Raw genomic sequence first — 227,571 nt, forward strand, 5'->3', positions numbered from 1 at the left:
GGCCGTGCACCTCGTGCGCCCACTCCGAGCCGCCCAGCTCCGCGCGGGTCTCCCCCAGCAGCAGGACGGCGTCGCCGTCGGCGCCGGCGAACCCGGACGGGACGGCGTCGGCGACGTCGTCGATCACGCCGAGCACGCCGACGACCGGGGTCGGCAGGATCGCCGTCGAGCCGGTCTGGTTGTAGAAGCTGACGTTCCCGCCGGTCACCGGGGTGCCGAGCACCGCGCAGCCGTCGGCGAGGCCGCGGACGGCCTGCTGGAACTGCCACATGACGTGCGGGTCCTCCGGCGAGCCGAAGTTCAGGCAGTCGGTGACGGCCAGCGGCACCGCGCCGGAGGTGGCGACGTTGCGGTAGGCCTCGGCCAGCGCCAGCTGCGCCCCGCGGTACGGGTCGAGCGCGACGAAGCGGGAGTTGCAGTCGGTGGCGACGGCGATGCCGCGGCCGGTCTCCTCGTCGACCTGCACGACACCGGAGTCGGCGCCGTGCGCGGCCACGGTGTTGCCGCGCACGTAGCGGTCGTACTGGTCGGTGACCCAGGCCCGCGAGGACAGGTTCGGCGCGGCGGCCATCCGCAGGATCTCCGCGCGCAGCTCCGACGGGGTCTCCGGGCGCGGCAGCCGCTCCGGGGTGTCGGCGGTCAGCGCGTCCTGCCTGTCGTCGTCGCGGGCGACGGGGCGCTCGTAGACCGGGCCCTCGTGGGCGACGGTGCGCGGCGGGACGTCGACGACGGTCTCCCCCTGGGAGGTGATCACCAGCCGGTCGCCCTCGGTGACCTCACCGATCACCGTGGCGATCGTGTCCCACTTGCGGCAGACCTCGAGGAACGCGTCGACGTCCTCGGGCTTCACGACCGCGCACATCCGCTCCTGGGACTCCGAGGAGAGGATCTCCGCGGCGGTCATCCCGGTGGCGCGCAGCGGGACCGCGTCCAGGTCGACGTGCATGCCGCCGTCCCCGGCGCTGGCCAGCTCCGAGGTCGCGCAGGACAGCCCGGCGCCGCCGAGGTCCTGGATGCCGACGACGAGCCCGGCGGAGAACAGCTCCAGGCAGCACTCGATGAGGACCTTCTCGGTGAACGGGTCCCCGACCTGCACCGACGGGAGCTTCTTGCGGCCCGCGCCGTCGCCGCCCTCGGCGTCGTCGTCGCCGAAGGTCTCCGAGGCCAGCACGGAGACGCCGCCGATGCCGTCGAGGCCGGTCGTCGCACCGAACAGGATGATCTTGTTGCCGGCGCCGGAGGCGAACGCGAGGTGCAGGTCCTCGGCCTTCAGCGCGCCGACGCACAGCGCGTTGACCAGCGGGTTGCCCGCGTAGGTGGGATCGAAGACGACCTCACCGGCCACGTTCGGCAGACCCAGGCAGTTGCCGTAGCCGCCCACCCCGGCGACGATCCCGGGCAGCACCCGGGCGGTGTCGTCGGCGTCGGCCGGGCCGAAGCGCAGCGGGTCGCCGACGGCGATCGGGCGCGCACCCATCGCCATGATGTCGCGGACGATGCCGCCGACACCGGTCGCGGCGCCCTGGTAGGGCTCCACGTACGACGGGTGGTTGTGCGACTCGACCTTGAAGGTCACCGCCCAGCCGTCGCCGATCGAGACGACGCCGGCGTTCTCGCCGATCCCGGCGAGCATCGCCTGCTTCATCTCGTCGGTGGTGGTCTCGCCGAAGTAGCGCAGATGCACCTTCGAGGACTTGTACGAGCAGTGCTCGCTCCACATCACCGAGTACATCGCGAGCTCGGCGTCGGTGGGACGGCGCCCGAGGATCTCGCGGATCCGGGCGTACTCGTCGTCCTTGAGCCCCAGCTCCCGGTAGGGCTGCGGCGCCTCCGGCGTCGCCTCGGCGTGCTTGACGGAGTCGGCCTGCGGCATCGTCACGGCGTCAGGGTAGACGCCCGGGTGCCGGGTCCGGCGGGGGCCGAGACCCGGCTCACCGGGTCAGGCCGTGACCTGCGCCAGCGCGGAGGTGAACAGCCCCAGCCCATCGGCGGACGGGCCGGTACGCGGGCTGGTCGCGTGCTCGGGGTGCGGCATGAGCCCCACCACGTTGCCCGCGGCGTTGGTGATGCCCGCGATGTCGCGCGAGGATCCGTTCGGGGCGGCGTCGCGGTAGCGGAACACCACGCGGCCCTCCCCCTCGAGCTCGTCGAGGGTGCCCGCGTCGGCGACGTAGCGGCCCTCCTGCGACTTCAGCGGGATCAGCAGCTCGTCGCCCGCGGTGTAGTCGCGGGTCCACGCGGTGTCCGCGTTCTCCACGGTCAGCACCAGGTCCCGGCACAGGAAGTGCATGCCGGCGTTCGCGATCAGCGCGCCGGGCAGCAGGTGGGCCTCGCAGAGGATCTGGAAGCCGTTGCAGATGCCGAGCACCGGCAGGCCGCGCCCGGCCGCGTCGACGACCTCGCGCATGATCGGTGCGAGGCTCGCGATCGCGCCGGCGCGCAGGTAGTCGCCGTAGGAGAACCCGCCGGGGACGACGACGGCGTCCACACCCTGCAGGTCGTGGTCGCCGTGCCACAGCGGCACCGCCTCGGCGCCGGCGCGGCGCACCGCGCGGGCGGCGTCGACGTCGTCGAGGGTGCCCGGGAAGGTGATCACACCGACCCGGGACGCGGCGGCGCTCACAGCCTGGTCACCGTCCAGTCCTCGATCACCGGGTTCGCCAGCAGCGAGCCGGCGAGCCGGTGCAGGGTCTCGTCGTCGATCGCGTCGTCGACCTCGAGCTCGAAGTGCTTGCCCTGTCGTACGCCGCTGACGCCGGAGACACCGATCCGCCCGAGTGCCCGGGTCACGGCCTGACCCTGGACATCGAGGATCTCGGGCTTGGGCATCACGTCCACCACCACTCTGGCCACGTGCGCAGCCTACGGTGAACGTCCCCGCCCGCTCGACGTGCGTGCGCTCACCCCGCCGGAGTGGCCGACGTCGCAGGTCACCCGGGCGGTCGTCGCGCCCCGGGACCGGGGAGACTGAACCGATGCACCACACGCACCACGGCCGGGTGGCCGCCGCCGAGCTCGTGCCGGATCACGGAGCGGCGGTCGGCGTCTGATGGCCATGCGCTGGGAACAGGTCGTCGTCGACGCCACCGACCCGGTACGCCTGGGCCGCTGGTGGGCCGAGGCCCTGGACTGGGTGGTGGTGAACCCGTCGCCGCGTGAGTTCGAGATCCGGCCGCCGGGCGACACCGCCCCCGGCCTGATCTTCGTGGCGGTGCGCGAGCACAAGCGCGGCAAGAACCGGCTGCACATCGACCTGCGGCCGGACGGTGTGCGGGACTCCGAGGTCGCCCGGCTGCTGATGCTCGGGGCGACGCGGCGCGACGTCGGTCAGCGCGCGGGCCGGCACGGCGACGGCCCGGTCACCTGGACCGTGCTCGCCGACCCGGAGGGCAACGAGTTCTGCGTGCTCGGCGAGGAGGAACGCCGCAGCTGACCCGGACCTGTCCACAGGTTCCGGAGTTGTCCACAGGTTGATCCCCTTGTGGACAACCTCACCCGCGGTGACCGTCCGGGCACTCAGGCGGCGGGGACCAGCGAGGCGAGCAGCCCCCGGTGGACGGACGGGACCGCACCGGCGTCACGGGCGGTGTCGATCGCGGTGAGCGCGGCCTCCACCCGGGCGGGCTTGCGGAGGTCCTTGGCGCGCACCGCGATCCGGACGACGCCGTCGGCGCGGGCCGCGGTGCGGCCCGCGGAGGCGACCATCACCCGGGTGCGGCGCCGGTCCCCGGCCGGGCGCTCCGCGGCGCGCAGCCGCGGCTCCGAGGCACGGAACGTGATGATCCGGGCCCGCAGGACCGGTCCGCCGGGAGCGGGCGAGCGCAGCGTGGTCTCGTCGGCGCACAGCGAGAAGCCCTGGTCGGCCAGCGCCTCGAGGGTGCCCTCGGAGGCGACCCAGCGGGGTGCGGCGAACCCGTCGGTGCTCAGGCCGGTCGCGGCCAGCACCCGGCGGGCCGCGGTCAGGCGCAGCCCGGCCTCGTGCCGCGGCAGCGCCCCGAACTCGGTACGCCGCGCGAACCCGCCGACGCCGCCGGTGCCGGTCGGGTACGTCGTGTGGTCGTAGCCGTGCAGCAGGACGTCGTCGCCGGCGCCGACCCGGCCGGCGATCCAGCGCACCAGGTCGTCGCGGCGGCGCAGCGGGCCGTCCGGGCCCTTGGGCTGCACGAGGTGGGTGAGCGGCACGCCGCGCCGGTCCAGCTCGGCGGCGAAGGCGACGGCGTTGGCCCGGTCGGCGTCGTCGGCGTCGGTCAGTCCGGACAGCGACACCAGCAGCGTGCTCATACCGGACATGAACACACGCCGACGTGAACCCCACGTGGAAGCCGTCGGTCGCTGCGGCGACGAACCGGACAAGGCCCCCGGCCGGGGAGCCGTGTGCAACCAGTCGGGTCAGCGGGCCAGGAAACCGCCGTCGACCCGCAGCTCGGTCCCGTTCACCATCGCCGCCTCGCCCGACGCGAGATAGACGACCGCGGCGGCGACCTCCGACGGCTCGGCGAAGCGCCGCGCGGGGATCTCCGCGCGGTGTGCCTCCCCGGCCGGGTTGTCCCAGGCGGCCCGGCCCAGCTCGGTGAGCACGACCGTCGGCGAGACGGCGTTGACCGTCACCCCCGACGGCCCCCACTCGACGGCCAGCGTGCGGGTCAGCCCGAGGATCCCGGCCTTCGACGCGCAGTAGGCCGCGTGCCGTTCCAGGCCGCTGTTCGCGGCCTGCGAGGCCAGGTTCACGATCCGCCCGTACCCCTGCGCGACCATGACCCGCCCGGCCGCCTGCGCCGTCAGCCAGGATCCGGTGAGGTTGACCTCCAGCGTGGTCCGCCAGGCGTCGATCCCCAGCTCCAGGGCCGGTTCGAGCAGCGCGACCCCGGCCGAGTTGACCAGGACGTCGAGCCGTCCGTGCCGGGCGACGACCGCGTCCACGCAGGCGTCGACCGCGGCGGGGTCGGTGACGTCGAGCGCGTGCGCCGAGGCGCTCGTGCCCGGCACTCCGTCCGGGCGCAGGTCCGCACCGGCGACGGTCGCGCCCCGCTCCGCGAGCGCCCGCGCCGTCTCCGCCCCGATGCCCGACGCCGCCCCGGTGACCAGGGCGACGGAGCCGGTGAGGTCGAACATCAGCAGCTCGTCCCCACCCCGGTCGCCTCGGCCTCGCGCCGGTCGCCGGTGTCGTAGGAGTCGAGCACCGCGACCTTCTCCGCGGACGCGCTCGCCGGGTCGAACCGGTGGTCCAGCCACTCCGCGGCCAGGGTGCGGGCCAGCTCGATACCGACGACCCGCTGCCCCATGCACAGCACCTGGGCGTTGTTGGACTTCACCGACCGCTCCACCGAGAACGGGTCGTGCGCGGTGACCGCGCGGATGCCCGGCACCTTGTTCGCCGAGATCGCGACGCCGAGCCCGGTCCCGCAGACGAGCAGGGCCCGGTCGGCCTCGCCGTCGGCGACCTTGCGGGCCGCCGCGACCCCGATGTGTGGGTAGGCGGTGTGCCCGTCCGCACCGACGCCGACGTCGATGACCTCGCCGACCCGGTCGTCGGCCTGCAGGTCGGCCTTGAGGGCCTCCTTGTAGTCGAACCCGGCGTCGTCGGCGCCGACCACGATCCGCAGCTTGTCGCTCACTGGTGCTCCTCGTCGTTCTCGTTCTGCAGCACGCGTCCCACCGCGGTCACGACCAGCGCCATCGACGTCGCTCCCGCGTCGGGCGTGCCGACGCTCTTCTCGGCCAGCGGACGGGCGCGCCCGATCCGGGGCCGCAGGTCCGCGGTCTCCCGCGCCCGCTGCGTCGCGACGTCCGCGGCGGCGGCCCAGGCGTCCGCGAGCTCCGCCCCGTCGCCGACCCGGCGTTCCAGGTCGTCGGCGAAGGGCAGCAACGCGTCGAGCAGGGTCTTGTCGCCGGGCTCGGCCCGGCCGAGCTGCTGGATCGTCGTCGCGAACTCGCGGACACCGGCGGCCACGTCGGCCGCCGGGTAGGCCTCGGCGGTGTCGCCCAGGTGCCTGCCGAGTGCCTCCAGGGCCGCGCCCCACAGCACCCCGGACGTGCCGCCAGCGCGCTCGGCCCAGGCCTGCCCGGCCTGCTGGAGCAGCCAGCCGCCGCCGACGTCGTCGCCGCACTCGGCGACCCGCGCGGTCGCGGCGGTGATGCCCTTGACCATGCCGCGGCCGTGGTCGCCGTCCCCGGCGACGGCATCGATCCGGCCCAGGTCGTGCTCGTGCTCGGCGATCGTCGCCGCGATCGCGTCGAGCGCGGCACGGACGGACACGGCCAACCGGCGTCCGGCCTCGCCCGCCTCCGGCGCGGTGACGACGGCGTCGGCCTCGGCCAGCTCGTCGGCGGTCGGCTCACGCAGCGCCGCGACCGGAGCGGCGGCCTTGCGGTAGGCGGGGGTGTAGGCGTCGGCCCGCCAGAGCGGCTCCAGCTCGTCGTCGAGCCACATCAGGGTGAGCGAGCAGCCGCCCATGTCGAGGCTGGTCACGAGCTCGCCGACCTCCGGGTCGACGATCTCGTAGCCGGCGTCGCGCAGCCGCGGCGCGACGTGGCGCCACAGCAGGAACAGCTCCTCGTACTTGGTGGTGCCGAGCCCGTTGAGGATCACGCCGACCCGGGTGCCCGCGCCGGTGGGCGCGTTCTTCAGGACGTCGTCGACGAGCAGCGCGGCCAGCTCACGGGCGGGCAGCATCTCGACGTCGCGGATGCCGGGCTCGCCGTGGATGCCCAGGCCGAGCCCGAGGTGGCCGTCCGGGACGGTGAACAGCGGGTCGCGCTCGCCGGGCATGGTGCAGCCGGAGAACGCGACGCCGAGGGTGCGGGTGGCGTCGTTGGCGGCGTTGCCGATCCGCTCGACGTCGTCGATGCCCAGCCCCTGCGCGGCGGCGGCGCCCATCGCCTTGAACACGGTGAAGTCCCCGGCGATGCCGCGGCGCTTCCCGATCTCCTCGGCCGAGGCGACGTCGTCGGTGACGACGACGATCCGCGCGTCGATCCCCTCGGCCCGCAGCCGCTCGGCGGCGATCCCGAAGTTCATGACGTCGCCTGCGTAGTTGCCGAAGCTGAAGATCACGCCACGGCCCTGGTCGGCGGCCTTCCCGACCGAGTAGGCCTGGGCCGCCGACGGCGAGGTGAAGATGTTGCCGACCACGGCGCCGGTGGCCAGGCCGGGCCCGACCGTCCCGCAGAACGCCGGGTAGTGCCCGGAGCCGCCGCCGATCACGACGGCGACCTGCGGCTGCTCGCCGCGGTGGGCGACCACGCCGCCGTGCACCCCTCGGACACGGTCGGCGTAGAGGTCGAGGAAGCCGGCGAGCTGGTCGTCGGCGAACTCGGCCGGGTCGTCGAAGATCCTGGTCATGTCCCCTCCTCGGGACGGACCCGGGCGCGCCGGCGTACGGCGGCCCGGGCCGGGGTCACTGGTGGGCTGCCTGCGGGGCGCCGGCCTGCTCGCGCAGGGCCTTCGCGTCCTGGGGGACGTCGAGGAACGAGACCATCACGAACGCGCAGCCGTAGAGGATGACGAAGGCCCAGACGACGCCGACGTTGCCGAGGCCCAGCGCCAGCACCAGGGCGACGACGCCGGTGCCGAGGAAGGCCGCGCCACCGGCGGCGGTCGTGTACATGGCCATCGCGGCGCCCTTATGATCCGGCGCCAGCGCGGGCATGATCGCGCCCATCGGGACGAACCCGGCGAGCAGGCAGCCGAACACGCAGCCCGCGGCGACCGAGACCCAGAAGCCCCAGGTGGAGCCGGCCGGGACGGCGTGCGGGACGTACCACCACAGCAGCAGCCCGACGGCGGAGCCGAACACGCCGCACCACTGGACCGTCCGGCGCCAGCCCCAGCGGTCGCCGACGGCACCGAAGACCGCGTTGACCAGGATGTTCGTGGCGTAGACGAACACCGACATGGTCAGCCAGGCGCTCTGCCCCCAGCCGAGGTCGTCGGCGATGACCGACGGCAGGATGACGAACATCCCGAACTCCGGCGCGGTGTTGATCAACCGGACCAGGAAGCCCATCGCGATCTTCTTGTTCTGGAAGGTCAGCCGGATCCCGGCCGTGACCACCTGCGCGGCGGACTCGTCGACGGGAGCGAGACGGCGGTTGGCGTGCGGCTCCCGCACTCCGAACCGGGCGATCAGGAAACCGATCACGACCAGACCGATCGAGCCGGTCATCGCCGCGGTCTCACCGCCCGTGGACCCACCGAACGCCGGGATCATGCCCAGCGCGAACAGCGAGCCCAGCGTCGGCAGGCCGCCGGTGAACATGACGTAGAACCAGCCGACGGCGACGCCGTTGCGCGAGTACGGCGTGACCACGTTGATCCACACCAGGAACGCGAACGCGAAGAGCGGGTAGCCGAAGCCGCGCAGGAAGTAGGTGATCGCGACCAGCGGCATGCTCCCGAGCTGCAGGCTCAGCAGGAACAGCACCTCGAACACGATCCACACGACGAAGCCGAGGGTCATGACGCGGCGCGGGCCCCACAGGTCGGCGAGCGCACCCGAGAGGTAGCTCGCGATCAGCGCGGCCAGGCTGTACAGCGCGACGATCGTCGCGACGGTCTTCTCCGGCGACCCGAGGACGGCCTCGATGTGCGGGGAGATGAAGTTGGACTCGGTCCCGTTGCCGGTCATGAAGACCAGCACGCCGAGGAAACCCCAGCGCAGGGACTGCGGGATGCCGATGCGGTCGAGAAAGGTCTCGTTCCGCGGCTCGTCGACGGCGGCGTTGCTCATCGTCGGCCCCCTCAGGCGTTCGGCAGGATCGAGACCTTGACCGACGCACCGGAGGTGTCGCCGACGAGGTCGAGGGCCTTCTGGAAGTCGCTGAGCGGCACCTGGTGGGTGCAGATGTCGGCGACCGGGAGCTTCCCGTCCTCCAGCATCTTGATCGCGGCCGGCCAGCAGTGCGGGCCGAGGTGGGCGCCGCGGACGTCGAGCTCCTTGTCGTCGGAGATGATCGACCAGTCGACGGTGACCTCGGAGCCGAACACCGAGTACTCGACGTAGGTGCCCAGCTTGCGCAGCAGGTTCAGGCCCTGCGCGACAGCCGGGACCGCGCCGGACCCCTCCAGGTAGACGTCGGCGCCGTAGCCCTCGGTCAGCTCCTTGACCTTCGCGACCGCGTCCTCGGTGCCGATGTTGATCGTGAGGTCGGCCCCGGTGCGGCGGCCCAGCGCGAGCTTGTCGTCGTCGAGGTCGAGGGCGATCAGCAGCTTCGGGTTCTTCGCGCGGGCGCCGGCGATCAGGCCGAGGCCGATCGGCCCGCAGCCGGCGACGACCACGACGTCGTCGAAGGAGATGGTGGCGCGCTCGACGGCGTGCAGCGCACAGGACAGCGGCTCGGCGAACGCGGCGTGCGCAGGCGGCAGGTCCGGGGAGACCCGGTGCGTGCGGGCGCGGGTGGGGACCAGCATGTACTGGGCCATCGCGCCGTCGAAGTTGCGGAAGCCGAACATGTCGTGCGGCCCGCACATCCAGTACTCGCCGCGCCGGCAGTAGCGGCACTGCTCGCACGGGACGATCTGCTCGCAGACCACGCGGTCGCCGAGCTGCACGTCGTGGTGGGCCAGGCCCTCGGCGTCACCGGCGACGACGCGGCCGACGAACTCGTGGCCCGGCGTACGGCCGGTCTGGGCCCAGGCGGGGCGGTTGGCGTCGCCCCAGAACTTGGCGGCGCCGTGGTAGCACTTCAGGTCGCTCGCGCAGACGCCAACGGCCTCGACCTGCATCAACAGCTCGCCCGGTCCGGGGGTGGGGACGTCCACCTCCTCCAGCCGGTAGTCCTCCGGGCCGTGCACGACGACGGCCTGCATCCGGGTGGGGAGCTCGGTCGAGCTCCCGGTCGACATCTCTGTCGCGACGGTCATGGCGGAACCTCCGTTGGTGCCATGCGGACCTCTGCATGCTCTCGCCGCTGAGCATGCGTTCCGTCGTGAACATCCGTCAACACATCTGTTCCAACGTGAACAAACGTGCAAGGCTTGCGTGCGGCAGGATCCTTCACCGGAGAAGGGAGCAGCGATGGCGGAGACGCCCCCAGCTGCGGCGACGGCTGCGCAGACGTCACCGGCGCCGGCGGCCTCCGGCGACGCGACCCGGCGCGACCTGGGCCTGATGCACCGCGCGGCCCGGCTGTACTACGTCGACGACCTCAACCAGGCCGAGATCGCGGCCCGGTTGTCGGTGTCCCGGCCCACGGTGTCGCGGCTGCTCGCCGAGGCGCGCCGCGTCGGGATCGTGCAGATCACCGTGCACGACCCGGAGTCGCTGGTCACCGGGGGGGTCGACCCCGGCGAGCTGGCCGCCGCACTCGGGCTGGACCGGGTGTGGCTGGCCCCGCAGCACCCCGGCACACGCTCCGGCGGGCCCGACGTCGGCACCCGGCTGGCGGAGCCGGTCGGCGAGGCGCTGCGCGAGGCGGGGCTGCGGAGCGGGGACGTGCTGCTGGTGTCGTCGGGGCGGACGCTGTGGGAGCTGAGCCGTGCGGCGCTGCCCGCGTTCGGCGGCTGCGCGATCGTCCCGACCGTCGGCGGGGTGTCCGAGCCCGAGGCCTGGCACCAGACCAACGAGATCACCCGGGCACTGGCCGAGCGCGTCCGCGGACGCCCGCACTTCCTGTTCGCGCAGGCCATGCCGTCGGAGGCGATGCGCGCGACGCTCGTCGAGGACCCCGAGTTCCGCCGGGTCACCGGCTTCTGGGCCGAGGCGGCCGCCGCGCTCGTCGGCATCGGCGCGCCGCCCGCGCAGCGCGACTCGATCTCCACCTCGGTGCCGCTGGACGACACCGGGCTGCGCGCCGCCGTCGGCGACGTCTGCCTGAACTTCTACCGCGAAGACGGCGGCGAGGTCACCTTCCCCGGCGCGGACCGCATGGTGCGGATCGCGCCGGAGCAGCTGCGGAGGGTGCCGCGCACGATCGGCGTCGCCGTCGGGGAGGAGAAGGTGCCGAGCATCGTCGGCGGGGCCCGCGCGGGGCTGTTCAACCGGCTCGTCACCGATGCCCCGACGGCGCAGGCGCTGCTGGAGTCGCTGGGCGCGGGGCAGTAGGCCCGGGCGGCGCGGGCCCGCAGCGCAGCAGGCCCCGGGCCGAGAGCCCGGAGCGAACAGGCCTCCACCGGCGAACTACGTCAGCAGGTGAAGCATCTCCCGGGATTACCTCAGGAGGTGAAGCATCTCCCGGAACGCCTCATCCGGTGAGGCATTTCCGCCGGTTGCCCGTCGCCCGGCATCAGCGTCCACCCGGACTCCGGCCGGGTGTCCGTCGTCCGGCAGCGTCCACCGGACCCGGCCATCGTCGCGCAGCCGCGCCGCGCCGGCCGCGCGGACGACCTCAGCCCGGCGACACCCAGGGCGTCCCGGTGATCCGCCGGTACACCTCGGCGTAGCGGTCGTGCACGACCTTCACCACGTCGTCGGGGACCTCGGGGCCGGGCGCGGTGCGATCCCAGTCGAGCGCGCTCGACCAGTCCCGCACGTACTGCTTGTCGAACGAGAACTGCGGGCGGCCGGGCTCGTAGGAGTCGGCGGGCCAGAAGCGCGAGGAATCCGGGGTGAGCACCTCGTCGCCCAGGACGATCTCGCCTGCGGTGTCGCGGCCGAACTCCAGCTTGGTGTCGGCGACGAGGATGCCGCCGGACGCCGCGGACTCCGCGCCGCGCCGGTAGACCTCCAGCGTCAGGTCGCGCAGCCGCTCGGCGGTGTCGGCACCGACGAGCGCGACCACGTCGTCGAAGGTCATGAACTCGTCGTGCTCGCCGACCGGCGCCTTCGTCGTCGGCGTGAAGATCGGCTCGGGGAGCTTCGAACCCTCGACGAAGCCGTCGGGCAGCGCGACACCGGAGACGGCGCCGGTGCGCTGGTACTCCTTGAGTCCGAGCCCGGTGAGGTAGCCGCGGGCGATGCACTCGACCGGCAGCATCTCCAGCGGACGGCAGCGCACGGCGCGCCCGGCGAACTCGGCGGGGACGTCGTCGGTGCCGATGACGTGGTTCGGCACGAGGTCGCGGGTCCGCTCGAACCAGTAGAGCGAGAGCGCGGTGAGGATCGCGCCCTTGTCCGGGATCGGCGTCGGGAGCACGACGTCGTAGATCGAGAGCCGGTCGGAGGCGACGAGCAGCAGCTCGGCCGGGTCGACGGCCTCGTCGAGGTAGAGCTCGCGGACCTTGCCCGAGTGGACGAGCCTCACAGGATTCCTCCGGGGGTGTACGACGCGGCCTCGGGGTTCTTGGCGGTGAGCGTCGCGATCTTCTCGTTGACCGCGCCCACCTGCGACGACGCCGCTCCGGTGAACCGCAGCGGGTTCTCCAGCAGCCCGTCGAGGGTGCCATCGGGCAGTCCTAGCCGGGAGTCACCGGCCAGGCGCTGCAGCAGGTCGTTGTCGGACTGGCCCTGCTCACGCATGGCGAGCGCGACGGCCACCGCGTGCTCCTTGATGACCTCGTGCGCGGTCTCCCGGCCGACACCGGCACGGACGGCGGCCATCAGCACCGCGGTCGTCGCGAGGAACGGCAGGTAGCGGTCCAGCTCCTTGGCGATCACCGCGGGGTAGGCGCCGAACTCGTCGAGCACGGTCATCGCGGTCTCGTAGAGCCCGTCGAGCGCGAAGAACGCGTCCGGCAGCGCGACCCGGCGCACCACCGAGCAGGACACGTCGCCCTCGTTCCACTGCGCCCCGGCGAGGTCGGCGGTCATCACCGACAGCCCGCGCAGGATCACCATGAGGCCGTTGATGCGTTCCGCGGAACGCGCGTTCATCTTGTGCGGCATGGCGCTGGACCCGACCTGGCCGGGAGCGAAGCCCTCGGTGGCGAGCTCCGCGCCCGCCATCAGCCGGATCGTGGTGGCCAGCGACGACGGCGCCGCGGCCAGCTGCACCAGCGCGGAGACGACGTCGTGGTCCAGCGAGCGCGGGTAGACCTGCCCGACGCTGGTGAACGCCTCGGCGAACCCGAGGTGCTCGGCGACGCGGCGCTCCAGGTCGTCGAGCTTGCCCGCGGCCTCGGCATCGCCGCCGAGCAGGTCGAGCATGTCCTGGCTGGTGCCCATCGGGCCCTTGATCCCGCGCAGCGGGTAGCGCGAGCGCAGGTCCTCCAGGCGGGCGTGCGCGACGAGCAGCTCGTCGGCGGCGGAGGCGAAGCGCTTGCCCAGGGTGGTGGTCTGCGCGGCGACGTTGTGGCTGCGCCCGGCCATGACCAGCTCGGCGTACTCCCCCGCGCGGCGGCCGAGGCGGGCCAGCAGCGCGACGGTCCGGTCCGCGACGAGCTCCAGCGACAGCCGGATCTGCAGCTGCTCGACGTTCTCGGTGAGGTCGCGGCTGGTCATGCCCTTGTGCACGTGCTCGTGGCCGGCGAGGGCGTTGAACTCCTCGATCCGGGCCTTCACGTCGTGCCGGGTCACCCGCTCCCGTGCGGCGATCGAGTCGAGGTCGACCTGCTCGACGACGGCCTCGTAGTCGGCGATCGCCTGCTCGGGCACCTCGATGCCGAGGTCGCGCTGGGCGCGGAGGACCGCGATCCACAGCCGTCGCTCCAGCTGGATCTTGTACTCCGGGGACCAGAGGCGGACCAGCTCGGGGCTCGCGTAGCGCGCGGCCAGCACGTTGGGAATCACGTCGTGCGATGGTAATCGCTGCTCAGGACCACTCGGCGATGGCCTCGCGCAGCGCACCCCTGGCGACCTCCCGCGGGTCCGGGTCGGCCTCGATCAGCGCGGTGAGCACGACGCCGTCGACCAGCGCGGTCACCCGGCGCACCTCCCCCGGGCGGGGCCTGCGTCCGGCGGCCCGGGTGAGGGCCTCGTCGAGCTGGGCGTCGAACTCGACGCGCTGGGCGCGCAGCAGCCCGGCCAGATACGGACGGCGCCCGGAGCCGATCAGCCGCTCGAAGCGCAGCAGCACCGGGTCGAGGCCGCCGGTGCGCGAACGGGGCCCGAGCAGCAGGTCCAGGACGATCTCCGACGGGTCGTCGTGCTCGTCGAGGCAGGTCCGGGACATCGCGAGCTCCTCGCCGCCGAGGTGGTCCAGCGCGGCGGCGACGAGATCGTCGAGCGAGGAGAAGTAGTACGTCGTGGCCGCCAGCGGTACCCCGGCGCGCTCGGCGACGGCGCGGTGCCGGACGGCATCGAAACCGTTCTCCTCCAGCAGATCCGCCGCCGCGGCGACGAGCTGCGCACGGCGGCGCTCGCCCTTCTCGGTCTGTTTCGGCGCCGCCATCCGCGTCATCCTGCCCGGTCCGGGGTCCGCAGCACAGTGGAAATGCGGCGCCGCTCCCGTTCCGGGGCATCCGGTCGCCCCAGGTCACCGGCACCCCGGGCCGAGGTCCGTGACCTTTTCGTGACCCTGCTGTTCTCCCCGGAACGCCGATGCACGACACTGAGGGGGTGCGTCCGTCACCCCGCAGCCGGCGAGCGGGGCGCACCGCCATCCGCGGTGCCGCCTCCGCAGTGGATCCGTCCGAGCCGATCGACCTGCGCTCGGACACCGTGACGGCGCCGTCCGCCGCGATGCGCTCGGCGATGGCCGAGGCCGAGACCGGCGACGACGTCCTCGACCGCGACCCCACGATGCGGGCGCTCGAGGAGCGGGTCGCGGGCCTACTCGGCGCCGCGGACGCACTGTGGACGCCGACCGGGACGATGGCCAACATCATCGCGCTGATGAGCCACCTCGGCCGTGGCGAGGCGTTCCTCGCGCCGCAGGGCGCGCACGTACTGGACTTCGAGCTCGGGACCGCGGCCTGGCTGGCAGGCGGCATGCCGCGCCCGCTGCCGCACGACGGCGGCCCCGGCAAGGTCACCGCGACCGCGGTGCGCCGCGCCGCGACCTCCGACGGCTCCTACGCCGCGCTGCGCACCGTGCTGCTGTGCCTGGAGAACTCGCACAACGCCGCCGGTGGCACCGTCACCGCACCCGAGGAGCACGCCTCGGTGGCCGCGGCCGCGCGCGCCGCCCGGCTCGCCGTGCACCTCGACGGCGCCCGGCTGTGGAACGCCGCGGTCGCGCTCGGCGTCCCGCCCGGCGCGCTGACGGTCGGCGCGGACACCGTCTCGGTGTGCCTGAGCAAGGGCCTCGGCGCGCCGGTCGGTTCGGTCGTGGCCGGGTCGGCGGAGTTCGTCGAGCAGGCGCGCCGGCTGCGCAAGATGCTCGGCGGCGGCGTCCGCCAGGGCGGCGTGATGGCCGCGGCCGGGCTGGTCGCGCTGGACAACGTCGACCTGCTCGAGGCCGACCACACCCGGGCGACGACGCTGGCCACCGGCCTGCGCGAGCGCGGCTGGCGGGTCCGCGAGCCGCAGACCAACATCGTCCTGGTCGACGTGGCCGACGTCGCCGGGACCGTCGCGGCGTTCGCCGAGGCCGGGGTGAAGGCGTCCGCGATCGGCGGGAAGCTGCGGCTGATGACGCACTCGGGCATCACCGACGCCCACATCGAGGCCGCACTGGGCCGGATCGGCGAGGTCGGGCCGTCGAGCACGGCGGTGGCCGGGGCGTCGTCGCACACGCAGCCGGAGTCGCGCCTGCAGACCGGCGCCGACCGCGAGCGCAGCGCCTGACGACATTCTCCACCGGACCGGCCCCGTGTCGCCGCCCGGGGCTGTGTCGCCGACCGGCCCCGTGTCGCGCCGGGGCAAGTTAGTGTCGCGTCGAGTCAAGTAGGGCGCGCACGTCCGGGCGAGACTGGAGCTGAGACCGGACGGCGCCGCTGCCGTCGGCCTAGGCTTCTGCCCCGGCCGCCCTTCCTGTGGCCGCCGGAGGCTCCGACCCGACACGGTGCCGGTGACCTGCGTGAACCCGTCCACGGTGACGCGCCCGTCCGCGGTGCCCCGACCGCAGGACCACGATGAGCAGCCCCTCGCCCGACCAGGACCCCACCGCCACCGACGCCGCCACCGATTCCGCCGCCGCAGGCACCGACGCCACCGCCGACCTCGGCGCCGTCGTCGCGCCCCCGGACGGCCTGGTCGCCGACGGCGTCGCCGTGGACGGTGCGCACGGGCCGCTGCTGCTCCCGACGTCGCTGCGGGTCCGCCCGGGCGAGGTCGTGCTGGTCGCCGGTACCCCGGGCTCCGGGCACACCGCGCTGGCGCTCTGCCTGGCCGGGCGGATGACCCCCTCGCACGGCACCGTCACCCTCGACGGCGACGACGACACCCGCCGTCTGCGCCGCGCCGTCGCGGTCGTCGACACCCCCGGGGTCAGCGAGCCGGACCCGGTACTGCCGCTGCGCACCGTCGTCGGTGAGGAGCTGGCGATGGCCGGGCGCGGAACGCTGCCGCGCACCGTCGTCGGGTGGCTGGCCGCGCGCGGCGCCGAGCAGTACGCCACGACCCGGTTCGAGGACGTCCCCGCACCGACCCGGCTGGCGCTGACCACCGAGCTGGCCGCGTCCCGGCCGGGGGTCGAGGCGCTGGTGCTGACCGCACCGGACCGGCACGGCGGCACCCCGACGACGTGGTGGGTGGTCGCGGCCGAGCACGCCGCCGCAGGCCGCGCGGTCGTCGTCACCTGCACGGAGACCTCCGCGGCGCTGCTGGGCATCCCGGCCGTGCACCTCGGCGGCGGCTCGCTGCCGCCGCCCCCGGAACCCGGGAAGCACGCCCGGCCCACCCACGACACGACCGACGAGCAGAGCGAGGAGCAGGACCGGTGAGCGCGATCCGGATGGCGATCAGCGAGCTGAGGCGGATCACGTCGGGCCGCCTGCCGATCCTGGCGGTGCTGGCCCTGCTGCTGATCCCGATGCTCTACGCGGGCTTCTACCTCTACGCCAACGGCGACCCCTACGGCCGCCTCGACAAGGTCCCGGCCGCACTGGTCGTCGAGGACCAGGGTGGCACCGACCAGGACGGGAAGCCGCAGAACGTCGGCGAGGACGTCGCCCGCGACCTCGTCGAGTCCGGCTCGTTCGACTTCCACCGGGTCGACGCCGCCGAGGCCGACTCCGGTGTGCAGGACAACCGCTACACCTTCGCCCTGACCATCCCGCGCGACTTCACCGCCGCGCTGCGCTCCAGCGGCGACTTCACCCCGCGCCAGGGCGTGCTGACCCTGACCACGAACGACTCCAACAACTACCTGGCCCGCACCATCGCCGACACCCTGGTCACGAAGGTGCGCGACTCGGTGTCCAAGGAGGTCGGCACCCAGGCGGCGTCGCGCTTCCTCACCGGCTTCTCGACGATCTACACCAAGACCGCGCAGGCCGCGGACGGCGCGTCGCAGCTCGCGACCGGATCGAGCCAGGCGCACGACGGCGCCGCGCAGCTGGCGACCGGCGCCGACCGGCTCGCCGCCGGGCAGCGCAAGCTCCTCGACGGCTCGACGCAGCTGTCCTCCGGCGCGGACGAGCTGTCGGGCGGGGCCTCGGCGCTCGCCGGCGGCGCCGACCGCGCCTCCGCCGGGGCCGACCGGCTCTCGGCCGGAGCGGGGCAGCTCGCGACCGGGCTGGACTCGGCGCGGGACCGGACCGCGCAGCTGCCCGGAAAGACCCGGGAGCTCGCCGACGGCGCCCGGCAGGTCGCCGATGGCAACGCCCGCATCGCCGACGCAGGCGATCGGGTGGCCCGGGAGAGCGCGAAGCTCACCTCCGACCTCGACGCCGCCGACGGAGCCGTCGCGAAGGGGCTGCGCGACAAGGGCTTCACCGACGAGCAGGTACAGCAGGCGCTGTCGGTGCTGGCGAACGCGAAGCAGCCGCTGGAGCAGGGCGACCAGCGGGTGCAGGCCGCGTCCGGGCAGCTCGACCATCTGGGGTCCGGGGCCGGGAAGGTCGCCGACGGCGCCGAGCGGCTGGCCGCGTCGTCGTCGCAGCTCACGAACGGGATCTCCGCGGCCGCCGACGGCGCCGACCGGCTCCGCGACGGCTCCACGGAGCTCGCGGGCGGGGTCCGGAAGCTCTCCACCGGTGCCGACCGGCTCTCCACCGGGGCCACGGCGCTGAGCGCCGGCGCCGACCGGCTGACCGCGGGTGAGCGCAGCGCCGTCGACGGCACCGACCGGCTCGCCGACGGTGCGCACCGACTCGAGACCGGCACCGGGAAGCTCGCCACCGGCAGCGCGCAGCTGCGCGACGGCCTGAACGACGGTCTCGGCCAGATCCCGCACCCGTCGCCAGACGTCCGCGACGCCACCGCGAAGACCATCGGCGACCCGGTCGCCACCCGCGACGTCGCGCACGCGAAGGCGAGCACCTACGGCGAGGGCCTCGCCCCGTTCTTCATGGCGCTGGCGACCTGGATCGGCGGCTACACGCTGTTCCTGCTGCTCCAGCCGCTGTCCCGGCGCGCGATCGCGGCCGGGCAGAGCCCGCTGCGGACCGCGCTGGGCGGGTGGATCCCGGCCGGGCTGCTCGGGACGGTGCAGGCCACCGGCATGTACCTCGTCGTGGTGCTCGGGCTCGGCCTCGAACCGGTGCATCCGGTCGCGACGTGGGCGTTCCTGTGCCTGGTCGCGCTGTGCTTCACCGCGATCGTGCACGCCCTGAACGCGCTGCTGGGCAGCGTCGGGCAGTTCCTCGGCCTGGTGCTGATGGTGCTTCAGCTGGTCTCGGCCGGCGGCACGTTCCCCTGGCAGACCATCCCGGACCCGCTCTACCCGGTGCACCACATCATGCCGATGGGCTACGCCGTCGACGGCCTGCGGCACCTCATGTACGGCGGCGAGCTGGCCGGGCTGATCGGGACCGCGGTCCCGGTGCTGGTCGGCTGGTGGGCGCTGGCCATCGGGATCGGCACCTACGCGGCCTGGAAGCAGCGGGTGTGGACGCCGTCGGCGGTGAAGCCGGAACTGGTGCTCTGAGCTCTCTCTGCTCTGGGCTCTCGGGGCGGGGAACTCTCGGGACGGGCGTCAGACCCAGGCGCGCAGGCGTTCCAGCGCGGCCTCCACGTCGGCGGTGGCGCCGGCGCAGGAGAACCGGACGTAGCCGCCGCCGTCGACCGGGTCGAAGTCCGCGCCCGGTGCGACGGCGATCCCGGTCTCGGCGAGCAGCCGGTAGGTCAGCTCCATCGACGTCTCCCCCGGCCCGAGCAGGTGCGCGACGTCGGCGTAGACGTAGAACGCGCCGTCGGCCGGGGCCAGGCGGGCGATGCCGATCTCCGGCAGCCCGCGCAGCAGCAGGTCGCGGTTGCGGCCGTAGCGCAGCACGTGCGCGTCGGCCTCGGCGTAGGACGCCTCGTCGAACGCGGCCTGTGCGGCGTACTGGGGCAGCGCGGGCGGGCACACGGTGAAGTTGCCGGCCAGGCCCTCGACGGTGCGGCGCAGCCGCGGCGGGCACACCAGCCAGCCCAGCCGCCAGCCGGTCATCGAGAAGTACTTGGAGAACGAGTTCACCAGGACGGCCTCGCGGGAGGTCTCCCACGCACACGCGGTCGCGGGCGAGCCCGGGAACGTGATGCCGTGGTAGATCTCGTCGCTGATCAGCTGGATGCCGTGCTCCTCGCAGTACGCGGCGAGCGCGGCCAGCTCACCGGGCTCGAGCACGGTCCCGCTCGGGTTGGCGGGGCTGGCCAGGATCAGGCCCTTCACCGGCTCGTCGAGCGCGTCGAGCATCTCCACGGTCGGCTGGAACCGGGTGTCCGGCCCGCACGGCAGCTCGACGACCTCGCAGCCCAGCGCGGCGAGGATGTTGCGATAGCAGGGGTAGCCGGGGCGGGCCATCGCGACGCGGTCGCCCGCGTCGAACGCGGCGAGGAAGGCGAGCAGGAAGCCACCGGAGGAGCCGGTCGTCATGACGACGTCGGCCGGGTCGATCTCCAGGCCCCGGGTGCGGCGGTAGTGCCCGGCGACGCCGGCGCGCAGCTCGGGCAGGCCCGGCGCCACGGTGTAGCCGAGGACCTCGGAGTTCAGCGCCTCGACGGCGGCGGCCCGAACCGGCTCGGGCGCCGGGGTGGACGGCTGGCCCGCGGAGAGGTTGAGCAGGTCGCCGTGGGTGCGGGCGCGGTCGGCGGCCGCCGCCCACACGTCCATGACGTGGAACGGGGCGACCGCGGCGCGCGCCGCGACGGTCAGCTGGGCGGAGCTCGTCACGCCCGGAGACTAACCGCCGGTCGGGTGCGCCCCGGGTGCGTGTCCGGCACCTCCGTCCGGGAGCCCTCGGCCGGAGGTGCCGGACACGCGCGGGCCCGGGCCCCGCTCCCCGAGGAGAGGGCGGGACCCGGGCCCGGTCACAGCTGCGCGGTGGCGCAGCGAGGCGCCGTCTTACTTGCCCTTGAGGCCCAGGTCGTCCACGACCGAGCCGACCTCGGTCTCGGTGTCGGCGACGGTCTTGTCGACGTACTGGGCGATCGGGGTGATCTCGGCCGCCTGGGCGGAGCCGGTGAAGGCCAGCGTCGCGAGCGGGGCGGCGACGACGGCGGCGGCGAGGCCGAGGGCGCGACGGCGGGCCGGCTTGGGGGCGTTGGCCATGTCTGGTTCCTCCTGAAGATCTACGGACACCCGGTGTGCCCGTGATCCGGAACCATTCACGTCCACCCCCGGCCCGATCAAACCCGGGCGGGGCGGTTTACCTCGTCTTCAAGAGTCCTCTACACGTCGTCGAAGAACCCGCCCCGCCATCCCGCACATCGCCAGGTCAGCTGCGTCAAACGTCCGCTTGGACGAAGGTCACTCGGCCATTCGGCAGTAACATGGGAGAAACATCAGGCCCGTGCGGCGGGCACCGAGACCTCTCCGCGCTCGGCATCGAGACCGATGTCGGTGCGGTGGTGCGAGCCCGCGAGCCGCACCGGCTCCAGCCGCGCGTAGGCGTCGGCCCGGGCCGCGGCGAGGTCCGCACCGGTCCCGACGACCGACAGCACCCGCCCGCCGGAGGACACGACGGCGCCGTCCTCGCGCCGCCGCGTGCCCGCGTGCAGGACGCCGTCGCCCTCGGCCCCGGTGATCACGTCACCGAGCCGCGGGGTCGCCGGGTAGCCGTCCGCGGCGACGACGACGGTCACCGCCGCGCCGTCGGCCCACTCCGGTGGGTCCTGCTCGGCGAGCGCGCCGGTGGCCGTGGCGTGCAGCAGCTGCGCCAGCGGGGTGCGCAGCAGCGCCAGCACCGCCTGGGTCTCCGGGTCCCCGAAGCGGCAGTTGAACTCGATGACGGCCGGGCCGTTCGAGGTCAGTGCCAGGCCGGCGTAGAGCAGGCCGGAGAACGGGGTGCCGCGGCGCTCCATCTCCGCAGCGACCGGGCGCACGATTCGGTCGGCCAGGTCCTCGGCGAGGTCGTCGCCGGCCCAGGGCAGCGGGCAGTAGGCGCCCATGCCACCGGTGTTCGGGCCGGTACCGCCGTCGCCGACGCGCTTGAAGTCCTGCGCGGGCAGCAACGGAACGACGGTCGACCCGTCGACGAGGCAGAACAGCGAGACCTCGGGACCGTCCAGGAACGACTCGAGCAGGGCGGGGTGCCCGGCCTCGAGCAGGCTCAGCGCGTGCGCACGGGCGACCTCGACGTCGGACGAGACGACGACGCCCTTGCCTGCGGCCAGACCGTCGTCCTTCACGACGTAGGGCGGGGTGAACACGCTCAGCGCGGTGTCCAGGTGCGCGGGGGTGTCCACCACGACCGACGACGCCGTGGGCACGCCCGCGGCGGTCATCACCGACTTGGCGAACGCCTTCGAGCCCTCGATCCGCGCGGCCTCCCGCGACGGTCCGAAGCAGGGGATGCCGTCGTCGCGGACCGCGTCGGCGGCGCCGTTGACCAGCGGCACCTCCGGCCCGATGACGACGAGGTCGGCCTCCCAGCTGCGCGCCAGTGCGACCAGCGCGTCGTTGTCCGACACGTCCAGACCCAGCTGCTCGGAGACGGCAGCAGTTCCCGCATTGCCGGGCGCACAGGCCAGGGCCGTCACCCCCGGATCCTGCGCCAACGACACGGCTATGGCGTGCTCACGCGCGCCGCTTCCCACGACCAGGACTCGCACGGCAGTCGACCCTAGAGGCGTCGGTGCGCCGGTGGGGAACCGGTCCTCCGGTCCGGACCGGTCAGCGACCGTCCGTCGCGCCGAGGAAACCGCCGAGCAGCGCCGTGACGTGCGTGGGGTGCTCCTCGTGCGGGAAGTGTCCGGTCGCGGGGAGCACGTGCGCGGTCAGGCCCGCACCGGCGTAGCGGGTGGTGCGCGACATCGTGGTGGTGAGCACGCACGGGTCGGCGGCGCCGTGCAGCTGCAGCACCGGCGCGGTGACCGGGCCGGCGACGTCGCGGGCGAAGCGGCGGCCGTCGGGGCGCAGCTGCGAGCGCATCGACCAGCGGTAGTACTCGAGGCTGCAGTGCGGTGCCGGCGGGATCCGGATCGCGTCGCGGTTGCGGGACGCCGCCTCGGCGAAGTCGGCGGTACGCGGCCAGTCGGGGCCCGCCCAGGCCCGCATGATCCGCTCGACCCGGGCGCCGTCGTCGGCCCGCAGGGAGCGCTCGGGCAGCCGCGGGAGCTGGAAGCCCAGCATGTAGCGGCTGGCCCACCCCTGACCGAGCGGATCGGCGAGCAACGCGTCGCGCATGGCGGTGGGGTGCGGGGCGCCGATCACGGTGAGCGTGTCGACCAGCCGCGGGTGCAGCGCGGCGAGGGTCCAGCCGATCGCGGCCCCCCAGTCGTGCCCGACGACGTGCGCACGCCGCTCCCCCAGGGCCCGGATCAGCCCTGCGGTGTCCCCGGCGAGGGTCCACAGGTCGTAGCCGCGGGGCGGCTTGTCGGTGTCGCCGTAGCCGCGCAGATCGGCGGCGACGGCGCGGTAGCCGGCGTCGCCGAGCGCGAGGAGCTGGTGCCGCCAGGTCCACCAGAACTCGGGGAACCCGTGCAACAGGACGACCAGCGGCCCGTCCGCCGGGCCGTACTCGGCCAGGTGGACGCGGATGCCGTTGGCCGAGACGTGCCGGTGGGTCCACGGCCCGGGCACCCGGACCACCGACGGGCCCGGGCCGCCCCGTGGACGTCCCACCGGCGGGGTCGCGCGAGGTGTCAGCCCGCGGCGGCGTGCCGGCCGGAGCGGCCGTCGGTGGTCAGCTCGCGGACGGTGTCGCCCTTGCCGCGCTGCGAGAGCACCTGCGCGGAGTCCTTCAGCGAGTCGATGGTCCGCTCCGGCTTGCGGATCTTGCGGACCCGCAGGTAGCCGATCAGGCCGCAGACACCGGCCACGACCAGCATGAACAGGAACGTGATCCCGAAGCCTGCCCACCGCTGGAGCCACACCGAGAGGAGCTCGGCGAGGGTGAAGAACAGGTAGAACAGGCTGAACAGCCCGATCACCGCGGCGAGCACGAAGAAGATGCTGCCCTGCACGCCCTTCTTGACCTCGGCCGTCACCTCGGCCTTGGCCAGCTCCACCTCGGAGCGGACCAGCGTCGACAGGTGCGACGTGACGTCCTTGGCGAGCGCGCCGATGGACTGCTCGCGCGGACCGGGCTCGGCGGTCAGAGGGATGGAGGGCAGAACGGGAGGAACGTCCCCGTCGCCGGCCTGGCTGCTCGGGTTGCTGGGCACCGTGATCCCTCCTGCGTTTCTCGACCGCGGGGACCTCTTCCCCTGCGGCCGTCGATCGTGAGCCGTCATCGTGCCACGGGTGTCGGGTCCTTGCTGGACTCCGCCACGCCGTCACACCTCCGGGCGGCCCCGCATCTTCTTGATCTGTCCCCGACGGGTCTTCGCGTCCAGGCGCCTGCGCCGCGACCCTGCGGTCGGGCGGGTGGGCCTGCGCCTGCGCGGGCCGGGTGCGGTGGCCTCGCCGAGGACTGCGCCGAGCCGGGCCCGGGCGGCCTCCCGGTTGCGCAGCTGGCTGCGGTGCTCGGCCGCGGTGACCGTCAGCACACCTCCGGAGAGTCTGGGGCTCAGGCGCTCCAGCGCCCGCGCACGCAGGTCCTCCGGGACGCTCGGGGAGCGCTCGACGTCGAAGGACAGCTCGACGCGGGAGTCGGTGGTGTTCACGCCCTGCCCGCCCGGGCCGGACGCGCGGGAGAACCGCCAGCGAAGCTCGCGGCCGGGCACGACGAAGCCGCGCCGCACCTCGAGATCGCCGTCCACGGAGTCCACGCCGCCCAGTGTCCCAGGCGCCCGCGAGCGCGCATCCGACATACGAGTACGCGGACGCACCGCGGCCCCGGGACCCGCTCGGGGTCCCGGGGCCGCGGCACGACGGGGTCAGTCCTCCTTGGAGTCCTGCATCCCGGTGGTGATCATGTCCATCACCGAGGAGTCGGCCAGCGTCGAGACGTCGCCGACCTCCCGGTTCTCCGCGACGTCGCGCAGCAGCCGTCGCATGATCTTGCCGGAGCGGGTCTTCGGCAGCTCCTCGACGACCATGATCTGGCGCGGCTTCGCGATCGGCCCGATCTCCTTGGAGACGTGGTCGCGCAGCGCCTTCAGCGCCTCCTCGCCCTTGGACTCGTCGCCTGCCGCGTCCCCGCGCAGGATCACGAACGCGACGATGCCCTGGCCGGTGGTCTCGTCGGCGGCGCCGACGACCGCGGCCTCGGCCACCGTCGGGTGACTGACCAGCGCCGACTCGACCTCGGTGGTGGAGATGCGGTGCCCGGAGACGTTCATGACGTCGTCGACGCGGCCGAGCAGCCAGATGGCGCCGTCCTCGTCGTACTTCGCGCCGTCACCGGCGAAGTAGTAGCCCTGGTCGGCGAAGCGGGACCAGTAGGTGTCCTTGAACCGCTCCGGGTCCTTCCAGATCCCGCGCAGCATCGACGGCCACGGCTTGTCGACGACCAGGTAGCCGCCCTCTCCGTTACCGACCTCGTTGCCGTCGTCGTCGACGACGATCGCCGAGATCCCGGGCAGCGGCGCCATGGCCGAGCCCGGCTTGGTGTGCGTGACGCCGGGCAGCGGCGCGATCATCGAGGCACCGGTCTCGGTCTGCCACCAGGTGTCGACGATCGGGCAGTTCTCGGCACCGATCTTCTGCCGGAACCACATCCAGGCCTCGGGGTTGATCGGCTCGCCGACCGTGCCCAGGACCCGCAGCGAGGACAGGTCGTACTTCGCGGGGATGTCCTCGCCCCACTTCATGAACGTCCGGATCAGCGTCGGGGCGGTGTAGTACACCGAGACGCCGTACTTCTGGACGATCTCCCAGTGCCGGCCCTCGTGCGGGGTGTTCGGCGTGCCCTCGTAGACGATCTGGGTCGCGCCGTTGGCCAGCGGGCCGTAGACGATGTAGGTGTGCCCGGTGATCCAGCCGATGTCGGCGGTGCACCAGTACACGTCCTCGCCCGGCGTGTGGTCGAACACGGCGTCGTGGGTGTAGGCGGCCTGGGTCAGGTAGCCGCCCGAGGTGTGCAGGATGCCCTTCGGCTTCCCGGTGGTGCCCGAGGTGTAGAGGATGAACAGCGGGTGCTCGGCCTCGAACGCCTGCGGGGTGTGCTCCTCCGACGCGGCGTCGACGACGTCGCCCCACCAGAGGTCGCGGCCATCGGTCCAGGGGACCTCGGTCCCGGTGCGCTTGACGACGAGGACCTTCTCGATCGTCGTGCCCTCGACGGCCTGGTCGGTGTTCTCCTTCATCGGCGCCGGCTTGCCGCGGCGGTACTGGCCGTCGCTGGTGATCAGCACCTTGGCCTCGGCGTCCTCGATGCGCGCCTTCAGCGCGCCCGGGGAGAACCCGCCGAACACGACGCTGTGCAGCGCACCCAGCCGGGCACAGGCCAGCATCGAGAAGATCGCCTCGGGGATCATCGGGAGCTGGATGGCGACGCGGTCGCCCTTCCCGACGCCCAGGTCCTCGAGCGCGTTCGCGGTCTTGGAGACCTCACGCTTGAGGTCGGCGTAGGTGATGTCCCGGCTGTCGCCGGGCTCGCCCTCCCAGTGGATGGCGACGCGGTCGCCGTTGCCGGCGTCGACGTGGCGGTCGGCGCAGTTGTAGGCGACGTTCAGCTCGCCACCGGTGAACCACTTCGCGAACGGGGCGTCGTCCCAGTCCAGGACGCGGTCCCACTTCGTCGACCAGTCCAGGCGGTCGGCCTGCTCGGCCCAGAAACCCTCCCGGTCGGCGTCGGCGCGCTCGTACCAGTCCGCGGTGGCCTTCGCCTGTGCGGCGAACTGCTCCGGCGGCGGGAACGACCGGCTCTCGGTGGACAGTGCGCTCAGCGCGGAGTTGCTCTTCTCGGACTCGGCCATCGTCCTCGTGTCCTCCTCGACAAGTCGTTCACAGCGGGCCTGCCAACGGCCGCAGGACGTACGCGCAGTGCGCGCACGTGTGCGGACAGACGCTAGTGAAACGCGCGGGAAAACGCACCGTCTGTAGGGACGGGCCGGACGCTCTCCACACGTGCGCACCTGACCGTCGGCGCAGGTCGGGACGGCGGCGCACGGCGCGCACCCCCGGGTTGGGAGAATGCGTCAGTGATCACCTCCTCGTCCGACCCCCTCGCCCCGCTCGCCGCGCTGCCCGGGGTGCCCGAGGCGGTGGCCCGCGCCCGTGACGCGGCGACCGAGGTGCACAACCAGCCGGTGAACCGGCGCGGCTGGCCCGCGACCGCCGCGGAGGCCGCACTGCGCGCTGCCCGGGCCTCCGCCGGGATCGACGGGGCCCCGCTCACCCCGGCGACCGCCGACCACGTCTCCGACCCGGTACTGGCCGGGGCCGTCCGGATCGCCGACGAGCGCGCGAAGCTGCTGGACACCTGGGGGCGGGCGCCGCTGCAGGGGCTGGCCCGGCTGCACGTGCTGGCCGCGTCGGACCTGGTGCCCGCCGAGGAGCACGAGGCCCGGCTCGGGCGGCCGCTGCAGGAGGCGTCGTCGCGGCTGTCGCTGCTGGCCGACCTGCTCGGCGGCGCCACCTCGGTGCCCGCACCGGTGCTCGTCGCGGTGGTGCACGGCGAGTTGCTGACGCTGCGCCCGTTCGGCACCGCCGACGGCGTCGTGGCGCGGGCCGCGGCCCGGCTGACCGCGATGTCCTCCGGCCTGGACCCGCGCGGGCTCTGCGTACCGGAGGTGGGGTTCCTGCGCAGGCAGGCCGCCTACCGAGAGGCCGCCGCGGCCTTCGCGACCGGGACGCCGGAGGGGCTGGCCCGCTGGATCACCCACTGCTGCACGGAGTGGGAGGCCGGTGGCCGCGAGGGGCTGTCGATCGCGGCGGCGCAGTCGGGCTGAGGCCACGCCGTTCCCACCGTTCCGCGACCGACCGTCCACATGCGAAAGCCGGGCGGCACCCCGTGCTCGGGGTACCGCCCGGCCTGACGCGGGTTCCGGCTTCCTGGCGTGCACTACGTGTCGTGTCACGGTGGCCTAGGCGCCCGGCGTCCCGGTGGCGCAGGCCCACGACGACATGCCTCCCGCGGCGTGCTCGGCGTGGAAGTGCTCGGATCTCGCGTGCGGCGCCCGGCCGGGGGAGACGGGCTCTTCTCCTCCGAACCGCCTCTGGCCTGACCGGGGACCGCGGATCCGATCCTGGTCCGGTTCGTGTGACGCAGGCAACCCTCGCGGGCAGGTGCACCGGTTCAGCAGCGGTGGGTGACGAGGGTGGTTGACCCGATCGGCTGCGGTGGTGCAGTCGTCCGGCGGTTGCCGGGCCGGGCGACGACCGGCCCGGCCGGTGGTCGGTGAGGTGGCCGGGCAGTGCTCGGCAGCCCGGCCGGGCAGTGCTCGGCAGGGCGGTCAGGCCGAGCGGCTGCCGGAGCGTGCCGCGGCGCGGTCGGTGAGGCGGTCGCGCAGCCGGAACAGCCGGTCCCGGCGCGAGGACGGCCGCACGAACGTCAGCATCGGCCAGCCGCGCTCCCGCGCGACGGTGCGCAGCTCGCGGTCGGGGTTGACCACGTGGGGTGCGCCGACGACGTCGAGCAGCGGGAGGTCGGTGATCGAGTCCGAGTACGCGGCGCAGTCGGCGAGGTCGACGCCGAGCTCCGCGGCGATCTCCCGGGCGGCGGCGGCCTTGCCCTCGCCGTAGCAGTAGAACTCGATCTCGCCGCCGTAGCGGCCGTCGTCGATGCGCATCCGGGTCGCGCGGACCCGGTCGATGCCGAGCAGCCGCGCGATCGGCTCGACGACCTCGGTGCCCGACGCCGAGAGCAGGACGAGCTCGCTGCCCGAGGCCCGCAGCCGCTCGATCGTCGCGACCGCCTCCGGGTACACGAGCGGCTCCACGACCTCGCGCAGCGTCGCCTCGACCACGGCCCGGACCCGGGCGACCTCCCACCCCTGAACCACCAGCGTCATCCGCCGGCGCAGCCTGTCCATCGTGGACGCGTCCGCACCGGAGAACATCAGCTGCAGCTGCGTCCACACCGCCTGCACCGCGGTGCGGCGGTCGATCAACCCCTCGGCCGCGAACGGGCGCGCGAACGCGAACGCGCTGGACCCGGCGATCAGCGTGTTGTCCAAGTCGAGGAAGACGACGGCCGGGGCACGGGAGGCGGCGGGAGCGTCGGACACGCCGTCGAGCGTGCCAGAGACCGGAGTCACCCGGTCGGCCCGCCGGGACCGCCCGTCCCACCGGCTCCCCCGCCCACGGCACGCGACCCGCTGTGATCACCGGCGTCACCGGACCACCTGCGCGTCACCGGTCATTGTGCCGCGACCGCCGGTCGCCACCCTCCGCACACGATCACCTGCACGTGCGTGACGAAGATGTGCTCAACCGGTCGGCGCAGTTCCGGCGGAGATGTGGGCGTGACGGTCGTATTACAGCTACAGTTGGGTGCGCTCGGACTTGGTCCGAGCAGGTTCAGCTCGACCCCCCGGGGCTGAACCGCCCGACGGCCCCCGCCAATCCCCCCTGGCGGGGGCCGTCCCATGTCCGGGCCCGGCAGCGGTCCCGCGTTCATCTCCCGTTCGCCCGACGGTGATCCCCCATTCGTCCGCCGCGACGCTGAGCCGGACGCCGACGTGGTTGTCCACAGCCGTCCCGGTTCTCCACAACGGCGCGATCGGCGACTCCAGGCTGCCGGTCCGGCCGCACGCTCGATCCGGGCCCGCACTCCGCGGGCGGTGGGGAGCGCAGTGATGGACGACCGGCATCCCGGCGGCGGGCAGGGCTCCGCCCCGGACCGCACGCCTACCGAGGACCGGCGGTGTCTGGTCGTGGCCGACGACCCGGACCTGCTCGACGCGTTGCTGCGGCTCGCCGCCGCGGCCGACATGGAGGCGCTGCGCGCGGCCGACGCCGCCGACGCCCGCCGGGCCTGGTCCCGTGCACCGGCCGTGCTGCTCGACCGGGCCGGGGCCGACCGCTGCCTGCGGGCCGGGTTCGGGCGGCGCGCCGGGGTGGTGATCGCGGTCGGCGACGAGCCCGCCGGGGAGGACTGGCGGGTCGCGGTGGCGCTCGGCGCCGACCGGGTCGTGGAGCTGCCCCGCGGTGAGGCCTCGCTGTCGGGATTCCTCGCCGACGCCCGGGAGCACGCGGCCGGAGCGGGCCGGGCCGGGCGGGTGCTCGCCGTCGTCGGCGGGTGCGGTGGGGCGGGGGCGTCGGTGCTGGCCGCGGCCACCGCCGTCGTCGCCGCGCGGGACGGCATCGGCTCGTTGCTCGTCGACTGCGACCCGCTCGGCGGCGGCCTGGACCTGCTCGCCGGGATCGAGGAGTCGGGCGGGCTGCGCTGGCCGGACATCGGTGTCGGCGACGGCCGGGTGCGGGCCGCGGCGCTGCACGCGGCGCTGCCGCAGGTACCCGCGGCCCGGACCAGGATGTCGGTGCTGGCCTGTGCCAGGTCCGCCCACGGCCCCGACCCGACGGCGGTGACCGCCGTGCTCGACGCGGGGCGCCGGGCCGGGGACCTCGTGGTCTGCGACGTCCCCCGCTACCCCACCGACGCGGCGCTGGCCGCGGTCGCCGCGGCGGACCTGACCGTGCTCGTGGTGCCCGGTGCGCTGCGCGCGTGTGCCGCAGCCGGGCGGGTCGCCGACGTGCTGGCCGAGCACGCCCGCGTCGTCGAGCTCGTCGTGCGCGGGCCCTCCCCGGGCGGGATCACCCCGGCCGAGGTCGCGGGATCGCTGGGCCTGCCGCTGCTGCACGCGATGCGACCGGAGCGCGACCTCGCCGGAGCGGTGGAGCGCGGCCGGGTCCCGGGGTCCGGGCGCGGACCGCTGGCGTCGGCCGCGGCCGTGCTGCGCGACCGGCTGCGCGGCACCGCCGCGGCCGGGGTGACCGGGATGGCCGGGGTGACACCGTGAGCGGGTCGGTGCCGCTGGTGGAGCGGGTGCGGGCCCGGCTGGCCGACACCGGTGCCGGGACCGGGCCGGCCGCCGTCGCCGCGGCGGTGCGGGCGGAGACCGGTGGCGTGGCCTCGGACCTCGACGTCCTGGCCGCGCTGCGGACGCTGCGTCAGGAGTTCACCGGCGCCGGCCCGCTGGACGCGCTGCTGCGCGACCCGCGCACGACCGACGTCCTGGTCACCGCACCCGACGCCGTCTGGACCGACCGCGGCGACGGGCTGCGGCGCGCCGCCGTCACCTTCCCCGACGAGGCCGCGGTGCGGCGGCTCGCGCAGCGCCTGGCGCTCGCCGCGGGCCGCCGCCTCGACGACGCGAGCCCGTGTGTCGACGGCTGGCTGGCCGAGGCCGGGGTGCGGCTGCACGCGGTGCTGCCACCGGTCTCCGCTGCGGGGACCGCGATCTCGCTGCGGGTGCTGCAGCCCGCACACCACGACCTGGACACGCTGCGGCGCAGCGGGACACTCGACGCGCACGGCGAGGTGCTGCTGCGCGCCGTGGTCGCAGCCCGGCTGGCGATGCTGATCGCCGGGGGTACCGGCGCAGGCAAGACCACCTTGATGAATGCGCTGCTGGGCACCGTCGACCCGGCCGACCGGGTGGTCACCGTCGAGGACGCCGAGGAGCTGCGCCCGCGGCACCCGCACGTCGTCCGGCTCGTCGCGCGGCCGCCGAACATCGAGGGCGCGGGCGGGGTGCCGCTGCGCGAGCTCGTGCGGCAGGCACTGCGGATGCGGCCGGACCGGCTCGTCGTCGGTGAGGTTCGAGGGGCCGAGGTCTGCGACCTCCTGGCCGCGCTGAACACCGGTCACGAAGGTGGCGCCTGCACCGTGCACGCCAACTCCGTGCGCGAGATCCCCGCCCGGATGCGGGCACTCGCCGGGCTGGGCGGGATGTCGCCGTCGGCACTCGACGGGCAGCTGGCCGCCGCCGTGCAGGTCGTGCTGCAGATGCGCCGCACCCCGGCCGGGCGGGTGCTGGCCGAGATCGGGGTGCTGCGCCGCGACGACACCGGGCTGCACGTCGACACCGCCTGGAGCCGCGAGGGCGGCGCGGGGCCCGGGCACGCGGCGCTCGCGGAGCTGCTGGGCGAGCGCGGGGTGCGGCCGCCGTGCTGAGCGTCGTGACGGTGCGGGCGGCCGCCGCCCTGCTGCTGCTCGGTGCGGCGGTGTTCGTCGCCGCCGGGCGGCCGGGCGCCGCCCGGCTGCGCGGTCTCGCGCAGGCGGCGCGCGGAAGCCGGCGGATCGCCCCGAGCGCTCCCCTGCTGTACGGCGGCGCCGCAGCCGCCGGATGGGTCGTGCTGGGGCCCGGTGGTGCGATCTGCGCCGTCGCGGTGACCGCCGTGGTCCGCCGCAGGCGGGCCGCACACCAGGAGGCCGAACGCGCCGGGCACGCCGCGGCCGAGCTGGCCGACGCGCTCACCCGGATCACCGACGAGCTGCGCACCGGAGCCCACCCGGCTGCGGCGCTGGCCGGGACCGAGCACGACGGGCCGCTGGTCCGCGACCTGCTCGCACCGGCCTCGGCGGCCGCCCGGATCGGCGAACCGGTGCCCGACGCGCTGCGCCGGGCCGCACCCGCCGGCCGCGACGGTGCCGCCGACGTCGAACGGGTCGCGGCCGCCTGGGAGCTGGCCGACCGGCACGGGGCACCGCTGGCCGACCTGCTCGCCGGGGTCGGCGACGACATCCGGTGGCGACTCGCGCACGGCGCCCGGGTCCGCGCCCAGCTCGCCGGTCCACGTGCGACGGCCGCAGTGCTGACGGCGCTGCCGCTGGCCGGGATCGGGCTCGGCCAGCTCATGGGGATCTCGCCGCTGGCCGTGCTGCGGGAGGGCCTGCTCGGGCCCGCGCTGCTCGTCGTCGGGGTGGGGCTGACCGGTGCCGGTGCACTGTGGAGCGACCGCATCCTGCGCGGGGCGGTGCCGTCGTGAGCGCCGTCGTGACGGTCGTGGGCGCCGTTCCGGGCGCCGTCGTGAGCGCCGTCGGGGTGGTCGCGCCGGACCTGGTGCCACCGCTGGGCGCGCCCGCGCTGGTGCTGCTCGCCGCGGCCGTGCTGGCCGGTGGCGGGCGGCCTGCCGCGATCCGGTTGCGCGGGCTCACCCCCGCCGTACCCGCGCCGGAGCCGGCAGGACCGCGGGTCGCCGTGCTCGCGCTGCTCGTCCCCGCCGGCGCGGCGCTGGGCTGGGTCGTCGGCGGCGGGACCGGCACGGTGCTCGGGGCACTCGCCGGGGCGGGCGCGGCGATCGCGCTGCACCGCGCGTCCGCCCCGCGGCCCCGCGCGGCGGGTGCCGGTGACCTCGCGGCCGCCTGGGATCTGCTGGCGACCTGTCTGACGGCCGGGCTGACCGTGCCCGACGCGGTGTCCGCGGCGGCCCGGCGGCTGCCCGGATCCGCGGGCCACGCGTTGCGCCGGATCTCCGGGCTGCTCGCGCTGGGCGCCGATCCGGGGCAGGCGTGGGCGACCGCGTCCGGCGATGCCGACCTCGCCGGGTTCGCCCGGGCCACGGGCCGCTCGGCCGGCACCGGCGCCGCACTCGGCCGGGCGGCCCGGGCCGAGGCCGCCCGGCTGCGCTCGGAGCTGACCGATCGCGCGGAGGAGCACGCGCAGCGTGCGGCCGTCCGCATCACCGCCCCGCTGGGGCTCTGCTTCCTGCCCGCCTTCCTGGTCCTCGGCATCGTGCCGGTCGTGATCGGGCTCGCCGGGCAGGTGATCGCCCGGTGGTGAGCACCGGGCGATCCCACGGGGCCGCACCGTGCGGCCCCACGACCGAGGAGGAACCCATGACCACGTCGACCCCGATCCGGGCCCGGCTGACCGCACTCGCCCTCGACGACGAGGGCATGTCCACCGTCGAGTACGCCATCGGCACCGTCGCCGCGGCCGCCTTCGCCGCCCTGCTCTACGCCGTCATCAGCGGCGGCGAGGTCGTCGAGGCCCTCACCGGGATCGTCAAGCGTGCGCTCGGTACGACGTTCTGACCGGCCGTACGACCCGCACGGTGACGCCGGCGCGGTCACCGTCGAGGCGGCGATGGCGCTCGGCACGCTGGTGCTGACGACCGCCCTCGCCGTCGCGGCGGTGGCCGCAGTGTCGGCCGGGGTCCGCTGCTCCGACGCGGCCCGCGAGCTGGTCCGGCACGCCGCCCGCGGCGACGCCGACCGCGGGCGCACCGCGGCGGCGGCGCTGGCGCCGTCCGGTGCGACGACCGAGCTGCGCTTCGACGGCGAGCTGGTCGTCGCGACCGTGACGGCGCATCCGGCCGGGCCGCTGCCGGTGGGCATCGGCGGTTCGGCGACCGCGGTCGCCGAACCCGGGCTGACGGCAGCGGGCACGGCCGCGCCGTCCGGCGGTGCCGCGGCCGCCGCGGGTGGCGTCGCGGGGCCGGGCAGCGTCGCGGGACCTGACAGCGTCGCGGGACCGAACGACGGGGGCGACGGAGGCGACGCGGGCGAGGCACCCGGCGGCGACCTGCCGGACGCGCTCACGGCACCGGCGCCCGCCGCAGCGGTGCCGGGCCCGGGACCGAGCCCGGGTCCGGGTCCGGGTCCGGGTGGGGACGGTCCGCCGTGACCCCCGGGGCCGGACCCCGGCCGGACCCACGACCCCGGCCGGACCCACGTGGTGACCGCGGTGTCGCGTCGGTCTGGGCGGCGACCGCGGCCGCCGTCCTGCTGCTGACCGGGGCAGCCGGCGTCGACCTCGCCTCTGCCGTCCGCTCCCGGCACGTGGCGGCGGCCGCGGCGGACCTGTCGGCGCTCGCCGCCGCGGGTCACTCGGTGGACGGGACCGGACCGGCCTGCGCGGTGGCGCTCGACGTCGTCCGGCGGAACGGGGCCGAGCTCGTGTCCTGCCGGCTCGACGGCTGGGACGCACTGGTCGAGACCCGTACATCGTGGACCGGACTGCTCCCGGTCCACGAGCCGGCGACCGCGCGCGCCCGCGCCGGACCTGCCCCGGCGGACGACCCGGCAACCGGCCCCGCACCGCGCTGACACGGGGAGAGCGCTGACAGAGGGAGGACACCGTGCCCACGATCACGACGAACGGTCAGTCGATCCGGATGAACGGATGGCGAATCCGGTGACACGCGTGGATCACGTCGTGCCCACTCTTACGACGGTAGTGACATGCGATTCGTCGTCGCCGTTACACCGATCACCGACATCCGGGGGCGCAGGACTGGTCACGGCGTGCGCACTCGGGCCTACTGGATGTCGTCGCGGGGCCGGGCGGTGCCCGGCCCGGACAGAAGGACCACGCTCCCCAGATCGCGGCGAGGCCGGAGCGCGAAAGCGCCCCCGTCCGGCTCCGTCGCACCGTGGTCGCCGCCGGCCCGCCTACCCCCCGAGGGTGGGCCGGCGGCGCCCGGCTCGGATTCCCGGTCCGGGCCGGGCTCCGTTCCCGGCGCACCTTCCACCGGCCTTCGCGCTACGGCTCCTCCGGCCGGTCCAGCGCCGCCAGCACCAGGTCGAGCACCTGCACCGCACCCGTCTTGTCCAGCGGGTTGTTGCCGTTGCCGCACTTGGGCGACTGGACGCACGACGGGCAGCCGGTGCGGCACTCGCAGTCGCGCACCGCGTCGCGGGTCGCCCGCAGCCACCGGTCGAGCACCTCGTGGCCGCGCTCGGCGAGCCCCGCACCACCGGGGTGCCCGTCGTGCACGAACACCGTCGGCAGCCCGGTGTCCGGGTGCAGCGCCGTGGACAGCCCGCCGATGTCCCAGCGGTCGCAGATCGCGAACAGTGGCAGCAGCCCGATGGCCGCGTGCTCGGCGGCGTGCAGCGCTCCCGGCAGCCGGGCGTCGTCCACCCCGGCGGCCGCCAGCGCCTCGGGGTCGATCGTGTACCAGACCGAGCGGGTGTCGAGGCTCTGCTCGGGCAGGTCGAGCGGGGTCTGGTCGAGCACGGTCCCCTCCGCTGTCCGGCGCCGGTAGGCGACGACCTGCGAGGTGACCGTGGTGTCGCCGAAGCAGACCTGGACCGGCCCGTACCGGCGTGCGGTGCGCACGGCGAGCACCGACACGTCCGACACCGACTGCGCCTCGGTCCGCCAGTCCGGGTCCTCCGGGTGCACCAGCGCGAGCCCCTGGTCGAGGTCCAGCTCGTCGACGATGTAGCCCTCACCGCGGTGCAGATACACCGCACCCGGATGCACATTGCCCGGCGCCGCGCCGCCGTCGACGGTGCCGAGCATCCGCCCGGTCGCGGCCTCGACCACGGCGACCTGCCCGAGCCCGGAGCCGCGGATGTCGACCTGGGCCGCGGGGGCCTCGCCGGTGTCCGGCCAGAACCAGCCGTGCGGGCGGCGCCGGAGCACCCCCTCCTCGACCAGCGCGTCGAGCACCTCCACCGCGGGCGCCCCACCGAACACCGACGCGACGTCGTCCTCGGTCAGCGGCAGCTCCGCGGCGGCGCAGGCGAGCTGCGGGGCCAGCACGTAGGGGTTGACCGGGTTGAGCACGCAGCTCTCCACCGGCGCCCCGAGCAGCGACGACGGGTGGTGCACCAGGTAGGTGTCCAGCGGGTCGTCCCGGGCGACGAGCACGACGAGTGCCTCGTCGGAGGCCCGCCCGGCGCGTCCGGCCTGCTGCCAGAACGACGCCCGGGTGCCGGGGAACCCGGCGAGCACCACGGCGTCGAGCCCGGAGATGTCGACGCCGAGCTCGAGCGCGTTGGTCGTCGCGACGCCCAGCAGCTCGCCGGACATCAGCGACGCCTCCAGCGCCCGCCGTTCCTCGGGCAGGTAGCCGCCGCGGTAGGACGCGATCCGGTCGGCGAGCTCCGGGGCGACCTCGGCGAGCCGGCGCCGCGCGCTCAGCGCGGTCAGCTCCGCCCCGTGCCGGGACCGGACGAACGCCAGCGTCCGGGCGTCCTCCAGCACCAGGTCGGCGAGCATCCGCGCCGCCTCGCCACCGGCCGACCGGCGGACGGGGGCGCCGCCGTCGTCGGTGATGCCGGTGAGCAGTGGCGGCTCCCAGAACGCGACGGTCCGGCCGGCGTGCGGGGACCCGTCCTCGGTCACCGCGACGACGTCGCGCCCGGTCAGCCGGGACGCGAACTCCCCCGGCGTCGCGACGGTCGCCGACGCGAGCACGACCGTCGGGTGCGCGCCGTAGCGGGCGGCGACCCGCAGCAGCCGGCGCAGCAGCAGCGCGACGTGCGAGCCGAACACCCCGCGGTAGGTGTGGCACTCGTCGACCACGACGTAGCGCAGCCGCCGCAGGAAGGTCCCCCAGCGCCCGTGCCGCGGCAGCAGCGAGCGGTGCAGCATGTCCGGGTTGGAGAACATCCAGCGGCAGTGCCGACGCACCCAGTCCCGCTCCTCCATCGGAGTGTCCCCGTCGAACGACGCCGGCCGCACCCCCTCGGGGGCGAGCCCGTCGAGGGCGCGGAGCTGGTCGGCGGCCAGGGCCTTGGTCGGAGCCAGGTACAGCGCGGTGGCCCGCGGGTCCTCGAGGAGCCCGGTCAGCACCGGCAGCTGGTAGACCAGCGACTTGCCCGACGCCGTCCCGGTCGCGACGACGACGTCGGCGCCGTCGTGCACCAGCGAGGCGCCCTCGGCCTGGTGCGCCCACGGCCGCTCGATGCCGCGCGCGGCGAACGCCGCCCGCAGCTCCGGCGGGGTCCACGACGGCCACTCGGCGGTCCGGCCCTCCCGCGGCGGGATCCGCACCACGTGACGCAGCGGGTCCTCGACCCCGGGCTCGGGCGGCGGGGCGGCACCGCCGGCGTCCGGCAGCGGCGCGGCGAGCTTCTCCTCGACCACGGACGGCTCGACGTCGGATCCGGCGAGCACGCGGCGCAGCAGGTCCGGGCCACGCCGGTCCCCCGCCACCTGCATCCGCGAACCCCGACCTGCTCCCACGAGGAGCCAGAGTCACACACCCCACCGACAGCTCCGCCGCACGGGTGGCGGGCCACAGGGCAACTCGGACACCTGAATGTGGCGTTGATCACGCTGCGAAGTTCGGCAATGATTGTGATCGCGCTCGCAGTGAGCGGTCCGTCACACTCGGACACATTGCACGTGCCCGGAGCGGTCGCGTCCGTCCTGGGCCCAGTCGACGCCAGTGACGTCGTCGACGGCGGAGGCACCGTGGGCGATGCCCCCTTCGTCCCGATGGACCTAGTCGCGTTCCTGATGAACCGGGAGGACCGATGTCCCAGCCCACCACGAGCCTCGCCCGAGGCCTCGAACTCGGAGCGGGTGATCTCGTCGTGGTCGTCGTGGTCGCGGTGGTCGCGCTCGTCGCCCTGGTCGTCGGCGGCCTGCTGCTCAAGGAGGTCCTCGCCAACGACGAGGGCACGGCCTCGATGCGCGAGATCGGCCAGGCGGTCCAGGAGGGGGCGCAGGCCTACCTCAGCAGGCAGTTCCGCACCCTCGGCATCTTCGCGGTCGTCGTGTTCGTCCTGCTGTTCGCCCTGCCGGCCGACGACCTGGCCGAGCGGATCGGCCGGTCGATCTTCTTCGTGGTCGGGGCGGTGTTCTCCGCGGTCATCGGCTACCTGGGCATGTGGCTCGCCACCCGGGCCAACATCCGGGTCGCCTCCGCGGCCCGCGAGCCCGGTGGCCGGGAGAAGGCGACCCGGATCGCGTTCCGCACCGGGGGCGTCGTCGGCATGTTCACCGTCGGCCTCGGCCTGCTCGGTGCCGCGGTCGTCGTCCTCGTCTACGCGGGCCAGGCCCCCCGCGTCCTGGAGGGCTTCGGCTTCGGCGCGGCGCTGCTGGCGATGTTCATGCGGGTCGGCGGCGGCATCTTCACCAAGGCCGCCGACGTGGGCGCCGACCTGGTCGGCAAGGTCGAGCAGGGCATTCCCGAGGACGACCCCCGCAACGCGGCCACTATCGCCGACAACGTGGGCGACAACGTCGGTGACTGCGCCGGCATGGCCGCCGACCTCTTCGAGTCCTACGCCGTCACCCTGGTCGCCGCGCTGATCCTCGGCACCGCGGCGTTCGGCCTGGAGGGCCTGCTGTTCCCGCTGATCGTGCCCGCGATCGGCGTCGTCACCGCCATCCTCGGCGTCTACCTGACCAAGGCCCGGGCCGGGGAGAACACGCTGCGCGCGATCAACCGCAGCTTCTACCTCTCCGCCGCCTTCGCCGGGATCCTCTCGATCATCGCGGCGGTCGTGTACCTGCCCGGCAGCTTCGCCGGCCTGACCACCCCCGGCGACGCGTCGGTGCCCGGCCTGGCGGGCGACCCACGGATCGTGGCCTCGGTCGCCGTCGTCATCGGCATCGCGCTGGCCGTGGTCATCCTCAAGCTGACCGGCTACTACACCGGCACCGAGGACACTCCGGTCAAGGACGTCGGGAAGTCCTCGCTGACCGGCTCGGCGACGGTCATCCTGTCCGGCATCTCGATCGGCTTCGAGTCGGCCGTCTACACCGCGATCGTCATCTCCGCGGCCGTCTACGGGGCGTTCCTGCTGTCCGGTTCGATCGTCGTCTCGCTGTTCGCGGTCGCCCTGGCCGGCACCGGCCTGCTCACCACGGTCGGCGTCATCGTCGCGATGGACACGTTCGGCCCGGTCTCGGACAACGCGCAGGGCATCGCGGAGATGTCCGGCGACGTCGAGGGCGACGGCGTCGACATCCTCACCGAGCTCGACGCGGTCGGGAACACCACGAAGGCGATCACCAAGGGCATCGCGATCGCCACCGCGGTGCTGGCCGCGACCGCGCTGTTCGGCTCCTACCGCGACGCGATCAACCAGGCGCTGGCGAGTGCCGGGGTCCCGCTGCAGGACGCCGGCACCGCGTTCGCCTACGAGGTGTTCAGCCCGAACACCCTGGTCGGCGTGGTGATCGGCGCCGCGGTCGTGTTCATGTTCTCCGGCCTGGCGATCAACGCCGTGACCCGCGCGGCGGGTGCGGTCGTCTACGAGGTGCGCCGCCAGTTCGCCGAGAAGCCCGGGATCATGAACCACACCGAGCGCCCGGAGTACGGCCGCGTCGTCGACATCTGCACCCGGGACTCGCTGCGCGAGCTGGCCACCCCGGGCCTGCTGGCGATCTTCGCGCCGATCGCGGTCGGATTCGGCCTCGGCGTGGGACCGCTGGCGGGCTACCTGGCCGGGGCGATCGCGTCCGGGACCCTGATGGCGATCTTCCTCGCGAACTCCGGCGGTGCCTGGGACAACGCGAAGAAGCTCGTCGAGGACGGCAACCACGGCGGCAAGGGCTCCGACGCGCACGAGGCGACGATCATCGGCGACACCGTCGGCGACCCGTTCAAGGACACCGCCGGTCCGGCCATCAACCCGCTGATCAAGGTCATGAACCTGGTCTCGGTGCTGATCGCACCGGCTGTCGTCCTGCTGTCGACGCCGGGGACGAACCCGACCGTGCGGGTCCTGATCGCGATCGTGGCCGTCCTGGTCATCGCGGCCGCGATCGTGGTGTCCAAGCGCCGGACGTCGGCGATCACCGACGCCCCCGCGGAGAGCTCGGTGGGCTGAGCACCCCACCGCACCGACCGGGCCGCCCGACCGAGGGGTCGGGCGGCCCACCCGGGTCCGCACCCACCCGTTCGTCGGCGCCCGTCTCCCTCCGCTCCGCCGCCCGTTCCCCCGCCCCGGCGACTTGCATGATCGTCATTACCCCGAACGGACCAGTCGCGGAGGGCGGCGGCACCTGACCTGCGCACACGGCTTACGGTCGACCCAGGATCGTTGCCCCTCGGCGCCCGCGAGCTCCCCCGCTGCGGCGCCCCCGAACCGCCTGGAGCCCCGCCCATGGCCACCCCCCGACCGGGACGCGCCGCCCGGGTCCTGCTGCCGACCCTGGCCGCCGCGTTCCTCGCCGCCGGCTGCTCGACGACCGTGGTCGGCACGGCCGCACCGGACCCCGCTCCGCGCCCGACCAGCGGTGTCGGCTCCGACCCCGTGGCCTGGAGCGACAAGGTCTGCGGCGCGCTGGTGTCCTACTACCGGCCGCTGACCGCGCGCCCCGACTACTCCGGCGCGGACCTCCCGGGGATCAAGGGCCGGCTGGCGGACTACCTGAGCAAGCTCTCCGGTGGGATCGGCGACGGTCAGAAGCAGCTCCAGGCGGCAGGTGACTCGCCGGTGACCGGCGGCGACGAGTTCAAGAAGTCGATCGGCGACCTGCTCAGCCGCACCTCGACGACCATCGGCCAGGCCCGCGCCGACGTCGACGCCGCGAACCCCGCCGACGTCAACGGCTTCCAGGCCAAGCTCCGCTCGGCCGAGGACAAGCTGCGCACCATCGGCTCCGCGCAGGGCCTGGAGAAGCTCGGGGCGACGCCGCGGCTCGACAAGGCCGTCGCGAGCGCGCCGAAGTGCGGTGAGCTGAACAAGCTGACCAAGCCGAGCTGAGCCGCCCGGCGCACCCGGGTCGCCCGTTCGGCGAGCCGCACTGGATCACGTCGAACATGCGTTCTACGCTGCGCGTGTGCCGCAGTTGTCGCTGTTCTCCGCGGAGGCCCGTCCGGCGGGTCTGCCGGACCTCGCCGGGCTGCTGTGCGGCCCGGCGCGGATCGCGCGGTTCGGCGCCGGGGACACCGCGCGCCTCGACGTCCCGCTGCCCTACGACGACCGCGAGCGCGCCCTGGTCGCCCTCGCCGCCGCCCGCGGCGTCACCCTGACCCGCCAGGACACCGGGGCCGCCACCCCACGGACCCCGATCTCCCGCCCACCCGCCGGCGACGCGACCCCGGCCACCGACGGCCCTACCCACGGCGGCCCTGTCCACGACGGCGCGGCACACGACGGCGCGGCACACGACGGCGCGGCACACGACGACACGGCCGACGACATCGCACCGTCGGACGAGACACCGCCCGCCGGACCGGCCCACCGCACGACACCGCCCCACTGCACGACACCGCCCCACCTCACGACGCTGGGCAGCGCCTTCCGCCGTGACCTCGCCCCGCTGGCCCGGACCTGGTCGGACGGACAGGGCCGCAAACGCGTCCCGCCGGACTTCCAGCTCGACGGCGCGGCCCTGCGCCTGTGGGTCCTGGCGGCCGGCCGGGCCGACCTGCGGGGCGGTCACCTGCTGCTCCTCGACCCCGACGCCCCCTGGACGCACGGACCGCTGGTCGCCGCGGCCACCCGAGCGGGCCTGCCACCGGCCAGGCTCGTGGCCGGGGAGCACGGTGTCCCCGGTCCCGCTCTGCGCATCCACGGAGCCCGCAGGATGGGCCGTCTGGCCGAACTCGTAGGGCCCGTACCGCGTACGTTGAATCCGTCTGAATGGCCGCGTGTCCGCGGTCGACCAGCCGCCTGACCTGCCGGGTGTCACCCGGGGCTACTCTGTCGCATCGCCCGGCACCGGTGGGCGAACCCACGGCACGCGGCCGCGACGGTGTGAGATCGTGCGATCGTCGGCCGGAGACAACGCACGGCGTGACCACTCCGGCACGCTCCGCGCAGGAACCGCGGAGACCGGCACGGCACGGTCGTCGCAAGCAGCGCGGCGCAGCCGGAGAGATGAGGTAGGGACCACGTGGCAGCAGCGACAACGGGCACGACGGACTCGGCACCCGCGGCGGGGGGCGACACCAGCAAGCCCACCTCGACGACGAACGCCTCCGGCCGCCCGGTCCGCCGCCTGGTGATCGTCGAGTCGCCGAGCAAGGCCCGCAAGATCCAGCCCTACCTGGGCAACGACTACGTCGTGGAGTCCTCCGTCGGCCACATCCGCGACCTCCCGCGCGGCGCCGCGGACGTGCCGGCCAAGTACAAGGGGCTGTCCTGGGCGCGGCTCGGCGTCGACGTCGACAACCAGTTCTGGCCGCTGTACGTGGTGCAGCCGGACAAGAAGAGCCTGGTCTCCGAGCTCAAGGAGGCGCTGAAGTCGGTCGACGAGCTCCTGCTCGCCACCGACCCCGACCGCGAGGGCGAGGCCATCGCCTGGCACCTGCTGGAGACCCTCAAGCCGAAGGTCCCGGTGCGGCGCATGGTCTTCCACGAGATCACCGAGTCGGCGATCCGAGCGGCCGCGGAGAACACCCGCGACTTGGACCAGGACCTCGTCGACGCGCAGGAGACCCGCCGCATCCTCGACCGGCTCTACGGCTACGAGGTCTCGCCGGTGCTGTGGAAGAAGGTCATGCCGAAGCTCTCGGCGGGCCGCGTGCAGTCCGTGGTCACCCGGCTGGTCGTGCAGCGCGAGCGGGACCGGATCGCGTTCCGCTCCGCGGACTACTGGGACATCGCCGCCACCCTCGACGCCGGTGCGGACGCCACCCCGCGCACGTTCGGCGCCCGGCTGCTGCAGGTCGACGAGCAGCGGGTCGCGACCGGCCGCGACTTCGACTCGCTCGGGCAGCTCAAGAAGGACTCCGGCGTCGTCGTCCTGAACGAGGCCGACGCCCGCCGGCTGGCCGAGGGCCTGCAGGACCGCGACCTCAACGTCGACTCGGTCGACTCGAAGCCCTACACCCGTAAGCCCTACGCGCCGTTCACGACGTCGACGCTGCAGCAGGAGGCCGGGCGCAAGCTGCGGTTCTCCTCCGAGCGCACGATGCGCAGCGCGCAGCGGCTGTACGAGAACGGCTACATCACCTACATGCGGACGGACTCGACGAACCTGTCCGACACCGCGCTGACCGCGGCCCGTGCCCAGGCCCGCGAGCTCTACGGCGACGCCTACGTCGCCGACAAGCCGCGCCAGTACAACCGCAAGGTCAAGAACGCGCAGGAGGCCCACGAGGCGATCCGCCCCGCGGGCGAGTCGTTCCGCACCCCGGGCGCGATCGCCCGCGAGGTCGACGGCGACGACTACCGCCTCTACGAGCTGATCTGGCAGCGCACCATCGCCTCCCAGATGAACGACGCCCGCGGCACGACCGTGAGCGTGCGCATCGGTGGCACCGCCGCGACCGGTGAGAAGGTCGTGTTCTCCGCGTCCGGCCGGACGATCACCTTCCCCGGCTTCCTGAAGGCCTACGTCGAGACCGTCGACGACGGCTCCAAGGAGCAGGCCGACGACGCCGAGTCCCGGCTGCCGGAGCTCACCGAGGGCCAGTCGCTGACCGCCGCCGAGCTGACCCCGGACGGCCACTCGACCAGCCCGCCGGCCCGCTACACCGAGCCCGGCCTGGTCAAGGTCATGGAGGAGCTGGGGATCGGGCGCCCGTCGACGTACGCGTCGACGATCAAGACGATCCTCGACCGCGGCTACGTCTGGAAGAAGGGCTCCGCGCTCGTCCCGTCCTGGGTGGCGTTCGCCGTCGTCGGGCTCATGGAGCAGCACTTCGGCCAGCTCGTCGACTACGACTTCACCGCCGGCATGGAGGACGACCTCGACTCGATCGCCAACGGCGACGACTCGCGCGTCCACTGGCTCAACGGCTTCTACTTCGGCACCGAGGGCGACGGCCCGACCGACACCGGCTCGGAGATCGCCAAGGCCGGTGGGCTGAAGAAGCTGGTCGGGTCGAACCTCGAGGAGATCGACGCCCGCACGGTCAACTCGATCAAGATGTTCGCCGACGCCGCGGACCGCGACGTCGTCGTGCGCGTCGGCCGGTACGGCCCCTACCTCGAGCGGATCGTCGACGGCGAGTCGCAGCGGGCGAACCTGCCCGACGACCTGCCGCCGGACGAGCTCACCGAGGAGATCGCCGAGAAGCTGTTCTCGGTGCCGCAGGAGGGCCGCAAGCTGGGCACGGACCCGGTGACCGGGCACGAGATCGTCGCGAAGGAGGGCCGGTTCGGCCCCTACGTGACCGAGCTGCTGCCCGAGCCCGAGGTCCCCGAGGGCGCGAAGAAGAAGCCGGCGAAGCCGAAGCCGCGCACCGGGTCGCTGTTCAAGACCATGTCGGTCGAGACGATCACCCTGGAGGAGGCGCTGCGGCTGCTGTCGCTGCCGCGCGTCGTCGGGACCGACCCGGAGTCCGGTGACGAGATCACCGCGCAGAACGGCCGCTACGGGCCGTACCTGAAGAAGGGCACCGACTCGCGGTCGCTGACCGACGAGGAGCAGCTGTTCACGGTGACCCTCGAGGAGGCGCTGGAGATCTACAAGCAGCCCAAGCAGCGGGGACGGGGCCGGGCCGCGGCCGCGCCGCCGCTGCGTGAGCTGGGCGAGGACCCGTCGACCAGCAAGAAGATGGTGATCAAGGACGGCCGGTTCGGCCCCTACGTCACCGACGGCGAGACCAACGCCAGCCTGCGCAAGGGCGACTCGGTCGAGGAGCTCACCGACGAGCGGGCCTCGGAGCTGCTCGCCGAGCGCCGGGCCAAGGCTCCGGCCAAGAAGACGACGACGCGCCGGAGCACGGCGTCGAAGTCGACGGCCGCGAAGAAGACGACGGCGTCGAAGAGCCCGGCGTCCAAGAGCACGGCGTCCAAGAGCACCGGGGCGAAGAGCACGGGCACCAAGAGCACCGGTGCCGCGGCCGAGAAGCCGACCGGCACGTCCTCGCGCAGCCGCCGGACGCCGACGAACTGACCTGCGTCGTGGCCCCCGGACGGCGTCCGGGGGCCACGCGCGGGCGGCTCAGCTGCTGAGCGCCTTCTTCACCGCGGCGGCGACGCGGCCACCCTCGGCCTGTCCGGCCGCGGCCGCGTTGGCCTTCTTCATGACCTGCCCCATCTGCTTCATGCCCGGGGTCTCGCCGGTCTCGGCGGCCACCTGGGCGACGGCGTCGGCGGCCAGGGCGTCCACCTCGTCGTCGGAGAGCTGGGTGGGCAGGTAGCGGGCCAGGACCTCGCCCTCTGCGCGCTCCCGCTCGGCCTGCTCGGTACGGCCGGCCCCGGCGAACGCCTCGGCGGACTCGGCCCGGCGCTTGGTCTCCTTGGTCAGGACCGAGCGGACCTCGGAGTCGGAGAGCTCCTTCGCGGCGTCCCCGGAGACCTCGGCGTTCCCGATCGCGGTCAGCGCCGACCGCAGGGTGGTCCGGACCAGTTCGTCGCGGGCCTTCATGGCGGCGGTCAGGTCGGTCCGCAACTGCTCCTTCAGAGTGCTCACGGCTGGCCACGATAGTCCTGGCCCGTACTCTGGACGGCGTGAGCACCGTCGGAAACCTCGCCCGTCTCGCCGCCGGAACCGTCGCCCTCGGAGCCGCAGGCCTGGGATACGCGGCGGGCATCGAACGGCGGCACTGGACGCTGCGCAAGGTGGAGCTGCCGGTGCTCGAGCCGGGCGCGGAGCCCCTGCGGATCCTGCACCTGTCCGACTTCCACCTCACCCCGGGCCAGCACGCCAAGATGCGCTGGATCTCCGCGCTGGACCGGCTCGACCCGGACCTGGTGATCGACACCGGGGACAACCTGGCGCATCCGGACGCGGTGCCATCGGTCCTGGGCGCGCTGGGCCCGCTGCTGGACCGGCCGGGCGCGTTCGTGTTCGGCAGCAACGACTACTACGGCCCGACCCCGAAGAACCCGGCCCGCTACCTGCGGCGGGGCGACACCCGCCGGATCCACGGCGAGCCGCTGCCGTGGGAGGACCTGCGCGCCGGGTTCCGCGAGCACGGCTGGGTCGACGCCACCCACTCCCGCCAGGTGGTCGAGGCGGGCGGCCGGACGGTCCTGATCTCCGGCGTCGACGACCCGCACCTGAACCTGGACCGCTACCCGCGGATCGCCGGTTACGACCCCGCCGTCGACCTGCGGATCGGCCTGACCCACTCCCCCGAGCCGCGGGTGCTCGACGGGTTCGCCGCCGATGGCTACGACCTCGTCCTGGCCGGGCACACGCACGGCGGTCAGCTGCGCCTGCCCGGATACGGCGCGATCGTCACGAACTGCGGGATCGACCGGGCCCGGGCCCGCGGCGCGAGCCGCTGGGGCAGCCACACCCGGCTGCACGTCTCGGCCGGTCTGGGCACCTCGCCGTACACCCCGGTGCGGTTCGCGTGCCCGCCCGAGGCGTCGCTGTTGACCCTGGTCGCACGCCCCACCAGCGGCGACGCCGGCAGGGGAACCCCCGCGCACGCGTCGGAGGGCGTCGGGTAGAGTTTTCCTCGGCTCGCAGGAAGGCCAGGTCGACGGTCGGCTGGCGAGTCACTCGGGGTGTGGCGCAGCTTGGTAGCGCGCTTCGTTCGGGACGAAGAGGTCGCAGGTTCAAATCCTGTCACCCCGACACACACGAAGGCCCTGGTCAGCGGCTCGTTCACACGAGCCACCGGCCAGGGCCTTCGCCGTGCGTGCACCCCTCTGGCGTACGCACGTACCCTGGGGGCCGTGAGCGAGAACCAGGTGACACTCGACCTCGACGACGCGGGACTGGCGCAGGGCCTTCCCCGGCCGCAGCACGAACTCGACGGGATCCAGGACGTTCCCTTCCGGCCCGTGCAGTTCCGTGACAACGACCTCCCCACCGCCCTCGAACGGGCCGCGCACTGGCTGCGCGACACGCAGCAGTGGCTGGGCGAGCCGGTCGACGTGATCGCCGTCCATCTGGACTACGACGACCGCTCCGAGGCGGCCTACTACGAGCTGAAGCTGCTGTGCAACGAGGAGGACCTCGCCGGCGCACCGATCGCCGTGCGGGACCGCCACTGACCATTCGGTGACGCGGATCACTCCGGGGGTCGCAGGCAGGGCGCCGCGCGACCCCCGGGGTGAGCCGATGGCTGGTCAGCGAGCCGCGCGGCCACGTGCAGCACGGAGCCTTCGAGCTCCCCCACGGCCGCTGTGGCGGGGCCGCGAACCGGTGGACCCCCTCGACTGTTGGACGCCGGACCCCGGTGCTGTACCGTCGATTTCGGTTTGAAGTTCGTAGTTCTGAAGTTCGTGTTTCACAGCGCGCTCGCAGGATGATGATGCGGGCGGATTCGCTGTCTTTGGTGTAGCCGAAGCGGCCGCCGTCCGGGAATCCCATCTGACGGATTCCCCTGACCCGGACCGCCACAGGACGTGGCCGTTCCGTCCCAGCCTCACCGAAGGAGAAACAAACATGACTCGTGGCACCGTGAAGTGGTTCAACGCCGAGAAGGGCTTCGGCTTCATCGCCCCCGAGAACGGCGGCGCCGACGTGTTCGTCCACTACTCGGCGATCGACTCGTCCGGCTACCGGGAGCTCACCGAGAACCAGGTCGTCGACTTCGAGGTCACGCAGGGCGCCAAGGGCCCGCAGGCCTCCTCGGTCACCATCTGAAACTCGGTCCCGGTGACCATCCGAGACTCGGTGACCCTCTGACCTTTGGGTCGACGGCACCGGTTCCGCGCGGTGGCGGCGTCCGGCCAGGACGCCGCCGCCGGCGGCCACCCGACACATTCATCGACACACGCATCGACGACGATGCGAGAGGTATCCCCATCCGGACCCAGCTGCATTCCCGGCCCGTGTACTCACCCGGCCGGACGGCACGTCCCACTTTCGTTCCCCGTTCCGACACCGCCGCTCCGGCGCCATCCGACACCGCCGCTCCGGCACACTTCCTGGACAGCGCGGAAAGCGCCCCGGACGCCGTCGAGCTCCCCGTTCCGGACCGCAGCGAGACCGCCATGTGCGGCCACCGCTCGCCGTTCGACGCCAACGCTTACTGAGCCCCGACGACCGGGCTCTACCCTGCGGGCATGCCCTTCGTGGTCCGCCCCGCCACGTCGTTCGACGACGTCGCGGCCCTGCTCGGGCCGAAGCGGAACCCCGACGCCTCGGTGTGCTGGTGTCTGAGCCACCGGCTCGACGCCGCCACCCAGCGGTCGCTGCACGGCCGCGCCCGCGGCGAGTACGTCCGGGAGCTGACCGGGCGCGCCGTCGCCCCCGGAGTCCTGGCCTACGACACCGACGGCACATCGGTCGGCTGGGCGGCGCTGGCCCCGCGCTCGGAGCTCCCGTTCGCGCGCTCGCGCACGATCCCGCACGTCGACGACCTGCCGGCCTGGTCCATCTGGTGCTTCCGGGTGCGCCCGGGTCACCGGGGGCGCGGCATCACGCACGCCCTGCTCGACGGGGCCGTGGGCTACGCCCGTGAGCAGGGTGCGCCGGCCGTCGAGGGCTACCCGGTCGACAACGACGGCGCGAAGGTCGACCCGACGATGGCCTACGTGGGCACCCGCGCGTTGTTCGAGGCGGCCGGCTTCACACTGGCCGCGCCGACGTCCGGGGTGTCCGGCGGCTTCCCGCGTGTGGTGATGCGCCGCGCGCTCGCCGGCGGCTGACCGGTCAGCTGCGGCGGCGCTCCCGCCGGAGCACGAGCACCCCGGCCACGACGGCCAGGACCGCGGCGCCCGCGAGACCGTGCTCGATCCAGCCGCCCCAGCGCGTCGCGACGGTCAGGTCGGTCCGCAGCGGCACCGGCTCGACCATGCTCGTCGCCGTGTACATGTCCGTCGACGCCGCGACCGTCCCGTCCGGACGGACGACCGCGCTGACCCCGCTCAGCGCCGCGACGACGGCGGCGCGCCCGTGCTCCACCGCACGCAGCCGGGCCATCCCGAGCTGCTGGTAGGTCATCTCCCCCGGCCCGTACCAGGCGTTGTTGGTCGGGACGACGAGAACCTGGCCACCGTCGGCGACGCCCTCGCGCAGCACCCGGTCGTAGGCGACCTCGTAGCAGATGCCGACCGCGGTGCGGATCCCCGCGACGTCGAGCACGCCGGGCCGGTCGCCCGCGCGCAGGTCGGACAACCCGACGTACGGCGTCACCAGGCTCGCGATCGGCCGCAGCGGGATCCGCTCGGCGAACGGGACGAGCTCCTGTTTCGCGTAGCGCTCGCCCGGGCCAGCGCCGGGATTCCAGGTGACGACGGCGTTCTCGGTGTCGTCGCCGCTGTCACTGTTGTAGAGGTAGGCGCCGACCAGGACCGGGACGCCGAGGGCGTCGACGGCGGCGTCGATCGTGGGGTCGACGCCGTAGGTCGGGGTGGCGCTCTCCGGCCACACGACGAGGTCCGGGCGCGGGACCTGGCCGGTGCGGATCCGCTCGGCCAGCGCCGCAGTCTCGGCGAGGCTGTTGGCGCGCAGGACCCGTCCGGCTCCGAGCAGCTGCAGGCCGATGTCCGGCGCGTTCGGCTGCACGACGCCGACGGTGCGGGTCCCGTTCTGCGGCTGCGTCGGCGGTGCGGGCACGACGAGCACCGCGAGCACGACCAGCGCGAGCGGGACGACCGCGCCCGGCACCGCACGGCGCAGCTCGCCGCGCGGCAGCCCGCGGGCCCCGGCGAGCGCGAGAAGCAGGGAACCCAGGCAGAACCCGGCGGCCACGGTCACCAGGGACACCAGCGGGGCCCCGCCGATCGCGGCCAGGGGCAGGAACGGGCCGTCGACCTGCCCGAACGCGACGCGGTCCCACGGGAAGCCGTTCAGCGGGAACCGGCTCTGCACCCACTCCTGCCCGACGAACACCAGCGCCGCCCAGAGCGGGGCACCCGGCAGCCGCCGGACGAGCGGGACCAGTCCGCAGCCGACGGCGGTGTAGACCGCCATGACCAGCGCGAGCCCGGCCCACGGGAACGGCCCGAACTCGCGGCCGAGGAAGTTCTGGATCCACCACAGGTGCGGCAACCCGAAGCCCAGGCCGTAGGCCAGGCCGAGCCCGGCGGCGGCCCGGACGCGCCGGCTGCGCAGGGCCCACCACAGCAGCGCGAACCCGAGGACGGCGGTCCACCACACGGTCCGCGGCGGGTAGGCCAGGTGCACCAGCACCCCGGCGGCCGCGGCGGCCGCGACGCGCAGCGCGACCGGCCCGGCGGCGGCCCGGATACGGGCCGAGCGGGGCGTCACCAGCACGTCCGAGGGCACCAGGCAAGCATGATCCACCGCTCGCGGCAGGAGTACGCGGGGTGAGCCACGACGCCCCGGGTCAGGCCGGACGGACGAGCGCGGCGTACCCCGTCCGGCGCACCAGCAGCGCCACCGCGAGCACGGCGGCCGCTGCGACGACGTAGGCGGTGATCGCCCCGGGCACGTCACCGGACAGGTCCCCGGCCAGCGGCGGGAGCAGCACGGCGAACACCGCCACGACCCCGACGAGCGCGCCCCGTAGCCGCGACGGGACCGCGACGAGCAGCGGCGTCGCCGCCCACAGCAGGTACCAGGGCTGCACCACCGGCCCGGCGACGACGACCGCCCCGAGCACCAGGCCGAGGGCGGTGACCGCGTCCCACCGGCCACGCCACTGCCCGACGAGCACGACCACGACCGCGACCGCCGCGGCGGCGAGGCCGGCGGTGCGCCCGAGCGCGATCCCCGGCTCGACGAGGGCGGGGTCGGCGAGCCCGGCGGCGAACCCGGGCCAGTTCGTCGGCGCCATCCAGCTGCCGACCTGTCCGGGTGTCGTCATCGACCACAGCCACGACGTCCCGGTGATCGCCGAGACCAGCGCGCCGGTCACGACCGCGGGCCCGGCCACCAGCACCGCGGCGGGCAGCGGCCCGCGCCGGCGCCCCAGCTCGACGGCCAGGACCACCAACGCGGCCGCGGCGGGGATCTTCACCAGCGCCCCGGCCGTCACCAGGACGACGCCCAGCACCGTCGCGGGCCGGGAGCCCCGGTCCGCGCCGCGCAGCGCGACCGCGACCCCGCACAGCATCGGGGCGAGCATCAGCGCGTCGTTGTGCACCCCGCCGACCAGGTGGAACAGCACCAGCGGGTTCCCGGCGGCGAGCAGCAGCGCGGTCCCCTCCGGTGCTCCGGCCCGCCGGGCCATGGCGACCACGGCCCACCCGAGAGCCACCACCGCGACGACGGCGAGCAGCCGGTACGCGGCGATCCCGGCGACCGGGCCGTCCCCGGCGACGGCGGCGATCCCGCGTTGCACGAGGTCGGTCACCGGCCCGTACGGCGACGGCGCGTCCCGCCAGTGGCCGTCGACCCGAGCCAGCACGGCGGAGTCCGGCGGCAGCCCGCCGGCGGGACCGACCCGATGCGGGTCGGCGCCGCCCGCCGCCAGCGCGCCCTGCGCGAGGTAGGACCAGGCGTCCCGGCTGAACAGCGGCGGCGCGACGAGCAGCGGCGCCGTCCAGACCGCGACGGTCCGCCCCGCCCACCCGGGCGATGGCGCGGCCCGCGCGAGCAGCACCCAGGCCAGCACGACCAGGCCCAGCCCGGCCACCCCGGCACCGAGCGCGACCGCGGACGGCCGCACCCACAGCGCCCAGGCGCCGCCGGTGAGCAGCAGCGACCCGGCACCTCCGAGGAGGCGCAGCCGGGTCACCGCCGGCCGGCGGCCTGCAGACCTCCGGCGGGCAGCCGGTCGGCACCCCAGCTGCGCTCGATGTAGCCGATGATCTCGTCGATCTCGGCCGCCGGGACCTTCTCCGGCTCACCCTTCTCCAGCGGGTCCACGTGGAAGATGTAGAGCCGCGACGCGAACTGGTCGAACGGCAGCGACGCCTCACCGAAGCGCTCGCCGTTGCCCGCCGTCGACACGACGACGCCGTCGCCCCAGTCCTGTCCGCTGTCGTTGTTCGGGTTGTAGAAGTACACCCGCATCGTGTCCGAGGGGTCCGGTGCGACCCGCAGGATCGTGATCGCATGCCAGCCGATGTAGCGGGCGGCGGAGTCGGTGACCGCGATGCCCGCGGGCTGCGGATGCACCAGCGGCTGCCCGCCGTTGTAGGCCGGGTGGTAGCCGGCGAAGAAGCCGCGCAGGAAGCCGTCGAGGTCGATCAGGTTGCCCGTCTCGACGTCGACGTCGATCCGGAACCCGCGTGCGGCCCACCAGCCGTGGAACTCCGGGTTGACCCAGCGGTGCGGGTCGCCCGGACGGTCCGCGCAGCGGCGGCCCATCTCCGCGTAGATCCGGTCGAGGTGCGGGACGACCAGCAGCGACACCGGGTCGAGGTCGATCGGCATGGCCGTCGCGACCCCGCTGAGGCTGTCGTTGGAGGAGATCCGCTGCCCCTCGAAGTGCATGACGATCTCGTCGTCGCGGGCCGCCCAGGCGACCATCTGCAGCAGGTAGTCCGGGTCGTTGTAGGCCCACATCGACAGTGCCCGCGCCGACTGGCAGGTCGGGTTGTCGCCCTGGCCGACACCCAGCGGCAGTCCCAGCATCGACAGCACGCCGGCCAGCAGCCGGGCCTCCGGCGGCGGGGTGTCGCCGAACGCCTCGATCAGCCGCGCCCGCGCCGACGGGCACAGCTCCAGCGAGATCTGCCGCCACAGGCCCGGAACGACCGGCGGCTCGTAGAGGATGCCGCGGTCGAGCAGCAGCGACAGGCCGTAGATGCACTGCGCCGTCTGCGGGGTCACCGCCTCCTCGATCAGCCGGTGCACCAGGTCCCGGAAGCGGAGCAGGCAGTTCTTGCCCGTGTCGGACAGGCCCAGCGCCTCGGCGAGCAGGTAGTCGCCCTCGTGGCGCAGGAACTGCAGCAGCTCCGCGTGGTACGGCGAGACCAGCCCGGTGTCGTGCATGGCACGGGCGAAACCGGACGCCTCGTACTGCAGGCCTGCGCTGTCCATCGCCTCCAGCCGGGCCCGGAACACGTCCAGACCCGGGTCGTCCCGCGAGGCCTCGCTGGTGCCGAACAGTGCGGTGATCAGGCGGTCGACGCCCTGCCCGGAGGACACCAGATCGACGTTCGGGTCGCCCCGCCACACAGCGATCCGGGTGATCAGCGAGACGACCTGGTTCACCTGGATCGGGCGCTGGCGCAGGATCCGCCAGATCTCGTCGACCAGCTTGTCCAGCACGACGTCGTAGCCGATCACGTCGGCCAGGTGCCGGAACAGGTCCCGGATCAGCTGGGCCGTGCGGCCCTCCCGGACGCGCTCCGCCTCGCTGGGCGGGGTGAACAGCAGCTCCAGGTTCATCGCCAGCACCTGGGTCAGGAACTGGCGTGCGTCCTCGGCCGACAGCGACGGGTGGGCGTACTCGCCGTTGGCGATCGCCAGCGCCCGCAGCTCGCTCACCGCCTCCATCACGACGGTGTCGGCGTCCCCGCTGTGCAGGCCGGGGCCCACGAAACCGGGGACCAGGATCTCCGGGGTGGCCCAGTCGGTGCCGGTGAACAGCCCGGCCTCGTCGAGCCGCTGCACGCGGGCCTGCACGGCGGCGGCCCCGCCGGGCTGCAACAGCACCCGGCGGAGCTGCTCGATCACCCGGCGCAGCTTCGTCGTCTTCCCGAAGTCCGCGGCCTGCTCGAGTGCCGTGGTGGCGTCGTCGAGCGAGGCCAGGCGCTTGTCCAGCACCGTGGAGTCCACGTTCGCGACGTCGGCGGTCGGTTTCACAAGACTTCCCTCGTTCGCTTCACTGCGCCCTGGATGCCCGTTCCCGGGGATCTCAGACGTAGAAGTCGAGATCTTCCTGCTTCTTGAGAAGGTCGCGCATCCGGTACGGGTCCTCCCCGAAGAAGTAGAGCAGGCCCCAGTGGGTGCCGAACGCGGTCCGCTTGGTGACGGTCTCCTCGAGCGGCGCCGAGAGGTCGTGCGACTCGTAGTAGTCGTCGTCCTCGGTCTCCTCGGGGATCCGCAGGTCGGACACCACGCGGCGGCGCGGGTAGACGCCGAAGCAGCCGGCGACGCCGTCGGCGTCGACGACCTCCTTCGGGAAGAAGGCCTCGATCTCCTCCTCGGTCGTCTTCGGGTCGAACGCCAGGGCGAGGCCCTGGTAGGCGTTGAACCCGTAGGCGCGCTCGAGCAGCTCGAAGACCTTGAAGCCCGGCGGCCGGTAGGCGACCTCGCCGAAGTACATCTCGCCGTCGGAGGTCACGAAGTACTCGGGGTGGATGAACCCGAAGTCGATGTCGAAGGTCTTGATGAGCTTCTCGATCTGGGCCGTGATCGCCGGGCGGTACTTCTCCAGCTCCGGGGTGGCCGGCACGAACACCGAGTAGCCGAGCGTGACGTACTCGGAGATGTTCAGGAACTTGATCCTGCCGTTGTGGATCCAGGCCTCGACGGCGAACTCCCACCCGTCGAGGTGGGACTCCATCAGGACGGGGAACTCCTCGTCCGGGATCGTGTCGACCTCGTCCGGGGTCCGGATGACGCGGTGCCCCAGGCAGCCGGCCTTGTCGAACGCCTTCAGGTGGATCGGGTCGTTCGGGTCGCCGTCGAGCTTGAGCAGGGTCTGGTTGACCCGCTTGAGGAACCGGATCACGTCCTCGCGGTCGTGGGCCTCCTCGAAGATCCCGACCCGGATGCCGCCGAGCTGCGCACGCCGCTTCATCAGGGCCTTGTCGCGCAGCAGCATCGCCTGGCCGAACAGGCGCGGGTTGTCGAGCAGCACGGAGTTGATCGCCCCGGCCCACTCGACGGTCTCCTCGAACAGCGGGATCGCGACGTCGACGCCCATCTCCTGCAGCGTCTCGGCGATCTCCAGCGAGCGGTCGTTGAGCCGCTCGAAGTTCCACGGCACGTAGGGGATCTCGTGCTCGGTGCAGTACTCCTCGGCCCAGTCAGGGGCGACGACGACGTAGCGGCGGTCGAAGCGGTCGAGGGCCTCGACCGCACTCAGGCTCCAGCCGAGGAGCGCCACATAGCCCTTGTCGGGATTCTTCGGGGTCGGCTCGGACCGGGCCATCGGTCACTCCTCAGGTTGGTGCCTTCACTGGTGCTCGCCGTTCGCGCCCCGCTTGCGGGCACGCCGACACCGGGGACGATCACGTCTCCCCGGGGTGCGGCCCGACCGTACCTCCCGTGTGCCGTGACCGGGGTGACGAGCACATGACACCGTGCGGGCGCCCCCGGTCACGTCTCCGCGAGGTGCTCCTCGGCCTGCAGCACGAGCCGGCGCAGGCGGCCCGCCACGGCGTCCTTGCTCAGCGGCGGGTCCGCCATCCGGCCCAGCTGGGACAGCGAGAGTGACGCGTGCTCGACCCGCAGCTGCCCGGCCTCCCGCAGGTGGTCGGGGGCGCTCTCGCCGAGCACGCCGAGCGCCCAGCGGGTCCGGGCGGTCGCGGTCGCCGCAGCCGCGGCTGCGCGGCGTGCGTTCACCGACTGCAGCGACGGGCTGGCCCCCGGCAGCGGGCGGTCGTCGTCGGCGCTGCGGCGGACCATTCCCGCCACCCCCGCCGCACCGGCGCTGCGCAGCACCGCGTCGATGCTGTCCGGGTCCCGGACGACGACGCGGTGCTCGCTGGCCGTCTCCTGCACCATCGCCATCGCGCCGAGCCCGCGGGCCGCGCCGACCAGCGCCAGCGCCACCGCGGGACCGGGGCACAGCACCTGCAGCCGGGTCCGGCCGGACGGGCGGGCGAGCCGGCCACGGGCCAGCAGCGCACCGCGCCACACGGCCGCGGCCACCGGCGGACCACCGGCCACGACGGCAGGCGGCAGGCCCATGACGGGACCGCCACGCCGGTCGACCAGGCCCATCTCACGGGCGAGGTCGGTGCCCGACGCCGTGATCCGGATCGCGTAGCGGTGCGGCTCGGCACCGGACCCGACGATCTCGGAGACGTCCATCCGGCCGTAGAGGTCGGCGAGGTCGCGCCGCAGCCGCACCGCGGCCTCGGCCGAGTCCGGCTCGGCCCGGATGACGGTGCGGCCGCCGTCGACCCGCACCTCACCGGCGAGCCTGATCATGGTCACGACGGTGGCGTGCCGCGCCGCGGGCCGTTCCTCGCGGATCGCGACCAGCTCGCGGTGCATCTCCGCCGTCGCGCGCTCGGGATCGAACATCGTCCGGTCTCCTGCTGCTCTGCTGGGGCGCTCCGGGTGGGGCCCGCTGGCCCGACCCGGCTCCGCCCGTACCGGGACCGACGACCCCGACGCCTCACCGCCGGAGCCATCGAGGCTCGCGTCGCGGGTCAGCACCCTGACCGGCACAGACACCCTGACAGGCACAGACCAGTGCGTTCACTCATGGGCTCCCCCTCGCCGCGAGATGCGCGCCCGGAGTTCCCCGTGGGCCCGTGCGCATGTACACGCCGTGACGGCTGCCGCCTCAGCAGCCGTACATCGTCACGGACCGTACCGCATACCCGCGGTAACACGTGTCGCGGCACACGCATTACCGCGAGATGCAACGGCGTCACGCCCGGATCCTCACGCCCTGTTCACGCGAGCGTTGCTCCAGCCGTGCGGGCCGGCGCGCAGGAGCTCCGGGTCGTCCGGGCCCGCGACGCTCCGGGATCCACAACTGTCGATCCACAACTGTCCGGCCCGCCCTGGACCGCGACCACGACGGCATCGCCTGCGGGTGACCGCAGCGGCTCCCGGGTGCCCGCAACTCGTCCTGGCAGCGCCGGGGCGGGTGCGGGCACCATGGGGAGGGTGACCGAACCCGTGCGCCCCGAGGACGTCCGGATCTCCGACGCCGACCGCAACGCGGTGGCCGAGAGGCTCCGGGCCGCGCACGCCGCGGGCTTCATCGACCTCGGCGAGTACGAGGAGCGGGTCACCGAGGTCTGGCGCACGAAGACCCGCGGCGGGCTGACCCACGTCACCCGGGACCTGCCGGCAGCCCGCAAGGCGCCGCGCCGCGACGGTGCCGTCTTCGCCGCGTCCCCCGGCGGGATCACGATGAAGGTGCTGGGCCTGATCTGGCTGTGCCTCACGGCGCTGTCGGTGTCGGTCTGGGGCGTGGTGGCCGCGTTCTCCGATCTCGACCAGCCGTGGTTCCTGTGGATCGCCGCGCCGCCTGCGTCGGTGCTGCTGGTGCTGTACCTCTCCGGGATCGGCAGGCCACGGCGTCACCGGTGACTCTCCGCAGCCGGATGAACGGCCGGTGTACGGACGTCCGGACGGGACCGATAGATTCCGATCATGGGACACCGCGAGGAGCTGCTGGACGGGGCCGCGCAGTGCCTCTACGAGAAGGGCTTCGGCCGGACCACCGCGCGTGACGTCGTCGCCGCGTCCGGGACCAACCTCGCCTCCATCGGCTACCACTTCGGTTCCAAGGACGCCCTGCTCACCGAGGCCCTGATGCGGGCCACCGCGGCGTGGGGCGAGGAGCTCGACCGCGCGCTGGCCGAGCCGGACACCGCCGCAGGCCACGACGACCCCGAGCGCCGCGTCGAGGACACCTGGGGCCGGGTCGTCGACCTGTTCTCCACCCAGCGACGGCTGTGGGCCACCCACGTCGAGGCCCTCGCCCAGGCCGAGCGGCTGCCCGAGCTGCGGACCGCGCTCGCCGAGGCCCAGCGCGAGGTCCGCGAGGGCCTGGCCCTGACCTTCCACACGCTGCCCGACGACGACCCCGAGGCCGCCGACCGGCGCGCGCACGTACTCGGCGTCGTCTACCAGGCGCTGCTCACCGGGGTCATGGTGCAGTGGCTGCTGGACCCGGAGACTGCGCCGACCGGCAAGGACATCGCCGAGGGCCTGCGGGTGCTCGGCGACCGCTCCGAGGCCTTCGCCTGAGCGGTCCCACCCGATCCCGCCCGGCCCCGCCCGGTCAGAGGATCTTCGGCACGACCCGCGCGATGACCGTCCCGCCGCGGACGGCGTCGGGGGTGTCGCCGATCCGCACGGACAGCGTGCCGAGCGCGAGGAACCGGATCGTGACCGTGCCACCGGCGCTCACGTCCAGCGTCCGGCCCAGCTCGGGCACCAGGATCCGGTGCGCCACATCGCTTCCGACGACCATCTCGATCGTCGCACCACGCGGCACGACCACCGTCGGGATCCGCAGCGGCTCGCGCTCGCGGTGATCGAACCGGATCCGGACGACGTCGTCGGCGGCGCGGGTGGCGGTCGTCGTCGGGCCGGCCGGGGCGCCGCTCGCGTCGCAGGCGGTGAGCAGACCGGCCGCGACCACGGCGAGCAGCGGAACGGCCACACGCCTGCGCACCCCGCCACCTCCCGACCCGCTCCGTACCGACGGAGATCACTCTGCCGGATCGGCCCGTCACACCCCCGCAGGCACCCCGCCGCACGACGACCGGGCACCATCGTGGAGTGATCGACGAGCAACCCGCCCACCCGGTGGCCCCCGTCCCGGCCGCGCTGTTCGACGACGAGCGCGAGCAGCGCTGGCGGTCCCGCTTCACCGCGGTGCGCATGTCCCGCCCCACCTGGGCCGAGGACGCGCCGGACCGCAACGTCTACGTCTCGAACTCCTCGGGCACCTTCGAGATCCACGCCTGGGACCGCGCCACCGGCGCACGGCGGCAGGTCACCGACCGCCGCAACGGCACGACCTCGGCCACCCTCCCGCCGGACGGCGACACGGTCTGGTGGTTCGCCGACACCGACGGCGACGAGTTCGGGCACTGGGTCACCCAGCCCTTCGACGCCGAGGCGGGCGCGGCCACCGAGCCGGCGGTCCCGGGCGTCGGCGACGGCTACTCCGCCGGCCTGGAGATCGGCCGCCGGCTCGTCGCCACCGGCGTCTCCACCGACGACGGCACCACCCTCTACCTGCACGAACGGGGCTCGGCCGAGCCCGCCCGGGCGATCTACACCCACACCGAGGACTCCGGGATCGGGGCGCTGAGCGAGGACGAGACGCTGCTCGCGATCTCGCACTCCGAGCACGGCGACTCCCGCCACCCGTCGCTGCGCGTGCTGCGCACCGCGGACGGGTCGGCCGTCGCCGACCTGCACGACGGCCCCGGCAAGGGCCTCGCCCCGCTGGAGTTCTCGCCCGTGGCCGGGGACCAGCGGCTGCTCGTCGGGCACGAGCGCCGCGGCCGCGACGAGCTGCTGCTGTGGGACCCGACGACCGGCGAGGACCGCGAGCTCGCGATCGACCTGCCCGGCGAGCTCGTCGGCGGGTTCACCCCGGACGCCACCGCGCTGCTCGTCGCACACACCCACGCGGCCCGCACCCGGCTGTACCGCTACGACCTGGCCTCGGGCGAGCTGTCCGAGCTTCCGGTCGCACCCGGCTGCGTCGGCTCCGCCGAGGTCCGCGACGACGGCACCGTCGAGTACTCGTGCTCGTCGGCGGCGACGCCGTCGCAGATCCGGGCGCTGCGCCCCGACGGCTCCGACGACGTCCTGGTCGCCCCGCCCGGCGAGCGCCCGCCCGGCTCGCTCCCGGTCCGCGACGTGTGGGCGGCCGGCCCCGAGGGCGACGTGCACGCCCTGGTCACCGAGGCCCCGCACCAGGGCGACGCCCCGGCCCCGGCGGTGTTCGTGCTGCACGGCGGCCCGCAGGCCGCCGACGAGGACCGTTTCGACGCCGCCCGCGCCACCTGGGTCGAGGCCGGGTTCACCGTCGTCGAGGTCAACTACCGCGGCTCGACGGGCTACGGCTCGGCCTGGCGCGACGCCATCGAGGGCCGCCCGGGCCTGACCGAGCTGTCCGACGTCGCCGCGGTGCAGGACGCGCTGGTCGCCGACGGCACCGTCGACGCCGCCCGATGCGCCGTCGACGGCTGGTCCTGGGGCGGCTACCTGGCCCTGCTCGCCGCGGGTACCCAGCCGCAGCGGTGGGCCGCGGCCGTCGCCGGGGTGCCGGTCGCGGACTACGTCGCCGCCTACGCCGACGAGATGGAGCAGCTCCGCGCGTTCGACCGGGCCCTGTTCGGCGGGTCGCCCGAGGACCTGCCGCAGCTGTACCGGGAGGCCTCGCCGCTGACCTACGTGCACGCCGTCCGGGTGCCGGTACTGGTACTGGCCGGGGAGAACGACCCGCGCTGCCCGATCCGCCAGATCGACAACTACCTCGACGCGCTGGCCGCCCGCGACGACGCGTCCTACGAGGTCAGCCGGTTCGACGCCGGGCACGGCTCGCTGGTGGTGTCCGACCAGCTGGACCTGATCGCCACCGAGGTCGACTTCGTCCGCCGCGCGCTGCGCGACTGACCTCGGAACGCCCCGACGCTCAGACCGCCTCGACCAGCTCCGGCAGGTCCGCGCCGGCCTCGATCGCCGCCCGGAGCCGGGCCCCGCGTGCCTCGTCCCAGACGACGGCGGGGTCCGGTTCCAGGTCCCCGAGCAGCAGCCGGGCGACGCCGTAGGCGACCAGCGACCAGTCGGCGTCGTCCCCGCCCAGGTCGGCGCGCACCCGCACCCCGGCCAGCTCCGGCTGGGCCAGGACCTTCACCACCATGCCCCGGACCAGCGCGTTCGACAGGTGGGCGAGGACCACGCCGTCCGGCCCGGCGGCCCGCCGCAGGCCGAGCAGACCCAGCACCGCGGCGTGGTTGGCCGCGATCCGCTCGACGAACCGGGCCTCCGACCCCGACAGCGCCTCCCCGATCCGGTCCCGCAGCTCGCCGGCTTCCATCCCGACGAACGTGACGGTCAGGGCCAGGTAGGTCCGCCACTCGCGCGAGGTGCTGACCAGCCGGAAGTCGTCCTCCGCCGTCACCCGCACGATCTCGGCCACGGCGCGGACCCGGGCGGCGCCGTCGGCGAGCTCGTCGAGGCTCGCGGCGAGGATGCCGCGGATGGTGGCGCCGACCTCGGCGACCCCGGTCGCGGCCAGCGGGGCCTCGCCCCCGGCGAGCTCGAGCAGCAGGTCGCCAAGGAACTCGCCCTTCGACGGCCAGCGCCGGTACACCGCGCTGCGCGCGACACCGGCGGCCCGGATGACGTCCTCCAGCCGGAGATGGTCGAGGCTCACCGTCAGGCCGGTCTCGCCGACCGCCTCGGCCGCCGTCTCCAGCATCCGGCGCTCGGTCTCGGCGTCGGAGAGCCTGCGCCGCCGGGGCTGCCCCGGGCCGGCACCGAGCACGGACGGCCGGTCGTCGTCACGCATCAGGGAGTTCCCTTCCGGATCTCCGGGTTCCGCGCAGCGCTTTCGCGTTGCAGGGTCACCTTTCGTTGAGACATGATGTCTCAAGTTCCAGACATTACGTCCACTTCCGAGCACGAGCCTACGACCAGGGAGTTCCCATGTCCTCCTCCGCTACCGCGCCGGCCCGTACCGCGTCTCCGCTGCTGCTCACCGGGCTCGGGCTGACCGGGCTCACCGCCGCGGCGACGCTCGTCGACCAGGCGGCGATCGGCACCGTCCACGAGCGTGTCGCCCGGGTCTACGCCGGCGTCCACGGCGGCCTCGACGTCGCCGGATCCGAGTCGTTCGTCGTGACCGCCCTGCTGGCGACGGCCGTGCTCGGCGCGATCGGCTGGCTCGTCGTCCTGCCGGGTGCCCGGCGGCAAGCCCGCTGGTCCGCGCCCGCCGGAACGGTGCTCTGGCTGGTCGGCGCGGCCTTGGCGTTCACGCTGCTGACCGCCTCGGAGTACGGGACGACGCTCGTCCCCACCTGGCTGGGCCTGCTGGGCCTGCTGCCGCCGCTGGTCGGCGCGGGCGCCGTCGTGCAGCTGTGGCGGGCACGGCGCTGAGCTCCGCACGCAGCCCTCAGCAGCTCAGCCCTCCAGCAACGGCAGCACGTTCTCCGGCGGCCGCCCGAGCACCGCCCGGCCGTCGGCCCGCACGAACGGCCGCTCGATCAGCTTCGGCTCAGCGGCCAGCGCGTCGAGCAGGGTGTCCCGGTCGGCGCCCTTGAGCCCCTGCTCGCGGAACGCGGCCTCGCCGGTCCGGGTGATCGCCAGCGGGTCCTCGGTGCCCAGCGCCACGAGCGCCGCCTCGAGCTCCGCACGCGACGGCGGGTCGTCGAGGTAGCGCCGCACCTGCGGTTCGACGCCGTGCTCCCGGATCAGCTCGAGCGTGGCGCGGGACTTCGAGCAGCGCGGGTTGTGCCAGATCTCCACGCCGGCGAGCCTACGACGCCCGGGCCGGGGCGCCCGGCGTCCCGGCGCCCTGCCGCAGGTTGCCGCGGAAGAACAGCAGGATCCCGGCGAAGCAGGCCGCGGAGACGACGAACGACAGCTGCAGCGACCCGGCCACGTCCGACACCAGACCCTGCAGCACCGGGATCACCGCGCCGCCGACGATCGCCATCACCAGGATCGCGCCGCCGGTCTCCTGGTGGCGCTTGTCCTCGATCGTGTCCAGGGTCTGCCCGAAGATCGTCGGCCAGCCCGGCCCGAGCAGCAGGTTCGACGCGACGACCAGCCAGACCGATGCCGCGGCCGGCCCGAACGCGGCCAGGAGCAGCAGGACCGCGCCGATCGCGCAGTAGACGACCAGCACCCGGGCCGCGGAGAACCGCGCGATCAGCACGTTCGCGACGAACTTGCCGGCGAGGAAGCAGCAGAACCCGACGATCATGTAGTTGGTGGCGGAGCGCTCGTTCATCCCCGGGTACAGGTCCAGGGCGAGGCGGATCGTGAACGACCAGACCGCCGTCTGCAGGCCGACGTAGAGGAACTGGGCGACGATCCCCTTGCGGTACCGGTCGTTGCGCGCCAGGACCCGCAGCGTCTCGCCGAGGCTCGCGCGGTGCGAGCCGGGGTCCTCCGCGGGCCGCGCCGCCGGGTACTCGGTGATCACGAACAACACCAGCAGGCAGACCAGCACGACCAGGATGTACTTGTAGGGCAGCAGCGTGTTCTGCAACAGCTCCTGGCCGAGCGCGAGCTTCGCCTGCGGTGTCGGGGCCGCTTCCATCTGCGCCTCGATCGAGTCCCCGGTGCCGAAGATCAGGTACTTGCCCAGGATGACGCCGAGGAGGTTCCCGATCGGGGTGAACGTCTGGGAGATGTTGAGCCGCAACGTGCCCGTCTCGCGCGGCCCGAGCATCGAGGAGTAGGTGTTCGCGCTGGTCTCCAGGAACGACAGCCCGATCGCGACGGCGAAGATGCAGAACAGGAACATCCCGTACGTCGCGAGCGTGCTCGCCGGGAAGAACAGCCCGCAGCCGACGATGTAGACGGCGAGCCCGATCTGCACGCCGACCTTGTACGAGGTGCGCCGGATGATCCGCGACGCCGGGATCGCGATGAGGAAGTAGCCGCCGTAGAACGCGGACTGCACGAACGCCGTCGCCGCATCGGACAGCGTGAACACGTGCTTGAACTGCGTGATCAGGATGTCGTTCAGCCCGGCCGCGGCACCCCACATGGGGAACAGCAGCGACAGCAGCACGAACTGCAGGTACGGGATCCGGTCCAGGTATCCCGACGGCAGCTGCCGGGCCGGGTTCCGGATGAGCGCGCGACGCTTCACAGCACGGTTCTCCCCCACGACGACGATGTCGTCGCGCACTGTAAACCGGCGCGCAGGCCGCTCCGGGGCGGTGTGACGGGTCACGCCGCCCCGGAGGTGGGTCAGCCCTGGCGGACCGCCTGCTCGATGCGGTCTCCGAGGTCCTTGTCGACGTTGCGCCAGTACTCGAACGCCCGCTGCAGGACGGGCTCGGAGACGCCGTCGGCGAGGTGCCCGGCGGCGTTGTTCACCAACCGCTCGCGGGCGGCGTCGTCGAACACCTCGCGGACGAGCTGCCCGGCCTGGCTCCAGTCGTCGTCCTCCTCGCGCAGCGTGTACGCGGAGCGGACCATCTCGCCGTCGGCGGCCCAGATGGCCTCGGCGACGCGCTTCGGGTCGGCCTCCGGGCCGCCGTAGGAGTTCGGCGCGTACACCGGGTCGTGCACGTTGCGGATCCGCATCGCGCCGTCCTTGGAGTACGCGTTGACCTCCGCCTTCGGCGCGTTGACCGGGATCTGCTTGTAGTTGACGCCGAGCCGGGCACGGTGCGCGTCGGCGTAGGAGAACCCGCGGCCGAGCAGCATCTTGTCCGGGGACAGCCCGGTGCCGGGCACCAGGTTGTTCGGCTCGAACGCGACCTGCTCGATCTCGGAGTGGTAGTCCTCGACGTTGCGGTCCAGCGTCATCCGCCCGACCTCCTGCAGCGGGTAGTCAGCGTGCGGCCACACCTTGGTCAGGTCGAACGGGTTGATCCGGTAGGTCTTGGCGTCCTCGAACGGCATGATCTGGACGTGCAGCGTCCAGCTCGGGTGCTCGCCCCGCTCGATCGCGTGGAACAGGTCGGCCTGGTGGAGGTCCGGGTCGGAGCCGGCGAGGGTGTCGGCCTCCTCCTGGGTCAGGCACTCGACGCCCTGGTCGGACTTGAAGTGGTACTTCACCCAGAACATCTCGCCCCGGGCGTTGATCCAGCTGTAGGTGTGGCTGGAGTAGCCGTTCATCTGCCGCCAGGACTTCGGGATGCCCCGGTCGCCCATCAGCCAGGTCACCTGGTGCGCGGACTCCGGCGACAGCGTCCAGAAGTCCCACTGCATGTCGTGGTCACGCAGGTTGTTCGCCGACCGGCGCTTCTGCGAGCGGATGAAGTGCTGGAACTTCATCGGGTCGCGGACGAAGAAGACCGGCGTGTTGTTGCCGACCATGTCCCAGTTGCCCTCGTCGGTGTAGAGCTTGAGGGAGAAGCCGCGCGGGTCGCGCCAGGTGTCGGGGCTGCCGCGCTCACCGGCCACGGTGGAGAACCGGATGACGCCGCGGGTCTCCTTGCCCGGCTGCAGGAAGTCCGCACAGGTGTACTGCGAGACGTCCGCGGTGGTCTCGAACTTCAGGAACGCGCCGCCGCCCTTGGCGTGCGGCTGGCGCTCCGGGATGCGCTCCCGGTTGAAGTTGGCCATCTGCTCGATGAGGTAGTGGTCGTTGAGCAGGATGGGGCCGTCCGGGCCGACCGTGAGCGACAGCTCGTCGCTGGCGACCGGGATTCCGGCGTCGGTGGTGGTCGGCTTGGGGTGCTGCGACGTCGTCACGGGTCGCGGCCTCCTCGCATCGTGGTGGTGGTTCGGGATCTCGCTGGTGGTTCGGGATCTCGGTGGTGGTTCGGGATCTCCCTGCGACTTCCCGGCGTCCGGCGGCCGAAACCGGCCCCGGCGGCGGCGTCTCCTGCACCGGGCCGGACCATGCAGGGTGTGACCACCACCGGGCAGCCGCGCAGCGGGATCGGCGCGTTCGCCGACGTCCTGCGCCGTCCGGGCGTCGGCTCGGTGACCGCGATCGGCATGGCCGCCCGGATCCCCGCGACGGCCGTCGGCGTCACCCTGACCCTGCACACCGTCCTGACCCTCGGCTACGGCTTCGGCGCCGCCGGGCTCGTCGCCGCGGCCGGGCCGACCGGAATGGCGGTCGGTGCCCCGCTGCTCGGCTGGCTGGTCGACCGGCGCGGGCTGCGCACGGTCGTCGTGCTGACCGGGGTCACGACGCTGACGTTCTGGTCGCTGGCCCCGCTGCTCGGCTACGGCGCCCTGCTGGCCGGGGCGTTCCTCGCCGGGGTGCTGACGCTGCCGGTGTTCTCCCTGGTCCGGCAGGTCATCGCCGCGGTCGTCCCGCCGGGGCAGCGACGACCGGCGTTCGCGCTGGACTCGATGTCGGTCGAGCTGTCCTACATGACCGGGCCCGCGCTCGGGTCGCTGCTGACGGTGTGGCTGGGCAGCGCCGTCGCGATGCGGGTGATCGGGGTCGGGTTCGTGCTGGCCGGGGTCGCGTTCTGGCTGCGCAACCCGCCGGTCCGCTCCGACGACGCGGCGCCCGGCGGCCCGCGCCCGCCGCTGTCGAGCTGGCTCACCGCACCGCTGGTCGGTGCGCTGCTGGGCGTGACCGCTGCCGTCGTCGCGATCATGGGGACCGAGCTGGCGTTCGTCGCCGCGCTCACCCGCGGCGGGTACACCTGGGCGATCGCCCCGGTCAACGCGGTGTGGTGCCTGGCGTCGCTGGCCGGCGGCTTCCTCTACGGCGCCGCCCGGCGGGCCGTCCCGATGCCGCTGCTGCTGCTCGTCCTCGGGGTCGCGACGTTCCCGGCCGCGGCCGCGTGGAGCTGGTGGAGCCTGCCGCTGCTGCTGGTCCCGGCCGGGCTCGCGACGGCACCGACGCTGGCCGCAGGCAGCGACGCGATCGGTGACCTGTCCCCGGACGGCCTGCGCGGCCTGATCACCGGCCTGCAGGGCTCGGCGACGACGATCGGCATCGCGCTGGCCAACCCGCTGTCCGGATCGCTGGTCGACGCCTTCTCCCCACCGGTCGCGATCCTGGTCTGCGGCTCGGTCGCGGTCGTGCTGTCCGGCGTCACCGCAGCCCTGATGCGGCGCTCCACGGGTACCGCCGGTCGCGCGCTCTGAGGGACGTGTCACCTCCCTGAGAAGGGCCACAGGCGACCGGCGCAGGAACCGGCCGGGAGCCCGGATCGGGGTGATCGCTCGGGCAGACTGGAACCGTGAGCGCGCCGCCCCATCACCCCGACTCCGCCACCCCACCCCGGTCCCCCTTCCCCCGTCGTCGCCGCGGACGCTGGGGCACCGCGCTCGTGCTCGGACTCGGTGCGGCGGCGGTGCTGCTCCCCGACCTCGTCGGTCTGGACCGGTGGTTCCCGTTCGCCCAGCTGATCGCGTTCCGGCCGCTGTTCACCGGGGTGCTCGCGGTGATCGTCGTGCTCGCGCTGCTGGTGACGACGTTCGCCCGCCGGTTCTGGCCGGTGCCGGTGCTGCTCGCGCTGGTCGCGCTGATCGCCGGGTCGCTGGTGCTCCCCCGCACCCAGGCCGAGCCGGCCCCGACCGGTGGCCGGCCGCTGAAGGTGCTGGCGCTCAACGTCTTCGAGGGCCAGGCCGACGCCGACTCGCTCGCCGCGCTGATCCGCACCGAGGCCCCGGACATCGTCTCGGTGCCCGAGTCCGGCGGGAGGTTCGAGTCCCAGCTGGCGCCGTTGATCGAGCCGCTGGGCTACCGGACGGCCGCCTCGGTGTCGGCGCGCTCGGCCGACGTCCGCGGCAACACCGTCGCCTGGTCGCAGCGCCTCGGCGACGTCCGCACCCGGGTGCTCGACGAGACCCAGTTCGAGGCCATCGAGGCCACCGGCGGCGGGCTCGGCGACCTGCGGTTCGTCGCGTTCCACTCGGTCGCGCCGATGCCGAACTCGGTCGGCCAGTGGCGCAACGACCTGGGCACCGTCGACCAGTGGTGCTCCGCGGGCTCCCCCGCCGTCGTCGCCGGGGACTTCAACGCCAGCTACGACCACTCGCTGTTCCGGAAGGCGATCGACGGCTGCAGCGACGCGGGCGCCTCCACCGGCAACGGCCTGCTCGGCACCTGGCCGACCTGGGCACCGGAGTGGATGGGCCCGCAGATCGACCACATCCTGAGCAACCAGGGCATCACCGCGGAGTCCTTCGGGGTGCGGCAGGTGCCGGGCACCGACCACCGCGCGATCGTGGCGACGCTACGGCTCCCGTAGCCCCGCACAGGACAGGCCCGCACACGACGACGGCCGCCGCCCGGAAGCTCCGGACGGCGGCCGTCGTGGTCGAAATCAGCGCTGATGTTCGTTCCGCAAGCTGCACTCAGCGCTGATGTTCGTTCCGCAAGCTGCACTCAGCGCTGATTTTCGTTCCGCAAGCTGCACTCAGCGCTGATGTTCGTTCCGCAAGCTTCTCTCAGCCGGCCGCGGCGACCGTCTCCGCCACCTCGTAGGTGTTCAGCGCGGCACCCTTGCGCAGGTTGTCGCCGCAGATGAACAGCTCGAGGGTGTTCGGGAAGTCCAGCGCCTGCCGGATCCGGCCCACCACGGTCGGGTCCCCGCCGACGGCGTCGGCCGGGGTCGGCCACTCACCGGCGGCCGGGTCGTCCTTCACCACGATCGTCGGCTGGGCCTCCAGCACCTTGCGCGCGGCGTCGGTGGTGACGTCCTGGGCGAACGTCGCGTGGATCGACAGCGCGTGCGTGGTGACGACCGGGACGCGCACGCACGTCGCGGAGACCTTCAGGTCGTCGATCCCGAGGATCTTGCGGGACTCGTTGCGGACCTTCAGCTCCTCCGACGACCAGCCGTCGTCCTTGAGCGAGCCGGCCCACGGCACGACGTTGAGCGCCAGCGGCGCCGGGAACGGCGAGCCCGCGTCGGACCCGACCTTCACGCCTGCGTCGCGCAGGATCTTCTCGACGTCGCCGGAGGCGTTGCCCGCCTCCTTGCCCGCGAGGGCCTCGATCTCGGCGTAGAGCTGGTCGATGCCGGGCTGGCCGGCACCGGACGCGGCCTGGTACGACGCGACGACCAGCGCCTCCAGCCCGAACTCGCGGTGCAGCGCACCCATCGCCGCCATCATCGACAGCGTCGTGCAGTTGGGGTTCGCGATGATCCCCTTGGGCCGGTCGGTGACCTTCTCCGGGTTGACCTCGGGCACCACCAGCGGCACCTCGGGGTCCATCCGGAACGCGCCGGAGTTGTCGACGGCGACTGCGCCGTGCTCGGCGGCGATCGGCGCCCACTCGGCGGAGACCTCGTCGGGCACGTCGAACATCGCGATGTCGACGCCGTCGAAGACCTCGGGCTTCAGCTCGAGGACGGTGACGTCCTCGCCGCGGACCTTCAGCACCTTGCCTGCGCTGCGGGCGGAGGCGATCAGGCGGATCTCGCCCCACGGCACCGACTCGCGGGAGTCGATGATGTCGATCATCGTCGTGCCCACGGCGCCGGTGGCACCGACGAGCGCGAGTACCGGCTTGTCCTTCAGGCTCATGTCCGCGTCACCGGCCCGTTCCCGCGGCGACCACCGCGTCGTCCTCGGCGCCCAGGTCGAACGCCTCGTGCAGTGCCTTGACCGCCTCGTCCAGCTGGTCCGAGCGGCAGATGACCGAGATCCGGATCTCCGAGGTGTTCATGATCTCGATGTTGATCCCGGCCTCGGAGAGCGACTCGCAGAACTTCGCGGTGACGCCCGGGTGGTTGCGCATGCCCGCGCCGACCAGCGACACCTTGCCGATGTCGTTGTCGTAGACGAGCTCTTCGAAGCCGATCTCCGACTTCGCCGCCTCCAGCGTGGTCACGGCGGTGTCGCCGTCGGTGCGGGGCAGCGTGAAGGTGATGTCGGTCTTGCCGTCGGCGACGTTGGAGATGTTCTGCAGGACCATGTCGATGTTGATCTCCGCGTCGGCGACCGTGCGGAAGATCTTCGCGGCCATGCCGGGGGTGTCCGGCACGCCGATGACGGTGATCTTGCCTTCCGACCGGTCGTGCGCGACGCCGGTGATGATCGGGTTCTCCAACGGAATCTCCTGGATCGAGCCGGAGACCAGCGTGCCCGGCTTGTCGTTGTACGAACTGCGCACGCGCAGCGGGACCTCGTAGCGACGGGCGTACTCGACGGCCCGCAGGTGCAGGACCTTGGCGCCGGACGCGGCGAGCTCCAGCATCTCCTCGTACGTGACCGTCTCGAGCAGGCTCGCCTTCGGCACGATGCGCGGGTCGGCGGAGTAGACGCCGTCGACGTCGGAGTAGATCTCGCAGACGTCGGCCTGCAGCGCCGCGGCGAGCGCGACGGCGGTCGTGTCCGACCCGCCGCGGCCGAGCGTGGTGATGTCGCGCGAGTCCGGGCTCATGCCCTGGAAGCCGGCGACGAGCACGATGTAGCCCTCGTCGAGCGCCTCGCGGACGCGCCACGGGTTCACCTCGGTGATCCGGGCGTCGCCGTGACGAGAGGTGGTGAGCATCCCGGCCTGCGAGCCGGTCATCGACCGGGCCTCGGCGCCGAGGGAGCTGATCGCCATGGCGACCAGCGCGTTCGAGATGCGCTCGCCCGCGGTGAGGAGCATGTCCATCTCCCGCGGCGGCGGCTTCGGCGAGATCTGCTCCGCGAGGTCGGTCAGCTCGTCGGTCGTGTCACCCATCGCGGACACCACGACGACCACGTCGTGCCCCTCTTTGCGGGTACGGACGATCCGCTCGGCGACCTTCTTGATGCGCTCCGCGCTCTCGACCGATGAACCGCCGTACTTCTGCACGACGAGGGCCACGCCGACCTCCTGTCCTGGCTCCGGGTCACGGAGCCACCGGGGCACTCTGCTCCAGCTCCGCCGCCCTGGGGGTCACGGTCCCGTGACGCACCGGCGACGCTGGTCGGAATGGCACCCTACCGGCGGACGGCGTCCGATTTCAGGCCCTGGGGCGAGTCCGATGACCGATGCCACACGGTCTGGACAGCCGCGCCGGGCAGCGCCTACGAGGGCGCGTCACTCACGCCTGGACCGGTGACCTGCGGTCACGGTGCCGACGGACGGCGTCGGTGTTGCCGCAGCGCGGGCTGCAGTAACGCTGCCGGCCGTTCCGCGAGACGTCGGCGAACACCCGGTCGCACGCCGGGGCCGCGCACCGCCCGAGCCGGTCCATCCCACGGGCGGTCAGGTGCAGCGCGGTGCCGGTGGCGATCAGCGCGTGCAGTACCCCGGGCAGGTCCAGACCGTCGTCGCGGTAGTGCAGATGCCAGTGCCCGTCGTGGTCGGTGAGCCGGGGCGGGCCGGTGCCGGCGGCGAGCAGCTCGTTGAGCAGCCGGGCGCGAGCGGCCCCGGGCTCGGCATCGACGACGGCGGTCCAGCGCCCCAGGAGAATCCGCACCGTACCGAGGTCGGCCGGCTGCACGGTCCAGTCGGGCGTCAGGCCGGCCTCGAGGCACCGATCGGCCAGTTCCGTGTGCGACGACGGCGGGTCGTTCACCAGGTCGGCCGCCAGCAGCACGGGATCGCGCCCGTAAGGGTTGAGGTGCACAAAGTCATTACAGCAGGCTTCCGATCGTGAGCCCACCGCTGCAGCACCACTGGCAGACCGTCTCCCGGCACCGGACGTCCGACGGCGTCGTCGCCTACCAGCGCTGCCGCTGTGGGGCCTGGCGGGTACGGCTCGACGCCCGGACGGCCCTCGACTTCCGGACGACCGAAGCCATCTCGACGCTCGCCGAGCCCGGACACACGAAAGGGCGGGCCGGGAGTCCGTCCCGGCCCGCCCGTACGCGGAGTGCCGAGCGCTGAGCCCGGCGTCGGCCGTATCTCGAAGTCGACTGCTCAGAGACGGCGCAGCAGGCGCACGATCACCGTGGTGATCACCAGCCACACGATGGCCGCGACGCCGTAGTTCAGGGTGACGCCGAGCTTCGGCTGGCTGGGTACGAACAGGTTGCCGAGCCCGAGGTTGAACCGGGCCGCGTAGCCGGAGATGAACTGTGCGACGAAGTTCGACGGGTTCGCGTCGAGCAGGGTCAGCACGATGTGCGCCACGAGGATCCCGACGATCACCAGCCCGACGATCCGGACGATCGTCGCGATGATCCCCAGCCCGTTCCGCACCGTGGATCCCATGGTTGCCGTCATCGTCGAACACCCTTCCGGAGAGGTACGGGCGCCAGGATCTCAGCGGACGCCCTCGTCTGCCCAGCTCAACGAGGCCGATGCGGCCAGGTTGTGATCCCTTCGTTGCGACCGTACAACGAAACGGGCGCGGCACCGGGTTGCCGAGCGGCGGGGGTCCGGGGCTACGGTGGTCCCCATGGCGCACCTGCTCCTTCGCCGCCGCGGCGGGGTCTGACCGACCGGCCCCTCGTCGCGGGGTCTCGCGTGTCCGCCGGTCGACCACGACGGCCCGACACACCTCAGGAGCGCAATCCCGTGAGCACGTCTCCCGACGCCTACACCGCCACGTCCTCCAGCAACGTCCGGACCCCGGCGGGTGCCCCGCACGCCGGTCAGCCGGCCTGGAACCGCCAGCGCGGCTCGCAGATGCCCTTCGGGCGCTACAAGTCCTTCCACGACCTGGTCGAGCCGGTCTCGCTGCCCGACCGCACCTGGCCCGACAAGGTCGTCGACACCGCTCCGCTGTGGTGCGCGGTCGACCTGCGCGACGGCAACCAGGCGCTGATCGACCCGATGAGCCCGCTGCGCAAGCGGCGGATGTTCGACCTGCTGGTACGCATGGGCTACAAGCAGATCGAGGTCGGGTTCCCGGCGGCCAGCCAGACCGACTACGACTTCGTCCGCGAGATCATCGAAGAGGGCGCGATCCCCGAGGACGTGCAGATCCAGGTCCTCACCCAGGCCCGGCCCGAGCTGATCGCGCGCACGTTCGAGGCCTGCGAGGGCGCGCACTCCGCGATCGTGCACCTCTACAACTCGACGTCGATCCTGCAGCGCCGCGTGGTGTTCCGCTCCGACCGCCCCGGCATCGCCAAGATCGCGACCGACGGCGCGGAGGAGGTCGCGAAGTACGCCGAGAAGTACCCGGACACCGACTGGACCTTCCAGTACTCGCCGGAGTCCTACACCGGCACCGAGCTCGAGTACGCCGTCGACGTCTGCAACCAGGTCTCGGCGATCTGGCAGCCCACGCCGGAGCGCCCGATGATCATCAACCTGCCGGCGACGGTGGAGATGGCGACCCCGAGCGTCTACGCCGACTCCATCGAGTGGATGCACCGCAACCTGGAGCGCCGCGACGCGATCGTGCTGTCGCTGCACCCGCACAACGACCGCGGCACCGGCATCGCGGCCGCCGAGCTGGGCTACCAGGCCGGCGCCGACCGCATCGAGGGCTGCCTGTTCGGCAACGGTGAGCGCACCGGCAACGTCGACCTGGTCGCGCTGGGCATGAACCTGTTCACCCAGGGCATCGACCCGCAGATCGACTTCTCCGACATCGACGAGATCCGCCGCACCGTCGAGTACTGCAACCAGCTGCCGGTGCACGAGCGCCACCCGTGGGGCGGCGACCTGGTCTACACCGCGTTCTCCGGCTCCCACCAGGACGCGATCAACAAGGGCTTCGACGCCATGCGCGCCGAGGCCGCCGAGGCCGGGCACTCCGTCGACGAGCACCCGTGGGAGGTCCCGTACCTGCCGGTCGACCCGAAGGACATCGGCCGCACCTACGAGGCCGTCATCCGGGTCAACTCGCAGTCGGGCAAGGGCGGCATCGCCTACGTCATGAAGACCGAGCACCAGCTCGACCTGCCGCGCCGGCTGCAGATCGAGTTCAGCCACGTCATCCAGACCTACACCGACTCCGAGGGCGGCGAGGTCGAGCCGAAGGCGATGCGCGACGCCTTCGACACCGAGTACCTGGGCCGCGAGACCCCGCTGAAGCTGGTGCGCCACCGCATCCACAGCGACGGCGAGGGCCGCGACGAGCTCGCCGCCACCGTCCGCGTCGAGAACGACCTGCACGAGATCACCGGGTCGGGCAACGGCCCGATCGCCGCGTTCGTCGACGCCCTGGCCGGCATCGGGTTCGACGTGCGGGTCCTCGACTACCACGAGCACGCCATGGGCGGCGGTGACGACGCCCGCGCCGCGGCCTACGTCGAGTGCGCCGTCGAGGAGAAGGTGTTCTGGGGTGTCGGCATCGACAGCTCGATCACCAGTGCGAGCCTCAAGGCCGTCGTCTCCGCGGTGAACCGCGCCCTGCGCTGAGCCCCGCCGGGTCCGGGAGGCCGCCGCGCACGGCGGCCTCCCGGGCCGTGGTCTCCCAGAGTTCCCGCAGCTCAGCGCCCCAGCGCGTCGGTGACCGAGAGGCTCGGCCCGGGCACCTGCGGGCCGGTACCGGTCGTCCCCGGGCCGGCGGCCACCTCGTCGGGGGCCAGTTCGTGCGGCGTGATCCGCCCGTCGCGGATCGCCTCCGCGTGGTGGCAGGCCACCCGGTGCTCCGCGGCGGCGCCGGTCGCGCCGTCGAGCACCCGCAGCTGCGGCCGCTCGGTGGCGCAGCGGTCCTCCTGCCGCCACGGGCAGCGGGTGTGGAACCGGCAGCCCGGCGGCGGCGCAGCAGGCGACGGCAGGTCCCCGGTCAGCAGGATCCGCTCCCGGGTGTCCTCGGCGGCCGGGTCCGGCTCCGGCACCGCGGACAGCAGCGCCCGCGTGTACGGGTGCAGCGGCTCGCCGTAGAGCTCGCCCGCCGGGGCCTCCTCGACCAGCGACCCCAGATACATCACCCCGACCCGGTCCGACACGTGCCGCACGACGGCGAGGTCGTGCGCGATCACCAGGTAGGTCAGCCCCAGCTCGCGCTGCAGCGAGCGCAGCAGGTTGAGCACCTGGGCCTGCACCGACACGTCGAGCGCGGACACCGGCTCGTCGGCGACGATCAGGTCCGGCTCCACGCACAGGGCCCGGGCGATCCCGATCCGCTGCCGCTGCCCGCCGGAGAACTCGTGCGGGTACCGGCTCAGCGCCGCAGGCGGCAGCCCGACGGCCTCCATCAGCCCGACCAGGCGTTCGCGGTCGGCCTCGGTGCCCTTCGACAGCCCGTGCGCGCGCAGCCCCTCCGCCAGCAGCGATCCCACCGACTGGCGCGGGTCCAGGCTGGACAGCGGGTCCTGGAACACCATCTGGAACCGGCGCCGCGCGCGGCGCAACGGCTCCCCGGAGAGACCCGCGACGTCGTCGCCGTCGAAGGTGACCGAACCGGCGGTGGGCTCGGTCAGCTTCAGGATCGCCCGGCCCAGCGTCGACTTGCCGCAGCCCGACTCGCCCACCAGCCCGTAGGTCTCGCCGCGCTCGATCCGCAGCGAGACGCCGTCGACGGCGCGGACGTGCCCGACGGTGCGCTGCACCACCACGCCGCGGGTGATCGGGAAGTGCACCTCGAGGTCGTCGACCTCCAGCAGCGGTGTGCTCACGCGTCCCCTCCGATCGGGTTGGGGTTCAGGCACCGCAGCAGGTGCTCGGGGGTCTCCTCCACCGGCGGGGAGGTGGTCGTGCACTCCTCGATCGCCCGCGGGCAGCGCGGCGCGAACGCACACGCGTGGGCCCACGGCAGGTTGTCCGACACCGAGCCGGTGATCGCGGGCAGCTCCTCGGCCGGGTCCGAGGTCAGCCGCGGGATCGACCGGATCAGTCCCGAGGTGTACGGGTGCCGCGGGGCGGCGAACAGCTCGTGGCGCTCGGCCCGCTCGACCACCCGTCCGCCGTAGAGCACGTTGACCCGGTCGCACATCCCGGCGACGACGCCGAGGTCATGGGTGATCATGACCAGCGCGGTGCCCGTCTCGGCCACCAGCTCCTTGAGCAGCTCCAGGATCTGCGCCTGCACCGTCACGTCGAGCGCGGTCGTCGGCTCGTCGGCGATGAGCAGCCGCGGCCGGCAGGCCAGCGCGATCGCGATCAGCGCCCGCTGGCGCATGCCGCCCGACATCTGGTGCGGGTAGGCCTTCAGCCGCTGCTCCGGGTCGGGGATGCCGACGCGGCGCAGCAGCGAGACCGCCTCGTCGCGGGCCTCGGCCTTGTCCATCCCGCGGTGCCTGCGCAGCGCCTCGGTGATCTGCACACCGACCTGCACCACCGGGTTCAGTGACGACAGCGGGTCCTGGAAGACCATGCCGACGTCGCGTCCCCGGTGCTCGCGCAGCTGGGCGTCGGGCAGGGTCAGCAGGTCGACCGGGGGCTCGCCGTCGAGCAGCACGCTGCCCGACACCCGCGGCGTCCGCCCCGGGAGCAGCCCCATGATCGCCAGCGAGGTCACGGACTTGCCGCAGCCCGACTCCCCCACCAGCCCGACGATCTCGCCGGGGCGCACGTCGAACGACACCCCGTCGACGGCGACGACCTCCGGCTCGCCCCTGCGCACGAACCGGACCGACAGGTCCCGCACGGACAGCAGCGGTGGCGTGTCCGTGCCCGGGGCGGTGTCGACCGCCGCCCCTCCGGCAGCTCGGCTGCTCATCGGCGTCCCTTCGGGTCGGTACTCATCGGCGCCCCTTCGGGTCGAGTGCCTCGCGCAGCGACTCGCCCAGCAGCGTGAACCCGAGCGCGACGATGATGATCGCGATCGCCGGGTACACGGCCAGGCCGGGCCGGACGTCGAGGTAGGGCTGGGCGGCGGCGAGCATCAGGCCCCACTCCGCGCGCGCCGGGTCGGCGTCGCCCAGACCCAGGAACGACAGCGCGGCGGCGTCGAGGATCGAGGTCGCCAGGGTCAGGGTGGCCTGCACGATCACCGGGCCGATCGCGTTCGGCAGCATGTGCCGCAACACGATCGGCACCCTCTTGACGCCCAGTGCGGTCGCCGCGAGCACGTGGTCGGACTCGCGCTGGGCGAGCATGGAGCCGCGCAGCAGCCGGGCGAAGATCGGCACGTTCACCAGCGCGACGGCGATGATGACCGTCGTCTGGCTGGGCTTCGCCGCGAGGGCGGCGACCGAGATCGCCAGCAGCAGCGACGGGATCGACAGCAGCACGTCGGTGACGCGCATCAGCACGGTGTCCACCCAGCCGCCGAACGCGCCCGCCACCGCACCGATGGCGACACCGGCGGCGAGACCGAACACCGTCGCGAGCACGCCGACCAGCAGCGTCTGCCGCGAGGCCAGGATCATCCGGGAGAACTCGTCGCGGCCGTTCTGGTCGCTGCCGAGCGGGAACCCGTCCTGCGGACCGGGGATCGCGCCGGGGCGCAGCTGGTCGAGCAGCTGCGGGAACGCCTGGCCCGGGTCGTGCGGGGCGAGCAGCGGGGAGAGCACGGAGACCAGCACGAAGACCGCGATGATCACCGCGCCGACGATCGCGGTCGGGCTGCGGCGCAGCCTGCGGAACGCGTCGGCGGACAGGCTCCGGCCCGCGGTGTCGTCGACCTTGTCGCGGCGGCGCTGCGCCCACGTCGTCGGGGCGCTCACTTCAGCCTCACCCTCGGGTCGATGACCGCGTAGGACAGGTCGACCAGCAGGTTGACCAGCACGTAGATCAGGGCGCCGAGCAGCACCACGGCCTGCAGCCGCGGGTAGTCGCGGCGCTCGATGCCCTCGGCGATCAGCGTGCCGATGCCGGGGCGGTTGAACACCTTCTCGGTGAGCACCGCGCCGGCGAGCAGCAGGCCGGTCTGCAGGCCGATCGTGGTCGCGACCGGCAGCAGCGCGTTGCGCAGCACGTGCCGGTCGCGCACCGTCGCCGTCGCGAGGCCCTTGGCGTTGGCGGTACGGACGAAGTCGGAGCCGAGCACGTCGAGCACCGAGGCCCGGGTGATCCGCACGATCACCGCGAGCGGGATCGTCGCCAGGGTGACCGCGGGCAGCACCAGGTGCATCAGCGAGTCCCAGCTGGCGTCGAACTCGCGGGTGAGCAGCCCGTCCAGGGTCGGGAACCCGGTGACCGAGGTGGCGTCGATGTCGGTGGCCTGCAGGCCCGACGGCGGGAACCAGCCCAGGTCGACGGCGAGGAGCTGCTTGAGCACGTAGCCCAGGAAGAACACCGGGACCGCGACGCCGACCAGCGTGCCGATGATCGTGACGTTGTCCCAGATCCGCCCGTGGCTGCGGGCGGCCAGGTAGCCGAGCGGGATGCCCAGGCCGACCGCGATCAGCAGCGCGACGACCGAGAGCTCGATGGTGCCGGGCAGTGCGCGGCCCAGCTCGCCGAGCACCGGGTCACCGGTGACCAGCGAGGAGCCGAAGTCGCCGGTGAGTGCCCGGCCCAGGTAGCGCAGGTACTGGATCCAGACCGGTTGGTCCAGGCCCAGCGTGCGGTTGAGCGCCGCGATCGACTCCGGGGTGGCCTTGTCGCCGAGCAGTGCGCCGGCCGGTCCGCCGGGCAGCGAGCGCAGCCAGGCGAACAACAGCACGGACAGGATCAGCAACGTCGGGATCACCTGGAGCAGGCGGCGCACGACGAAGCGCAGCATGCGTCGAACCCCTCTGTGGTGGGAGAGAACGCGACCGGGCGCCGCGGGATCGCCGCGGCGCCCGGTTCGTGATCAGTTCTTGGTGACGGTGGCGAAGCGCTCGTCGGTCAGCGGGGAGGGGACGAGGCCCTTCACGTTCCCGCCGACGACGATCGCCGGGCCGGTGGTCAGGATCGGGACCGCGGGCAGGTACTTGCCCATGATGTCGGCGTTGGCCTTCTCGTATGCCTTCTTGTGCGCCTCCGGGTCCGGGGTCGCGTCGGCCTTCGCGAGCTCGGCGAACATCGCCGCGTCCTGCGGCCCGAACTCGGCCTTCTGCCGGCCGAAGAACGTGCCGACGAAGTTGCCTGCGTCGTTGTAGTCACCGGTCCAGCCGAGCAGGTGGATGTCGTGCTTGCCTGCCTTCTGGACGTCGTCCTTGTAGCCGCCGTTCCACGGCTTCGCGACCGGGTTGACCTTGATCCCCGCGGCCTGCAGGTTCGCCGACATCGCGGCGAACAGGTCGGACGGGTTCGGCATGTAGGGCCGGGTGATCTCGGTCGGGTAGTAGAAGTTCAGCGTCAGGTCCGAGGCACCCGCGGCGGCGAGCAGCTGCTTGGCCTTGGCCGGGTCGTACGGGTACTTGGTGACGTTGTCGGTGTAGCCGGAGACCGTCGGCGGGACGAACTCGTTCGCCACCGAGGAGCCCTCGGGCATCTTGGTGCGCACCAGCGACTCGCGGTCGATCGCGTAGGCGATGGCCTGACGGACCCGCAGGTCCTTCAGCTTCGGGTTGTTCTTGGTGTTGATACCCAGGTAGAGCAGCGAGAACGGGTCCCGGATCAGCACCTGGTCGCCCTGGTCCTTGAGCGACTGGTAGTCCGCGGGCGAGGGGTAGTCGTAGCCGTCGATGGTGCCGGCGGCGAGCTCCTGCTTACGCGCGTTCTCGTCCGGGATGATCTTGAAGATCAGCTTCGCGGTCTTGGCCTTCTCGCCCCAGTAGTCGTCGTTGCGGACCAGGGTGATCGTGTTGTCGGCCTTGTCGAAGCTCTCGAACTTGTACGGCCCGGTGCCGGTCGGGTGCTCGGTTGCGTAGGCCGGGTAGGTGAACGAGTCGCCGCTCTGGGTCACCTTGTCGGCGTCGTACTTCTTGAGCGCCTCGGGACTGGAGATCGAGAACGAGGTCAGGCCGAACGCGGCCGGGAAGGCGCCCTTGTACTCGTTCAGCGAGAGCACCGCGGTGGTCGGGTTCTTCGCGGTGCAGGACTTGTAGACCGGCTTGCCGGAGGCGTCGCCCTCGTTCTTCTTGAAGCCGCCGAAGACGTCGCCGTAGTAGATCATCTGGCTCTGGGCCGCGGCGCCGGACATGTTGAACCAGCGATCGAAGTTCGCACAGACCGCGGCCGCGTCGAACGGGGTGCCGTCGTGGAACTTCACGCCCTGGCGCAGGTCGAACGTCCAGGTCTTGCCGTCCGGGGTCGACTCCCACTTGGTCGCCAGGCCGGGTGCCAGGTCGGTGGTGCCCGGGGCGTAGGTGATCAGGGTGTCGTACATCTGACGGGCGGGGCGGAAGCTCTCGCCGTCGTCGTTGAAGATCGGGTCGAAGTTCTTCGGCGCACCGGCCGCACCGAAGACGAAGCTGCCACCCGCCTCGCCGCCGCCGTCGGAGCCGCGCTCGGACGACGCGCACGCCGTCATCGACACGGCGAGCAGCCCCGCCATGACGGCGGTGGTCCACCGCCGAGCGAGTACCCGTCCTGTGGTCATGTCTCTGTCCCTCACTGGTCAGCCGGGGAGGACGCACGCCCGATGTGTGTGCGGGACCACGTCCGGATAGCGCATGAACCTATAGCGCTCCGTTACCAATGGGTAGATCTCTGGATCACGAATGCGGAAATTCCGGCACGGTCGTACCGGTCAGGTCGACGCGCGGTGACGGTCCCGGTACGCAGCGATGATTTCGTACGATTCGTCGGGGTTGAGCGCGGCGGCGCGGGCGTCGGCGAGCACCCCGCGGTAGGTCGCGATGTCCTCGGCGCCGTCGAGGAACGACTCCCCCGCGTGACCCTCGGTGTGCACCAGGTCCGACCCCAGCTCGTCCGGGATGTCCAGCACCGCGACCCGCGCGGTGTGGGCCCGCACGATGCCGGCTGAGAACGGCAGGACCAGCAGGTTCACCGTCGGCAGCCGGTCGAGGTCCAGCAGCCGGTCCAGCTGCTCGGCCATCACCTCCGGGCCGCCGGTGGCCCGGGCCAGCACCCCCTCGTCGATCACCGAGCGCAGCCGTAGCGGCGGGTTGGCGGTGAGCGCCTCGATCCGGCGTCGGCGCAGCTGGACGAGCTGATCGATCTCCCAGTCTCGGCGGCCGGTCAACCTGGCATGCAGGACGGCGCGGGCGTAGGCCGGCGTCTGGAGCAGTCCGTGCAGGACCGTCAGGTCGAACGCGTCGATGTGCGTCGCGTCGGTCTCGACCGCCGTGTAGCGCCCGGGCGACGGCAGGACGTAACGCTCCGTGCGCAGTCCTTCGGTGTAGGGCTCCCACCAGCCGCGGGTCCGGCTCTGCAGGACGAGCCGGTGCAGCATCTCCCGCTCGACCTCGGCCGCACCGCCGTAGACCTCGAGCAGGGCGTCGACGTCGTCCCGGCGGGGGGCGCCCTTGCCGTTCTCCAGCCTGCTGATCTTCGACGCCGAACACGCGAGCGCGGCCGCGGCGTCCTCCAGCTTCAGGCCCGCCTTGACCCGCAGCCGACGCAGCTCCGCGCCGAGCCGTCGTCGCGCTCCGGTGGGCTCCTGCTCCACCTCGTCCTCCCGCGCCGATCACGCCCCGCGCGGAACGCGGGACCGCACCCAGTGCACCGTGATCGAGGCGTGCGTGCAATCCCTCGCGGCGTGCAAATTTCATCTGATTCGCAATTGCACGAGGGTGTGGGGTCCTGCATGCTGGAGGTGCCCGGACGTGACGGCCGGCACACGGCACGGCGGCAACCGGGAGGAGAACGACGAGGGAAGAGAGAGGAGAACGACATGATCCGCACTGCACGACACGGGGCTTCCGAGCTCGGCCACCCGGGGCGGTGGTCACCATGACCGACCTGCTGACGCCGATCATCGCGGGAGTGCTGTTCCTGATCCTGACCGCGGTGGTGATCGGGGTGACCGAGTCGGCCCAGCGCAGGGCCTGGCGGGACATCGCCGAGGAACGCCGCCGCAACTGGGAGCGCAGGAACCGCGAGTCCCGCCGGAGCGGCCCCGTCGAGTCCTGGTCCGACGAGGACACCGACTAGACGACACGGACTAGACGACACGGACTAGACGCCTCCGGCGAGGAGAGCACGAGCCCGGTCTGCCGGGAGGAAGGCGGCACGACGACGGGGGGTCGGTGTGCCGCAGCAGTACAGCAGGGCCGGTCACGACCGGGGCAGCACGCCCGGTGCGACCGGCCTTCGTTCGTTCCGGGACCGCAACAGCGCCCGGAGCCGGATCACAGGGAGCGGCGGCCCGCCAGCGCGCGGCCGAGCGTCATCTCGTCGGCGAACTCGAGGTCGCCGCCCATCGGCAGGCCGGACGCCAGCCGCGTCACGGTCAGCCCCGGGAAGTCGCGCAGCAGCCGGACCAGGTACGTCGCCGTCGCCTCGCCCTCGGTGTTGGGGTCGGTGGCGATGATGACCTCGGAGATCGCGGTCTCGTCCGGGGCCGGTCCGGTCCCGCCCAGGCGCGCGAGCAGCTCACGGATCCGCAGCGTGTCCGGTCCGACACCGGCCAGCGGATCCAGCGCCCCGCCCAGGACGTGGTAGCGGCCCTTGAACTCGCGGGTCCGCTCGACGGCGAGCACGTCCTTCGGCTCCTCGACGACGCAGACCAGCGAGGGGTCACGTCGCGCGTCGGAGCAGTACCGGCAGCGGGTACCCGCGGCGACGTTGCCGCAGATCTCGCAGAACGAGACGCCCTGCTTGACCGTCTGCAGGACCTCCTGCAGCCGTGCGATGTCCGCAGCGTCCGCCGCGAGCAGGTGGAACGCGATGCGCTGGGCGCTCTTCGGCCCGACGCCCGGCAGCCGGCCGAGCTCGTCGATCAGGTCCTGGACCGGCCCTTCGAACACCTCAGGCGCCCGGGAGGCCCATGCCGCCCATGTCGAGGCCGCCCGCGAGCGGGCCCATCTTCTGCTGCTGGAGTTCCTGCGCCTTGCTGACGGCGTCGCCGAGGGCACCGGCGACGAGGTCCTGCAGGGTCTCGACGTCCTCGGGGTCGACGACCTTCGGGTCGATCTTCACGCCGCGGGGCTCGAGGCCCGCGGTCACCGTCACCTCGACGAGGCCGTTGCCGGCCTGGCCGGTCACCTCGGCATCGGCCAGCTCGGCCTGGGCCTCCTGCAGCTGCTGCTGCATCTTCTGGGCCTGCTGGAGGATCATCTGCATGTCGGGCTGTCCGCCGGGTTGCACCGCGTACCCCTCGCTCTCCTGCTCGGCCGCCTCCGCGTACCGCGATCGGGGTCGATCCCCGACACGGCGGAGCGGTCGTCTCCTTTGCCAGGGTAACCGTGTCAGGCTCCCGAACCGTGGTCGACCCGCTCCGTCATGCCGCCGTCACGCTGTCCGCCGTCGCGCTCACCGCCGCCTGCGCCGTGGGGGCCACGACGGCCTCCGGCGCCGCTCCCACCGGGGATGCCGCGGTGGCCCCGACGGCCGCCGCCGCGCCTGCCGCACCCGCCCCGCCGGTCGTGCTGCTCGACCCGGGGCACAACGGCGGCAACGCGGCGCACTCGAAGGAGATCAACCGCCAGGTCCCGGACGGTCGGGGTGGCACGAAGGCCTGCAACACCACCGGCACGTCGACCGCCGCCGGCTACACCGAGCACGCGTTCAATTGGGACGTGGCGAAGCGGGTGCAGGCGCGGCTGCAGAAGGCGGGGGTCCGCGTCGTCATGACCCGGCCGAACGACACCGGAGTCGGGCCGTGTGTGAACGAGCGCGGAGCGGCCGCGACGAAGGCCGGTGCCGCGCTGGCGGTCTCGCTGCACGCCGACGGCGCCGCGCCGTCCGGTCACGGCTTCCACGTGATCTACGCCGACCCGGCCGTGCGCGGCGGGGAGCGGTCGCAGAAGCTCGCGACGACGCTGCGCGACGCCCTGCGCGGCGCCCGTTTCGCTCCGTCGGACTATCGGGGCCACGGTGGCCTCGACGGGCGCCCCGACCTCGCCGGGCTCAACACCTCGCACGTCCCGACGGCGCTGGTGGAGGCGGCCAACATGCGCAACGCGGCGGAGGCCCGGCTGGTGTCCTCCCCCGCCGGCCGGGACCGCTACGCCGCCGCCGTCGCCGCCGGGGTGCTGCGCTACCTGGGCCGCTGAGCGGCACTGCTCCGACGCCCGGCCCCACCCGCTCCCGTCTCGCGCCGCTGAGCTGCTCGTCCGCCCGCGGCCGGGATCAGCGCCGCTGGTCGAGCGCCTTGGCCCCGAGCTGGGCCGACAGCAGCTCGATGGCCGCCGCCTCGGGGTCGCGACGCTCACCGGGTGCGGCCGACTCGGCCGCCGCCTCGGCGAGCATGGCCTCCTCGTCGGCGGCCTCGTCCTTCTTCGTGCGCGGTCGCTGCGGGCCGGCCGCCGACCGGCTGCCGTCGTCACCGTGGGGGTCCGGTGGCGCATCCTCCGGCGGCGGCTCGGGCGGCAGCGGGATGCCGTCCCCGCCGGATCCGCGGTTCTCCCCGCCCTGCCGGCCCTGCTGCGACGGCCGCTGCGGCGCCCGCCGCTCGGACGGCCGCTGCAGCGGCGGCTTCTGCTGACGCTGCTCGGGCGGACGCGCACGGGTGCCGCCGGCGTCGCCCTGGTCGCAGCGGACCTGCCACCGGACGCCGAGCACGGCGTGCAGCGCCTCGCTCACGACGTCGGTGTTCCGCGGCTCGGACAGCCGCCGGGCCAGCGGCGGTGCGGCGATCGTCAGGACGAGCACGTCGCCGTCGACGGCGCGGACGGTCGCGTTGGCCAGCAACGCCTCGGTACTACGACTGCGCTGACGCACCGCGGCGAGGATCTCCGGCCAGACCCGCCGGACCGCGGTGGCGTCCAGCGACGACGTCGCGGGGGCCGGCTGGGCCGACGACGGCGGTGCCGCGTCGGCCGGGGCACCGTCGCGCGGCGGGGCCGGGTGCCCGGTGTCGCTCTCCGCGCCGCCGGGCCGCTCCGCGGTCGCGGGACCAGCCGGGGCGGGACGGTCCTGGTGTTCCGGGCTTGCCTCGGGACGGGCGTCACTCCCGGCGGGCTGCTGCGGGCGTTCACGGTCGCTGGGCCGGACGAACTCCGGGCGTCCCTCGGGCCTGCGGTCGGCGGCCGGTCCGTCGGGGGCCGGACGCTCGGCGGCGGAGCGGTCAGCGGCCGGGCGGTCAGCAGCCGGGCGGTCGGCGGTGCCGGTCGGCGCGTCGGCGTCGGCGGATGCAGCCGCGGCGGATGCATCGGTGGCAGGGGCCTCGGCGGGGGGCGCGCCGGCGGTGGGCGCCGCGGCCGCAGCGGCGTGGCCGACGGCGTCGCCGGCCGCGCCTGCCTCGGCCGGCCGGGGCTCCGCGTCCCGGGCCGCGTGGTCGTCGGCTCGGACGGCGGGGTCGGCACCGGTGGCGTCGGTGCGGGCCGGTTCCGGCTCACGGGCCTCCGGCTGCTCGTCCCGGCGTGCTGTCGGCTCCGGAACGGCAGGGGCCTGCTCCGCGGGGCGCTCGGGACGGGCGGCCGGAGCCTCCGGGGCCGGGGCGGCGCTCTCGGCGGCCGGGGCGCTCGCGCGCTCGCTCGGCCGGACGAACCGGCGCCCTCCGCCGTCACCGGAGTCACCGGCGCCGGACTCCGGGGCGATGGCGTTGCGCCGCTCGATGCGCTCGAGCCGCTCCAGCATCCCGCCGTCCGACGTCGTCGCCGCGGGCAGCAGCATTCGAGCGCAGAGCAGCTCGAGCAGCAGCCGCGGGGCCGTCGCGCCCCGCATGTCGATCAGCCCCTGGTGCAGGATCTCGCCGTAGCGGGTCACCGTGGCCGACCCGAGCCGGGCGGCCTGGTCGGCCATCCGGGCCAGCTCGTCCTCGGCGCCGTCGACCAGGCCCTGCTCGGCTGCGTCCGGCACGGCCTGCAGCAGGGTGATGTCCCGGAAGCGCTGCAGCAGGTCCGAGGCGAAGCGGCGCGGGTCGTGCCCGGCCTCGACGAGGCGGTCGACCGCGCCGTAGACGGCCGCGCCGTCGGCGGCGGCGAGGGCGTCCACCGCGTCGTCGATCAGGGCGGAGTCGGTGACCCCGAGCAGCGCGACCGCACGCTCGTAGGTGACGCCCTCCGGACCGGCACCGGCGAGCAGCTGGTCGAGCACCGACAGCGTGTCCCGCGCGGAACCCCCACCGGCCCGGATGACCAGCGGGTACACCGGCGGCGCGACGGACACGCCCTCCTCGCCGCAGATCTTCTCCAGGAGCTGGCGCATGGTGCCCGGCGGGATCAGCCGGAACGGGTAGTGGTGGGTCCGCGACCGGATCGTCGGGAGGACCTTCTCCGGCTCGGTCGTCGCGAACACGAAGACCAGGTGCTCCGGTGGCTCCTCGACGATCTTCAGGAGCGCGTTGAAGCCCTGGCTGGTGACCATGTGGGCCTCGTCGATGATGAAGACGCGGTAGCGCGACTCCGCGGGCGCGTAGAACGCGCGGTCCCGCAGCTCACGGGCGTCCTCGACACCGCCGTGCGACGCCGCGTCCAGCTCGACGACGTCGATGTTGCCCGGCCCCTCGGGCGCCAGCGAGATGCACGACGAGCACTCGCCGCACGGATCCGGTGTCGGCCCCTGCACGCAGTTGAGCGAGCGGGCCAGGATCCGCGCCGACGACGTCTTGCCGCAGCCCCGCGGACCCGAGAACAGGTACGCGTGGTTGATCCGGCCCGCGGCCAGCGCCGTCGCCAGGGGTTCGGTGACGTGCTCCTGCCCCACGACGTCGGCCAGCTTGGCCGGGCGGTACTTGCGGTACAGAGCCAGTCCCACGCCCCCGAGGCTACCGAGGGGGTCCGACAGTCATGGACGCGAGCCGGGGCGGCGGGAAGGGGGAGCTCCGGGACCGGACCCGGACATGAAGGGGACCCCGCGCACCCGCCAGAGCCTGCTGACCCTTGCTGCCTTCCGGCCCTGGGGGAGTTCACAGGATGGACGCCGCACGGGGTCCACGGACAGTGTGCCACGGCGAGCGCGCCCGAGCCGGGAGGGGGGCGTGCGGCAGCGGCGGGACCGGCGCGTACTCTGTTCCGCGGAGGATTCGCCTAGTGGCCTAGGGCGCACGCTTGGAAAGCGTGTTGGGAGCAATCCCTCACGGGTTCAAATCCCGTATCCTCCGCCAGCCTGAAGAGGCAGAACGCCGGGCGGCTCCCACGCGGAGCCCCCGGCGTTCGGCGTTTCGGGCACCCGGGGTCATGGGCATGCGCCTCCGGGCTCGAGCCCGCCGCGGGACCATGGCACGGCGCCCTGCCCCAGTGGCTCGAGCTCACGGCACACCAGCGCTTCTTCCCGTTGTTCTCGTTCCTGTTCGGACTCGGCACCGCGCTGTTCCTGGACGGCGCCGCCCGCCGGACTCCGCGTCCGCGGATCGTCCTGCTGCGCCGGCTGCTCGCACTCGGTGTGCTCGGCGGGGTCCACCAGCTGTTGCAGCCCGGTGAGGCGCTGCTCCCGTACGCGATCGTCGGCGTCGTCGTCCTGCTCCCGGCCACCTGGCTGCCGCGGGCGGTGATCGCGCTCGGCGGAGCCCTGGCGACGGGCCTGGCCCTCGCGTTCACCAGCGGCGGGCTGCTGCTGGTCCCCGGGCTCTTCCTGCTGGGGCTCGCGGCTGCCCGCTACGGCCTGCCCAGATCGATCGCGGCTCCGAACCGGGCCGTGTGGGGAGCCGTGCTCGCCGCGGCGGTCGTCGCGTCGGTGCCGCTGCTGAGCATCCAGGTCGGCACCATCGAGAACAGTGGCTTCGACAGCGTGTCCTCGATCACCGGGCTCGTCATGGCCATCGGCTACGCGAGCGCTCTCGTCCTGCTGACGGCCTCGCCCGCCGGACCGTGGGTGTGCTCGGTGCTCGCCCCGCTCGGGCGCCTCGCACTGACCAACTACCTCTCGGCAACGCTGCTGGTCCTGCTGCTGACCACGACCCCGGCGTTCTCCGGCCCGGACGGGTACCGCTTCGTGCTGCCCCTGGCCGCCGCCATCCTGGCGCTCCAGGTCGTCCTCAGCCGGTGGTGGCTGCGCCGCTTCCGGTACGGGCCGGTGGAGTGGTTGTGGCGCAGCGTCTCCTGGTGGTCGCCCGCACGGATGGTCTGAGCCTGCGCGCTCAGCCGCCGTCGTCGAACCGGATCGCGAGGACCACGACGTCGTCCTGCGGCTCCTCCTGGACGATGTCGATCGCCGCGTCGACGATCTCGGCCGGGCTGCGGTCGCGGACGGCCTCGACCGCGGCGACCAGCGTCTCGGTCCCGGCGTCGAGATCGCTGCCGCGGCGCTCGACGAGGCCGTCGGTGTAGAGCACCAGCGTCGACCCGGGGTCGATGATCCGCTCGTAGTCGGTGCGCGGGAACTCCTCGGTGAGCGAGAACCCGAACAGCACGTCGTGGGCGTCGAGGATCTCGGTGCCGCCGTCGGGCAGCAGCAGGATCGGCGGCGGATGCCCCGCGTTGCTCCAGACGAAGCGCAGGCGGCCGTCGTCGCGGCGGTGCAGATGCGCCAGCAACGCCGTCCCGGCCGCCCCGAGCCCGAGCCCGTCGTCGGCCCGCTCGAACGCGCTCAGGATCGTCGACGGCTCCCCCGTCGGGTGGTCCCACGTCGCCTGGCGCAGCATCGAGCGGACCTGGCCCATGACATTGACGGCGGGCAGGTCGTGTCCGATGACGTCGCCGACGGAGATCGAGACGCACCGCTCGTCCGTGCCCCCGGGCGGGCTGACGACGGTGACGTCGTACCAGTCGCCGCCGACGTTGAGCCGCGAGTCCGCCGGGATGTAGCGGGCCGCCATCGGGAGCCGGTCGAGCCGGGGCAGGACCGTGAGCAGGGCGTTCTGGAGCTGGTGGGCGACCGTGCTGCGGTGGGCGAACGCCCGGGCGCGGGCGAGGGCCTGACCGGCGTAGCCGGCGATGGTGGCGATGGTGAGGACGTCGGAGGCGTCGACGGCGTCGGCGGAGTCCCAGCCGAGCACGATCGACCCGGCGGCCCCGTCGTCGCCGGGGATCGGAGCGGCCACGACGGTCTCGAGGCCCAGCGCCTCGACGATCGCGAGCGCCTCCGGCGGGTAGTCCCGCATGTCCTCCCGGCCGACGACGTGCACGATCCGGTTCTCCCGGACGGCGATCACCCCCGGCAGCCGGGCGGTCAGCGGCACCTCGGCGTCACGCGGGACGAGCTCGCACCCCGGCCGGAGGTCGACGTCGCCGAGAGCCGGGTCGGCGCGCAGGCCCGCGCCGAGGGCGGCGCGGTGCAGGCGGCCGCGCTGGTCCTGGAACAGGGTGTCGGCGTAGTCGGGACGCAGGTCGTGCCGCAGGACGTCGTCGATCCCGGCGTGCACCTCCTGGACCGTGGTCGCGGCGGAGAAGACGTGCGAGGCGTGGAGCAGGTTCCGGCTGCGGTCGTGGGCACGCTGCTGGGCCTCGGCCAGCTCGGCACGCTGCGCCTCCTGCACACCGTGGTCGTACCGGGCGAGGCGCAGGCGGAGCTCGGTCGAGCAGCACCGGGCGATGTCGGCGAGGGTCTCGAGGTCCGCCTCGGTCCACTCGCGCGGGCGGGGGTCGACCGCGCACAACGCACCGAGGACGTGTCCGGCGGCGTCGGTGAGCGGGAACCCCGCGTAGGCGCCGACCGGGAGTGCGGGCTCGTCGCCCTCGACGCGGGGATCGGTGGCGGCGTCGGACATCACCAGCGGCTCTGCGGAGGCGACCACGTGCCGGCAGTAGGAGTTCCCGACCGCGGTCGCCCGCTCGGAGGCCATCGGCTCGTCCACCCCGGCCAGCCCCGGGTACACCTGCTGCTCGGCCCGGACCAGCGAGACCGTCCCCGTGGGGACCTGCAGGTCACGGCGCACCCAGGCGGCGAACCGGTCCATCTCCTCGTCCGGCCGGGCACCGAGCCCGGTCAGCTCGAGCGCCCGCAGCCGGTCCGGGTCCCACAGCACGTCCGAGCCACGGCCGGCCGCCGGCGATCCGGCCTCGCGCAACTCCGGCGGAGCATCTCCCATGGCCCTCTCCCAGGCGAGTCCGGTGCGTGACGACGAACACGTCGACCGGCGGAGGCGACGCCGGTTGAAGATCGGGTCCAGAGGGTAGCGGACCGGGATCCCCGCACCCGGACGCAGCTCAGGGCTCGCCCACCGACGCGATCTCGTACCGCTTCACGTCCGCGTCGAGGATCTTCGCGGCCGTGCCGGGGTCCGGGCCGGAGCCGCGGAACGCGAGCAGGTCCGTCTCGCTCTCCCACCGTTCCAGCACGACCACACGCGACGGGTCGACGGTGTCGGCGGTCAGCGAGAAGTCGAGACAGCCCGGGGCACTGCGGGCCAGGGTGACGACCCGGGCTCCCTCGGCGAGCATTCCCTCGCGCTCCGCAGGATCGACGACGAGATGTCCGGCGATGATCAGCATGCAGGGTGGACCGGCCGGGACGGCAGAACTCATCGGGACGCCGGTTCCCGGAGGGAGGATGCCGCCGCTTGACCCCGCCCCGGACGATGGGGCGCATGTCGGTGCTGCGTTCGGTCGTCCTGTTCCTGCTCGCCGCGGTCTGCGAGATCGGCGGCGCCTGGCTGGTCTGGCAGGGCGTCCGCGAGCACCGCGGGTGGCTGTGGATCGGCGCCGGGGTCCTCGCACTCGGCGCCTACGGCTTCGTCGCCACCCTGCAGCCCGACGCGAACTTCGGCCGGATCCTCGCGGCCTACGGCGGGATCTTCGTCGCCGGCTCGCTGGCCTGGGGCATGGCCCTCGACGGTTTCCGGCCGGACCGCTGGGACGTGACCGGAGCGCTGGTCTGCCTCGTCGGCGTCGCGCTCATCATGTACGCCCCGCGCACGGGGACACCGTGATCCGTCACTCACAGTAAGATTTGGATTTCTTCTCGAAAACTTCCGAACCGCCTCCGGAGATCCCTCCGAAGAAACGGTTGCACGGTCGCCGGGAATCACCCGGGCGGCCCCGGCGAACCGAGGAGAAACACCATGTTGCGTTCCGTTCGGCGCGTAGTCGGCCTGACCACCATCGGCCTCGTCGCCGCGGCGAGCACCGCGCTCGGCGCCGGTGTGGCGTCGGCCGCGGACAAGCCGCCGATCGCGATGATCTCCAACCTCACCGGCAAGAGCACGTCGGTCAAGCTCGACAGCGGTTTCACCAGCGCACTCGAGTCGCTCGGCGTGACGCCCGGCCCGTACGGCAAGGCGAAGATCGCCGACGGTTCGGCGAGCTTCCCGATCACCGGCGGGAACGTCAGCGTCTACAAGCCCGAGGAGGTACTCCCCTACGTCCAGGGCAGCATCGAGCACCAGGGCAGCGGGCTGACCCTGAGCAAGGGCGACACCACCGTCACCCTCGACAACTTCGTGATCGACCCGGGCGACCCGGCGGTCCTGACCGGCCGCGTCCGCGCCGGTGGCAAGACCGTCGCCGAGTCGACCACGCTGTTCGACCTCAACGGCTCGACGCTGAAGCCGATCACGATGGACAAGTCGGCGGGCACCGCCACGCTGACCGGCACCACCGTCACCCTGAACGCCGGCGCCGCGAAGGCCCTGAACGGCGCGTTCGAGACCGACGCGCTCAAGGGCGGCACGAAGATCGGCATCGCGACGATCGTCGTGAACACCACGAGCGGCGACATGGCGATGCCGAAGGGCGGCGTCGAGACCGGTGGCGGCAGCACCTCCGGCCTGGACACCGAGGCGGTCGTGCTCGGCGCGGTCCTGCTCGTCGGCTCCGCGACCGTGCTGGTCGTCGCCCGCCGCCGCGGGACCCGCGGCAACTGACACGAACCGGACCGTGCCCCGGAGCGAACACCCGGGGCACGGTCCGACCCCTGTCGCTCGGATCCCCTCGGGAGCACCCATGACCGGCACCGCCACCCCGCCCCGCAACGCCCGGCGGCTCCTGGCGCCCGCACTCGCCGCCGTCCTGGCGGTCGCCGGGGTGGTCGTGCTGGTCATGGCGCTGCTCGGCGGCGGCCCCACGGCCCCGGAGCCGGCCGCGGCGGCCCCCGGCGCGCAGCCGGCCGGCGCACCGGCGGCCGGTCCGGTCGGTGACGTCCCACCCGGGGCGACACCGGAGGGCCCCGTCCTGTCCCCCGCCCCTCCTGCGGAGATCACGATCCCCGCGATCGGCGTCGCGTCCCCCGTCGAACGGGTCGGACTCAATCCCGACGGGACGCTCGGCGTGCCCGCGCCGGGCCCGCTCTACGACCGGGCGGCCTGGTACACCGGATCGTCGGCACCCGGTTTCCGCGGCCCGTCGGTGATTCTCGGGCATGTCGACTCCGCGAAGAACGGGCCGTCGGTGTTCTTCGATCTCGGAAAAATGGAACCCGGTCAGGAAATCGTCGTCCGGCGCACCGACGGAATCGTCGCGACATTCGTCGTCGACCAGGTCCGGTCGTTCCCGAAGAACACTTTTCCGTCACGCTCCGTGTACGCCGACGTGGATCGTGCCGAGCTGCGGCTGATCACCTGCGGTGGTGAGTTCGACTCCGCGGCGCACAGCTACCGGGACAACACCGTGGTCTTCGCCCACCTGACCGGCAGCCGTCGCGGCTGACCGCCGAACCACCCGGTCCCGGACGAGCGGGCCTGCCGGACCGGTCACCATCGGCTGCGCGGGCGCCACCCGGATTGCGACACTGGGGCCGGACCGCCCACCGGCGGCACCCCGGACGAGATGCGCCGTACCCGGAACGCCAAGACGACGCACCGGAGGTGCGCCGTGGCGTGGATCCTGCTCGTGGTCTCGGGTCTGCTGGAGACCGTCTGGGCCTCGGCCCTGTCGGCGAGCCGCGGGTTCTCCCGGCTGACACCGTCGATCGTGTTCGCCGTCGCGCTCCTGCTCAGCATGACCGGGCTCGCGCTGGCGCTGCGGACGCTGCCGGTCGGCACCGCCTACGCGGTGTGGGTCGGCATCGGTGCGATCGGCACCGCCGTCTACGGCATGGTCGCGCTCGGCGACTCGGTGAGCACCGCGCGGCTGCTCTGCCTGCTCGCGATCGTGGCCGGCGTCGTCGGGCTCAAGCTGGTGAGCTGAGTCCGGGGCCTGCAGGGCCCGGACACGGAGAAGCGGCGGGACCGGTGCCCCACTGCCACCGGTCCCGCCGCTCGGGGTGGGAGCCCCTCCCCTACTCGAGGGGTCCGTTCACCAGCAGGCCGCCGGCCGGTCCCTCGACGAACCGCGGGTCCGCCTGGGGGAACTCGGTGTCGGTGCCGTTCACACCGTCGGGGCGGTTGCTCGCGGTGAAGCCGTCCACGGCGTCGAAGAGTCCGAACGCAGCGGTGTCTCCCGTGGCGACCAGCGCATCGAGCCCCTGGGTGGGGCTCTGCGTGCTGGGGTAGCCGTGCTCGTCGTCGCCGGCGGCGTGCGCGATCCCCGCGAGCGGGAACGCCACGGCCGCCAGCGCGCCGGTCGCGATCAGCGAGCGGCGCATGCGGTTCTTCATCGAATCCGTCCTTCCGTTGGGCCTTCGGCCCCGCACGCCACCCGGAGACCCGGTGCGGCGCGCAGGTCACATCGCTGCGGCGCCGTCCTTGATCGCCTCACGGATGCGGTTGTAGGTGCCGCACCGGCAGATGTTGCGGATCTCGTCGAGGGCCTCGTCGTCGATCGAGCGACCCTCGGCCTGGCAGCGCTTCACCAGCGCCACGGCGGCCATGATCTGGCCGGGCTGGCAGTAGCCGCACTGGGCGACGTCGTTGTCGATCCAGGCCTCCTGCATCGGGTGCAGGGTGTCGCCGTCGGCGAGGCCCTCGATCGTGGTGACCTCGTCGCCCTCGAGGAGGGTGCCGATCGGCGTCGCGCACGGGTTGAACGCCTTGCCGTTGACGTGGCTGGTGCACGCCTTGCAGACGTTGATCCCGCAGCCGTACTTCGGCCCGGTGACACCGAGCAGGTCCCGCAGGACCCAGAGCAGGCGGACGTCGTCCTCGACGTCGACGGTGACGCGCTCGCCGTTGAGCGTGAAGGTGTGCTGGGGCATCGGGGCCTCCTCAGTTCGCGAGCTCGCGGCCGTTGGTCGGCGACGGCGGCACGGGCGGGATCGTCGGGTACGGCTCGAACGGCAGCGGTTCCTTGTGCAGGATCGGGAAGTACTCGGGGACCTTCCCGGTGGCGCGGGCGTAGGCGCAGGCGATCGCGCCGCAGGTCGCGGCCACACCGAACTCGCCGGCACCGCCCGGCTCGGGTGCCTCGGAGTCGTCGATGAGCACGATGTTCATCTCCGGCGGGGTGTTCCACTGCCGGGTGTAGAAGTAGTTGTCCCAGCTGGCCTCGACGAAGTGGCCGTCGGTGAGGTGCAGGCCGGACGTCAGCGTCATGGCGATGCCGTCGTTGATCCCGCCCATCATCTGGGCGCGCAGCCCGCGCGGGTTGATGATCAGCCCGATGTCGACGACGTAGGTCACCTTGGTGACCCGCGGCCCGGTGCGGGCGGACCGGATCTGCCGGTTCACCGTCTCCGGCCGGCAGTCCAGCTCGACGACCGCGCAGGCCACACCCTTGTACTCGACGTGCATCGCGATGCCCTGGGCCGTGCCCTCCGGCATCGACCTGCCCCAGTCCCCCTCCTCGGCGGCCCGGTCGACGACGTTCTTCCAGCGGGTGAGCTTGGTGAACTCCGACCGGAACTCGTAGGGGTCCTTGCCCATCTTCGCCGCGACCTGGTCGACGATCAGCTCGCGCGCGGTCGCCACGTCGGGCGAGTAGATGTTGCGCATCGAGCAGGTGTTGAACCGCATGTCGACCTCGTTGAGCAGCGAGGTCGCGGCACCCACGTTGTAGGGGTTGGTCTGGGTGGTCGCGTAGATGCTCTCGGAGACCGACAGGTTGCCCAGCGGCGCCTTGTTCGCCGCCGCGGTCACGGCCTCGGACAACCCCGGGTTGATCTCGGTGGCGACGCTGGTGTGCCGGATCTCGAAGCTGGACACCGCGTCCCCGCTGACCTGGGCCCGGACCCGGGTGGTCGCCATCGGGTGTGTGCGGCCCTGACGCGAGTCGTCGGAGCGGGTCCACATCAGCTTGACCGGCTTGCCCATCGCCTGCGAGACCTGCGCGGCCTCCTCCAGGGCGTCGAAGAACAGCCGGCGGCCGAACGAGCCGCCGCCCTCGGTGACGTGCACGGTCACCGCGTTCTGCGCGATGCCGAGCTTCTTCGCGATCTCGGCCTGGGCGGCGATCGGGGACTTCGACGGCCCCCAGATCTCGGCCGTGCCGTCGCGGACGTCGGCGATCGCGCAGTTGGTCTCCAGCGCGGAGTTGCTGCGGAAGTAGAACGTGAAGTCGCCCTCGACGGTCTCACCCGGCACCTGCGGGGCGGCCAGCGGCAGCTCGCCCTCACGCAGCTTCGCCAGGACCGACTCGTCGTCCTCGCCGGGGACGGTGCCGGAGTCCCAGTCGACGTCGAGTGCGTTCACTGCCTGGATGGCCTGGCCGAAAGTCTTGGCGCGCACCGCGACCCCGGTCGGCACCTGCTCGACGTCGGTGACGCCCGGCATGCTGCGGACCTCGTCGATGTTGTTGACGCCCTGCGGCGCCGAGTTGAGGCTCGGTCCGCGGCAGATGACCGTCGGCAGCGCGTCCGGGACCTGCATGTCGGTGAGGAACTTCTTCTTGCCGGTGACCATGGCGCGGGCGTCGGACTTGGTCTTGGCCTTGCCGATCACGGTGAACTGCTCGCGGTCCTTGAGGACGACCTCGGACGCCTCGGTCACCGACGACGACGCGGGCTCGGTGAGCTCGCCGAAGGGCAGCTGCTCGCCGTTGAGGCCGGTGATCAGGCCCTGCCGGCTCTTGAGGACGTCGACGTCCTGGCGCAGCTCGTTGGCGGCGGCCGACAGCAGCCGGCCCTGGGCCAGCGCGGCCGCCACCCGGATCGGTGTGTAGGTCGAGAACGTGGTGGTCGACCCGCCGGTGAGCTGGTTGAACACCAGCTCGGGGCGCGCGTCGGCGAGGGTGACCCGCACCTGGTCCGGGTCGAGGTTCATCTCCTCGGCGATGATCATCTGCGTCGAGGTGATGATGCCCTGCCCGTTGTCCGAGCGGGGCAGCGCGAAGGAGACGGTGCCGTCCCGGTTGACCTCGACCTTGATCAGGTTCGCGGTCGGGCGGGCCGAGTCGCGGATGACGTCGAGCAGGTCGTAGACCTCGGCGGGCAGGGGCGGCGAGGGGATGGCGGCGGCGTTCGCGGTGGGGGTGGCGAACCCGTCGAACAGGGTCTGGCGACCGATCTCCGCGGCGACGACCAGCGTCGGCGCGGCGATCACGTAGCCGAGGAACTTGCGCCGGCTGACGGAGCTGCGGCCGGGCTGCGGGTCGGTTTCGGGGCCCGGACGCTCGGGGGCGCGGTGAGCGGGCATCGTTGTCCTCTCGGATGTGCGGCGGTGCACAGGCCGTGCGGACCCCGGTTCTGGGGGGGAGCGGGTCCGGCGTGGCCTTACCGAGGCGGAACGAGACGTCCGGTTCGACGGGTACGGGACGATCCGTACCGAACGTGCGGTCGGATCTCCGCGGGTCGGTCGCCCACGATCGATCGTCACGCAGGTCACGAAGGTGTCGGACAGGCAAACCTAACCCGCACCTGCGGAGGGCGCGCCCTATTCGATCCGCAGAGAAGAAGTTGCCTGCGCCACTACTTCTCCACCCATTCGAGTGATCACGCCCTCCCCGATGGGGGAGGTCAGCGGCGGCCGGCACGGAGCAGCTTCACGAACGTCAGCGCCAGTACGACCACCCCGACCACCGCCAGGAGAACCCCGGCAGCGATGAGCCAGCCCGCAGCCTGGGCTTCGCGCAGCAGGCCCGCACCGGCCAGCGCCGCCGCAGGCACGGCGACGACGGCAGGCCAGACCAGCGTGCCCAGCCACTTCTCCCCCGCGGTGAAGGAGCGGCCGCACCAGAGCATCACGACGCCGGCCAACCAGCCGACGACCGGCAGGACGAACCCGCCGAATACCAGCATCAGCGCGGTGAGCGCGGGGTAGGTGCCCGGATCGTCGGTACGCGGGGCGGGGGTGTGGTTCGGGGTCGCGGTCATGGTGGTCATCTCCGTGGTCCTCCCGGTCGTATCCGTTACGGGGACAACCGTGCCGCGCAACGGATCCCGGCACATCGGGCCGCGGTCCGATCCCGGGCGTCATCCCGGGGTGGGAGAGGGCCGCACACGGGGCGGAGACGACGAACGCCGGGCCTCCCGTGGGAGACCCGGCGTTCGGGTGGCGGTAGCGGTGGGATTTGAACCCACGGAGGCGTGAACCTCACGCGCTTTCGAGGCGCGCTCCTTCGGCCGCTCGGACACGCTACCGCCGAGAAGGCTACTAGACGGCTTCCGTTCGCCCCGGGAGGGGGGTGGAGGCCTCCCCGTCGCTCCCGGCGGAGTCGCGGAAGAAGGCCCGCATCAGCGCGGCGGCGTCGTCGGCGCGGACGCCACCGATCACCTCGGGCCGGTGGGCCAGCCTGCGGTCGCGCAGGACGTCCCACAGCGATCCGGCCGCGCCGGTCTTGGGCTCCCAGGCGCCGAACACCACCCGCTGCACGCGGGCGAGGCCGATCGCGCCGGCGCACATGGTGCAGGGCTCGACGGTCACGGCGAGGGTCGCGCCCTCCAGCCGCCACTCCCCCACCCGTGCCGCGGCCGCGCGCAGGGCCAGCACCTCGGCGTGCGCGGTGGGGTCACCGAGGGCCTCGCGGGCGTTGCAGGCGACGGCCAGCTCAGTACCGTCCGCGGCCAGCACGACCGCGCCGATCGGCACGTCGCCGGTGTCCGGGGCCGCCCGCGCAACCGCGAGGGCACGCTCCATGGCGGCCTCGTCCTCGGGCCGGAACACGGGTCAGGAGTTGACGATCTCGTCCAGCGGACCGGCGAAGCCGCAACGGCGCGCGATCGTGTCGAGCTGCTCGTCCGGCCACAGTTCCAGGTCCCCGACGAGCACCTCGAGCTCGTCGGCGGGCAGGCCGAGGTCGGCGACGATCCCGAGGTCGCCCTCGGGCCACGGCTCGTCGAGCACGTCCTCGTCCGGCGGCAGATCGATCCGCAGGAGGTCGAGCACGTCGGCGGCGACATCGTAGTCCAGGCCCGCCACCGCGTCGGAGATCATGATCCGGACGCCGCCGGGCGAGGGGCGCAGGAGCACGAAGAACTCGTCGTCGACGTCGAGCAGGCCCAGCACCGCCCCGGTGGAGCGCTGCGCGCGCAGCGCGCTGATGGCCGCGTCGAGATCGACGAGGGATTCGGAGTCCAGCCGGACACACCGCCACCGGCCCTCCTCGCGGATCGCGGCGACCGCGAATCCGGGCAGGGCGGCACCCCGGGTGTCCGGGGCTGCCTCGACGCTCTGAGTCGGCACGGAGCCAACGGTACGCACCCGATGCCCTGTGGGCCACGCCACAACCAGGTATGCGTGGTCACATCACCCCGCGTGTCGCCCGGCGGGCACCGAGGGACGACGATCGGTCCATGCCGATCACCGCCGCGTCGATCGCCGATCTCCCCGCCGACCTGCTCGGCGCCGCCCGGGCGCTGCAGCCCCGCACGGTGGCGCTGCGCCGCGCCCTGCACCGCCGTCCCGAGCTCGGCCTGGAGCTGCCGGCCACCCGCGACGCCGTCCTGCGCGCGCTCGACGGCCTGCCGCTGACGATCCGGACCGGGACGGGCTGCGACTCGGTCGTCGCGGTGCTCGACGGCGCACGGCCGGGCCCGACGGTGCTGCTGCGCGGGGACATGGACGCGCTGCCGCTGTCCGAGGACTCCGGGCTGGAGTTCGCCTCCGAGGTCCCGGGCGCGATGCACGCCTGCGGCCACGACACCCACACCGCGATGCTCGCCTCGGCCGCGCGGCTGCTCGCCGGACGACGGGACCGGATCGCCGGGCGGGTGGTGCTGATGTTCCAGCCGGGCGAGGAGGGCTTCCACGGCGCCCGGCACATGATCGACGAGGGCGTGCTCGACGAGCAGCCGGAGCAGGCCTATGCCCTGCACATCTCCTCGACGGTGCCGACCGGCGAGATCCACCACCGGCCGGGGCCGATCATGGCGGCGGCGGACACGCTGCACGTGACGGTGACCGGGCGGGGCGGGCACGCGTCGGCGCCGCAGGACGCGTGCGACCCGGTGCCTGCGGCCGCGGCGATGGTGGGCGGACTGCAGGCGCTGCTGACCCGCCGCGTCGGCGCCCAGGACTCCGCGGTGCTGACGGTCGCGCGGATCGCGGCCGGGACCACGGACAACGTCATCCCGGAGACCGCGGAGCTGTCCGGGACGCTACGGACGCTGTCCGAGCCGGTGCGGGCGATGCTGCACCCGGAGATCGCCGAGCACTGCCGGCACACCGCGCTGGCCTACGGCTGCACGGCGGAGGTGGAGATCGTGCGGGGCTACCCGGTCACGGTGAACGATGCCGGGGCGGCGGCGTCGCTGGCCGGGGTCGCCGGGCAGGTGCTCGGAGCCCGGGCGTGCGTGCCGATGGAGGTACCGCTCATGGGCGCGGAGGACTTCTCGTACATGCTGCAGCGGGTACCCGGTGCACTCGCCTTCCTCGGGGCACGCCCGCCGTCGGTGGATCCGGCGACGGCGCCGCCGAACCACTCGAACCGGGTGGCGTTCGACGAGGCAGCCTTCCCGGCGGGCGTCGCGACCTACGCCGGCCTCGCGCTGGCCGCGACCGGCCGCGGCTGAGCGGGCCCGGACAGACGACGAGGGCGGACCCGGCCGTGTGGCCGAGCCCGCCCTCGAGCGTGAAGTCGGTCGGATCAGACCGCCGCGGGGGTCTCCTCGACGGAGACGACGGCGGCCGGACGGGCGTAGCCCTTCCAGTTGCGCTGCGCGTAAGCGGTCAGGGCGGTGGTCACCGCCAGGCCAACTCCCGTGCTCGCGATGATCGACATGAAAACGGACGCCATGACGGCTCCTCCTCACCAAGTGCTCGCGCCGGGCACGTGTCGGATCCGGTTGACCCGATCGTTACGTCGGTGCTTGCGATACCTCGACGCTACCTGCGCCCACCTGGGATTCTGCCACTCACGGCAGACGCTGTCGTCCCCGCCCCCAGGTCACGATTGATGATCCATGACACACGATCCGGGCGGTTTGCCTCGGCAATCGGGCCTTCGCTTGACTAACGTCTCCGGAAACTGCTCGACGAAATCGGACACATCGCCATAAACGACGTAAGCAGGCATTAGTCGTCGTTCCGGCAAGATGAACGTCAGGGGGACCGACGTGAGCGAAACCGAAGGTGGAGGGCACCCGGGCGTCACCGTGACCGACCCGGCCACCATGAAACGAGCCGTCGCCGCTGCGGCGGTCGGCAACATCACCGAGTGGTTCGACTTCGGTGTGTACAGCTACCTGGCCACGACGATCGAGGCGGAGTTCTTCCCGCCCGGCCCGCTGTCCCAGGTGGCCACGTTCGCGACCTTCGCCATCGCGTTCTTCTTCCGCCCGCTGGGCGGCCTCTTCTTCGGCCCGCTCGGTGACCGGCTCGGCCGGACCAAGGTCCTGTCGATCACGGTCATCATGATGGCCTGCGGCACGTTCCTGATGGGCCTCGTCCCGTCCTACGCGAGCATCGGCCTGGCAGCACCCATCCTGCTGGTCGCCTGCCGAGTCATCCAGGGCTTCTCCACCGGCGGCGAGTACGCCGGCGCGATGACCTTCATCGCCGAGTACAGCCCGGACCGTCGCCGTGGGTTCTACGGCAGCTTCCTCGAGCTCGGTACGTTCATCGGCTACGCCATGGGTGCCACCATCGCGTCGGTGCTCCCGCTGATCTTCAGCGATCAGTTCATGTCCGACTGGGGCTGGCGGATCCCGTTCTACGTGGCCCTGCCGCTGGGCCTGGTCGGGGTCTACCTGCGGGTGCGCCTGGAGGAGACCCCGGCGTTCCAGAACCTGCTCTCCGAGTCCGAGGAGCGCGAGGGCACCGAGGTCAAGGACGGCCTCAAGCTGGTCTTCACCAAGTACCTGCCGTCGTTCATGCTCGTCGGCGGCATCGTCGTCGCCTGGAACATCACCAACTACATGCTGACCAGCTACATGCCGACGTATCTGGAGAAGGACGTCGCCGCGCACGGCGGGATCGCCATCGACTCCAAGACCTCGGCCTGGCTGCAGATCGCCGTGCTCTGGGTCGCGGTGATCATCATTCCGTTCCTGGGACGTCTCTCCGACAAGGTCGGCCGCAAGCCGATCATGTGGACCGGCGCGATCGGCCTGATCGTCCTGGGCATCCCGATGATCCTGCTGATGCAGAACGGCTCGGTCCCGAGCGTGCTGACCGGCCTCGTGGTCATGGGTCTGCTGCTGATCTGCTTCTCCTCGACCAGCCCGTCCACGCTCCCGGCCGTGTTCCCGACCGAGATCCGCTACGGCGGCCTCTCGATCGCGTTCAACATCTTCGTGTCCGCGTTCGCCGGGACCGTGTCGCTGGTGATGACCGCGCTGGTGCTCGCCACCGGGGACCTGCTCTGGCCCGGGTACTACCTGATCGCCGCCGGGATCATCGGTGTCGTCACGCTGTACTTCCTGCCGGAGACGAACAACAAGCCGCTCCGCGGGTCGCAGCCGTCGGCGGGCAGCGAGGAGGAGGCGCGGGAGATGGCCCGCGTCGGCCAGCCCAGCTGACCTCGCTCCACGGCTCTACAACTCCACCGCCCCCGTCGCCACGCCGCGCCGGGGGCGGTGGTGTGTCCGGGGTGCGACGCCGGTCTCTACCCTTCGGGCCCATGCGAGCGGTGTGCGTGCTGGGGACCGGCCTGATCGGTGGCTCGCTCATGCGGGCCGCCGCCCGTGCGGGACGCGAGGTGTGGGGCACCGCCGCGTCGGAGGCGACCGCGGTGGCCGCCGTCGCCGACGGGTTCGACGTCACCACCGACACCGACGCCGCGCTGGCCCGGGCCGCCGAGGCCGACGCGCTGGTCGTCGTCGCCGTGCCGCTGACGGCGCTGGAGCCCCTGCTGCAGCGGATCGACGCCGTCGCCCCCACCTGCCGGCTCACCGACGCCGTCAGCGTCAAGGTGGCGGTCGCCGACGCCGTCGCCCAGTTCGCCCCGCGCACCCGCTACGTCGGCGGGCACCCCATGGCCGGGACGGCGCAGTCGGGCTGGGCCGCAGGCGACCCGGACCTGTTCGACGAGGCCGCCTGGGTCGTCGCCGCCGACGACGGCCTGGACCTCGACGTGTGGCGCGACGTCGCCGAGCTGGCCTGGGACTGTCGCGCGAACGTCGTCCCCGCCGCCGTCGACGAGCACGACGCCGCCGTCGCCCGGATCTCGCACCTGCCGCATCTGATGGCCGCGGTGCTGGCCTCGGTCGGCGCCGGCGAGCAGGGCGACGATCTCGCACTGGCACTGTCCGCCGGCTCGTTCGCCGACGGCACCCGGGTCGCGGGCACCCGCCCGGAGCTGACCCTGGCGATGTGCGAGGGCAACCGGGCGGCGCTGCTCACCGCCGTCGACGAGGCGCTGGGCAGGTTCGGCGTGATGCGTGGCGCGCTGGCCTCCACCGGAGGCCTCGCCGCGACCGTGAACGCCGGGCACGAGGCGCGGATGCGCTGGGCCTCGACCCGCGAGCCGCTGCACGTACCCGTCGACCTCGGCGCCGACGACGTGTTCGCCGAGCTGCGCGAGCTCGGGCGCCGCGGCGACGTCGTCGAGGCCTGGAAGCACTGAGCCCCGGGGCCACCGGCGTCCCGGGGGCTACCGGCGCGCGTCCAGCGACGTCCGGGAGCCGATGCCCGGGCCGTCCAGGACGAACCCGTCGGCGTCGACGGTGAGCTCCGCCTCGACGGCGCCGGAGGAGAACGCGACGACCGCCGACTCGTCGCCCTCGGCGGCCTTCACGGTCCGGTAGGTCTGCTCGGTGGCCTCGACGGCCAGGTCCGGCAGGTTCACGAACACCATCGGCAGGACGTGCTCGGCGGGCTCGCGATGGAGCCGCAGCCGCCGGATCGGCAGCGCCGCGAACACCGGGCTGAACGCCAGGTCGACGTCGCAGGCACCGGAGAACCCACCGCGGGTGCCGCCGGAGCCGTCGTCGACCAGCCAGACCCCGTCGGCGCTGCGGCTGAGCGTCAGCTGCTTCTCCCCGTCGCCGGTGGCGACGTCCACCGAGAGCCGGGACAGAGTGCCGTCGGCGGCCACGACCAGCCGGTACGACGCCGTCAGCACCCCGGACGGGATGCCACGGATCAGCCGCCCGACGGCGCGCAGGCCGGTCGCCGAGGGACTGATCCGGACGGACTCGAGGCCCTCGCCGTCGTCGCCGGAGAACCGCCAGCTGAGCATCTCGGCCATGCACCACACCGCCTGCGTTCGGAGCCGGGAGCGCCGCAGGGCCGCGGTGGCGACCCGCACCGCGACCGCGTCGGCGCAGATCGCCCCCGATCGTGTCATCCCCCGGGTTCGCGGCGCACCTCGGTCGGCTCGACGTCGTCACGGATCCCGCGGAACACCGGCTGCCGCAGCCGCCCCGCGGCCGTCCACCCCAGGTGCGCGACCTCCACGACGACGGCCGGCTCGCACCACCGCGCACCCGCCGCGTCGGCGCGGGGCAGCGGCCCGGCGAACGGGGATGCCTCGGCCGCGACCGGGCCCAGTCTCGCCGTGAGCACCTCCTGGACCGCCGCGCCGGCGAGCCCGGAACCGACGCGTCCGGCGAAGGTCAGCCCGTCCGGGCCGGGGACGCCGAGCAGCAGCGCCCCGATCCGCCGGCCGGCGCCCTTCTCGGGCCGGACACCGCCGACCACGCAGCTCTGCGAGTGGCGGTGGGTCGTCTTCACCCAGGCCGGGCTGCGCCTGCCCGGCCGGTACGCCGAGTCCTCCCGCTTGGCGACGACGCCCTCCATCCCGCGCGCCGCGGTCACGTCGAGCAGCGCGGCGCCGTCCGGGTAGACCGGGGAGAGCTCCACGTTCGCCACCGACGCCGGGTCCAGCCGGTCCAGGGTCGCGCGCCGCTCGGCCAGCGGCCGGTCCAGCAGGTCCACGCCGTAGAGCCGGAGCACGTCGAACACCATGAACACGACCGGGCGACGCTGCGCCGCGGCCACCCCGACGACGCCCTGCATCCGGTGGGCCAGCGCGGCGAAGCTCGGGACGCCCTGCTCCAGCAGGACGACCTCGCCGTCGAGCACGACGTCCGGGGCGAGATCGACGAGGTCGGCCAGCTCCGGGAAATGCGCCGTGACGTCGCGCCCGGAACGGGTGCGCAGGGTCAGGGCGGGGGCGTCGTCACCGACGGTGCCGGCGACCTCGGCGAGCACACGCATGCCGTCCCACTTGACCTCGAACGACCAGCCCGGGCCGGTCGGCAGCGGTCCGGGAGTGGCGAGCATGGGCAACACACCGTCATGCTGTCACCGAACCCGGCCCCACGCGCCGAACGGCCGGGACGTCGCGAGGGGGAACACCGGATGCGGGCGATCTGGAGCGGGGCCGTGTCGTTCGGCCTGGTCAGCGTGCCGGTCAAGGTGTACTCGGCGACGTCCAACCACGACGTGCGGTTCCACCAGGTCCACGACACCGACGGCGGCCGGATCCGCTACAAGCGGACCTGCGAGGTGTGCGGCGAGGAGGTCCAGTACGCCGACATCGCCAAGGGCTACGACACCCCCGAGGGCGAGCTGATCACCCTCGACGACGGCGACCTCGCCTCGCTGCCCGTGTCGACCAGCCACGAGATCGACGTCGTCGAGTTCGTCCCGGCCGACCAGGTCGACCCGCTGCTGTTCGACAAGAGCTACTACCTCGAGCCCGAGACCAAGGCCGCCAAGCCCTACGCGCTGCTGCGTGAGGCGCTGGAGGAGACCGACCGGATGGCCGTGGTCAAGGTGGCGCTGCGCCAGCGCGAGACCCTGGCCCTGCTGCGGGTGCGCGGCAAGGCGATCGTGCTGCAGACGATGATCTGGCCGGACGAGGTGCGCGAGCCCGAGTTCGACGTCCTCGACGCCGACGTGGACCTGAAGCCGCAGGAGCGGCAGATGGCGTCGTCGCTGGTGGAGAGCATGGGCGCCGACTTCGACCCGGACGAGTTCACCGACGAATACCGCGACGCGATGGTCGACCTGATCGAGGCCAAGCGCTCCGACGGCGACGCCCGCCCCGCCCCGGCCGCCGAGTCCGAGGAGACCGGCGCGGACTCGATGGGCGACCTGCTGGCGGCGCTGCAGGCCAGCGTGGACGCCGCCCGCTCCGGCAAGGAGGACACCGACCAGCCGGCCGCGGAGTCCACGCCGGCGAAGTCCAGCGCGTCGAGGTCCACGGCAGCGAAGTCCACCGGGTCGAAGTCCACAGCAGCGAAGTCCACCGCGGCAAAGTCCACACCGAAGGGCTCCGGGGCGGCGGAGCCGAAGACGGCGGCGGCCTCCGAGACCTCCGGATCCGACGGCGACGCCGAGAAGCCGAAGTCCGGCTCCACCCGGTCCCGGGCGCGGAAGTCCACCGAGGCCGGCGACACCGGCTCGGGGACCTCCGGCACGAAGACGACCACCCGCCGTCGTTCCACCCGCAAGACCGCCTGAGCGGTCCCCCGGACCCGGCCCGGGGTCAGGGCCCGAAGCTGGACTCCTCGGGCTTCCGGTCCTCCTTGAGCGCGCCGAACAGCTGCTGCGAGCGGGTCTTGTCCCAGCGCAGCGTGCTGCCCGCACCGGCACCGGCGACGGGCACGGTCGTCGCGACGCCGTCGCCACCGGAGACGCCCTTCATCCCCCAGGCGAGCCCGGCGACGTTCCACAGGTGGTCGGAGTCGTCGACGGTGATCGTGCCGGTGATCGCCGAGGCCAGCGGCACCGTGCGGAACGGGTTGATCAGCGTCAGCGGGCTGGTCGCCTTGGCCAGCAGCACCGAGAGGAACTCGCGCTGGCGCTTGACCCGGTCGAAGTCCGAGCCGGGGGTGGCGCGGGTGCGCACGTAGCCGAGCGCGGTGCCGCCGTCGAGCTCCTGGCAGCCGGCCTTGATGTCCAGGCCCGCCTTCGGGTCCTTGATCGCCTCCGGGATGCACATGTCGACGCCGCCGACCGCGTCCACGGCGCCGACGAAGCCGCCGAACCCGACCTCGACGTAGTGGTCGATCTTGAGGTCGGTGGCCTGCTCGACGGTCTGCACGAGCAGCGGCGGGCCGCCCATCGGGAACGCGGCGTTGATCTTGTTGCTGCCGTGCCCCGGGATCGGGACGTAGGAGTCACGCGGGATCGAGACGAGCACGCTGCCGGAGCTTCCGGTGTGCAGCAGCATGATCGTGTCGGTGCGCTGGCCCGCCGCGTCACCGGTGGCGAGGCGTTCCTCGTCCTCGGAGCTCAGGCCCTCGCGACTGTCCGAGCCCACGATCAGGTAGTTGGTGCCGTCGGAGCTGATGTCGGTGTCCGACAACGCCTGCACCCGGGTCATGTGCTGGTCCAGGTACACGCCGAACGCGACGAGCGCGAGCAGCACGACGGCGAGCAGCGCCTTCCAGCGCGGGCCGCGCAGGCCACCGCGGAAGCGGGCCCACTCGGGCATCGACGGGCCACGGGTGACCCGCCCGTCACGCGGCGCCTGCGACGCCGGGTGGACCCGGGCACCCGCGGCGCCACCGGGCACCTCGGCCTTGCGGGTCCGGTTCGGGCCACGCGGCGGCGGGGCGGCACCGGCGGCACCACCGGCGCCGCGGCCGGGCGGCGGCTGACGCAGCGGGCCACGGCCCCGGTTGCCCGGTGCGGGCGGCGGGGACTGCTGCGGCGGGGACGGCGGCGGCAACGGGCGGTTGCCGCGCGGCGGCTGCGGCGGCGGCCCCTGCGGGCGCCTGCCCTGCGGTGGCGGCTGCTGCGGGGGCTGCTGGGGCGGGCGGCGGAACCGCCCGGAGATCCAGGGACGGCGCGGACCGTTACCCCCGCCGGGTCCGCCCCGACCCGGCGGTGGCCCGCCACGCGGTGGCGGACCGCCACGGAAACCTCCGGCCATCCCCACTCCCGTGCTCGTCCGGCTGGTCGCGCTCGACCTTTTCGTCACCGAACGCGTCGGCCGCGACGGTACCGGGACCACGCCCTGGGATACGGGAGGGCAGGATCTTTTCCGATGGACGATCCGATTCCGCTGCTCGAGGACGACCTCGACGCCGACGGTGTCATCCGCGCCGAGGCGATCTGCCCGCGCCGATCCGACATGCCCGCCGCGGCCGTCATGTGCTGGTTCCCCGAGGTCGTCGACGCGGTGGGGGCGTCCGCACGGCCGATCGCGACGCTGCGCTCCGAGCTGGGCCGCACCCCGGTCTGGGAGACCCGCGGCCCCGGCGGGACCCCGGTCGCGGTGATCCATCCGGGGATCGGCGCGCCGCTCGCCGCGATCTTCCTGGAGGAGATCGTCGCGATGGGGGCGCGGACGGTCATCGGCGTCGGCGGGGCCGGGGCGCTGCGTCACGAGCTGACCCTCGGGCACGCCGTCGTCCTGGACAGCGCGCTGCGCGACGAGGGCACCTCGCTGCACTACCTGCCGCCCTCGCGCACCGTCGACGCCGACCCGGAGGGCGTCACGGCGCTCACCGCAGTCCTCGGCGAGGCGGGCGTCCCCGCCGTGACCGGGCGTTCCTGGACCACCGACGCGATCTTCCGGGAGACCCCGGAGCGGGTCGCTCGGCGCCGCGAGGAGGGGTGCGCGGTCGTCGACATGGAGGCGTCCGCGCTGGTCGCGGTGGCCCGCAGGCTCGGTGTCAGCTACGGGCAGGTGTTCCTCGCCGCGGACTCCCTGGCCGGGCCGGAGTGGGAGCACCGCGGCTGGACGACCGCCCGCGACGCCCGGGCCGGGCTGTTCGACCTCGCACTCGCGGCCGCCGAGCGCTGGGGGGCCGACCGGCGCTAGGTTGCGGCCCGTGCGAGTTCTGATCACCGGCGGTGCCGGCTTCATCGGGTCCCACGTCGCCGACCGGTACGCCGCCGACGGCCACGACGTCGTGCTCCTCGACGCGCTGCTCCCGCAGGCGCACGGCGAGGGCGCGGTCCCGGAGTCGCCGTACGAGCTGATCCACGGCGACGTCCGCGACGCCGAGCTGCTCCGCTCGCTGCTGCCCGGGGTGGACGCGGTCTGCCACCAGGCCGCGATGGTCGGCCACGGCGTCGACCCGTCCGACGCGCCCGACTACGCCATGCACAACGACCTGGGCACCGCGGTGCTGCTCGCCGAGATGTACGAGGCGAAGGTCGAGCGGATGGTGCTCGCCGGGTCGATGGTCGTCTACGGCGAGGGCCGCTACCTGTGCCCGGAGCACGGCGTCGTACGGCCGGGGCCGCGGGCGTTCGCCGACATCGACGCGGGCCGGTTCGAGCCGCGCTGCCCGGAATGCGGGCAGGAGCTGGCCTCGGAGCTGGTGCCCGAGACCGCACCGGTCGACCCGCGCAGCACCTACGCCGCCACCAAGCTCGCCCAGGAGCACCTCGCGAGCTCGTGGGCCCGCCAGACCGGCGGCAGCGTCTGGTCGCTGCGCTATCACAACGTCTACGGCCCGCGGATGCCCCGCGACACCCCCTACGCCGGCGTCGCGTCGATCTTCCGGTCGGCGCTCGAGCGCGGCGAGGCCCCGCGGGTGATGGAGGACGGCCGGCAGCGCCGCGACTTCGTGCACGTCACCGACGTGGCGGCAGCCAACGCGGCCGCGCTGGCGGCCGACCCCGAACCGTCCGGGTTCGGCGCGGCGAACGTCTGCTCGGGCGAGCCGCACACCATCGGCGACCTCGCCGAGGAGCTGGCCCGAGCGATGGACGGCCCGGCACCGGTGATCGCCGGCGGTGCCCGGCCCGGGGACGTGCGGCACGTCGTCGCCGACCCGTCGTACGCCGCCGAGCGGCTCGGGTTCCGCGCCAGGGTGGGGTTCGCCGAGGGCATCACCGCCTTCGCGACCGACCCGCTGCGATCACCCTCGCGGGTGAATTCCTGACCGGTCGTCCGAACCGGACCGGGCCGAACGTCCGAACACCTTCCCGACCAGCGGGCGATTCCCGAGCGGAGAGGCCACGATCGCGACGTGCATCCGGAGATCGTTCTTCCCTGCCTCGACGAGGCGGAGGCGCTGCCCCACGTACTGGCGCGGATGCCGGCGGGGTGGCCGGTGATCGTCGTCGACAACGGGTCGACCGACGACACCGCACAGGTGGCCCGGGACCTGGGTGCCCGGGTCGTCGTCGAACCCCGGCGGGGCTACGGCGCGGCCGTGCACGCCGGTCTGGAGGCCGCGACCGGTGAGCTGGTCGCCTTCCTCGACGGCGACGGCTCGCTCGACCCCGGGGTGCTGCCCGGGATGGCGGAGACGGTCGCCGCGGGGTGGGCCGACATCGCCGTCGGACGCCGGGTGCCGGACTCGGCCGGGGTCTGGCCGTGGCACGCCCGCGCCGCCAACGCCGTCATCGCGGCGATGCTGCGGGCCCGCGGCGTCCCGGTGCACGACATCGCCCCGGTCCGCGTCGCCCGGCGGAAGGCGCTGCTGGACCTGCAGATCGCCGACCGCGCCTTCGGCTACCCGCTGGAGCTGCTGCTCCGTGCCGGGCAGGCCGGGTGGCGGTTCCACGAGATCCCGGTCGCCTACGCCCGCCGCGCCGGTGGCCGCAGCAAGGTCTCCGGCTCGGTGAAGGGCACCGTCCGCGCCGGTCGCGACATGACGAGGCTGCTGCGATGAGCGCCGCGGTGACCACGGTGACCACAGTGGTGCTCGCGAAGGCACCGGTCCCGGGCCGGGTGAAGACCCGGCTCTGTCCCCCCGCCACGGCCGAGCAGGCCGCCGGCATCGCCGCCGCGGCGCTGCTCGACACCCTCGACGCCGCCGCCGGTGTGCCCGGCGGGACGGTCGTCGCGATCACCGGGGTGCGCGGCGAGGCGGTGCACGCGGCCGAGCTGGCCGACCGCCTGGCCGGGGCGGGCGTCGTCGAGCAGCGCGGCGAGTCGCTCGGCGAGCGGATCGCCGCCGCGCACGCCGACGCCGCCGCGCTGCACCCCGGACGCCCGACGCTGCAGGTCGGGATGGACACCCCGCAGGCGTCCGCGGAGCTGCTGGGCCGGTGTGCCGCACGGCTTTCCGAGCCCGGTGTCGACGCCGTCCTGGGCCCGGCCACCGACGGCGGCTGGTGGGTTCTCGGGCTCAACGACCCGTCCGCGGCCGCCGCTCTCACCGACGTCCCCACCTCCCGCGACGACACCGGTGACCGGACGCTGGCCGCGCTGCGGGCGGCCGGGCTGCACGTCGAGACCGTCGAGCCGCTGACCGACGTCGACACCGCCGACGAGGCCGTCGTCGTCGCCCGCGAGGTGCCCGGCAGCCGGTTCGCCGCCGCCGTCGCCGACGCGTTCGCCGAGGGGTGGGGCCCCGAGGAGGTACCCGCATGACCGCGCTCGCCGGGTTCGACGCACCGCTGGCCGGGGTGCCGTCGTCGTTGCACTGCAGCGACGGCAGCGAGATCCCGCTGGACACCCACCGCTGGACCGACCCCGCGGGCGGCTGTGACGAGTGGCTGCTGCGGCACTGCACCGGCCCGACCGTCGACCTGGGCTGCGGCCCCGGCCGGCTGCTGGTGGCGCTGGGCGCCCGCGGGGTGCCCGCCCTCGGTGTCGACGGGTCCGCGGTGGCCGCGGGCTACTGCCGGCACCACGGCGTGTCGATGCTGCGCACCGACCTGTTCGGCCCGCTGCCCGACGAGGGATCCTGGGCGCACGTGCTGCTCGCCGACGGCAACCTGGGCATCGGCGGCGACCCGGCCGGGCTGCTCCTCCGCGCCGCACGGCTGCTCTCCCCCGGCGGGACGGTGCTGGTGGAGGTCGACCCGCGGCACCCGCACGAGTGGCGAGGCACCGCCCGCGTGAGCTGCGACGACGGTGTCTCCGATCCGCTGCCCTGGGCGATCTGCGGGTCCCGCGCGACCATCCGGGCCGCCGCCCGCGCCGGCCTGCGGGTCACCGACGTGCACCCCGGGACGCGGGTGTTCCTGGAACTGACCCGCAGATGAGCCGCCGGCCGGTCCTGCGGTGGCGCAGCCCGATCCGCGGACCGTGGCTGACGTCGGTGTTCGCGCTGCCGCTGCTGGTCGGCTTCCCGGTCGTGATCCTCACGGGGCTGCTGGACTGGGTCGCCTACGGCGAGGGGCAGCACATCCCCGCCCGCGAGGACGTCGGCGGGCTGCACCTGCCGGTGTTCGGCTGGCCGGTGTCGCCTGCGTGGCTGTTCCGGCTGACCGAGGGCCTGCACGTCGGCCTCGGCATGATCCTGGTGCCGGTGGTGCTGGCCAAGCTGTGGTCGGTGATCCCGAAGCTGTTCACCGGGCCGTCGCGGAACCCGGTCGCGCTGCTGGAACGCGCCACCCTGGTGCTGCTGGTCGGCTCGGTGCTGTTCGAGATCGGCACCGGCCTGCTCAACATCCAGTACGACTACGTCTTCGGCTTCTCCTTCTACACCGCGCACTACACCGGCGCGTGGGTGTTCATCGCGTCGTTCGTGCTGCACGTGGTGCTGAAGCTGCCGACGATGGTCCGGTCGCTGCGGTCCCGCTCGCTGCGCCGGGAGCTGGCGACACCGCTGGCCGCAACCGCGCCCGAACCGCCGGACGCGCACGGTCTCGTCGCACCCGACCCGGATCCGCCGACGATGTCCCGGCGCGGCGCACTGGCCCTGGTCACCGGCGGCGCCGCGTTCGTCGCGGCACTGAGCGTGGGGCAGTTCTCGGACCCGTTGCGCCGCACCGCGCTGCTGCTCCCCCGCGGCCGGACGACCGGGCCGGCGGACTTCCCGGTGAACCGCACGTTCGTCGCGTCCGGGATCCCGGCCGACGCCGTCGGGGACGGCTGGAGCATCGAGCTCGCGGGCGGTGCGCGGACGGTCCGGCTGGACCGCGCCGCGCTGGCCGCGCTGCCCCGGCACACCGCGACGCTGCCGATCGCCTGCGTGGAGGGCTGGTCGACGTCGCAGACCTGGAGCGGGGTGCGGCTGCGCGACCTCGCCCGCGCCGCCGGGCTCGCTCCGTCGGCGGTGGGCGGCGCGACCGTCGTCTCGCTGGAGACCGCCGGTCCGTTCGCGCGGGCCGTGCTCACCGCCGAGCAGGTCCTCGCCGACGACGCGATGCTCGCCACGCACGTCAACGGCGCCGAGCTGCCCCGTGACCACGGCCGGCCGGCGCGGGTGATCGTCCCGGCGCTGCCGGGGGTGCACAACACCAAGTGGGTCGCGCGGATCGGTTTCGACCGTGCTTAGGACGGTCCTGGGCTCGCTGGTCCGGCTCGCGCTGGTCGCGGGCTGTGCCGGGCTCGCCTGGTACGCGGTGACCACGATCGTCGGCGACGATCCGTCGCTGTGGTGGATGGGCGTCTGGTTCGCGGGCGCGATCGTGCTGCACGACCTGGTGCTCTTCCCGCTCTACGCCGGCGGGGACCGGATCCTGACCCTGCTGCTGCGTGTGTTGCCGCCGACCCGGGTCCCGCTGGTCAACCACGTGCGGATCCCGGTGCTCGGCTCCGGGCTGGCGCTGCTGATGTTCCTGCCCGGGATCATCCGGCAGGGCGGCGCCACCCATCTGGCCGCGACCGGGCTGGACCAGGAGCCCTACCGGATGCGCTGGATGTGGCTCACCGTCGCGTTGTGTGCGGTGTCGGCGGTGGTGTGGCTGGTGCGGACGCTCACCGCCCGGGCGCGGGATACGGGCAGGATGGCTCCATGAGCGAACCGGTCTTCGACAAGCGCGACCAGCTGGACAAGATCGCCTCCGGGCTGCTGCAGGGCGAGCAGATCATCGCCGTCTACGACGCGATCGGGGTCGGGACCGGGTTCCTCGGCCTCACGAACCTGCGGCTCGTGCTGCAGGACAACTCGTTCGTCGGGAAGCGGACGGCGCTGACCTCGGTGCCGTACTCCCGGGTCGGCGCGGTGTCCTTCGTGTCCGATCGCAACATGCTGGGCCGGTTCGCCAGCTCCAGCCAGATCGCGGTGACCGTCGGGACGCACACCTACGAGGTGAGCTTCCGAGGCGACGACAAGGCCAAGCACGCCCACGACGTCATCCTCTGGCACCTCGTGCACTGAGTCCCGCGCCCCGGGACGACTTCACAGTCAGGCGTCGCGGATCGCGGCGAGGAACGCCCGCAGGTCCGCGGGTCCCTCCGACGCGATGGCGTGCACCCGGCGCAGGTCGAGGTCGCCGTAGGCGTGCACGATCAGGTTCCGGAACCCGGCGGCACGTGCGAGCCGGTCGGCCAGCTCCTCGTCGACGACGCCATTGCGGCCCAGAGCACGGAACGCGTCGCCGTAGGTCGGGGGCGTGCCCAGCCCCAGCGCGACGCAGGCCGACACCGCGGTGTCGATCACCGTCTGGATCGCCTGCCAGAGGTGCAGCACGACGGCATCGGTGGCGTCGCTCATCGGTCGCAGTTCCCCGGGGTCGCCGGGAAGCCGGTCCGCCACCCGGGCCAGGTGCCGCTGCACCGTCGCCGTGCGCTCGGCCAGCAGCTCCGGACGCACCGGGCTCATCGGTCCAGCCCCGCGAGCACCTCGGCCTGCGCCCGCCGGATCACGGGGCCGGCGTCGCACCAGAAGTGCACGGCCTCGAGCACGAAGCGCCGGTGCTCCTCCTCGGCGCCGACCACTACGACACCGTCGCGGGCGGCCTCGAACCGCAGCAGCGCCGACGACGTGCGCAGGTCGGCCAGGTCGACGGCGTCGGTACCGAGTGCGGACGCGATCGTGTCGTACAGCGCCGCCGGGTCGACGGACACGTCGGTGGCCTTGTCGACGGACACCTCGGTGTCGCTGTCGACGGACACGTCGGTGTCACCGTCGACGGACACGTCGGCGAGGTAGCCGAAGTCCCAGTCCGACCCGGTGTGCTCCTCGCCACGGCTGCGCGAGCCGTGCAGGAGCAGCAGGCCGAGCCCCGGACGGCCGGCCACCGCGGCCCGGACCGCGGCCAGGGCGGGTTCGGAGCCGGAGCCGGCGCGACGATAGGTCACCGCACCACCGTAGCCGCGGGTGACCACCGGCACGCGGAGCGGCGGGCCGCCCGGGAGGGTTGCGACACTGGTGCCATGACCACCACGCCGTCGTCGCCGAGCACCCGGACGCCCGACGCCGCCGCGCCCGCGCCGGAGAGCACCGACGTGCTCGTCGTCGGGGCGGGGCCCGCGGGGTCCGCGGCCGCCGCCTGGGCCGCGCGGCACGGCCTGGACGTCGTGCTCGCCGACTCGGCGACGTTCCCCCGGGACAAGACCTGCGGCGACGGCCTCACCCCGCGTGCGATCGCCGAGCTGGACCGGCTCGGCCTGGGCGAGTGGGTGGACCGGCACGGCCGCAACCGCGGACTGCGCGCACACGGCTTCGGGCAGACCCTGGAGCTGCCGTGGCCGGGCGGGTCGCTGCCGGCGCACGGCTCGGCGATCCCGCGTACCGAGCTCGACGACGGCATCCGCCGCGCCGCCCTCGACGCCGGCGCGGTCCCGATGGACGGCGCGAAGGCCGTCGGCGTCGAGTTCTCCGGAGACCGGGTCGACCTCGTCCGCTTCGCCGACGGCCGCTCGGTGCGCTGCCGTCGCCTCGTCGTCGCCGACGGGGCCCGCTCGACCCTGGGCCGCGAGCTCGGCCGGGAGTGGCACCAGGACACCGCCTACGGCGTCGCCGCGCGCGGCTACATCACCTCCGGCCGCAGCGCCGACCCGTGGATCAGCTCTCACCTGGAGCTGCGCGGCGAGTCCGACGAGGTCCTCGCCGGCTACGGCTGGCTGTTCCCGCTCAACGACGGCCGGGTCAACATCGGCGTCGGCACGCTGGCCACCGACCGGCGCCCCGCGAACGTCCGGCTGCGCAGCCTCATCGAGCTCTACGCCGACGCCCGCCGCCGCGACTGGGCCCTCGACGGGAAGGTCGAGATGGTCCGGTCCGCGCTGCTCCCGATGGGTGGCGCGGTCTCCGGGGTCGCCGGCCCGAACTGGGCGTTGATCGGCGACGCCGCGGGCTGTGTGAACCCGCTCAACGGCGAGGGCATCGACTACGGGCTGGAGACCGGCCGGCTGATCGCCGACCTCATGGCGTCCGACCCCGGGCGCCCGCTCGACCCGGCGTGGCCCGCGATCCTGCGCAGCCACTACGGCCTGGCGTTCTCCATCGCCCGCCGGCTCGCCGGGCTGGTCACCATCCCGTCGCTGCTGCCGTGGGCCGGGCCGGTCGGGATGCGTTCGCGCACGCTCATGACCGTCGCGCTGCGGGTGATGGGCAACCTGGTCACCGACTCCGACCGCGACCTCACCGCACGGGCGTGGCGGGCCGCCGGGCGGCTCTCGGTCCGGCTCGACGAGCGGCCCCCGTTCCCCGCCTCGGACCTGCGCAACCCGGTCACCCAACCGGCCTGATCCGGCGCCCGTCCGCGCGCCGGGCGGCCGGGGTCACGGGACCGGCCGGTAGCGTCACACACCGTCCCGGGAAACGGCCGTCGGCCACGGGGCGCCCCAGACCAGCGGAGGACGACCAGTGCAGCGCGGCGAGGATCCGAACCGCACCCGGCGGATGGGCCCGGGCGACGCCGTCACCCGGCGTGTCGGTCCGCCCGGTCCGCCCCCCGGGCCGCCGGGTCCTCCCGGACCGCCCCCGACCGTGCGCGCACCCCGCCCGGACGCCACCCGGATGATGCCGGCGCCGGTCACCCGCCCCGAGCTGCTCGGCGGCCGCTACCGGCTGGAGGGCCTGCTCGGGCAGGGCGGGATGGCCGACGTCCACCGCGCCACCGACACCCGGCTGAACCGCCCGGTCGCGGTCAAGATCTTCGGTCCGGGCAACGACCCCACCGCCGACCAGCGCTTCGAGCAGGAGGCGCAGGTCATGGCGAACCTGCGCAACCCCGGTCTGGTCGCGGTCTACGACTTCGCCGTCGAGCCCGGCCGGGCCTATCTGGTCATGGAGCTGGTCGACGGCCCGTCGCTGGCCCAGGTCATCTCCTCGGAGGACCTGCCGGCCGAGGACATCCGCCGGATCGGCTCCGAGGTCGCGCAGACGCTGGCCTACGTGCACGGCCAGGGCGTCACGCACCGTGACGTGAAGCCGTCGAACATCCTGATCGACTCCGAGGGACGTGCCCGGCTGGCCGACTTCGGCGTCGCCTCGCTGCTCGGCGAGGACGGCCACACCGCCGCCGGCGAGATCGTCGGGACGCCCGCCTACCTGGCGCCCGAGCAGGTCCGCGGAGCACGCGTCGGCCCGCCCGCCGACGTGTACGCACTCGGCCTGGTGCTGCTGGAGGCCTGGACCGGGCGGCGGGAGTACCAGGGCGAGGGCCTCGCGGGCGCCGCCGAGCGCGTCAACCGGCCACCGGTCGTCCCCGGGGACGTGCCGGAGCCGTTGCGCTCCACCATCCACGCCGCGACGGCGACCGACCCGGCCCGGCGCCCGACGGCGCGCGAGGTCGCGACGATGCTCAGCGAGCCGGCCCCGGCGCCGGTGGCCGCACCGGTGCGCGAGCCGGCCCCCGAACGTCCGGACACGCGCTCCGGGCCCGGGAAGTGGATCGCGATCGGCGCGTTCGTCGTCGCGCTGCTGGTGCTGCTGATCGGCCTGCTGCTGTTCGGCAACAGCGACGACAGCGGCACCGGCGGATCGACCACGCCCACCAGCTCGCAGTCCTCCGAGCAGGCCCCCGCCTCGGAGCGGCAGGAGCCCTCGCGCACCACCGAGGCCCCGCAGCCCTCCGACGACGGTGGTGGCGGCGGTATCGAGCTGCCCAGCGACATCCCGGGGCTGCCCTCGGACATCCCGACGAAGCTCCCGTCGATCCCGTCCAACCTGCCGTCGCTGCCGTCGAACCTGCCCGACCCGGGCAAGATCGGCCAGGACGCGCAGGGATTCTGGGACACCGTGCAGCAGTGGTGGCGCAGCGTCGGCGGCGGCAGCTGACCGGCTGAGGCCTTCCCCCCCGGGGCGTCGGCCCCCGGAGGCCACCCGGAGCGGCGTGCGCCGGGCGCGATCGGGGACCATCGTGGGAGGCGCGCACCGCGACGGTGCGCGCGGCACGACCTGCGGAGGAGTCCTCGGTGAGCGCGAGCACGGAACCGGCCGCCACGTCATCGGACGGCGCGGCGGCTCCGGCGGCCCCGGGCGGGAGCCGCGGCCCGGCGCGCGCCGGCCGGCTCGTCCCCACCCTCGCGGCCCTGGCCGCGGTGGTGCTGTGCGCGGTGGTCGCGGTCGTCGCCACGGCCGGGGACACCGGCTTCTGGCAGCAGGGCGGGCTCCCCGTCCCGCCGCGGTGGCTGGCGTCGGCGGCGCTCGTCGCGAAGGTCTGTGCCGTCGCCGGTGCGGCGCTCGCCGCCGGATCGTTACTGGTCGCAGGCGTGATCGCCGCCCCGCAGGCGTCCGGGACGGTCGGGGTGCACGGCTACCGGGGGCTGCGCCGCGGGGCGCTCACCGCGCTGCTGGGCGGGGTCGCCGCGATCGGCGCCGGCTGGCTCTCGGTCGCCGACACCACCGGTGTCTCCCCCGGCGACCTCGCCGGGGCCGGGCCGTTCGGCTGGCTCGGGGCGGCCGCGACGCTGGAGGAACCGCTGGGCTGGACGCTGGCCGGGGTACTGCTCCTGCTGGTCGCGGCCGGCGCGGCGACGTTCCTGAGCTGGCGGGCCGCCGGGGGGCTCGGGGTGCTCGCCGCGGTCTCGACGGCGCTGCCCGCCGCGGTCCACCCGGCCGCGACCGGCGCCGGGCACGACTGGAGCGGCGACGCGAACGTCGTCCGTGCCGTCGCCGGGGTGGTGTGGCTGGGGCTCGCGGCCGCGGTGACCGCGTACCGGGTGCACGGTGGGCCGGTCGACCACGCGGCCGGGCGCCGGATCCGCGCTCTGCTGGCCGGCTCCGGGGTGCTGTACCTGGCCGGTGAGGTCGTGTTCCAGCTGGTCGTGACCGACGCCGGCCCACTCGCCGGGTCGCGCTACGTCGGCGTCGCGGTGGTGGCCGCGGTGCTGCTCGCGCTGCTGGTGGCCGGGACGGCGCTGCTCGCCCGCGGTACCGCGCCGCGCGTGCTGCTGCCGGTGCTCGCCCTGGTCGGCGGGGTCGTCGGCGCCCTCGGGATCGCGACGACCCGGCTGGTGCCGCCGCGGTTCCTCGCCACCGACGACACCGCGATGCAGGCGCTGATCGGCTGGGACGTCACCCGCCCCTTCTCCGCGGTCACGGTGCTCACCGAGTGGCGCTGGAACCTGCTGTTCGGCACCGGCGCGCTGCTGATGGCCGGCGGCTACCTCTACGGAGTGCACGTCCTGCGCACGCGCGGCGTGACCTGGCCGGTCGGACGGACGGTCGCCTGGCTGCTGGGCTGCGCGACGCTGGTGCTCGCGACGTCGTCCGGGCTGGGCTTCTACTCACCGGCGATGTTCAGCGTCCACATGATGAGCCACATGACGCTGAACATGCTGGCCCCGATCCTGCTCAGCCTGGGCGGCGTCGTGACCCTGGCGCTGCGTGCGCTGCGTCCCGCAGGCCGCGGCAACCCGCCCGGGCCGCGCGAGTGGCTGCTCGCCGCGGTGCACTCGCCGATCGCGAAGGCACTGACCCACCCGGCCGTCGCGGCGATCGTGTTCGTCGGGTCGTTCTACCTGCTGTACTTCACCCCGCTGTTCGACGGCGCGCTGCGCTTCCACTGGTCGCACCAGCTGATGAACCTGCACTTCGTGCTGGTGGGGTACCTGTTCTTCTGGCCGCTGATCGGCGTCGACACCGCCCCGCACAAGCTCCCGCACCTGGGCCGGCTGGCCCTGCTTCTGGCGACGATGCCGTTCCACGCGTTCTTCGGGATCTCGGTGATGGTGTCCTCGGACGTCCTCGGCGAGAACTTCTACCGCCAGGTGGGGCTGCCCTGGATGGATCTGCTCGACGACCAGCGCACCGGCGGCGGCATCGCCTGGGGAACCGGGGAGATCCCGATGCTGCTGGTGATGATCGTGCTGGTCTACCAGTGGTCGCGCGACGACTCCCGTGAGGCGCAGCGCCACGACCGGCAGGCCGACCGCGACGACGACGCCGAGCTCAAGGCGTACAACGAGATGCTGGCGCAGCTGCGCCGCGGCGGCTGAGGCCCGTTCACCGGCGAGATGCGCAGAGGCCCCCACCGGCGTCCCGGTGGGGGCCTCACTCGTCGCCCGGCCGTCGTGCGTGACCACCTCGGGCCGGGCAGGCCGGGGTGGGTGCGGGATCAGCCGAGAGAGCTGCAGGAGACGTTCGCGGAGCTGTACTCGCTGTTGTCCAGGGACTTCGCGGTCTTCGTGTCGACCACTCGACCGGTCGCGACATCGGTGACGGTGCAGGTGATGGAACCGGGGCCGGAGCTGGCGGCGGAGACCATCGCCGACTGGAAGTCGCCCGACGTCTCGACGGTCTTGCTCCACGGCAGGGACTTGTAGTCGGTGTCCGAGCTCGTCGCGCTGCCGTTGCTGTAGGACAGCATCATCTTCTTCGCAGTCCCCGTGACCTCCAGCTTGTAGCTGGTCGGTGCCGCCGAGTACGGAGTACTGACGTCAGCCGGAACTGCGCCGGTGCCCGCGCTGATCGACGGCGCCGAGGCGGTCGGAATGTTGTTGAGATCGTCGGACAGCTTGCTGAGCCCGGTGAAGACGATGACCATGCCCCAGATACCGAGGGCGATCGCAATGATCGACAGGATCCCGCCGGCGATGGCGGTCTTCAGGTTCGTCGCGACCTTCTTGCGGGCGCGACCGAGGCCGACCAGCCCGAGGATCAGGCCGACCGCGCCGAGGCCGAAGGCGATGAACCCGGTGAACGGGATCATGCCGAACAGGATCCCGACGATGCCGAGGCACAGGGCCGCGATGCCCAGACCGTTGCGCGGGGCCGGAGCCGGGGGCGGACCCCAGCCGGCCGGCGGCTGCGGCGCGTATCCGGGCGGCGCCCACTGCTGCGGGATCTCGGCGGGGCCGCCCTGCTGCGGGCCGTAGCCCTGCTGCGGTGCGTAGCTGTACGGGTAGCCGCCCTGGGGCTGCTGCGGGTAGCCGGTCGGGATGTTCTGGTCGCCCTGCTGCGGGCTCTGCGAGGTGGTCACGACCCACGTGTCGCTACGCCGTACGGCCCTGTTTCGGCTGCACCGAACGGTTCCACAAAGTTGTGGAGAGCGGCGTAGCGCGTACCGCCCGGGTCGCTGCGTCAGTCGTCCTGACGGACCTGGCCCAGCGTCTCGTCGGCCCATGCGGCGGCGTTGCGCAGCCGCAGGCTGTTCGTCACGACCAGGAACGACGACACCGCCATTGCCGCGCCGGCCAGCAGCGGGTTGAGCAGCCCGGCCATCGCGACCGGGATCGCGGCGACGTTGTAGCCGAACGCCCACCACAGGTTCCCGCGGATGGTGCGCATCGTCGCCCGGGCCAGCTCGACGGTCGCCGGCAGCACCCGCAGGTCGTCGCGCACCAGCACGACGTCGGCGGCCTCCAGCGCTACGTCGGTCCCCGAGCCCACGGCGACACCGAGGTCCGCGGTGGCCAGCGCGGCCGCGTCGTTCACGCCGTCGCCGACCATGGCGACCGTGCGGCCCTGTTCCTGCAGCGCACGGACGTGGTCGACCTTGCCGTCGGGCATCGCACCGGCGACGACGTCGGTGATCCCGCACGCCGCCGCGACCGCCTGCGCGGCGGCCGGACGGTCGCCGGTGAGCAGCACCGGCCGCAGGCCCGCAGCGACCAGCTCGGCCACCGCAGCCTGCGCGGACTCCTTCACCGGGTCGCTCAGCGCGATCAGGCCGGCGAGCTCGTCGTCGACCTCGACGGCGACGACGGTGTGCCCCGCCGCCTCCCACTCCTCGACCCGGCCGGCGAGCACGCCCGCGTCCTCCGGCGGCCGCCCGACGGTGACGACGACACCGTCGACCCGGGCACGGGCGCCCAGGCCGGGCAGCGCGACGAAGTCGGTCGCCTCGTGCACCGGCAGGTCCGCGGCACGCGCCCGGATCGCGGTGGCGATGGCGTGCTCGGACCCCGCCTCGACGGCGGCGGCCCTGGCCAGCAGCAGGTCGGCGTCGGTGCCGGCGTCGGCACCGACGCCGAGGGTGGCCACGTCGGTGACGGTCATCCGCCCGGTCGTCAGGGTGCCGGTCTTGTCGAGCACGACGGTGTCGACGGCCTTCGTCGTCTCCAGCGCGCGGTAGCCCTTCACGAAGATGCCCAGCTCCGCGCCGCGGCCGGTGGCGACCATCAGCGCCGTCGGTGTCGCGAGGCCCAGCGCGCACGGGCAGGCGATGATCACGACGGCGATGGCGGGCGCGATGGCCCCGGTCCAGCCGGCACCGGCGACCAGCCAGCCGACGAGCGTCAGCACGGCCAGGCTCAGCACGACCGGCACGAACACCGACGACACCCGGTCGACCAGCCGCTGCGTCGCCGACTTCTCGGTCTGCGCCCGCTCGACGGCGGCGATCATCCGGGCCAGCCGGGTGTCGGCGCCGACCTGCTCGGCGAGCACGGTCAGCGCCCCGCCGGAGGCGATCGTCCCGCCGGTGACGCGGTCGCCCTCGCCGACCTCGACGGGCACCGGCTCCCCGGTCATCGCGCTGGTGTCGACGGCGGCCCGCCCGGTCTCGACGACGCCGTCCGCCGCGATCCGCTCACCCGGCCGGACCAGGAACCGGTCCCCCACCCGGAGCTTCGAGACGGGCAGCGCGGTCTCGGTCCCGTCGACGACGACGGTCACCTCGTCGGTCTCCAGCGCGGCCAGCGAGCGCATGACCCGCCCGGCCGTACGACGGGCACGGGCCTCGAAGTACCGCCCGGCCAGCACGAACGTCGTGACCCCAGCGGCGACCTCCAGGTACAGCGGCCCGGTGGGGTGCAGCACGGCGTCCCAGCCGGACAGGGCCGGGGACGCGTCGTCGATCAGCGCCATGCCGACCAACGACCACGCCGACGCCGTCAGCACCCCGAGCGAGACCAGGGTGTCCATCGAGGTGGTGCCGTGGCGCAGGTTGAGTACCGCGGTGCGGTGGAACGGCCACGCCGCCCACCCGACGACGGGCAGCGCGAGCGCGGCGACCACCCACTGCCAGCCGGGGAAACGCAGCGTCGGCACCAGCGACATCGCCAGCGACAGGTCGGCCAGCGGGATGAACAGCAGCAGCGCGACGGCCATCCGCAGCCGCAGCCGGCGCAACGCGGAGTCGTCGGCGGTCGCGGCGTCGCCGGTGTCGGCGGCGCCCGGGTCGTCGGTGCGGATCTCGGTGGCGCCGTACCCGGCCTTCTGCACGGTCTCGACGAGCCGTGAGACCGGCACGTCCACCGGGTGCTCGACGATCGCCCGCTCGGTGGCGAGGTTGACCGTGGCACGGACCCCGTCCAGCTTGCCCAGCTTGCGCTCGACCCGCCCGACGCACGCCGCGCACGTCATCCCCTCGATGCGCAGCTCGACCTCGTGGACACCCGTTTGCGGGGCCGGACGGTCGACCGCACTACCTGCACTCACTCCACCATGGTTCTACACGGTGTCGGCGATCCGCCACCTGGTCCTGTGACCTGCGGATGTCGTGACGCAACGCGACCGGCGGGACCCGGTCGCCGACGGTGCAGCGCGCTGCACCACCATGTCAAGGGACACGTGCCGGTCGCGGGTCCCGACGAGTGCGATCGGCCGGGCGGGTAGCGCGGGACCACCGACGAGGAGGAAGTGTGATGGCCACCGGCAACAAGAAGCCGGCGAAGAACCCGATGACGGCCCGGAAGGGCCCGTCCCAGGCGACGGTGCTGGGCATCGTCGTCGTGGTGGTCTTCGCCGTGCTGGTCGGCGTGGGTGTGTACCAGGCGAACAAGCCCGCCGACGTCGTGACGCCGCCGAACGCGACGGCGAGCGGCTTCACGCTCGGCGACCCGAACGCCAAGGCGAAGATCGACATCTACCTGGACTTCCAGTGCCCGGGCTGCAAGGCGTTCGAGCAGCTCTCCGGCGACACCGTCGACCAGTTGCGCACCTCCGGGCAGGCGCAGGTCATCTACCACCCGGTCGCCATCCTGGACCGGACCTCGCCGGACAAGTACTCGTCGCGATCCGCCTCCGCCGCGGGCTGCGCGGTCGCGAACACCCCGGACGCGTTCCCGAAGTTCGCCCGGATGCTCTACGACAACCAGCCCGAGGAGGGCACGCCCGGCCTGCCCGAGGCGAAGCTGATCGAGCTGGGCAAGCAGGCCGGCGTCGGCGGCGACTTCGAGCAGTGCGTGAAGGACGAGCGCTACGAGCCCTGGGCCGGCGCGGTCACCCAGCAGGCCGACAAGGACGGCCTGAGCGGCACGCCCACCGTCAAGGTCAACGGCAAGCAGATCGCCCAGCCCACCCCGGACGCCCTCAAGCAGGCCGTCGCTGCCGCCGGCTGACCCGGCAGGACCGACCCCGCACGAACGCGGCGGTTCGGAGCGCATGACGCTCCGGGCCGCCGCGTTCGGCGTTTCCGGGGCGTCGCGGTTCCAGGGCGTCTCGGTTTCGGGGCGTCTCGGTTTCCAGGGCTTCGCGCCCCGGCGGTTCCGCTCCGTAGCGGCCTGTCCGCCTACTCGCGGAGCGGACAGTCGGCGCAGAGCCCGTCGGGACCGAGCGGCCGGCGTGCCGTGGCGGCCCGATGCTCCTGGTCCCGGAGGTACTCCTCGCGGCGGAGCCGGCGTTCGCGGGCGATACGCCGCCACTCCCGGCGCTGGGACTCGGTGTCCATCGAGGCCCCGATGAGCAGGGCGATCCAGACCAGGGCGAGCACCCCGAACGTCAGGACCAGAGAGGTGTTCATCTCCGACCACCCCCGGACGGGGCGGGCCGGCTCGTGCGGACTGCGCGTCGTGCGGTCATCTCGCACCCCCAGATCAACGGGCGGATGGTTCCGCCCTCCCAGGTGGGAGCCGAGTATGCGGGGCGAACGCCTCGATGCACCAGGGGGTAACGCAAAACTCTCAGATGCAATTGCGAGACGGTGACGGCGCGTACTCTCTCGACGGGGGCCGGCGAGCGGGGCGAGGAGGACTCATGACCGTGACGCACGGTCCCGTCGTCATCCGGCGGCGTCTCGGCTGGGTGCTCAAGAAGCTGCGGATGGACCAGGGCCGCCAGCTGGGCGAGGTCGCCAAGATGCTCGAGGTCTCGCCGTCGAAGCTGAGCCGGATCGAGACCGGGCACGTGGAGCCGAAGTTCCGGGACGTCCGGGATCTGCTGGAGATCTACGACGCCGACACGGAGACCCGCGAGCGAGCGCTCGACTGGGCTCAACAGGCGAAATCACCCGGCTGGTGGGCCCGACTCGGACCGGCTTCGTCCGGCGTCGACCTCAACATGCTGATCTCGCTGGAGTCCGAGGCGCGCACGAAACGAATGTTCAGCATCCCCATCGCCGGCCTCCTGCAGACCGAGGCCTACGCCCGTGACCTTCTGACCCGCGTCTTCACGCAGCGCGAGGACGACTCGGAGATCGACAGGATGGTCGAGATCCGTATGGGGCGACAGAACGTCATCGAGCCCGACCGTGCAGACGCCCCTCCGCTGGTCCTCCATGTGCTGATGGATGAGGTCGCGCTGTATCGGTGCGCCGACCCCACGATCATGCGCGGCCAGATCGAGACTCTGCTCCGTCGCCGGGAGCAGGACAACGTGCTGTTGCAGATCGTTCCGTTCCGAGCAGGCTGGACGAACGCGACGAGCACCTTCTCGATCTTTGACCCCCGTGACACCGAGTCGGACTGGCGCGTAGTCAACGTCGAAGGCACTGCGAACGACGTCTTCGTCGACTCGGAGCAGACGATCGCCGACTACGAGCGGATCTGGTCGGAACTCCTCGAACTGGCACAGTCGCCCGAGGAGAGCCAGGAGACGCTCGAGCGCGCGCTGGCCGCTACGAAGATCAACGGCGAAGCGTCTCGAGGTCGAACTCCCCGCCCTTGACTCCGAGAACAAACGCGCTCCACTCGTCGTCGGTAAAGGCGACACTGTCCGCACCACCGGTCGCCCGCACGACGACCTGACCAGGAGAAACAGCAACCTCGACACATTCGCCACGAGTGCAGAACGAGCTGGTCACAAAGTGCAATTCAGACAACAGGGGGCCTCAGTTTCGAACGCGTTCCCGGGGAGCGAGCGGCGCACGAACGCCTCTCACATCATCCAACGACCCACAGCAGAGGCCAGCACCACATTCACTCGATGGAGTTCGCCGGCACTCCCCCTGGCGTTAGCCGCCGTGCCGATGCGGGTGCTTCATCCATGATCGCCACGTCCGTGACGAGGCGTTCGCTGATCGCACGCCGCGTCACGATTCCGCCGATCATGGACCATCCCCGCGCAAGCCGCCGGGCCCCTCCCGGGCGAAGATCGCCGCATTCGTGACCACGCGGCCGCTCAGCGAACGCCTCGTCACGAACCTGCCGATCATGAACAGGCGGGGTCCGGGAAGTCTGCATCCCCGTTGGGACGGGCGGGCTCAGCCCTCCACGGCCAGCTCGGACGGCGCCGCCGGGGCCCGCTTCTCCGCACGCCGGATCAGCACGATCCCGCCCAGGATCAGCAGGCCGCCGAGTGCCTGCATCGCGGTCGGGATCTGCGCGACGAGCAGCCAGGCCGCGAGTACCCCGAACATCACCTCGGACAGCCCCACGAACGAGGCGACGCGGGTGTCGAGCAGCCGGATCGCGAGGATCCCGGAGACGTAGGGCAGGACCGTCGCGAGGACGACGAGCATCGCCAGCAGCAGCCACCAGTCGATCGCGGTGCCGGCGAGCGAGGCGGTCGGGGCGCCGGCGTGGAACGGGGTGAACCCGGCCAGCCCGCTCAGCACCAGCGCGACGGTGCCGACGACCATGCCACCGGAGATCATCAGCATCGGCGGGACGTGGCCCTCGCCGTCGCCGCCGGGCAGCAGGAAGTACACGCAGACGCAGACCGCCGAGGCCAGGCCCCACACGATCCCGACCAGGTCGACGCGCTGCGGCCCGAACGGGTCGACGACACAGATCAGGCCGACGATCGCGACGACGCAGCCGGCCAGCGTGGTCACCGACGGCGTCCGGCGGGTGCGCAGCCAGGTCCAGCCGACGAGCAGCACCGGCGCCAGGAACTCCAGCAGGAGCGCGACGCCGACCGAGAGATGTTGCAGCGCACTGAAGAAGCAGAGCTGCGTCCCGGCGACGGCGGCGAGGCCGTAGAGCAGGACGCGCCGCGCATTCGGGCCGTCGAGCGGATGACGCATCAGCAGAACGACCCCGACCGGGGCGAGCACGACGGCGGCACCGGCGATACGCATCAGCGTCGTCAGACCGGGTGACCAGCCGGCCTCGAGGAACGTCGAGCCGAGTGGGCCGGAGAAGCCGTACGCGGCGGCCGAGACCAGCGCCCAGCCCAGGCCGCGCATCGTCCGCTGCCCCGCCTGCGCCGATGTCACGACCGAAGAACCCATAGACTCCTGACACTAGGAACCGACGACGTCAGGGGTCAACATGGAATTCGCCCATGACACCCAGGTGGTGCTCGCCGCGGCCGCCGCGCTGGTGAACACCGCGACGACGACGCCGGACCCCCTGGACGACCTGGCCTCGTTCGAGGCCTGGCTCGACGAGCAGCCCTACAGCGGCGACCGCGAGCACACCGACGCCGAGCGGGTCTCGGTACGGGACCTGCGCGCCCGGGTGGCCGCGTTCTGGCCGGCCGCCGACGCCGAGCCCGACCGCGACGGCACCGTCGAGCTGGTGAACGCGCTGTTCGCCGAGACCGACGCGCGTCCGGTACTGGCCCGGCACGCCGGCTGGGACTGGCACCTGCACGTCACCCCGTCGCACGCCCCGCTGGCGCACCGGATCGGCGCCGAGATCGCGATGGCCGTCGCCGACCTGATCCGGGTCGACGACCTGTCGCGGCTGCGCCGGTGCGCGGGCGAGGACTGCGACGCCGTGCTGGTCGACCTGTCGCGCAACCGGTCCAAGCGGTTCTGCGACACCGGGAACTGCGCGAACCGGGCCCACGTGGCCGCCTACCGGGCCCGCCGGGCGAAGGCCGCCGAACCTGCGGGACGGCGCGCGCGTTCGTAGCCGGCGTACTGGGCCGGGCGGGGCCGGCAGCGGCTCAGGCGACGACGATCCGGCCGCCGTCGACCTTCACGGTCCGGGACTCCAGCGGGGCCTTGGCCGGGCCCTCGATCGGGGCACCGTCGGTGAGGGCGAAGATCGAGCCGTGGCACGGGCAGCTGATCCCGGTGCCGGTGACCTGGTCGACCAGGCAGCCGGCGTGCGGGCAGGTCGCGCCGAACGCGGCGTACTGCCCGGCCACCGGCTGGGTGACGACGACGCCGTCGCTCGCGAAGACCGTGCCGCCGCCGACCGGGATGTCCGACGCGGCAGCGAGGCCCTGCTGCGGCGCGCCGGCCTGGCCGGACGGCTGCGGTGCGGGCGGGCCGCCCGGCGGCGGTGCGGCCTCGGGGGCGGCGCCGCGGGGTGTGCCGTAGGTGGCGCAGCCGGCGGCGCAGGTCGCCGCGCAGGCCGCGCCCGCGCCGGCCAGCAGCCCGCGGCGGGTGATCGGGGACATGATGCTTCCTCGCAGGTGGTGGGAGGTTCGGGTCAGAACGACAAGCCGTGTCCGGTGAAGAACCAGAGCGCCGAGGTCAGCCAGACACCGGCCAGTATCGCCAGCAGCAGGCCGCCGCAGACGGCGAGCACCCAGCCGGGGATCCCGGGCCGCCGCAGCAGCAGCATCTTCGTGACGAAGGCGCCGTAGAACACGCAACCGAGCAGCGAGTGCAGCAACGCCGAGGTCGTCGCGCCGGACCAGCCGAACGCGTAGAGGCACTGGACGGCGACGGGCACGGTGACCAGCACCGCGACGCGTCCGGACCAGCGATGCACAGTCGTGACGAACGGGTCACCGGAGGCGAGCATCCGCCCGGTGACGCCCTGCACGATCGCCAGCAGCAGGGCCAGCGAGCCGAGCCAGGCCTTCGCCGCGGCACCGCTGGAGAACCCGGCGAGGTTCACCGCGACACCGGTCCCCTCGTGCTGCCGTGCCCACACCCCGAGCGCGACGGCGACGAGCGCACCGATCGCGACGGGCACCGCGACGGCGGCCACGGTGAGCCGCGACGACGGGGCGGCCGCCGGGGCCACGTAGCCGTCGTGCCCGGTGTCCCGGGTCCGACGGCGGGGCTCGGGGCTCTCCGGTTCCGCGGGCGGCGCCCACGGCCCGGCGTACGGGTCCCGGGCGGGTGCCCGGCCGGGCCGCGGGACGGTGAACAGCTCGTGGTCCGGGTCGCCCCAGTACTCGGCCGACCGGGGACCGTCGGGCCGGGCGTCGTCGGACCGGTGGTCGTCCGGTCGGGCCTGCGGTGCGGGGACGGCGTAGGCGTCGTCGGCCCAAGGATCGGCCCAGGGATCGGTCCGGGGATCGGCCCGGGATCCGGCGGCGCCGGCGGGCCGGGCACCGTCGCGCGGGATGCGCGGCTCGGGTACCCACGACGCGTCGGCCGTGCCGACGGGGGCGAAGCCGTGCGGGTCGGTGGCGTCGGGGTCGGCGTGGCGTCCGCGGGGACGGGTCATCAGTAGCCTCCGTAACCGCCGGAGCCGTAGCCGTCACCCGCGGGCGGCGCGGGGGCAGGCGCGGGCTCGGGCGCCGGGGCGGGCGCGGAACCGGACGAGGAGTCGGCCTTCCAGTCCTTCTTCGTGGAATCCCCGGACTGCCCGGAACCGGACTCCCCAGCGCCGGACTCCCCAGCACCGGACTTCTCGGGGCCCTTCTTCCCGATGCTGAACTCCCAGCTCTTCCCCGCCGCCCGCGCGGTGCCGGTGGCGACGCCGTCGGCGACGGTGTACTCGACCCAGGCGCCGTTCTTGCCGGTCAGCCGGGTCGCAGCACCCTGCTGGACGGTGCCCCTGGTCCAGGACTCGAGCTCGTCGCCGTCGCAGACGTAGGCCTTGGCCTTGCCGTTGGTCACCCAGATCGTGACGGTCACCTTCCCGTCGGTGGAGCGGCCGTCGTAGACGACCTTGCCGCTCGGGGCGGGAGCGGCCTGCTGCTGCGCCGCCCAACCGGGGTCCGTCGCGGCACGGGGCGGAGCCGCCAGGGGCCGGCCGAGCGAGGCCGAGTCGGCGGCCTGCTGCACCGCCGCCGGGGCCTCGGGCTCGGTGAGCACGACGTTCGCCACGCCCATCCCGGCACCGACGGCGCCCACCGCAGCCAGCGTGATCAGGGGTCCACCGAAACGCATGTCACTTCACCTCGATACGAACGGAGTCGAACGCGGGGGTCTGGTTGGCGCGCTGCATCATCGGCATCCGGTGCGAGCCGTCACCGGCCCATGAGGAGCACTGCAGCTGCCCGGTCTGCTCGACGCCGGGGACGTCGATGGTCACGCTGTCGGGCGTGGCGCCGCCCTTGTTGTCCTCGGTCGCCTTGAAGAACAGCGGCGCAGGTGCGGCATCGGGGGCGGCGTCGGTGCTGTCGAGCATCCGGCAGGCGGTGTGGAAGTGGCCGCGCTGCAGGCCCTGGCCGTCGAGTACCGACGACTCCTTGTAGTAGCCGCCCTGCGCCGCGCCGAGGAACCGGTCGCGGACCAGGTTCCGGGTGCTGACGGTCAGCTGGAACCCCTCGCCGCGGGACACCTCGGTCGGCGACTTCGTGATCAGCAGTGACGGGTTCTTGTCCGCGGAGCCGACCTCGCCGAACGCGGTCGAGACGCACCGCGGGCCCTTCTCGAACCCGTCGTGCGGCTGCAGCTCGCTCTTCTCGCAGTCCGCGGCGAGGACGTCGGCGGCGGACTGCTTCTGCTCGCCGCCCTGTTTCTCGCCGTCCTGCTTCTCGCCGTCCTGTTTCTGCCCGTCCTGATTCTCGCCCTGCTCCGGCTGGTCGCCACCGGTCCCGGATCCCTGTCCGGAGTCCTGGTCGGAATCCTGGCCGGCCCCCTCCGACGATCCGGAAGAGTGGTCGTGCTCCCCGGCGGAGCCGGACTCCGACCCCGAGCCGGAGCCGGACGTCTCGTCCGAGCCGGTCAGCCCCTGCTTCCCGCTGCCCACGGAGCCGGAGCCGGAATCGGAACCCGGGTCCGCGGTACGGCTGCTGCCTGCGGTGTCCTTGTCGTCGCCCGCGGTGGCGGCGCCCGCGGCGTAGGCGGCGGGCGCGCCCACCATCGCGCAGACGGCGACGGCGGCGGCGACCACCACGCGTCGGTTGCGTCCGGTGTTCGGTGTCATCGGTACTGGCTCCTCGAGGTGCGACGGTGCGCGCCGGTCGTCGCAGGACCGGCGGTCTCGGATCGTTCGGGCTGGTCGGGAAGGTCGGTGGGGTTGCCGGCGGCCGTGGGGTCGGTGGGTGCGCGTGGCCGGACGTCGGGGACGCGGGCCAGCTCCTCCCACGGGTCGGGTGGGCCGATCGCCGATCTCGGTGGTGCCGCGTCCCGGGATCGGCGCGGCGCGGGCAGCGAGACCGGCAGCAGGCCGCCGAGACCCCGCCCGGACCCGCCGCCCGGGGCGCCGCGCCGGTGCAGCGCGGTGAGCAGGCCGCCCGCGGCGAGCAGCGCCCCCGCGACGACGACGGCCGGCACCACCAGGTCCGACGCGCTCCGCCCGGTCGTGGCGGGCGGGGGCGGCTCGGGCAGCGACGCGTAGTCGACGAGCCCGGTGGACTCCAGGTAGCCGATGTGCCGGGTGACGTAGGCGTCGGCGTCGGTCGCGAAGCGGCGCATCAGCTCGTTGCGGGTGCCGACGCGGACCTGGCTGATCAGCGGCAGGACGGTGCCGTGCGCGGCCCGCAGGATCTGCACGAACTGCCGGTCGTAGTCCGCGCCGGTGCGGGTGGACAGGTCGTTCATCCAGCCGATCTGCTGGTCGTTGGGCCTGCTGGGCAGCAGGACGCCGAGCTGCTCGGCGGTCGTACGGACCTCGGTGTCGAGCTCGTGGTGCTCGACACCGAGCTTCTGCGCGACACCGCGGACGGCCGGTGCGCTGGCCTGCTGCTCGCCCTGCTGCCCGGTCGGGCCCTCCCAGAGCCCGGCGAGGCGCACCTTCTCCAGCAGGTCGCGGTCGGCGGGACCGAGCGGGCCCCAGCGGGTCTGCGTCCAGCCCTGGTCGGACACGGCCGGGGCGGCCATCCACGACTGCGTCAGCGCGACGACGACGACCGCGGCGAGCGCGACCAGCATCGACCAGCGCAGCGGGCCGGGGATCCGGCGGGACATGGTGTTCTCTCCTCTCTGCACGGGGTCACACCTGGGCGAACTGCTCGGTGTGCACGCGCTCGTCGGGGACCTCGAGGGAGGCGAGCGTGTCGAGCACGTCGGTGACCAGCTGCGGGCGGCCGCAGATGAAGTAGTCGAGGCGCAGGGCGGGGTCGTCGAGGTCGGTGAGCACGGCGGCCAGCAGCGCGGTGTCGATCGGCCCGGTCGCGCCGGACCAGTCCGCAGGCGGGCGGGTCACGACCTCGGTGACCTCCAGGTCCAGCCGGGTCCGGAGCTCGGCGAGTTCGGCCCGGAACAGCAGGTCGGCGCGGTCGCGGGCGTGCACGACCAGCCGGTGCGGACGCGGGTCGCCCCGGTCGGCGGCGGTGCGCAGCATGCTCATCATCGGCGTCACGCCGACGCCGCCGGCGATCAGCACGAGGCCGGTGGAGGGCACCGCGTCCGGGGTGAACGAGCCGTACGGGCCGTCCACCCACACCGGGTCGCCGCGGCGCAGCTCACGCAGCCGGGAGGCGAAGTCCCCGGTGTGCCGCACGGTGAACTCGACGCGCCCGGTGTCCGCGGCGCTGGAGGCGATCGTGAACGGGTGCTCCTCGACCGACATCTGCTCGAGCCGGATCCAGGCGAACTGCCCGGGCCGGAACCACGCTCCGCCGTGCCTGCCCCGGCGCAGCAGCACCAGCGTCGACACCGTCGGGCTCTCGCTGCGCACCACGTGCACCCGGAACTCGCCGCACCGGTCGAGGCCGCGCATGCCCCAGCGCAGCACCATCACCGCCACGACCAGCAGGCCGAGCACACCGAGCACCGGCCCCATCACCGCGTCGGAGACCAGCTGGTTCAGCCACAGCACGTGCAGCGCCGACCCGCCGACGACGACCGCGGCCAGGCTCAGGTGCACCCAGCGCCAGATCTCGTGCGAGCCGCCTCTGCGGACGCCGCGCAGCGCCAGGACCAGCAGGATCCCGATCGCGACGGTCCCGGCCGTCGCCGCCTGCCCGCGGGCCGGGGCGAGGCCGGGCACGAGCAGCCCGACACGTTCGGGACGGTCGGCGACCACACACGCCAGGTGCAGCGCGACGAGCACACCGGCCAGCACACCGAGCCTGCGGTGCAGGCCGAGCAGGGTCTCCAGGCCGAGCGCGCGGCTCAGCCCCCGGACCCGCGACGGCAGTACCGCGACGACGACCAGCGCGGACAACGCAAGCAGCCCGGTCAGCACCGACAGGTGGTGCAGCGGGGCCTGCGGCCCGGCGCGCAGCATCCAGATCAGCGACGGCCCCACCAGGACCGTGACCAGCACGGATCCCCACGCGAGGTTCGCGCGGCGGTGGGCGAGCCAGGTGTCGGTGTGCGGCGCGGGGCGCCGGTGCGGTGCGGTGACCGGATGCGGGAGCGGGCGGCTCACCGGGGCCCGGGCCGGAACCCGGGGGCCGTCGGGCGGGCGCCCGGGATGGAGAACGCTGTCGGGCGGGCGCCTCGGGCGGGGGATGCTACTGCGCGTCCGGCGGCGTCGGGGGCGCCTCCGGGCAGCACGGGACCAGGGATGGTCATGGGTCTACTTCCGGTTCGGGGAGCGGACCGGGACGGGGGATCCCGGCCGTCGCGGCGGCCGGGAGCGGGGAGCGGGCCGCGGCGCGACGGGGACGACCATAAGAAGACCCGGGTCGCGAAGGTTGCCTTCCTGAGACCCCGTCCGGTCGTCCGGACTCCCGATCACGACGAATGGTGCCGGATTGGGCGATTCGGAGTATCGGGCACGTCCGCCCGCCTCCCCCGGTTCTCAGGTCTCCGCCGTTCGCCCGGCCGGCGCCCGCTCAGGGCCCGGTCACCGGTCGTACATCCCCGGACACGGAGCGGCCCCGCCCACCTCGGGGTGTGCGGGGCCGGTCCGGAGCTGCGGTGGTGCGGTCAGGCGCCGACCGCCGACGCCGAGCGGACGCCCGCGGCGAGCTCGGCGGCGAGGTCGTGCACCGCGGCCGGGCCGCCGGACTCCAGGGCCTGCACGAAAGCCGTCCCGACGATGACGCCGTCGGCGTACGCGGCGACGTCGGCGGCCTGCTCGGCGGTCCGCACGCCCAGCCCGACGCAGACCGGCAGTGACGGCGGGGCGACCTCGCGCACCCGGCCGACCAGGTCACGGGCCTCGACGCCGATCGAGTTGACGCCGGTGACGCCCATCAGCGACGCGGCGTAGAGGAACCCGCGGCTGGCGTCGGCGGTGAGCTTCAGCCGCTCCGCGCCGGAGGTCTGGGCGACCAGGAAGATCCGGTCCAGGTCGTGGTCCTCGGACGCGGCCAGCCAGTCCGCGCAGTCGTCGGGCAGCAGGTCCGGGGTGATCAGCCCGGAGCCGCCCGCGGCGGCGAGGTCGGCCGCGAACCGGTCGACGCCGTAGCGGTCGATCAGGTTCCAGTACGTCATGACCACCGCAGGCGCCCCGGCGTCGGCGACGCCGCGGACGGCGGTGAACGCGTCGCGGGTACGGGCGCCGTTGTCCAGCGCGGTCTGCGTCGCGCGCTGGATGACCGGGCCGTCCATCAGCGGGTCGGAGTAGGGCAGCCCGACCTCGACGACGTCGACGCCGCCGTCGACCATCGCCCGCATCGCCTCGACCGAGCCGTCGACGGTCGGGAAGCCGACCGGGAGGTAGCCGACCAGCGCGGCCCGTCCCTCGGCGCGGACCTGTGCGATCCGCTGCGCCACGCTGCCCATCAGACCGCTCCGTCCGTCACGGCGTGCCCCTGGTCGTCGATCAGGTGGAAGTACTTCGCGGCGGTGTCGACGTCCTTGTCGCCGCGCCCGGACAGGCTGACCAGCACGACCTTGCCCTCGCCGAGCCGGTGTGCCTCGCGCAGCGCCCCGGCCAGCGCGTGCGCGCTCTCGATCGCCGGGATGATCCCTTCGGTGCGGCACAGCAGGCGGAACGCGTCCATCGCCTCGGCGTCGGTCACCGACTCGTAGCGGGCGCGCCGGGTGTCGTGCAGCCAGGAGTGCTCCGGCCCGACGCCCGGGTAGTCCAGCCCGGCGGAGATCGAGTGCGAGTCGCGGGTCTGGCCGTCCTCGTCCTGCAGGATGAAGCTGCGCGAGCCGTGCAGCACGCCCACCTCTCCCCCGCCGATCGACGACGCGTGCCGCGGGGTGTCGACGCCCTCGCCGCCGGCCTCGAACCCGACCAGCTCGACCGAGGGGTCGTCGAGGAAGGCGTGGAAGATGCCCATCGCGTTCGAGCCGCCGCCGACGCAGGCGCACACCATGTCGGGCAGTGCGCCGGTCTGGTCGAGCACCTGCTGCCGCGCCTCGACCCCGATGATCCGCTGGAAGTCGCGGACCATCTCCGGGAACGGGTGCGGCCCGGCGACCGAGCCGATCAGGTAGTGGGTGTCGGCCACGTTGGTCACCCAGTCGCGCATGGCCTCGTTCATCGCGTCCTTGAGGGTCCGCGTGCCCGAGGTGACCGGGCGGACCTCGGCGCCGAGCATCCGCATCCGGGCGACGTTGAGCGCCTGGCGGTCGGTGTCGACCTCGCCCATGTAGACGACGCACTCGAGGCCGAGCAGCGCCGCCGCCGTCGCCGACGCGACGCCGTGCTGGCCCGCGCCGGTCTCGGCGATCACCCGGGTCTTGCCCATGCGCTTGGTGAGCAGCGCCTGGCCGAGCACGTTGTTGATCTTGTGCGAGCCGGTGTGGTTGAGGTCCTCGCGCTTGAGCAGGATCCGCGCGCCCTCGGCGGCCGCGGCGAACCGCGGGGCCTCGGTGACCAGGCTCGGGCGGCCCGAGTAGGTCCGGTGCAGCTCGGCGAGCTCGTGCTGGAACTCCGGGTCGTCCATCGCGGAGCGGTAGGCCTGCTCCAGCTCGTCGAGCGCGGCGACCAGCGCCTCCGGGACGTAGCGGCCGCCGAAGCGGCCGAAGTACGGGCCGGTCTGGTCGACCAGCCGCTCCGTTCCCCCGGCCGGGGGGAGGGCGGTGTCGGTCACGATTTCTCCTGCACGAGACGGTGGATCGCCGTTCCGGGGCGGACCTGCACGGACCTCGCCACGCGGCGGCTCGACGGTACACCGGAGTGTTCGGGTGACGCCCGAGCGCCGGATCGCGCGGAGCCGGTCACAGGCGGCGCGATCACACGTAGCGCGGGCGTCCCGCCAGCCAGCCCAGCACCATCTCGGCCGCGACGGCGCAGGCGAGCAGCGTCAGCGACAGCCCCCAGCCGCCGGTCGCGCCGTGCAGGATCCCGAACAGCAGCGGACCGCAGGAGGCGACCAGGTAGCCCGTGCCCTGCGCCATCGCCGACAGATCGGTGGTCTCCGAGGCGTCCCGGGTGCGCAGGGCGAGCACGCCGAGAGCCACCGGGAACACCGACATCCCGACGCCGAGCAGCACCGTCCACAGCCACGGGGCGCCGCCCGGGGCGAACGCCAGCCCGGCGACGGCGGCCATCGAGCACGAGGCCAGTCCCACGATCCAGCCGGACTGCGAGCGCCGGGACAGCGCGATCGGCGGGATCACGAAGCTCAGCGGGATGCCGATCAGGTTGATCAGCGCGAGCATCAGGCCTGCGTCGGTGCGGGAGATGCCGTCGGAGACGAACAGCTCGGACAGCCAGCCCATCGCGACGTAGGCGACGCAGGACTGCAGCCCGAAGAAGCCGGTGATGATCCAGGCCAGCGGCCGGCGCAGCATCGAGCGGCGCGGCTCGGACGACACCGGGCGGTGCGCCGGGCCGTCGCCGTGCCGGGCCCCGGCCAGCCAGACGACGAGAGCACCGGCCGACAGCAGCGCCCACGCGCCGACGGCGCCGCGCCAGCCACCCAGGACCGCCTCCAGCGGCGGGGTGAACGCGGCACCGATCCCGCCGCCGCCGGACAGCGCGGCGGTGTAGATGCCGGTCACCCGCCCGACCGAGTGCGGGAAGGACTGCTTGACCACGACCGGGATCAGGACGTTGCCGACGGCGATGCCCGCGGCGGCGACGAACGTGCCGCCGAGCACGACCCACGGCCCGTCGACCACCCGGAGCACGAGCCCCGCGGTGAGCACGGCCAGCGCGATCCCGATCGCCCGGGCCATCCCGAACCGGCGGCCCAGCCAGGGCGCGGTGATCGCGGCGAGTCCGAAACAGACGGTCGGGACCGCGGTCAGGACGCTCGCCCACGCGGCGGAGGCACCCAGGCCGTCCCGCACCGGACCCAGCACCGACGCCATACTGGTGACGGCCGGACGCAGGTTGGAGGCGGCCAGTGCCACCCCCACCACCAGCAGCGGCGACCCGATCAGCGCAGCATGGCGCGACCGGGTCACCGATGGCGCGTCGGTGGTCCGGGTCATGCGTGTCTCCTGCTGCGTCATGCTCACGACACAGTATTGTTACAGACATAGGATGTTCGGATGGAAGGATGATCCGGTGCCTCTCGTCACAACCCGCCGCGGCGGTCTCGTCGACCAGGTGATCGACCAGCTGCGCAGTGCCATCTCGACCGGTGAATGGCCGGTCGGCCACCGGATCCCGCCCGAGGCCGAGCTGGCCACGACACTGGAGGTCGGGCGCAACACCGTCCGCGAAGCCGTCCGCGCGCTGGCGCACGGCGGCCTGCTGGAGGTGCGCCAGGGCGACGGGACCTACGTCCGCGCGACCAGCGAGCTGTCCGGTGCGCTGCGCACGCTGTGCGGGCAGGAGCTGCGCGAGGTCCTGGAGGTGCGGCGCACGCTCGAGGTCGACGCCGCCCGCAAGGCAGCGGTACGGCGGACCGACGAGGACCTGGCGATGCTGCACGAGGCTCTGGCCGCCCGGAACGAGACCGTCGGGCTGGTGAACCGGATCGCCGCCCGGGGCGAGACCCCCGATTCCGACCTGCTCGACCGCGCCGTCCACGCCGACACCGAGTTCCACGCCGCCGTCGTCCGCGCCGCCGGCAACGACCTGCTCACCGAGCTCTACCGGGGCGTCGTCGAGGCGGTCAGCGGGTCGGTCGCGACGACGATGCACGACACCGCGGGCACCGACGCCGACGTCGGGCACGACGAGCTCGTCGCCGCGATCGAGGCCCGCGACGTCGACCGCGCCGCCCGGGAGGCCGGGGACTTCCTGGACCGCTTCATCGACGGGGCGAGCTGAGCGCTCCGGACCCGCACGCCGGGGGCGATTCGATCACCAGGTCACGAACCGGTTACGGTGCCGCGCCGGACCCCCGTTCCCCGACCGCCCCCTCCCCCGAACTCGCGAGGAGCTCCCCCGGTGCTCAAGGGCTTCAAGGACTTCCTGCTGCGCGGCAACGTCATCGACCTGGCCGTCGCGGTCGTCATCGGTGCCGCCTTCACCTCCGTCGTCACGGCCTTCACGAAGTCGTTCCTGGAGCCGCTGCTGCGGCTGTTCTCCGGCGGCGAGGACACGATCCCGCCGGGCACGATCGCCCTGACGAAAAGCGTCCAGCTGGACTACGCGAGCTTCCTCAACTCGATCATCACCTTCTTCATCACCGCCGCGGTGATCTACTTCCTCGTCGTCTACCCGATGACGTGGCTCCAGGAGCGCCGCAAGCGCGGGCAGGTCGAGGACGTCGCGCCGACCGACACCGAGCTGCTCACCGAGATCCGCGACCTCATGCGCGCCCAGGCCGAGCGCGAGGCCCTGCGCGACGAGATCCCGACCGCGGCGGGGCGACGGTTCGTCCCGGATCCGGCCGCGGTGCCCGCAGCGCCGGGCAGCCGCGGCCCGGCGGTGCAGCAGGCCGTCGGACAGCAGCCCGCGGGGCAGCAGCAGTACGCGGGACACCAGCAGTACGCAGGGCAGCAGCAGTACATGGGGCAGCAGCCGGCGGGGCAGCAGGCCTACATGCAGCAGCACGCGCCCCGGCCCGACGCCGCGCCGCAGGCGGCCGCCCCGTCGCCCGCCCGGCCCGCACCGCAGGCCGAGTACGCGAGCGTCGGCCGACACGACGCCGGCCGCGGCTACGAGCCCTATCCGGACACCCCGCAGCCCACCGTCCGGCACCGCGCCGACGACTGACCCCGACGGGCCCCGCCCGGTGACGGGGATCTCGGCCCGATTCGTCCGGGTGGAACCCGCTGATCCTGTTGCGCACGGGATGTCCACGCCTCGGACCCGCGCAACGGTGCCACGATCGAGCCCGATGAACAGGCTCTTCACCTTCGTCAGCATGCCCGCCGCCGGGCACGTCACCCCGACCCTGCCGCTGGTGGCAGAGCTGGTCCGCCGCGGCCACCGGGTCCGCTACGGCACCGCCGACCCGATGCTCGACGCCGTCGCCGCGGCCGGCGCCGAACCCGTCGCGCTGCCGTACGTGTTCCCCAGCGGCCCGCCCGCACCGGGCCCGGACGGCGCCCCGCCGTCGAAGGAGATGCTCGAGGCGCGGCTCGCGGTGTTCTCCAAGTCCGTCGAGGACGTCTTCCCGGTCCTGGTCGACGAGCTGACGGCCAACCCGCCGGCCGTCGTCTGCGGGGACGCGCTGGGCCCGGTCGGCGCGCTCGCCGCGCAGCGCGCCGGTCTGCCCTACGCGGGCCTGCACCCGTCGTTCGCCGGAAACGAGCACTTCTCGCTGCGCGAGCGGATGCTCGCCACCGAGGACCCGATGGGGCAGGCGATGGCGGCCGCCTTCGCCGCCGTCGGCGACCGCGACGCCGAGTTCGCCCGCAGCCAGGGCCTGCAGCCGTTCTGGTTTGGCGACACCGGTGACCTCGACCTGGTGTTCGTGCCGCGCGAGTTCCAGATCGCCGGCGACACGTTCGGCCCGCCGTGGGTGTTCACCGGTCCGGACCTGGGCAGCCGTGCCGACGACGAGTGGACCCCGCCCGCCCCGCTCCACCCGGACGGCCCGCTGGTGCTGATCTCGCTGGGCACCGCGTTCAACGCACGCCCTGACTTCTTCCGGATGTGCGCCGAGGCGTTCCGCGACAGCCCGTGGCAGGTCGTGATGTCGATCGGGAACCGGGTGGACCCGGCCGAGCTCGGCGAGCTGCCGGACAACGTCGTCGCGCTGCCGTTCGTGCCGCAGATCCCGGTGCTGCGCCGGGCGAGCGTGTTCGTCACGCACAACGGCATGAACTCCACGCTGGAGGCGCTCTACCTGGGCGTCCCGCAGGTCGGCGTGCCCCAGATGCTGGAGCAGGACCTCAACGCCGAGCGCGTGGAGGAACTCGGCTGCGGTCGCCGACTCGACCCCCGCACCCTCGACGCGGCCACGCTGCGCGCGACCGTCGACGAGGTGGCGGGCGATCCGTCCTACCGCGCCGCGGCCGAGAAGTTCGGCGCCCGGATGCACGAGGTCGACGCGCCCGCACTCGGCGCGGACGCGCTGGAGGAGCTGGCCCGCTCCCGCGACTGAGTGCCCCGGGGCCGCTCCGCCACTCAGGCGTTCGGCAGCAGGACGATCTTGCCGACGACATGCCCGCCGGCCAGCTCGGTGTAGGCGTCGCGTACCTGCTCGAGCCCGTACCCGCCGGCGATCGGGATCTCCAGCGCCCCGTCGGCGACGAGGTCGGCGAGCGCGGCCATGTTGTCCCGGCCGGCCGCCGCCGCGGTGCCGTCGGCATGCACGCCGAACTTCTCGACGGCGTCGAAGTCGATGATGGTGTTGATCCGGTCGGCGGGGATCCCCAGGTCACGGGCGATCTCGACGTAGCCGCCGCCGTGGAGGTCGATCCAGGCGTGGACCTTCTCCGGCGTCGCCGCCCGGACGTTCTCCCGGGTCTGCTCCGGCGTCGCGCCGTAGGCCACCGGGGTGACGGCCATGGCGCGCAGCCGCTCGAAGTTGCGCTCCGACGCGATGCCGACGACCTCGACGTCGCGCAGGGTCAGCAGCTGCACCGCGATCTGCCCGACCCCGCCGGTCGCCCCGGACACCACGACGGTCTCACCCGGCTGCGGGTCCACCGCAGCCACCGAGCCGACCGCGGCCATCCCGGCCACGTACAGCACCCCGGCGGAGGCGACGTCGATCCCGGCGGGGCGGCGCAGCACCTGTTCGGCCGGGACGTCGACGTGCGACGCCTGGGCGTTGCGGTCGTCGGTCCAGCCGAACACGTCGTCACCCGGGTCCAGGCCCTCGACGCCGTCGCCGACGGCGACGACGGTGCCCGCCCAGTCGCTGCCCTGCCCGGACGGGAACGTCGACGGCCAGGTCTCGGCGAACGCCCCCTCGCGGATGGCGATCTCGCCCGGGTTGATGCCCGCCGCGGCCACCTCGACCAGCACCCGCCCCGGCGCCGGGTCGGGGAACTCGACGTCGGTCACGTACAGCTCGTCCACATCGCCGTAGCGGTCGAATCGCACCGCCCGGCCGGTCCGTGTGCTCATGTCGGGGGAGGTTCCCGTTCCGGCGCCGCCTCATCGATGACCCGGGTCACATCGGCGCTGTTCAGACCGCTGTTCCGGGCGGTACGGTGCATACATCAACCACGTCGCACTGATCCGGACGTACGGCACCGCCCGATTCGTTCCGCGGGGCCGTGGCGGAGCACGGCCCGGATCCGGGGTCCCGGGAGACTCGCAGGCCGTCCGGTGAACCCCGTCGACCCGGCTCGTGACCTGCGACGGTCCGCCCGCACCTGGCCCGGTGGCCCGGATCGGGTGCAGCTGCGCGAGCACCAGCCGCGGCCCGGGCTCACCGTGCTCGAGGTGACCGGCGAGATCGACCTGAGCGAGGCCGACGCGATCCGTGAACGGTTCGCCGCACTGGTGGGCGGCGAACGGCCCCCGGAGCGCGTCGTGCTCGATCTGTCCGGCGTCGGGTTCCTCGGCTCGCACGGGCTGACCGCGATCGTGCGGGCGTCGCGGGCGGCGCGGGAGGCGGGCGTGCGACTGTCCGGGGTGACCGGCCCGGAGAACCGGGCGGTGATCCGCCCGATCCGGATGACGGGCCTCGACCTGGTGGTGCCGTGGTACGCCGACCTCACCGGAGCGCTCGCCGCGGAGACCTGAGCCTCGCCGGACGCATCGGCCGGGACGGGTACGGCCGAAGGGGTGCGCGTCACACCCCCGTCCGGCCCAGCGGCACATAGGCTGCGCGTGTCCGACGCCGGGCGGTGCAGCCCGGCGCGCCGCCGTCCGGGGAGCCCGTCCGATGAAGTCCTTCACCGACCGTGTCGCCGCCGTCACCGGAGCCGGGTCCGGCATCGGCCGGGCGCTGGCGCTCCGCCTCGCCGCCGACGGCGCGAACCTCGCGCTCGCCGACAAGGACCCGGCCGGCCTGGCCGGGACCGCGGCGCAGCTGGCCCGGACCGGGGCGCGGGTGACCACCACCGAGCTCGACGTCGCCGACGAGAAGGGCGTGTACGCCTGGGCCGATGCGACCACCGCCGAATTCGGGACGGTGAACCTCGTCGTCAACAACGCCGGCGTGGCGCTGGCCGGCACGGTCGAGGCGCTCTCGATCGACGACTACCGCTGGATCATGGACATCAACTTCTGGGGCGTCGTCTACGGCACGAAGGCGTTCCTGCCACACCTCGTGGCCTCCGGCGACGGGCACGTCGTCAACGTCTCCAGCATCTTCGGGATCGCCGCCCAGCCGCTGATGAGCGGCTACAACGCCAGCAAGTACGCCGTCCGCGGGTTCACCGAGTCGCTGCGCCAGGACCTGGACATGACCGGCGCCCCGGTGTCGGCGACCTGCGTCCACCCCGGCGGCATCCGGACCAACATCGCGAGGACCGCCCGGGTCGACGCCAGCACCGCGGCGGTCACCGGCACGCCCGCCGACTCGGCGACCGCCGAGTTCGAGAAGCTGCTCATGACGACGCCGGACAAGGCCGCCCGCACCATCCTCGACGGCGTCCGCCGCGACCGGCGACGGGTGCTCATCGGTCCGGACGCGACCGTGCTGGACGCCATGGCGCGGCTGCTCCCGGCCTCCTACCAGCGGATCGTGACCACGGCGGTGGGATCCCGGCGCGGCGGGCGCCGCTGACCTCCCACTACCATCGTGCGGTGATTTTCACGCGCACCACACACGCCGCCCCCCGTACCGACGTCCGCCGGGCGACGGGTTGACCGCTCGGCCCACCCGGACCCCGCCGGACGCGGCGGGCAAGGGACTGCAGCAGGGCGCCCTGGGCCTCTGGGGCAACACCGTCATCGGACTGGGTGCGACGGCGCCCGCGTACAGCCTCGCGGCAACTCTCGGCTACGTCGTGCTCGCCGTGCACGAGAAGTCACCCGCGATGTTCCTGCTCGCGTTCGTGCCGATGCTGTTCGTCGCGATCGCCTACCGCGAGCTAAACCGGGACCTGCCCGACTGCGGCACCACGTTCACCTGGGGCACGAAGGCGTTCGGCCCGTGGGTGGGCTGGATGGGCGGCTGGGGCGTCGCGGTGTCGGCGGTCCTCTGCCTCGCCAACGTCGCCGAGATCACCGCGGTCTACCTGCTCCGTGCCGCCGGGCTCGACGAGCTGTCGGAGAACCCGCTGGTCAAGACCGGTCTCGGGCTCGTCGTCATCATCGTGACGACGTGGATCAGCTACCGCGGCATCCTGCTGTCCCAGCGCCTGCAGAACGCGCTGATCGTCTTCCAGATCGTCGTCCTCGCCGTCGTCTCGCTCGCCGCACTGGCCCTGGTCTACGCCGGTGACGCCGGCCCGCAGGCCGTCACGCCGAGCTGGAGCTGGTTCGACCCGACGGGCGTGTCCGGCTCCTCGATGGCCGAGGCCGTCATCCTCTGCATGTTCATCTACTGGGGCTGGGACGCCTGCCTGGCCGTCGGCGAGGAGACCCAGGACTCCGACCGGACACCGGGCCGGGCCGCGCTGCTCGCGACGGTGATCCTGCTCGGCCTCTACGTCGTCACCGCCGTCTCCGTGCAGGCCTACGCCGGGTTCGGCACGACCGGGATCGGCCTGAACAACGAGGCCGGCTCCGAGGACGTGCTCACCGTGCTCGGCGGCCCCATCGGCGGCCCCGTGCTGACCGTGCTGCTGCTGCTCACCGTGGCCGGCTCCGCGCTGTCCTCGACCCAGACCACGATCCTGCCGACCGCCCGCGGCACGCTGGCGATGGCCGTCTACGGCGCGCTGCCGAAGCCGTTCGGCCGCACCCATCCGCGGTTCGCGACGCCCGGATTCTCCACCGTGGTCACCGGCGCGTCGGCCGGGCTGTTCTACGTGGTGCTGAGCATCGTCAGCTCCAACGCGCTGCTGGACACGGTGGCCTCGCTCGGCCTGGCGGTGGCCTTCTACTACGGCATCACCGCGTTCGCCTGCGTCTGGTGGTTCCGCCGCACCCTGTTCCGGTCGGTGTCGAACCTGCTGCTGCGCGGGCTGCTCCCACTGCTCGGCGGGCTGGTGATGATCTGGGCGTTCGTGCAGAGCGCCTCGGACATGATCGACCCGTCGTACGGGAACACGACGTTCGGCCCGATCGGCGGCGTCTTCGTGATCGGCGTCGGGATGATCGTGCTCGGTGTGCCGCTGATGCTCGCCTGCGCGGTGCGGCTGCGGGCGTTCTTCCGCGGCGAGAGCCTGAACGCCGCGACGCCGATCCTGGTCCCGGAGACCCACGAGCCGCCCTACGGCGGGTCGTGAGCCCCCTGCCCGCCGGGCTCAGAGCTCGGCGGGCAGGAACCGCCGGGTGTTGGCCACGATCAGCGCGGTCCCGGACAGCGCGACCAGCACCAGGATCGCGAGCAGCGCCGGGTAGCCGAGCACCGCGCTGGACACCGCCAGCAGGGCGGGCAGCAGGAAACCGGAGTAGGCCAGGGCGTAGTAGACGCCGGTCAGCGAGGCCATCTCGCCGGGCCGGGCCAGTCGCTGGATCTCCAGCAGCCCGGAGACCACCGCGATTCCGTACGCCGAGCCCAGCACCACGGCCGCGACCAGCGCGAGCCACGGCGACCGGACGGCGGCGACGACCCCGGCCAGCACCAGCCCGGCCGACATGGCCGCCATCGAGACCGCGACGGCACGGGCACTCGTCGTGCGGTCCAGGCGGCGCGCGACCGGCTGGACGAGCGCACCGGCGCCCAGGGTGAGCACGGTCAGCAGGGTGGCGTAGGCGATCGCGTTCCCGCCGACCTGCTCGGCGACCAGCTGGGGCATGACGGCGTAGGCGATCCCGGCCGAGCCGAAGATCCACGGCGCCATCGGCAGCACGACCCGCAGGAAGCGCGGGTGCCGGGCGCGGACGAACCGCGACGATCCGGGCGTCGCCGGGGCGGGCTCGCGGGTCTCGGCGACCCGGAACAGCGGGACCAGGCACGCGATCGCGACGACGGCGTGCACGGCGTAGGGCAGGACGGTCGGTGCCGGGCCCCACTGGGCCAGCACGCCGGAGACCCCGGCGCCGATCCCGAAGCCCAGCGTCAGCCACAGCGCCGCGCGCCGGGCCCCGGAGGCGAGGGACTCCCCGCCGCGCTCGGACAGCTCGCTCACCCAGGTGGTGCCGACCGACATCGCGATCGCGACGGCGACCCCGGCCACCATCCGCCCGGCGGCGATCCACCCCGTCGAGCCGACGGCGATCAGCCCGCTCGCGAGCAGTGACAACACCACCCCGGCGATCATCACCGGGCGCCGGCCGTGGCGCTCGGTGACCGGGCCGACCAGCAGCAGGGCCGGCACCAGCCCCAGGACGTACGCGCCGAGCAGGCTGTCGACCTGCACCGGCGACATGCCGTGCTGCCGGTAGAGCAGCAGCAGCGGCGTGAAGTGGTTGCCGCCCCAGGCGCTCGCGAAGACCGCGGCCGCGGCCGGGCGCCAGCTGGTGTGGTTCGTGCTCATCTCCGGTGCGTCCCGTCCATGTGGGCCCGCAGGGCCGTGGCGAAGGTGTCGAGGTCGGCCGCCTCGATCAGGTCGATGAGGTCCGCGTGCTGCTGCAGCACGACCGGGACCAGCTCGGGAGCGGGCCCGAGCGCGTGCACGTTCATCCGGCGCTGGCGGTCGGCGAGGGTGCCGTAGAAGCGCAGGGTGAGCGCGTTCCGCCCGGCGGCGACGACGGTGCGGTGGAACGCCTCGTCGGCCTCGGCGAAGCGCTCGAGGTCGTCGGCGTCGGCGAAGCCGGTCTGGGTCTCCAGCGCCGCACGCAGGTCGGTGACCGCCTGCGGGATCAGGTCCGGGCGCCGGACCAGGCGCTTCACGGCGGCGACCTCGATCGCCTCCCGTGCGTCGAGGACGTCCTCGATCTCGCCGGGCGACACCGGTACGACGACCGCGCCGCGCTTGGGCACCAGCGTCAGCAGGTCCTCGGCCTGCAGCCGCAGGAACGCCTCGCGTACCGGGGTGCGGCTGATGCCGAGCTGGTCGGCGATGGTGCCCTCGCTGAACAGGTGGCCGCCGGGAAGCTCCCCGGACAGGACCAGCTCCTTGGTCAGCTCGTAGGCCTGCTCGGCCGCGGTCGGACTCGGTGTCACGTGGAGGCAGCGTACGCCTGGGATCGAAGCTTGTATCTATGCTTGTGTGCGACGTCTCGGCGCCGGGCGATGATCACATTCGTTGACACGCACCTGTGCACCTCCTAGGTTCGCGAATACTTTCCGCTGAAAGTATTTCCCGCGCCCCGACCGCAGGAGGAAGCCCCGTGCCCGACGTGATCTTCGGTGTGGACCAGTCCAAGCCCTTCCGGGAGCAGGAGCTGGTCGGCCACAACCGCTGGCACCCCGACATCCCCGCGGTCGCGACCGTGAAGCCCGGCGACAGCTTCCGGGTGGAGTCCAAGGAGTGGTTCGACGGCACGATCGTCAACACAGACGACGCCGACGACATCCGCGACTGCGACCTGTCGATGGTCCACCAGCTGTCCGGGCCGTTCGCCGTCGAGGGGGCCGAGCCGGGCGACCTGCTGATCGTCGACATCCTCGACGTCGGGCCGGTGCCGCAGGAGACCGGCCCGGTCGCGGGGCAGGGCTGGGGCTACACGGGCCTGTTCGCCAAGTCCAACGGCGGTGGCTTCCTCACCGACTGGTTCCCCGACGCCTACAAGGCCGTCTGGGACTTCACCGGCCAGAAGGCGACCAGCCGGCACGTCCCCGGCGTCGAGTTCACCGGGCTGATCCACCCGGGCCTGATGGGCACCGCGCCGAGCGCGGACCTGCTGTCGCGCTGGAACTCCCGCGAGGCCGCGCTGATCGCGACCGATCCCGAGCGGGTGCCGCCGCTGGCGCTGCCGCCGGAGCCGCACAACGCCGTGCTCGGCACGCTGTCGGGCGCCGAGTACGACCGCGTCGCCGCCGAGGCCTGCCGCACCGCGCCGCCGCGGGACAACGGCGGCAACCAGGACATCAAGAACCTGTCCAAGGGCAGCCGGATCTTCTACCCGGTGTTCGTCGACGGCGCGAACCTCTCCCTCGGCGACCTGCACTTCTCCCAGGGCGACGGCGAGATCACCTTCTGCGGCGCCATCGAGATGGGCGGGTTCATCGACCTGCGCGTCGACCTGATCAAGGGCGGCATGCAGACCTACGGCGTCACCACCAACCCGATCTTCATGCCGGGCAACGTGGAGCCGCGGTACTCGGAGTTCCTGACCTTCGTCGGCTTCTCCGTGGACAGCGCGGGCAACCAGCACTACCTGGACTCGACGCTGGCGTACCAGAACGCCTGCCTCAACGCGATCGAGTACTTCTCGAAGTTCGGCTGGACGAAGGAGCAGGTCTACCTGCTGCTCGGCGCGGCACCGGTGGAGGCGCGGCTGTCCGGTGTCGTCGACGTCCCGAACGCCTGCGCGACGCTCTACGTCCCCACCGCGATCTTCGATGTCGACGTCCGGCCGGGCCCGTCCGGCCCGACATGGACCGACCGCGGCCAGTGCGCCGTGACCTCGGCCTGAGCGGGGACGGCGCGATGGCGACCTACGAGTACCGCTGCGCCGAGCACGGCGCGTTCGACCACGTCTGTGCCCTCGGCGAGGCGCCGTCGCGGCGGCCCTGCCCGTCCTGCGACGGCGAGGGCCGCCGGTCGTTCCGCACGCCCGGCCTGGCCCGGACCTCGGCGTCGGTACGCCGCGCGTTCGACGCCCACGCGGCCTCGGCCGAGGCCCCGGGCGTCGTACGGCGGGCCCCGGCCGAGCAGCCGGCCGCACCCCGCTACGCCCGTCCGGAGCACCGGCTGCTGCCCCGCTCGTGAGCGCACCGGCCGCGGGCGACGACGCTCCGGCCGGGCCGCACTCCGGCCGGGAGCGACACTCGGGCCGGACCGCACCCGGACCGGGCGGTGCTCAGGCCGGGAGCAGCAGGTGCCCCCGCACCAGCGACCCGTGCGCCGTCCGGGCCGCGACGACCAGCCAGGCCACCACCAGCAGCACGTAGAGCCCGACGGCGATCCCGGCCAGCACCGGCAGGTGCAGGTGCACCGCCAGCGCGCTCGTGCCGGTCACGCAGGTGCCGACCGGGAAGGTGAAGCTCCACCAGGTCAGGGTGAACGGCAGGCCCCGGCGCGCGGTCCGGATCGTCACCGCGGCGGCCAGCGCCAGCCAGAGCATCGCGAACCCCCAGGCCGGGACGCCGTAGAGCACGCCGAGCACGTGCGCGCCGGTCGCGTACGGCTCGCCCAACACCCCGGCGTGGTCTCCGAGCTGGTTCGCCGCGGTCACCGACTGACCGAGCGGGCCGAGCACGATCCACATCGTGGGGACGGTCGCGGCCGGGCCGGTCCCGTGGACCACGAGCCGGTTCCAGATCTGCGGCAGCAGGGCCAGCGTCGCGAACAGTGCGGCGCCGAACATCGCGTAGCAGGCGACCAGCATCGTCGGTGCGAGCGCGGCCGGGGCGTGCCCGACGAGTGCCGCGCCGTTGGCCGCCGAGACCATCGGCGGCACGACCGGCATCAGCCAGCCCGCGAACGCCGCCTCCGGCCGCACCTCGTGGTGGACGATCATCATGTACGGGATCCAGGCTGCGGTGACCAGGCCGAGCAGGGTGCCGATCCCCCACAGCACCCAGCCGGCACCGAGCGCCACGGCGTGCCCGACCAGCGGCTCGCCGAAGGTGACCGACCCCGCGCCGACGGTCATCACCCCCATCGCGACCGCGCCCCAGAACTGCGCCATCACCGGGTTGTGGGCGTACCCGCGGGCGGTGCCGGTGTGGCGCACCCAGTGCACCGTCCAGGCCGCGGTCAGCGCGACCAGCAGGAACGCGGCCAGCAGCCACACCGCGACTCCGGCGGTGTGCAGCCCGGGCACCTGCACCGGCAGGGCCGCCGCAGCGACGCCGACGATGCCGGTCCCCATCACCGACGCGTACCAGTTGGGCCCGATGCCGGAGAACGCCTGCGACGGGCGGTCGAGGTCACGGAACAGGCCCAGGCGAGCCGGCCGGTGCGGGGCCTCCGGCGTCCACGCACCGGGGCCGTCCGAGGTGCGGGCGGTGGTGGTGTCGAGCTGCGTCATGTCCCTCACGATCCGCCCGGCAGGGGATCACCGGTAGCCGTCCCGGCCTGATGAGGTCACAATCAGCACTTATGCCTCTGCCTCCTCGCGTGGCCGACCTCGCCCCGTTCGACCTGCTGCTCTCGATCGCCGAGCTCGGCAGCATGGGGCGCGCGGCGAGCGCGCACGGCGTGAGCCAGGCCGCGGTCAGCGCCAGGATCCGGTCGCTCGAGGGCGCGCTCGGCCTGACGGTGTTCGAGCGGTCGCCCCGGGGCACCCGGCTGACCCCGCAGGGCGCGCTGGTCGCCGACTGGGCCCGCGCCGCCGTCGACGCCGCGCGGTCGCTGGAGGAGGGTGTCACCGCACTGCACACCGCGGGCGATGCCCGGCTGCGGGTGGCCGCGAGCCTGACCGTGGCCGAGTACCTGCTGCCCCGCTGGCTGATCAGCCTCCGGAGCCGCCGGGCCGGCACCTCGGTCGCACTGAGCACGCACAACTCCTCCGAGGTCGCCGACGACGTGCTCTCCGGCCGGGCCGACCTCGGCTTCGTCGAGGGGCCGCGGCACGCCGCCGACCTGGACGAACAGGTCGTCGCGCACGACCGGCTGACCCTCGTCGTCGCGCCGGACCATGCATGGGCCCGGCGTCGCGGTGTCGACGCGGCCCGGCTCGCCGCCACGCCGCTGATCGCCCGGGAGAGCGGCTCGGGTACCCGCGAACACCTGGAACGCGCGCTCGAGGAGGCGGGAGCCACACCGATCGCGGCGCCGCTGCTGGAGCTCTCCTCGACCACGGCGATCAAGAACGCGGCCGCCGACGGCGTCGCCCCCGCCGTGCTGAGCTCGCTGGCGGTGAGCGGGGAGCTGGAGTCGGGCGCGCTGGTCGCGGTGCCGGTGCGCGGTCTGGACCTCCAGCGCAGGCTGGCTGCGGTCTGGCCCCGCGGACGTCCCCCGTCCGGAGCAGCCCGGGAGCTGGTGGCGATCGCGGAGCGTTCCGGGCCCCGGACGCAGCGCTGATCCGCCGATCATCACGCGCCTTCCGGACCCGCGGAACCCGGATCGACCACCGATCGAGGGCTATCGATTTCTGCGGACACGCGCGCACGCACGATCGTTCGATCATGCCGAAATGTTTTCACTCGATCGTGTGATACTACCGAGGATCGTGACTATTTGCATGCGGGAACATTTACACACAGCCCGTGACCACAATACCGCCAGGTCAGAGTGGCAGTTAACCTCCCGTTCACATCTGAACCCCTCCCTGGCAACCCACGATCGGGTGAGTCGTCACAGAATTGGTCCGGTCGCCGAATCATGAAACGTGTCGATAGCGTTTCGGCCAGCACACCCGGGGGGTCCGGCTGTGCATCCGGAAACAGGAGGATCATCATGCGTAAGTCCGTGCGCACCCTTCTCGCGTCGGCCCTGGCCGTCCCCATGACGCTCGGTTTCGCCGGCGTCGCGATGGCCCACGGCGACCACGGGCACGGCCACCCCGGCGACAAGAACCAGATCGCGGGCAGCTCGTCGGTGATCGACCAGGAGTCGTCGACCGACCAGAAGAGCACCAACTTCAACTTCGCCCCGGTCACGCAGGTCAACCCGGCCGTGAACGTCCCGATCCTGAACCTGGGCGGTGGCGGCGCGATCGTCCAGGACAACTCCGTCGACTCGTCCAACACTCAGGGCAACGCGGCCGAGACCAACCAGGACGCGAAGTCGAAGTCGAAGGCCGGCAACGCCGGCTGACCGACGCCGTTCCGCGTCGGCGGCGGGTACGTGAACACGCACGTACCCGCCGGACCGGCCCGTACTCCGGCCCGCGAAGACGATCATTCCCACGATTCCGCAACGGACGGCGGATCGTGTCCGGACACCATTCCGGAGGGCCGCGCACGATCGCACATTCCTTGATCGCGTCCGACAGTTCTTCCACGATCGATTCAGAATCTGCATTCCTGATCACCGGGAGTGCGACGCCACAGGAGGATCATCATGCGCAAGTCGGTTCGCGCCGTCGTCGCCACCGCTCTGGCCGTTCCCATGACGCTCGGCTTCGCCGGCGCGGCCTTCGCCCACGGCGACCACGGCGACCACGGCCACCCCGGGGACAAGAACCAGGGCGCGTTCAGCCAGTCGATCATCGGCCAGAAGTCGGAGACCAAGCAGGAGAGCACGAACGTGAACGTCGCTCCGGTCACCCAGATCAACCCGGCCGTGAACGTCCCCGTCCTGAACCTGCTGGGTGGCGGCGGCGCCATCGAGCAGGACAACTCGGTCGACTCGTCGAACCTGCAGGGCAACGCGGCCGAGACCAACCAGTCCGCCGACTCCTCGTCCGAGGCCGGCAACCAGGGCTGAGCCACGCCCGACAGACGAACACAGGCCCCGACCGGTACCGGTCGGGGCCTGTGCGCCATTGCCGACCTGGCGTTCGTACTGGTCGGCGGGTGCACGGCCTGGCGTGGCCCCGGATGGGTGAAGTTCCTGGTAGACGGGCGATTGCCTAGATCTGTCCGTCCGACCAGGAGCTTCGAGCTGTTGTCCTCCCCGTCGGGGATGACCGTGTCCAGCCGCGCGCTCGGCGTGCTCGCCGATGCGCTGCGAGCGCACCGGAATCTGCGCCGCACCCGCCGACGCAAGCTGCTCGCCTACCTGCGCAAGGGCGAAACCTACGCCGACCTGGCCTGCGGGTTCCGGATCGGCACCGCCCCGGTCTATCGCGACATCCGCGAGGCCCCTCGGCCTGCTCGCCGCGATGGCACCCACCTCGGAACAGGCGATCGAGGCTACACAGCGGAAGGCGTTCGTGATCCTCGACGGCGCCCTGCTGCGCATCGACCGGGTCGGCATGGCCTCGGGCTACGACCGAGCGTTCTACTCCGGCAAACACAAGTTCCACGGCCTGAACGTGCAGGTCATCACCGACCCGATCGGCCGACTGGTATGGATCTCCCCACCGCTGCCCGGCGCCCGCCACGACATCGGCGCCGCCCGCGAGCACGGCATCATCGAAGCCCTGACCGCCCACGAGATACCGGCGGCGGCCGACACCGCCTACCAGGGCGCCCGCTCCACGGTCGCGGTCCCGCAACGGCGACGACGCAAGGACCCCGACACCGGCCGCTACCGACGCCTGTCGGCCAACCAGCGCGAGGTCAACGCCGCGCACGCCCGCCGGCGTGGGCACAGGGAACGGGTCAACGCCGAACTGATGAACTGGAAGTCCTGCGCACGATCCGCTCCAGCCCCGACCGCGCAGGCGAGCTCATCGCCGCAGTTCAGACCATCGTGATCGCCAACGCTTGATCAGGTTGGCAAAGGCTCAATACCAGTTCATCAAGCTAGATCCTATTGGCGGTACACCTCCCTCAGTAGCGACCCAGCTCACCATGTTCCGTCACTAATAACGACAGCGAGTAACTAGCGCACAAAATCTTAGACCATTCGAGTGCTGTAAGCAAGATCACAGTCTCTTTTTAGCTTGAGTAAGCCTGGGGAGGGTCTTGACTCTCCCTTTATTGGACGCGATGATGCCATCGGCCAGACCGCACTAGGTCGGTCGCTCTTGAAGGGCGACTACGAGTTCATAAGCCTCGACTCGACCCGAGCACTCTCCATCTGCTTGCCACCAGCGAGAGGGACTCGTGTGTCTTCAGTAGATTTCCCTGTGACCACTCCGGAAGCGCCGGACTTCCGTCTAGGCGATATTCGACACCTTCATACTTTGGGCCCCTCGGGCACAAATTTGGAGAGTGCTGCTCACGCATGGTTTCGGCGCCAGGGATTCGCTGGCGAAGTCGTCCTTCATGAATCGCTCGAAAGCGCTCTCGAGCGTGTTCCCACAACAGGCGAACACGCCTTGGTCGCGTGTGCCGTTTATCCTGAACTGCATACGTTAACCTTCTCAAACCTGCATCGATTGACGATGGTAGACAGTTTCCTGTTGCCAACCCACAACATGGTTTATGCCGGGTCAACTTCATCTCCGAGTACTGCGGCTACGCATCCGGCACCTTCTGGCCTAGTCCCGTCCGGCGTCGACCGCCGGATCGTACTCAGTAACAGTCAGGCAGCCCTCGACTGCGCCAACGGGGTCACAGATGCCTGCATTACTACAATTGTCGCCGCGGAGCGGCACGGTCTCCAGGTCATCAGGGACTTCGGTGCTGTACCGATGGTCTTCACGATCCATCGCGTTGGGGCCGCGTGATGATAACAACACCGCCCGAACTGTACGCCACAGCTCTCGAAGTAGTTGAGCTCGTCGATCAATTCCGCGTGCGGCAAGAACGCGATGGTTCAGTTGCGAACCCCTCTGCGGAGGATGTCGAACTCTTACGCACTATTGTTCGGCGCTCCAGTGAAATCCTCTCTTCCTTCGGAGCCGAACGTCAGCTCGACGGACTGTGGTCCGATATCAAGACCTGGATCGACTCCGGTTTAGCCACCACTCCAGATTTTGGAAGAACTCGCGAAGAATTCTCGCCTCCACAGCGAGACGAGTTTGCATTCTTTGTCGGATGCGCACTGACGACTAACAGCGCTCCCCCCGTGGGACGTCGCCTAGAATGCTTCTTGGTGCGCCGCCGTGAACCACGTGAAATCGACAAACTGGCGGAATTCTACCCGCATCCAAAGAACAACTGTCAATCAGTCATTTTATTAGCTGGCAGCAGCGGTTTCCGGCTCGGCAATTGTCTGGTCTTCTTTCCAGAGAACGTGCCATCCGCACGCCCGGTTGAGTCTCAATCGTATGCATTATTTTTCTTTAGTAAGTTCCGGCGGATACATGAGGCGCTAGCGATCCCACCTGCCGCACGAATCTTGGTAGATGGAACTCCGGTGGCCTCAACCGGCCTACGGCCGGACGTGTGCTACGACGCCCGGTCTGTTTGGGGCTACCTTCACGACTACTACCACCATCAGGGCAGCTGGCCCCTCGATGAGAACGTGGCCCTGAAGACCAACTGGTTCGTTGGTCTACTGGAAGAGACGAAGGTAGATGCGAAGACCATCATCGCAGCGATCGATGACGATCGAGTACCATTCCGCGACGAACAGATCGACATGATTCTGCTGGAACGCCTGGTCCGCTACCCCCGTTCGCGTGTGGCCACCCGAAACTTCGACGCCGGGACCGGTGTATTTCTGTATTCATGGTTCCGTGAGCGTGGCGGGCTTATCACGACCTCCTCAGGACTCAGGTTCAATCGTCAGACCGCTGTCTCAGCACTCCGTGACTACGTCAGTGAGATCGAAGGGATGGAGGAACACATCACGACTCCAGACGAGTACAAGTCAAAAGCGACTTCGTTCGTCCGTCGCTATCTGAGAGAAGGTGAGGGGCGGGACCGGTTCGCCTTCTCCTCGGACCAGCTTTTGCTTCTGTCCCACAGATCGGCCGCTGAGGACCAGCCGCTATTGTTTGCCGACGGCGAGCTTTAGCGGCACTCGTCGCCCGATAAGAGGAGAATGCTCATGGACTATTCCGACCGCGACGGTCACATCTGGCTTGACGGACAGTTGGTTGAGTGGAAGGCCGCAACATTTCATGTTCTGACCCACGGACTGCACTACGCTAGCTCAGTTTTCGAAGGTATCCGGGTCTACGACGGGATAGCTTTCGCTCTGGAGCAGCACCAACGTCGTCTACTCGCCTCGGCCGCAGCGCTGCGCATCGACATACCCTTTACCGTCGACGAACTCTGCGCCGCAACAGCGAAGCTAGTCTCTGAGTTGGGTGTAGCCAACGGCTACGTACGCCCTGTGTCATGGCGCGGTTCAGGCTCTATCGAGGTGCCAGGGTTCGACGCGGGCTCGCACACCGCCATCGCCATCTGGGACTGGCCCTCTGTGTTCGGCAATGAAGCTAGGGTTGCTGGTATTCGACTCGGTACCTCACGCTGGCGTCGGCCGGATCCAGCTACAGCTCCAACCCACGCCAAGGCCGCCTCGAATTACGCCATCGGCACGCTCGCTCGCCACGAGGTGGCCGAACGCGGATTTGACGATGCTCTTCTCCTCGACTGGCAAGGGCGCCTCGCTGAGGCGACTGGCGCCAATCTCTTCCTGGTCCACAACGGTTCCTTACACACGCCAATAGCGGATTGCTTCCTTGCCGGCATCACCCGTGCCACGGTGATGGAACTTGCGGAGAAACATAAGATCCCAGTTGTCGAGCGCCGGATTTGGCCGGAGGAAATCAACGATGCAGACGAGGTCTTCCTAACTGGTACTGCCTACGAGGTGCAGCCGGTGCGCGCGATCGATGATAAGGTGTTTTCTCCAGGTCCTGTGACTCGTGTACTGCAAGACGCGTATCAGGCCATCGTACGCCGCGTGGAAGGATAAGCCGTTCCGTGGATGCACGTCCCGCTGCTGAGAACAGCGGCTCTGAAAGCCTCAGTCGATGGCGACCAAGCCCGCGTCGCGCGGCAATGCTTGTGGCAGGTCTGTGCATTTTTGGGGCCGGCGAGGGACTGCTGGTTCTGTCGGGCTTAGGAAATTCGCCGTGGACGGTTCTCGCCGAAGGGTTGGGCCGAGCAACAGGATTATCGGTCGGTATCGTGACGAACGCGATCGGTCTACTTGTCCTGATTCTTTGGTTTCCTCTCAGGCAACACCCAGGCCTAGGAACAGTCTGCAACGCACTGTTTCTAGGCATCTTTATGGATCTCACTCTTGCTATAGTCCCTGCATCGACTTCAGTCTACGTCAACTTTTTGCTGGTGATTCTTGGAATCTTGCTGGTCGGACTCGGGGGCGGCCTCTATCTTGGATCTGCGCTTGGCCCCGGACCGCGCGATGGTCTGATGACTGGCTTACACCGCGTGACCGGACGATCAATCACCCAGGTTCGGTGGTTTCTAGAGATATCAGTACTTGTTATTGGTTTCGCGTTTGGCGGGACAGTCGGAATCGGGACCGTCATGTTCGCACTTCTCGTAGGCCCCGTTCTTGGATTAGCGGTCAAGACTCTATCACTGGTGCCTAGCACTAAGTTGTAGACATGTCTTCGGAACCCCTCACTTGAGGAGGAAACACTCTCCATTTCCCGGCTGCATTGCGCTGTCGAGAAGCGATCGAACTCATCTCCAGGTCCACTTCTAGTGGATGTTAGCGATCGATGAAAAACTGGCCGTGTGGGTGTACCGGTGAGCTCGTCGAACGGATTCGGGCGGGCCCCCTGCGGGTTTCCCGAGCGGAGATCACCGCGGTCTGGGCCGCGGCGCAGGCCCCGACCAGGGATCAGGGTGAGCGCGGGGTCCAGGACTGGTATGCGGCCGGTGTTGGTGACGACGTGTCGTTGGTTGGCAGGTGCGTCGCATCGCACCTGCCAGCCCGCGGCGCCGCCGGTCACCCGTTCCCCCGGTGGTAACGCGGCGGACCAGCACCGCCGCCCGGACGAACAGCACGAGCGGGACGTCGCCGAGGTTCGGGCCGCCGTACATCCGGATCTGCGACTCGTAGGTCATCCGGGTCGTCGGGTCGATCTCGTGCTGCGCCATCCATCGTTCGAGCAGCGCCCCGGCCGTTGCCTTGGTCCGGGCGATCTTCAGCTCGTCGGCGTCCGCGAGGAGAGCCGGGTCCGGGCCTTCTCGGCTTCGCGGTACGCCGCCTTCTCCGCGCGGTCTCCGGTGCCCTCGATGTCGACGCTCTCGCACAGCACGATCCGCTCACCGGTCGACGGATCCTCACCGGCCGGCATCCGGACCTCGTAGCACCGTGCTCGGCGGCGGATGCTCCCCCGCCGGCGCTTCACGGTGGCGTCGGATCGGCTGGCCACATGGCGGAAGCTAGTAACGTTCGTGGACCGCGATCAACTTCTGGCCCGGAAACGAGAACCGGCCCTGACCGTTCGCGCTGGTCAGAGCCGGATTCCGTGTGGTGCGCCCGAAGGGATTCGAACCCCTAACCTTCTGATCCGTAGTCAGATGCTCTATCCGTTGAGCTACGGGCGCATGATCATTCAGTTGTCGGCTCGCCGGCCCGGTGTCGGTCCGCCGTGCCGGTGCGGAGGCTCCGGGATTTGAACCCGGGATGGGGGGTTACCCCAAACCGCATTAGCAGTGCGGCGCCATAGACCAGACTAGGCGAAGCCTCCCCGGTGCCTCACGGCCACCAGCGAAGACAACAGTACAGGGTGGTTCCACCGGCTTCGCACCGGGGGCCGGTCCGTCCGCCCGGCCCCCGGTTCGCCGCAGCTCAACGGGGGTGCGTGCTCAGTGCTCGGCCAGCTCGACGAACGGGGTCAGCGAGTCCGGGTTCTGCAGCGCCCCGAACGAGACCGCCTTCTCCGGCGCCGTCCCGGAGAGGATCTTCTTCACCGGCACCTCGCACTTCTTGCCGTTCAGCGTGCGCGGCACCGAGTCCACGACGACGAACCGGTCCGGCACGTGCCGCGGCGAGAGCTCCTTGCGCAGCGCGGTCCGCAGCGCCGGCTCGACATCGTCGAGGGCGTGACCCTCGGCCAGGACCAGGAAGCAGAGCAGCGCGCCCTCCTCCCGCGCCCCGAGCGAGGTCGTGTCGATGACCAGCGAGTCCGCGACGCCGTCGAAACCCTCGACGACGGAGTAGAAGTCCGCCGTCCCCATCCGGACTCCGCCGCGGTTGAGCGTCGAGTCCGAGCGGCCGTAGATCACGTAGGAGCCGCGCGGGGTGCGCCGCACCCAGTCGCCGTGCCGCCACCTGCCCGGGAAGTCCTCGTAGTAGGACTCGCGCAGCCTGCTGCCGTCCGGGTCGTTCCAGAACTTCACCGGCATCGACGGCGTCGGGGCGGTGATGACCAGCTCGCCGACGTCGTCGAGCAGGTCGGTGCCGTCCTCGGCAAAGGAGCGGACGTCGGCGCCCAGCGCGGCGCAGGACAGCTCCCCCAGCCAGACCGGGACGGTGGGCGCGCTGGTCAGGAACGCCGCGCACACGTCGGTGCCGCCGGACACCGAGCAGATCTGGATGTGGTCGCCTGCGGCGTCACCGATCCAGCGGAACCCCTCGACCGACAGCGGGGCGCCGGTGGAGCCGAGCGCGCGCATCGCGGACAGGTCGTGGTCGTCGCCGGGGCGCAGGCCGGCCTTCATGCAGGACTGGACGTACGGCGCCGAGACGCCGAACAGCGTCACCCGGTGCTTCGCTGCCAGCGCCCAGAGCGCGCCGAGGTCGGGGTGGCCGGGGCTGCCGTCGAACATCACCAGGGTGGCGCCCACCAGCAGGCCGCCGACCAGGAAGTTCCACATCATCCAGCCGGTCGTGGTGAACCAGAAGAACCGTTCCCCCGGCCCGAGCCCGTGCTGCAGCCGCATCGCCTTGAGGTGCTCCAGGACGATGCCGCCGTGGCCGTGCACGATGCCCTTCGGCAGCCCGGTGGTCCCCGAGGAGTAGAGCACCCACAGCGGGTGGTCGAACGAGACCGGGGTGAACTCCAGCGGGCCGGGCTCGGCGGTGAACTCCGCCCAGCTCGTCGTGCCGTCGAGGGTCGCGCCGGGGTCGAGGTAGGGCACCAGCACGGTCTCGCGCAGCGACGGCATCTGCCCCTGCAGGGTCGCGACGGTCTGCCGGACGTCGTAGCCCTTGCCGTTGTAGCGGTAGCCGTCCACCGCGACGAGCACGGTCGGCTCGATCTGGGCGAACCGGTCGTGCACCGCGCGGGCCCCGAAGTCCGGTGAGCACGACGACCAGATCGCGCCCAGGCTCGCCGCGGCCAGGAACGCGACCAGGGTCTCGACGCTGTTCGGGGCCAGCGCGACCACCCGGTCCCCCTGCCCGACGCCGGCGCGGACCAGCCCGGCGCGTGCGCGGGCGACCTGGTCGCGCAGCTCGGCGTGGGTGACGGTGCGCTCCAGGCCGTCCTCGCGGACGAACTCGACGGCGACGTCGGCGTCCTCCCGGCCGGGGCCGGGGGTGAGGGCGTGCTCGGCGTAGTTCAGGGTCGAGCCCGGGAACCACTGCGCGCCGGGCATGTCGCGGGAGCCCAGCGCCGCCGCCGGGCGGTCGTGGAAGAGCACGCCGGAGTAGTCGGCGACGGCCGACCAGAAGCCCTCGAGGTCGTTGACCGACCAGTCGTGCAGCTGCGCGTAGTCGGTGACGTCGGCGATCGGCGCGCCGCACTCGTCGCGGGCCCAGGTCGCGAACGCGACGATCTCGGTGTGCGGCACCTGCTCCGGGTCCGGGCGCCACAGCAGCTCGGGGGTGTCCGGGTCGGTGACGGTCTGACCTGACGACGACTGGCCTGACGACGACGCTGACGACATGGGGCCAGCTTCCCCGAACGGGGCGGCCGCGCACCAGTGCCGGTGCGCCACACCCCCGGGGCACGGGACCCGGCTCAGCGCAGGTGCGCGTCGAACCAGTTGAGGACGCGTTCCCAGGCCTCGGCCGCGGATTCCGGGTCGTCGTCGAACCGGTAGCCCGTGCTCGGGTAGACCACGACGTCGGTGGCCACCTCGGACTTCTCCGCCGCGTCGCGCAGCCGGGCGATCGACGCTGACGCGGTGTTCTCCGAGTAGATCCCCAGCCACGGGCAGGTCAGCTCGGGCGCGACCTCGACCAGCGCCGGGACGCTGCGCCCGGGCGGGGTGTCGATGCCCTCCCCGGCGACGGTGACCGCGGCGCCCAGCGAGCGGTTGGCCGCCACCAGCAGCGCGACCGTCCCGCCGAGGTCGAAGCCGAGCACGCCCATCTGGTCGGACTCGACGCCGTTGTCGGCCAGCCAGCCGAACGCGGTGTCGCAGTCACCCATGACCTGCGTGGAGTCCAGCCCGTCGACGTGGTCGGCGACGTCGGCGTCGCTGTCGCCGTCCCCGAGCTCGTCGGCGTCGCGGTAGAGATGCGGGGCGACGGTCAGCCAGCCGTCGGCGGCCAGCCCCGTCACGAGCAACCGGACGGCCTCGGTCACCCCACGGGCCTCGTGCAGGACGACGACGCCGCCCCGCACCCGCCCGTCGGGGTCGGCCACGGTGAGCCGCAGGGTGTCGCCGTCGGTCAGCGGAACGACCTCGGTCCGGAGTCCGGTCATGCCCGCACTCAACCAGAGCGGGCGCCCGGGTTTCGACCCCTGAGAGCTACCGTTGCCGACATGACGCCGATCCGCCCCGATCTGGACACCCTCCCGGCCTACGTGCCGGGCCGCACCGTCGCCGGGGCGATCAAGCTCGCCAGCAACGAGGTCACCGACCCGCCGGCCCCCGCCGTCCTCGACGCCGTCGCCCGCGCCGCCGCCGGTGGCAACCGCTACCCGGACATGGGGGTCGGCGAGCTGACCGGCCGGATCGCGGAGTTCCAGCGGATCGAACCGGAGCGGGTCGCGGTCGGCTGCGGGTCGGTGCTGCTCTGCCAGCAGCTCGTGCAGATCACCTGCCTCGGCCCCGACGACGAGGTGCTGGTCGCCTGGCGCTCGTTCGAGGCGTACCCGATCGTCACCCAGATCGCCGGGGCGACACTGCGCACCGTGCCGCTCGACGACGACTACCGGCACGACCTGGACGCGATGGCCGCCGCGGTCACCGACCGGACCCGGCTGGTGTTCGTGTGCTCGCCCAACAACCCGACCGGCCCCGCGGTGCACCGCGACGAGTTCGTCCGGTTCATGGAGTCGGTGCCCGACACCCTGCTGGTCGCCCTGGACGAGGCCTACGCCGAGTACGTCACCGACCCCGACGCCGTCACCGGCCGCCCGCTGCTCGACGAGTTCCCGAACCTGGTCGTGCTGCGCACGTTCTCCAAGGCCTACCGGATGGCCGGGCTGCGGGTCGGCTACGCGCTGGCCTCGCCGGAGGTGACCACGGCGCTGCGCAAGGTCGCCCCGCCGTTCGCCGTGAACTCGATGGCCCAGGCCGGCGCGATCGCCGCCCTGGAGCACCGCGAGGAGATCCTCGCCGGCTGCGCCGACGTCGTGGCCGAGCGGGACCGGGTGGCCGCCCGGCTGCGCGAGCTCGGGTTCACCGTGCCGCAGACCCAGGCCAACTTCGTCTGGCTGCCGCTCGGCGAGCGGACGGCCGAGTTCGCGGCGCACTGCGCCGAGCGGAAGGTGATCGTCCGGCCGTTCGCCGCCGACGGCGTCCGGGTCACGATCAGCTCGGCGGCGGAGAACGACGCGCTGCTCGACGTGGCGTCGTCGTTCCCGGCCCCGTCCTGACCTCGCCGCCGGCCGGCGCTCAGCCGTCGAGCTGGTAGCCGCGGCCGCGCACGGTCCGGATCCGCTCCGGGCCGATCTTGCGGCGCAGGTAGGAGATGTAGACCTGCACCAGGTTCGCCGACACCGGCTCCGACCAGGCACGACGGGCCAGCTCGTCGTGCCCGACGACCTCGCCGGCCCGTTCGAGCAGTGCAAGCAGCAGGGCGTACTCGGTCGGGGACAGCGCGACCCGGCGGCCGTCGACGTGCACCTGGCCTGCGTCGGCGTCGACGGACAGGCCGCCGCGGCCGAGGACGGTGGGCGGTGGCAGCCCGGCCGCGGCCCGCAGCCGTAGCCGGATCCGGGCCGACAACTCGTCGGGGACGAACGGGCGCAGCAGGAAGTCGTCGCGGTCGCCACGCAGCACGCCCAGCACACCGGCCCGCCGTTCCCGGGGCACGACGGCGATCACCGGCGACCTTGGGGACTCGCCGTGGACCGCGGACAGCAGCACCGCCGGGTCGGGCCCGGGCAGCTCCATGTCCATGACGACGAGGTCGCCCCGCCCGGCCCGCAGCGTGTCGAGCAGCTCCATCCCGTCCGACGCCGTCGCCAGCTCGACGCCCTCGGCGGCGAGGTCCTGCCCGAGCCCGCGGGCCAGCGAGCGGGACGTCGCGCTCGCCGGGAGTGCGAGCAGCACGGTGAGCGCCGTGGACGGGGTCCGTGGCGCGGGGATCCGTACGCCCGATGCGGGGATGGCGGGTTCACTCACGATCGGAGCAGGATGCTGTCCCGGACCCCATCACGACGATCTACGCCAGCCCTGCGCGACCGGCAGACGATCACGATCGGCTAACGGTCCGCTGCGCTCCGTCGGTTGGGCCGATCGGCGCAACCTGAGAACTCTGATGCGCCGTACGGAGCAGAGTTGCTGCCGTTCTGGACGGTTCCTGCCCGTGGGCGCGCCAGGACTACCTGTTACCGCGGGGACGCAACCGTCCTACTCAGTGACCCTGGTGACAGCCGGTCACGCTGCTTAGAGTCCCATCCCATGCGACGGAAGAGTTCCGCTGCGGCAGATCAGATCAACCCCCGGGATCTGATCGCGCGCCTCGCCGCAGAGCACAGCTCCCCCTCTGTGCCGTCCCCCCGGGTTGCCCGCTCCATGCGTACGGCCGACCGCGCGGCCGTTCCCGCAGCCGACCTCCTGCAGGCGGCGTCCACCCCGGGACGTCACCACAGGCGGGCCTTCGGGTCCGAGGAGACCGGGTTCGGCGCCGCGTCGGCGTCGAACGCTCCCACCGGTGTCCTGACGGCCGAACCGGAGCACGACCACCACCCGTGGTCGCCGACGACGTCCTCGGCGACGGCCACGGCGATCGCCCACCTGCACGACCCGCTGGCGTCGGAGGAGCAGTTCCGCCCCGTGCCGGCCGGATCCGCGCACCAGGCGGGCGACGCCGACGCGTCGGTGATCGAGATCGACCGCGAGGTCTCCGCCCGGCGTGCCCGGGTGCGCAAGTTCGCGCCGATCGGTGTCGGTGCGGCCGCCGTGCTGGCCGGCACCATGGTGCTGTCGCTGCTGCAGCCCGGCGCCAAGGACCCGTCGCTGTCGAACGCACTGGTCGAGGACACCGGCCGCCAGGCCACCCCGGAGAACGCGGCGGTGACCGGGCCCGGCGCGAGCGCCGCCGGTGCGCTCGACTCGGTCTCGCAGACCACCGCCGACCGCTCCGGTGCGAGCGCGGCGGCGCAGGAGGCCGCGGCCGAGCAGGCGGCGGCGAAGAAGGCGGCGGCCCGCCAGGCCGCGACGCAGAAGGCCGCCTCGGAGAAGGTCGCCGAGGAGCGGCACGAGAAGGCCGTCGCGGCGCGCAAGAGCGAGTCGTCGACGTCCTCGGGCTCGGGCTCGCCGGACTCGTCGGGCTCCTCGCAGGGTGGCTCCCGCACCGCGACCGTGAAGACCGACGACTCGCCGAAGAAGAGCAGCAGCACGCAGGGCTCCCCGAAGAAGCAGGACAGCTCGTCGGGCTCCCCGACGTCCGAGGAGTCGCCGAAGTCCCAGGGCTCCGGCAAGTCCTCCCAGGGGTCCGGCACGTCCGAGGGCGCCGGCAAGTCCGAGGGCGCCACGAAGACCGAGGGCTCGTCGAACCCGGTCGCGCACGCCGCGCAGGTCGCAGGCGAGGGCGTCCAGGCCGCGATCGCGCAGGGCTGGAAGGCCATCGGCGGCGACGAGTTCACCGGCAGCTCGCTGGGCGAGAACTGGAGCGCCTACGACGGCGAGGGCCACGCCGGCAACGGCCGGCGGAGCCCGGACGCCGTCTCGGTGGAGAACGGCAACCTCACCATCAAGGGCGACTCGAACGGCAAGACCGGCGGCATCGCCTGGGGCAAGTCGCAGAAGTACGGCAAGTGGGAGATGCGTGCCCGCTTCCCGGAGGGCGACAAGCAGTACCACCCGGTGCTGCTGCTCTGGCCGAGCGAGGTCTCGTGGCCGGAGGGCGGTGAGATCGACTTCGCCGAGACGAACAGCGCGGCGAAGGACGTGTCGTTCTTCCTGCACCACGGCTCGGACAACAGCCAGGAGTCCGACAAGAAGGCCGTCGACATCACCCAGTGGCACAACTACGCCGTGGAGTGGACCCCCGACGCCATCGTGGGCTACATCGACGGCAAGGAGTTCTTCCGGAACACCGACAAGAACGCCCAGCCGCCGGGACCGATGCACGCCACGATCCAGCTCGACTACTTCCCCGACGGCGGCTCCCCGAAGCCGTCGGAGATGAACGTCGCCTGGATGCGCCAGTACTCCTGACGCTCCGCCAGTCCTGACCGCGCTGCCCGCGCCGCGCGGAACGGTCGTGGGCCGCGCTCGTGGTGCGTGGCCCCTGGGCTTCGGCTCCCCCGAAGCTCTGCGGAACCGCCCGCCCCGTCCGAACTCCCCAACGGACGAGGCGGGCGGTTTCGTATCGGTACCCCGCTGTGCCGGCCTCCCGGTCAGCTCACGGCGGCGAGGCCGCGCCGCTCCAGCAGCGGGGTGATCTCCGGGTCGCGGCCGCGGAAGGTCCGGTACGCCGCCATCGGGTCCACCGCGCCGCCGCGGGACAGCAGCTCGCGACGGAAGCGGTCGCCGTTGTCCCTGTTCAGGCCCCCGTTCTCGGCGAACCAGGAAACGGTGTCGGCGTCGAGGACCTCGGCCCAGATGTAGGAGTAGTACGCCGCCGCGTAGCCGCTGCCGAACACGTGGTTGAAGTAGGTGGTCCGGTAACGCGGCGGCACCAGCGGGTGCGCCACCCCGGCCCGCTCCAGTGCGGCCCGCTCGAAGGCGATCACGTCGTCGACCTCGGCGGCCTCCTCCGGCGACAGCGCGTGCCAGGCCTGGTCGAGCAGCGACGCGGCCAGGTACTCGGTGGTGTCGAAGCCCTCGCCGTAGCCGCGGGCGGCCTGCCACGCCGACAGCAGCTCCGCCGGGAGCGGCTCGCCGGTCACGTGGTGGCGGGCGAACGACGCGAGGATCTCCGGGTCCTCCATCCACATCTCGTTGACCTGGCTGGGGAACTCGACGAAGTCGCGCGGCACCGCCGTCCCGGAGAACGTCGGGTAGCGCACCGCGGAGAACAGCCCGTGCAGGGCGTGCCCGAACTCGTGGAACAGGGTGCGGACCTCGTCGAGGGTGAGCAGTGCGGGTTCCCCGGCCGGCGGCCGGTTCAGGTTCAGCGTGTTGAGGACGACCGGGGTCGTCCCGAGCAGCGACGACTGGTCGACCAGCGAGTTCATCCACGCCCCGCCGCGCTTCGACGGCCGCGCCCACAGGTCCGTGCCGAACAGGCCGAGGACCTCGCCGTCGTCGGTGCGGACCTCCCACCAGCGGACATCGGGGTGGTAGGCGGGCAGGTCGGTGCGCTCGGCGAACCGCACGCCGTAGAGCAGCTCGGCGGCGCGGAACACGCCGTCCCTGATCACCCGCTCCAGCTCCAGGTAGGGGCGCAGCGCGGTGTCGTTGACCGAGAAGTGCTCGCGTCGGTAGCGGTCGGCGTAGAACGCCCAGTCCCACGGCGCCAGCTCGTCGATCCCGTCGGCCGCGGCGAGCTCGCGCAGCCCCTCGGCCTCCCGATCGGCGTTCGCAACGGCCGCTGGGACCAGCGACTCCAGCATCTCCCGGGCGGCGGCCGCGGTGCCGGCCGTCGCGTCGTCGATGACGTACGACGCGTGGTCCGGGTAGCCCAGCAGCCGGGCCCGCTCGGCGCGCAGCCGGACGATCGCCAGGATCGTCTCGCGGGTGTCGTGCGTACCGCCGTCACCGCGGGTGACCGAGGCGCGGAACAGCTCCTCGCGCAGCGACCGGTCGGCCAGCGACGCCAGCACCGGCTGCGCGGTCGGCAGGACCAGGGTGAGCAGCCAGCCGTCGGGGTAGCCGCGGTCGGTGGCCGCGGCCGCGGCGGAGGAGACGGCGTCGTCGGACAGCCCCTCGAGGCGGTTGCGGTCGGTGACGTGGACGGCCGCGTCGTTCGCCCCGGCCAGCAGCGCGGAGCCGAACCGGGTGGACAGCGTGGACAGCTCGCCGTTCAGCTCGCGGAGCCGCTGCTGGTCGGCCGCGGACAGCTGGGCACCGGCCCGGACCATGTCACGGTGATGGCGCTCCAGCAGCCGCAGCGACTCCGGGTCGAGGTCCAGCTCGTCGCGGCGGGCGTGCAGCGCGTCGATCCGGGCGAACAGGCCCGGGTCGAGGGAGATCGCGTCGCCGTGCGCGGACAGCAGCGGCGCCACGGTCTCCTCGATCTCCTGCACCGCGGGCGAGGTGTCGGCGGAGACACGGGCGAAGAACAGTGCGGCGACCCGGTTCAGCGTCGCCCCGGAGCGCTCCAGCTCGACGATGGTGTTCTCGAACGTCGGCTCCGCCGGCTCCCCGGAGGCGGCCCGGCCCTCGACGATCGCCGCGACCTCGGCCCGCTGCTCGGCCATCCCCGCCTCGAACGCCGGCAGGTAGTGCTCGTCGCGGATCCGGTCGGTGTCAGGCAAGCCGAACGGCAGCTCGGAGGGGTGGAGGAACGGGTTCTCGGCGGCCTCGGAGCTCGTCATGCCCCGACCCTACGGTCCCCCCTTGCCCCGAGGGGCACCCTCGCTACCGCCGGTGGGAACGAGGGTGCCCCTCGGGGCATCGGGCGGGGTCTCCCGGTCAGCGGCTCTCGACGACCGCTTTGATCCGGTGCAGCGTCTCGGTCATCCCGCGCACGTTGGTCTTCCGCCGCGCCCAGCCGGCAAGCGTCCAGTAGATCTTCGTGCCGAGTGAGTCGGGCAGCCGGAAGGACTCGGTGACGTCGGTGCCGTCGCCGACGGGGACGAAGCGGTAGTGCCAGGTGTTCACCGGGTTCGACCCCAGCAGCACCTCGAAGCCGAACTCGCGGCCGGGCACGCAGTCGGTGATCCGGCAGACGCTCCAGTACATCGGCCCGCGGCCGTTGCGCTTGACGTGCCCGCGGAACCGGACGCCGACCGCCGGGCCGGTCGCACCGTCGAGCCACTCGGCGTCGAGGGTCTCCGGGGAGAACCGGCCGGTGTTGCGGATGTCGGCGACGAGATCCCAGATCTCCTGTGCCGGAGCGGCCATGTGGACGGTGACCTCGTCGTGCATCGGGCGTTCTCCCTGCTCGCAGCGCTGAGGATCGGGCCTCAGGACGGTGGGGCCACCAGGTCCGCGGCCCGCTCACCGATCATGATCGCCGTTGCGGCCGGTCCCCGCCTGGGGACCGACGGCAGTACCGAGGTGTCGGCGACCCGCAGTCCCGCCAGCCCGTGCACGCGCAGCTCCGGGTCGACGACGGCGTCCGGACCGGTCCCCATCGGCGCGCTGCCGGACAGGTGCACCGAGGTCGTGAGCCGGTCGTGGATCCACTCGTCGAGCCGGGCGTCGTTGCCGAGCACCCACCCGTCGAGGCCGCCCTCCTCCGGTGCGCCCCGCTTCCACCCGGCCGCGCGGACGACGTCGGCGGCGGTCCGGACCGCGGCGCGCATCCGGTGCCGGTCCGACGTCGTGCGCAGGTAGCGGTAGTCCAGCCGCGGTGGCTCGTCGAGGTCCGGGGAGGTGATCCCGAGGATCCCGCGGCTGTCCGGGCGCTGCACCGCGCACATCAGGTGCGCGGGCCCGCCGGGCACGAACGGCCGGGCGAACAACAGCACCTCCAGGTCCCCGGACGGGTCGGTGCCCGAGTCCCAGTGCAGCGCGGCCTGGCTCCCGACGGCGTTCGGGTGCGGCTCGGGCAGGTCGGCGCGCAGCGGCAGGAACACGCTCGGGTGGTCCGACCAGCTCCGCCCCACCCCGGGCAGCTCGTGACGCAGCGGCACCCCGGCCGTCCGCAGCGTGTCCTCCGGACCGATCCCGCTGCGCTGCAACAGCACCGGACTGCCGACGGCGCCGGCGGCCAGCACCGTCTCCGCGGCGTGCAGCTCGGTGCCGCCTGCCAGTCGCACTCCGCCGACCCGGCCGCGGGACAGCAGCAGCGACTCCACCGGGCTGCCGCCGTGCACGGTGAGGGTGTCCATCGGTGCGGCGCTCCCCCACGGCGCGGGCAGGTACGCGGTGGCCGCGCTGACCCGGAACCCGTCGACGGCGTTGGTGGGCACCGGGCCGGCGCCGGGCGGGTCGCCGCCGTTCTTGTCCGGCTCGGCGCGGAACCCGAGCTCGGCGCAGGCGTCGAGGAACGGGGTGGTCAGCGGGGCGAGCAGGTGCCCGGCGGGCCGGGAGATCCGCAGCGGGCCGTCGTGGCCGTGCGCCGGGTCGGCGGGCCGGTCGACGTCGGTCTCCAGCCTGCGGTAGGCGGGCAGCACGTCGTCGTAGGTCCAGCCCGGGACGGCCCAGTCGGCGAAGTCGGCCGGGACCGCGCGGACGAAGTAGCCGCCGTTGATCGCGCCGGAACCGCCGAGGACCCGGCCGCGCGGCACCGTGCACTCCCGGCCCTGGCACAGCGTCGCCCGGTAGGCCCAGTTCAGGACGTGCCCGGGCGCGGTCGCGCCCAGCGAGGCGATCGGCAGCGAGTCCCACGGGACGACGACCTGACCGGCCTCGACCAGCGCCGTCGTCAGCCCGCGGGCCGCCAGCCGGCCGGCCAGCGTGCAGCCCGCCGACCCGGCGCCGACCACCACCACGTCGAAGGTGTCCGCCATCGCTGACAGGATGCCCTACGTGACCGACGCTGCACGTGATCTCGCCTCGTTCCTGACCGCGAGCCCGTCGCCGTACCACGCGGTGGCCGAGGCGGTCCGCCGGCTGAGCGCGGCCGGGTTCGTCGAGCAGCCCGAGGACGCGCCCTGGATCGACGGTGCGGGCGGCCGCTATCTGGTCCGCGACGGCACGGTGCTGGCCTGGTGGCAGCCGGAGACGCTCGGCGAGCGCCCGCTGCGGATCTTCGCCGCGCACACCGACTCCCCCGGTTTCAAGGTCAAGCCGAATCCGGACGTGGGTACGGCGGGCTGGCGGCAGGTCGGCGTCGAGGTCTACGGCGGCGCGCTGTGGAACTCCTGGCTGGACCGTGACCTGGGTCTGGCCGGGCGGGTCGCGCTCTACGACGGCTCCGTCCTCCCGGTGCGGGTCGACCGGCCGCTGCTGCGCATCCCGCAGCTGGCCGTGCACCTCGACCGCGGTGTCAACAACGAGGGCCTCAAGCTCGATCCGCAGCGGCACCTGCTGCCGATCTGGGGTCTCGGCGAGCCCGACGAGGGCGAGTTCCTGGACTTCGTCGCCGCGCTGGCCGACATCGACGCCGAGGAGATCGCCGCGCACGACCTGTTCACCTTCGACCTCACCCCGCCGGCCACGCTCGGCCGCGACGACGAGCTGTTCGCCGCCCCGCGGCTGGACAACCTGTCGTCGGTGCACGCCGGGATCGCGGCGCTGCTCGAGGCCGTCGAGCGGGGCCCGGAGACGGTGCCGGTGTTCGTCGGGTTCGACCACGAGGAGGTCGGCTCGGACTCCGCCACCGGCGCTGCGGGCCCGCTGCTGGAGACCCTGCTGACCCGGCTGGCAGGCGGGTTCGACGCCCGCCGCACGGTGTTCGCGCGATCGCGGTGCCTGTCGGTGGACGTCACCCACGCCGCGCATCCGAACCACCTGGACAAGCACGACGTCGACCACCTGTCGGTGCCCAACCGGGGCCCGTCGCTCAAGGTCAACGCGGTGCAGCGCTACGCCACCGACGCGCCCGGCGCGGCCGCGTGGAAGCGGGCCTGCCGGACCGCGGACGTGCCGAACCAGGTGTTCGTCTCGAAGAACACCGTGCCCTGCGGCTCGACGGTCGGCCCGATCATGGCGACCCGGCTGGGTATCCGGACGATCGACGTCGGGATCCCGGTGCTGTCCATGCACTCGGCGCGGGAGCTGTGCGGCGTGCACGACCCGAAGCTGCTGCGGCGGGCGGGCGTGGAGTTCCTGGCCGACCCGGAGCGCTGAGCGAACCCCTGGGGTCAGCGACTCAGCGCAGCATCCCCGCCGGCATGCGCTCGGCCGCGGCGGCCGGCAGGTAGTGGTCGGAGTCGACGATCCGGGCGCCCAGCGGGAACAGCGACACCGGGATGAGCTTGAGGTTCGCCCAGGCCAGCGGCAGCCCGATGATCGTCACGGCGAGCCCGATCGCGGTCACGACGTGCCCGATCGCGAGCCAGATCCCGAACAGCACCGCCCAGAGCACGTTCCCGATCGCCGACGCCGCGCCGGCGCGTGGGTCGCGCACGACCTCCCGGCCGAACGGCCACAGCGCGTAGAGCGCGATCCGGAACGACGCGATGCCGAACGGGATCGTCACGACCAGCAGGCAGGCCACGATCCCCGCGGCGGCGTAGGCCAGGAACAGCCAGACGCCGGAGAAGACGAGCCAGACGACGTTCAGGATCAGCCGGAGCATGCCTCCAGAGTGCCGTGGGCGTCCGTGATCGGCCTCGGGGATGACCCTGAGATGCGCCCGACTGAGACGCGCTGCGTCTGGCTCCATTCGAGCTACGCCCGAGTCGTCACCGCACGTCACCGTGGGTGCGGTCACACCGTTGGGCCGGTATCCGCGGGGTGTTCGGCCCCTTCACGCGACGAGGCGTGACCGGTACGCCGCGGCGGAAGGCTCCCCATGAGACTGACGAAGCGAACGGGCGTCGCACTCGTCGTGGCCGGCCTGATCGCCGGCGGCGGCGCGACGGCCGGAACCGCACTGGGCGCCCCGGACGGGCCGTCCGGCGGGGCCGGACCGGACCTGCTGCGCGCCGCGCCGGTCGACGCCCCCCAGCTGCAGAACACCGGGATCTGGGCCGCGGACCCGACCGGGATCTGCATGACCAGCGCGTACCGCAAGGGCGAGTACGTGCACCAGGGCTGCGTCTACGACGACGAGGGTGGCGGCAACCAGTACCGCTGGCCGAACGACACGCTGCTGCGCAACTACACCTACCCGGAGGCCACCGAGTACCGGCGCAACGCCGCGGACATCCTCGAGGTCCGCGCGAAGCCGGTCGAGGGCGCGACCGCGTTCCGGGTCACGATGAACACGATGACCGACCCGGAGCTGGTCGGCCTGACCCTCGCGCTGGGCAACTCCGACAAGCCCCGCGAGGCCCCGCACGGCGCGAACACCGTGATGCAGGCGGAGAAGTTCGTGACCGTGCACGGCAGTACCGGTGACATCACCGACGCCGCGACCGGCGAGAAGGTTCCGGACGCGCCGCAGGTCAGCGTGGACACCGAGCGCCGCCAGATCGAGATCCGGGTGCCGAACTCGGCGTGGGACCCGGCCGGGGGCACCCAGCGGGTCGCCGCCGCGGCCGGGCTGTGGGACCGCGGGACCGACAAGTACCTCGTGCCGCAGACCACCGCCGACGAGACGCACCCGGGCGGTGCCGTCGTCGGGGACCCGACGCCGTCGGCGTTCTTCGACTCGGCGTTCCGGTTCCACGAGCCGTTCGAGGCGCCGTACCGCAACAACGACCAGCGCCGCGCGATCGCGAACGGCGACCTGTCGGACTTCTTCGCCGACATCGACTTCGGCAAGCTCGCCGACGGCGTCGACGACGAGTCCGGCGTCCCGACCAGCGGGTACATGACCCGGGTCTTCGCGTCGAAGTTCGAGAAGGAGCAGGGCCGCCGCCTGCCGTCGGACCCGGGTGGCCCCCCGCCCGGCACCGGCACCCAGCAGGGCGGCATCGCCACCGGCTCCGGGAAGGGCTCGGGGAACAAGCGGCCGAGCCTGGCGTTCGGCTACCCCTGCCGCGACGACTGCGTCCCCGACCTGGCCGGCCGGATGCAGCGCTACATGGTCTACGTCCCGGAGCAGAAGGCCCCGGCCGACGGCTACGCGTCGATGGTCTGGACGCAGGGCTACGCGCTGCGCCCCGGTGACGACGTCGGCGGCCCGCACGACCTGTACCGCAGCTTCGCCGACCGCCCGGGCAACCCGACGATGGTGATCGACGTCGACTTCCGCGGCGCCGACAACTGGGGCTACGGCGAGGGCGGCGCCGCCGTCTTCGAGGCGCTCGCCGACGCCCGCAGGCACTACGACCTGGACACCGAGCGGACGTCGATGGGTGGCTTCTCCTCCGGTGCCTACACCGCGAACAAGCTGTCCCTGACCTTCCCGGACGTGTTCACCAAGGCGTTCATCTGCGACGGGCTCAACGACGCGCCGTCGTTCCCGGGCCTGAACGGGGTGGCCGACAAGGGCTCCGAGCTGACCGGCGTGGACACGCTGACCAAGCACGAGCCGGGGTCGAAGATCTCCGAGCTGCTGCCCAGCCGGCGCAACCAGCCGGTGATGGAGTGGGCCGGGGCGAACGACGACTTCATCCCGTACCCGATCACCCGTGAGCGGGCCGACGCCTACAAGGCCGGGGACTACGACTACGAGTTCCTCAGCCACACCGGCCTCGCCGCCGAGCACCTGGTGATGTGCAAGAACGGCATGTGGGACCTGGCCACCGACTGGCTCGGTGACTCCCCGCGTGCGAAGAACCCGCCGCAGGTCACCTACGTGCGCAACCCGCTGATGGACGACCCGCAGTCCGGGCTCGTCGGCGACCGGGCGTACTGGCTGTCCGGGATCGAGAGCCGCGACCCGCAGCAGCTCGGCGCGGTCGACGTCGTCACCGAGGGCCTCGGGAAGGCCCCGGCGCCGGTGCCGCCGGCGAAGACGGAGCCCGGGGTCTCGCCCGGCACGGTCTCGCCGGTGAACCCGTACCTGCGCGAGTACCGCCACCTCGACGAGCCGGTGGACGCACCGGAGAACGACGTCCTGCACATCCGTTCGGCCGGCGTCGGCGCGGTGACGGTGGACCCGGAGCGCGCGGGCGTGGACTGCGACGCGAAGCTCCAGGTCGCCACGGACGGCCCGCTGACGGTCAGCCTCGCCGGCTGTGACCGCACCGAGTCGTTCACCGGGACCGACTCCGGTGGACTGGCGAAGCCGGGCACCTACGCCCCGGCCGACCCGCTGGCCCCGGTGGGCAACCCCGCCGCCGGTGCGCCGGTGCCGCCGGAGCTGGGTTCGCAGGTGCCGCAGGCTCCGCTGCAGGACCTGCCGCCGCTGCGGTTCCCGCCGAACGAGCCGGGCCAGGACCCGGCTCCGGGTGACGGGGCACAGGAGGAGCCGGCTCCGACCGCCGGAACCTGAACCCTCCCCGGATACGACGGTGCCGGCGCCCTGCTCCCCGGGGCGCCGGCACCGTCTGTGTGCGGGGGTCGTGCTCAGGCCTTCAGCAGGGCCTCGGCCAGGCCGTCGGGGCGGGTGAAGCAGGCCTCGTGCCCGCCCGGCGCGGACACCGGCGTGACGCCCAGCCGCTTCGCGAAGCGCTCCCACCCGTACTCGCCGGGAGGGAGGGCGATGTCGTCCTCGCCGAGGACGTAGGCGACCGGCACCGTGCCCGGTTCCAACGGCTCGACGGTCTCGGTGAAGTACTGCATCGGGTGCGGCACCACCAGCTCGTGGGTCAGCCGCTGCACCGCCTCCGGTGCGTCCTGGATGAACGCGCCCGCCCACACCTCGAACGGCAGCTGCACGGTGTTGTTGCCCGACGCCTGCGCCTGCGCGGCGAAGAGCTGCTGGTAGTCCGGCGGGACCTCGTCGTTGAGCGGGACGCCGGCGGCCGGAACGAACGCGCTCTGGTAGACGAGCTTGCGCAGCCGCGGTGCGACCCGGTGCGCCGCACCGGTGATCACGTAGCCGCCCCAGCTGTGGCCGACCAGCGTCACGTCGGACAGGTCGGCGCCCTCGATGAGGTCGGCGACGGCGTCGGTGCAGTCGGACAGGTGCAGCGCGGTCGGGTCGGCGCCGTCGTACAGGCCGGGCAGCGTCGGGGTCAGCACGCGGTGGCCGGCGGCGCGCAGCCGCTCGGCGACCGGGCGCCAGGCCCAGCCACCGTGCCAGGCGCCGGTGATCAGGACGAACGTCTCGGACATCGGGTCTCCTCGTCGAGAACTCGGGGAACCGCGATTGTGCGATGCTCTGACCTGCCGGAACAGGGTTTCGCGGACTGAGTCGACATCGGTCCGGACTGAGACGCAACAAGACCGGACAACGGCCCGGTATGCGTGTCAGTATCTGGATATGGACGCATCAGTGGCGATCGTCGGAGCCGGAATCGGGGGCCTCACCCTGGCCCTGTCCCTGCAGGCGCGCGGCGTCCCGGTGACCGTGTACGAGCGGGCGGACGAGCTCCGCGAGGTCGGCGCCGCCGTGGCGTTGTCCGCGAACGGGCTGCGCCCGATGGACGAGCTGGGGCTGCTCGGTGAGCTGGAGGCCGTCGCGACCGAGCCGACGGAGCTCATCCACCGCCGGTGGCGCACGAACGAGCGGGTGACCGCGTTCCCCGTCGGGATCGACGGCTCCTACCGTGCCCGGTTCGGCGCCCCCTACCTGGGGATCCACCGCGCGGAGTTCCAGCGCGTGCTCTCCGCGGCCTGCCCGCCGGGGATGATCCGGCTGGGCTGCGAGGTCGTCTCCGCGACCGCGGACGGCACGCTGACCCTGGCGTCGGGCGAGACCGTGCAGGCCTCGGTCGTCGTCGGTGCCGACGGCGTGCACTCCCGGCTGCGCTCGGTCGTCGACCCGGCCGCGGCACCGGTCTACACCGGGACCTCGGGGTTCCGCGGAATCGCACCGGTGTCGTCGCTGCCGTCACTGCCCGACCCGCAGGCGATCCAGTTCTGGATGGGTCCGGATGCGCACCTGCTGCACTACGCCATCGGCGCGCACGGCGAGGACGTCAACTTCCTCGCCGTCGTCGAGGGGCCGGACGAGTGGACCGCCGGCGCCGGACCGGCCCAGGTCGCGCCAAACACGCTGGAGCGCGCGTTCGCCGACTGGGCGCCCGCGGTGCGCGAGATGGTGACCGCGGTGCCGCAGTCGGCGCAGTGGCCGCTCTACACGCTGCCGCCGCTGGCGCGCTGGTCGCACGAGCGCGTCGTACTGCTCGGGGACGCGGTGCACACGATGCTGCCGCACCACGGCCAGGGCGCGAACCAATCGATCGAGGACGCGGTGGTGCTGGCCGACGTCCTCGCCGAGCCGGGCGTGCTCACCGGCGGTCACGCCGAGGCGTTCGCCCGCTACGAGAGCCTGCGCCGCTGCCGGACCCGTCAGGTGCAGCGCAGCTCGCTGGTCACCTCCGACCTGCTGCACCTGCCCGACGGCACCGACGCCGACGCCCGGGACGCCAAGCTCACCGGCCTGGACCCGTGGCTGGCGTGGATCCACGGGACCGACGCGCGGGCGGAGACGCGGCCGGAGGCGCTGCCTGCCTGAAGCACTGCCGGAGTCGCGGTGCCCCGTGCGCCGGTCGCCGGTCTGTCGCGGTGCCGGGTGTCGCGATGCCGGGTGTCGCGATGCCGGGCCGACCGGCCGTGGTGTGCCACTCCGGAACTACGGCAGCAAGTGAAGTAGTTCCGGAACACCTCACCCGGTGAGACGTTTCCCGTGCCGCCCACGCCCCGGCGCCACCGTCCACACCCCGGTGTCGCCCACACCCCGGCGCCGCCTACACCCCGGTGCTGCCGTCGATCCGCTCCCGGATCAGGTCGGCGTGCCCGCAGTGCCGCGCGTACTCGGCGACCAGGTGGGTGAGCACCCAGACCTGCGAGACCGGGGTCCCGCCGAGCGAGCCGTGTGCGTCCGATCCGATCTCGGCGAGGATCCGGCGGGAGTGTGCGACCTCGGCGTCCCAGTCGGCGCGGGCCGCGGCGAATCCGGCGCCGTCGAGGTCGAAACCGCCGTCGTGGCCGGTCCCGGCCTCGCGCGCGTGCAGCGGCTCGACGTCCTCACCCGCCAAAACCTCGCGGAACCAGTGCTGCTCGACCGCGGCCAGGTGGCGCACCAGCCCGAGCAGGGTCAGCCCGGACGGGTCCACGGACGCCGTCCGCAGCTGCTCCTCGCTCAGCCCGTCGCACTTGGCGAGCAGGGTGGTCCGGTAGAAGTCGAGCCAGCCGGCGAGGGTGGCCCGCGGGTCGGCCTGCATCGGCGGCATGCCGCGCTCGGTCGTCGTCACGCCGGCGATCCTGCCGGCGGGCACCGACAGCCGATGCTTGACTCGTCGGCGTGACCACGGAGCAGCCCACCGTCGTGACCAGTAGCCGCGAGATCGCCGCCGACGCCGCGCGGATCTTCGAGCTGATCGCCGACCCCGCCCGGCAGCCGAGCTGGGACGGCAACGACAACCTCGTCGAGACCGCCGGCGACCAGCGCGTCCACGCGATCGGGGACATCTTCGCGACCACCCTGACCAACGGCGGGGTGCGGGAGAACCGCGTCGTCGAGTTCGAGGAGGGGCGCCGGATCGCGTGGAAGCCCTCCGACGTGGGAGCGGAACCCGCCGGGCACCTGTGGCGCTGGGAGCTGGAGCCCCTCGACGACGGCTGCACCCTGGTCACGCACACCTACGACTGGTCCGGGCTCACCGACGAGAAGCGGTTCCCGCGGGCCTGCTCGACCTCGCCGGAGATGCTCGCAGCGTCGCTGGAGCGCCTCGCCACGGCAGCGGAAACGAGCTGATCAGGCGTGATCTGTATCACTTGATTCGCACATCGATCACTGGAATCGTGCTCTCTTGGCGCAATGGATTCCGATGAGATCGTCGCCGTTCTCGGGGCCTGTCCCGGTACCCGGTTGATCGAGGCGAACGGTGACGTGTTCGCCATTCACGACCCCGAACACGACTACGAGCAGCGACCACGCCAGGGCTGGGCGACCGTCGTGAACTCCGACGTCAACGACACCGCGTCCGACCTCGACCGACCCGGCGTGTTCCGGCTGAACATCGGCCTGCCGAAGCAGCGGTTCGCCGAACTGTTTCCCGACGCCGGCGCCGTATTCGACCCGACCGCGCCCGACTCGTTGTTCCCGCACCCGGTCTACGGCGCCTACCACTGGGTATCGGTGATCAATCCGGACACGACGTGGCCGCAGGTCCGCACCCTGCTCGACGACGCACACGCCTTCGCCGTCCGGAAGCACGAGAACGCGAGCCGACGGCGGGCCGAGCGCGGGTGACCGGCACCATGGAGCGGTGCCGCAGCCGACCGTGACCGCCGAGGCGCTGATCGCCGCCGCGCGCCCGTGACCACCGCCCACTGGCTGCTCGACGTCGCGCGCAGCGTCGGCCCGTGGGCCCTGGTGCTCGCCGCCGTCGCGCTGGTCGCGGAGTCCGGGCTGCTCATCGGGGTCGTCCTGCCCGGGATCAGCGTCCCGGTGGGACTCGGACTGCTCGCCGGGACCGGGACGGTACCTGCGGTCGCGGCGGGTGCGACGGCGGTCGCCGCGGCTGCGGCCGGGCCGAGCCTGGGGTTCCGGCTGGCCCGGCGCGAGGGCACCGCGTTCCTGCACGACCGGCGCGTCCCGGGGATCGCGCGACGCGCGCTCGAGACGGTCGAGCACCGGCCGGCGCTCACCGTCGTCGTCGGGCAGTGGTTCGCCGTGGCGCGCACGCTGGCGCCGCGGCTCGCCGCCGACACGGGTCTGCCCTACGCGCGGTTCGCCCTGGTCAGCGTCCCGGCGGCAGCGGCGTGGGCGTTCGCGACGTTCACGCTCGGCCGCTATCTGGTGATCGGCTCGGCGACCGCGGCGCGGATCCTGTCCGCACAGCAGGTGACCGCCGGGGTCCTGCTGGCGCTGCTGGTGATCGTGCTGGTGTGGACGCTGGTGCGCGCCCTGGTCCGTCGTCGCCGGACGTAGGGTCAGATCAGGTTCGCGGCCCGGTAGATCCGCATCGCCGGACGGGTCAGCAGGCCGCACGAGTTGAGGAACTCCATCAGCCCGGCGACCGACGAGCGCAGCAGCGCCTTGCGCGCCTCGTTGGCCTTCGCCTCGCGTACCGCGCGCCGCCGATCGAGCCCGATGTTCGCGTAGACCTGCGCGTTCCACATGCTGTCGACGACGGCGAAGGCGACCAGCGCGACGTAGAGCGCGCTGAGCCGGCGGCGGATCGGCCCCGCGTCGCGCAGCGCCTCGCGCGTCTCCTCGCGGGCGAACTTCATGTGCCGGGACTCCTCGATCACGTGGATGTTCGCGACCGTGCGCAGCATCGGCAGGACGCGCTCGTCGCGCATCCAGTCCCGCTGCATGACGTCGAGGACCTCCTCGGCGACCAGCACCGCGGCGTAGGCGCCCTCACCGGTGGCGGTGGACTTGTAGAGCCGTCCGAGCGCCAGGATCCAGCGTTTCGGCAGGTAGAGCGGGGTTCCCATCGCCTCGATCATGCGGGCGAACATGTTGGAGTGCCGGCACTCGTCGGCGATCTCGGTCAGCGCCCAGCGGAAGGACGGGTCGGCGGGGTTCGCGGCGTAGAAGTCCCGCAGGATCATCTGCTGCAGGATCATCTCGAACCAGATGCCGGTCGAGGCGACCGTCGCGGTCTCGTGCCGGGTCAGCGCGACCCGCTGGTCCTCGGTCATCTCCGCCCAGTAACGCGTGCCGTAGAGGCTGCACCACTCCGGGCTCATCCCGTACTTGCCGTCCTCGAGCGGAGCGTCCCAGTCGATCTCCGTCATCGGGTCGAGGGAGAGCTCCGCGGACGAGCGCAGCAGCCGCTCGGCGGTGTCGTGCCGGTCGGCCGCACTGTCACGGGTCGAGGGGGTGACGGACATGCCCGCTCCTTCGCGACGACGCTGTTACCGCTGGTAACGCTACTTCCGGTAACCTCGCTGGGCAAGGGCCGCGACCAGGGAATCTCCAGCGACTTCCACCGAACGGCCTTGGTCGCGCCGGCACGGTGCAACGCTCCTCGGCATCAGATCGAGGGGCGGCACATGAAGCGCAGGAGCATGATCCCGCTGGTGGGTGTCCTGCTGGGTGGTCTGCTGGTGGGCGGGGCCGAGACGCTCCGCCGCGAGGCGTCCGCGGCCCCCGTCGCGCCGGCCGAGGTGGTGGCGACCGACCCCGCCGGGTCCACGGCCGCTGCGTCCCTGCGTCCCCTGGACGCCTGCACACTCACCACGACCGCGGTCCGGAACGCGCCACCCGGCGCACCGGTGGCGGGGCTCTCCGCGGAACGCTCGTCGCTCGACAACACATGCCGCCTGACGACCCGGGAGAACGTGAAGCTCCAGGTCGTGGTCGGGTCGGAGTTCGGCGATGAGGAACGTGGACGGTCGGCACAGGTCACCATCGCCGGAGTCCGCGCCTTCCGGCAGGAGCAAGTCCGGTACACCTCGTACGCCGATGGCACCGCCTGCACCATCGACGTCGCCGTCGGGTTCACCCGGTCCATCGGCGTCTCCGCCGAGAGGGACGTGCCCCACGGGCAGCCGGAGCCCGACCGCTGTGCGGTCGCCGAGGAGCTCGCGACCGGTGTCACGCACGCGGTCACCGCCACCGCGGTGCAGCCGGGTACACCGCCGGTCCGGTTCCTGCGGCCGGACGAGCCCTACCGTCGCCGGACCGGGCCCTGCGCCGACGCCCACCCGGCGGTGGGCTGCGCGCTGCCCGCCGACGTCGACGCGCCCGGATCCGTCGAGGACCTGCTGGAGTCGAAGGACGCGAGCTACCTCTGCGCCGCAGGTCTGGGGCCGGTGCGCCGCGCGTTCGGGCCCGACATGGTCGCCGCGACCCGCGGGGACTTCTGCGTCTTCAGCCACGAGCGCGGCGAGGTCGAGGTCGAGCTGTCGGCCAACCCGGCCTTCACGTACGCGGACTACGGCCATCACGGCGTCGGCACCGTCCGCGACCACGACGTCGCCGGGCACTCCGGCCAGCTGATCGAGATGCCCGGGCACGACGGCTCGATCGACCGGGACTGGTACGTGACCCCGTACCCCGACGTGGACGGTCGCACCGACACCCGCCGGGGCGTCATCGCGCTGTCCACATCGGTCCGGGCACCCCGCGGCACCGCGGCGCCGTGGCGGCGGACCACGCTGCGCGACCCGGCTCTCGGCCTGCGCGGCGAGCAGGTGCTGGCCGACATCCTCTCCGAGTACGACGGTTGACGGCCCGCCCGGCTCAGTGCGTGGCGGTCACCATCGGCCCGACCGTGACCCCCGGACCGGCCTGGATCGGGCCGGACGCGGTGAAGGTGACGGGCAGGTCGTTGAAGCTGTTCCGCGGGGTGAAGGTGATCGTGTCGGCCGGCTTCGTGTCGCCCGACTGCGGGACGTGGACATCGAACTGGACCGGCATGCCGTCGCCGAGGAAGGTGATGCGGTTCTGGACGCCGGTCGGGCTCACCTCGGCGGGCACCTGCGTCCCGTTCTCGCTGAACCGCAGGTGCGACGGCGACCCGCCGACCTGGCAGGTCGAGGTTCCCGGGTCGGCGTAGACGGTCACCGTGTAGTTCGCGACGTCGGCGGTCGACGGTCGCGGAGTGATCGTCCCGTGCTGGTGACCGGCGTTGCAGGCGCTCGGGCCGGGCTTCGCGGCCGGTGCGGCGGAGGCGATCCCGGCCGGGACGAGGGCGGCGGACGCCGCGACGGCCAGGGCGACGGCCGTCCTGCCGGCGGTGCGTACGAGTCGGGTCTGCATGAGCGGTACCTCTCTCGGTCTCACGGGCGCTCCGGCGGCGGGCCGTCGAAGTGCAGTCACGAGAGAAGACGGGCCGGGCGCCGACGGGTTCGCCCGGGATGACATTGATCTCCGTTGCGTCACCCGCCGGAGCCGGCGGCCCGGCGGGTGACGCATCGATCGGGATCTCCCACCCGCCGCGAGGCCGGCGAGCAGCGCATCCAGACCCGGACTCCGCGCCACCGGGGAAGGATCAAGCACTCCGAACCGGCGGAGAACCTCGGTGAGGGGTCCGGGTTCGCGGCAGGACGGTCTCGATCACCGTGTGCTGCAGCCATTCGAGCGGTCCGCGCCGCGCCCAACGGTGCAGGACGAGCGACGGCACAGAGGCGACGACCACAGCGATGGCGAAGGCTGCCACCGTTCGGTTCACCGGCCCGTCCGCGGTCGTGAAAAGACCGGAGGACAGCACCAGGAAGTGCGCGAAGTACCAGGTCAAGGCCATGCTGCCGAAGGCGGCCATCGGCCGCAGGGCCGGCTTCCACCGCGGCCGATCCATGAGGACGAGCAGCGTTCCCAGCAGGGTGGCGATGATGCCGCCCATCGCGACGGTCTCGGTGATGCTGAACTGCGCCGTCCCGGGTCCGGGGTGATCGAGGGCGACCAGGAGTTGCCACGGGGTCTGAGCGTCGGCCGCGGCCGGAGGCAGGTCGTCGACGGCCGCGATTGCCGCGCCCGCATCGAGCACTGATGTCGCGACGATCCCGATCGCGACAGCACCCGCGGCGACCGCGGCGCCGAGCGCCACGAGACGGCGCCGTACCCCGTCGGATCGCAGATCGAGCCTGCCCAGCGCGAGCCCCATCACCAGGAACGGCAGCACCGACAAAGTGTCCTGCGAGGTCGGCGAAGCCCCGAACACGATGTTCTGCGCCAGCGGCAACCAGTCGCCCGGATGTGCCAGCAGCGCGAACCCGCCGTGCTCGTACAGGCTCATCATCGTTTCCATGTCGGGCTCGAACCAGCCTCCCCGCGTCGCGGCGATCTTGACCACCGGCATCGTCACAGCGAGGACGGCGGCGAGCGGGAACAGGCTCCGCGCCGGGAGCAGCGTCAGCGGTACCAGGAGGACCAGCCAGAACGCATAGAAGTGCAGGATCTGGGCGTCCCAGCTGCCGAGCTCACCCAGCACCATCGCGAGCACGAACAGCACTCCGGCCCGGACCAGCACCCGCATCCTGTCGCGGTTCCCGGAGCTGCCGTGCAATCCGCCCGTGGTCAGCGCGACGGTCACCCCGGCCAGTACGAAGAACAGGTCCCGGGACCGAGTGCCCAGCAAGCTGTTGACCCAGGCGAGCTCGGGAGCCGCGGGACCGTCGAGATCTGACCACCACCCGGTGACCCTGAAGTGCATCCAGACCATGCCGAGGATCGCCAGCGCCCGTAGTACGTCGATTCCGGCCAGGCGACCGATCGGTGACGCCGGTCGGATCGGCGGTCTGGTCGTTCGGGTCTCGCTTGCGCGGTTCATCGCAGCTACCTCTCGGATCTCCACCACAGGCATGTATCGAGATCCACGCTGTCGTGCCGATGTCCGAGGGCGGTCATGTCGATGTCCCGGTCATGTCGCAACGCGTCACACCCGGCGCAGCAGTCGCCGCCGGGTTGTTGTCGACGCTTGTTGCCAACGAGGGTCGGACGGACCGGAGGCGATCGTGATCATGCCTCCGACCTGCGGCGGAAGCGGCGGGATTCGAACCCGCGGTCCTTTCGGACGCTCGCTTTCAAGGCGAGTGCAATCGGCCGCTCTGCCACGCTTCCGCCGGGGAGCCTAACCGGTGGCCCCGCGCTCAGGCCTGCGCGCGGTAGTAGCCGACGCCGCCCATCAACGTCGTCCCGTGCCCGACCAGGGTGGGTTCGGCGAACCCGGCCTCGGCGAGCAGCTCGCGCACCGGCCGCTGCGCCTGCCCGTGACCGTGGCCGTGCCCCTGTCCGTGGCCGTGGCCTCCGTGGCCGTGGCGGCGGGCGGCGGGGTCGAGCCGGTGCAGCAGCGAGAGCAGCGCGTTGACCGGCCGCATCCGCCCGCCGACGCCGGGATCGTCGTCGAGGTCGACGAGGTGCAGGCTGCCGCCCGGCGCGAGCACCCGGCGGGCCTCGCGCAGTGCCGCCACCCGGGTGTCGGCGGCGACGTGGTGCAGCATCAGTGACGACAGGACGCGGTCGAGCGCACCGTCGCCGACCGGCAGTTCCTCGGCGACGCCGACCTCGAACCGGACGTCGATCCCGGCCGCGGCCGCCTTGCGCCGCGCGATCGCCAGGGCGTCGGAGTCCGGGTCGATCCCGGTCACCGAGGCCGTCGGGACGGCCTCCTTGGCCCGCAGCACGACGTTGCCGGTGCCGCAGCCGATCTCCAGCACGCGGTCGCCGGGACCGATGCAGGCCTGGGTGAGCAGGCGCCAGTACATCGGCACCGCACCGCCGAGCCGGGCAACGGTGTCGTAGCCGGGCAGCAGCCGCGGGCTGACGAGCGCGGGCAGGTACCGCTCGGTGGTCATGGAGCCCCCTCGGACGAAGTTCGTGTACGCCGATCAGCCTTGCTGGCGTACGAGCAGCGCACCAGGCACGATCCGTGGCCGTGGTGGGACGAAGTTCGGGTGTTCGGCTGGTGCCGTTCGGGTACGCGACGGTCCCGATCGCGGTCCGGCACGTCACCGGCCCGACCGACCTGGCGCGGGTGCACGGGCCGCACGCCCACGACTTCCTGACGCTGGTGCACGTGGTGCGCGGCGGCTGCCGCTACGTCGTCGACGGCCGGACCTGGGAACTCGGCGCGGGCGACGCGTTCGTGGTGTCCCCGGGTGCCGTGGTCGACCACGCCGAGGAGACCACGTCCGCACCCGGCGAGTTCTGGGCCGTCACCTTCCCGGTGGAGGCGCTGAGCACCGCGTCCTGGCAGGACCATCCGCTGCTCGCACCGTTCCTCGGCCGGCACCGCGGCGGCGGTCAGCGGCTGACCGTGCCACCCGCCGACCGTCCCGCCTGGCGGGCCCGGCTCGTCGAGCTCGACGACGAGCTGGCCCACCGCCGCGACGGGCACGCCGAGGCCGCCCGCGCGCTGCTCACCCTGCTGCTGGTAGCGCTGGGCAGGCTCGTCGACGACGTCCCCGCAGAGTCGGGTGACGCGCTGCTCGCGGCGGTGTTCGGCGTCGTCGAGCAGCGGTACGCCGGGCCGCTGTCGCTGCGTGACGTGGCCGCGGCCGTCGGGCTCACCCCCGGGCACCTGACCACGGTCGTCCGGCAGGCGACCGGGCGGACCGTCCAGCAGTGGATCACCGAGCGGCGGCTGCGCGAGGCCCGCCGGCTGCTCGTGTCCACCGACCTGCCGGTCGCCGACGTCGGAGCCCGGGTCGGCTATCCCGACCCGGGCTACTTCGCCCGCCGCTTCCGCGCGGCGCACGGCGTCCCGCCCGCCGGCTGGCGCACCGGATCAGCGCAGGTCAGCGCACCTGTAGGTCCACCCGCACCATCCGGTGGTCCGACGCCTTGTTGAGCCGGGCCAGCGGGTCCGACGCGGCCGCCCAGAGCACAGCGGAGTCGCGCACCTGCAGCGGGAACGACGGCAGCACGTAGTCGGTGCGCAGGTTGCCGGGCACCGGCTCGGCGAAGTCGCCGGTGTCGAGCGCCGGGTCACCGCGGTGGCCGGGGGTCGCGTTCTCCGCGGCGCCGGCCGAGCGCGGCTTCGGGTCGATCACCCGCGGCGCGGTCAGGATCTGCCCCGCGGCACCGGGCACCGAGTCACCGTCGACCGGGTCGGAGTTCATGTCGCCCTCGATGACGAACCGCTCGGTGGGCGCGATCCCGCCGCGCCGACCCTTGTCGTCGACCAGGGCGTGGGCCGCGGGGCCGGGCGTGACGTAGCGCCGCCAGAACCCGATCTCGTCGGCGTTGCGGCGGCCGTTGCGGTCCTCGGGGCCGTCGAAGGTCGGCGGGGTGGGGTGCGAGGCGAGCAGGTGCACCGTCCGGCCACCGATCCCGATGGGCACGTCCCAGTGCGACTTCGACGACAGCGGCAGCTTCGCCAGCGCCTCCGGCGAGTAGTAGCCCGGCGGGATCCTGTTGCCGGGCAGGTCCTTCCACAGGAAGTGCTGGAAGGTGCGGACGTCGCCGATCGGGTACTTCGAGAGCACGAGCATCCCGTACTGGCCGGGGAAGGCGCCGAAGCCGAGCGCGTCGCCGGGGCCGTCGGTCTTCCCGTCGTGGTCGAGGTCCATCCCGCTCGGGACGCCGGTGTTGACCGGCGCGGTGAACACATACGGGTACTCGATCGGCTTGTCGCCGGTGGCGAGGTAGTTCTTGCGGAACTCCTCGGCCGCGACCGGGTCGTGGTCGAACTCGTTGATCAGCAGGACGTCCGGGTGGGCCTCCTGGATCGTGTCGGCCACCAGCCGCGCCTGGGGGTCGTCCGGGGTGGACAGATCCTTCCGCAGCTCACCGGGGGCGGCCCGGTTCAGCGAGGCGTTGAACGTCGCGAAGCGGACGTCGGTGGGTCGGGGCGGGGCGGCGGACGCCGGGACTGCACCCAGCAGCGCCGGGGCCAGTGCCGCGAGCAGGACGGCCGGGACGAGTCGGGAGCGCACCGGGGCACCCTGACAGGTGATCGTGAACTGCGGGTGACGTCGATCCGGTGGCCTCCGGGCGCGTGTGGTGGGATCGCCTCGGCCTGGGAGGGGACGACGTGCGCTTCGACGAGAATGCCGACCTGGACACGTCCGGTGTCGACGACCAGCGCGGATCCGGTGGCGGGTTCGGCGGCGGCGGGTTCGGCGGTGGAGGCTTCGGCGGCGGCGGTGTCGGTGGACGCGTCGTTGCCGGTGGCGGCGGGCTCGGCGTCGTCGGGCTGGTGATCTACCTGCTGCTCGCCAACCTCGGTGGTGGCGGGGACATCGGGCTGGGCACCGGTGGCGGCTACCCCGGCCTGTCGTCGGGCACGAACGGCTCCGGGCGGTCCTCGGACAACTCGTCGCTGCAGCAGAACTGCTCCACCGGCGCGTCGGCGAACGACTCGACCGACTGCGAGGTCGTCGCCGTCCTCAACTCGCTCGACTCCTACTGGGGCAGCCAGTTCCGGTCGGGCTACCAGCGGCCGCGCACGGTGTTCTTCTCCGACCGGGTCTCCACCCGGGGCTGCGGCAGCGCGACCTCGGCGTCCGGGCCGTTCTACTGCCCGGCCGACCGCGAGATCTACATCGACCTGGCCTTCTTCCAGGAGCTGACCCGCAAGTTCGGCACCGAGGGCGGCCCGTTCGCGCAGGCGTACGTGATCGCGCACGAGTACGGCCACCACATCCAGAACCTGCTCGGGACGAACAAGAAGGTCGGCAACGACACCGGCCCGACGTCCGGCTCGGTGCGCCTGGAGCTGCAGGCCGACTGCTACGCCGGCGTCTGGGCGAACCACGCGACCTCCACCCCGGGGCGCAGCGGCCGCCCGCTGATCACCGACATCAACGAGCAGGACGTCGACGCCGCGCTCGACACCGCGAGCAAGATCGGGGACGACTACATCCAGTCCAACCTGGGCTCCGGCCGCGTCGACGAGTCGGAGTTCTCGCACGGCTCCTCCCGGCAGCGGGAGAAGTGGTTCACCACCGGGCTGAGGACCGGGTCGCCGCAGGCCTGCGACACGTTCGGGACGAACAACCTCGGCTGAGATCAGCTGCGCCGCAGGTGGTCCAGCTGGTGATCCAGCACGGCCATCGCCTCGGTCTCGCTGGTGTCGCCGATCAGCAGCGACTCCCCCAGACCACCGGCCAGGGCGGTCAGGACCGTCGCCTCCCGGCCGGTGTCGAGGCCGTCGGGCAGCTCTCCGGCCGCGACGGCGTGGTCCAGCTCCGTCGTCACGGCGTCGTGCAACAGGTGGTTGCCGGCGCGGTAGGTCGCGCGCAGGCCGTCGTCGGCGAGAGCCCGGATGAGGAACGCGGAGCCGACGCGGGCGTCGGTGCGGGCCTCGTCGTCGAGCGGGAGCAGGGCGACGAGCAGGGCACGCACGACGGCGATCGGGCCGGCCGGGTCCGCCGCGACGACCGCGGCCCGGATCCGCTCGTCGATGCGCAGCTTCAGCTGCCCGGCGGCGAACTCCAGCAGCTCGTCGCGGGAGCCGAAGTAGTGCTGCACCCGGCCCTTCGACACCCCGGCCTCGGCCGCGACCCGGGCGAGGCTGACCGCCTCCAACCCCTCGGCCGCCGCGATCCGCCACAGCGCCCCCGCGATCTCACCGCGCCGCTGCCCGTGGTCGACCACCCGCGGCATACCCACCCCTTTTGCAATCCGATCGGCTTGCCAAGTTGCCCGCCAGCTTTTACAGTCCGATCGTATCGTCAACGCGGGAGGGCGCCATGCGGGTCGGTCACTACCTGTCCCCGGAGGCCCGCGAGCGCTACCGCCGGGCCTACGACGACGTCGTCGCCGGGCTGCCGTCACCGCAGGTCGGCGACGTGCCGACCCCCTACGGCGATGTCCGGGTACTCACCTGCGCCGGGCCCGCGGGCCGGGTGCCGCTGGTGCTGCTGCCCGGCGCCGGAGCACCCGGCGCGAGCTGGTCCGCGCTGGTCCCGGCACTGACCGCGGAGCGCACCGTGCACCTGCTCGACCCGCTCGGCGGCCCGGGCGGCAGCAGGCAGGTCGTCCCGCTCGCGACGATGGCCGACCAGGCCCACTGGCTGCGCGCCGTCGTCGACGCACTCGGTGCGCCGGCGGCGAGATCGGGCGGGGTGCATCTGGGCGGGGCCTCGATGGGCGGCCGCATCGTGTTCGAGTTGGTCCGGCGGGACCCGAGCGGGATCACGTCGCTGGCGCTGGCCGACCCGGCGAACACGTTCGCCCGGATGCCGGCGAAGCTGGTCGCGCTGTCGGTGGGGGCGCAGCCGTGGGCGCCGCGGTGGCTGCGCGAGCGGTTCCTGCACAGCGTCGGCGGCGGCGCGGACGTCGACGCCGAGCCGGTCGGCCGCCTCCTGACGGCCGGGCTGGACTGCTTCGCCACCGCGCAGCCGTTCCCGTCACTGCCGTCCGAGGACGAGGTGCGCGGCGTCGGCGTGCCGACGCTGGTGCTGCTCGGTGGCCGCAGTGTCCTCCTCGACGCCGGGCGCGCCCGGGCCCGCGCCGCGCTCCTGCCCCGCGGCACGGTCGAGGTCTGGCCCGACGCCGGGCACGCGCTGGCCGACGAGTTCCCGGAGCGGACCGCGGCGGCGTTCCTGGCGCACGCGGCGCGGGCCGAGGCATGACGGGACGCGGGATGAACCGCCGTGCCCTGGCGACCACGGTGCTCGCCGACGTCGTCGCCCCGCTCGCGGTGTTCTACGGCCTGCGCGCAGCGGGCGTCGACGCCGGCCCGGCTCTGCTCACCTCCGCCGTGGTGCCCGCGGTCCGTGCCCTGGTCACGCTGGTGCGGCACCGGCGGATCGCGTGGTCGGCCGCGCTCGTCCTGGTCCTGTGCGTGGCGAGCGCGGCGACCGCGCTGGTGACCGGCGACGAGCGGGTCATGCTGGCCCGCGAGGCCCTGGTGACCGCCGCACTCGGGGTGGCGCTGCTGGTCACGGTGCCCTCGGGCCGTCCGGCGCTGTTCGCGCTCGGGCGGCTCGTGCTCGCCGACGCCGGGCACGACGCGCGCAGCTGGGACGACCGGTGGCGCGGTTCGGCCCGGTTCCGCCGGATCTGGCGGGTGCTGACGCTGTGGTGGGCGCTCGGGTTCCTGGCCGACGCCGCGCTGCGGGTGCTGACCGCGTACACGCTGCCGGTGGACGTCGTCCCGGCGCTGCATGCGGTGCAGTGGTTCCCGGTGCTCGCGGTGCTGCTCCTGGCGGGGCACGTGTGGCTGCGCCGCCCGGCCCACCGGGAGCTGGTGTTCAGCTGAACGGCCCGCCGGGTCCGAACGCGTACGCCCCGAACCGCTCCCCCATCAGCGCGTGCGTCTCCGCGTCCGGGTGCACCCGGTCCGGCAGCGGCAGACGCTCGGCGTCGGCCGCGCCGTAGAGCTCCCGGCCGTCGAGCAGGTACAGGTTCGGGTCCTCGGCCGCGCGCTCCGCGACGATCCGGGCCAGCTCCTCGCGGATCACCTGCAGGGTGAGCCGCCCTGCCGCGACGTCCGCCGGATCGCCGGTCGCCCGGAACGCGATCGTCGAGCCGGAGAGGTCCGGGGCCAGCGGGCCGGGCGTGTCCTCGTGGATCGGGCACAGGATCGGCGAGACGACCAGCAGCGGCGCCGTCGGGTGACCCTCCCGGATCGTGTCGAGGAACCCGTGCACCGCGGGCCCGAACGCCCTGCGCCGCATGAGGTCCGCGTTCACGACGTTGATCCCGATCTTGACACTGATCAGGTCGGCCGGGGTGTCGCGCAGGACCCGGGCGGTGAACGGGTCGAGCATCGCGCTGCCACCGAGACCGAGGTTGACCAGCTCGACGCCGCCCGCGGCCGCGGCCAGCGCCGGCCAGGTGGTGCTGGGGCTCGCCGCGTTCGAGCCGTGGCTGATCGAGCTGCCGTGGTGCAGCCAGACCGGGCGGTCGTCGTCCACGGGGGTGATCGGCGCTTCGGTCCGCAGCCCGACGACCTCGGTGATCTCGGTGTGCGGCAACCAGATCTCGACGACGCTGTCGGTGCCGGGCAGGCCGGCGAACCGCACCGTCCCGACCGGACCCGGCTGTGTCTCCGAGGTGCCGGCCACCGGGTCGAGCAACAGCACCGAGCCGCCGTCGACGCTGCCCTGGTCGACGAGACGGCCGTCGACCCGCAGGTCGTACACACCGTCCGGGCGCAACGGGATGTCCCGGTAGCCCACCCGGGTGCGCAGCGCGTCCAGCTCGACGACCGTCGCCGCCGTCCGGAACACCACCCGCACCCCCGACGGCTGCGCCTCGGACATCGCGAGCTGCCCGTCCTCGCTCTGCGCCCGTGCCCAGGCCGGCAGCCGGTGCGGTAACAGCCCCGCGTCGGTCCGTTCGATCTCGCTCGCCCCGCGCAGCAGATCCGGCGTGACGGGCGTACTGATCATCTCGGCCATGACGCCACTCTGGCAACGGCTCCCCTGCCGGACAACACCATTTTGTGTCGTTCAGTGCCATTTAGTGCCGTTCGGTGCTGCTCAGGGCTGTTCAGTGCTGTTCAGTGCTGGTCAGGGGCCACTCGGCGCCCAGCAGCCCGGCCAGCTCCGGGGTCCAGCCCTCGACCTCCGGCGCCGGCCCGGGTGGGGTGAAGCCGGCGGCGTCGAGCACCATCCGCTGCTCCACGACCCGCTCGCCGCGCGGCGCGAGCAGCCGGGTGCCGTCGGTCCGGTAGCCCAGCCGGGCCGACACCGCGGCCGACGCGGCGTTGCCGGCGAAGTACTCCGAGCGGGCCGTCGTCGCACCCAGGTATCCGAACGCGAATGCCAGCACCGCGGCCCGCATCGCGGTGCCGTGACCCTGACCCTGGAAGTGTCGTCCCAGGTAGGAGCCGGTGCAGACCTCGCGCAGCACCGCGAACCGGGTCGCGGTCACGCTCTGCAGGCCGATCACCCGCCCGTCGAGCCGGACGACGAAGTGCACGCTCCAGTCCTCGGGCGACAGCGACATCCGTTCCCGCCACAGGTACTGCAGCACCCCGCGCCCGAGGTAGCGCGGGTCGGCCTCGGTCCACGGCTCGCGGAACGGCATCACCGACGCCCGGTGCACGCCGTCGTGCAGGACGGTGACCAGCTCGCGCGCCGACGCGTCGTCGTCGGGGCGCAGCTCCAGGCGTCCGGTCCGCAGGACCAGGCCGTGCAACGGCCACGGGTCCGGGACGGGGTCGATCGGCGCGGGCACCCACCCGGATGCGGCGGCCCCGGTCCTGGCCGCCTCGTCCTCGTCGGCCTCGGTCATGACTGCCTCGGTCATCGCTGCCTCGGTCATCGCGGCAGTGTCCTCCGATCGCCGGGACCGGCGCGACGCAATACCGTCGCGGCCATGAAGGCGATCACCCTGGCTGAGTACGGCGGACCGGAGAACATGGCCTGGGAGGAGGTCCCGGACCCGGCGGCCGGGCCCGGCGAGGTCGTCATCGACGTCGTCGCGTCCGCGGTCAACCGGGCCGACCTGCTCCAGGTGCAGGGCAACTACCCGGTCCCGCCGGGCGCGTCGCAGATCCTCGGCCTGGAGTGCTCGGGCCGGATCGCCGGGCTCGGCGAGGGCGTCGAGGGCTGGGCGGTCGGCGACGAGGTGTGTGCCCTGCTCGCAGGCGGTGGCTACGCGCAGAAGGTCGCCGTGCCCGCGGTCCAGGTCCTGCCGCTGCCGGAGAACGTGTCGCTCGAGGACGCCGGCGGACTGCCCGAGGTCGCCTGCACCGTCTGGTCGAACGTGTTCCAGGAGGGCGCGCTCGCCGAGGGCGAGACGTTCCTGGTCCAGGGCGGGTCCTCGGGCATCGGGACGCACGCGATCCAGGTGGCGAAGGCGTTCGGCGCGCGGGTCGCCGCGACCGCCGGGCAGGCCGACCGGCTGCAGACCTGCCGTGACCTGGGCGCCGACATCGCGATCGACTACCACGACGACGTCCCCGAGCAGCTGAAGAAGGCCACCGACGGCCACGGTGCCGACGTCATCCTCGACAACATGGGTGCCAAGGGACTCTCGGCCAACCTGTCCTCCCTCGCCAAGGACGGCCGCCTGATGATCATCGGGATGCAGGGCGGGGTGAAGGCGGAGCTGAACATCGGGGCGCTGCTGGCCAAGCGCGGCCACATCTCGGCGATGGGCCTGCGCGGCCGCCCGGTGGACGGCCCGCACTCCAAGGCCGAGGTCGTCGCCGGCGTCCGCGAGCACGTCTGGCCGCTGTTCGCGCAGAAGGCCGTGCGCCCGATCGTGTTCGAGCGGTTCTCGATGGCCGACGCCGCCGACGCGCACCGCCGCCTCGACGAGGGTGGCGTCGTCGGAAAGCTCCTGCTGGTCAACCCGGACGCCTGAACGTCCACACCCGTGATCGGGAGCGGGGGCGGCCGCACCTGCGGTTTCGGTGTCTCCGGCACGCCCCGCCCCTCCCCGATCCGCGGGGTGGTCGTGAGTACCCTCGCAGAGTGGCCGTGACCGTGACCGACAACGAGCCGGGCGACCTCGTCGATCCGTCCGAGGTGTCGAGCCCGCGCACCTTCCGCCGGGCGTTCGCGGACCTCAAGCGGGGCTGGCAGCAGCGAGCGCTCTGGGGCCATCTGGGCTGGCAGGACATCAAGCAGCGCTACCGGCGTTCACTCCTGGGCCCGCTGTGGATCTCGATCAGCATGGGCGTCATCGCGCTCGGCCTCGGGATCCTCTACTCGGCGCTGTTCGGCATCCCGATCGAGACGTTCCTGCCGCACGTCGCGGTGGGCCTGCTGATCTGGAACTTCGTCTCCGGCTGCATCCTCGAGGGCAGCGAGGTCTTCATCGCCAACGAGGGACTGATCAAGTTCCTGCCGGCGCCGCTGACCCTGCACGTGTACCGGCTGGTGTGGCGGCAGACCCTGTTCTTCCTGCACAACATGGTCGTGTGGGTCGTGCTGATGTTCATCTTCCCGCACCCGCTGGACTTCACGCTGCTGCTCGCGATCCCGGCGTTCGGGCTGCTCGCGATCAACGGCATGTGGATCGCGATCCTGTCCGGGATCCTCGCGACCCGGTTCCGGGACATCCCGCCGATCATCGCCAGCATGACCCAGCTGCTCTTCTACCTGACCCCCATCGTGTGGACGATCGACATCCTCCACCAGAACGAGGCGGGGCGGTCGCGGGCGCGGCTGGTCGAGCTGAACCCGATCTTCCACTTCCTCGAGATCCTGCGCCGTCCGCTGCTGGGCGAGACCGTCGTCGGCCGCTACTGGCTGGTCGCGATCGTGATCACGATCGTCGGCTGGTCGGCCGCGCTGGTCGCCCTGCGCAACTACCGCGCGCGCGTCGCGTACTGGGTGTGAGCACCGTGTCCGATCCCCGTATCCGCATCGACCACGCCTCGGTCGACTTCCCGATCTTCGACGCCAAGTCGCGGTCGCTGAAGAAGGCCGTCCTCGGCCGGGCCGGTGGCCGCATCGGCACCGACTCCAAGGTGCCGATCATCGAGGCGCTCTCGGACATCACGCTCAAGCTCGACAAGGGCGCCCGAGTCGCGCTCGTCGGGCACAACGGCGCAGGCAAGTCCACCCTGCTGCGCCTGATGGCCGGCATCTACGAGCCGACCCGCGGCCGTTCGGCGGTGCAGGGCAAGGTCGCGCCGATCTTCGACCTGGCCGTCGGCATGGACCCGGAGATCTCCGGCTACGACAACATCGTCATCCGCGGGCTGTTCCTCGGCATGTCCCGCAAGCAGATGGAAGCGCGGATCGAGGACATCGCCGAGTTCACCGAGCTCGGCGACTATCTGGAGATGCCGCTGCGCGCGTACTCGACGGGTATGCGGGTCCGGCTGGCACTCGGCGTCGTGACCTCGATCGACCCGGAGATCCTGCTGCTCGACGAGGGCATCGGCGCGGTCGACGCGGAGTTCCTGGCCCGGGCCCGCGGACGCCTGCACGAGCTCGTCGACCGCTCCGGGATCCTGGTCTTCGCCTCGCACTCCGACGAGTTCCTCTACGACCTGTGCGACACCGCGTTGTGGATGGAGCAGGGCGAGATCAAGGGCTACGGCCCGCTCGACGAGATTCTGGCCGAGTACAAGGGGCGTTCGCTCTCGTGACGGCGGGGCCGCTTCCGCCCGGCTCGGTCGTCGGCGTCGTCGTGACGCGGCACCGGGCCGACATGCTGGTCGACTCGCTGACCGCACTGGCGAAGCAGAGCCACCCGCTCGCGCACCTGATCGTCGTCGACAACGGGCCGGACCAGCCCGCCCGCGACGCCGTCGACGCCTGCCCGCTGCCGACGACCTGGCTGCCGTCGTGGCGCAACCTCGGCGGGGCAGGCGGCTTCGCGCTCGGCATGCTGCACGCGCTCGCCCTGGGCGCCGACTGGATCTTCCTGGCCGACGACGACGGTCACGCCGCCGACGAGAACACCCTCGCCACCCTGCTCGACGTCGCCCGCCGGCGGGACCTGGCCGCGGTGTCCCCGGTGGTCGTCGACAAGGCCGATCCCGACCGGCTGGCCTTCCCGCTCCGGCGCGGTCTGACCTGGCACCGCACCCGCAGCGCACTGCTCTCCGCCGACGGCGAGGGCGACGACGAGCTGCTCCCCGGCATCGCCAGCTTCTTCAACGGCGCGCTGTTCCGGGCGTCGACGCTGGAGGTCGTCGGGGTGCCGGACCTGCGGCTGTTCGTCCGCGGTGACGAGGTGGAGCTGCACCGGCGGATGCGCCGCTCGGGCCTGCCCTTCGGGACCGCGCTGCGTGCCGGCTACCTGCACCCCTACGGCTCCGACGAGTTCAAGCCGATGCTCGGCGGGCGGCTGCACGCCCAGGACCCGGGTGACCCCGTCAAGCGGTACTACACCTACCGCAACCGGGGGTACCTGATGGCCCAGCCGGGGATGCGGCGGATCGGCCTGCTGGAGCTGCCGCGTTTCGCCTGGTACTTCCTGGTGACCAAGCGCGACCCCCGGGCCTTCCGGGACTGGCTGACCCTGCTCAAGCAGGGCCGCGACGAGCGCTTCCACCGCGCCCCGTAGCTCCTGAACTCGCCGCAGGGGCGGATGGCGCGGCTCCCCAGGGTGCGGCGTTCCCACACCCCTCTGCCGCAGTGCACAGCCCTGCGCCGGTTCCCACACCCGTTATTTCGGGTGTGCGAACCCCCGCAGGGGTGTGTCGTCGGTTGTCCACAGGCCCCGGAGCTGTCCACAGCGTCGGTGATCGTGGCTCCACCACCCCTCCAGCGGGGCAACGTCGTCCACATGGACTCCCACCTGCTCACCCGGCCCGATCCCGGCGGTCTGCTCCGGCGCGACGCGCTGCGCGGCAGCGGGCACTCCGACGACGAGATCGACCGGCTGATCCGGACGGGAGTGCTCGTCCCCGTCCGACGTGGCACCTACCGGCTCGCGTCGGCCGAGCCACCGGCGACCTCCGAGGCCATGCACGCGTTGCGAGCCCGTGCCGCCGCGCCCGACCTCGCGCCGGACGCGGTGTTCGGTTTCGCCACGGCCGCCGTGCTGCTCGGCCTGCCGCTGTGGCGGGTACGGCTCGACACGGTGCACCTGCTGCGACCACGTCCCAACGGGGCCCGGACCCGCGGCGGGCTGCAGGTGCACAGCGGCAGGCTCCCGCCCGACGACGTCGCCGTGCTCGACGGGCTCCGGGTGACCACCGCCGCACGTACCGCGGTCGACCTCGCACGCACGCTCGCGCCCGAGCAGGCGCTCGTCCCCCTCGACGCGGCGCTGCAACGCGCCGTCGTCGCCACCCGCACCGCTCGCCACGACCCCGCCGCAGCGACGTCCGAGCAGGTCACCGAGGTCCTGCTCCGCACGGGCCGGACGCACGGGGCACCGGCAGCCCGCCGGCTCCTCGCCCTCGCCGACCCGCTGTGCGAGAGCCCCGGTGAGTCCCGCAGCCGTCTACGGATGCACCTGGCGGGCCTCCCGGCACCGGTCACCCAGTGGCCGGTGCCGGGCACCTCGCACCGGGCCGACTTCGCCTGGCCCGAGCTCGGCGTCGTCGGGGAGTTCGACGGGCGGCTCAAGTACGGCCGGTCGCTGCGCCCGGGGGACGACGTCAACGAGGTGCTCTGGCGGGAGAAGCGCCGCGAGGACCGGATCCGCGAGACCGGCCTCGGCGTCATCCGCTGGATCTGGCTGAACATCGACGACGACGGACCCGACGGCATGGTCCCGCGCCTCGGCCGGCTCCTTCTCGGACCCGGCTTCACACCCCTCCGCCGGTCGTCACACCCGAAATAACGGGTGTGGGAACCGGCGCAGGGCTGTGCACTGCGGCAGAGGGGTGTGGGAACGCGGCGCGGCGGCAGCTGCTGGACGCCACCGGGTCGCTCGTCAGGCGGCGGGGCGGGCCTTGAAGACGACGGTCCGCAGCATGACGAAGTTGATCGCCGTGGCGGTCGCCTGCGCGACGAACCAGGCGGCGGACTCGGCGTAGGGGAAGGTCGGCGGCAGCAGGTGCAGGACCAGCGAGTTGACGCCGACGTTGACGGCGAAGGTGGTCGCGTAGAGCGCCACGAAGGCGGCGAAGCGGCCCTTGCCGGTGGTGCCGGCGTCGTCGAAGGTGAAGCGCTTGTTCAGCAGGTAGGCCGTCGTGGTGCCGAGGATGAAGCTGATCCCCTTGGACACCGGCACGTACCAGCCCAGGGCCAGCAGCCCGTGGTAGACGCCGAAGTCGACGATCGCGGCCAGCACGCCGATGACGACGAAGCTGCCCAGCTGGCGGACCAGGCCGTTGCGCCCGGAGGGCGTGGCCGTGGAGTCGGCCCGCGGGGGCTCGGTTGCGGTCACGGCTGACGAGGGTAGTGGCGACCCCCGCTCGCCCTGTGGCCGACCCGCCCGGACGCTTCGGCACGCCTCGCGGCGTCCCGGTCGCCGCGGCTCCCGGCGATCCGGGCCGGGAAGGATCTCGCCCGACTTCTGGACACCCCCTCCCGGTTTGCGGTACAAAGTTCACGTCATTGCAGATGAGTTGGCCGTGCCTTCTGAGGGGGAGTCATGGACGAGCGACCGATCACCGACCTGGACGAGCAGCCGCCGGCGTCGCCCGCCGACGCGCTGGCGATCATTGAGCGCGAGCAGAACCAGAACTGGAGCCGGGCGTTGAGCCCGTTCTTCCTGCTCTGGGGCCTGATCTGGCTGGTCATCGGCGTCGCCTGGTTCGGCGCCAACACCGGCTATTGGGGCGCGGTCGTCGCTCTGGTCACGACGGCGGTCGTGATCGTCGGCGGGAGCGTCACCAGCGGTGTCCTCGGCGCCCGGATGAGCCGCGGGGTGGTCGGGCCGTCCAGCACGTCCGGCGCGATGTACGGGTTCGCCTGGTTCGGCGCAATGATCGGGGTCGCCGTCATCACCTCGGCCATCGACGGTGCGACCGGGCCGTTCGGGGCGAGCCTGTACCCGGTGGTCTTCGTGTTCGTGGTCGGCGTGCTCTACACCGCCACCGGGGCGTTCCACCGCAGCACCGTGGACTACGTCCTGGGGTTCGTGGTGCAGGCCGTCGCACTCGTCACGCTGTTCACTCCTTCGCCGTGGGAATCACTGGTCATGGGCATCGGAGGCGGCGGCGCGATGATCGTTGTCGGACTCCTGCGCCGGAGCACCCGGTGACCGAGCTCGACCCGGTGATCCACGCCCAGGCCCGGCTGCGGGTCTGCGCCACGCTCGCCTCGCTGGCCGACGGCGATCGGATCACGTTCCCGCGGCTGCAGGAGCTGCTCGGGATGACCGCGGGCAACCTGTCGACGCACCTGCGCAAGCTGGAGGACGCCGACTACGTCGCGATCACCAAGGCGCACCAGCGGCGGACCCCGGTCACCTACGTCGAACTGACGAGAACCGGACGGCGCGCGTTCGAGGACTACACCGCGTCGCTGCGCGAGCTGCTGAATCCGCAGGTCACCGAGGCAGGTACGTCATGACCGCCCCGGTGGAGCTGCGGAACGTGACCCGGCGCTACGGCGACACCGTCGCCCTCGACGGCGTCGACCTGGAGCTCGGCGAGGGCACCCTGACCGGGCTGCTCGGCCCGAACGGGGCCGGGAAGTCGACCCTGGTGAACCTGCTGTCCGGGCTGCGCCGGCCGTCGTCGGGCACGGTCCGGCTGTTCGGTGGCGACCCGGTCGACGCCGCCACCCGCGTCGCCGTCGGGACCACACCGCAGGAGACCGGGCTGCCCGAGACCCTGCGGGTGGGCGAGGTGCTGAGCTTCGTCTCCGGGCACTTCCCGGACCCGGTGCCGCCCGGTGAGCTGCTCGACCGGTTCGGCCTGACCGGGTTGGAGAAGCGGCAGACCGGTGGCCTGTCGGGCGGGCAGAAGCGGCGCCTCGCCGTCGCGCTGGCCTTCGCCGGCCGGCCGAGACTGGTCCTGCTCGACGAGCCGACCACCGGCCTCGACGTCGAGGGTAGGCACGCGCTGTGGGCGGCGGTGCGCGAGTTCCACGCCGGCGGCGGCACCGTCCTGCTCACCACGCACTACCTCGACGAGATCGAGCACCTCGCGCAGCGCGTGGTCGTCGTCGCCGACGGCCGGATCCGCGCGGACGGCGACGTCGCCACCGTCCGCGGCGTCGTGCGGCGCAGCCGGGTCACGCTGCACGCCGAGACGCTGCCGGAGCTCGACGGGGTGGTGCTCGCCGAACGCGACGGGGACCGCTGGACCCTGCACACCCCCGACGCCGACGCCCTGGTCCGCGAGCTGGTGCTCTCCGGCGCGGTCTTCCGCGACCTCGGAGTCGCGCAGGCCTCGCTCGAGGAGGCGTTCCTGTCCCTCACCGGCACGACGACCGGAGCGACCGAGGAGGCTGCGTCGTGACCGTCGCCGTCCGCCCGGGCCCGGCGCTGGCCGTCGCGCACGCCCGCTACCTGATCCTCGAACAGCTGCGCGTCCCGATCGCGGTGCTGTCCACGGCGCTGTTCCCGGCGCTGTCGCTGGTGTTCTTCGTCCTGCCCTTCGACTACGCCCGCCGGCCCGACGCCGCGACGGCCGCGGTCGCGCAGCTCGTCCTGTTCGGGGTGCTCACCGGGTTCCTGTTCACCATCGGAGTCGGGGTCGCCGACGACCGGCAGAAGCCCTGGGACCCCTACCTGCGGACACTGCCCGCACCGGCCTGGGTCCGCATCGCCGGACGGGTGGTGCTCGGCGGGTTCTTCGCGCTGCTGTCCCTGCTGCCGGTGCTGGTCGTCGGGGCCGTGTTCACCGCGGCCACGGTCCCGCCGGTGCGGCTGCTCCCGGCGATCGGGACGCTGGTCCTGGCCGGGCTGCCGTTCCTGTTCGGCGGGCTGACCATCGGCTACCTGCTGCCGCCGAAGGCCGCCCTGCCGGTGGTCCAGCTGGTGTTCTTCCCGATGGCGTTCGGCGGCGGGCTGCTGCTCCCGCCGGAGCTGTTCCCGGGCTGGCTGCAGCCGATCTCGATGCTGCTGCCCTCGCGCGGGGCCCGTGACCTGCTGATCTGGGCACTCGGCGGGCCCTCCCCCGCGACGCTCACCGTCGTCGCGTTCGGGGTGTGGACCGTCGGCACGGCGCTGCTGGCCGGGTGGGCCTACCGCCGCGACGAGGGCAACCGGTTCCGCTGAACCGGCGCGGCCAGTGCTCAGCGGCCGGGCTCAGAAATGCCGGCCCGCCAGCGTGTACCGGTGCCGGACGACGACCGACCCGGCGGAGGCGTGGCCGTAGATCCGGAAGTGCGGGCGGCCGTGCACCGAGCGCGCGGGCACCTTGGAGCGGACGCTGCCGTAGCCGGCGTCGAGGCCGGTGACGTCGGCGGTGGCGTCGTCGGGGACGAGCAGCCGGGCGGCACCGGCACCCAGCTCCAGCTCGACCTCGACGACCGGTTCGGGCAGTGCGGCGTCGCAGAAGTCCAGCAGGACCGGGCCGACCGAGCACTGGATCCGCAGCCGTGGCGGGACGTGCCAGACGCCGCGGCGGCGCAGCCCGCTGAAGCCGCCGCGGAGGATCGTCGGCGGCCCGACGGGCGTGGCGAGGACGTCCGAGCTGAGGTCCAGCGGGTCGCCGGGCAGGTCGGCCAGCACCGGGACGAGCTCGGCGCCGAACCGCGCCGAGTAGACCGTGGTCAGCCGCTCCTGCAGCTCCTCGACGCTGATCCGGCCCTCGGCCATCGCCCGGTGCAGCCGCTCGGCGGCACGCTCGCGGTCGGCGTCGGAGATCCTGATCTCGCGTCGCTCACCGGGCAGCCGACCGTCCATCCGCCCAGCCTAGGCGGTCGTCCGGCGACCGGCCGTCATCACCGCGGGGTGATCCGGAACAGCCACACGTCGCGGTCGAACCGACCCGGGTCACCGGTGACCCGGGCGCTCCAGCCGACCACCCGGGCGTCGTCCCCGCGGTCAGTGGAGGTGCCGGGCACGACCGTCACCGCGGTGACGCCGAGGGCGCGCAGCTCGTCGGCGGCGCGGCGGGCGTAGTCGTCGCTCGGGTCGTTCTTCCCGTCGGCGACCCAGCGGGCGCCGATCTGGTAGCGGTTCCACCGGGACGCGACGACCAGGTCCTCGTCCGGGTCGGAGGCGATGAAGTAGCCGCCGCGGATCCGGAACCCCGGGCCGGACGCGGCCTGCCAGCGCAGGCCCTGCGCGCCGTCGTCCCACTCGGCGGTCACCCGCGGGTAGATCTCGACGACGTCGGCCGGGGACAGCGCGCCGCGGGGGTCGTGGAAGAACGCGGGCACCGGTGCGGGCCGGACCTCCTGGGCGTCGGCGGGCAGCCAGGACACCACGGCCAGCGCGGTCAGCACCACGGCGCAGATCCGGACCGGTCCGGGAGCGGCGACCTGCGGGATCCGGTCGATCCACAGCGCGACGACGGCAGCGACGCACAGCGCGGGCAGCACCTGGATCCGCACCGGCTCGATGTCGGAGAGCAGCGGTACGTGCGCCACGAGCGCCCACGGCAGCGGTACCCCGGTGTCCGCGCCGAACCAGGTCACGTGGGTGCCCAGCGAGCACACCCAGGTCAGCGCGCCGACCGTGGCCAGGACCCGCAGCGTCGTCGAACGCACCACCAGCGCGGCGACGACCAGCAGGGCCAGCATCGCGACGCCGACGTAGCCACCCTGCTCACCGATGTGCCCGGCGAGGTCGTCGGCGGCCCCGGGCGGCGCCGTCTGCAGCGCGGTCAGCCGGGTCGGAACCAGCAGGTTCGCCAGGTCCGCGCCGGTGGCGTCGACGCTGCGGATCCCGCCGCGCGGCCGGTTCGGCCCGGCCAGCACCAGGTACAGCGGGTAGGCGCCGAGCACCACGAACACCGCCACGCACGCCGCCCCGGCCCGCAGCAGACCCGGCAGCAGCGCCCGCACCCGGGACGGGAACCGCACCGCGAGCACGGCGGCGGCGAGCACCAGCGCGACGACGGAGATCGCGAGGGTCTGGGTGTAGAGCAGCAGCTGCCCGAGCAGCGCGAGACCCGTCAGCGCCCCGAGCCACCACGGCCTGCGCAGCGGGCCGCGGGCGAACAGGTGGTGGGCCAGCAGGAGCAGCGCCGGCGGCAGCACCGACCACAGCAGGTTGAGGTGCCCGGCGATCGCGTGCGCGAGGTGGAACGGGGAGAACGCGTAGAGCGCCCCGGCCACCCCGCGTGCGACCCAGCCGCGCCGGGTGCGGGAGAGGTAGGGCCCGAGCGCGACGACGAGCAGCAGCCCGGACACCACCGGCCCGAGCACCACCCCGGTGTCGAACGCGACGACCGGGCCTGCGGTGACCGTCACCGGCGTCAGCACCAGCGCGAGCAGCGGAACCGCGGTGTTCCACAGCGCGTTCAGCCCGTACGGCCAGTGCATCCAGTCGGTGACCAGCGGGTTCTGCCCGTGCGCGACGGCGTGCGGGAACCAGCGCAGCCACCACGAGAACATGTCGGCGTCGGCGGTGACGTGCCCGGCGAGCAACCCGCCAGGGTCGGCCAGCACCCGGCGCTGCAGCCAGAGCGACACCAGCAGGTATCCGGCCGCGAGCAGCAGGTACGGCGCCGCCGCGTGCACCCGGCCGGGTACCGGTGCCCGCGCGTGGCGGGGACCGCCGCGCGTCGCGGTCTCGGTGGTGGCCGGCACGTCCTCAGGGTCGCACCCGGCGCGGCCGGCGGTGCCGCGCACCGCCCCGGGTGACCGGTCCGACACGCTGAGCACGGGTACCGGGAGGCGCGCCCGCCGGACCTGGGTAGCCTCCACCACGATGACGGACACGACCGTTCCCACCAGCACCAGGACCGACGCTCCGCGCCGGGTGGAGTCCCTGCACGGGTGGGGCCGGACCGCCCCGACGCTCGCGCAGGTCGTCACCCCGGCCGACGTCGAAGACGTCGCCGAGACGATCCGGACCTCCGGGGAGCGCGGGATCATCGCCCGCGGCCTGGGCCGGTCCTACGGCGACCCCGCGCAGAACGCCGGCGGCGTCGTCCTGGACATGCCGGGCCTGAACCGGATCCATGCGATCGACCCGGACACCGGCGTCGCCGACGTCGACGCGGGTGTCTCGCTCGACGAGCTGATGCGCGCCGCGCTGCCACTGGGCCTGTGGGTCCCGGTGCTGCCGGGCACCCGGCAGGTCACGATCGGCGGCGCGATCGGCGCCGACGTGCACGGCAAGAACCATCACACCAAGGGCAGCTTCGGCAACCACGTCGAGTGGCTGCAGATCGTCGCGGCCGACGGCTCGGTGCACGAGCTGACCCCGGAGGGCCCGACGTCGGACGTGTTCTGGGCGACCGTCGGCGGCATGGGCCTCACCGGCGTGATCGTGCGGGCCCGGGTGCGGCTGCACCCCACGGAGTCGGCGTACTTCGTCGTCGACACCGACCGCACCGACGACCTCGACGGGCTGCTCGAGCTGCTCACCGACGGCAGCGACGACACCTACGGCTACTCCGCGGCCTGGTTCGACACCACCACGACCGGCGCGAAGCTGGGCCGTTCGGTGCTGACCCGTGGCTCGCTCGCGACGGTCGACCAGCTGCCGGACAAGCTCAAGTCCGACCCGCTGAAGTTCGACGCCCCGCAGCTGCTGACCTTCCCGGACGTCTTCCCGAACGGGCTGGCCAACAAGCTGTCGCTGACCGCGTTCTCCGAGCTGTGGTTCCACAAGGCGCCGAAGCGTCAGCGCGGCTCGATCCAGAACATCACGGCCTTCTACCAGGTGCTCGACGTGTTCGGTGACTGGAACCGGGTGTACGGCTCGAAGGGCTTCCTGCAGTACCAGTTCGTCGTCCCGATGGGCGAGGAGACGGCGCTGCGGCGGATCATCGAGAAGATCGCGCACTCGCCGTTCAAGTCCGGGCTGAACGTGTTCAAGCGCTTCGGCGCAGGCAACGAGGCGCCGCTGTCGTTCCCGACCGAGGGCTGGACGATCACGGTCGACTTCCCGATCGTGCACGGGCTGTCCCGGTTCTGCACCGAGCTGGACGAGATGGTGCTCGCCGCCGGTGGGCGTCTCTACCTGGCCAAGGAGTCGCGGACCTCGCCGGAGGCCTTCGCCGCCGGCTACCCGCGCTTCTCCGAGTGGAAGGCGATCCGCGACGCGGCCGACCCGGCCGGCCGGTTCGCCTCCGACATGTCCCGCCGCCTGAAGCTCGCGCTGTGAGCGCACACCCCCGACGAACCCGGAGCCACCTCACATGATCGACGCCGTCGGCAACCCGCAGAGCATCCTCCTGCTGGGCGGCACCTCCGAGATCGGCCTGGCGACCGTTCGCGCGTTCGCCGCGGACCGGCCCATGCGGGTCGTCCTGGCCGCCCGCCCCGGCCCCCGCCTGGACTCCGCCCGCAATGAGCTGGAGTCCCTCGGCTGCACCGTCGAGACCCTCGAGTTCGACGCCATGAAGATCGACACGCACGCCGAGGTCGTCCGCAAGGCATTCGCCGGCGGCGACATCGACATCGCGATCGTCGCGTTCGGACTGCTCGGGGACAACGAGCGCGGCTGGACCGACGTCGACTACGCCGTCGAGCTCGCCCAGGTCAACTACACCGCGACGGTCTCGGTCGGCGTCGCGCTGGCCGACCGGTTCCGCGAGCAGGGACACGGTTCGCTGGTCGCGCTGTCCTCGGTCGCCGGGGAGCGGGCCCGCCGCTCGAACTTCGTCTACGGCTCCACCAAGGCCGGGATGGACGCGTTCTACACCGGGCTGACCGAGGCGCTGCGCGAGTTCGGCACCACGGTCACGATCGTGCGCCCCGGCTTCGTGCACACCAAGATGACCGACGGCCTCGACCCGGCCCCGCTGGCGACCACGCCGGGCGCGGTGGCGGACGTGATCGTCGACGCGGTGCGCACGCAGAAGGAGCTGGTGTGGGCGCCTGCGCCGATGCGCTTCGTGATGAGCGCGCTGCGCCACGTGCCCCGCAAGATCTTCCGCAAGCTGCCGATCTGAGCGGGCCTACCAGCCGTTGACGTGCAGGACGTCGTCCAGCGGCTCCCGCTTCGCGGGCCGGAAGGTCTCCCCCGTGTAGTAGGCGACCGGCAGGAGCACGCCCTGCCGGACGTCGTCGGGCACGCCGAGGAGCTCGGCGATCTCCTTCTCGTACCGCAGGTGCAGGGTGGTCCAGGCGCTGCCGAGCCCGCGGGCGCGCAGCGCCAGCTGCAGGCTCCACGCGGCCGGGAGCAGTGAGCCCCACAGCCCGGCCTGGTTGCTCGCGGGCAGCTCGGCCGACGCCGTCAGCGCGCCGATGACCAGCACCGGGACGTCGGCCATGTGGTCGGCGAGGTACTGCGAGCTGTCGGTGACGCGGGCCCGGGTCGCGTCGCGCGCGGCGTCGCCGGTGCCGATGTTGCCCGGGTACGTCGGCGAACTCCGGTAGGCCTCGTAGGAACGCCGGTAGTACCCGGCGATCGCGGCGCGCTGCTCCGGGTCGGTGATCACCAGCCAGTGCCAGTGCTGCCGGTTGGAGCCGCTCGGCGCCTGCAGGGCGACCTCGAGGGCCTCGCGCAGCACGGCGTCGGGAACCTCGCGGGTGAGGTCGAGGCGCTTGCGCACCGAGCGGGTGGTGGTGAGGAGCTCGTCGGGGCCGAGGGGAAGTACGTCGCTCATCCCCGCATCCTGCGCCCGGCCGATCATTTCCGCGCGGGCGCTCACTCAGGGCGGGCGGCTATTCCGGGCGGGCCACGACGAACACCGCGCGTTCCCCGCTGCCCGGGGCCAGGCTGAGCCGTCCCGACGACCGCTGGCCGCGCGCCGGGGTCGTACGCGGGTCGAGCAGCGGCGGGATGCCGCCGTAGGGACCGCGGGTCAGGCCGTCGGAGCCCTCGCGGACGATCTCGAACCCCGCGTCGACGAGCAGCTCCCGGAGCCGGACGTGCCCGCGCGGCACCGGCGGCGCCGGCCAGCGGGGCCCGGACAGCTCCCGGCCACGCCCCTCGGCGTCGTCGGCGACGACCAGCGCCCGCCCGCCCGGCTGCAGCGCCCGCCACCAGGCGCGGGGGCCGGTGGCGCCGGCCAGCGCGGCGTCGGGCATCCGGTCGAGGACGCCGACTGCGGTCAGCGCGGACACCGGGCCGGGCAGCTCGTCGACCGAGCGGTGCACCGGGCAGCCGGGGGCCCCGGCACGCATCGCGTCGGCCTCGGCGTCACTGCCCGCCAGGCCCGACGCCGGTCCCAGCCGCGCGAGACCGGCCAGCAGCGCCCCGCCGGTGCCCTCGACGTCGAGGTAGGGGCTGCGGCCGAGGTGGTGGCGGACCAGGCGCAGGTACCAGTGCAGGGCGGCGCGCTCCGGCGGTGCGGGCGCGGCGTCCGGCAGGGACGAGGCGGGCGGGGTGGTGGGGATCATCGGTCCGTGCTCGGTCGAGGGGCGGGTCACCGTCATTGTTCCCGGTGCGGCCCCGGACCGGTACGCCCGGCCTCGGCTGCCGGGCCCGGCTGCGGGGCCCGGCCCGTGCGCCCGCTCCGATCGCGGGCCGAGCACCGGCCCTCAGACCGCGTGCGACGGGCGACGGCGGCGCCGGGCAGCCGCGGCCCCGGCGGCGGCGACCACCGGGGTCGCCGCGCTCGCCGTCCCGGCCGAGTGGGCGCCGCGGCGGGAGCGGCCGCAGTGCTCGGCGCCGGAGCGGGTGCCCGGCATCCGGACCGACCCGGCGCCACCGCCCGCCCGCGCGGGGCGCGCCTCGGGAACGACGGACCGGGTGGCCGGCCGGGTCGCGTACGGCCGGCCTCCCCGGTCCGCCTGGTCGGTGTCGCCGCGCCCCACAACGCCGGCCGCGGTGCCGGTCGCCACATCGCCGGTCGCCGCGGTGCCGGCCGCCGCGGTGCCGGCCGCCGCGGTGCCGGCAACCGGGGTGCCGAATGCTCCGGTCCCGGTCGTCGCGGTGCCCCGAGGGGCACCCTCGTTCCCGTCGGCGGTAGCCAGGGTGCCCCTCGGGACAACCGGAGCAGGGGCAACCGGAGCAGGGGCCTGAGCCGCAGCGGGAACACGGTTCCGAGCCGAGGTCACCGGCGCGGGAGCCGGCGCCACCCGCGGCACCCCGGCGCCCGGGGTGAACAGCAGCTCCGCCGCCGGCACCGCGGGCATGACGACGGTCTCCGGGTCCCGGCGCGCGGCCGGGGTGTCCACCCGCACCGAGCCGGTGGAGACCGTCCCGATCCGCTGCAGCCCGCTCCGCTGCGTGCCGGCATGCTCCGCACCGACCTGCTGCGTGCCGGACGCCGCCGGTTCGACGTGCGCCGCGGCAACCCGCGAGCGGCCACGCAGCCGCCGCCGGGCGGGGGTCTCGACCAGTGCGTACAGCAGGTGCGCGACCGGCAGGGTCGCCAGCAGGAACCCGGCCGCGACGAGGTCGCCGGTGCCGTCGTCGGGCACGACGCCGACGTCGCACAGGTGCCACAGCACCTCGAACAGCGGGATGTGCACCAGGTACAGCGCGTAGGAGATCCGCCCGCCGTGCACCATCGGCCGGGTCGCGAGCAGCCGCGGCAGCGGGCCCCGGTCGGCGAGCGCGAGCGCGGCGATCAGCACCGGGAACAGCAGCACGACGCCGCCGTGCCACCCGTGCCCCGCCGCGGCGCCGGCGAGCAGCCCGGCCGGGATCGCCACAGCCACCACGGTCGCGAGGACCGACGCGCGGGCGCGGGTGCGGTCGTCGTCGCGCAGCCTGCGGACCACCAGCATCGCCAGCACGCCCGCGGCGAACCCGCCGAGCACCCGCACCAGCCAGCTGTACGGGTAGTACGCCGTCCCGGCCACGGCGAACGCGGACGCGGTCGGGACCAGGCACAGCAGCGACCCGAGCGCGAGCACCACGACCGGCAGCCGGCGCAGCCGGAACGCAACCGGTGCGAGCAGCGGGAACAGCAGGTAGACCAGCCACTCCGCGCTGATCGACCAGGTCGGCCCGACCCAGGACGCGCCGTCGATCCGGGCCTCGTCCCACAGCTGCACGCCGACGAGCTGCTGCAGCCACTCGCCTGCGGTCAGCCGCGGCTGCACCGCCTGGTAGGCGAGGGTCGCGCCGGGCAGCGCGATCGAGCGGTAGAGCAGCCACGCCCCGAACAGGTGCAGGACCACCAGGTAGGCCGGCCACATCCGCGCCGCACGGGCCCACACGAACGACGCCGTCGTCCGCAGCCGCGGCCGGGGCCCGAGCCGGTCGAGGTGGGTGCGGGCGATCACGAACCCGCTGAGCACGAAGAACAGGTCGACGCCGAGTGCGCCCTGGGTGACCAGCGGGCCGAGCGCCGCTGTCAGCTGCTCCACGCCGGACAGCGGGGTGAAGTGCAGGTGGAACAGCACCACCCAGGCCGCCGCCACGATCCGCAGCCCGGTCAATGCGGACACCTCCCCCGCCCGGCCGGACGGCTGCGGCGCACGGCCGTGGCGCGGCGCCGTCGTGCGACGGCCGGGGGTCAGGAGGCTCACATCCGGGGGCAACGAGACGCCGTCGTGACCGTCACCGGTGACACCCGAGGAGGGCCCGAATGTCGCATCCGGCTACTGCGGGTGACGTACCGACCGATGTGCGGGCAGGCCGGTACCGGTCGGGCGACCCTCACTCCGCGACACGGAACGACCGCCGACGGGGGCGTCCCCGGGACGCCGGGCACTCCCCTCTAGCCTCGGGCGTGTGCTGACCACCGACTCGGTGGCCACCGACCGGACGGGCTCGGTCCGGTCGGGTGGCCGTGGACCCCGCGACCGGGACCGTCGGCTCGCCGCCGGGCTGGGACTGCTCACCGCGCTGCTCTCGGTGGTGTTCCCCTTCCTGCCGGTCGTGCAGAACACCGCGTCGGTGACCTGGCCGACCGCGACCAGCGGCACCGCGCCGCTGACCGCGCCGCTGGTCGCCTACCGCCCGGAGAAGCTCGAGGTCTCGATCGGCTGCGACGCGATCCGCAGCCTCGACGACCGCACCCCCGGCCTCGCGCAGGTCTGGTCGACCGTGCCTCCCAACGCGCCCTACGGCGACACCGTCGGCATGAGCGCCGAGGTCGCCGACGGGAAGCTGACCCTCGACAACCGCGGCCAGCGCGTCGGGGAGGTCGCCGTCCCGCCACCGGGCGGGCCCTGCGAGGCGCTGACGGTCGCCTCCGACGGCACGTCGACGACCGCGACGTTCGACGGGCAGAAGCTGCTCTCCTTCGACGGCGACGCCCGTCCGCAGATCACCGGCGTCTACTCCCAGCTCGACGGGAACCTCGACCCGATGGCCGGGTCGTCGGTGCGTTTCGACACCGACAACCGCTACGACAGCTCCGCCACCTGGCTCAAGACGATCTGCGGCGCCCTGGCGCTCGCCGCGCTGGCCGGATGCCTGTTCTTCCTGCGCCGCTCCGACGACGTCGACGCCCGCCGGATCCTGCACGACCGCAGGCGGCTGTCGGTCCGGCTGCGCGGCCGCGACGTCGTCCGGGACACCGGGGTGGTCGTCGTCCTCGTCGTCTGGGCCCTGATCGGCTCGATGACCTCCGACGACGGCTACATCCTCGCCATCTCCCGGGGCAGCGAGTCGGCGGGCTACCTGGGCAACTACTACCGCTGGTTCGACGTCCCGGAGGCGCCGTTCGGCTGGTTCTACCAGGCGTACTCGCTGTGGAGCGGGGTCTCCGAGGTGGTGCTGTGGCTGCGCATCCCGGCGCTGGTCATGGGCATCGCGTCCTGGTTCCTGATCAGCCGTGCGCTGCTGCCCCGGCTCGGCACGCGGGTCCGCCGCAGCCGCTCCGCCGCCTGGGCCGCGGCCGGGGTCTTCCTCTGCTACTGGCTGCCGTTCGACAACGGGCTGCGCCCGGAGAGCGTCGTGGTGATCGCGGCGCTGCTGTCGTTCGTGACGCTCGAGCGCGCGCTGGCGACCCGTCGGCTGCTGCCGGTCGCGGTGGCGCTGATCGCGGCCGCGTTCGCCGTCGCCGCCACCCCCACCGGTCTCATCGCGCTGGCCCCGTTCCTGGCCGCCGCGCGGCCGCTGCTGAAGCTGCTCAGCGAGCGGGCGAAGCGCAGCGGCTGGCTGACGACGCTGGCCCCGCTCGCCGGGGCCGGGCTGATCGTGCTGCTGGCGATCTTCGGCGACCAGACCTGGTCGACGATCTCCGAGGCGACCCGGGTACGGACCGAGATCGGCCCGAACATGCCCTGGTCGCAGGAGCTCTACCGCTACCAGCAGCTGTTCTCCGACAGCCGCGACGGCCCGCTGCAGCGCCGCTTCCCGGTGCTGCTGACCTGGCTGTGCACCGCCGTCGCCGCCGTGGTGCTGCTGCGTCGCGGCCGGATCCCCGGTGCCGCGCTCGGCTTCTCCCGGCGGCTGCTGGGCAGCACGGTGCTCTCGTTCATGGTGCTGGCGCTGACGCCGACGAAGTGGACCCACCACTTCGGCGCGTTCGCCGCGCTGGGTGCCGGTGTCGCCGCGCTCGCCGCGCTGGCGACCGGCACCGGTGTGCTGCGCTCGCGGCGCAACCAGTCGCTGTTCCTGGGCGCGGTGCTCGCGGTGACCGCGCTGGCCTTCACCGGCCCGAACACCTGGTGGTACGTCTCCAACTGGGGCGTCCCCTGGTTCGACAAGCCGGTGTCGATCAAGGGGTACTCCGCGACGATGCTGCTGCTCGGCGCGGCCGGGATCGCGCTGCTCATCGGCATCGTCGAGCACCTGCGCACGCCCGACATCCCACGCCCGGTCGTCGACACCACCCGCAACGGCCACGACGGTGCCGTGCCCGCCCGGCGGCGCCGGCTCAGCCAGGCCCAGGCCGTCCGGCTCGGGTCCGCCCCGCTGGCCGTCATCTGCGCGGCGATGGTGCTCTTCCAGGTCGCGTCGCTGGCCAAGGGCATGGAGAAGCAGGCCGGGTCGTACTCCCTCGGCGCCGACATCCTCACCGACCCGACCGGGTCGCGCTGCGGGCTGGCCGGACGGCTGATGGTCGAGACCGACCCGCAGGCGGGCGTCCTGCCGCCCGCGACCACCCCGCCCCCGGCGGACGCCGAGCCGGAGGTCGCCGAGGGCTTCTCCCCCGAGGGCCTGCCTCCCGTCGGCGCCGGCTCGTTGCGCGACAACGACGGCGACGGCGACCACCTCGCCGGCGTCACCGGCACCGGCCCGCTCGGCGGCCCGGTCACCGGCAGCTGGTCGCGGGACGCGAACGCGATCGGCGACTACCGCTCCGGCTGGTACGCGCTGCCGCAGGCCGCCCGCGACGGCTCCGCGCCGCTGGTGCTCGGCATCGCAGGCAGCGTCGGCGGCGGGAACTCGGTGAAGCTGCAGTTCGCCAAGGACGGCAAGGTCGTCGAGACGGTCTCCCCCGGCGGCGGCGCGGCGGGCACCGTCCCGCAGACCGCGGACGCCGCAGGCACCGCCACCACCGGACGGGCCTGGCGCGACCTGCGGCTGGACCTGTCCGGCCGGGCGGCCGCGCAGGCCGACTCGGTGCGCGTCGTCGCCTCGGACCGGTCGCTCGGCCCGAACTCGTGGATCGCGGTCGCGCAGCCGCGGGTGCCGAAGCTGACCCCGCTGACCGACCTCACCGCCGGCAAGGCGGGCTACCTGGACTGGCCGACGGCGTTCGTCCACCCGTGCCTCAAGCGGTTCGAGGTGAACCGCAACATCGGGGAGCAGCCGTCGTTCCGGCTGCTGGCCGACCCGCAGCAGCGCTCCGTCGGCGACGGCTGGGGCATGCCGAAGGGCGGCGGCCCGCAGGGCTGGATCAACCTGATCTCCGCGCAGCGGGTCGTGCCGACCTACCTGCCCGGCGCCTGGGACTACGACTGGGGCCAGTTCCGGACCTACGAGCCCTACGTCCCCGACGCGGTGACGGCACCGCGTGTCGACGGCACCCGCACCATGTGGGGCTGGCAGCGTGTGGGCCAGGCGGGCGACTCCCCACCCGACCCGCCCGCGCTCCCGGGCTGACCGGTCGGCAGACTCGCACCGGACCACCCGTTCACCCCAGCTCGACCATCACACCCGAGAGGCGACGAGCGAGACATGCTGGACACCGTGCCCCGAGCCGGAACCGACGCCGACAGCGCCGGGACCGGCCCCGTACCGGGCCGCCTTGTCGTACAGCGCGGCCCGTTCGCCGGGCCGACCCGCCGCGTGCCCGAGGACCTGTACTCCGAGGTGCTCCGCGGTGTCGCCGAGCGGGACCGGGAGCGGCTGCACCTGGTCCCGGGTACGCACGTCACGACGAACACCTACTGGGGGCGGTTCCACGCCACCTACTGGCAGCGCTGGAGCGCGGTGCCGTCGGTGCAGGTGTCGCTGCGTGTCGGCGGGCACGGCCACGTGTGGCTGATGGCCTCGGACACCAACAAGGTGGCACGCGCCGTCGAGCACGTGACCGTCGACGGCGACGGCACCGTCACCATGTCCGGCCCGATCGACCGCTTCCTCGACGGCGGCGGCATGTGGCTGGAGTTCGTCACCGAGACCGGCGAGCTGACCGTCTCCGACGTCTACTGGACCGTCGGCGACCGGGAGCCCGCCCGCCCGGTGACCGTCACGATCTGCACCTACAACCGGGTGGCCGACTGCCTGGAGACGCTGCGCGCGCTCGCCGGTGACGCCTACGTGCTCGACCGGATCGCCGGCGTCCGCGTCGTCGACCAGGGCAGCGACCCGCTCGAGGACCACGCCGACTTCGCCGCCGTCGCCGCGTCGCTGGGCGCGAAGCTGACCTACCAGCGCCAGCCGAACCTCGGCGGCGCAGGCGGGTTCACCCGCGGCCTGTGGGAGGCGACGGCCGGCACCCCGGCCGAGGACCACGACGTCCTGCTGATGGACGACGACGTCCTGCTCGACCCGGAGATCGTCATCCGCCTGATCGGGTTCGGCGCGTGCACCACGCGCCCGACGATCGTCGGCGGGCAGATGCTGAACCTGCTGCACCCGGGCCACCTGCACATCTCCGCCGAGTTCGCGATGCCCGAGCACCTGCGCGTCGGGATCCCGGTGCCGGGTGCGCTCAACGAGGGCTTCCTGCTGGGCCGCGACGAGCGGGACCTGCCGACGGTGCAGGACCGCCGCGTCGACACCGAGTACAACGGCTGGTGGTCCTGCCTGATCCCGGCGCCGATCGTGCGCGCCATCGGCTACCCGCTCCCGGTGTTCTTCCAGTGGGACGACATCGAGTACGGCTACCGCGCCCGCGAGCACGGTTTCCCGACGGTGTCGCTGCCCGGCGCCGGCGTCTGGCACGCCGACTTCGGGTGGAAGGACTGGGACGAGTGGCACCGCTACTTCAACCAGCGGAACGGCCTGATCACCGCCGCCCTGCGGACCGGCTTCGACCGCCGCAAGGTCACCGGCACCGTGGTCTCGCTCCTCGGCCAGTACCTGATCGGCATGCAGTACGGCCTGGCCGCGACGCTGCTGACCGCGGTCGAGGACTTCCTCGAGGGCCCGCAGGTGCTCGACGACGGGTCCGCCGCGGCCGCCGCGAAGATCCGCCGGATCCGGTCGGCGTACCCGGAGACGGCGCCGGTGCCGGTGTCCGAGCTGGACCTGGACCCGCGCGAGTCGGTCGTGCACCTCGCACCGCCGCCGCCGAGCAGGCTGCTCGCCACCTGGGCCAAGCGGGTGCTGCTGCAGACCACCGGGCGGCTGCCGTTCCGGTCCGGGATGGTGCCCGCCGGGGACGCGCACTGGTGGTTCGTGTCGCTGTTCGAGAAGGCAATCGTCACCGACATGGCCGAGACCGGCGTCCGGATCCGGGAGTACGACCGGGAGCGCCTGCGGGAGCTGTCGTCGCGGGCGGTGCGTGCCGTGCGCCGGCTGCGCTCCGAGGGCCCAGCCGTCGCGCGGCAGTGGAAGGACGCCGAGCCGCGGCTCACCGACCGGGCGACCTGGACCCGGCTCTACGACCAGGGCTGAGTCCCCGGAACGGTCCGGAGCGCCGGCCACACCGGCCGGCCCCGGACCGGCGCCGGGCTCCTCCGGGGGCCGCCGCTACCGGGGGCTCCCCGGGGGACGCCCTCGGCGGATACCTCAGCAGCTGAAGCATCTCGGCACGGTGTCCCCCGGATCGCCGGCCCGCGCCGTCCGCCCCGGCCTGTCGGCCCCGCGCCCCGCGCCCCCGCGCCGGCACTCAGCCCAGGTAGTCCCGGCCGGTGTAGTCGCGGAAGGCGATGGTCGGCAGCTTCGTCCAGCCCCAGCGCCGTTCGGTGCCGACGCGCAGGTCGTAGCGGCCGGGCGGGTGCTCATAGACGACGCGGTCGACGTGGCCCCACGGGTACATCGCGCGCCCGCCCGCCGGGTCGAGCCGGGAGGGCAGCTCCTCGAAGCGGGCCGTGCGGCCGATGCCGGTGAACACGCCGCCGTTGGCGGCGAACCAGGCGTTGTCCCCGGTCGCGCCCTCCATGTCGTCGCCGGTGCGCATCCGCCACTGCGGCGCGTCGACGATCCCGTGCCGGGCGATCGCCTGGTTCTGGCACGGCCACAGCGTCGCGGTGACCTGGTCGGCGAACGCGGGCGCGTCGCCGATCAGCTGCCCGGCGCGTTCGGCCCGGGTGGGCTGCGGGGCGCCGACGGCGAACCAGGTGTCGGCGCCGGACGCCCTGTCCTCGGCGATCATCCGCACCTGGGTGACCGGCCCGGGCAGCTGCTGCCCGGACAGGTCCGCGGCAACGGTCGTCCAGTCGGCCTGCTTGTCCTCCGGCAGGGTCGCCGCGACCCGTACCGTCGCCGACGGCGCGCCGACCGGCCCCGTCCCGGCCTCGACGGCCACCGACTGCTCGGGGCGGACGTCGCCGGTGGCGGGGACGAGCACCGTCGTCGTCCCGGGCGGCACCGGGTACCAGCCGGTGGTGACGCTCCCGGTGCCGGCCGCGGCGCCCACCTGGGTGTGCCAGGTCGTGCCACCATCGGGCGCCGGTGAGCGGTCCGGCGGGGTGCCCTCGCGGGCGTCGCCGGTGAGCCGGGCGGGGCCGGCCGGTGGGGCGGCGGGCTGCGGGACCTGCACCGACACCGCGTCGGCGAGACCGCAGGGGCGTCCGGCGAGCGCGGCCGCGTTCATCGACGCGACCGACGCCCCGGGGGCCTGGGCGACCGGCGCCGCCGCGAACAGCAGCAGCATCAGCGCGACCCCACCGGCCCCGGCGACGGCGAGCACCGCCCGCTCCGGTCCGGGCCCGGACGCGTGCCCGGCGCGTCGCCTGCGGCGCAGCCACCAGAACGCGACGAGCGCGACGGCCACCCACACCAGCGGGTTGCGCAGGTACAGCGGCCCGACGTGCGGTGCGAGCCGGTTCACCAGGATCGGCGAGTCGAACTGCGTGTGCGAGCCGAACGCCTGCCCCCAGTCCGAGAGCGGGCGCCACAGGTTCGGCCCGGCGAACGCCACCGACGCGGCGACGACGAGCACAGCCGTCCCGATCGCGACGACGCGGCCGGGCACCCGGCGCGGCAGCGGCCCGTGGATCAGCGCGACGGCGACCAGCAGCGCGGCCGGGGCGGCGACTGCCCCGAAGTGGTTGACCCACTTCGTCGGGCTGACGGCGACCGCGGCCAGGCCGAGCCCGGTCGTCGCCCAGGCGAAGGCCAGCGCGTCCCCGGTGGGCCCGCCGCTGCCACGCCGCCTGCCGAGGGCGACGAGCCCGGTGACCAGCAGGGCGAGCGCGAGCGCCACCGGCAGGCGACGGCCCCAGGTGCCCTGCTCGTCGGGGCCGAACAGGTTGGCGTAGTGCTCGATCTCGGAGAACCAGGAGTACTGGTAGTAGTACCAGCGGTGCACCGCGAACGACTCGCGCACGTCGGCGAGGGTCGCGTCCCACATCCCCAGCGGCACGATGACCGACGCGGCCGCGGCCGCCACCAGCGCCGTCGTGACCCGGGTGGGCCATCCCGCGGCGGCCAGGTGCCGCCCCACCATCGGCAGCGCGAGCAGCAGCGGTGCGGCGGCGACCAGCGCGGTCGGCGCCGTCGTCACCCCGGCGACGGCGACGGCCACCGCGGGCGCGAGCAGCCCGACCGAGCCGGTGCGCAGCGCCAGCGCGACGAGCAGCAGCACCCCCGCGGTCGCGGCGGTCCCGGCCGGTTCCGGGCGCAGGCTGATGCCGTACGCGCAGAACCACAGCAGGTGCCCGACGGCGAGCGCCGCGGCGGGCCACGCCCGCGTCCCGGCCCGTCCGGTGAGCGCGGCGAGCGTGGCCCGCAGCAGCACCCACGTCCCGAACCCGAGCGCGACCGGGACGACGCGCAGCCACAGCAGCCCCCAGCCGGGCAGCCCGAGCGCATCGCCGAGCTGTCCCCAGAACTGCAGCAGGTACTGCGAGGTGGTGAACGGCGCCTCGGACACGTTGAACTGGTAAATCGCGTTCCCGACGGCGCCGGTCGCGGCGCCCTGGCGGGCCATCAGCGCGTACCAGGAGTCGTCGATGTTGATCGGCCCGAGGAACGCCCAGGCGATGCTCACGACCACCACGACCGCGTCGGCGACCGTGGGCCGCAGCCGCGCCGCGAACGGCGGCCGCGTCCCGGTCCAGGTCCGCACGGCGACGGCGAGCGTTGCCGCCAGCGCCAGCAGGTGCGCGACCAGCAGGACGATCTTGAGTGCGCTCGGCGAGGACTCGTAGCGGGCGTCGGTGTGCAGCTGCACCCCGAGCCCGGCCGCCGCCGGACCGGTCGCGTCCGTGGCCAGCTCGGCGACCTGCGGCGGGGCGAGCGCGGGCCGCTCGGCGACCGGCGCGCCGTCCCGGCTGAGCGTGGTGCCCGACGTCCCGGCGGTGAACGTCCAGGTGCAGCCCTGCCCCGCCGGCCCGGCGTAGAGGGTCTCGCTGCCGGAACGGACGGTCAGGTCCGGGCCGGACGCGGTGACCGCGAGCGACGGAGCGGTGCCCGCGTTGACGCCGGCGGGCATGGTGCGCAGCACGTCCCCGCCACCGGCGGCGGCGACCCCGGCGACCGTCGCGCACGGGACCGTCGCGGTCAGCTCCAGCGGCCGGTACGGCGCCAGCGGCACCGTCGTCGACTCCGGCGCCCGCCCGGCCTGCGGCCAGGTCAGAACCGGGTCGTCGGCGTTCACCGGGGCGAGGGCGGCCGCCGCCCCCAGCACGCAGGTCAGGCCCGCGAGCAGGAGCAGGAGCGCGCCGCGGGCCGGGGCGGCGCGCGTACTCACTCGAAGATCTGCTTCCAGCCCTCTCGGCCGGTCAGGACGGGCTGCGCGGCCCGGTAGCGCTCGCGCAGCTCACCCCAGCCGGACGCCACCGCGCGGTGCAGCCGCAGCGAGTCGCCGACCATCTGCTTGAAGATCTGCGGATCGCGGCGGCGGAAGGTCACACCGCGGCCGTCCGGGGTGGAGACCGTCGCGGAGTCCAGGCCGGCCAGCACGAACCACTGCGCGTTCGCCCAGGGGATGTTGCGCTGCGGCCGGTCCCGCAGCCCCGACGACGGTGTGCGCAGGTTGCGCAGCACGCCGCGCGCCAGCCCGATCGCGATCTTCGCCTTGCCGACCGGCGGCTCCGGGAACAGCTGCGAGGCCAGCGCGTCGAGCTCCGCGGGCGGGACCTCGGTGGCCGAGTTCAGGGGGCGGCCGTCGTCGTACTCGGCGCGCAGCGCGCGGATCTCGTCGAGCACCACCGGCAGCTTCGGGAACAGCGCCTCCGGGCCGGCCAGGAAGTCGGTGAACGCCTTGATCTGCAGCGCGACCGCCGAGTACTCCATGAGCATCAGGTGCCGCAGGGTGCGCTTGAACGTCTCGCGCAGCATGGCGCCGGGGTCGTCCGGGCCGTGCAGCGCGGCGGCGACCAGCCGGTTCCGGTAGTGGAAGTAGGCCTGCCAGTCCGAGGAGTCGTCCTTCTCGATGAAGGACATGTGCCAGATCGCCACGCCCGGGACGGTCGCGGTGCGGTACCCGGCGCCGCGGGCGCGCAGGCCGTACTCGGCGTCGTCCCACTTGATGAACAGCGGCAGCGGCAGCCCGATCTCCTCGGCGACCGAGCGCGGGATCAGGCACATCCACCAGGCGTTGTAGTCCACGTCGACGCGCCGGTGCAGCCAGGACGTCTGGCGCAGCGGCTCGGCGGCCAGGTCGTGGTGCGCCTCGGTCTTCGGCGCGGGCCGCCAGAGGAACTGGTTGCGGTCGACGACCTCGCCCATCGTGGACAGCTGCGAGCGGGACTGCAGCGACAGCATCTGCCCACCCACCAGCATCGGCTCGCGGGCGAAGCGGGAGAACGCGACGGCGCGCAGCACCGAGTCCGGCTCGAGCAGGATGTCGTCGTCCATGAACAGGATCTGCTCGCAGTCGATCCCGCCGGCGTGCGGTCCGGTGCCGTGCAGCACCTCGTACATGATCCGCGCGTAGCCGCCGGAGCCGCCGAGGTTGGGCTGGTCGACGATGCGGAGCCGGTCGCCGAGCGCGGCCGCGGCCTGCTCGTAACCCGTCTCGTCGCGGACCTTCTTCGTGCCCTGGTCGGGCAGGATGATCGCGGTGATCGTGTCCAGGACCTGCGGGTCCGAGGCGAGCGCGGTGAGCGTGGCGACGCAGTCGGCGGGCCGGTTGAACGTCGGCATCCCGACGACGACGGCGGCCCGGCCGGGCGCGTCGTGCGGGGCGTGCCAGCCGCCGCCGTGCAGGGCGAGGCCCTCACCGGCGTCATCGTCGGCTGAGAGGTCGAACCAGATCCAGCCGCCGTCCTCGAACGGGCGCAGGTCCAGCTCCATCCGCACCTCGCGGGCGCCGTCGACGACCTCCCCGCCGACGTAGATCTGCGATCCGTCCGCCTTGGTGCGGTAGACGTCGACGCGGCCGTGCCCGTCCAGGTCGAGGCGCAGCTCGATCGCGGTCAGCGTGGACCAGGCACGCCAGTAGCCGGCGGCGAAGGCGTTGAAGTAGGCGCCGAAGGAGACCTCGGTGCCTGCCGGGACCGTCGCGCTCGTCCGGTCGTGGACACGGGTGCGGCGTCCGCCGGGGGTCGCGAGGGAGACCTGGACCGGCCGGTCCTCGGCCAGGTGCTGCGACGGCGGCACCGGCGGGACGCCCGGGCGCTCGTCGAGGTAGAGGGCGCGCACGGCGAACGGGTCGGCCGGGCGCGGCAGGATGACCCGCTGCAGCAGCGTCTCCCCGGACGACGGGGAGCCCGCGGAGTCGGGCGCCGTACCGGTGGCGCTGTCCATCGCGCTGCCTCGCTGGTCCGTGGGGGCGGTGGTCATCTCGGCGGCCTCGGGGGTTCGGCGGTGTCGGACTCTCGGCCACGCCGATGGCGCCACGCTGCACGGCGTCGGGGCAGGCCGTGGGCCGAGGGTAGCCGCGCGGCGCCGTGACGCCGGGACGCGGGCACCGGGCGCGCCGCGCCACGGCCCACCACCCCGTTCCGGTATGTCCGGACCCTCCCATTGGTGACGCCGGGTAACCGCGTGTGCGGGGTCACTCACCCCGGCGATGCGACGATCGGGTGAGCGAGTGACCGTCGATCACCGACCAGTGGAGTACGTGTGCTGCAGCAACCCCTGACCGACCTGGACGTGTCCCCCGGCTTCGTCGTCGAGTGGTCGCTGGGACGGGACGGGGCGGTGGGCGCGCCGCACCCGTCGTCGTACAACCAGCACAAGCACTATGCCGTCACCGCCGACACAGCCGACGAGCCGGACGAGGGCGATCCGCCGTTCCACTCGTGGATCGCGATGACCTTCGAGCTGCCCGGTCCGCCGGACCGCGAGGCGCTCGCCGCCGCGCTGCACCGGGTGGTGGCCCGGCACGAGATCCTGCGCTGCGACTTCGAGCGGGCCGCAGGCGATCTGACCTGCGGGATCATCGACGCCGATGACATCGCCGTCACCGCGCACGAGGTCGGCCGCCTGGACACCACCGAGGCCGTCCGCGAGCACCTGTTCGCCTCGTTCTGCACCCGGCTGGAGATCATGCGCTGGCCGCTGCTGGTGATGAGCACCGTCGAGCGGGAGTGGTCGACCACGGTCTCGGTCGCCGTCGACCATCTCGTCTCCGACGGCGGCTCGGTCCCGATCCTGGTCCGCGACCTCGCCGAGACCTACACCGCGCTCACCGAAGGCCGTGACGCGGAGCTTCCCCCGGCCGGCAGCTACGTCGAGTTCGGCGAGCAGCAGCGCCGCGCCTACGACGACGTCACCCCCGACGACCCGCGGCTGGCCCCGTGGCGTGGCTTCATGGAGCGCAACGGCGGGTTCTTCCCCCGCTTCCCGCTCGACCTCGGCATCGCCGACGGCGTCCGGCTGCACCCGACGTCGAACCGGACCGAGCAGCTCCTCGACGCCGACGACGCCGACGCCCTGGAGGCGTGGGGCCGTGAGCACGGCGTGCGGGTGCCCGCCGCGGTGCTGGGCGCGCTCGGCGCCACCGTCCGCGCCCTCGGCGGGCCGGAGACCTACCGCGCGCTGCTGCCGGTGAACGAGCGCGGCCGCGACCCCGAGCGGGTCAACTCGATGGGCTGGTACGTCAACACGATGCCGGTCGAGTTCGACGTGTCCGCCGGTACCGACGCCGCCCTGACCGGCGCGAACGACGCGCTGACCGAGATGGTCCGCTCGCTGGACGTCCCGTTCGTGAAGGCCTGGTACGCGCTGGCTCCCGAGCTCGCCGCGCTGCCGGCCTGGCCGTACGCGGTGAACTTCTTCTCCTTCATGGACTTCCGGAAGGCCGCGGGCGGGTCGGACCCGATCGTCTCGGCCGCGCGGATGCACGTGTGGTCCTCCGGCGCCAACGGCATCTGCCACTGGTTCCACCGCAACACCGACGGCCTGCACGTGAACACGATCCGGGTCGCGAACCCGACCGCCGACGCGACCGAGCGGGCGCTGGTCGACGGGGTGCGGGGCGTGCTGGCGGAGCTGGCCACGACGGCACGGACAGCGGCCGCCGCACGCTGACGGGCGCGGCTCGGCCGGTGCGGAACCGGCCGGGCCGCGGCGCCGGGTGCGCTCAGTCCTCGGCGTCGGTGCCCGAGAGCGGCTTGTCCTCGGTGAAGTGCGGGACGAGCCGGTTCTCGTACATGGTCAGCGCCGAGCCGATCGCCATGTGCATGTCGAGGTACTTGTAGGTGCCCAGCCGCCCGCCGAACAGCACGTTGCGGTTCGCGGTCTCCTTGCGCACCAGCTCCCGGTAGCGGTCCAGCTTCGACCGGTTGTCCGGGGTGTTGATCGGGTAGTACGGCTCGTCGCCGGACTCGGCGAAGCGCGAGTACTCGCGCACGATCACCGTCTTGTCCTTCGGGTAGTAGTCCCGCTCCGGGTGCATGTGGCGGAACTCCAGGATCCGGGTGAAGGGGACCTCGGCGTCGTTGTAGTTGATCACCGAGGTGCCCTGGAAGTCGCCGGTGTCCTCGACCGAGAGCTCGAAGTCCAGCGTCCGCCAGCCCAGTTCGCCCTCCGAGTACTCGAAGTAGCGGTCCAGCGGTCCGGTGTAGACGACCGGGACCTCGGCGGGCAGCTGGTCGCGGATCTCGAAGAAGTCGGTGTCCAGCACGACGTCGATCCGCTCGTGGTCCGCCATCCGCTCCAGCCACGCGGCGTAGCCGTCGACCGGCAGCCCCTCATGGGTGTCGTTGAAGTAGCGGTTGTCGTAGGTGTAGCGGACCGGGAGCCGGGTGATGATCGACGCGTCGAGGTTCTTCGGGTCGGTCTGCCACTGCTTCTCGTTGTAGCCCTTGATGAACGCCTCGTAGAGCGGGCGCCCGATCAGCGAGATCGCCTTCTCCTCGAGGTTGGTGGCGTCGCGGGTCTCGACCTCCGAGGACTGCTCGGCGATCAGCGCGCGGGCCTCGTCCGGGCTGAACGCGCGGTCGAAGAACTGGTTGAGCAGCGCCAGGTTCATCGGGAACGGGTAGATCTGCTCGCCGGCCCGGGCGAACACCCGGTGCTGGTAGTTCGTGAAGTCGGTGAACCGGTTCACGTACTCCCACACGCGCTCGTTCGACGTGTGGAACAGGTGCGCGCCGTACCGGTGGATCTCGATGCCGGTCTCGGGTTCCGGCTCGGAGTAGGCGTTGCCGCCGATGTGGTCGCGCCGCTCCAGGACCAGCACCCGCTTGCCCAGTCCCTCGGCGACACGCTCGGCGATCGTGAGTCCGAAGAATCCGGATCCGACGACGATCAGGTCGTAACCGTCGAGGTCCAGGCCGGAGAGCGTCCGCAGGTGAGTCACGCTGCCCGAGGGTAGGACAGACGGGATCGGCGCGGCCGACCGGCCAGGGGTAGGGTCGCTGCGGCCGTCGCGCGCGGACGGGGTGCGCGCTCTGGCCGTCGAACGCACCGCGGCCCGGCCGGCGGGGAAGGAGCGCCCCCGCGATGAGCTGGCTCCCGGCCGTTCCCGCCGCCCTCGCCTCGGTCTTCTGGGTCGTGGCCCCCGGCGCGATCGTCACCTCCGCCTGCGGCCTGCGCGGCATCACCCGCTGGGGCGCGGCCCCGCTGGTCTCGGTCGCGGTCATCGCGACCGCCGCCGTGCTCGGCACCCCGCTGGGGGTCCCGTGGGGGCCCTGGGTTCCGCTGGTCGCGGCCCTGCTCGTGGCGCTGGCCGCGCTGCTGTTCCGCGGGTTCGTCGCCCGGCGCCCCGCGGGCAGCGCGCTGCACCGCGGCTGGCGCACCGCGCTGACGTCGTGGCGGCCGGGTCGCGAGATCCGCTCGTGGTGGGTACGGGTCCGTACGCCCAGCGGCGAGTTCGCCCGCCGCCCCGACCCGCTGACCACGGCGCTGCCGCAGGTCTGGCGCTCCGACGCCGCCCGGATGGCCCCCGACGGGCGCCGCGCGGGCCTCGCCGCCTCCGCCGGCCTGCTGGTCGGGATGGTCGTCGGCGCGCTGACGATGATGCACGGCATCGGCCCGTCGGACACGCTGTCCTCGACCTACGACGCCGTCTTCCACTACAGCGCCGTCGAGCACGTCATCCGCAGCGGCGACGCCTCCTCACTGACCCTGGGCCGGCTCACCAGCCCCGGCGCCGGTCTCGCGCTCTACCCCGCGGCCTGGCACGACCTGGTCTCGCTGGTCGCGATGTCCTCGGGGTCCGGGGTCATCCAGGCGACGAACCTGACCGCATGGGCCGTCGCCGCCGTGGCCTGGCCGCTGTCGGTGCTGTTCCTGACCCGCCAGGTCCTCGGCCGGTCGGCCACGGTCGCGTTCGCCGCCCCGGTGCTCGCGTCCGGGTTCACCGCGTTCCCGTGGATGCTGATGTCGTTCGGCGTGCTCTGGCCGAACCTGCTCGGCGTCGCGATCCTGCCCGCCTCGCTGGCCGCGCTGGTGTCGCTCGTGCTCGGTGCGAAGCACAGCACGCTCGGCCCGCGCGGCGCGGCACTGCTGCTGTTCGCCACCATGCCCGCCGCGGCGCTCGCGCACCCCAACACCGTGTTCAGCCTGGCCGTGCTCGGGCTGTTCCCGGTCGTGTGGGCGGTGGCCCGGCTCGGGCGGCACCGGCTGCTGAGCCGCCGGTTCTGGCAGCCGCTGCTCGCCGCCGCCGTGGTCGTCGTCGTGGTGTGGACGACGCTCTACCTGATGATCGACTCGCCGCTGCTGTCCGGCGTGCGCAGCTTCGACTGGCCTGCCTTCACCGACACCCCGGACGCGATCTCCAACGTCGTCTGGAACGGCATGAACCGGCGCCCGGACCTGGTCGTGCTGTCGGTCCTGGTGATGGTCGGCGCGGTCGTGTCCTTCCGGCGTGCGACGACGTCGTGGCTGGTCCCGGCGCACCTCGCGTCCGGCTTCCTGTACGTGCTGGCCGCATCCCAGGAGAACGACCTGACCGCCGGGCTCACGGGTGCCTGGTACAACGACTCCTACCGGCTGGCCGCGATGGTGCCGGTGACCGGGACCCCGCTGGCCGTGCTCGGCGTCCTCACCCTGGCCGAGGGGCTGCGCCGGCTCGCCGTCCTGGTCCCGAAGCTGCGCAGGCCGGTCGCGCACCGGGCGGTGCCCGCGGCACTCGCGACGGCGCTGCTGGCACTGGCGTTCGTGTTCTCCGGCGCCATGAACCTCGACGTGCACGCCACCGCGCTGTCCGGGCCGTACCGGACGACCAAGGACCAGCTGCTGGAACCGGGGCAGCGCGAGTTCCTCGAGCAGGTCGGTGCCCAGCTGCCCGACGACGCCGTCGTCGCCGAGAACCCGTTCACCGGCAACGGTCTGCTCTTCCCGCTGACCGGGCGCACGGTGCTGTTCCCGCACCTGTCCGGGAACTGGACACCCGACCAGCGCGTCGTCGCCGCCCGGCTGCGGAACGCGGCCGCCGACCCGGCCGTGTGCGACGCGGTCCGGGCCACCGGCACCACGCACGTGCTGACCGGCCCGATCTCGTTCTGGACCTCCGACGCACGCGCCAAGCAGTACCCGGGTCTCGACTCGCTCGACGGCGCCCCCGGCTTCGCACTGGAGGCCGAGGGCGGCACGAGCAAGCTGTGGCGGATCACCGCCTGCGGCACGGCAGGCCCGGACGGACCGCTCCCGCCGGTCGCCTCCGCGCAGGTCCCGCCCCCCGGACCCTGACCCGTACCCGTCCGTCTCCCCGACCTGGCCGTCCCCGACCGAACGGAGCCCCGAGCCGTGGACCCGCACGAGAGCCCCCGACCCGCCGACTCCGCGCTACCCGAGTACGAGCTGCGCTCGCTGCGGATGGTCGACCGCCGCAAGCTCGCCACCGGCTTCGCGAAGCAGATCGCGATCACCACGCAGCCGTTCCTGGACAAGCCGTTCGCCGAGTGCCGGGTCGCCGACCTGGGCTGCGGCTACGGCTACACCGCCCTCGAGCTGGCCGGGATGTGCCGCGAGGTCGTCGGGATCGAGCCGAACGCCGCGCTGGCCGCCGAGGCGAACGCGCTGGCCGCCGAGGGCGGGCGGGACAACTTCGAGTTCCGGGTCGCCGGGATCGACGAGTTCGGCCACGGCGCCGACGCAGGCACGTTCGACGTCGCGGTGCTGGACAACGTCCTCGAGCACCTCGACGACCAGCCGGGTGCGCTGGAGCGGATCTCGGCGTCGCTGCGCCCGGGCGGGGTCGCCTACATCCTGGTGCCGAACCGGTGGTGGCCGATCGAGGCGCACTACTCGCTGCCGTTCCTGGCGTGGCTGCCGCTGCCGCTGGCGACCCGCTACCTGCGGGCCTCCGGGCGCGGCGAGGACTACACCGACGCCAGCTACGCCCCCGGCTACCTGCGGATGCGCAAGCTCCTCGCGCAGCGCCCGGAGCTGGAGAGTCACTTCACCGTGCCCGGCGACGTCTCGCTCGCCGAGGGCGGCGGCTCGAAGCTCTACTCGGCCGGAGTCGCCGCACTGCAACGCTTCCCGGCGCTGTGGGCGATCTCGAAGGCGTTCCTGGTCGTCGCGGTGAAGAAGGGCTGACCCCACCGGTGACGCGCCAGGCCTGGCCCCGGCACGACGAACGCGGGCGGAGCACCCCGCAGCGGGTCGGCGCGCTCCCGTCCGGCCGGGCCCGGCGGCCCGCCGCGCCGCGCCGGTGGCCGCGGGTGGCCGCCGAGCTCGTCGTCGCGCCGGTGGTGGCGGTGGGAGTCACCGCGGCGGTCGTCGCCGTGGTGGCCGCGCTGCGGATCCCGGCGGGCACGAACGTGGCGCTGGCGCTGACCGCGTCCGGAGGCGCGGTGCTCGCCGCGTTGCTCCTCGGTGCGGCGTGGCTGCACCGGCGCGCCCCGGCCGTCGCGACGCCGCTGTCCTGGGCGGCGCTGGCCGCCCTGCCGACGCTGCCGCTGGCGCTGTTCCTGTCCGCGACACCGCACTACCTGTTCGGGGTGTCCGGCGACCAGTCGTTCCGGGTGGAGTTCCTGACCCGGTTCGCCGACTCCGCGCGCCTGGCCGACTTCGCCTACGCCGACCTGCCGCCGTACTACCCGGCGGTGTGGTTCTGGGTCGGCGGCCGCACCGCGGACCTGCTCGGGGTGGGCGCCTGGGCGTTCCACAAGCCCTACGCGCTGGCCACGCTGGCCGTGACGTCGGTGCTGGCGTACGTGCTGTGGTCACTGGTCACGACGCGTCCGCGGGCGCTCGCGCTGGCCACCGCGACCACGTTCGCCGGGCTCGCGACGACCGCGGCGTACACGCCGTACTCCTGGCTGACCGGAGCGCTGCTGCCGCCGGTCGCGGTGCTCGGCCTGCGCCTGGTGCGTCGCGGGAACGGCACCTGGGTGCGGACGGCCGCGCTGGTCGGGCTGGTGCTCGGGCTCGCCGCGGTCACCCACACCCAGATGCTGTGGTTCGGCGGGTTCGTGCTGGCCGTACTGGCCGCCGACGGGCTGCTGACCCGCCGGACGGGCCCGGCGCGGCCGGCGGGGCCGGTGGCGGTGGTGCTCGGAGTGACGGTCGTCGTCGCGCTCGTGCACTGGCTGCCGTACCTGGCCGGGTCGCTCGGCGGCGGGCCGACCTACAGCGCAGGCCAGCACTTCCTGCCCTCGAACGGCTCGAAGTGGACGCTGCCGATGCTCGACCCGACCGCGCTCGGCGCGCTGTGCCTGGCCGGGACGCTGTGGATCGCGTGGCGGTTCCGGTCCTCGGAGATCGCGCGGGCACTCGGCGTCACGGTGGCGTGCTCCTACGCCTGGTACCTGTGCTCGACGGCCGCGCTGGCGCTGGGCACGACGCTGCTCGCGTTCCGGATCGAGCCGGTGCTCACCGCCGCGCTGGCCTGCGGCGCCGTCGGGGCCGCCGCGGACGCGCTCCGGCTGCTGCGCGAACGGGGCTCGGGACCGCAGGCGGCGACGGTGGTCACCGTGCTGGCCGCGGTCGCAGTCGTCGCGCAGGTGCAGGCGGTCCCGCAGCAGTACGCGTTCGCCTCCGGCGCGCAGAACGACTACCGCCCTGACGGCACCCGGCCCGACGGCTCCCGCAACCCGGCCGACGCCGGTGCCTGGCTCGGCGACCTGCGCACGACGATCGACGGGCTGACCGGGCGGCCGCCGCGGCAGGTCGTGGTGCTGAGCGCGAATGTGCCGCTGCTGAGCTACACGCCGTACTTCAGCTACCAGGTGTCGGTGCCGCCGTACGCGAACCCGCGGGCGAACTTCCCGGCGCGCACCGACGCGATCCGCCGCTGGGCCGCCGCGCCGGGGCCGCGGGAGCTGCTCGCCGACCTCGACGCGTCGGCGGCCGCGGGTACCGGCCGGCCGCCGTCGGTGTTCGTGCTCGAGCGTCGCGGGGACGGGTCGCTGCAGGTCCCGACGTCGCAGGACCGGTTCCCGTCCACCGGGACGGGGGCGGCACCTGCGGTGTTCCCGGCCCGGCTGTTCGAGGATCCGGCCTGGCAGCGGCGCGACGTCGGCCCGTTCACCGTGCTGGTGCGGGCCGACGCCCCGCCGGTGCCCTGAGCCCGGCCGGTCAGGACACCTGGACGACGGTGATCGCGTTGCCGTCCGGGTCGCGGAACATGAACAGCGGCGGCACCCCGGTCGCCGTGTCGCTGCCCGTCGGGCAGGTGCCGAGCTCGATGCCCGCGATCCCGGTCAGGAACGCGTGCTCGGCCTGCAGGTCGGTCGTCTCGACGCCGATGCAGCCGCCGCCCGGCTGGTCGTTCATCGGTGGGTTGAGGGCGAGCCGCGTCGTCGAGCCGGGCGGGGCGACCTCGAGCCAGCGGTACTCGCCGTTCTCGCCGAACCGGGTGTCGCCGCGGAGCTCCCAGCCGAGCGTGCCGACGTAGAAGCGCTCGGCGGCGTCCTGGTCGGCGACGGTGAACATGACGACGCCGATGTTGGTGGTGGTGGTGGTGGTCGTGCGCTGCGTGGAAGTGGTCATGCCGGTGATGACCGCGGTGCCGCGCGGAACTCATCGGCGCCGCCACGGATTTCTCGGCGCGGGATCTCAGCGCGCGAGCAGGTGCTCCCCCAGTGCCCGCAGCGCCGCGGTGTCCCGGCGCAGCAGCGCGCCCGGGAGCTGGACGGCCGCGTTGAGCCGCGACGACACGTGCCCGCGGGCCGCGCGGGCGGCGCGGCGCCAGCCGCGGGCGTCCATCCGGGCGGCCTCGGCGGCGAAGTAGCGGCGCTCCTCGGCGAACCGGTTGCCCGCGGCGGCGCCGGAACCGGAGTCGCTGCTGCGGTGTCGGCGGTAGCGGAAGCAGACGTCGTCGTCGACCACCACGGTCTGCCCGGAGGCGATGACCTCGATCGGCAGCGCCAGGTCGAACACGTCCGCCGACTCCGGGATCGTGATCTCCTTCAGCGCGGCGCTCCGCCAGCACAGCGACGGGTTGTAGAGCCAGTTCCCGCGCAGCAGGCTCACCGCGAGGGCCTCCCCGCCGAGCTCGCGCGGGCCGCTGCCGGACGGCGCGAGGACCGCCTTCACCCGGTCGGCGAGCGGCCGGACCGGCTGGTCGTCGGCGTCCATGACCTCGACGCCCGGCTGGACGACGGCGGCGCCGGGGAACCGTTCGTGCAGGCCCAGGACGGTGTCGAGGTAGTCGGGCAGCATCAGATCGTCGGCGCCCATCATCACGAAGAACTCGCACTCGACGGCGTCGATGCAGTGCCGGTTGTTCGGCTGCGCACCGAGCCGGGTGGTGTTGCGGCGGTAGCGGATCCGGTCGTCGCCGAGGCCGGCGAACCAGGGCCCGATCGTGTCGTCGGGGTACCCGTCGTCGACGACGGTGAGCCGCCAGTCGGTGCGGGTCTGCCCCTGGACGCTGCGCACGGCGCGTCGCAGCAGGTCGGGGTCCCCGTAGAAGGGCAGCATGACGTCGACGGTCGCGGTCACGGCTGCAGACGGTAGCGACCGGCCGCATCGTTACGATCCCCCGGCCAGAGCACAGCGATCCGGAGCACGCGTGGACATCCAGAACCACTACTACGGCCACTCGGCCGTCCTGGCCGCATACGCCGGCCTCCCGCGGCCCCGGCACATGGCCGGGCTGCTCCAGCACGGCTGGACGGCGACGTCGCCGGTGGCGGCGCACTTCGCGGACTTCCCGAACGTCGGCGTCGACCCGTCGATCCGGCGGCTGCTCGTCTGGTCGCACCACGCCCGCGGCTGGAACCCGGCCGACGAGGAGCGCTCGACCACGGCCGTAGGTGCCCCGGTGCTCTACCTGGAGCGGCTGCTCCAGGAGCAGGGCTGGTCGCGGTCGGACTCGCTCGGCCCGGTGTTCATCCCGTTCCACGGCACCCGCCTGGTCCGGGTCACCGGCGCGCACGCCGACCTCGCCCGCCAGGTCGCGAAGGTCGACGGTCCGTCCACGGTCTGCCTGCACCACGAGGACCTGACCGACCCGGAGATCACCGACGCGTGGGCCGCGGCCGGGCACCGCCTGGTCACCGCCGGGCGCCGCGACGACCCGCACTTCCTGCTGCGGATCATGCACCTGGTCGGCAACGCGAGCCGGGTGTCGTCGAACCGGCTGTCCACCGCGGTGGTCTACGCGGCCGCCGTCGGCACCCCCGCCGCCGTCTGGGGCGACCCGCTGACCTTCGGCAACCAGGGCGCCGAGGCCGTCGCCGACCTGCGGGAACGCTGGCCGGAGTTCCACACCGCCGACCCCGAGGACGGCTCCCGCCCGGCCGAGGACGCCGCCGAGGCCGACGCCGCCGCGACCCGGCTGGCCCGCGCCGAGCTGGGCGCCGACGCGCTGCTCGACCCGGCCGGTCTGCGCGCCGCGCTGGGCTGGCAGCACCGCAACCCGGGGCCGTTCCTGCAGTACTACGCGGCGTCGCCGGTCGCGAAGGCCGCGATGGTCCTGGGCCTGACCCAGCGCAGCGCGGCGAGCACCGCGGCGATGTCGGCGGGCAGCTTCAGCCCGTGGTTGTGGTTGCGCAACCCGCTCGCCGCGATCCCGCGCCCGCTGCCGGAGGGTCTGCCGATCCCGATCGCGACCGAGGAGCCCCTGCAGCCATGAACGGCGGCTCGGGGGTGGAGGAACAACCACGGGCCCCTCGGCCCGTGACGATCCTCAGCCCTTGAAGATCCGCCGCACCAGCACGATCAGCGCCACCCCGAGCAGCGCCGCCAGCCCGAACCGCAGGCCCAGCCAGCCCCAGCCGTCGGCGGGCAGGACCGCGCCGAGCGCGCAGATCCCGATACCGGCGAGCACCGGCGGCCCCAGGACCGCCTCCCGCCACGTCGTCTCGGAGACCCTGCGGCGCAGCAGCGAGGTGCCCCCGGCGAGGGCCAGGTAGATCAGCGGGAAGCCGAGCGCGACCGCGGTCAGCGAGCCGGTGCCCGCGGCCAGCAGGACGGCCGCGACCAGACCGACCACGAGGCTGAGCGGGCTCGCGACGGCCAGGCCGCCGCTGCGTCCGGACGCGAAGACCAGGTGCACGTTCGCCAGGTAGGCGACGCTGACGACCGCACCCGCCGCCGTCACCCCGACGATCGGGACGAGCTCGGTGGGCACGAACTGGGCCGGCGCCAGGATCCGCAGCAGGAACGGCGACAGCAGCGCGACCCCGCCGGACAGCGCCACGGTGACCGCGGCGACGTCGCGGGCGCTGCGCTCCAGCGCGGCGCCCCGTTCCTCCGGCGCGGCCCGGTAGACGACCGGCGCCCAGGCGTTGTTCAGCGCCGAGACGATCATCGCCGGGGACGAGCCGAGCAGCAGCGCGACCTGCATGCGGCCGCCGTCCTCGAGACCGAAGTAGCGGTTCACGATCAGGATCAGCGCGTTCTGCACCAGCAGCAGCGCCACCAGGTGCGGCACCGCGGGCAGCCCGACCTTGAGCGCCTTCACCAGGTCGCCGCGTTCGGTACGCGGCCAGCCGCCGCGCAGCGACAGCGCGATCCCGGTGAGCCCCGCGACCAGGTAGCCGAGCAGCAGCCCGAGCAGGTAGTGGTCGGCGTCGCCCGCCGTCCAGATCACCAGCGCGAGCCCGGCGAGCGGGCCGCCGAGTGTCGCGACCGCGGACATGACGACGAACGGGACCGGCCGGTCCTCCACCCGCAGGAACGCCTGCGCGTTGAGCACCGCGGCGAACCCGGCGGCGGCCACGGCGGCGAACACCAGCCCGGCCTGCCAGGGCACCGACAGCACCGGCTCGCTCCACAACGGACCGGCGAGCACCGCGGCGGCGACGAGCAGCGCCGAGACCCCGCTGCCCTGCAGCACGAGGGCGCGGGCCCCGTCGACACCGGAGCGTTCCAGGATCCCGTGCCGGGTGATCGCGGCCGCGAGGCCGAGCCCGACGACCATCGCCCCGACCTGGACCAGGATCAGCCCGGTCGCGACGATCCCGTACTCACTCCGCCCGAGCACCCGGGTCACGACCGGTGTGACCAGCACGTTCGCCAGGATCGGGGCGACCGAGCCGAGGGTGTAGAGCGAGCCGCGGCCGAGGACGTCGCGGCTCGCGTTGCCCGCCACCGAGGTCATCCCCCGTACCCGAGGAACTCCCGCACCAGGCCGGCGACGCGGTCGACGTCGGCGTCGGTGAGGTCGGGGAACAGCGGCAGGGAGATCTCCTGGGCGTAGTACTGCTCGGCGTTCGGGCACAGGCCGCGGCGGTAGCCGAGGTCGGCGAACACCGGGTGCCAGTACGCCGGGACGTAGTTGACCTGCACGCCGATCCCCTGCTCGCGCAGGAACTCGAACAGCTCGCGGCGTCGCCCGTCGAGCACCCGCAGCGGGTACAGGTGCCAGGCCGGGTCGGCGCCGCCCCGGGTGACCGGGGTGCGGACCTCGGCGACGTCGGCGAATGCGGTGTCGTAGCGAGCGTGGATCTCGGTGCGCCGCTTCGTGAACGCCGCCAGCCGGGTGAGCTGCGACGACCCGAGCGCGGCCAGCAGGTCCGGCAGCCGGTAGTTCAGGCCGAACGCGTGTACCTCCTGGTGCCACGGGCCCTCGTCCGGGAACCGCTGCCGGTCCCGGTCCCGCACCAGGCCGT

General features: G+C 73.2%; 207 protein-coding genes, 6 tRNA genes, 1 other RNA gene, 2 pseudogenes and 1 riboswitch (2 of these 217 running past the window's edge). Of the genes and pseudogenes, 103 read left to right on the forward strand and 113 right to left on the reverse strand.

Translation table 11 applies throughout. The annotated features are described in order from the left end of the window. From purL to purS, 3 genes are all read right to left on the reverse strand, one after another. Window positions 1–1,873 carry the 5' portion of a phosphoribosylformylglycinamidine synthase subunit PurL gene (purL, locus tag ACLE50_RS08720; protein WP_410943252.1) on the reverse strand. The gene continues 431 nt to the left of window position 1, outside the view, so 1,873 of the gene's 2,304 nt are visible here — the first part of the coding sequence; it begins with the start codon at window positions 1,871–1,873; its stop codon lies beyond the left edge, outside the window. A 66-nt stretch (window positions 1,874–1,939) separates the two neighbouring features. Continuing rightward, window positions 1,940–2,623, reverse strand: a complete 684-nt coding sequence (purQ, locus tag ACLE50_RS08725; RefSeq protein WP_410942925.1) for a phosphoribosylformylglycinamidine synthase subunit PurQ — start codon at window positions 2,621–2,623, stop codon at window positions 1,940–1,942. Continuing rightward, a complete protein-coding gene (gene purS / locus ACLE50_RS08730) occupies window positions 2,620–2,853 on the reverse strand; it encodes a phosphoribosylformylglycinamidine synthase subunit PurS (RefSeq protein ID WP_029239885.1) in 234 nt (77 codons plus the stop codon). Before purS ends, purQ begins: the two co-directional genes overlap by 4 nt. Before the next feature lie 196 nt (window positions 2,854–3,049). On the opposite strand from purS, the gene ACLE50_RS08735 reads away from it, so the two are divergent. Continuing rightward, window positions 3,050–3,433: a VOC family protein gene (locus tag ACLE50_RS08735; protein ID WP_410942926.1), complete on the forward strand. Its 384-nt coding sequence runs from the start codon at window positions 3,050–3,052 to the stop codon at window positions 3,431–3,433. 83 nt (window positions 3,434–3,516) lie between these two features. Here ACLE50_RS08735 and ACLE50_RS08740 read toward each other — a convergent pair whose 3' ends face one another. The 6 genes from ACLE50_RS08740 to ACLE50_RS08765 all read right to left on the reverse strand — a co-directional run bounded on the left by ACLE50_RS08740 (window position 3,517) and on the right by ACLE50_RS08765 (window position 9,862). Beyond that, window positions 3,517–4,281, reverse strand: a complete 765-nt coding sequence (locus ACLE50_RS08740; RefSeq protein ID WP_410942927.1) for a DUF2334 domain-containing protein — start codon at window positions 4,279–4,281, stop codon at window positions 3,517–3,519. A gap of 108 nt (window positions 4,282–4,389) precedes the next feature. Continuing rightward, entirely contained in the window at window positions 4,390–5,112 is a 723-nt protein-coding gene (locus tag ACLE50_RS08745; RefSeq protein WP_410942928.1) for a GolD/DthD family dehydrogenase, read from the reverse strand. Further along, complete coding sequence (locus tag ACLE50_RS08750; protein WP_410942929.1) at window positions 5,112–5,615, reverse strand: ribose-5-phosphate isomerase; 504 nt, start codon at window positions 5,613–5,615, stop codon at window positions 5,112–5,114. The genes ACLE50_RS08745 and ACLE50_RS08750 overlap by 1 nt, the downstream gene beginning before the upstream one ends. After that, window positions 5,612–7,342 carry a dihydroxyacetone kinase family protein gene (locus ACLE50_RS08755; protein ID WP_410942930.1) on the reverse strand — a complete coding sequence of 577 codons (1,731 nt, stop codon included), beginning with the start codon at window positions 7,340–7,342 and terminating at the stop codon, window positions 5,612–5,614. Before ACLE50_RS08755 ends, ACLE50_RS08750 begins: the two co-directional genes overlap by 4 nt. Window positions 7,343–7,397: 55 nt before the next feature. Next, entirely contained in the window at window positions 7,398–8,729 is a 1,332-nt protein-coding gene (locus tag ACLE50_RS08760; protein ID WP_410942931.1) for an MFS transporter, read from the reverse strand. A gap of 11 nt (window positions 8,730–8,740) precedes the next feature. Beyond that, window positions 8,741–9,862, reverse strand: a complete 1,122-nt coding sequence (locus ACLE50_RS08765) for an alcohol dehydrogenase catalytic domain-containing protein (RefSeq protein ID WP_410942932.1) — start codon at window positions 9,860–9,862, stop codon at window positions 8,741–8,743. Between the two features lie 154 nt (window positions 9,863–10,016). Between ACLE50_RS08765 and ACLE50_RS08770 the strand changes: the two genes are divergently transcribed. Then, window positions 10,017–11,042, forward strand: coding sequence for a sugar-binding transcriptional regulator (locus ACLE50_RS08770; protein ID WP_410942933.1), 1,026 nt, complete (start codon window positions 10,017–10,019; stop codon window positions 11,040–11,042). Between the two features lie 283 nt (window positions 11,043–11,325). Here ACLE50_RS08770 and ACLE50_RS08775 read toward each other — a convergent pair whose 3' ends face one another. The 3 genes from ACLE50_RS08775 to ACLE50_RS08785 are packed head-to-tail and all read right to left on the reverse strand — an operon-like array spanning window position 11,326 to window position 14,205. Further along, complete coding sequence (locus ACLE50_RS08775; protein ID WP_410942934.1) at window positions 11,326–12,180, reverse strand: phosphoribosylaminoimidazolesuccinocarboxamide synthase; 855 nt, start codon at window positions 12,178–12,180, stop codon at window positions 11,326–11,328. Continuing rightward, window positions 12,177–13,604: an adenylosuccinate lyase gene (purB, locus tag ACLE50_RS08780; RefSeq protein WP_410942935.1), complete on the reverse strand. Its 1,428-nt coding sequence runs from the start codon at window positions 13,602–13,604 to the stop codon at window positions 12,177–12,179. The genes ACLE50_RS08775 and purB overlap by 4 nt, the downstream gene beginning before the upstream one ends. A 22-nt stretch (window positions 13,605–13,626) precedes the next feature. Beyond that, complete coding sequence (locus ACLE50_RS08785) at window positions 13,627–14,205, reverse strand: TetR/AcrR family transcriptional regulator (RefSeq protein WP_410942936.1); 579 nt, start codon at window positions 14,203–14,205, stop codon at window positions 13,627–13,629. Window positions 14,206–14,495: 290 nt separating this feature from the next. Between ACLE50_RS08785 and ACLE50_RS08790 the strand changes: the two genes are divergently transcribed. The 3 genes from ACLE50_RS08790 (at window position 14,496) to ACLE50_RS08800 (ending at window position 18,786) form a co-directional block, all read left to right on the forward strand. Next, window positions 14,496–15,542 (forward strand): threonine aldolase family protein, encoded by a 1,047-nt coding sequence (locus tag ACLE50_RS08790; RefSeq protein ID WP_410943253.1) that lies wholly within the window; start codon window positions 14,496–14,498, stop codon window positions 15,540–15,542. A 287-nt stretch (window positions 15,543–15,829) separates the two neighbouring features. Further along, on the forward strand, window positions 15,830–16,639 hold the full coding sequence (locus ACLE50_RS08795) for an ATP-binding cassette domain-containing protein (RefSeq protein ID WP_410942937.1): 810 nt from the start codon (window positions 15,830–15,832) through the stop codon (window positions 16,637–16,639). Further along, complete coding sequence (locus ACLE50_RS08800; protein ID WP_410942938.1) at window positions 16,636–18,786, forward strand: YhgE/Pip family protein; 2,151 nt, start codon at window positions 16,636–16,638, stop codon at window positions 18,784–18,786. The genes ACLE50_RS08795 and ACLE50_RS08800 overlap by 4 nt, the downstream gene beginning before the upstream one ends. A gap of 48 nt (window positions 18,787–18,834) precedes the next feature. Here the strand turns inward: ACLE50_RS08800 and ACLE50_RS08805 are convergent, their stop codons facing one another. From ACLE50_RS08805 to acs, 7 genes are all read right to left on the reverse strand, one after another. After that, window positions 18,835–19,953 (reverse strand): pyridoxal phosphate-dependent aminotransferase, encoded by a 1,119-nt coding sequence (locus tag ACLE50_RS08805; RefSeq protein ID WP_410943254.1) that lies wholly within the window; start codon window positions 19,951–19,953, stop codon window positions 18,835–18,837. Window positions 19,954–20,184: 231 nt separating this feature from the next. After that, a complete protein-coding gene (locus ACLE50_RS08810) occupies window positions 20,185–20,391 on the reverse strand; it encodes a hypothetical protein (protein ID WP_410942939.1) in 207 nt (68 codons plus the stop codon). A 233-nt stretch (window positions 20,392–20,624) separates the two neighbouring features. Continuing rightward, on the reverse strand, window positions 20,625–21,893 hold the full coding sequence (gene purD / locus ACLE50_RS08815; RefSeq protein ID WP_410942940.1) for a phosphoribosylamine--glycine ligase: 1,269 nt from the start codon (window positions 21,891–21,893) through the stop codon (window positions 20,625–20,627). A gap of 61 nt (window positions 21,894–21,954) precedes the next feature. Beyond that, window positions 21,955–22,863 carry an alpha/beta fold hydrolase gene (locus ACLE50_RS08820; RefSeq protein ID WP_410942941.1) on the reverse strand — a complete coding sequence of 303 codons (909 nt, stop codon included), beginning with the start codon at window positions 22,861–22,863 and terminating at the stop codon, window positions 21,955–21,957. Between the two features lie 62 nt (window positions 22,864–22,925). Next, on the reverse strand, window positions 22,926–23,453 hold the full coding sequence (locus tag ACLE50_RS08825) for a phage holin family protein (RefSeq protein WP_410943255.1): 528 nt from the start codon (window positions 23,451–23,453) through the stop codon (window positions 22,926–22,928). Window positions 23,454–23,558: 105 nt separating this feature from the next. Beyond that, window positions 23,559–24,035 carry an alternative ribosome rescue aminoacyl-tRNA hydrolase ArfB gene (gene arfB, locus ACLE50_RS08830; protein WP_410942942.1) on the reverse strand — a complete coding sequence of 159 codons (477 nt, stop codon included), beginning with the start codon at window positions 24,033–24,035 and terminating at the stop codon, window positions 23,559–23,561. A 66-nt stretch (window positions 24,036–24,101) separates the two neighbouring features. Next, on the reverse strand, window positions 24,102–26,084 hold the full coding sequence (gene acs / locus ACLE50_RS08835) for an acetate--CoA ligase (RefSeq protein WP_410942943.1): 1,983 nt from the start codon (window positions 26,082–26,084) through the stop codon (window positions 24,102–24,104). A gap of 225 nt (window positions 26,085–26,309) precedes the next feature. On the opposite strand from acs, the gene ACLE50_RS08840 reads away from it, so the two are divergent. After that, window positions 26,310–27,059: an oxidoreductase gene (locus tag ACLE50_RS08840; protein WP_410942944.1), complete on the forward strand. Its 750-nt coding sequence runs from the start codon at window positions 26,310–26,312 to the stop codon at window positions 27,057–27,059. A gap of 504 nt (window positions 27,060–27,563) precedes the next feature. On the opposite strand, the gene ACLE50_RS08845 is transcribed toward ACLE50_RS08840, so the two are convergent. After that, a complete protein-coding gene (locus tag ACLE50_RS08845) occupies window positions 27,564–28,337 on the reverse strand; it encodes an HAD family hydrolase (protein WP_410942945.1) in 774 nt (257 codons plus the stop codon). 570 nt (window positions 28,338–28,907) lie between these two features. Here ACLE50_RS08845 and ssd point away from each other — a divergent pair. Genes ssd through ACLE50_RS08880 form a run of 7 tightly spaced genes read left to right on the forward strand, consistent with a single transcriptional unit; the run spans window position 28,908 to window position 34,105 of the window. Continuing rightward, window positions 28,908–30,071 (forward strand): septum site-determining protein Ssd, encoded by a 1,164-nt coding sequence (gene ssd / locus ACLE50_RS08850; RefSeq protein ID WP_410942946.1) that lies wholly within the window; start codon window positions 28,908–28,910, stop codon window positions 30,069–30,071. Next, window positions 30,068–31,228: a TadA family conjugal transfer-associated ATPase gene (locus ACLE50_RS08855; RefSeq protein WP_410942947.1), complete on the forward strand. Its 1,161-nt coding sequence runs from the start codon at window positions 30,068–30,070 to the stop codon at window positions 31,226–31,228. Before ssd ends, ACLE50_RS08855 begins: the two co-directional genes overlap by 4 nt. Then, window positions 31,222–32,043, forward strand: coding sequence for a type II secretion system F family protein (locus tag ACLE50_RS08860; protein WP_410942948.1), 822 nt, complete (start codon window positions 31,222–31,224; stop codon window positions 32,041–32,043). The genes ACLE50_RS08855 and ACLE50_RS08860 overlap by 7 nt, the downstream gene beginning before the upstream one ends. Next, window positions 32,040–32,837 carry a type II secretion system F family protein gene (locus tag ACLE50_RS08865; RefSeq protein WP_410942949.1) on the forward strand — a complete coding sequence of 266 codons (798 nt, stop codon included), beginning with the start codon at window positions 32,040–32,042 and terminating at the stop codon, window positions 32,835–32,837. Before ACLE50_RS08860 ends, ACLE50_RS08865 begins: the two co-directional genes overlap by 4 nt. 56 nt (window positions 32,838–32,893) lie before the next feature. After that, complete coding sequence (locus tag ACLE50_RS08870; protein ID WP_410942950.1) at window positions 32,894–33,091, forward strand: DUF4244 domain-containing protein; 198 nt, start codon at window positions 32,894–32,896, stop codon at window positions 33,089–33,091. Beyond that, entirely contained in the window at window positions 33,069–33,683 is a 615-nt protein-coding gene (locus ACLE50_RS08875; protein ID WP_410942951.1) for a TadE family type IV pilus minor pilin, read from the forward strand. Before ACLE50_RS08870 ends, ACLE50_RS08875 begins: the two co-directional genes overlap by 23 nt. Beyond that, window positions 33,680–34,105, forward strand: coding sequence for an Rv3654c family TadE-like protein (locus ACLE50_RS08880; protein WP_410942952.1), 426 nt, complete (start codon window positions 33,680–33,682; stop codon window positions 34,103–34,105). Before ACLE50_RS08875 ends, ACLE50_RS08880 begins: the two co-directional genes overlap by 4 nt. A 436-nt stretch (window positions 34,106–34,541) precedes the next feature. Here ACLE50_RS08880 and ACLE50_RS08885 read toward each other — a convergent pair whose 3' ends face one another. After that, window positions 34,542–36,953, reverse strand: coding sequence for a DEAD/DEAH box helicase (locus ACLE50_RS08885; RefSeq protein WP_410942953.1), 2,412 nt, complete (start codon window positions 36,951–36,953; stop codon window positions 34,542–34,544). 317 nt (window positions 36,954–37,270) lie between these two features. On the opposite strand from ACLE50_RS08885, the gene ACLE50_RS08890 reads away from it, so the two are divergent. From ACLE50_RS08890 to topA, 4 genes are all read left to right on the forward strand, one after another. Continuing rightward, window positions 37,271–39,577 carry a sodium-translocating pyrophosphatase gene (locus ACLE50_RS08890; protein ID WP_410942954.1) on the forward strand — a complete coding sequence of 769 codons (2,307 nt, stop codon included), beginning with the start codon at window positions 37,271–37,273 and terminating at the stop codon, window positions 39,575–39,577. 276 nt (window positions 39,578–39,853) lie between these two features. Further along, complete coding sequence (locus ACLE50_RS08895) at window positions 39,854–40,456, forward strand: hypothetical protein (RefSeq protein WP_410942955.1); 603 nt, start codon at window positions 39,854–39,856, stop codon at window positions 40,454–40,456. A 76-nt stretch (window positions 40,457–40,532) separates the two neighbouring features. Next, window positions 40,533–41,372 carry a hypothetical protein gene (locus tag ACLE50_RS08900; RefSeq protein WP_410942956.1) on the forward strand — a complete coding sequence of 280 codons (840 nt, stop codon included), beginning with the start codon at window positions 40,533–40,535 and terminating at the stop codon, window positions 41,370–41,372. Window positions 41,373–41,591: 219 nt separating this feature from the next. Beyond that, complete coding sequence (gene topA, locus ACLE50_RS08905; protein WP_410942957.1) at window positions 41,592–44,543, forward strand: type I DNA topoisomerase; 2,952 nt, start codon at window positions 41,592–41,594, stop codon at window positions 44,541–44,543. A gap of 48 nt (window positions 44,544–44,591) precedes the next feature. On the opposite strand, the gene ACLE50_RS08910 is transcribed toward topA, so the two are convergent. After that, window positions 44,592–45,062 carry a GatB/YqeY domain-containing protein gene (locus tag ACLE50_RS08910; RefSeq protein WP_410942958.1) on the reverse strand — a complete coding sequence of 157 codons (471 nt, stop codon included), beginning with the start codon at window positions 45,060–45,062 and terminating at the stop codon, window positions 44,592–44,594. Between the two features lie 38 nt (window positions 45,063–45,100). On the opposite strand from ACLE50_RS08910, the gene ACLE50_RS08915 reads away from it, so the two are divergent. The 5 genes from ACLE50_RS08915 to ACLE50_RS08935 all read left to right on the forward strand — a co-directional run bounded on the left by ACLE50_RS08915 (window position 45,101) and on the right by ACLE50_RS08935 (window position 48,202). After that, window positions 45,101–46,051, forward strand: a complete 951-nt coding sequence (locus tag ACLE50_RS08915) for a metallophosphoesterase (RefSeq protein ID WP_410942959.1) — start codon at window positions 45,101–45,103, stop codon at window positions 46,049–46,051. A 53-nt stretch (window positions 46,052–46,104) separates the two neighbouring features. Then, window positions 46,105–46,178 (forward strand) — tRNA-Pro (locus ACLE50_RS08920). 101 nt (window positions 46,179–46,279) lie between these two features. Then, window positions 46,280–46,600: a hypothetical protein gene (locus tag ACLE50_RS08925; protein ID WP_410942960.1), complete on the forward strand. Its 321-nt coding sequence runs from the start codon at window positions 46,280–46,282 to the stop codon at window positions 46,598–46,600. Between the two features lie 394 nt (window positions 46,601–46,994). After that, window positions 46,995–47,195: a cold-shock protein gene (locus ACLE50_RS08930; protein ID WP_410942961.1), complete on the forward strand. Its 201-nt coding sequence runs from the start codon at window positions 46,995–46,997 to the stop codon at window positions 47,193–47,195. A gap of 422 nt (window positions 47,196–47,617) precedes the next feature. After that, the gene (locus tag ACLE50_RS08935; RefSeq protein ID WP_410942962.1) at window positions 47,618–48,202 is read left to right on the forward strand and encodes a GNAT family N-acetyltransferase; all 585 of its coding nucleotides are present in this window, start codon (window positions 47,618–47,620) and stop codon (window positions 48,200–48,202) included. Between the two features lie 4 nt (window positions 48,203–48,206). Here ACLE50_RS08935 and lnt read toward each other — a convergent pair whose 3' ends face one another. From lnt to whiA, 5 genes are all read right to left on the reverse strand, one after another. Beyond that, entirely contained in the window at window positions 48,207–49,784 is a 1,578-nt protein-coding gene (gene lnt, locus ACLE50_RS08940; RefSeq protein ID WP_410942963.1) for an apolipoprotein N-acyltransferase, read from the reverse strand. A 61-nt stretch (window positions 49,785–49,845) separates the two neighbouring features. Beyond that, window positions 49,846–51,198 (reverse strand): polyprenol phosphomannose-dependent alpha 1,6 mannosyltransferase MptB, encoded by a 1,353-nt coding sequence (gene mptB, locus ACLE50_RS08945; protein ID WP_410942964.1) that lies wholly within the window; start codon window positions 51,196–51,198, stop codon window positions 49,846–49,848. After that, window positions 51,195–53,216, reverse strand: a complete 2,022-nt coding sequence (locus ACLE50_RS08950; RefSeq protein WP_410942965.1) for a hypothetical protein — start codon at window positions 53,214–53,216, stop codon at window positions 51,195–51,197. The genes mptB and ACLE50_RS08950 overlap by 4 nt, the downstream gene beginning before the upstream one ends. A 52-nt stretch (window positions 53,217–53,268) precedes the next feature. Continuing rightward, window positions 53,269–54,510, reverse strand: coding sequence for an ATP-grasp domain-containing protein (locus ACLE50_RS08955; RefSeq protein WP_410942966.1), 1,242 nt, complete (start codon window positions 54,508–54,510; stop codon window positions 53,269–53,271). A 167-nt stretch (window positions 54,511–54,677) separates the two neighbouring features. Continuing rightward, complete coding sequence (whiA, locus tag ACLE50_RS08960) at window positions 54,678–55,610, reverse strand: DNA-binding protein WhiA (protein WP_410942967.1); 933 nt, start codon at window positions 55,608–55,610, stop codon at window positions 54,678–54,680. Window positions 55,611–55,951: 341 nt separating this feature from the next. Between whiA and ACLE50_RS08965 the strand changes: the two genes are divergently transcribed. From ACLE50_RS08965 to ACLE50_RS08975, 3 genes are all read left to right on the forward strand, one after another. Next, on the forward strand, window positions 55,952–56,134 hold the full coding sequence (locus ACLE50_RS08965; RefSeq protein WP_410943256.1) for an excalibur calcium-binding domain-containing protein: 183 nt from the start codon (window positions 55,952–55,954) through the stop codon (window positions 56,132–56,134). Window positions 56,135–56,204: 70 nt separating this feature from the next. Further along, window positions 56,205–56,633, forward strand: a complete 429-nt coding sequence (locus ACLE50_RS08970) for a DUF1707 SHOCT-like domain-containing protein (protein WP_410942968.1) — start codon at window positions 56,205–56,207, stop codon at window positions 56,631–56,633. Between the two features lie 63 nt (window positions 56,634–56,696). Continuing rightward, complete coding sequence (locus ACLE50_RS08975; protein ID WP_410942969.1) at window positions 56,697–57,296, forward strand: TetR/AcrR family transcriptional regulator; 600 nt, start codon at window positions 56,697–56,699, stop codon at window positions 57,294–57,296. A 34-nt stretch (window positions 57,297–57,330) separates the two neighbouring features. Here ACLE50_RS08975 and ACLE50_RS08980 read toward each other — a convergent pair whose 3' ends face one another. Continuing rightward, entirely contained in the window at window positions 57,331–57,726 is a 396-nt protein-coding gene (locus ACLE50_RS08980; protein ID WP_410942970.1) for a hypothetical protein, read from the reverse strand. A gap of 110 nt (window positions 57,727–57,836) precedes the next feature. Between ACLE50_RS08980 and ACLE50_RS08985 the strand changes: the two genes are divergently transcribed. Next, the gene (locus ACLE50_RS08985) at window positions 57,837–59,687 is read left to right on the forward strand and encodes a prolyl oligopeptidase family serine peptidase (protein WP_410943257.1); all 1,851 of its coding nucleotides are present in this window, start codon (window positions 57,837–57,839) and stop codon (window positions 59,685–59,687) included. Between the two features lie 19 nt (window positions 59,688–59,706). On the opposite strand, the gene ACLE50_RS08990 is transcribed toward ACLE50_RS08985, so the two are convergent. Further along, window positions 59,707–60,585: a TetR/AcrR family transcriptional regulator gene (locus tag ACLE50_RS08990; RefSeq protein ID WP_410942971.1), complete on the reverse strand. Its 879-nt coding sequence runs from the start codon at window positions 60,583–60,585 to the stop codon at window positions 59,707–59,709. Between the two features lie 137 nt (window positions 60,586–60,722). Between ACLE50_RS08990 and ACLE50_RS08995 the strand changes: the two genes are divergently transcribed. Further along, window positions 60,723–61,172: a hypothetical protein gene (locus ACLE50_RS08995; RefSeq protein WP_410942972.1), complete on the forward strand. Its 450-nt coding sequence runs from the start codon at window positions 60,723–60,725 to the stop codon at window positions 61,170–61,172. A gap of 24 nt (window positions 61,173–61,196) precedes the next feature. Here ACLE50_RS08995 and arsC read toward each other — a convergent pair whose 3' ends face one another. The 3 genes from arsC to ACLE50_RS09010 all read right to left on the reverse strand — a co-directional run bounded on the left by arsC (window position 61,197) and on the right by ACLE50_RS09010 (window position 64,454). Next, window positions 61,197–61,541 carry an arsenate reductase (glutaredoxin) gene (gene arsC, locus ACLE50_RS09000; protein ID WP_410942973.1) on the reverse strand — a complete coding sequence of 115 codons (345 nt, stop codon included), beginning with the start codon at window positions 61,539–61,541 and terminating at the stop codon, window positions 61,197–61,199. A 10-nt stretch (window positions 61,542–61,551) separates the two neighbouring features. After that, a complete protein-coding gene (gene fucP / locus ACLE50_RS09005; protein WP_410942974.1) occupies window positions 61,552–62,937 on the reverse strand; it encodes an L-fucose:H+ symporter permease in 1,386 nt (461 codons plus the stop codon). A 62-nt stretch (window positions 62,938–62,999) separates the two neighbouring features. Continuing rightward, window positions 63,000–64,454: a catalase gene (locus ACLE50_RS09010; RefSeq protein ID WP_410942975.1), complete on the reverse strand. Its 1,455-nt coding sequence runs from the start codon at window positions 64,452–64,454 to the stop codon at window positions 63,000–63,002. Between the two features lie 159 nt (window positions 64,455–64,613). Between ACLE50_RS09010 and ACLE50_RS09015 the strand changes: the two genes are divergently transcribed. Both ACLE50_RS09015 and ACLE50_RS09020 read left to right on the forward strand, forming a co-directional pair. After that, window positions 64,614–65,816: an MFS transporter gene (locus tag ACLE50_RS09015; protein ID WP_410942976.1), complete on the forward strand. Its 1,203-nt coding sequence runs from the start codon at window positions 64,614–64,616 to the stop codon at window positions 65,814–65,816. A 95-nt stretch (window positions 65,817–65,911) separates the two neighbouring features. After that, window positions 65,912–66,925, forward strand: coding sequence for an endonuclease/exonuclease/phosphatase family protein (locus tag ACLE50_RS09020; protein WP_410942977.1), 1,014 nt, complete (start codon window positions 65,912–65,914; stop codon window positions 66,923–66,925). A gap of 199 nt (window positions 66,926–67,124) precedes the next feature. Here the strand turns inward: ACLE50_RS09020 and ACLE50_RS09025 are convergent, their stop codons facing one another. The 3 genes from ACLE50_RS09025 to ACLE50_RS09035 all read right to left on the reverse strand — a co-directional run bounded on the left by ACLE50_RS09025 (window position 67,125) and on the right by ACLE50_RS09035 (window position 70,228). Next, the gene (locus tag ACLE50_RS09025) at window positions 67,125–68,207 is read right to left on the reverse strand and encodes an aspartate-semialdehyde dehydrogenase (protein WP_410942978.1); all 1,083 of its coding nucleotides are present in this window, start codon (window positions 68,205–68,207) and stop codon (window positions 67,125–67,127) included. A gap of 7 nt (window positions 68,208–68,214) precedes the next feature. After that, window positions 68,215–69,480: an aspartate kinase gene (locus ACLE50_RS09030; protein ID WP_410942979.1), complete on the reverse strand. Its 1,266-nt coding sequence runs from the start codon at window positions 69,478–69,480 to the stop codon at window positions 68,215–68,217. Window positions 69,481–69,700: 220 nt separating this feature from the next. Then, window positions 69,701–70,228: a CGNR zinc finger domain-containing protein gene (locus ACLE50_RS09035; protein ID WP_410942980.1), complete on the reverse strand. Its 528-nt coding sequence runs from the start codon at window positions 70,226–70,228 to the stop codon at window positions 69,701–69,703. A gap of 26 nt (window positions 70,229–70,254) precedes the next feature. Here ACLE50_RS09035 and ACLE50_RS09040 point away from each other — a divergent pair, with 26 nt between their 5' ends. Continuing rightward, on the forward strand, window positions 70,255–70,488 hold the full coding sequence (locus ACLE50_RS09040; RefSeq protein WP_410942981.1) for a hypothetical protein: 234 nt from the start codon (window positions 70,255–70,257) through the stop codon (window positions 70,486–70,488). A 33-nt stretch (window positions 70,489–70,521) separates the two neighbouring features. On the opposite strand, the gene ACLE50_RS09045 is transcribed toward ACLE50_RS09040, so the two are convergent. Beyond that, window positions 70,522–70,827 carry a hypothetical protein gene (locus ACLE50_RS09045; protein WP_410942982.1) on the reverse strand — a complete coding sequence of 102 codons (306 nt, stop codon included), beginning with the start codon at window positions 70,825–70,827 and terminating at the stop codon, window positions 70,522–70,524. A gap of 294 nt (window positions 70,828–71,121) precedes the next feature. On the opposite strand from ACLE50_RS09045, the gene leuA reads away from it, so the two are divergent. After that, entirely contained in the window at window positions 71,122–72,918 is a 1,797-nt protein-coding gene (gene leuA / locus ACLE50_RS09050) for a 2-isopropylmalate synthase (protein WP_410942983.1), read from the forward strand. A gap of 71 nt (window positions 72,919–72,989) precedes the next feature. On the opposite strand, the gene ACLE50_RS09055 is transcribed toward leuA, so the two are convergent. The 6 genes from ACLE50_RS09055 to ACLE50_RS09080 all read right to left on the reverse strand — a co-directional run bounded on the left by ACLE50_RS09055 (window position 72,990) and on the right by ACLE50_RS09080 (window position 79,891). Then, entirely contained in the window at window positions 72,990–74,120 is a 1,131-nt protein-coding gene (locus tag ACLE50_RS09055) for an ABC transporter ATP-binding protein (RefSeq protein ID WP_410942984.1), read from the reverse strand. After that, window positions 74,117–75,163, reverse strand: a complete 1,047-nt coding sequence (locus ACLE50_RS09060) for an ABC transporter ATP-binding protein (RefSeq protein ID WP_410942985.1) — start codon at window positions 75,161–75,163, stop codon at window positions 74,117–74,119. Before ACLE50_RS09060 ends, ACLE50_RS09055 begins: the two co-directional genes overlap by 4 nt. Before the next feature lie 22 nt (window positions 75,164–75,185). Beyond that, window positions 75,186–76,112 carry an ABC transporter permease gene (locus ACLE50_RS09065; protein ID WP_410942986.1) on the reverse strand — a complete coding sequence of 309 codons (927 nt, stop codon included), beginning with the start codon at window positions 76,110–76,112 and terminating at the stop codon, window positions 75,186–75,188. Continuing rightward, window positions 76,109–77,113, reverse strand: coding sequence for an ABC transporter permease (locus ACLE50_RS09070; RefSeq protein ID WP_410942987.1), 1,005 nt, complete (start codon window positions 77,111–77,113; stop codon window positions 76,109–76,111). Before ACLE50_RS09070 ends, ACLE50_RS09065 begins: the two co-directional genes overlap by 4 nt. A 72-nt stretch (window positions 77,114–77,185) precedes the next feature. Next, window positions 77,186–78,859, reverse strand: a complete 1,674-nt coding sequence (locus ACLE50_RS09075) for an ABC transporter substrate-binding protein (RefSeq protein WP_410942988.1) — start codon at window positions 78,857–78,859, stop codon at window positions 77,186–77,188. 150 nt (window positions 78,860–79,009) lie between these two features. Continuing rightward, window positions 79,010–79,891 (reverse strand): helix-turn-helix domain-containing protein, encoded by an 882-nt coding sequence (locus tag ACLE50_RS09080; RefSeq protein WP_410942989.1) that lies wholly within the window; start codon window positions 79,889–79,891, stop codon window positions 79,010–79,012. Between the two features lie 284 nt (window positions 79,892–80,175). Between ACLE50_RS09080 and ACLE50_RS09085 the strand changes: the two genes are divergently transcribed. After that, window positions 80,176–80,376: a hypothetical protein gene (locus ACLE50_RS09085; RefSeq protein ID WP_410942990.1), complete on the forward strand. Its 201-nt coding sequence runs from the start codon at window positions 80,176–80,178 to the stop codon at window positions 80,374–80,376. 197 nt (window positions 80,377–80,573) lie between these two features. Here the strand turns inward: ACLE50_RS09085 and recR are convergent, their stop codons facing one another. Both recR and ACLE50_RS09095 read right to left on the reverse strand, forming a co-directional pair. Then, on the reverse strand, window positions 80,574–81,191 hold the full coding sequence (gene recR, locus ACLE50_RS09090) for a recombination mediator RecR (protein WP_410942991.1): 618 nt from the start codon (window positions 81,189–81,191) through the stop codon (window positions 80,574–80,576). Between the two features lies 1 nt (window position 81,192). Then, window positions 81,193–81,507, reverse strand: a complete 315-nt coding sequence (locus ACLE50_RS09095; RefSeq protein ID WP_410942992.1) for a YbaB/EbfC family nucleoid-associated protein — start codon at window positions 81,505–81,507, stop codon at window positions 81,193–81,195. Window positions 81,508–81,647: 140 nt separating this feature from the next. Between ACLE50_RS09095 and ACLE50_RS09100 the strand changes: the two genes are divergently transcribed. Then, window positions 81,648–82,439 (forward strand): N-acetylmuramoyl-L-alanine amidase, encoded by a 792-nt coding sequence (locus ACLE50_RS09100; RefSeq protein ID WP_410942993.1) that lies wholly within the window; start codon window positions 81,648–81,650, stop codon window positions 82,437–82,439. 76 nt (window positions 82,440–82,515) lie between these two features. Here the strand turns inward: ACLE50_RS09100 and ACLE50_RS09105 are convergent, their stop codons facing one another. Beyond that, on the reverse strand, window positions 82,516–85,083 hold the full coding sequence (locus ACLE50_RS09105; RefSeq protein WP_410942994.1) for a DNA polymerase III subunit gamma and tau: 2,568 nt from the start codon (window positions 85,081–85,083) through the stop codon (window positions 82,516–82,518). An 86-nt stretch (window positions 85,084–85,169) separates the two neighbouring features. Beyond that, window positions 85,170–85,264, reverse strand: an RNA gene (gene ffs, locus ACLE50_RS09110) — signal recognition particle sRNA small type. 80 nt (window positions 85,265–85,344) lie between these two features. Here ffs and ACLE50_RS09115 point away from each other — a divergent pair. Continuing rightward, a tRNA-Ser gene (locus ACLE50_RS09115) sits at window positions 85,345–85,432 on the forward strand. Between the two features lie 170 nt (window positions 85,433–85,602). Continuing rightward, complete coding sequence (locus ACLE50_RS09120; protein WP_410942995.1) at window positions 85,603–86,394, forward strand: DUF418 domain-containing protein; 792 nt, start codon at window positions 85,603–85,605, stop codon at window positions 86,392–86,394. Between the two features lie 10 nt (window positions 86,395–86,404). Here the strand turns inward: ACLE50_RS09120 and ACLE50_RS09125 are convergent, their stop codons facing one another. Both ACLE50_RS09125 and ACLE50_RS09130 read right to left on the reverse strand, forming a co-directional pair. After that, complete coding sequence (locus ACLE50_RS09125) at window positions 86,405–88,294, reverse strand: GAF domain-containing SpoIIE family protein phosphatase (protein WP_410942996.1); 1,890 nt, start codon at window positions 88,292–88,294, stop codon at window positions 86,405–86,407. A 118-nt stretch (window positions 88,295–88,412) separates the two neighbouring features. Then, on the reverse strand, window positions 88,413–88,730 hold the full coding sequence (locus ACLE50_RS09130; protein WP_410942997.1) for a putative quinol monooxygenase: 318 nt from the start codon (window positions 88,728–88,730) through the stop codon (window positions 88,413–88,415). 62 nt (window positions 88,731–88,792) lie between these two features. Between ACLE50_RS09130 and ACLE50_RS09135 the strand changes: the two genes are divergently transcribed. The 4 genes from ACLE50_RS09135 (at window position 88,793) to ACLE50_RS09150 (ending at window position 91,328) form a co-directional block, all read left to right on the forward strand. Beyond that, window positions 88,793–89,134, forward strand: a complete 342-nt coding sequence (locus ACLE50_RS09135; protein WP_410943258.1) for a YnfA family protein — start codon at window positions 88,793–88,795, stop codon at window positions 89,132–89,134. 132 nt (window positions 89,135–89,266) lie between these two features. After that, on the forward strand, window positions 89,267–90,067 hold the full coding sequence (locus ACLE50_RS09140; protein WP_410942998.1) for a hypothetical protein: 801 nt from the start codon (window positions 89,267–89,269) through the stop codon (window positions 90,065–90,067). A 79-nt stretch (window positions 90,068–90,146) separates the two neighbouring features. After that, complete coding sequence (locus ACLE50_RS09145; protein WP_410942999.1) at window positions 90,147–90,848, forward strand: class F sortase; 702 nt, start codon at window positions 90,147–90,149, stop codon at window positions 90,846–90,848. Between the two features lie 88 nt (window positions 90,849–90,936). Beyond that, window positions 90,937–91,002: riboswitch (guanidine-III (ykkC-III) riboswitch) on the forward strand. A gap of 11 nt (window positions 91,003–91,013) precedes the next feature. Then, a complete protein-coding gene (locus ACLE50_RS09150) occupies window positions 91,014–91,328 on the forward strand; it encodes a DMT family transporter (RefSeq protein WP_410943000.1) in 315 nt (104 codons plus the stop codon). Window positions 91,329–91,419: 91 nt separating this feature from the next. On the opposite strand, the gene ACLE50_RS09155 is transcribed toward ACLE50_RS09150, so the two are convergent. The 7 genes from ACLE50_RS09155 to ACLE50_RS09185 all read right to left on the reverse strand — a co-directional run bounded on the left by ACLE50_RS09155 (window position 91,420) and on the right by ACLE50_RS09185 (window position 96,634). Further along, complete coding sequence (locus ACLE50_RS09155; RefSeq protein WP_410943001.1) at window positions 91,420–91,737, reverse strand: hypothetical protein; 318 nt, start codon at window positions 91,735–91,737, stop codon at window positions 91,420–91,422. Between the two features lie 66 nt (window positions 91,738–91,803). Continuing rightward, complete coding sequence (locus ACLE50_RS09160; RefSeq protein WP_410943002.1) at window positions 91,804–92,274, reverse strand: (2Fe-2S)-binding protein; 471 nt, start codon at window positions 92,272–92,274, stop codon at window positions 91,804–91,806. 10 nt (window positions 92,275–92,284) lie between these two features. Continuing rightward, entirely contained in the window at window positions 92,285–94,648 is a 2,364-nt protein-coding gene (locus ACLE50_RS09165; RefSeq protein ID WP_410943003.1) for a molybdopterin cofactor-binding domain-containing protein, read from the reverse strand. 320 nt (window positions 94,649–94,968) lie between these two features. Next, window positions 94,969–95,334, reverse strand: a complete 366-nt coding sequence (locus ACLE50_RS09170) for a hypothetical protein (protein WP_410943004.1) — start codon at window positions 95,332–95,334, stop codon at window positions 94,969–94,971. 170 nt (window positions 95,335–95,504) lie between these two features. After that, a tRNA-Ser gene (locus tag ACLE50_RS09175) sits at window positions 95,505–95,592 on the reverse strand. A 13-nt stretch (window positions 95,593–95,605) separates the two neighbouring features. Next, window positions 95,606–96,115, reverse strand: coding sequence for a nucleoside deaminase (locus ACLE50_RS09180; RefSeq protein ID WP_410943005.1), 510 nt, complete (start codon window positions 96,113–96,115; stop codon window positions 95,606–95,608). Window positions 96,116–96,118: 3 nt separating this feature from the next. Next, window positions 96,119–96,634 (reverse strand): tRNA adenosine deaminase-associated protein, encoded by a 516-nt coding sequence (locus ACLE50_RS09185; protein WP_410943006.1) that lies wholly within the window; start codon window positions 96,632–96,634, stop codon window positions 96,119–96,121. Between the two features lie 110 nt (window positions 96,635–96,744). Between ACLE50_RS09185 and ACLE50_RS09190 the strand changes: the two genes are divergently transcribed. Next, a complete protein-coding gene (locus ACLE50_RS09190) occupies window positions 96,745–97,962 on the forward strand; it encodes a M20 metallopeptidase family protein (protein ID WP_410943007.1) in 1,218 nt (405 codons plus the stop codon). Window positions 97,963–98,036: 74 nt separating this feature from the next. Here ACLE50_RS09190 and ACLE50_RS09195 read toward each other — a convergent pair whose 3' ends face one another. Beyond that, on the reverse strand, window positions 98,037–98,186 hold the full coding sequence (locus ACLE50_RS09195) for a hypothetical protein (RefSeq protein WP_410943008.1): 150 nt from the start codon (window positions 98,184–98,186) through the stop codon (window positions 98,037–98,039). Window positions 98,187–98,505: 319 nt separating this feature from the next. Here ACLE50_RS09195 and ACLE50_RS09200 point away from each other — a divergent pair, with 319 nt between their 5' ends. Continuing rightward, the gene (locus tag ACLE50_RS09200; protein ID WP_410943009.1) at window positions 98,506–99,909 is read left to right on the forward strand and encodes an MFS transporter; all 1,404 of its coding nucleotides are present in this window, start codon (window positions 98,506–98,508) and stop codon (window positions 99,907–99,909) included. Window positions 99,910–100,010: 101 nt separating this feature from the next. Further along, window positions 100,011–100,955: a prephenate dehydrogenase gene (locus ACLE50_RS09205; RefSeq protein ID WP_410943010.1), complete on the forward strand. Its 945-nt coding sequence runs from the start codon at window positions 100,011–100,013 to the stop codon at window positions 100,953–100,955. Between the two features lie 27 nt (window positions 100,956–100,982). Here ACLE50_RS09205 and ACLE50_RS09210 read toward each other — a convergent pair whose 3' ends face one another. Beyond that, a complete protein-coding gene (locus ACLE50_RS09210; RefSeq protein ID WP_410943011.1) occupies window positions 100,983–101,579 on the reverse strand; it encodes a putative glycolipid-binding domain-containing protein in 597 nt (198 codons plus the stop codon). Between the two features lie 95 nt (window positions 101,580–101,674). Beyond that, a complete protein-coding gene (ligD, locus tag ACLE50_RS09215) occupies window positions 101,675–102,616 on the reverse strand; it encodes a non-homologous end-joining DNA ligase (protein WP_410943259.1) in 942 nt (313 codons plus the stop codon). Window positions 102,617–102,694: 78 nt separating this feature from the next. Here ligD and ku point away from each other — a divergent pair, with 78 nt between their 5' ends. Further along, a complete protein-coding gene (ku, locus tag ACLE50_RS09220; RefSeq protein ID WP_410943012.1) occupies window positions 102,695–103,801 on the forward strand; it encodes a non-homologous end joining protein Ku in 1,107 nt (368 codons plus the stop codon). A 25-nt stretch (window positions 103,802–103,826) separates the two neighbouring features. Here ku and ACLE50_RS09225 read toward each other — a convergent pair whose 3' ends face one another. Beyond that, on the reverse strand, window positions 103,827–105,014 hold the full coding sequence (locus ACLE50_RS09225; RefSeq protein ID WP_410943013.1) for an LCP family protein: 1,188 nt from the start codon (window positions 105,012–105,014) through the stop codon (window positions 103,827–103,829). A 318-nt stretch (window positions 105,015–105,332) separates the two neighbouring features. On the opposite strand from ACLE50_RS09225, the gene ACLE50_RS09230 reads away from it, so the two are divergent. The 8 genes from ACLE50_RS09230 (at window position 105,333) to ACLE50_RS09265 (ending at window position 111,303) form a co-directional block, all read left to right on the forward strand. Further along, complete coding sequence (locus tag ACLE50_RS09230) at window positions 105,333–106,112, forward strand: nucleoside phosphorylase (RefSeq protein WP_410943014.1); 780 nt, start codon at window positions 105,333–105,335, stop codon at window positions 106,110–106,112. A gap of 10 nt (window positions 106,113–106,122) precedes the next feature. Beyond that, complete coding sequence (locus ACLE50_RS09235; RefSeq protein ID WP_410943015.1) at window positions 106,123–107,184, forward strand: NAD-dependent epimerase/dehydratase family protein; 1,062 nt, start codon at window positions 106,123–106,125, stop codon at window positions 107,182–107,184. An 87-nt stretch (window positions 107,185–107,271) separates the two neighbouring features. Next, complete coding sequence (locus tag ACLE50_RS09240) at window positions 107,272–107,919, forward strand: glycosyltransferase family 2 protein (RefSeq protein ID WP_410943016.1); 648 nt, start codon at window positions 107,272–107,274, stop codon at window positions 107,917–107,919. Next, a complete protein-coding gene (locus ACLE50_RS09245) occupies window positions 107,916–108,623 on the forward strand; it encodes a TIGR04282 family arsenosugar biosynthesis glycosyltransferase (protein ID WP_410943017.1) in 708 nt (235 codons plus the stop codon). The genes ACLE50_RS09240 and ACLE50_RS09245 overlap by 4 nt, the downstream gene beginning before the upstream one ends. Beyond that, on the forward strand, window positions 108,620–109,240 hold the full coding sequence (locus ACLE50_RS09250; RefSeq protein WP_410943018.1) for a methyltransferase domain-containing protein: 621 nt from the start codon (window positions 108,620–108,622) through the stop codon (window positions 109,238–109,240). The genes ACLE50_RS09245 and ACLE50_RS09250 overlap by 4 nt, the downstream gene beginning before the upstream one ends. Then, entirely contained in the window at window positions 109,237–110,478 is a 1,242-nt protein-coding gene (locus tag ACLE50_RS09255) for a molybdopterin-dependent oxidoreductase (RefSeq protein WP_410943019.1), read from the forward strand. Before ACLE50_RS09250 ends, ACLE50_RS09255 begins: the two co-directional genes overlap by 4 nt. Further along, window positions 110,471–110,941 (forward strand): hypothetical protein, encoded by a 471-nt coding sequence (locus tag ACLE50_RS09260; protein WP_410943020.1) that lies wholly within the window; start codon window positions 110,471–110,473, stop codon window positions 110,939–110,941. Before ACLE50_RS09255 ends, ACLE50_RS09260 begins: the two co-directional genes overlap by 8 nt. After that, a complete protein-coding gene (locus ACLE50_RS09265; RefSeq protein ID WP_410943021.1) occupies window positions 110,938–111,303 on the forward strand; it encodes a PH domain-containing protein in 366 nt (121 codons plus the stop codon). Before ACLE50_RS09260 ends, ACLE50_RS09265 begins: the two co-directional genes overlap by 4 nt. A 27-nt stretch (window positions 111,304–111,330) precedes the next feature. Here the strand turns inward: ACLE50_RS09265 and hepT are convergent, their stop codons facing one another. Further along, on the reverse strand, window positions 111,331–111,747 hold the full coding sequence (gene hepT, locus ACLE50_RS09270; RefSeq protein ID WP_410943022.1) for a type VII toxin-antitoxin system HepT family RNase toxin: 417 nt from the start codon (window positions 111,745–111,747) through the stop codon (window positions 111,331–111,333). Continuing rightward, window positions 111,744–112,226 (reverse strand): nucleotidyltransferase domain-containing protein, encoded by a 483-nt coding sequence (locus ACLE50_RS09275; protein WP_410943023.1) that lies wholly within the window; start codon window positions 112,224–112,226, stop codon window positions 111,744–111,746. The genes hepT and ACLE50_RS09275 overlap by 4 nt, the downstream gene beginning before the upstream one ends. A 75-nt stretch (window positions 112,227–112,301) precedes the next feature. Between ACLE50_RS09275 and ACLE50_RS09280 the strand changes: the two genes are divergently transcribed. The 3 genes from ACLE50_RS09280 (at window position 112,302) to ACLE50_RS09290 (ending at window position 117,314) form a co-directional block, all read left to right on the forward strand. After that, a complete protein-coding gene (locus tag ACLE50_RS09280) occupies window positions 112,302–113,618 on the forward strand; it encodes a geranylgeranyl reductase family protein (RefSeq protein ID WP_410943024.1) in 1,317 nt (438 codons plus the stop codon). A 241-nt stretch (window positions 113,619–113,859) separates the two neighbouring features. Next, complete coding sequence (locus tag ACLE50_RS09285; RefSeq protein WP_410943025.1) at window positions 113,860–115,152, forward strand: serine/threonine-protein kinase; 1,293 nt, start codon at window positions 113,860–113,862, stop codon at window positions 115,150–115,152. 137 nt (window positions 115,153–115,289) lie between these two features. Continuing rightward, complete coding sequence (locus ACLE50_RS09290; RefSeq protein WP_410943026.1) at window positions 115,290–117,314, forward strand: cytochrome c oxidase assembly protein; 2,025 nt, start codon at window positions 115,290–115,292, stop codon at window positions 117,312–117,314. Window positions 117,315–117,433: 119 nt separating this feature from the next. Here ACLE50_RS09290 and ACLE50_RS09295 read toward each other — a convergent pair whose 3' ends face one another. After that, on the reverse strand, window positions 117,434–118,297 hold the full coding sequence (locus ACLE50_RS09295; RefSeq protein WP_410943027.1) for a DUF4190 domain-containing protein: 864 nt from the start codon (window positions 118,295–118,297) through the stop codon (window positions 117,434–117,436). Window positions 118,298–118,398: 101 nt separating this feature from the next. Beyond that, complete coding sequence (locus tag ACLE50_RS09300; RefSeq protein WP_410943028.1) at window positions 118,399–120,699, reverse strand: heavy metal translocating P-type ATPase; 2,301 nt, start codon at window positions 120,697–120,699, stop codon at window positions 118,399–118,401. A 206-nt stretch (window positions 120,700–120,905) separates the two neighbouring features. Here ACLE50_RS09300 and ACLE50_RS09305 point away from each other — a divergent pair, with 206 nt between their 5' ends. Next, window positions 120,906–121,601 carry a thioredoxin domain-containing protein gene (locus tag ACLE50_RS09305; RefSeq protein WP_410943029.1) on the forward strand — a complete coding sequence of 232 codons (696 nt, stop codon included), beginning with the start codon at window positions 120,906–120,908 and terminating at the stop codon, window positions 121,599–121,601. A 170-nt stretch (window positions 121,602–121,771) separates the two neighbouring features. Here ACLE50_RS09305 and ACLE50_RS09310 read toward each other — a convergent pair whose 3' ends face one another. Further along, window positions 121,772–122,002, reverse strand: a complete 231-nt coding sequence (locus ACLE50_RS09310) for a hypothetical protein (protein ID WP_410943030.1) — start codon at window positions 122,000–122,002, stop codon at window positions 121,772–121,774. A 233-nt stretch (window positions 122,003–122,235) separates the two neighbouring features. Here ACLE50_RS09310 and ACLE50_RS09315 point away from each other — a divergent pair, with 233 nt between their 5' ends. Next, window positions 122,236–123,144 carry a helix-turn-helix domain-containing protein gene (locus ACLE50_RS09315; protein ID WP_410943031.1) on the forward strand — a complete coding sequence of 303 codons (909 nt, stop codon included), beginning with the start codon at window positions 122,236–122,238 and terminating at the stop codon, window positions 123,142–123,144. On the opposite strand, the gene ACLE50_RS09320 is transcribed toward ACLE50_RS09315, so the two are convergent. Beyond that, the gene (locus tag ACLE50_RS09320; protein ID WP_410943032.1) at window positions 123,104–123,280 is read right to left on the reverse strand and encodes a DUF397 domain-containing protein; all 177 of its coding nucleotides are present in this window, start codon (window positions 123,278–123,280) and stop codon (window positions 123,104–123,106) included. The two genes, ACLE50_RS09315 and ACLE50_RS09320, sit on opposite strands and share 41 nt — an antisense overlap. Before the next feature lie 399 nt (window positions 123,281–123,679). Beyond that, the gene (locus ACLE50_RS09325) at window positions 123,680–124,636 is read right to left on the reverse strand and encodes an EamA family transporter (RefSeq protein WP_410943033.1); all 957 of its coding nucleotides are present in this window, start codon (window positions 124,634–124,636) and stop codon (window positions 123,680–123,682) included. A 55-nt stretch (window positions 124,637–124,691) separates the two neighbouring features. Between ACLE50_RS09325 and ACLE50_RS09330 the strand changes: the two genes are divergently transcribed. Further along, entirely contained in the window at window positions 124,692–125,279 is a 588-nt protein-coding gene (locus ACLE50_RS09330; protein ID WP_410943034.1) for a CGNR zinc finger domain-containing protein, read from the forward strand. Between the two features lie 34 nt (window positions 125,280–125,313). Here the strand turns inward: ACLE50_RS09330 and ACLE50_RS09335 are convergent, their stop codons facing one another. From ACLE50_RS09335 to ACLE50_RS09375, 9 genes are all read right to left on the reverse strand, one after another. Further along, window positions 125,314–125,772 (reverse strand): Rieske (2Fe-2S) protein, encoded by a 459-nt coding sequence (locus ACLE50_RS09335; protein WP_410943035.1) that lies wholly within the window; start codon window positions 125,770–125,772, stop codon window positions 125,314–125,316. Between the two features lie 32 nt (window positions 125,773–125,804). Continuing rightward, window positions 125,805–126,776 carry a DUF6529 family protein gene (locus tag ACLE50_RS09340; RefSeq protein ID WP_410943036.1) on the reverse strand — a complete coding sequence of 324 codons (972 nt, stop codon included), beginning with the start codon at window positions 126,774–126,776 and terminating at the stop codon, window positions 125,805–125,807. Continuing rightward, window positions 126,776–127,444: a hypothetical protein gene (locus ACLE50_RS09345; RefSeq protein ID WP_410943037.1), complete on the reverse strand. Its 669-nt coding sequence runs from the start codon at window positions 127,442–127,444 to the stop codon at window positions 126,776–126,778. The genes ACLE50_RS09340 and ACLE50_RS09345 overlap by 1 nt, the downstream gene beginning before the upstream one ends. A 1-nt stretch (window position 127,445) precedes the next feature. Beyond that, window positions 127,446–128,426, reverse strand: coding sequence for a hypothetical protein (locus tag ACLE50_RS09350; protein ID WP_410943038.1), 981 nt, complete (start codon window positions 128,424–128,426; stop codon window positions 127,446–127,448). Continuing rightward, complete coding sequence (locus ACLE50_RS09355; RefSeq protein ID WP_410943039.1) at window positions 128,423–129,409, reverse strand: DUF4142 domain-containing protein; 987 nt, start codon at window positions 129,407–129,409, stop codon at window positions 128,423–128,425. The genes ACLE50_RS09350 and ACLE50_RS09355 overlap by 4 nt, the downstream gene beginning before the upstream one ends. A 25-nt stretch (window positions 129,410–129,434) precedes the next feature. Next, complete coding sequence (locus ACLE50_RS09360; protein ID WP_410943040.1) at window positions 129,435–130,817, reverse strand: ferredoxin reductase family protein; 1,383 nt, start codon at window positions 130,815–130,817, stop codon at window positions 129,435–129,437. Window positions 130,818–131,320: 503 nt separating this feature from the next. After that, window positions 131,321–132,121, reverse strand: coding sequence for a tryptophan synthase subunit alpha (gene trpA / locus ACLE50_RS09365; protein ID WP_410943041.1), 801 nt, complete (start codon window positions 132,119–132,121; stop codon window positions 131,321–131,323). Beyond that, window positions 132,121–133,383, reverse strand: a complete 1,263-nt coding sequence (trpB, locus tag ACLE50_RS09370; protein ID WP_410943042.1) for a tryptophan synthase subunit beta — start codon at window positions 133,381–133,383, stop codon at window positions 132,121–132,123. Before trpB ends, trpA begins: the two co-directional genes overlap by 1 nt. A 142-nt stretch (window positions 133,384–133,525) precedes the next feature. Then, window positions 133,526–134,731, reverse strand: a complete 1,206-nt coding sequence (locus ACLE50_RS09375) for a CynX/NimT family MFS transporter (protein ID WP_410943043.1) — start codon at window positions 134,729–134,731, stop codon at window positions 133,526–133,528. A gap of 76 nt (window positions 134,732–134,807) precedes the next feature. On the opposite strand from ACLE50_RS09375, the gene ACLE50_RS09380 reads away from it, so the two are divergent. The 3 genes and pseudogenes from ACLE50_RS09380 to ACLE50_RS09390 all read left to right on the forward strand — a co-directional run bounded on the left by ACLE50_RS09380 (window position 134,808) and on the right by ACLE50_RS09390 (window position 137,745). After that, window positions 134,808–135,518, forward strand: a complete 711-nt coding sequence (locus tag ACLE50_RS09380; RefSeq protein ID WP_410943044.1) for a FadR/GntR family transcriptional regulator — start codon at window positions 134,808–134,810, stop codon at window positions 135,516–135,518. Between the two features lie 120 nt (window positions 135,519–135,638). Then, window positions 135,639–136,016 (forward strand): annotated as a pseudogene (gene mscL / locus ACLE50_RS09385) (large conductance mechanosensitive channel protein MscL); the annotation flags it as partial. Between the two features lie 517 nt (window positions 136,017–136,533). After that, on the forward strand, window positions 136,534–137,745 hold the full coding sequence (locus ACLE50_RS09390; protein WP_410943045.1) for a macrolide family glycosyltransferase: 1,212 nt from the start codon (window positions 136,534–136,536) through the stop codon (window positions 137,743–137,745). A gap of 23 nt (window positions 137,746–137,768) precedes the next feature. Here the strand turns inward: ACLE50_RS09390 and ACLE50_RS09395 are convergent, their stop codons facing one another. Continuing rightward, entirely contained in the window at window positions 137,769–138,716 is a 948-nt protein-coding gene (locus ACLE50_RS09395; RefSeq protein WP_410943046.1) for an NADP-dependent oxidoreductase, read from the reverse strand. Window positions 138,717–138,920: 204 nt separating this feature from the next. Here ACLE50_RS09395 and ACLE50_RS09400 point away from each other — a divergent pair, with 204 nt between their 5' ends. The 3 genes from ACLE50_RS09400 (at window position 138,921) to ACLE50_RS09410 (ending at window position 141,937) form a co-directional block, all read left to right on the forward strand. Beyond that, entirely contained in the window at window positions 138,921–139,340 is a 420-nt protein-coding gene (locus ACLE50_RS09400; protein ID WP_410943047.1) for an STAS domain-containing protein, read from the forward strand. A gap of 142 nt (window positions 139,341–139,482) precedes the next feature. Then, window positions 139,483–140,328, forward strand: a complete 846-nt coding sequence (locus ACLE50_RS09405; RefSeq protein ID WP_410943048.1) for an SDR family NAD(P)-dependent oxidoreductase — start codon at window positions 139,483–139,485, stop codon at window positions 140,326–140,328. Window positions 140,329–140,407: 79 nt separating this feature from the next. Then, entirely contained in the window at window positions 140,408–141,937 is a 1,530-nt protein-coding gene (locus ACLE50_RS09410; protein WP_410943049.1) for an APC family permease, read from the forward strand. A gap of 18 nt (window positions 141,938–141,955) precedes the next feature. Here the strand turns inward: ACLE50_RS09410 and ACLE50_RS09415 are convergent, their stop codons facing one another. Then, window positions 141,956–143,131: an MFS transporter gene (locus ACLE50_RS09415; RefSeq protein WP_410943050.1), complete on the reverse strand. Its 1,176-nt coding sequence runs from the start codon at window positions 143,129–143,131 to the stop codon at window positions 141,956–141,958. Next, window positions 143,128–143,760, reverse strand: a complete 633-nt coding sequence (locus ACLE50_RS09420; RefSeq protein ID WP_410943051.1) for a GntR family transcriptional regulator — start codon at window positions 143,758–143,760, stop codon at window positions 143,128–143,130. Before ACLE50_RS09420 ends, ACLE50_RS09415 begins: the two co-directional genes overlap by 4 nt. Before the next feature lie 167 nt (window positions 143,761–143,927). Between ACLE50_RS09420 and fmdA the strand changes: the two genes are divergently transcribed. Next, on the forward strand, window positions 143,928–145,175 hold the full coding sequence (fmdA, locus tag ACLE50_RS09425; RefSeq protein WP_410943052.1) for a formamidase: 1,248 nt from the start codon (window positions 143,928–143,930) through the stop codon (window positions 145,173–145,175). A gap of 14 nt (window positions 145,176–145,189) precedes the next feature. Next, on the forward strand, window positions 145,190–145,471 hold the full coding sequence (locus ACLE50_RS09430; protein WP_410943053.1) for an FmdB family zinc ribbon protein: 282 nt from the start codon (window positions 145,190–145,192) through the stop codon (window positions 145,469–145,471). Between the two features lie 91 nt (window positions 145,472–145,562). Here ACLE50_RS09430 and ACLE50_RS09435 read toward each other — a convergent pair whose 3' ends face one another. Continuing rightward, the gene (locus ACLE50_RS09435) at window positions 145,563–146,735 is read right to left on the reverse strand and encodes a TDT family transporter (RefSeq protein ID WP_410943054.1); all 1,173 of its coding nucleotides are present in this window, start codon (window positions 146,733–146,735) and stop codon (window positions 145,563–145,565) included. An 89-nt stretch (window positions 146,736–146,824) separates the two neighbouring features. Here ACLE50_RS09435 and ACLE50_RS09440 point away from each other — a divergent pair, with 89 nt between their 5' ends. The 7 genes and pseudogenes from ACLE50_RS09440 to yczE all read left to right on the forward strand — a co-directional run bounded on the left by ACLE50_RS09440 (window position 146,825) and on the right by yczE (window position 153,726). Beyond that, entirely contained in the window at window positions 146,825–147,730 is a 906-nt protein-coding gene (locus ACLE50_RS09440) for a LysR family transcriptional regulator (RefSeq protein WP_410943055.1), read from the forward strand. 375 nt (window positions 147,731–148,105) lie between these two features. After that, window positions 148,106–148,465: a hypothetical protein gene (locus ACLE50_RS09445; protein ID WP_410943056.1), complete on the forward strand. Its 360-nt coding sequence runs from the start codon at window positions 148,106–148,108 to the stop codon at window positions 148,463–148,465. A gap of 246 nt (window positions 148,466–148,711) precedes the next feature. Next, complete coding sequence (locus tag ACLE50_RS09450; protein ID WP_410943057.1) at window positions 148,712–149,077, forward strand: hypothetical protein; 366 nt, start codon at window positions 148,712–148,714, stop codon at window positions 149,075–149,077. A gap of 177 nt (window positions 149,078–149,254) precedes the next feature. Then, window positions 149,255–150,025, forward strand: a pseudogene (locus tag ACLE50_RS09455) (transposase family protein). 903 nt (window positions 150,026–150,928) lie between these two features. Then, the gene (locus ACLE50_RS09460; RefSeq protein WP_410943058.1) at window positions 150,929–152,164 is read left to right on the forward strand and encodes a DUF6421 family protein; all 1,236 of its coding nucleotides are present in this window, start codon (window positions 150,929–150,931) and stop codon (window positions 152,162–152,164) included. A 33-nt stretch (window positions 152,165–152,197) separates the two neighbouring features. Then, window positions 152,198–153,070, forward strand: a complete 873-nt coding sequence (locus tag ACLE50_RS09465) for a branched-chain amino acid aminotransferase (RefSeq protein ID WP_410943059.1) — start codon at window positions 152,198–152,200, stop codon at window positions 153,068–153,070. A gap of 86 nt (window positions 153,071–153,156) precedes the next feature. Then, window positions 153,157–153,726 carry a membrane protein YczE gene (yczE, locus tag ACLE50_RS22335; protein WP_458788551.1) on the forward strand — a complete coding sequence of 190 codons (570 nt, stop codon included), beginning with the start codon at window positions 153,157–153,159 and terminating at the stop codon, window positions 153,724–153,726. Window positions 153,727–154,274: 548 nt separating this feature from the next. Here the strand turns inward: yczE and ACLE50_RS09470 are convergent. The 5 genes from ACLE50_RS09470 to ACLE50_RS09490 all read right to left on the reverse strand — a co-directional run bounded on the left by ACLE50_RS09470 (window position 154,275) and on the right by ACLE50_RS09490 (window position 157,730). Continuing rightward, window positions 154,275–154,505 (reverse strand): hypothetical protein, encoded by a 231-nt coding sequence (locus ACLE50_RS09470; RefSeq protein ID WP_410943060.1) that lies wholly within the window; start codon window positions 154,503–154,505, stop codon window positions 154,275–154,277. A gap of 99 nt (window positions 154,506–154,604) precedes the next feature. Beyond that, window positions 154,605–154,680, reverse strand: a tRNA-Arg gene (locus ACLE50_RS09475). Window positions 154,681–154,733: 53 nt separating this feature from the next. Continuing rightward, a tRNA-Ser gene (locus ACLE50_RS09480) sits at window positions 154,734–154,823 on the reverse strand. A 118-nt stretch (window positions 154,824–154,941) separates the two neighbouring features. Next, on the reverse strand, window positions 154,942–156,966 hold the full coding sequence (locus ACLE50_RS09485) for an acetoacetate--CoA ligase (protein WP_410943061.1): 2,025 nt from the start codon (window positions 156,964–156,966) through the stop codon (window positions 154,942–154,944). 74 nt (window positions 156,967–157,040) lie between these two features. Then, window positions 157,041–157,730, reverse strand: a complete 690-nt coding sequence (locus ACLE50_RS09490; RefSeq protein WP_410943062.1) for a dienelactone hydrolase family protein — start codon at window positions 157,728–157,730, stop codon at window positions 157,041–157,043. A gap of 60 nt (window positions 157,731–157,790) precedes the next feature. Here ACLE50_RS09490 and hisC point away from each other — a divergent pair, with 60 nt between their 5' ends. Beyond that, window positions 157,791–158,849, forward strand: a complete 1,059-nt coding sequence (gene hisC / locus ACLE50_RS09495; protein WP_410943063.1) for a histidinol-phosphate transaminase — start codon at window positions 157,791–157,793, stop codon at window positions 158,847–158,849. Between the two features lie 19 nt (window positions 158,850–158,868). Here hisC and ACLE50_RS09500 read toward each other — a convergent pair whose 3' ends face one another. Further along, window positions 158,869–159,600 carry a response regulator transcription factor gene (locus ACLE50_RS09500; protein ID WP_410943064.1) on the reverse strand — a complete coding sequence of 244 codons (732 nt, stop codon included), beginning with the start codon at window positions 159,598–159,600 and terminating at the stop codon, window positions 158,869–158,871. Window positions 159,601–159,993: 393 nt separating this feature from the next. Between ACLE50_RS09500 and ACLE50_RS09505 the strand changes: the two genes are divergently transcribed. Continuing rightward, window positions 159,994–161,640 carry a glycoside hydrolase family 16 protein gene (locus ACLE50_RS09505; RefSeq protein ID WP_410943065.1) on the forward strand — a complete coding sequence of 549 codons (1,647 nt, stop codon included), beginning with the start codon at window positions 159,994–159,996 and terminating at the stop codon, window positions 161,638–161,640. 182 nt (window positions 161,641–161,822) lie between these two features. Here the strand turns inward: ACLE50_RS09505 and ACLE50_RS09510 are convergent, their stop codons facing one another. The 3 genes from ACLE50_RS09510 to ACLE50_RS09520 all read right to left on the reverse strand — a co-directional run bounded on the left by ACLE50_RS09510 (window position 161,823) and on the right by ACLE50_RS09520 (window position 165,986). Beyond that, complete coding sequence (locus tag ACLE50_RS09510) at window positions 161,823–163,904, reverse strand: M3 family metallopeptidase (protein WP_410943066.1); 2,082 nt, start codon at window positions 163,902–163,904, stop codon at window positions 161,823–161,825. Between the two features lie 97 nt (window positions 163,905–164,001). Continuing rightward, entirely contained in the window at window positions 164,002–164,457 is a 456-nt protein-coding gene (locus ACLE50_RS09515; protein ID WP_410943067.1) for an SRPBCC family protein, read from the reverse strand. A 38-nt stretch (window positions 164,458–164,495) separates the two neighbouring features. Then, the gene (locus ACLE50_RS09520; protein ID WP_410943068.1) at window positions 164,496–165,986 is read right to left on the reverse strand and encodes a GMC family oxidoreductase; all 1,491 of its coding nucleotides are present in this window, start codon (window positions 165,984–165,986) and stop codon (window positions 164,496–164,498) included. A gap of 19 nt (window positions 165,987–166,005) precedes the next feature. On the opposite strand from ACLE50_RS09520, the gene ACLE50_RS09525 reads away from it, so the two are divergent. Next, window positions 166,006–167,268: a M18 family aminopeptidase gene (locus tag ACLE50_RS09525; protein WP_410943069.1), complete on the forward strand. Its 1,263-nt coding sequence runs from the start codon at window positions 166,006–166,008 to the stop codon at window positions 167,266–167,268. Between the two features lie 22 nt (window positions 167,269–167,290). Here the strand turns inward: ACLE50_RS09525 and ACLE50_RS09530 are convergent, their stop codons facing one another. Beyond that, a complete protein-coding gene (locus tag ACLE50_RS09530; RefSeq protein WP_410943070.1) occupies window positions 167,291–167,719 on the reverse strand; it encodes a YccF domain-containing protein in 429 nt (142 codons plus the stop codon). Window positions 167,720–167,935: 216 nt separating this feature from the next. Here ACLE50_RS09530 and ACLE50_RS09535 point away from each other — a divergent pair, with 216 nt between their 5' ends. After that, a complete protein-coding gene (locus ACLE50_RS09535) occupies window positions 167,936–170,467 on the forward strand; it encodes a hypothetical protein (protein WP_410943071.1) in 2,532 nt (843 codons plus the stop codon). 74 nt (window positions 170,468–170,541) lie between these two features. On the opposite strand, the gene ACLE50_RS09540 is transcribed toward ACLE50_RS09535, so the two are convergent. Then, window positions 170,542–171,252 (reverse strand): alpha/beta fold hydrolase, encoded by a 711-nt coding sequence (locus tag ACLE50_RS09540; RefSeq protein WP_410943072.1) that lies wholly within the window; start codon window positions 171,250–171,252, stop codon window positions 170,542–170,544. A 148-nt stretch (window positions 171,253–171,400) separates the two neighbouring features. Between ACLE50_RS09540 and ACLE50_RS09545 the strand changes: the two genes are divergently transcribed. Beyond that, window positions 171,401–172,597 (forward strand): FAD-dependent oxidoreductase, encoded by a 1,197-nt coding sequence (locus ACLE50_RS09545; RefSeq protein ID WP_410943073.1) that lies wholly within the window; start codon window positions 171,401–171,403, stop codon window positions 172,595–172,597. Window positions 172,598–172,829: 232 nt separating this feature from the next. On the opposite strand, the gene ACLE50_RS09550 is transcribed toward ACLE50_RS09545, so the two are convergent. Then, window positions 172,830–173,315, reverse strand: coding sequence for a DinB family protein (locus ACLE50_RS09550; RefSeq protein WP_410943260.1), 486 nt, complete (start codon window positions 173,313–173,315; stop codon window positions 172,830–172,832). 71 nt (window positions 173,316–173,386) lie between these two features. Here ACLE50_RS09550 and ACLE50_RS09555 point away from each other — a divergent pair, with 71 nt between their 5' ends. From ACLE50_RS09555 to ACLE50_RS09565, 3 genes are all read left to right on the forward strand, one after another. Next, a complete protein-coding gene (locus ACLE50_RS09555; RefSeq protein ID WP_410943074.1) occupies window positions 173,387–173,839 on the forward strand; it encodes an SRPBCC family protein in 453 nt (150 codons plus the stop codon). Window positions 173,840–173,902: 63 nt separating this feature from the next. Beyond that, window positions 173,903–174,337, forward strand: coding sequence for a DUF6194 family protein (locus tag ACLE50_RS09560; RefSeq protein WP_410943075.1), 435 nt, complete (start codon window positions 173,903–173,905; stop codon window positions 174,335–174,337). A gap of 66 nt (window positions 174,338–174,403) precedes the next feature. Continuing rightward, window positions 174,404–175,018 (forward strand): hypothetical protein, encoded by a 615-nt coding sequence (locus ACLE50_RS09565; protein WP_410943076.1) that lies wholly within the window; start codon window positions 174,404–174,406, stop codon window positions 175,016–175,018. Between the two features lie 2 nt (window positions 175,019–175,020). Here the strand turns inward: ACLE50_RS09565 and ACLE50_RS09570 are convergent, their stop codons facing one another. Continuing rightward, window positions 175,021–175,929, reverse strand: a complete 909-nt coding sequence (locus ACLE50_RS09570; RefSeq protein WP_410943077.1) for an AurF N-oxygenase family protein — start codon at window positions 175,927–175,929, stop codon at window positions 175,021–175,023. A gap of 162 nt (window positions 175,930–176,091) precedes the next feature. On the opposite strand from ACLE50_RS09570, the gene ACLE50_RS09575 reads away from it, so the two are divergent. Beyond that, a complete protein-coding gene (locus tag ACLE50_RS09575) occupies window positions 176,092–177,270 on the forward strand; it encodes a DUF3558 domain-containing protein (protein WP_410943078.1) in 1,179 nt (392 codons plus the stop codon). Between the two features lie 13 nt (window positions 177,271–177,283). On the opposite strand, the gene ACLE50_RS09580 is transcribed toward ACLE50_RS09575, so the two are convergent. From ACLE50_RS09580 to ACLE50_RS09595, 4 genes are all read right to left on the reverse strand, one after another. Further along, window positions 177,284–177,802, reverse strand: coding sequence for a hypothetical protein (locus ACLE50_RS09580; RefSeq protein ID WP_410943079.1), 519 nt, complete (start codon window positions 177,800–177,802; stop codon window positions 177,284–177,286). Window positions 177,803–178,034: 232 nt separating this feature from the next. Beyond that, window positions 178,035–179,345 (reverse strand): acyltransferase family protein, encoded by a 1,311-nt coding sequence (locus ACLE50_RS09585; RefSeq protein WP_410943080.1) that lies wholly within the window; start codon window positions 179,343–179,345, stop codon window positions 178,035–178,037. Between the two features lie 174 nt (window positions 179,346–179,519). Beyond that, window positions 179,520–179,602: transfer RNA gene (locus ACLE50_RS09590), tRNA-Ser, on the reverse strand. Window positions 179,603–179,631: 29 nt separating this feature from the next. Next, window positions 179,632–180,336: a class I SAM-dependent methyltransferase gene (locus tag ACLE50_RS09595; RefSeq protein WP_410943081.1), complete on the reverse strand. Its 705-nt coding sequence runs from the start codon at window positions 180,334–180,336 to the stop codon at window positions 179,632–179,634. A gap of 80 nt (window positions 180,337–180,416) precedes the next feature. Here ACLE50_RS09595 and ACLE50_RS09600 point away from each other — a divergent pair, with 80 nt between their 5' ends. Then, complete coding sequence (locus ACLE50_RS09600; RefSeq protein WP_410943082.1) at window positions 180,417–181,331, forward strand: helix-turn-helix transcriptional regulator; 915 nt, start codon at window positions 180,417–180,419, stop codon at window positions 181,329–181,331. Here the strand turns inward: ACLE50_RS09600 and ACLE50_RS09605 are convergent. Beyond that, window positions 181,279–182,418 (reverse strand): endonuclease/exonuclease/phosphatase family protein, encoded by a 1,140-nt coding sequence (locus ACLE50_RS09605; protein WP_410943083.1) that lies wholly within the window; start codon window positions 182,416–182,418, stop codon window positions 181,279–181,281. The genes ACLE50_RS09600 and ACLE50_RS09605 overlap by 53 nt on opposite strands. A 98-nt stretch (window positions 182,419–182,516) precedes the next feature. Between ACLE50_RS09605 and ypfJ the strand changes: the two genes are divergently transcribed. Next, complete coding sequence (ypfJ, locus tag ACLE50_RS09610) at window positions 182,517–183,491, forward strand: KPN_02809 family neutral zinc metallopeptidase (RefSeq protein WP_410943084.1); 975 nt, start codon at window positions 182,517–182,519, stop codon at window positions 183,489–183,491. Between the two features lie 2 nt (window positions 183,492–183,493). Here the strand turns inward: ypfJ and ACLE50_RS09615 are convergent, their stop codons facing one another. Further along, entirely contained in the window at window positions 183,494–184,090 is a 597-nt protein-coding gene (locus tag ACLE50_RS09615; protein WP_410943085.1) for a TetR/AcrR family transcriptional regulator, read from the reverse strand. 86 nt (window positions 184,091–184,176) lie between these two features. On the opposite strand from ACLE50_RS09615, the gene ACLE50_RS09620 reads away from it, so the two are divergent. Continuing rightward, the gene (locus tag ACLE50_RS09620; protein ID WP_410943086.1) at window positions 184,177–185,061 is read left to right on the forward strand and encodes an alpha/beta fold hydrolase; all 885 of its coding nucleotides are present in this window, start codon (window positions 184,177–184,179) and stop codon (window positions 185,059–185,061) included. Window positions 185,062–185,072: 11 nt separating this feature from the next. After that, a complete protein-coding gene (locus ACLE50_RS09625) occupies window positions 185,073–185,690 on the forward strand; it encodes a VC0807 family protein (protein WP_410943087.1) in 618 nt (205 codons plus the stop codon). On the opposite strand, the gene ACLE50_RS09630 is transcribed toward ACLE50_RS09625, so the two are convergent. Continuing rightward, a complete protein-coding gene (locus tag ACLE50_RS09630) occupies window positions 185,683–186,825 on the reverse strand; it encodes a GDSL-type esterase/lipase family protein (RefSeq protein WP_410943261.1) in 1,143 nt (380 codons plus the stop codon). The two genes, ACLE50_RS09625 and ACLE50_RS09630, sit on opposite strands and share 8 nt — an antisense overlap. 100 nt (window positions 186,826–186,925) lie before the next feature. Continuing rightward, on the reverse strand, window positions 186,926–187,702 hold the full coding sequence (locus tag ACLE50_RS09635) for a GNAT family N-acetyltransferase (RefSeq protein WP_410943088.1): 777 nt from the start codon (window positions 187,700–187,702) through the stop codon (window positions 186,926–186,928). A 54-nt stretch (window positions 187,703–187,756) separates the two neighbouring features. On the opposite strand from ACLE50_RS09635, the gene ACLE50_RS09640 reads away from it, so the two are divergent. From ACLE50_RS09640 to ACLE50_RS09660, 5 genes are all read left to right on the forward strand, one after another. Beyond that, window positions 187,757–188,749 (forward strand): NAD(P)H-quinone oxidoreductase, encoded by a 993-nt coding sequence (locus ACLE50_RS09640; protein ID WP_410943089.1) that lies wholly within the window; start codon window positions 187,757–187,759, stop codon window positions 188,747–188,749. Window positions 188,750–188,859: 110 nt separating this feature from the next. After that, entirely contained in the window at window positions 188,860–189,729 is an 870-nt protein-coding gene (wzm, locus tag ACLE50_RS09645; protein ID WP_410943090.1) for a galactan export ABC transporter permease subunit Wzm/RfbD, read from the forward strand. 5 nt (window positions 189,730–189,734) lie between these two features. Further along, window positions 189,735–190,487 (forward strand): galactan export ABC transporter ATP-binding subunit Wzt/RfbE, encoded by a 753-nt coding sequence (gene wzt / locus ACLE50_RS09650; protein ID WP_410943262.1) that lies wholly within the window; start codon window positions 189,735–189,737, stop codon window positions 190,485–190,487. Further along, window positions 190,484–191,410, forward strand: coding sequence for a galactofuranosyltransferase GlfT1 (glfT1, locus tag ACLE50_RS09655; protein WP_410943091.1), 927 nt, complete (start codon window positions 190,484–190,486; stop codon window positions 191,408–191,410). The genes wzt and glfT1 overlap by 4 nt, the downstream gene beginning before the upstream one ends. A 183-nt stretch (window positions 191,411–191,593) precedes the next feature. After that, window positions 191,594–192,637, forward strand: a complete 1,044-nt coding sequence (locus tag ACLE50_RS09660; RefSeq protein ID WP_410943092.1) for a hypothetical protein — start codon at window positions 191,594–191,596, stop codon at window positions 192,635–192,637. A gap of 93 nt (window positions 192,638–192,730) precedes the next feature. On the opposite strand, the gene ACLE50_RS09665 is transcribed toward ACLE50_RS09660, so the two are convergent. Next, entirely contained in the window at window positions 192,731–193,186 is a 456-nt protein-coding gene (locus tag ACLE50_RS09665) for a GtrA family protein (RefSeq protein ID WP_410943093.1), read from the reverse strand. A gap of 207 nt (window positions 193,187–193,393) precedes the next feature. Here ACLE50_RS09665 and ACLE50_RS09670 point away from each other — a divergent pair, with 207 nt between their 5' ends. Genes ACLE50_RS09670 through ACLE50_RS09685 form a run of 4 tightly spaced genes read left to right on the forward strand, consistent with a single transcriptional unit; the run spans window position 193,394 to window position 195,970 of the window. After that, window positions 193,394–194,005, forward strand: a complete 612-nt coding sequence (locus ACLE50_RS09670) for a hypothetical protein (protein WP_410943094.1) — start codon at window positions 193,394–193,396, stop codon at window positions 194,003–194,005. Beyond that, the gene (locus tag ACLE50_RS09675) at window positions 194,002–194,316 is read left to right on the forward strand and encodes a transcriptional regulator (protein ID WP_410943095.1); all 315 of its coding nucleotides are present in this window, start codon (window positions 194,002–194,004) and stop codon (window positions 194,314–194,316) included. Before ACLE50_RS09670 ends, ACLE50_RS09675 begins: the two co-directional genes overlap by 4 nt. After that, complete coding sequence (locus ACLE50_RS09680; RefSeq protein ID WP_410943096.1) at window positions 194,313–195,209, forward strand: ABC transporter ATP-binding protein; 897 nt, start codon at window positions 194,313–194,315, stop codon at window positions 195,207–195,209. Before ACLE50_RS09675 ends, ACLE50_RS09680 begins: the two co-directional genes overlap by 4 nt. After that, a complete protein-coding gene (locus tag ACLE50_RS09685; protein ID WP_410943097.1) occupies window positions 195,206–195,970 on the forward strand; it encodes an ABC transporter permease in 765 nt (254 codons plus the stop codon). Before ACLE50_RS09680 ends, ACLE50_RS09685 begins: the two co-directional genes overlap by 4 nt. Before the next feature lie 30 nt (window positions 195,971–196,000). Here the strand turns inward: ACLE50_RS09685 and ACLE50_RS09690 are convergent, their stop codons facing one another. Continuing rightward, entirely contained in the window at window positions 196,001–196,600 is a 600-nt protein-coding gene (locus ACLE50_RS09690; protein WP_410943098.1) for a DUF1707 SHOCT-like domain-containing protein, read from the reverse strand. A gap of 38 nt (window positions 196,601–196,638) precedes the next feature. Continuing rightward, a complete protein-coding gene (locus ACLE50_RS09695; protein WP_410943099.1) occupies window positions 196,639–198,453 on the reverse strand; it encodes a hypothetical protein in 1,815 nt (604 codons plus the stop codon). Between the two features lie 121 nt (window positions 198,454–198,574). Here ACLE50_RS09695 and ACLE50_RS09700 point away from each other — a divergent pair, with 121 nt between their 5' ends. Both ACLE50_RS09700 and ACLE50_RS09705 read left to right on the forward strand, forming a co-directional pair. Further along, a complete protein-coding gene (locus tag ACLE50_RS09700; RefSeq protein WP_410943100.1) occupies window positions 198,575–199,978 on the forward strand; it encodes an FAD-binding protein in 1,404 nt (467 codons plus the stop codon). 34 nt (window positions 199,979–200,012) lie between these two features. Next, complete coding sequence (locus ACLE50_RS09705) at window positions 200,013–200,768, forward strand: decaprenylphospho-beta-D-erythro-pentofuranosid-2-ulose 2-reductase (protein ID WP_410943101.1); 756 nt, start codon at window positions 200,013–200,015, stop codon at window positions 200,766–200,768. A 6-nt stretch (window positions 200,769–200,774) separates the two neighbouring features. Here ACLE50_RS09705 and ACLE50_RS09710 read toward each other — a convergent pair whose 3' ends face one another. The 3 genes from ACLE50_RS09710 to ACLE50_RS09720 all read right to left on the reverse strand — a co-directional run bounded on the left by ACLE50_RS09710 (window position 200,775) and on the right by ACLE50_RS09720 (window position 204,153). Continuing rightward, the gene (locus ACLE50_RS09710; protein ID WP_410943102.1) at window positions 200,775–201,425 is read right to left on the reverse strand and encodes a nitroreductase family protein; all 651 of its coding nucleotides are present in this window, start codon (window positions 201,423–201,425) and stop codon (window positions 200,775–200,777) included. Window positions 201,426–201,483: 58 nt separating this feature from the next. After that, window positions 201,484–202,191 carry a hypothetical protein gene (locus tag ACLE50_RS09715; RefSeq protein ID WP_410943103.1) on the reverse strand — a complete coding sequence of 236 codons (708 nt, stop codon included), beginning with the start codon at window positions 202,189–202,191 and terminating at the stop codon, window positions 201,484–201,486. Window positions 202,192–202,302: 111 nt separating this feature from the next. Further along, window positions 202,303–204,153 carry an acyltransferase family protein gene (locus tag ACLE50_RS09720; protein WP_410943104.1) on the reverse strand — a complete coding sequence of 617 codons (1,851 nt, stop codon included), beginning with the start codon at window positions 204,151–204,153 and terminating at the stop codon, window positions 202,303–202,305. 295 nt (window positions 204,154–204,448) lie between these two features. Between ACLE50_RS09720 and ACLE50_RS09725 the strand changes: the two genes are divergently transcribed. Beyond that, window positions 204,449–207,715: an arabinosyltransferase domain-containing protein gene (locus ACLE50_RS09725; protein ID WP_410943105.1), complete on the forward strand. Its 3,267-nt coding sequence runs from the start codon at window positions 204,449–204,451 to the stop codon at window positions 207,713–207,715. A gap of 75 nt (window positions 207,716–207,790) precedes the next feature. Then, a complete protein-coding gene (locus tag ACLE50_RS09730) occupies window positions 207,791–209,677 on the forward strand; it encodes a glycosyltransferase (RefSeq protein ID WP_410943106.1) in 1,887 nt (628 codons plus the stop codon). A gap of 214 nt (window positions 209,678–209,891) precedes the next feature. On the opposite strand, the gene ACLE50_RS09735 is transcribed toward ACLE50_RS09730, so the two are convergent. Together ACLE50_RS09735 and ACLE50_RS09740 are read right to left on the reverse strand one after the other, a co-directional pair. Then, a complete protein-coding gene (locus ACLE50_RS09735) occupies window positions 209,892–212,918 on the reverse strand; it encodes an arabinosyltransferase domain-containing protein (protein ID WP_410943107.1) in 3,027 nt (1,008 codons plus the stop codon). After that, the gene (locus ACLE50_RS09740) at window positions 212,915–214,954 is read right to left on the reverse strand and encodes a glycosyltransferase (RefSeq protein ID WP_410943108.1); all 2,040 of its coding nucleotides are present in this window, start codon (window positions 214,952–214,954) and stop codon (window positions 212,915–212,917) included. Before ACLE50_RS09740 ends, ACLE50_RS09735 begins: the two co-directional genes overlap by 4 nt. 282 nt (window positions 214,955–215,236) lie before the next feature. Between ACLE50_RS09740 and ACLE50_RS09745 the strand changes: the two genes are divergently transcribed. Then, complete coding sequence (locus tag ACLE50_RS09745; protein WP_410943109.1) at window positions 215,237–216,646, forward strand: condensation domain-containing protein; 1,410 nt, start codon at window positions 215,237–215,239, stop codon at window positions 216,644–216,646. A 52-nt stretch (window positions 216,647–216,698) separates the two neighbouring features. Here ACLE50_RS09745 and glf read toward each other — a convergent pair whose 3' ends face one another. After that, on the reverse strand, window positions 216,699–217,919 hold the full coding sequence (gene glf, locus ACLE50_RS09750; RefSeq protein WP_410943110.1) for a UDP-galactopyranose mutase: 1,221 nt from the start codon (window positions 217,917–217,919) through the stop codon (window positions 216,699–216,701). A gap of 143 nt (window positions 217,920–218,062) precedes the next feature. Here glf and ACLE50_RS09755 point away from each other — a divergent pair, with 143 nt between their 5' ends. From ACLE50_RS09755 to ACLE50_RS09765, 3 genes are read left to right on the forward strand one after another with little or no spacing between them, the layout of a single operon-like run. Continuing rightward, window positions 218,063–220,252 carry a DUF6541 family protein gene (locus ACLE50_RS09755; protein WP_410943111.1) on the forward strand — a complete coding sequence of 730 codons (2,190 nt, stop codon included), beginning with the start codon at window positions 218,063–218,065 and terminating at the stop codon, window positions 220,250–220,252. Window positions 220,253–220,309: 57 nt separating this feature from the next. Beyond that, entirely contained in the window at window positions 220,310–221,104 is a 795-nt protein-coding gene (locus tag ACLE50_RS09760; RefSeq protein WP_410943112.1) for a class I SAM-dependent methyltransferase, read from the forward strand. Between the two features lie 8 nt (window positions 221,105–221,112). Continuing rightward, on the forward strand, window positions 221,113–223,077 hold the full coding sequence (locus ACLE50_RS09765) for an arabinofuranosyltransferase (RefSeq protein WP_410943113.1): 1,965 nt from the start codon (window positions 221,113–221,115) through the stop codon (window positions 223,075–223,077). 10 nt (window positions 223,078–223,087) lie between these two features. Here ACLE50_RS09765 and ACLE50_RS09770 read toward each other — a convergent pair whose 3' ends face one another. Both ACLE50_RS09770 and ACLE50_RS09775 read right to left on the reverse strand, forming a co-directional pair. Beyond that, window positions 223,088–223,501 (reverse strand): VOC family protein, encoded by a 414-nt coding sequence (locus ACLE50_RS09770; protein ID WP_410943114.1) that lies wholly within the window; start codon window positions 223,499–223,501, stop codon window positions 223,088–223,090. Between the two features lie 66 nt (window positions 223,502–223,567). After that, entirely contained in the window at window positions 223,568–224,455 is an 888-nt protein-coding gene (locus ACLE50_RS09775; RefSeq protein WP_410943115.1) for a glycosyltransferase family 2 protein, read from the reverse strand. Between the two features lie 70 nt (window positions 224,456–224,525). Here ACLE50_RS09775 and ACLE50_RS09780 point away from each other — a divergent pair, with 70 nt between their 5' ends. Continuing rightward, window positions 224,526–225,590 carry a hypothetical protein gene (locus ACLE50_RS09780; protein WP_410943116.1) on the forward strand — a complete coding sequence of 355 codons (1,065 nt, stop codon included), beginning with the start codon at window positions 224,526–224,528 and terminating at the stop codon, window positions 225,588–225,590. Between the two features lie 54 nt (window positions 225,591–225,644). On the opposite strand, the gene ACLE50_RS09785 is transcribed toward ACLE50_RS09780, so the two are convergent. Both ACLE50_RS09785 and ACLE50_RS09790 read right to left on the reverse strand, forming a co-directional pair. Then, window positions 225,645–227,060 (reverse strand): lipopolysaccharide biosynthesis protein, encoded by a 1,416-nt coding sequence (locus ACLE50_RS09785; RefSeq protein WP_410943117.1) that lies wholly within the window; start codon window positions 227,058–227,060, stop codon window positions 225,645–225,647. Continuing rightward, window positions 227,057–227,571, reverse strand: the final stretch of a protein-coding gene (locus tag ACLE50_RS09790) for a DegT/DnrJ/EryC1/StrS family aminotransferase (RefSeq protein ID WP_410943118.1). Its footprint extends 619 nt past the window's final position; the window shows 515 of its 1,134 coding nt (coding positions 620–1,134); the start codon falls outside the window, past its right edge; its stop codon occupies window positions 227,057–227,059. Before ACLE50_RS09790 ends, ACLE50_RS09785 begins: the two co-directional genes overlap by 4 nt.

This window comes from Pseudonocardia phyllosphaerae (genome assembly GCF_046546475.1).
GTDB lineage: Bacteria > Actinomycetota > Actinomycetes > Mycobacteriales > Pseudonocardiaceae > Pseudonocardia > Pseudonocardia phyllosphaerae.

What these genes read in the sequence shown, in the direction of transcription:
- ACLE50_RS09165 (WP_410943003.1), bottom strand. Translation starts at nt 94,648, where the DNA reads ATGCCCGCTCACCGCGCCCCCGAGCGTCCGGGCCCCGAAACCGACCCG.
- ACLE50_RS09305 (WP_410943029.1), top strand. Translation starts at nt 120,906, where the DNA reads ATGGCCACCGGCAACAAGAAGCCGGCGAAGAACCCGATGACGGCCCGG.
- ACLE50_RS08765 (WP_410942932.1), bottom strand. Translation starts at nt 9,862, where the DNA reads ATGACCGTCGCGACAGAGATGTCGACCGGGAGCTCGACCGAGCTCCCC.
- ACLE50_RS09160 (WP_410943002.1), bottom strand. Translation starts at nt 92,274, where the DNA reads ATGCCCCAGCACACCTTCACGCTCAACGGCGAGCGCGTCACCGTCGAC.
- ACLE50_RS09205 (WP_410943010.1), top strand. Translation starts at nt 100,011, where the DNA reads ATGCGAGCGGTGTGCGTGCTGGGGACCGGCCTGATCGGTGGCTCGCTC.
- trpA (WP_410943041.1), bottom strand. Translation starts at nt 132,121, where the DNA reads ATGGGCAGCGTGGCGCAGCGGATCGCACAGGTCCGCGCCGAGGGACGG.
- ACLE50_RS09785 (WP_410943117.1), bottom strand. Translation starts at nt 227,060, where the DNA reads ATGACCTCGGTGGCGGGCAACGCGAGCCGCGACGTCCTCGGCCGCGGC.
- ACLE50_RS09520 (WP_410943068.1), bottom strand. Translation starts at nt 165,986, where the DNA reads ATGGCGGACACCTTCGACGTGGTGGTGGTCGGCGCCGGGTCGGCGGGC.
- ACLE50_RS08785 (WP_410942936.1), bottom strand. Translation starts at nt 14,205, where the DNA reads ATGGCGGCGCCGAAACAGACCGAGAAGGGCGAGCGCCGCCGTGCGCAG.
- ACLE50_RS09390 (WP_410943045.1), top strand. Translation starts at nt 136,534, where the DNA reads ATGAACAGGCTCTTCACCTTCGTCAGCATGCCCGCCGCCGGGCACGTC.
- ACLE50_RS09230 (WP_410943014.1), top strand. Translation starts at nt 105,333, where the DNA reads ATGGACGATCCGATTCCGCTGCTCGAGGACGACCTCGACGCCGACGGT.
- ACLE50_RS09095 (WP_410942992.1), bottom strand. Translation starts at nt 81,507, where the DNA reads ATGCAGATGATCCTCCAGCAGGCCCAGAAGATGCAGCAGCAGCTGCAG.
- ACLE50_RS09140 (WP_410942998.1), top strand. Translation starts at nt 89,267, where the DNA reads ATGTTGCGTTCCGTTCGGCGCGTAGTCGGCCTGACCACCATCGGCCTC.
- ACLE50_RS08895 (WP_410942955.1), top strand. Translation starts at nt 39,854, where the DNA reads ATGGCCACCCCCCGACCGGGACGCGCCGCCCGGGTCCTGCTGCCGACC.
- ACLE50_RS09515 (WP_410943067.1), bottom strand. Translation starts at nt 164,457, where the DNA reads ATGCACGACGAGGTCACCGTCCACATGGCCGCTCCGGCACAGGAGATC.
- ACLE50_RS09460 (WP_410943058.1), top strand. Translation starts at nt 150,929, where the DNA reads ATGATAACAACACCGCCCGAACTGTACGCCACAGCTCTCGAAGTAGTT.
- ACLE50_RS09580 (WP_410943079.1), bottom strand. Translation starts at nt 177,802, where the DNA reads ATGCAGACCCGACTCGTACGCACCGCCGGCAGGACGGCCGTCGCCCTG.
- ACLE50_RS08930 (WP_410942961.1), top strand. Translation starts at nt 46,995, where the DNA reads ATGACTCGTGGCACCGTGAAGTGGTTCAACGCCGAGAAGGGCTTCGGC.
- ACLE50_RS09535 (WP_410943071.1), top strand. Translation starts at nt 167,936, where the DNA reads ATGAGACTGACGAAGCGAACGGGCGTCGCACTCGTCGTGGCCGGCCTG.
- ACLE50_RS09550 (WP_410943260.1), bottom strand. Translation starts at nt 173,315, where the DNA reads ATGCCGCCGATGCAGGCCGACCCGCGGGCCACCCTCGCCGGCTGGCTC.
- ACLE50_RS09585 (WP_410943080.1), bottom strand. Translation starts at nt 179,345, where the DNA reads ATGCCTGTGGTGGAGATCCGAGAGGTAGCTGCGATGAACCGCGCAAGC.
- ACLE50_RS09335 (WP_410943035.1), bottom strand. Translation starts at nt 125,772, where the DNA reads ATGTCCCCGATCACCCGCCGCGGGCTGCTGGCCGGCGCGGGCGCGGCC.
- ACLE50_RS09075 (WP_410942988.1), bottom strand. Translation starts at nt 78,859, where the DNA reads ATGACCACAGGACGGGTACTCGCTCGGCGGTGGACCACCGCCGTCATG.
- ACLE50_RS08975 (WP_410942969.1), top strand. Translation starts at nt 56,697, where the DNA reads ATGGGACACCGCGAGGAGCTGCTGGACGGGGCCGCGCAGTGCCTCTAC.
- ACLE50_RS08890 (WP_410942954.1), top strand. Translation starts at nt 37,271, where the DNA reads ATGTCCCAGCCCACCACGAGCCTCGCCCGAGGCCTCGAACTCGGAGCG.
- ACLE50_RS08810 (WP_410942939.1), bottom strand. Translation starts at nt 20,391, where the DNA reads ATGGCCAACGCCCCCAAGCCGGCCCGCCGTCGCGCCCTCGGCCTCGCC.
- ACLE50_RS09700 (WP_410943100.1), top strand. Translation starts at nt 198,575, where the DNA reads ATGACGGACACGACCGTTCCCACCAGCACCAGGACCGACGCTCCGCGC.
- ACLE50_RS09680 (WP_410943096.1), top strand. Translation starts at nt 194,313, where the DNA reads ATGACCGCCCCGGTGGAGCTGCGGAACGTGACCCGGCGCTACGGCGAC.
- ACLE50_RS08870 (WP_410942950.1), top strand. Translation starts at nt 32,894, where the DNA reads ATGACCACGTCGACCCCGATCCGGGCCCGGCTGACCGCACTCGCCCTC.
- ACLE50_RS09465 (WP_410943059.1), top strand. Translation starts at nt 152,198, where the DNA reads ATGGACTATTCCGACCGCGACGGTCACATCTGGCTTGACGGACAGTTG.
- ACLE50_RS09145 (WP_410942999.1), top strand. Translation starts at nt 90,147, where the DNA reads ATGACCGGCACCGCCACCCCGCCCCGCAACGCCCGGCGGCTCCTGGCG.
- ACLE50_RS08745 (WP_410942928.1), bottom strand. Translation starts at nt 5,112, where the DNA reads ATGTTCGACCTCACCGGCTCCGTCGCCCTGGTCACCGGGGCGGCGTCG.
- ACLE50_RS09625 (WP_410943087.1), top strand. Translation starts at nt 185,073, where the DNA reads ATGAACCGCCGTGCCCTGGCGACCACGGTGCTCGCCGACGTCGTCGCC.
- ACLE50_RS09170 (WP_410943004.1), bottom strand. Translation starts at nt 95,334, where the DNA reads ATGACCACCATGACCGCGACCCCGAACCACACCCCCGCCCCGCGTACC.
- ACLE50_RS09575 (WP_410943078.1), top strand. Translation starts at nt 176,092, where the DNA reads ATGAAGCGCAGGAGCATGATCCCGCTGGTGGGTGTCCTGCTGGGTGGT.
- ACLE50_RS09430 (WP_410943053.1), top strand. Translation starts at nt 145,190, where the DNA reads ATGGCGACCTACGAGTACCGCTGCGCCGAGCACGGCGCGTTCGACCAC.
- ACLE50_RS09530 (WP_410943070.1), bottom strand. Translation starts at nt 167,719, where the DNA reads ATGCTCCGGCTGATCCTGAACGTCGTCTGGCTCGTCTTCTCCGGCGTC.
- ACLE50_RS08740 (WP_410942927.1), bottom strand. Translation starts at nt 4,281, where the DNA reads ATGAGCACGCTGCTGGTGTCGCTGTCCGGACTGACCGACGCCGACGAC.
- ACLE50_RS09135 (WP_410943258.1), top strand. Translation starts at nt 88,793, where the DNA reads ATGTCGGTGCTGCGTTCGGTCGTCCTGTTCCTGCTCGCCGCGGTCTGC.
- ACLE50_RS08935 (WP_410942962.1), top strand. Translation starts at nt 47,618, where the DNA reads ATGCCCTTCGTGGTCCGCCCCGCCACGTCGTTCGACGACGTCGCGGCC.
- ACLE50_RS09435 (WP_410943054.1), bottom strand. Translation starts at nt 146,735, where the DNA reads ATGACGCAGCTCGACACCACCACCGCCCGCACCTCGGACGGCCCCGGT.
- ACLE50_RS08965 (WP_410943256.1), top strand. Translation starts at nt 55,952, where the DNA reads ATGCAACGGCGTCACGCCCGGATCCTCACGCCCTGTTCACGCGAGCGT.
- ACLE50_RS09340 (WP_410943036.1), bottom strand. Translation starts at nt 126,776, where the DNA reads ATGACCCGTCCCCGCGGACGCCACGCCGACCCCGACGCCACCGACCCG.
- ACLE50_RS09615 (WP_410943085.1), bottom strand. Translation starts at nt 184,090, where the DNA reads ATGCCGCGGGTGGTCGACCACGGGCAGCGGCGCGGTGAGATCGCGGGG.
- ku (WP_410943012.1), top strand. Translation starts at nt 102,695, where the DNA reads ATGCGGGCGATCTGGAGCGGGGCCGTGTCGTTCGGCCTGGTCAGCGTG.
- ACLE50_RS09375 (WP_410943043.1), bottom strand. Translation starts at nt 134,731, where the DNA reads ATGACCCGGACCACCGACGCGCCATCGGTGACCCGGTCGCGCCATGCT.
- ACLE50_RS09280 (WP_410943024.1), top strand. Translation starts at nt 112,302, where the DNA reads ATGACCACCACGCCGTCGTCGCCGAGCACCCGGACGCCCGACGCCGCC.
- ACLE50_RS09690 (WP_410943098.1), bottom strand. Translation starts at nt 196,600, where the DNA reads ATGGACGGTCGGCTGCCCGGTGAGCGACGCGAGATCAGGATCTCCGAC.
- ACLE50_RS09125 (WP_410942996.1), bottom strand. Translation starts at nt 88,294, where the DNA reads ATGGGAGATGCTCCGCCGGAGTTGCGCGAGGCCGGATCGCCGGCGGCC.
- ACLE50_RS09705 (WP_410943101.1), top strand. Translation starts at nt 200,013, where the DNA reads ATGATCGACGCCGTCGGCAACCCGCAGAGCATCCTCCTGCTGGGCGGC.
- whiA (WP_410942967.1), bottom strand. Translation starts at nt 55,610, where the DNA reads ATGTTCGATCCCGAGCGCGCGACGGCGGAGATGCACCGCGAGCTGGTC.
- ACLE50_RS09255 (WP_410943019.1), top strand. Translation starts at nt 109,237, where the DNA reads ATGAGCCGCCGGCCGGTCCTGCGGTGGCGCAGCCCGATCCGCGGACCG.
- ACLE50_RS09545 (WP_410943073.1), top strand. Translation starts at nt 171,401, where the DNA reads ATGGACGCATCAGTGGCGATCGTCGGAGCCGGAATCGGGGGCCTCACC.
- ACLE50_RS09740 (WP_410943108.1), bottom strand. Translation starts at nt 214,954, where the DNA reads ATGACCACCGCCCCCACGGACCAGCGAGGCAGCGCGATGGACAGCGCC.
- ACLE50_RS08805 (WP_410943254.1), bottom strand. Translation starts at nt 19,953, where the DNA reads ATGGACGTGTGGGCGGCGGCCGCCGACCGCGCCCGCACCCACGGCGAC.
- arfB (WP_410942942.1), bottom strand. Translation starts at nt 24,035, where the DNA reads ATGTCGGATGCGCGCTCGCGGGCGCCTGGGACACTGGGCGGCGTGGAC.
- ACLE50_RS09195 (WP_410943008.1), bottom strand. Translation starts at nt 98,186, where the DNA reads ATGGCGTCCGTTTTCATGTCGATCATCGCGAGCACGGGAGTTGGCCTG.
- ACLE50_RS09070 (WP_410942987.1), bottom strand. Translation starts at nt 77,113, where the DNA reads ATGCTGCGCTTCGTCGTGCGCCGCCTGCTCCAGGTGATCCCGACGTTG.
- acs (WP_410942943.1), bottom strand. Translation starts at nt 26,084, where the DNA reads ATGGCCGAGTCCGAGAAGAGCAACTCCGCGCTGAGCGCACTGTCCACC.
- ACLE50_RS09570 (WP_410943077.1), bottom strand. Translation starts at nt 175,929, where the DNA reads ATGTCCGTCACCCCCTCGACCCGTGACAGTGCGGCCGACCGGCACGAC.
- ACLE50_RS09505 (WP_410943065.1), top strand. Translation starts at nt 159,994, where the DNA reads ATGCGTACGGCCGACCGCGCGGCCGTTCCCGCAGCCGACCTCCTGCAG.
- ACLE50_RS09710 (WP_410943102.1), bottom strand. Translation starts at nt 201,425, where the DNA reads ATGAGCGACGTACTTCCCCTCGGCCCCGACGAGCTCCTCACCACCACC.
- ACLE50_RS09670 (WP_410943094.1), top strand. Translation starts at nt 193,394, where the DNA reads ATGGACGAGCGACCGATCACCGACCTGGACGAGCAGCCGCCGGCGTCG.
- ACLE50_RS08760 (WP_410942931.1), bottom strand. Translation starts at nt 8,729, where the DNA reads ATGAGCAACGCCGCCGTCGACGAGCCGCGGAACGAGACCTTTCTCGAC.
- ACLE50_RS09640 (WP_410943089.1), top strand. Translation starts at nt 187,757, where the DNA reads ATGAAGGCGATCACCCTGGCTGAGTACGGCGGACCGGAGAACATGGCC.
- ACLE50_RS08755 (WP_410942930.1), bottom strand. Translation starts at nt 7,342, where the DNA reads ATGACCAGGATCTTCGACGACCCGGCCGAGTTCGCCGACGACCAGCTC.
- ACLE50_RS09540 (WP_410943072.1), bottom strand. Translation starts at nt 171,252, where the DNA reads ATGTCCGAGACGTTCGTCCTGATCACCGGCGCCTGGCACGGTGGCTGG.
- ACLE50_RS09190 (WP_410943007.1), top strand. Translation starts at nt 96,745, where the DNA reads ATGCCGATCACCGCCGCGTCGATCGCCGATCTCCCCGCCGACCTGCTC.
- ACLE50_RS08795 (WP_410942937.1), top strand. Translation starts at nt 15,830, where the DNA reads ATGAGCAGCCCCTCGCCCGACCAGGACCCCACCGCCACCGACGCCGCC.
- ACLE50_RS09730 (WP_410943106.1), top strand. Translation starts at nt 207,791, where the DNA reads ATGCTGGACACCGTGCCCCGAGCCGGAACCGACGCCGACAGCGCCGGG.
- ACLE50_RS09770 (WP_410943114.1), bottom strand. Translation starts at nt 223,501, where the DNA reads ATGACCACTTCCACGCAGCGCACGACCACCACCACCACCACCAACATC.
- ACLE50_RS08995 (WP_410942972.1), top strand. Translation starts at nt 60,723, where the DNA reads ATGTCCTCCTCCGCTACCGCGCCGGCCCGTACCGCGTCTCCGCTGCTG.
- yczE (WP_458788551.1), top strand. Translation starts at nt 153,157, where the DNA reads ATGCTTGTGGCAGGTCTGTGCATTTTTGGGGCCGGCGAGGGACTGCTG.
- ACLE50_RS09315 (WP_410943031.1), top strand. Translation starts at nt 122,236, where the DNA reads ATGACCGTGACGCACGGTCCCGTCGTCATCCGGCGGCGTCTCGGCTGG.
- hisC (WP_410943063.1), top strand. Translation starts at nt 157,791, where the DNA reads ATGACGCCGATCCGCCCCGATCTGGACACCCTCCCGGCCTACGTGCCG.
- ACLE50_RS09595 (WP_410943081.1), bottom strand. Translation starts at nt 180,336, where the DNA reads ATGACCACCGAGCGGTACCTGCCCGCGCTCGTCAGCCCGCGGCTGCTG.
- ACLE50_RS09130 (WP_410942997.1), bottom strand. Translation starts at nt 88,730, where the DNA reads ATGAGTTCTGCCGTCCCGGCCGGTCCACCCTGCATGCTGATCATCGCC.
- ACLE50_RS09635 (WP_410943088.1), bottom strand. Translation starts at nt 187,702, where the DNA reads ATGACCGAGGCAGCGATGACCGAGGCAGTCATGACCGAGGCCGACGAG.
- ACLE50_RS09355 (WP_410943039.1), bottom strand. Translation starts at nt 129,409, where the DNA reads ATGTCCCGCCGGATCCCCGGCCCGCTGCGCTGGTCGATGCTGGTCGCG.
- ACLE50_RS09265 (WP_410943021.1), top strand. Translation starts at nt 110,938, where the DNA reads ATGAGCGAACCGGTCTTCGACAAGCGCGACCAGCTGGACAAGATCGCC.
- ACLE50_RS09755 (WP_410943111.1), top strand. Translation starts at nt 218,063, where the DNA reads ATGAGCTGGCTCCCGGCCGTTCCCGCCGCCCTCGCCTCGGTCTTCTGG.
- hepT (WP_410943022.1), bottom strand. Translation starts at nt 111,747, where the DNA reads ATGAGCCCGGTGCGTCCGGAGCTGCTGGCCGAGCGCACGGCGACGGTG.
- ACLE50_RS08790 (WP_410943253.1), top strand. Translation starts at nt 14,496, where the DNA reads ATGCGCTCGGCGATGGCCGAGGCCGAGACCGGCGACGACGTCCTCGAC.
- ACLE50_RS09405 (WP_410943048.1), top strand. Translation starts at nt 139,483, where the DNA reads ATGAAGTCCTTCACCGACCGTGTCGCCGCCGTCACCGGAGCCGGGTCC.
- ACLE50_RS09350 (WP_410943038.1), bottom strand. Translation starts at nt 128,426, where the DNA reads ATGACACCGAACACCGGACGCAACCGACGCGTGGTGGTCGCCGCCGCC.
- ACLE50_RS09155 (WP_410943001.1), bottom strand. Translation starts at nt 91,737, where the DNA reads ATGAAGAACCGCATGCGCCGCTCGCTGATCGCGACCGGCGCGCTGGCG.
- ACLE50_RS09345 (WP_410943037.1), bottom strand. Translation starts at nt 127,444, where the DNA reads ATGCGTTTCGGTGGACCCCTGATCACGCTGGCTGCGGTGGGCGCCGTC.
- ACLE50_RS09445 (WP_410943056.1), top strand. Translation starts at nt 148,106, where the DNA reads ATGCGTAAGTCCGTGCGCACCCTTCTCGCGTCGGCCCTGGCCGTCCCC.
- ssd (WP_410942946.1), top strand. Translation starts at nt 28,908, where the DNA reads ATGGACGACCGGCATCCCGGCGGCGGGCAGGGCTCCGCCCCGGACCGC.
- ACLE50_RS09210 (WP_410943011.1), bottom strand. Translation starts at nt 101,579, where the DNA reads ATGGCCGAGATGCTCAGCTGGCGGTTCTCCGGCGACGACGGCGAGGGC.
- ACLE50_RS09560 (WP_410943075.1), top strand. Translation starts at nt 173,903, where the DNA reads ATGGATTCCGATGAGATCGTCGCCGTTCTCGGGGCCTGTCCCGGTACC.
- ACLE50_RS09510 (WP_410943066.1), bottom strand. Translation starts at nt 163,904, where the DNA reads ATGACGAGCTCCGAGGCCGCCGAGAACCCGTTCCTCCACCCCTCCGAG.
- ACLE50_RS08990 (WP_410942971.1), bottom strand. Translation starts at nt 60,585, where the DNA reads ATGCGTGACGACGACCGGCCGTCCGTGCTCGGTGCCGGCCCGGGGCAG.
- ACLE50_RS09490 (WP_410943062.1), bottom strand. Translation starts at nt 157,730, where the DNA reads ATGACCGGACTCCGGACCGAGGTCGTTCCGCTGACCGACGGCGACACC.
- ACLE50_RS09395 (WP_410943046.1), bottom strand. Translation starts at nt 138,716, where the DNA reads ATGAGCACACGGACCGGCCGGGCGGTGCGATTCGACCGCTACGGCGAT.
- ACLE50_RS08885 (WP_410942953.1), bottom strand. Translation starts at nt 36,953, where the DNA reads ATGCAGGTGGCGGGGGACCGGCGTGGCCCGGACCTGCTGCGCCGCGTG.
- ACLE50_RS09060 (WP_410942985.1), bottom strand. Translation starts at nt 75,163, where the DNA reads ATGAGCAGCCGAGCTGCCGGAGGGGCGGCGGTCGACACCGCCCCGGGC.
- ACLE50_RS09245 (WP_410943017.1), top strand. Translation starts at nt 107,916, where the DNA reads ATGAGCGCCGCGGTGACCACGGTGACCACAGTGGTGCTCGCGAAGGCA.
- ACLE50_RS09045 (WP_410942982.1), bottom strand. Translation starts at nt 70,827, where the DNA reads ATGACGGCAACCATGGGATCCACGGTGCGGAACGGGCTGGGGATCATC.
- ACLE50_RS09250 (WP_410943018.1), top strand. Translation starts at nt 108,620, where the DNA reads ATGACCGCGCTCGCCGGGTTCGACGCACCGCTGGCCGGGGTGCCGTCG.
- ACLE50_RS09485 (WP_410943061.1), bottom strand. Translation starts at nt 156,966, where the DNA reads ATGTCGTCAGCGTCGTCGTCAGGCCAGTCGTCGTCAGGTCAGACCGTC.
- ACLE50_RS08735 (WP_410942926.1), top strand. Translation starts at nt 3,050, where the DNA reads ATGGCCATGCGCTGGGAACAGGTCGTCGTCGACGCCACCGACCCGGTA.
- ACLE50_RS09630 (WP_410943261.1), bottom strand. Translation starts at nt 186,825, where the DNA reads ATGATCAGTACGCCCGTCACGCCGGATCTGCTGCGCGGGGCGAGCGAG.
- ACLE50_RS09415 (WP_410943050.1), bottom strand. Translation starts at nt 143,131, where the DNA reads ATGAGCACGAACCACACCAGCTGGCGCCCGGCCGCGGCCGCGGTCTTC.
- ACLE50_RS09620 (WP_410943086.1), top strand. Translation starts at nt 184,177, where the DNA reads ATGCGGGTCGGTCACTACCTGTCCCCGGAGGCCCGCGAGCGCTACCGC.
- ACLE50_RS09450 (WP_410943057.1), top strand. Translation starts at nt 148,712, where the DNA reads ATGCGCAAGTCGGTTCGCGCCGTCGTCGCCACCGCTCTGGCCGTTCCC.
- ACLE50_RS08955 (WP_410942966.1), bottom strand. Translation starts at nt 54,510, where the DNA reads ATGGCCCGGTCCGAGCCGACCCCGAAGAATCCCGACAAGGGCTATGTG.
- ligD (WP_410943259.1), bottom strand. Translation starts at nt 102,616, where the DNA reads ATGCTCGCCACTCCCGGACCGCTGCCGACCGGCCCGGGCTGGTCGTTC.
- ACLE50_RS09085 (WP_410942990.1), top strand. Translation starts at nt 80,176, where the DNA reads ATGACCGACCTGCTGACGCCGATCATCGCGGGAGTGCTGTTCCTGATC.
- ACLE50_RS08770 (WP_410942933.1), top strand. Translation starts at nt 10,017, where the DNA reads ATGGCGGAGACGCCCCCAGCTGCGGCGACGGCTGCGCAGACGTCACCG.
- ACLE50_RS09310 (WP_410943030.1), bottom strand. Translation starts at nt 122,002, where the DNA reads ATGAACACCTCTCTGGTCCTGACGTTCGGGGTGCTCGCCCTGGTCTGG.
- ACLE50_RS09025 (WP_410942978.1), bottom strand. Translation starts at nt 68,207, where the DNA reads ATGAGCCTGAAGGACAAGCCGGTACTCGCGCTCGTCGGTGCCACCGGC.
- ACLE50_RS09330 (WP_410943034.1), top strand. Translation starts at nt 124,692, where the DNA reads ATGGAATTCGCCCATGACACCCAGGTGGTGCTCGCCGCGGCCGCCGCG.